The 230686-nt window shown below is 75.0% G+C and carries 184 protein-coding genes, 4 pseudogenes and 1 riboswitch (2 of these 189 cut by a window edge); of the genes and pseudogenes, 84 read left to right on the top strand and 104 right to left on the bottom strand.

From position 1 onward, the window contains the following. A protein-coding gene (locus tag D7294_RS07540) for a beta-L-arabinofuranosidase domain-containing protein (protein ID WP_120676844.1) crosses the window boundary here: on the top strand, positions 1–635 show its 3' portion. Its footprint begins 1222 nt before the window's first position; the window shows 635 of its 1857 coding nt (coding positions 1223–1857); its start codon lies beyond the left edge, outside the window; its stop codon occupies positions 633–635. Here D7294_RS07540 and D7294_RS07535 read toward each other — a convergent pair. The 5 genes from D7294_RS07535 to D7294_RS07515 all read right to left on the bottom strand — a co-directional run bounded on the left by D7294_RS07535 (position 619) and on the right by D7294_RS07515 (position 7956). After that, positions 619–3366 carry an alpha-L-rhamnosidase gene (locus tag D7294_RS07535; RefSeq protein ID WP_120676842.1) on the bottom strand — a complete coding sequence of 916 codons (2748 nt, stop codon included), beginning with the start codon at positions 3364–3366 and terminating at the stop codon, positions 619–621. The genes D7294_RS07540 and D7294_RS07535 overlap by 17 nt on opposite strands. Positions 3367–3463: 97 nt before the next feature. After that, complete coding sequence (locus tag D7294_RS07530) at positions 3464–4219, bottom strand: DeoR/GlpR family DNA-binding transcription regulator (protein ID WP_158674582.1); 756 nt, start codon at positions 4217–4219, stop codon at positions 3464–3466. Positions 4220–4237: 18 nt separating this feature from the next. Further along, positions 4238–5620 carry a four-carbon acid sugar kinase family protein gene (locus D7294_RS07525; RefSeq protein ID WP_120676838.1) on the bottom strand — a complete coding sequence of 461 codons (1383 nt, stop codon included), beginning with the start codon at positions 5618–5620 and terminating at the stop codon, positions 4238–4240. Next, complete coding sequence (locus tag D7294_RS07520; RefSeq protein ID WP_120676836.1) at positions 5613–6899, bottom strand: RuBisCO large subunit C-terminal-like domain-containing protein; 1287 nt, start codon at positions 6897–6899, stop codon at positions 5613–5615. Before D7294_RS07520 ends, D7294_RS07525 begins: the two co-directional genes overlap by 8 nt. Before the next feature lie 34 nt (positions 6900–6933). After that, positions 6934–7956 carry a zinc-dependent alcohol dehydrogenase gene (locus tag D7294_RS07515; RefSeq protein ID WP_158674581.1) on the bottom strand — a complete coding sequence of 341 codons (1023 nt, stop codon included), beginning with the start codon at positions 7954–7956 and terminating at the stop codon, positions 6934–6936. 225 nt (positions 7957–8181) lie between these two features. On the opposite strand from D7294_RS07515, the gene D7294_RS07510 reads away from it, so the two are divergent. The 4 genes from D7294_RS07510 to D7294_RS07495 are packed head-to-tail and all read left to right on the top strand — an operon-like array spanning position 8182 to position 14612. Beyond that, positions 8182–9939, top strand: a complete 1758-nt coding sequence (locus tag D7294_RS07510; RefSeq protein WP_120676832.1) for a glycoside hydrolase family protein — start codon at positions 8182–8184, stop codon at positions 9937–9939. Continuing rightward, complete coding sequence (locus tag D7294_RS07505) at positions 9936–11483, top strand: glycoside hydrolase family 28 protein (protein ID WP_206619476.1); 1548 nt, start codon at positions 9936–9938, stop codon at positions 11481–11483. The genes D7294_RS07510 and D7294_RS07505 overlap by 4 nt, the downstream gene beginning before the upstream one ends. Then, positions 11480–12802, top strand: coding sequence for a glycoside hydrolase family 28 protein (locus D7294_RS07500; protein WP_120676830.1), 1323 nt, complete (start codon positions 11480–11482; stop codon positions 12800–12802). Before D7294_RS07505 ends, D7294_RS07500 begins: the two co-directional genes overlap by 4 nt. Positions 12803–12812: 10 nt before the next feature. Next, positions 12813–14612, top strand: a complete 1800-nt coding sequence (locus D7294_RS07495) for an acyltransferase (protein WP_120676828.1) — start codon at positions 12813–12815, stop codon at positions 14610–14612. 60 nt (positions 14613–14672) lie between these two features. On the opposite strand, the gene D7294_RS07490 is transcribed toward D7294_RS07495, so the two are convergent. Further along, a complete protein-coding gene (locus D7294_RS07490) occupies positions 14673–15365 on the bottom strand; it encodes a TetR/AcrR family transcriptional regulator (RefSeq protein WP_120676826.1) in 693 nt (230 codons plus the stop codon). A 53-nt stretch (positions 15366–15418) separates the two neighbouring features. On the opposite strand from D7294_RS07490, the gene D7294_RS07485 reads away from it, so the two are divergent. Continuing rightward, the gene (locus tag D7294_RS07485; RefSeq protein WP_120676824.1) at positions 15419–16537 is read left to right on the top strand and encodes an FAD-dependent oxidoreductase; all 1119 of its coding nucleotides are present in this window, start codon (positions 15419–15421) and stop codon (positions 16535–16537) included. Between the two features lie 58 nt (positions 16538–16595). Here the strand turns inward: D7294_RS07485 and D7294_RS07480 are convergent, their stop codons facing one another. After that, positions 16596–18647: a hypothetical protein gene (locus D7294_RS07480; RefSeq protein WP_120676822.1), complete on the bottom strand. Its 2052-nt coding sequence runs from the start codon at positions 18645–18647 to the stop codon at positions 16596–16598. 493 nt (positions 18648–19140) lie between these two features. On the opposite strand from D7294_RS07480, the gene D7294_RS07475 reads away from it, so the two are divergent. After that, positions 19141–20646, top strand: coding sequence for an ABC transporter substrate-binding protein (locus D7294_RS07475; RefSeq protein ID WP_120676820.1), 1506 nt, complete (start codon positions 19141–19143; stop codon positions 20644–20646). A 28-nt stretch (positions 20647–20674) separates the two neighbouring features. On the opposite strand, the gene D7294_RS07470 is transcribed toward D7294_RS07475, so the two are convergent. From D7294_RS07470 to D7294_RS07430, 9 genes are read right to left on the bottom strand one after another with little or no spacing between them, the layout of a single operon-like run. Continuing rightward, positions 20675–21901 (bottom strand): DUF5605 domain-containing protein, encoded by a 1227-nt coding sequence (locus tag D7294_RS07470; RefSeq protein WP_147450787.1) that lies wholly within the window; start codon positions 21899–21901, stop codon positions 20675–20677. Beyond that, positions 21898–23316, bottom strand: a complete 1419-nt coding sequence (locus tag D7294_RS07465; protein WP_120676816.1) for a DUF5605 domain-containing protein — start codon at positions 23314–23316, stop codon at positions 21898–21900. The genes D7294_RS07470 and D7294_RS07465 overlap by 4 nt, the downstream gene beginning before the upstream one ends. Further along, positions 23313–24404: a sialidase family protein gene (locus D7294_RS07460; RefSeq protein WP_120676814.1), complete on the bottom strand. Its 1092-nt coding sequence runs from the start codon at positions 24402–24404 to the stop codon at positions 23313–23315. The genes D7294_RS07465 and D7294_RS07460 overlap by 4 nt, the downstream gene beginning before the upstream one ends. Continuing rightward, positions 24401–25438, bottom strand: coding sequence for an ABC transporter ATP-binding protein (locus D7294_RS07455; protein WP_120676813.1), 1038 nt, complete (start codon positions 25436–25438; stop codon positions 24401–24403). The genes D7294_RS07460 and D7294_RS07455 overlap by 4 nt, the downstream gene beginning before the upstream one ends. Continuing rightward, positions 25435–26532 carry an ABC transporter ATP-binding protein gene (locus D7294_RS07450; protein ID WP_120676812.1) on the bottom strand — a complete coding sequence of 366 codons (1098 nt, stop codon included), beginning with the start codon at positions 26530–26532 and terminating at the stop codon, positions 25435–25437. Before D7294_RS07450 ends, D7294_RS07455 begins: the two co-directional genes overlap by 4 nt. 15 nt (positions 26533–26547) lie before the next feature. After that, the gene (locus D7294_RS07445) at positions 26548–27735 is read right to left on the bottom strand and encodes an ABC transporter permease (RefSeq protein ID WP_120676810.1); all 1188 of its coding nucleotides are present in this window, start codon (positions 27733–27735) and stop codon (positions 26548–26550) included. A gap of 6 nt (positions 27736–27741) precedes the next feature. Next, positions 27742–28743: an ABC transporter permease gene (locus tag D7294_RS07440; RefSeq protein WP_120676808.1), complete on the bottom strand. Its 1002-nt coding sequence runs from the start codon at positions 28741–28743 to the stop codon at positions 27742–27744. A gap of 12 nt (positions 28744–28755) precedes the next feature. Beyond that, positions 28756–30750: an ABC transporter substrate-binding protein gene (locus D7294_RS07435; RefSeq protein ID WP_120676806.1), complete on the bottom strand. Its 1995-nt coding sequence runs from the start codon at positions 30748–30750 to the stop codon at positions 28756–28758. Continuing rightward, positions 30740–31702 carry a dihydrodipicolinate synthase family protein gene (locus D7294_RS07430; RefSeq protein ID WP_120676804.1) on the bottom strand — a complete coding sequence of 321 codons (963 nt, stop codon included), beginning with the start codon at positions 31700–31702 and terminating at the stop codon, positions 30740–30742. The genes D7294_RS07435 and D7294_RS07430 overlap by 11 nt, the downstream gene beginning before the upstream one ends. Before the next feature lie 202 nt (positions 31703–31904). Between D7294_RS07430 and D7294_RS07425 the strand changes: the two genes are divergently transcribed. Together D7294_RS07425 and D7294_RS07420 are read left to right on the top strand one after the other, a co-directional pair. Further along, positions 31905–32636: a GntR family transcriptional regulator gene (locus D7294_RS07425; RefSeq protein WP_120676802.1), complete on the top strand. Its 732-nt coding sequence runs from the start codon at positions 31905–31907 to the stop codon at positions 32634–32636. A 9-nt stretch (positions 32637–32645) separates the two neighbouring features. After that, on the top strand, positions 32646–34685 hold the full coding sequence (locus D7294_RS07420; protein WP_120676800.1) for a glycoside hydrolase family 127 protein: 2040 nt from the start codon (positions 32646–32648) through the stop codon (positions 34683–34685). On the opposite strand, the gene D7294_RS07415 is transcribed toward D7294_RS07420, so the two are convergent. The 7 genes from D7294_RS07415 to D7294_RS07385 all read right to left on the bottom strand — a co-directional run bounded on the left by D7294_RS07415 (position 34675) and on the right by D7294_RS07385 (position 46758). Beyond that, the gene (locus D7294_RS07415) at positions 34675–36969 is read right to left on the bottom strand and encodes an Ig-like domain-containing protein (protein WP_120676798.1); all 2295 of its coding nucleotides are present in this window, start codon (positions 36967–36969) and stop codon (positions 34675–34677) included. The genes D7294_RS07420 and D7294_RS07415 overlap by 11 nt on opposite strands. A 31-nt stretch (positions 36970–37000) precedes the next feature. Beyond that, positions 37001–39421, bottom strand: a complete 2421-nt coding sequence (locus tag D7294_RS07410; protein WP_120676795.1) for a glycoside hydrolase family 95 protein — start codon at positions 39419–39421, stop codon at positions 37001–37003. A 191-nt stretch (positions 39422–39612) separates the two neighbouring features. Continuing rightward, entirely contained in the window at positions 39613–40806 is a 1194-nt protein-coding gene (locus D7294_RS07405; protein ID WP_120676793.1) for a type 2 periplasmic-binding domain-containing protein, read from the bottom strand. Continuing rightward, positions 40803–41741: a CoA transferase gene (locus tag D7294_RS07400; RefSeq protein ID WP_120676791.1), complete on the bottom strand. Its 939-nt coding sequence runs from the start codon at positions 41739–41741 to the stop codon at positions 40803–40805. The genes D7294_RS07405 and D7294_RS07400 overlap by 4 nt, the downstream gene beginning before the upstream one ends. Before the next feature lie 209 nt (positions 41742–41950). Beyond that, positions 41951–43762 carry a right-handed parallel beta-helix repeat-containing protein gene (locus D7294_RS07395; protein WP_120677126.1) on the bottom strand — a complete coding sequence of 604 codons (1812 nt, stop codon included), beginning with the start codon at positions 43760–43762 and terminating at the stop codon, positions 41951–41953. Positions 43763–43934: 172 nt separating this feature from the next. Next, the gene (locus D7294_RS07390; RefSeq protein WP_120676789.1) at positions 43935–44702 is read right to left on the bottom strand and encodes an RraA family protein; all 768 of its coding nucleotides are present in this window, start codon (positions 44700–44702) and stop codon (positions 43935–43937) included. Positions 44703–44763: 61 nt separating this feature from the next. Next, positions 44764–46758 carry a DUF8034 domain-containing protein gene (locus D7294_RS07385; protein ID WP_120676787.1) on the bottom strand — a complete coding sequence of 665 codons (1995 nt, stop codon included), beginning with the start codon at positions 46756–46758 and terminating at the stop codon, positions 44764–44766. Positions 46759–46961: 203 nt separating this feature from the next. Here D7294_RS07385 and D7294_RS07380 point away from each other — a divergent pair, with 203 nt between their 5' ends. Continuing rightward, positions 46962–48143, top strand: a complete 1182-nt coding sequence (locus D7294_RS07380; protein WP_241562171.1) for a GntR family transcriptional regulator — start codon at positions 46962–46964, stop codon at positions 48141–48143. A 93-nt stretch (positions 48144–48236) separates the two neighbouring features. Continuing rightward, complete coding sequence (locus D7294_RS07375; RefSeq protein WP_120676783.1) at positions 48237–49619, top strand: glycoside hydrolase family 28 protein; 1383 nt, start codon at positions 48237–48239, stop codon at positions 49617–49619. Between the two features lie 64 nt (positions 49620–49683). On the opposite strand, the gene D7294_RS07370 is transcribed toward D7294_RS07375, so the two are convergent. Further along, positions 49684–50904 (bottom strand): hypothetical protein, encoded by a 1221-nt coding sequence (locus D7294_RS07370; RefSeq protein ID WP_206619475.1) that lies wholly within the window; start codon positions 50902–50904, stop codon positions 49684–49686. 116 nt (positions 50905–51020) lie between these two features. Beyond that, positions 51021–52484 (bottom strand): pectinesterase family protein, encoded by a 1464-nt coding sequence (locus D7294_RS07365; RefSeq protein ID WP_158674579.1) that lies wholly within the window; start codon positions 52482–52484, stop codon positions 51021–51023. Positions 52485–52797: 313 nt separating this feature from the next. Between D7294_RS07365 and D7294_RS33660 the strand changes: the two genes are divergently transcribed. Continuing rightward, the gene (locus D7294_RS33660; protein ID WP_120676777.1) at positions 52798–53580 is read left to right on the top strand and encodes a rhamnogalacturonan acetylesterase; all 783 of its coding nucleotides are present in this window, start codon (positions 52798–52800) and stop codon (positions 53578–53580) included. Between the two features lie 147 nt (positions 53581–53727). Here the strand turns inward: D7294_RS33660 and D7294_RS07355 are convergent, their stop codons facing one another. Continuing rightward, complete coding sequence (locus D7294_RS07355; RefSeq protein WP_120676775.1) at positions 53728–54948, bottom strand: helix-turn-helix domain-containing protein; 1221 nt, start codon at positions 54946–54948, stop codon at positions 53728–53730. Positions 54949–55532: 584 nt separating this feature from the next. Here D7294_RS07355 and D7294_RS07350 point away from each other — a divergent pair. After that, positions 55533–56981: a beta-N-acetylhexosaminidase gene (locus tag D7294_RS07350; RefSeq protein WP_120676773.1), complete on the top strand. Its 1449-nt coding sequence runs from the start codon at positions 55533–55535 to the stop codon at positions 56979–56981. Between the two features lie 63 nt (positions 56982–57044). Here D7294_RS07350 and D7294_RS07345 read toward each other — a convergent pair whose 3' ends face one another. Genes D7294_RS07345 through D7294_RS07335 form a run of 3 tightly spaced genes read right to left on the bottom strand, consistent with a single transcriptional unit; the run spans position 57045 to position 59589 of the window. Then, the gene (locus D7294_RS07345; RefSeq protein ID WP_158674578.1) at positions 57045–58043 is read right to left on the bottom strand and encodes a Gfo/Idh/MocA family protein; all 999 of its coding nucleotides are present in this window, start codon (positions 58041–58043) and stop codon (positions 57045–57047) included. Further along, positions 58040–58807 carry a phytanoyl-CoA dioxygenase family protein gene (locus D7294_RS07340; protein WP_120676769.1) on the bottom strand — a complete coding sequence of 256 codons (768 nt, stop codon included), beginning with the start codon at positions 58805–58807 and terminating at the stop codon, positions 58040–58042. Before D7294_RS07340 ends, D7294_RS07345 begins: the two co-directional genes overlap by 4 nt. Positions 58808–58854: 47 nt before the next feature. Then, entirely contained in the window at positions 58855–59589 is a 735-nt protein-coding gene (locus D7294_RS07335; RefSeq protein ID WP_120676767.1) for an SDR family oxidoreductase, read from the bottom strand. Between the two features lie 215 nt (positions 59590–59804). Between D7294_RS07335 and D7294_RS07330 the strand changes: the two genes are divergently transcribed. Beyond that, entirely contained in the window at positions 59805–60704 is a 900-nt protein-coding gene (locus tag D7294_RS07330; RefSeq protein ID WP_120676765.1) for a TauD/TfdA dioxygenase family protein, read from the top strand. A gap of 50 nt (positions 60705–60754) precedes the next feature. Here the strand turns inward: D7294_RS07330 and D7294_RS07325 are convergent, their stop codons facing one another. Beyond that, positions 60755–61918 carry a glycosyltransferase family 2 protein gene (locus D7294_RS07325; RefSeq protein ID WP_120676763.1) on the bottom strand — a complete coding sequence of 388 codons (1164 nt, stop codon included), beginning with the start codon at positions 61916–61918 and terminating at the stop codon, positions 60755–60757. Between the two features lie 177 nt (positions 61919–62095). On the opposite strand from D7294_RS07325, the gene D7294_RS07320 reads away from it, so the two are divergent. The 5 genes from D7294_RS07320 to D7294_RS07300 all read left to right on the top strand — a co-directional run bounded on the left by D7294_RS07320 (position 62096) and on the right by D7294_RS07300 (position 68375). Then, positions 62096–62902 (top strand): LamG domain-containing protein, encoded by an 807-nt coding sequence (locus D7294_RS07320; protein ID WP_158674577.1) that lies wholly within the window; start codon positions 62096–62098, stop codon positions 62900–62902. 1 nt (position 62903) lies between these two features. Continuing rightward, positions 62904–63740, top strand: coding sequence for an inositol monophosphatase family protein (locus D7294_RS07315; RefSeq protein ID WP_241562169.1), 837 nt, complete (start codon positions 62904–62906; stop codon positions 63738–63740). Then, positions 63737–64642: an aminoglycoside phosphotransferase family protein gene (locus D7294_RS07310; RefSeq protein WP_120676758.1), complete on the top strand. Its 906-nt coding sequence runs from the start codon at positions 63737–63739 to the stop codon at positions 64640–64642. Before D7294_RS07315 ends, D7294_RS07310 begins: the two co-directional genes overlap by 4 nt. A gap of 161 nt (positions 64643–64803) precedes the next feature. Next, positions 64804–66519 carry an ABC transporter ATP-binding protein gene (locus D7294_RS07305; protein ID WP_120676756.1) on the top strand — a complete coding sequence of 572 codons (1716 nt, stop codon included), beginning with the start codon at positions 64804–64806 and terminating at the stop codon, positions 66517–66519. A 5-nt stretch (positions 66520–66524) separates the two neighbouring features. Beyond that, positions 66525–68375, top strand: a complete 1851-nt coding sequence (locus tag D7294_RS07300) for an ABC transporter ATP-binding protein (protein WP_206619481.1) — start codon at positions 66525–66527, stop codon at positions 68373–68375. Here D7294_RS07300 and D7294_RS07295 read toward each other — a convergent pair. The 4 genes from D7294_RS07295 to D7294_RS07280 are packed head-to-tail and all read right to left on the bottom strand — an operon-like array spanning position 68354 to position 73832. Then, a complete protein-coding gene (locus tag D7294_RS07295; protein ID WP_120676754.1) occupies positions 68354–69205 on the bottom strand; it encodes a glycosyltransferase family 8 protein in 852 nt (283 codons plus the stop codon). The two genes, D7294_RS07300 and D7294_RS07295, sit on opposite strands and share 22 nt — an antisense overlap. A 46-nt stretch (positions 69206–69251) precedes the next feature. Next, complete coding sequence (locus D7294_RS07290) at positions 69252–71024, bottom strand: ABC transporter ATP-binding protein (protein ID WP_120676752.1); 1773 nt, start codon at positions 71022–71024, stop codon at positions 69252–69254. A 2-nt stretch (positions 71025–71026) separates the two neighbouring features. Then, positions 71027–72889, bottom strand: a complete 1863-nt coding sequence (locus tag D7294_RS07285; protein WP_147450784.1) for an ABC transporter ATP-binding protein — start codon at positions 72887–72889, stop codon at positions 71027–71029. 4 nt (positions 72890–72893) lie between these two features. Next, positions 72894–73832 (bottom strand): hypothetical protein, encoded by a 939-nt coding sequence (locus D7294_RS07280; RefSeq protein ID WP_120676748.1) that lies wholly within the window; start codon positions 73830–73832, stop codon positions 72894–72896. Between the two features lie 331 nt (positions 73833–74163). On the opposite strand from D7294_RS07280, the gene D7294_RS07275 reads away from it, so the two are divergent. The 3 genes from D7294_RS07275 to D7294_RS07265 all read left to right on the top strand — a co-directional run bounded on the left by D7294_RS07275 (position 74164) and on the right by D7294_RS07265 (position 79192). After that, positions 74164–76779: a glycosyltransferase family protein gene (locus D7294_RS07275; protein ID WP_147450783.1), complete on the top strand. Its 2616-nt coding sequence runs from the start codon at positions 74164–74166 to the stop codon at positions 76777–76779. Positions 76780–76964: 185 nt separating this feature from the next. Beyond that, entirely contained in the window at positions 76965–78428 is a 1464-nt protein-coding gene (locus D7294_RS07270; RefSeq protein ID WP_120676744.1) for a carbamoyltransferase family protein, read from the top strand. Next, positions 78428–79192, top strand: a complete 765-nt coding sequence (locus D7294_RS07265) for a DUF6071 family protein (RefSeq protein WP_120676742.1) — start codon at positions 78428–78430, stop codon at positions 79190–79192. The genes D7294_RS07270 and D7294_RS07265 overlap by 1 nt, the downstream gene beginning before the upstream one ends. A 143-nt stretch (positions 79193–79335) precedes the next feature. On the opposite strand, the gene D7294_RS07260 is transcribed toward D7294_RS07265, so the two are convergent. Beyond that, positions 79336–80085 (bottom strand): phytanoyl-CoA dioxygenase family protein, encoded by a 750-nt coding sequence (locus D7294_RS07260; RefSeq protein ID WP_158674576.1) that lies wholly within the window; start codon positions 80083–80085, stop codon positions 79336–79338. A 183-nt stretch (positions 80086–80268) separates the two neighbouring features. Here D7294_RS07260 and D7294_RS07255 point away from each other — a divergent pair, with 183 nt between their 5' ends. From D7294_RS07255 to D7294_RS07245, 3 genes are all read left to right on the top strand, one after another. Beyond that, positions 80269–83412: an AMP-binding protein gene (locus D7294_RS07255; protein ID WP_206619473.1), complete on the top strand. Its 3144-nt coding sequence runs from the start codon at positions 80269–80271 to the stop codon at positions 83410–83412. After that, complete coding sequence (locus tag D7294_RS07250) at positions 83409–84590, top strand: cytochrome P450 (RefSeq protein WP_120676736.1); 1182 nt, start codon at positions 83409–83411, stop codon at positions 84588–84590. The genes D7294_RS07255 and D7294_RS07250 overlap by 4 nt, the downstream gene beginning before the upstream one ends. A gap of 83 nt (positions 84591–84673) precedes the next feature. Further along, complete coding sequence (locus tag D7294_RS07245) at positions 84674–85675, top strand: alpha/beta hydrolase (protein ID WP_120676734.1); 1002 nt, start codon at positions 84674–84676, stop codon at positions 85673–85675. Positions 85676–85746: 71 nt separating this feature from the next. Here the strand turns inward: D7294_RS07245 and D7294_RS07240 are convergent, their stop codons facing one another. Next, positions 85747–86460 carry an SDR family oxidoreductase gene (locus tag D7294_RS07240; RefSeq protein ID WP_241562168.1) on the bottom strand — a complete coding sequence of 238 codons (714 nt, stop codon included), beginning with the start codon at positions 86458–86460 and terminating at the stop codon, positions 85747–85749. Between the two features lie 186 nt (positions 86461–86646). Between D7294_RS07240 and D7294_RS07235 the strand changes: the two genes are divergently transcribed. The 7 genes from D7294_RS07235 (at position 86647) to D7294_RS07205 (ending at position 98567) form a co-directional block, all read left to right on the top strand. Next, a complete protein-coding gene (locus D7294_RS07235) occupies positions 86647–89709 on the top strand; it encodes a type I polyketide synthase (RefSeq protein WP_120677122.1) in 3063 nt (1020 codons plus the stop codon). Between the two features lie 151 nt (positions 89710–89860). Next, entirely contained in the window at positions 89861–91783 is a 1923-nt protein-coding gene (locus tag D7294_RS07230) for a non-ribosomal peptide synthetase (protein ID WP_241562167.1), read from the top strand. Then, complete coding sequence (locus tag D7294_RS07225) at positions 91776–92540, top strand: thioesterase II family protein (RefSeq protein WP_120676730.1); 765 nt, start codon at positions 91776–91778, stop codon at positions 92538–92540. The genes D7294_RS07230 and D7294_RS07225 overlap by 8 nt, the downstream gene beginning before the upstream one ends. Next, positions 92530–93870: an aminotransferase family protein gene (locus tag D7294_RS07220; protein WP_120676728.1), complete on the top strand. Its 1341-nt coding sequence runs from the start codon at positions 92530–92532 to the stop codon at positions 93868–93870. The genes D7294_RS07225 and D7294_RS07220 overlap by 11 nt, the downstream gene beginning before the upstream one ends. Then, positions 93867–95309: a thymidine phosphorylase gene (locus tag D7294_RS07215; protein WP_120676726.1), complete on the top strand. Its 1443-nt coding sequence runs from the start codon at positions 93867–93869 to the stop codon at positions 95307–95309. Before D7294_RS07220 ends, D7294_RS07215 begins: the two co-directional genes overlap by 4 nt. Then, positions 95287–96183 (top strand): TauD/TfdA family dioxygenase, encoded by an 897-nt coding sequence (locus D7294_RS07210; protein ID WP_120676724.1) that lies wholly within the window; start codon positions 95287–95289, stop codon positions 96181–96183. Before D7294_RS07215 ends, D7294_RS07210 begins: the two co-directional genes overlap by 23 nt. 395 nt (positions 96184–96578) lie before the next feature. Next, positions 96579–98567, top strand: a complete 1989-nt coding sequence (locus tag D7294_RS07205) for an elongation factor G (RefSeq protein WP_120676722.1) — start codon at positions 96579–96581, stop codon at positions 98565–98567. An 84-nt stretch (positions 98568–98651) separates the two neighbouring features. Here the strand turns inward: D7294_RS07205 and D7294_RS07200 are convergent, their stop codons facing one another. Then, the gene (locus D7294_RS07200) at positions 98652–99353 is read right to left on the bottom strand and encodes a TetR/AcrR family transcriptional regulator (RefSeq protein WP_120676720.1); all 702 of its coding nucleotides are present in this window, start codon (positions 99351–99353) and stop codon (positions 98652–98654) included. Positions 99354–99419: 66 nt separating this feature from the next. Here D7294_RS07200 and D7294_RS07195 point away from each other — a divergent pair, with 66 nt between their 5' ends. Continuing rightward, positions 99420–100184 (top strand): SDR family NAD(P)-dependent oxidoreductase, encoded by a 765-nt coding sequence (locus D7294_RS07195; protein WP_120676718.1) that lies wholly within the window; start codon positions 99420–99422, stop codon positions 100182–100184. 73 nt (positions 100185–100257) lie between these two features. Here D7294_RS07195 and D7294_RS07190 read toward each other — a convergent pair whose 3' ends face one another. Continuing rightward, complete coding sequence (locus D7294_RS07190) at positions 100258–100905, bottom strand: HD domain-containing protein (RefSeq protein WP_120676716.1); 648 nt, start codon at positions 100903–100905, stop codon at positions 100258–100260. Between the two features lie 71 nt (positions 100906–100976). Between D7294_RS07190 and D7294_RS07185 the strand changes: the two genes are divergently transcribed. Further along, a complete protein-coding gene (locus tag D7294_RS07185; protein WP_120676714.1) occupies positions 100977–102047 on the top strand; it encodes a GlxA family transcriptional regulator in 1071 nt (356 codons plus the stop codon). A gap of 133 nt (positions 102048–102180) precedes the next feature. On the opposite strand, the gene D7294_RS07180 is transcribed toward D7294_RS07185, so the two are convergent. Next, positions 102181–102840 (bottom strand): hypothetical protein, encoded by a 660-nt coding sequence (locus D7294_RS07180; RefSeq protein WP_147450782.1) that lies wholly within the window; start codon positions 102838–102840, stop codon positions 102181–102183. Between the two features lie 436 nt (positions 102841–103276). Here D7294_RS07180 and D7294_RS07175 point away from each other — a divergent pair, with 436 nt between their 5' ends. Together D7294_RS07175 and D7294_RS07170 are read left to right on the top strand one after the other, a co-directional pair. Beyond that, positions 103277–103981: a lytic polysaccharide monooxygenase gene (locus D7294_RS07175; protein WP_120676710.1), complete on the top strand. Its 705-nt coding sequence runs from the start codon at positions 103277–103279 to the stop codon at positions 103979–103981. A gap of 386 nt (positions 103982–104367) precedes the next feature. Then, positions 104368–105738: a cation:proton antiporter gene (locus D7294_RS07170; RefSeq protein ID WP_241562166.1), complete on the top strand. Its 1371-nt coding sequence runs from the start codon at positions 104368–104370 to the stop codon at positions 105736–105738. Between the two features lie 11 nt (positions 105739–105749). Here D7294_RS07170 and D7294_RS07165 read toward each other — a convergent pair whose 3' ends face one another. Then, complete coding sequence (locus D7294_RS07165) at positions 105750–106490, bottom strand: class I SAM-dependent DNA methyltransferase (RefSeq protein WP_120676706.1); 741 nt, start codon at positions 106488–106490, stop codon at positions 105750–105752. Between the two features lie 103 nt (positions 106491–106593). Then, the gene (locus D7294_RS07160) at positions 106594–107484 is read right to left on the bottom strand and encodes an alpha/beta hydrolase (RefSeq protein ID WP_120676704.1); all 891 of its coding nucleotides are present in this window, start codon (positions 107482–107484) and stop codon (positions 106594–106596) included. Between the two features lie 234 nt (positions 107485–107718). Here D7294_RS07160 and D7294_RS07155 point away from each other — a divergent pair, with 234 nt between their 5' ends. Together D7294_RS07155 and D7294_RS07150 are read left to right on the top strand one after the other, a co-directional pair. Beyond that, the gene (locus D7294_RS07155) at positions 107719–109728 is read left to right on the top strand and encodes an AfsR/SARP family transcriptional regulator (protein ID WP_120676702.1); all 2010 of its coding nucleotides are present in this window, start codon (positions 107719–107721) and stop codon (positions 109726–109728) included. Between the two features lie 383 nt (positions 109729–110111). After that, entirely contained in the window at positions 110112–111194 is a 1083-nt protein-coding gene (locus tag D7294_RS07150; protein ID WP_120676700.1) for a carboxylate-amine ligase, read from the top strand. 233 nt (positions 111195–111427) lie between these two features. Here the strand turns inward: D7294_RS07150 and D7294_RS07145 are convergent, their stop codons facing one another. Together D7294_RS07145 and D7294_RS07140 are read right to left on the bottom strand one after the other, a co-directional pair. Next, positions 111428–111634, bottom strand: a complete 207-nt coding sequence (locus D7294_RS07145) for a hypothetical protein (protein ID WP_241562165.1) — start codon at positions 111632–111634, stop codon at positions 111428–111430. A gap of 99 nt (positions 111635–111733) precedes the next feature. Beyond that, a complete protein-coding gene (locus tag D7294_RS07140; RefSeq protein ID WP_120676698.1) occupies positions 111734–112084 on the bottom strand; it encodes a DUF8129 domain-containing protein in 351 nt (116 codons plus the stop codon). Between the two features lie 758 nt (positions 112085–112842). Here D7294_RS07140 and D7294_RS33655 point away from each other — a divergent pair. After that, a complete protein-coding gene (locus D7294_RS33655; RefSeq protein WP_277751072.1) occupies positions 112843–112971 on the top strand; it encodes an LPFR motif small protein in 129 nt (42 codons plus the stop codon). 176 nt (positions 112972–113147) lie between these two features. Here the strand turns inward: D7294_RS33655 and D7294_RS07135 are convergent, their stop codons facing one another. Together D7294_RS07135 and D7294_RS07130 are read right to left on the bottom strand one after the other, a co-directional pair. Then, positions 113148–113729, bottom strand: coding sequence for a TetR/AcrR family transcriptional regulator (locus D7294_RS07135; protein WP_120677116.1), 582 nt, complete (start codon positions 113727–113729; stop codon positions 113148–113150). A 50-nt stretch (positions 113730–113779) separates the two neighbouring features. After that, complete coding sequence (locus D7294_RS07130) at positions 113780–115057, bottom strand: MFS transporter (RefSeq protein WP_120676696.1); 1278 nt, start codon at positions 115055–115057, stop codon at positions 113780–113782. A gap of 584 nt (positions 115058–115641) precedes the next feature. On the opposite strand from D7294_RS07130, the gene D7294_RS07120 reads away from it, so the two are divergent. The 4 genes from D7294_RS07120 to D7294_RS33645 all read left to right on the top strand — a co-directional run bounded on the left by D7294_RS07120 (position 115642) and on the right by D7294_RS33645 (position 118258). Then, the gene (locus tag D7294_RS07120; RefSeq protein ID WP_120676694.1) at positions 115642–116376 is read left to right on the top strand and encodes a transglycosylase SLT domain-containing protein; all 735 of its coding nucleotides are present in this window, start codon (positions 115642–115644) and stop codon (positions 116374–116376) included. A gap of 207 nt (positions 116377–116583) precedes the next feature. Continuing rightward, positions 116584–117375 (top strand): nucleotidyltransferase domain-containing protein, encoded by a 792-nt coding sequence (locus tag D7294_RS07115; RefSeq protein ID WP_120676692.1) that lies wholly within the window; start codon positions 116584–116586, stop codon positions 117373–117375. Between the two features lie 83 nt (positions 117376–117458). After that, the gene (locus tag D7294_RS33650; RefSeq protein WP_277751071.1) at positions 117459–117836 is read left to right on the top strand and encodes an NAD-dependent epimerase/dehydratase family protein; all 378 of its coding nucleotides are present in this window, start codon (positions 117459–117461) and stop codon (positions 117834–117836) included. Beyond that, on the top strand, positions 117743–118258 hold the full coding sequence (locus D7294_RS33645) for an NAD-dependent epimerase/dehydratase family protein (protein WP_277751070.1): 516 nt from the start codon (positions 117743–117745) through the stop codon (positions 118256–118258). The genes D7294_RS33650 and D7294_RS33645 overlap by 94 nt, the downstream gene beginning before the upstream one ends. Before the next feature lie 309 nt (positions 118259–118567). Here the strand turns inward: D7294_RS33645 and tap are convergent, their stop codons facing one another. Both tap and D7294_RS07095 read right to left on the bottom strand, forming a co-directional pair. After that, positions 118568–120799 (bottom strand): telomere-associated protein Tap, encoded by a 2232-nt coding sequence (gene tap / locus D7294_RS07100; protein WP_120676690.1) that lies wholly within the window; start codon positions 120797–120799, stop codon positions 118568–118570. 21 nt (positions 120800–120820) lie between these two features. After that, positions 120821–121510, bottom strand: a complete 690-nt coding sequence (locus D7294_RS07095; RefSeq protein WP_120676688.1) for a TetR/AcrR family transcriptional regulator — start codon at positions 121508–121510, stop codon at positions 120821–120823. Positions 121511–121576: 66 nt separating this feature from the next. On the opposite strand from D7294_RS07095, the gene D7294_RS07090 reads away from it, so the two are divergent. The 4 genes from D7294_RS07090 to D7294_RS07075 all read left to right on the top strand — a co-directional run bounded on the left by D7294_RS07090 (position 121577) and on the right by D7294_RS07075 (position 126388). Then, positions 121577–122839 carry an MFS transporter gene (locus tag D7294_RS07090; protein WP_120676687.1) on the top strand — a complete coding sequence of 421 codons (1263 nt, stop codon included), beginning with the start codon at positions 121577–121579 and terminating at the stop codon, positions 122837–122839. A 93-nt stretch (positions 122840–122932) separates the two neighbouring features. After that, the gene (locus D7294_RS07085) at positions 122933–123709 is read left to right on the top strand and encodes an SGNH/GDSL hydrolase family protein (protein ID WP_174248295.1); all 777 of its coding nucleotides are present in this window, start codon (positions 122933–122935) and stop codon (positions 123707–123709) included. A 19-nt stretch (positions 123710–123728) separates the two neighbouring features. Beyond that, the gene (gene purB, locus D7294_RS07080) at positions 123729–125159 is read left to right on the top strand and encodes an adenylosuccinate lyase (protein ID WP_120676683.1); all 1431 of its coding nucleotides are present in this window, start codon (positions 123729–123731) and stop codon (positions 125157–125159) included. A gap of 68 nt (positions 125160–125227) precedes the next feature. Further along, a complete protein-coding gene (locus tag D7294_RS07075; protein WP_120676681.1) occupies positions 125228–126388 on the top strand; it encodes an ROK family transcriptional regulator in 1161 nt (386 codons plus the stop codon). On the opposite strand, the gene D7294_RS07070 is transcribed toward D7294_RS07075, so the two are convergent. Together D7294_RS07070 and D7294_RS07065 are read right to left on the bottom strand one after the other, a co-directional pair. Then, complete coding sequence (locus tag D7294_RS07070; RefSeq protein ID WP_120677114.1) at positions 126375–127148, bottom strand: GntR family transcriptional regulator; 774 nt, start codon at positions 127146–127148, stop codon at positions 126375–126377. The genes D7294_RS07075 and D7294_RS07070 overlap by 14 nt on opposite strands. A 141-nt stretch (positions 127149–127289) precedes the next feature. After that, complete coding sequence (locus D7294_RS07065) at positions 127290–128090, bottom strand: SDR family oxidoreductase (RefSeq protein ID WP_120676679.1); 801 nt, start codon at positions 128088–128090, stop codon at positions 127290–127292. A 294-nt stretch (positions 128091–128384) separates the two neighbouring features. Here D7294_RS07065 and D7294_RS07060 point away from each other — a divergent pair, with 294 nt between their 5' ends. Next, the gene (locus D7294_RS07060) at positions 128385–129143 is read left to right on the top strand and encodes a glucose 1-dehydrogenase (protein ID WP_120676677.1); all 759 of its coding nucleotides are present in this window, start codon (positions 128385–128387) and stop codon (positions 129141–129143) included. A 33-nt stretch (positions 129144–129176) separates the two neighbouring features. Here the strand turns inward: D7294_RS07060 and D7294_RS07055 are convergent, their stop codons facing one another. Then, entirely contained in the window at positions 129177–130055 is an 879-nt protein-coding gene (locus tag D7294_RS07055) for an RNA polymerase sigma-70 factor (protein WP_120677112.1), read from the bottom strand. Positions 130056–130415: 360 nt separating this feature from the next. On the opposite strand from D7294_RS07055, the gene D7294_RS07050 reads away from it, so the two are divergent. Together D7294_RS07050 and D7294_RS07045 are read left to right on the top strand one after the other, a co-directional pair. Beyond that, positions 130416–131087: a GNAT family N-acetyltransferase gene (locus tag D7294_RS07050; RefSeq protein WP_120676675.1), complete on the top strand. Its 672-nt coding sequence runs from the start codon at positions 130416–130418 to the stop codon at positions 131085–131087. Positions 131088–131163: 76 nt separating this feature from the next. After that, positions 131164–132846 (top strand): DUF885 domain-containing protein, encoded by a 1683-nt coding sequence (locus D7294_RS07045; RefSeq protein WP_120676673.1) that lies wholly within the window; start codon positions 131164–131166, stop codon positions 132844–132846. Between the two features lie 75 nt (positions 132847–132921). Here the strand turns inward: D7294_RS07045 and D7294_RS07040 are convergent, their stop codons facing one another. Both D7294_RS07040 and D7294_RS07035 read right to left on the bottom strand, forming a co-directional pair. After that, positions 132922–133791, bottom strand: a complete 870-nt coding sequence (locus tag D7294_RS07040; RefSeq protein WP_422070664.1) for an SDR family oxidoreductase — start codon at positions 133789–133791, stop codon at positions 132922–132924. Between the two features lie 42 nt (positions 133792–133833). Next, positions 133834–134310, bottom strand: coding sequence for a rhodanese-like domain-containing protein (locus D7294_RS07035; protein WP_120676671.1), 477 nt, complete (start codon positions 134308–134310; stop codon positions 133834–133836). 94 nt (positions 134311–134404) lie between these two features. Here D7294_RS07035 and D7294_RS07030 point away from each other — a divergent pair, with 94 nt between their 5' ends. Next, positions 134405–134860 (top strand): Lrp/AsnC family transcriptional regulator, encoded by a 456-nt coding sequence (locus D7294_RS07030; protein ID WP_120676669.1) that lies wholly within the window; start codon positions 134405–134407, stop codon positions 134858–134860. Positions 134861–134921: 61 nt separating this feature from the next. Here the strand turns inward: D7294_RS07030 and D7294_RS07025 are convergent, their stop codons facing one another. Both D7294_RS07025 and D7294_RS07020 read right to left on the bottom strand, forming a co-directional pair. Next, complete coding sequence (locus D7294_RS07025) at positions 134922–135968, bottom strand: pectinesterase family protein (RefSeq protein ID WP_120676667.1); 1047 nt, start codon at positions 135966–135968, stop codon at positions 134922–134924. A gap of 115 nt (positions 135969–136083) precedes the next feature. Further along, positions 136084–136713, bottom strand: coding sequence for an IMPACT family protein (locus tag D7294_RS07020; protein WP_120676665.1), 630 nt, complete (start codon positions 136711–136713; stop codon positions 136084–136086). Between the two features lie 71 nt (positions 136714–136784). On the opposite strand from D7294_RS07020, the gene D7294_RS07015 reads away from it, so the two are divergent. The 7 genes from D7294_RS07015 (at position 136785) to D7294_RS06990 (ending at position 144103) form a co-directional block, all read left to right on the top strand. Further along, complete coding sequence (locus D7294_RS07015) at positions 136785–137192, top strand: CoA-binding protein (protein ID WP_120677107.1); 408 nt, start codon at positions 136785–136787, stop codon at positions 137190–137192. A 533-nt stretch (positions 137193–137725) separates the two neighbouring features. Beyond that, a complete protein-coding gene (locus D7294_RS33920; RefSeq protein ID WP_422070667.1) occupies positions 137726–137797 on the top strand; it encodes a putative leader peptide in 72 nt (23 codons plus the stop codon). A gap of 143 nt (positions 137798–137940) precedes the next feature. Further along, a complete protein-coding gene (locus D7294_RS07010; RefSeq protein WP_241562164.1) occupies positions 137941–139587 on the top strand; it encodes an ABC transporter substrate-binding protein in 1647 nt (548 codons plus the stop codon). Beyond that, the gene (locus D7294_RS07005) at positions 139584–140528 is read left to right on the top strand and encodes an ABC transporter permease (RefSeq protein WP_120676661.1); all 945 of its coding nucleotides are present in this window, start codon (positions 139584–139586) and stop codon (positions 140526–140528) included. Before D7294_RS07010 ends, D7294_RS07005 begins: the two co-directional genes overlap by 4 nt. A 34-nt stretch (positions 140529–140562) precedes the next feature. Beyond that, entirely contained in the window at positions 140563–141489 is a 927-nt protein-coding gene (locus tag D7294_RS07000; RefSeq protein WP_120676659.1) for an ABC transporter permease, read from the top strand. Further along, on the top strand, positions 141486–143282 hold the full coding sequence (locus D7294_RS06995; protein WP_120676657.1) for a dipeptide ABC transporter ATP-binding protein: 1797 nt from the start codon (positions 141486–141488) through the stop codon (positions 143280–143282). The genes D7294_RS07000 and D7294_RS06995 overlap by 4 nt, the downstream gene beginning before the upstream one ends. Then, positions 143279–144103: a DUF1684 domain-containing protein gene (locus tag D7294_RS06990; protein WP_120676655.1), complete on the top strand. Its 825-nt coding sequence runs from the start codon at positions 143279–143281 to the stop codon at positions 144101–144103. Before D7294_RS06995 ends, D7294_RS06990 begins: the two co-directional genes overlap by 4 nt. 87 nt (positions 144104–144190) lie before the next feature. Here D7294_RS06990 and D7294_RS33640 read toward each other — a convergent pair. From D7294_RS33640 to D7294_RS06975, 3 genes and pseudogenes are all read right to left on the bottom strand, one after another. Continuing rightward, a pseudogene (locus D7294_RS33640) lies at positions 144191–144532 on the bottom strand (OsmC family protein); the annotation flags it as partial. A gap of 377 nt (positions 144533–144909) precedes the next feature. After that, a complete protein-coding gene (locus tag D7294_RS06980) occupies positions 144910–145818 on the bottom strand; it encodes an aminoglycoside phosphotransferase family protein (protein ID WP_120676654.1) in 909 nt (302 codons plus the stop codon). 196 nt (positions 145819–146014) lie between these two features. Continuing rightward, entirely contained in the window at positions 146015–146938 is a 924-nt protein-coding gene (locus D7294_RS06975) for an NAD-dependent epimerase/dehydratase family protein (RefSeq protein ID WP_120676653.1), read from the bottom strand. 414 nt (positions 146939–147352) lie between these two features. Here D7294_RS06975 and ppsA point away from each other — a divergent pair, with 414 nt between their 5' ends. After that, a complete protein-coding gene (gene ppsA, locus D7294_RS06970) occupies positions 147353–149806 on the top strand; it encodes a phosphoenolpyruvate synthase (RefSeq protein WP_120676652.1) in 2454 nt (817 codons plus the stop codon). Positions 149807–149942: 136 nt separating this feature from the next. On the opposite strand, the gene D7294_RS06965 is transcribed toward ppsA, so the two are convergent. From D7294_RS06965 to D7294_RS06955, 3 genes are all read right to left on the bottom strand, one after another. Then, positions 149943–150911: a sensor histidine kinase gene (locus tag D7294_RS06965; protein WP_120676651.1), complete on the bottom strand. Its 969-nt coding sequence runs from the start codon at positions 150909–150911 to the stop codon at positions 149943–149945. A 544-nt stretch (positions 150912–151455) separates the two neighbouring features. Beyond that, entirely contained in the window at positions 151456–152127 is a 672-nt protein-coding gene (locus D7294_RS06960) for a response regulator transcription factor (RefSeq protein ID WP_120677105.1), read from the bottom strand. 142 nt (positions 152128–152269) lie between these two features. Continuing rightward, positions 152270–153496, bottom strand: coding sequence for a hypothetical protein (locus D7294_RS06955; RefSeq protein ID WP_147450781.1), 1227 nt, complete (start codon positions 153494–153496; stop codon positions 152270–152272). A 404-nt stretch (positions 153497–153900) separates the two neighbouring features. On the opposite strand from D7294_RS06955, the gene D7294_RS06950 reads away from it, so the two are divergent. Both D7294_RS06950 and D7294_RS06945 read left to right on the top strand, forming a co-directional pair. Continuing rightward, positions 153901–154254, top strand: coding sequence for a hypothetical protein (locus D7294_RS06950; RefSeq protein ID WP_120676649.1), 354 nt, complete (start codon positions 153901–153903; stop codon positions 154252–154254). Positions 154255–154903: 649 nt separating this feature from the next. Next, positions 154904–155908 (top strand): LacI family DNA-binding transcriptional regulator, encoded by a 1005-nt coding sequence (locus D7294_RS06945; RefSeq protein ID WP_241562163.1) that lies wholly within the window; start codon positions 154904–154906, stop codon positions 155906–155908. A gap of 233 nt (positions 155909–156141) precedes the next feature. On the opposite strand, the gene D7294_RS06940 is transcribed toward D7294_RS06945, so the two are convergent. Continuing rightward, positions 156142–157803: a glycoside hydrolase family 43 protein gene (locus tag D7294_RS06940; protein ID WP_120676645.1), complete on the bottom strand. Its 1662-nt coding sequence runs from the start codon at positions 157801–157803 to the stop codon at positions 156142–156144. 971 nt (positions 157804–158774) lie between these two features. Between D7294_RS06940 and D7294_RS32930 the strand changes: the two genes are divergently transcribed. Further along, positions 158775–159935 (top strand): glycoside hydrolase family 62 protein, encoded by a 1161-nt coding sequence (locus D7294_RS32930; RefSeq protein ID WP_120676643.1) that lies wholly within the window; start codon positions 158775–158777, stop codon positions 159933–159935. A 249-nt stretch (positions 159936–160184) separates the two neighbouring features. On the opposite strand, the gene D7294_RS06925 is transcribed toward D7294_RS32930, so the two are convergent. After that, positions 160185–161366 (bottom strand): cytochrome P450, encoded by a 1182-nt coding sequence (locus D7294_RS06925; protein ID WP_120676641.1) that lies wholly within the window; start codon positions 161364–161366, stop codon positions 160185–160187. A gap of 372 nt (positions 161367–161738) precedes the next feature. Between D7294_RS06925 and D7294_RS06915 the strand changes: the two genes are divergently transcribed. The 5 genes from D7294_RS06915 (at position 161739) to D7294_RS06895 (ending at position 166228) form a co-directional block, all read left to right on the top strand. Beyond that, a complete protein-coding gene (locus D7294_RS06915; protein ID WP_120677103.1) occupies positions 161739–162584 on the top strand; it encodes a universal stress protein in 846 nt (281 codons plus the stop codon). A gap of 128 nt (positions 162585–162712) precedes the next feature. Further along, positions 162713–163504 (top strand): class I SAM-dependent methyltransferase, encoded by a 792-nt coding sequence (locus D7294_RS06910; protein WP_120676639.1) that lies wholly within the window; start codon positions 162713–162715, stop codon positions 163502–163504. A gap of 291 nt (positions 163505–163795) precedes the next feature. Next, the gene (locus D7294_RS06905; RefSeq protein WP_120676638.1) at positions 163796–164296 is read left to right on the top strand and encodes a SigE family RNA polymerase sigma factor; all 501 of its coding nucleotides are present in this window, start codon (positions 163796–163798) and stop codon (positions 164294–164296) included. Continuing rightward, positions 164293–164961: a hypothetical protein gene (locus tag D7294_RS06900; protein ID WP_120676637.1), complete on the top strand. Its 669-nt coding sequence runs from the start codon at positions 164293–164295 to the stop codon at positions 164959–164961. The genes D7294_RS06905 and D7294_RS06900 overlap by 4 nt, the downstream gene beginning before the upstream one ends. Before the next feature lie 88 nt (positions 164962–165049). Then, positions 165050–166228, top strand: coding sequence for a serine hydrolase domain-containing protein (locus D7294_RS06895; RefSeq protein WP_120676635.1), 1179 nt, complete (start codon positions 165050–165052; stop codon positions 166226–166228). A 74-nt stretch (positions 166229–166302) separates the two neighbouring features. On the opposite strand, the gene D7294_RS06890 is transcribed toward D7294_RS06895, so the two are convergent. Together D7294_RS06890 and D7294_RS06885 are read right to left on the bottom strand one after the other, a co-directional pair. Beyond that, positions 166303–166887 carry a hemerythrin domain-containing protein gene (locus tag D7294_RS06890; RefSeq protein ID WP_120676632.1) on the bottom strand — a complete coding sequence of 195 codons (585 nt, stop codon included), beginning with the start codon at positions 166885–166887 and terminating at the stop codon, positions 166303–166305. Positions 166888–166904: 17 nt separating this feature from the next. After that, entirely contained in the window at positions 166905–168104 is a 1200-nt protein-coding gene (locus tag D7294_RS06885; RefSeq protein ID WP_120676630.1) for a hypothetical protein, read from the bottom strand. A 208-nt stretch (positions 168105–168312) separates the two neighbouring features. On the opposite strand from D7294_RS06885, the gene D7294_RS06880 reads away from it, so the two are divergent. After that, positions 168313–169065, top strand: coding sequence for a DUF427 domain-containing protein (locus D7294_RS06880; protein ID WP_120676628.1), 753 nt, complete (start codon positions 168313–168315; stop codon positions 169063–169065). 28 nt (positions 169066–169093) lie between these two features. Here the strand turns inward: D7294_RS06880 and D7294_RS06875 are convergent, their stop codons facing one another. Beyond that, positions 169094–169648: a YbaK/EbsC family protein gene (locus tag D7294_RS06875; protein WP_120676626.1), complete on the bottom strand. Its 555-nt coding sequence runs from the start codon at positions 169646–169648 to the stop codon at positions 169094–169096. 21 nt (positions 169649–169669) lie between these two features. Further along, positions 169670–170245 (bottom strand): helix-turn-helix domain-containing protein, encoded by a 576-nt coding sequence (locus D7294_RS06870; protein ID WP_120676624.1) that lies wholly within the window; start codon positions 170243–170245, stop codon positions 169670–169672. 113 nt (positions 170246–170358) lie between these two features. On the opposite strand from D7294_RS06870, the gene D7294_RS06865 reads away from it, so the two are divergent. Beyond that, positions 170359–171219, top strand: coding sequence for an EamA family transporter (locus D7294_RS06865; RefSeq protein ID WP_120676622.1), 861 nt, complete (start codon positions 170359–170361; stop codon positions 171217–171219). Positions 171220–171234: 15 nt separating this feature from the next. On the opposite strand, the gene D7294_RS06860 is transcribed toward D7294_RS06865, so the two are convergent. Together D7294_RS06860 and D7294_RS06855 are read right to left on the bottom strand one after the other, a co-directional pair. Continuing rightward, positions 171235–171699, bottom strand: a complete 465-nt coding sequence (locus D7294_RS06860; RefSeq protein WP_120676619.1) for a DUF4442 domain-containing protein — start codon at positions 171697–171699, stop codon at positions 171235–171237. 55 nt (positions 171700–171754) lie between these two features. After that, positions 171755–172600, bottom strand: a complete 846-nt coding sequence (locus D7294_RS06855; RefSeq protein WP_120676617.1) for a spermidine synthase — start codon at positions 172598–172600, stop codon at positions 171755–171757. Positions 172601–172845: 245 nt separating this feature from the next. Here D7294_RS06855 and D7294_RS06850 point away from each other — a divergent pair, with 245 nt between their 5' ends. Together D7294_RS06850 and D7294_RS06845 are read left to right on the top strand one after the other, a co-directional pair. Continuing rightward, positions 172846–173070, top strand: coding sequence for a DUF4287 domain-containing protein (locus D7294_RS06850; protein WP_120676615.1), 225 nt, complete (start codon positions 172846–172848; stop codon positions 173068–173070). Between the two features lie 209 nt (positions 173071–173279). Beyond that, complete coding sequence (locus D7294_RS06845) at positions 173280–174188, top strand: undecaprenyl-diphosphate phosphatase (RefSeq protein WP_120676613.1); 909 nt, start codon at positions 173280–173282, stop codon at positions 174186–174188. Between the two features lie 43 nt (positions 174189–174231). On the opposite strand, the gene D7294_RS06840 is transcribed toward D7294_RS06845, so the two are convergent. Continuing rightward, positions 174232–175134: a Gfo/Idh/MocA family protein gene (locus tag D7294_RS06840; RefSeq protein WP_120676611.1), complete on the bottom strand. Its 903-nt coding sequence runs from the start codon at positions 175132–175134 to the stop codon at positions 174232–174234. Positions 175135–175279: 145 nt separating this feature from the next. Further along, a complete protein-coding gene (locus D7294_RS06835; RefSeq protein ID WP_120676609.1) occupies positions 175280–176251 on the bottom strand; it encodes a helix-turn-helix transcriptional regulator in 972 nt (323 codons plus the stop codon). A 150-nt stretch (positions 176252–176401) separates the two neighbouring features. On the opposite strand from D7294_RS06835, the gene D7294_RS06830 reads away from it, so the two are divergent. Next, entirely contained in the window at positions 176402–176812 is a 411-nt protein-coding gene (locus tag D7294_RS06830; RefSeq protein WP_120676607.1) for a DUF3224 domain-containing protein, read from the top strand. A 21-nt stretch (positions 176813–176833) separates the two neighbouring features. Here D7294_RS06830 and ung read toward each other — a convergent pair whose 3' ends face one another. From ung to D7294_RS06805, 5 genes are all read right to left on the bottom strand, one after another. Further along, a complete protein-coding gene (gene ung / locus D7294_RS06825; protein WP_120677101.1) occupies positions 176834–177505 on the bottom strand; it encodes a uracil-DNA glycosylase in 672 nt (223 codons plus the stop codon). A gap of 123 nt (positions 177506–177628) precedes the next feature. Next, positions 177629–178414, bottom strand: a complete 786-nt coding sequence (locus tag D7294_RS06820; protein WP_120676605.1) for an SDR family oxidoreductase — start codon at positions 178412–178414, stop codon at positions 177629–177631. Between the two features lie 50 nt (positions 178415–178464). After that, positions 178465–179226 (bottom strand): 3-oxoacyl-ACP reductase FabG, encoded by a 762-nt coding sequence (gene fabG, locus D7294_RS06815; protein WP_120676603.1) that lies wholly within the window; start codon positions 179224–179226, stop codon positions 178465–178467. A 106-nt stretch (positions 179227–179332) separates the two neighbouring features. After that, positions 179333–179737, bottom strand: coding sequence for a DUF3037 domain-containing protein (locus D7294_RS32920; protein WP_120676601.1), 405 nt, complete (start codon positions 179735–179737; stop codon positions 179333–179335). After that, the gene (locus D7294_RS06805; protein ID WP_120676599.1) at positions 179734–180564 is read right to left on the bottom strand and encodes a HipA family kinase; all 831 of its coding nucleotides are present in this window, start codon (positions 180562–180564) and stop codon (positions 179734–179736) included. Before D7294_RS06805 ends, D7294_RS32920 begins: the two co-directional genes overlap by 4 nt. 286 nt (positions 180565–180850) lie before the next feature. Between D7294_RS06805 and D7294_RS06800 the strand changes: the two genes are divergently transcribed. Next, positions 180851–181573, top strand: a complete 723-nt coding sequence (locus D7294_RS06800; protein WP_241562190.1) for an alpha/beta fold hydrolase — start codon at positions 180851–180853, stop codon at positions 181571–181573. A gap of 276 nt (positions 181574–181849) precedes the next feature. Here the strand turns inward: D7294_RS06800 and D7294_RS06795 are convergent. Then, positions 181850–182212: pseudogene (locus D7294_RS06795) on the bottom strand (arsenic resistance protein); the annotation flags it as partial. Positions 182213–182220: 8 nt separating this feature from the next. After that, positions 182221–182811 (bottom strand): TetR/AcrR family transcriptional regulator, encoded by a 591-nt coding sequence (locus D7294_RS06790; protein WP_241562161.1) that lies wholly within the window; start codon positions 182809–182811, stop codon positions 182221–182223. A gap of 85 nt (positions 182812–182896) precedes the next feature. On the opposite strand from D7294_RS06790, the gene D7294_RS06785 reads away from it, so the two are divergent. Continuing rightward, positions 182897–183940 carry an NAD(P)-dependent alcohol dehydrogenase gene (locus D7294_RS06785; protein ID WP_120676595.1) on the top strand — a complete coding sequence of 348 codons (1044 nt, stop codon included), beginning with the start codon at positions 182897–182899 and terminating at the stop codon, positions 183938–183940. Between the two features lie 424 nt (positions 183941–184364). Here D7294_RS06785 and D7294_RS06780 read toward each other — a convergent pair whose 3' ends face one another. The 4 genes from D7294_RS06780 to D7294_RS06765 all read right to left on the bottom strand — a co-directional run bounded on the left by D7294_RS06780 (position 184365) and on the right by D7294_RS06765 (position 188883). Next, positions 184365–184796, bottom strand: a complete 432-nt coding sequence (locus D7294_RS06780; protein ID WP_241562160.1) for a tetratricopeptide repeat protein — start codon at positions 184794–184796, stop codon at positions 184365–184367. A gap of 329 nt (positions 184797–185125) precedes the next feature. Continuing rightward, the gene (locus D7294_RS06775; RefSeq protein WP_194117735.1) at positions 185126–185437 is read right to left on the bottom strand and encodes a hypothetical protein; all 312 of its coding nucleotides are present in this window, start codon (positions 185435–185437) and stop codon (positions 185126–185128) included. Positions 185438–185622: 185 nt separating this feature from the next. Beyond that, entirely contained in the window at positions 185623–187083 is a 1461-nt protein-coding gene (locus tag D7294_RS06770; RefSeq protein WP_120676591.1) for an MACPF domain-containing protein, read from the bottom strand. Positions 187084–187542: 459 nt separating this feature from the next. Continuing rightward, the gene (locus tag D7294_RS06765; RefSeq protein WP_120676589.1) at positions 187543–188883 is read right to left on the bottom strand and encodes an aminotransferase class I/II-fold pyridoxal phosphate-dependent enzyme; all 1341 of its coding nucleotides are present in this window, start codon (positions 188881–188883) and stop codon (positions 187543–187545) included. 112 nt (positions 188884–188995) lie between these two features. Here D7294_RS06765 and D7294_RS06760 point away from each other — a divergent pair, with 112 nt between their 5' ends. Next, positions 188996–189688 carry a pyridoxamine 5'-phosphate oxidase family protein gene (locus D7294_RS06760; protein ID WP_120676587.1) on the top strand — a complete coding sequence of 231 codons (693 nt, stop codon included), beginning with the start codon at positions 188996–188998 and terminating at the stop codon, positions 189686–189688. A gap of 87 nt (positions 189689–189775) precedes the next feature. Next, positions 189776–190471 carry a DUF4232 domain-containing protein gene (locus D7294_RS06755; RefSeq protein WP_120676585.1) on the top strand — a complete coding sequence of 232 codons (696 nt, stop codon included), beginning with the start codon at positions 189776–189778 and terminating at the stop codon, positions 190469–190471. Positions 190472–190544: 73 nt separating this feature from the next. Here D7294_RS06755 and D7294_RS06750 read toward each other — a convergent pair whose 3' ends face one another. Then, entirely contained in the window at positions 190545–191309 is a 765-nt protein-coding gene (locus D7294_RS06750; protein ID WP_120677096.1) for a CPBP family intramembrane glutamic endopeptidase, read from the bottom strand. 151 nt (positions 191310–191460) lie between these two features. Beyond that, entirely contained in the window at positions 191461–192957 is a 1497-nt protein-coding gene (locus tag D7294_RS06745) for a glutamate-cysteine ligase family protein (protein WP_120676583.1), read from the bottom strand. A 273-nt stretch (positions 192958–193230) separates the two neighbouring features. On the opposite strand from D7294_RS06745, the gene D7294_RS06740 reads away from it, so the two are divergent. Further along, positions 193231–193818, top strand: a complete 588-nt coding sequence (locus tag D7294_RS06740; protein WP_120676582.1) for a hypothetical protein — start codon at positions 193231–193233, stop codon at positions 193816–193818. A gap of 13 nt (positions 193819–193831) precedes the next feature. Here D7294_RS06740 and D7294_RS32915 read toward each other — a convergent pair. Then, positions 193832–194068, bottom strand: a pseudogene (locus D7294_RS32915) (alpha/beta hydrolase); the annotation flags it as partial. On the opposite strand from D7294_RS32915, the pseudogene D7294_RS32910 reads away from it, so the two are divergent. Then, a pseudogene (locus D7294_RS32910) lies at positions 194053–194184 on the top strand (TetR/AcrR family transcriptional regulator); the annotation flags it as partial. The pseudogenes D7294_RS32915 and D7294_RS32910 overlap by 16 nt on opposite strands. A 236-nt stretch (positions 194185–194420) precedes the next feature. Here D7294_RS32910 and gcvP read toward each other — a convergent pair. After that, positions 194421–197336: an aminomethyl-transferring glycine dehydrogenase gene (gcvP, locus tag D7294_RS06725; protein ID WP_120676580.1), complete on the bottom strand. Its 2916-nt coding sequence runs from the start codon at positions 197334–197336 to the stop codon at positions 194421–194423. Between the two features lie 191 nt (positions 197337–197527). Further along, positions 197528–197626, bottom strand: a riboswitch (glycine riboswitch). A 165-nt stretch (positions 197627–197791) separates the two neighbouring features. On the opposite strand from gcvP, the gene D7294_RS06720 reads away from it, so the two are divergent. Next, a complete protein-coding gene (locus D7294_RS06720) occupies positions 197792–198187 on the top strand; it encodes a PRC-barrel domain-containing protein (RefSeq protein WP_174248286.1) in 396 nt (131 codons plus the stop codon). Here D7294_RS06720 and D7294_RS06715 read toward each other — a convergent pair. From D7294_RS06715 to clsA, 9 genes are all read right to left on the bottom strand, one after another. After that, positions 198085–199521, bottom strand: coding sequence for a DNA polymerase IV (locus tag D7294_RS06715; protein ID WP_120676576.1), 1437 nt, complete (start codon positions 199519–199521; stop codon positions 198085–198087). The two genes, D7294_RS06720 and D7294_RS06715, sit on opposite strands and share 103 nt — an antisense overlap. Before the next feature lie 92 nt (positions 199522–199613). Then, positions 199614–200222 carry a MerR family transcriptional regulator gene (locus tag D7294_RS06710; protein ID WP_120676574.1) on the bottom strand — a complete coding sequence of 203 codons (609 nt, stop codon included), beginning with the start codon at positions 200220–200222 and terminating at the stop codon, positions 199614–199616. Between the two features lie 143 nt (positions 200223–200365). Then, a complete protein-coding gene (locus D7294_RS06705; RefSeq protein ID WP_120676572.1) occupies positions 200366–200839 on the bottom strand; it encodes a bifunctional nuclease family protein in 474 nt (157 codons plus the stop codon). 77 nt (positions 200840–200916) lie between these two features. After that, on the bottom strand, positions 200917–201627 hold the full coding sequence (locus D7294_RS32195) for an FHA domain-containing protein (RefSeq protein WP_120676570.1): 711 nt from the start codon (positions 201625–201627) through the stop codon (positions 200917–200919). A 155-nt stretch (positions 201628–201782) separates the two neighbouring features. After that, positions 201783–202754, bottom strand: coding sequence for a DUF881 domain-containing protein (locus D7294_RS06695; RefSeq protein WP_120676568.1), 972 nt, complete (start codon positions 202752–202754; stop codon positions 201783–201785). A 5-nt stretch (positions 202755–202759) separates the two neighbouring features. Further along, positions 202760–203092, bottom strand: coding sequence for a small basic family protein (locus D7294_RS06690; protein WP_120676567.1), 333 nt, complete (start codon positions 203090–203092; stop codon positions 202760–202762). Then, on the bottom strand, positions 203089–204051 hold the full coding sequence (locus D7294_RS06685; RefSeq protein ID WP_422070663.1) for a DUF881 domain-containing protein: 963 nt from the start codon (positions 204049–204051) through the stop codon (positions 203089–203091). Before D7294_RS06685 ends, D7294_RS06690 begins: the two co-directional genes overlap by 4 nt. 66 nt (positions 204052–204117) lie before the next feature. Further along, a complete protein-coding gene (locus D7294_RS06680) occupies positions 204118–206613 on the bottom strand; it encodes a mannose-1-phosphate guanyltransferase (protein ID WP_120676565.1) in 2496 nt (831 codons plus the stop codon). A 134-nt stretch (positions 206614–206747) separates the two neighbouring features. Then, positions 206748–207356: a cardiolipin synthase ClsA gene (clsA, locus tag D7294_RS06675; protein WP_120676563.1), complete on the bottom strand. Its 609-nt coding sequence runs from the start codon at positions 207354–207356 to the stop codon at positions 206748–206750. 153 nt (positions 207357–207509) lie between these two features. On the opposite strand from clsA, the gene ptsP reads away from it, so the two are divergent. Beyond that, on the top strand, positions 207510–209189 hold the full coding sequence (ptsP, locus tag D7294_RS06670; protein ID WP_120676561.1) for a phosphoenolpyruvate--protein phosphotransferase: 1680 nt from the start codon (positions 207510–207512) through the stop codon (positions 209187–209189). 166 nt (positions 209190–209355) lie between these two features. On the opposite strand, the gene D7294_RS06665 is transcribed toward ptsP, so the two are convergent. Both D7294_RS06665 and D7294_RS06660 read right to left on the bottom strand, forming a co-directional pair. Then, entirely contained in the window at positions 209356–210300 is a 945-nt protein-coding gene (locus D7294_RS06665) for a hypothetical protein (RefSeq protein ID WP_120676559.1), read from the bottom strand. An 89-nt stretch (positions 210301–210389) separates the two neighbouring features. Then, the gene (locus D7294_RS06660) at positions 210390–212462 is read right to left on the bottom strand and encodes an acetoacetate--CoA ligase (RefSeq protein WP_120676557.1); all 2073 of its coding nucleotides are present in this window, start codon (positions 212460–212462) and stop codon (positions 210390–210392) included. A gap of 152 nt (positions 212463–212614) precedes the next feature. On the opposite strand from D7294_RS06660, the gene D7294_RS06655 reads away from it, so the two are divergent. Then, the gene (locus tag D7294_RS06655; protein WP_241562159.1) at positions 212615–213496 is read left to right on the top strand and encodes a M15 family metallopeptidase; all 882 of its coding nucleotides are present in this window, start codon (positions 212615–212617) and stop codon (positions 213494–213496) included. Between the two features lie 238 nt (positions 213497–213734). Here D7294_RS06655 and D7294_RS06650 read toward each other — a convergent pair whose 3' ends face one another. Together D7294_RS06650 and D7294_RS06645 are read right to left on the bottom strand one after the other, a co-directional pair. Next, a complete protein-coding gene (locus tag D7294_RS06650; protein ID WP_120676552.1) occupies positions 213735–214190 on the bottom strand; it encodes a roadblock/LC7 domain-containing protein in 456 nt (151 codons plus the stop codon). Positions 214191–214226: 36 nt separating this feature from the next. Continuing rightward, positions 214227–216701, bottom strand: coding sequence for a sensor histidine kinase (locus D7294_RS06645; RefSeq protein ID WP_120676549.1), 2475 nt, complete (start codon positions 216699–216701; stop codon positions 214227–214229). Positions 216702–216905: 204 nt separating this feature from the next. On the opposite strand from D7294_RS06645, the gene D7294_RS06640 reads away from it, so the two are divergent. Continuing rightward, entirely contained in the window at positions 216906–217181 is a 276-nt protein-coding gene (locus tag D7294_RS06640; RefSeq protein ID WP_120677092.1) for a hypothetical protein, read from the top strand. Positions 217182–217523: 342 nt separating this feature from the next. Here D7294_RS06640 and D7294_RS06635 read toward each other — a convergent pair whose 3' ends face one another. Beyond that, the gene (locus D7294_RS06635; RefSeq protein ID WP_120676547.1) at positions 217524–218219 is read right to left on the bottom strand and encodes an alpha/beta fold hydrolase; all 696 of its coding nucleotides are present in this window, start codon (positions 218217–218219) and stop codon (positions 217524–217526) included. Positions 218220–218361: 142 nt separating this feature from the next. On the opposite strand from D7294_RS06635, the gene D7294_RS06630 reads away from it, so the two are divergent. Further along, the gene (locus D7294_RS06630; protein ID WP_120676546.1) at positions 218362–218670 is read left to right on the top strand and encodes an ArsR/SmtB family transcription factor; all 309 of its coding nucleotides are present in this window, start codon (positions 218362–218364) and stop codon (positions 218668–218670) included. Positions 218671–218760: 90 nt separating this feature from the next. Here the strand turns inward: D7294_RS06630 and D7294_RS06625 are convergent, their stop codons facing one another. The 4 genes from D7294_RS06625 to D7294_RS32905 all read right to left on the bottom strand — a co-directional run bounded on the left by D7294_RS06625 (position 218761) and on the right by D7294_RS32905 (position 228781). Further along, a complete protein-coding gene (locus tag D7294_RS06625; protein WP_120676544.1) occupies positions 218761–223446 on the bottom strand; it encodes a coiled-coil domain-containing protein in 4686 nt (1561 codons plus the stop codon). A gap of 11 nt (positions 223447–223457) precedes the next feature. Continuing rightward, positions 223458–224318 carry a hypothetical protein gene (locus D7294_RS06620; protein WP_120676542.1) on the bottom strand — a complete coding sequence of 287 codons (861 nt, stop codon included), beginning with the start codon at positions 224316–224318 and terminating at the stop codon, positions 223458–223460. Positions 224319–224496: 178 nt separating this feature from the next. Further along, complete coding sequence (locus D7294_RS06615) at positions 224497–226026, bottom strand: hypothetical protein (protein ID WP_120676540.1); 1530 nt, start codon at positions 226024–226026, stop codon at positions 224497–224499. Positions 226027–226147: 121 nt separating this feature from the next. Continuing rightward, positions 226148–228781, bottom strand: a complete 2634-nt coding sequence (locus D7294_RS32905) for an ATP-binding SpoIIE family protein phosphatase (RefSeq protein ID WP_120676538.1) — start codon at positions 228779–228781, stop codon at positions 226148–226150. Between the two features lie 217 nt (positions 228782–228998). Between D7294_RS32905 and D7294_RS06605 the strand changes: the two genes are divergently transcribed. Next, positions 228999–229451 carry a Crp/Fnr family transcriptional regulator gene (locus D7294_RS06605; RefSeq protein WP_120676536.1) on the top strand — a complete coding sequence of 151 codons (453 nt, stop codon included), beginning with the start codon at positions 228999–229001 and terminating at the stop codon, positions 229449–229451. Positions 229452–229515: 64 nt separating this feature from the next. Here D7294_RS06605 and D7294_RS06600 read toward each other — a convergent pair whose 3' ends face one another. Beyond that, positions 229516–230686, bottom strand: partial view of a hydantoinase B/oxoprolinase family protein gene (locus tag D7294_RS06600; RefSeq protein WP_120676533.1) — the 3' end only. Its footprint extends 2486 nt past the window's final position; 1171 of the gene's 3657 nt are visible here — the last part of the coding sequence; its start codon lies beyond the right edge, outside the window — the gene reads right to left on this strand; it ends in the stop codon at positions 229516–229518.

Here is a 230686-nt window from a genome sequence, read left to right as displayed (position 1 = left end):
GGGGGGTGACGGTGGGCCAGTACGTGCCGGCGCGGGCGCGCTGGCACGCGGGCGGGGACGTGGGCGAGGTGGAGATCGAGCAGCGTCCCGACCCGGGGATCGGCACCCACATCGCCGCGGCCGGCGGCACCGGGGCGCCGCGCAGGCCGGGCCACTGGGCGATCGAGCTGTCCGTCGGGGCCGAGCGCCCGGCCGCGTTCGAGCTGGCGCTGCGGCTGCCGGGCTGGGTGGCCGGCCCGGTGACGCTGACCGTGAACGGGGAGCCCTGGCCGGTGCCGGCCGGCGCGCGCCTGGCCCGGGTGCGCAGGACGTGGGGGCCCGCCGACCGGGTGCGCCTCGAACTGCCGCGCGCCCTGCGGGCGGTGCCGCTGCCCGGTCGCCCGGAGGCCGTGGCCTTCCGGGACGGCCCGGTGCTGCTCGCGGGGCTGTGCGAGGAGGAGCGGCGGCTGACCGGCGACGCGGCACGGCCGGAGACCATCCTGGCGCCGGACGAGGAGCGCGAGCCCTTCGCCTGGCGCGGCTCCTGGCGGGCCCGCGGGCAGGAGCGCGGGCTGCGCTTCGTGCCGCTGCACGAGGTGGAGGACGAGGCGTACGCGGTCTACTTCCCGGTCGCGGGCGTCACTTCGGCACCGTGAACCGCAACTCGCCCGGCAGGGCCTCGTAGACGGCGCGCCCGCCGGCCAGGCCGAGCAGCCTGGCGCCCGCCGGCGCGGGTGGGGCGGCGGCGCCTTCCGGCAGCGGCAGCTCCACCCGGGCCACGGGCCCCGGCGGGATGGTGACGTCGTAGGTGAGCCCGGCGGTGGAGGGGCCGCCGTCCGGGCGCCGCCAGGAGCTGCGGACGCGGCCGCGGGGGGTGTCGTACCAGGTCTCGGCATGGGTGAGGTCTCCTACCGGGACGGGCCTGAGGACGAGGCCGGCGAAGGCCACGGAGTCCTCGGCCTGGGTGATGCCGCCGAGCGAGGAGGTGAACCACTCCTCGATGGCGCCGAGCATGAAGTGGTTCTGGGAGGAGCCGCGGGTGGGGCCGTCCCAGCGTTCGGTGAGGGCGGTGGCGCCGTGGACGACCTGGTAGCCGTAGCTGGGGCTGTCGGTGCGGGTGACGAGGTCGTGGACGACGTCGTCGCGGCCGTGGGCGGCCAGGACCCGCAGCAGGGCGGGCAGGGCGACCTCGCCGACGGTGACGTGGTCGCCCGCGGCCCGCACGGAGGCGACGAGGTGGGCGAGCACGGCCCGGTGCTCGTCCGGGGTCAGCACGCCGGTCTCGGCGTCCAGTTCCAGGGCCATGGCGTCGGCGGCCTGGCTGCCGGTGGCGTAGGTGTGGGAGGCGGGGTCGAAGAACTCGGCGTGGAAGGCGCGCCCGATGCGGGCGGCGAGTTCGCGGTACCGGCCGGCGTCGCCTTCCTCGCCGAGTACCGCGGCGATCCGGCCCAGGGTGGCGGCGGCGCGGTGGTAGGCGTAGGTGGCGGTGACGGCCTTCGGCGTGGAGGTGTCGAACGCCATCCAGTCGCCGAGGCCGTGGGCGAGCAGGTCGCCCCGGGCGCGGGAGCCGAGGTGGCCCAGGTAGCGGCGCATGTGCGGGTAGAAGGCGCGCAGGGTCGCGGTGTCGCCGTAGGTGCGGTACAGCTGCCAGGGGGCGAGGACGAGGGCGCCGCCCCAGTTGGGGTCGTCGCGGAACTTGTCCTCGAAGACGGTGTACTCGGGGGCGATGCCGGGCACCAGGCCCGTCTCGGTCTGGGCGTCGGCCATGTCCCGCACCAGCTTGCGGTAGTAGGCGGCCACGTCGTAGTTGCGGGCCACGGCGGGGAAGACGAGGTGGGCCTCCTCCAGCCAGCCGAGCTTCTCGCGGTGGGGGCAGTCCGTGAGGACGCTGTACATGTTGGACTGGACGGCGCGGTCGACGAGGCGGTGGATGGCGGTGAGCAGCTCGCTGGAGCAACGGAAGCCGCCCGCCGGGGCGTTGGCGGCGCGCAGCACCTGGGCGCGCAGGGTGTGGCGGGTGGCGGGCGCCGGGAGGCCCTCGATCTGGACGTAGCGGAAGCCGTGGTAGACGGTCTGCGGGTGCCAGACCTCCTCGGCGCCCGCGGCGTCCGCGGCGTTTCCGGCGTCCCCCGCGTTCCCGTCGTTCTGCGCGTCCCCCTCGTCTCCGTCGTTCCCGTCGCCGCCGTCGTGCCCCGTGCCGCGGAGGGTGTAGGCGTCGTAGCAGGGGCGGCCGGTGAAGCGCTGGTTGACGGTGCCGTCCTCGTGCAGCAGCTCGCCCGGGCGGAGGACGACGGTGGTGCCGCGGGGGCCGGCGACGCGCAGCTGCGGCCGTCCCGCGATGTTGACGCCGAAGTCGACGACGTGGACGCCGGGGCTCGGCTCGGTGACGGAGACGGCGGCCAGCTCCTCGACGACCTCGACGGGCGGGTGGGTGCGGGCGGACAGGACGCCCTCAGGGGCGGGCACGGCGACGGCGGGGCGCCAGCCGGGGGCGTGGGCGCGGCGCGGGGTGTCCCAGCCGGGGATGTCGCGCCTGGCGTCGTAATCCTCGCCGCCGAACCAGTCGGAGAGGGTGACGGGGCCAGGCGCGGTGCGCCAGCTGGTGTCGGTGACGACGGTGGTGCAGGTCCCGTCCCCGGCCTCGGCGCGCAGCACGGCGAGCAGCCGGGGCAGGCCGTGGCTGACGTGGAGCTTCTGGTAGCGGCCCGGCACGTCGGGGACGTGGGCGATGCCGCAGGCGAGCTGGAAGCCGAGGGTGTTGCCGCCCTCGCGCAGGGCGGCGGTGACGTCGTAGGTGGCGTACAGGAGCCGCTTGTCGTAGGCGGTGTAGCCGGGTTCGAGCTCGGCGGCGGAGATCCGGCGGCCGTTGACGGTGGGCACGTAGAGGCCGAGCGCGGTGGCGTAGAGGCGGGCGCGGCGCGGGGGGCCGGGGAGCGTGAAGTCCTTGGCCAGCAGCGGCAGGGCGCGCCCCGGGTCGTGCTCCTCGGTGGCCGGCGGCGCCCACTCCGGGGCGGTCACCCACGCCGCCCCCGCCCAGTCGGCGGGCCCGAGCAGGCCGGTCTCCCAGAAGGCGGGCCCGCTCCAGGCGGAGACGTCCCCGGCCTCGTCCCAGACGCGGACCCGCCAGGCGGCCCGCTGCGCGCTGCCGAGCGGCTCGCCCGCGTACGGCACCGGCAGGCCGTGCCCGGCGGGGATGCGGCCGCTGTCCCACAGGCCGGGCCGGCCCGCGGCGAGCAGTTCCGCGCTCGCGGCCACCTGCACCTGGCAGGCGACCTGGCGGCCCGCCGCGGGCCGCCAGGTCAGGTCGGGCCGGGGGCTGTCGATGCCGAGGGGGTCGGTGAGGTGGCAGGTCCTCAGGTGGGTGGGCGCGGCGAGCGCGGATGCCATGGGGGTTCTCCTGTTCTGTGGGGTGTTCCGCCCGGCGCGGGGCCGGGCGCCGCGCCCGGCTCCCCGCCCGGGGCGCGGCCCGCGGTCTCGTTCCCTGTCATGCGATCACCAGCTCCACGCCCGCCTCGCGGCACAGGTCCGGGTAGGGCGGGGGCGGGGGCGCGTCGGTGATCAGCACGTCCACCTGGTCGAGGCGGGCCACGGCGATGGTCTCGGTGCGCCCGAACTTGGTGTGGTCCATGACGACGACCACCCGCTCGGCGATCTCCAGCATGGCGCGGCGCACCTCGGCCTCCTCGATGTCGAAGAAGGCGAAGCCGCGTTCCGGGGTGAGCCCGCCGCAGCCCAGGAAGAGGGTGCCGACGTGGAGCCTGCGGATGGTGTCGGTGGCCAGCGCGCCGACCAGGCAGCCCTCCGGGGCGATGACGCCGCCGGCCAGCAGCACCTTGGCCGGGGACTCCTGGCCGCCGCCCTGGAACTCCCCCGCGACGTGGATGGAGTTGGTGACGACGACCAGGTCCCGCTTGCCGCGCAGGGCGCGGGCGACGCAGTGGGCCGTCGTGCCGGTGTCGATGGCCACGCTGTCGCCGTCGGCGACCAGCAGGGCGGCCCGCTCGGCGATCCGGCGTTTCTCCTCGGCCCGGGTGACCCGGCGGGTCTCGAAGGGTGAGCGCTCCCAGCGCACGGCCCCGCCGTGCACGCGGCGCAGCACGCCGTCCTGCTGAAGCTCCGCCAGGTCGCGGCGGATCGTCATGCCCGAGACGCCGAGCCGCCGCGTCAGCTCGGCGACGTCCAGCCGCTCGCGTTCGCCCAGCATCCGCAGGATCGCGTCCCTGCGCGCCCGACCGCTCATTCCCATAGCCGCCCCGCCTCATCTCGCGCCCGTGTGCCGGGGGCCGGGCGGCGCGGGTTCCGCGCCGCCGACCCTGCGGAACAGGTCGGCCTCACCGGCCTGACCGCCCTTGAGCAGTATCCGCACGCCGTCGAGCGGGGCGTGGGCGGCTCCCAGGCGGCACAGGGCGACGCCCGGGCCGAGCAGGGTGTCGATCTCCGCGGACCTGGCGCCGAGGGCGCGTATCACCCGGCCCGCGGTGTCTCCCCCGGCGACGACGACGCGGCGCACGCCGGCGTGCGCGACGGCCTCGGCGACGAGGTGGGCGAGGGCGGGCCCGATGAAGGAAAGGGGGTTGGGGCCCACCCGGGCCGGCCCAAGGGGGCCGAGCGCGGTGTGGACGACGGCGCCCGGGGCCCGTGCCAGCGCGCGGAGGGTGGCGTCCCTGACCCGGGCGAGGGCCGCGGGCGAGGCGCCGTCCTCGGGGTCCAGGGGGATGCCGTGCCAGCCGTGGGCGAGGGCGTGGCGGATCTGCTCCGCGGTGCGGGGCGCGCAGCTGCCGGACACGACGAGGACCGGGCCGCCCGCGCCTGACGCGCCGGGCGGCCGGGGCACGCCGGGCGGCCCGGGCGCGGGCGGGGCGGCGGCGGGGGCGAGGCGGGTGGCGACGCCGTGGCTGAGGCCGCCGGAGCCGAGGGCGTACACCTGGCTGCGGCCGGCCAGGATCAGCTCGGCGGCGCGTACCAGGTGGGCCTGGGTGACGGCGTCGAAGACGAGGGCGCCCGGTGCCGGTTCCGCCTCCGACAGCAGCCGCAGGTACCGGATTCGGGCCTGGTCCCTTGGCAGTTCGTAGCCGGTGAGGTCGAAGGAGCCGATGGGCAGGGAGGTCTGGCGGCCCAGGTGCAGCCGCAGGTCCGCCTCGGTCATGGGGGTGACCGGGTGGCGGGACATGGTGGGCTGCCGGTCGAGCCGGTGAACGGTGCCCGCCTCCGCGGCGAAGTGGTGGCCGAAGGCGGTGTAGCGGCCGAACTCCGGCTGCGCGGCGAGCACCGGCACCGGGGCCCGGCCGAAGACGGTGCGGCCGATCTCGATGGCGCGGCCGAGGCTGCCCACCTCGGGGGAGGAGTCGGCGGTGGAGCAGATCTTGTACTGGACCAGGCGCGGGCCCGCCGCCCCGAGGGCGGTGAGGGCGGGGCCGACCTCGTCCTCCATCCGGTCGGTGGGCAGCGAGCGGGCCACCCCGGCCACGCCGATCACGTCGTACCGTGCGGCCAGCTCCCGCAGTTCCGCGGCGCCCGGGGTGCCGAAGAGGAGCAGGGAGCGCAGCCCGGCGCGGTGGTACTGGGCGAGGGCGTCGGTGGACCCGGTGACGTCGTCGCCGTAGAAGGCGGCGGCCAGGCGGGGGGCCGGTGCCTCAGCCACGGCGCGCCCCCCTTCCGAAGGCCGCGAGAGCCCGGCGCAGCGGCGGGCTCGCGGCGGCGCAGTCGGCCAGGGGCACCCCGGCCACGGCCCCGGCCCAGGCGTCGCGCATGGCGGCGACGCCCGCGGCGGGCCCGTCGGGGTGGCCGTGGATGCCGCCGCCGGCCAGGACGAGCAGGTCGGTGGTGCCGGTCAGCTCCCAGGTGCGGTGCGCGAGGCCGGCCGACTGCCCCGAGGAGAGGACGGGCAGCACCCGGTAGCCGCCGGGGAAGCCCGCGGGGAAGGGGGTGCGGGCGGCGTCGAGGGTGGCCAGGACGTCCTCGTCGCTCTCCCAGAACTTGCTGCGGATGCCGCCGATGTGGAGCTGGTCCACGCCGGCGAGGCGGGCGAGGTGGGTGAAGACCCGGGCGCTGATGCCGAGGTTCGGGCCGCGCAGCAGGGCGCCGCTCATGGCGCGGTGGCCGTGGATCGGCAGGGCGGCGTACTCGCGCAGGTGGGCGACGGCGGGCAGGCCGAGGGTCTGGACGCAGACCATGACGCAGCTGCCGCCGTGTTCCAGGACCAGGTCGTGGTTTCGGCGCAGGCGGCCGAGGTCGTCGGTGATGTTGAACGCGTACATCGGGCGGCGGCCGGTGCGGTCCGCGACCCGGTTCAGCTCCTCGGTGACGACGGCGACCCGCTCGCGCAGCGGGGCGTGCGGCGGGTTGCCGTTGAGCTCGTCGTCCTTGATGAAGTCGATGCCCGCCTCGGCCAGTTCCCTGACCATCACGCGCAGCGCGTCGAGGCCGAGGCCCACGCCGGGCTTGACGATCGTCCCGATCAGCACGCCCTCGGGGGCCCGGGCCAGCCGCCTGGTGCCCGCCACGCCGAACTGCGGGCCCGGATGGCGCTGCGCGAAGGCCGGGGGCAGGACCAGGTCGGTCAGGCGCACGGCGGCGAGTTCGCGCAGTTCGAAGAGGTTGCCGGCCACGGCGGCGAGGAGGTTGGGCAGGGAGGGGCCGAAGTTGGCGAGGGGGAAGGCGATGCGCACGGTGGCGCGGCGCGGGTGCTCCGGGGCGCCGGGCGGGCGGACCGCGCCCGGCAGCGGCTCGGCCGGCGGGGCGTCCTCGTGTTCCTCGACGGCGAGGACGGTGGCGGCGAAGCGCCGCCGCAGCTCCTCGGTCTCGCCCGGGACGCGGACGAAGGTGCCGGTGGACTGCTCGCCGGCGAGGACCTCGGCGGCCTGCGCCGGCGGCAGCCAGCTCGCGATGTCGTAGGTGGCGAGAACGTTCTCCTGCGGCATGCCGCTGCCTCCTGACCTGCCGTGCGGCCGCCGCTCAGCGCGCCGGATCGACAAGGATCTTCATCGACTCTGTGCCGCGCGCCAGTTCCTCGAAGGCCGCCTGGGTGCGGGCGAGGGGCAGCGGCTCGGCGTCGATCAGCCGCCCGACGTCGAGGGTGCCGCCGTTGACCGCCTCGGCCGCCGCGCGGAAGTCGGCCGAGGTGTAGACGGTGGAGCCGCGCACGGTGATCTCCCGCAGCACCACCGGGTTGAGGTCGGCGGTGACCGGCTCGCCGAACATGGGGAGCAGCACGACCGTGCCGCGCGGGCGGCACAGGGCCAGGGCCTCGTCGAGGCCGCCGGGGTGTCCCGAGGCGAGGACGACGGCGTCGAAGCCCTCGGCGCCGCCCAGGGGGCGCGCGGCCGTGACGACGTCCTCGCGCGCGGCGTTCACCGTGTGGCAGTCCGCCAGCCGCGCCGCCACCGCCAGGCTGCGCGGGCGGACGTCGCTGACGACCAGCTCCGCGACGTGGTGCAGCCGGCACACGGCGGCGACCAGGGTGCCGATGGTGCCGGCGCCGAGCACCGCCACGCGCTGCCCGGGGCCCACGCCCGCGGTGCGCACGGTGTGCCAGGCGACCGCGGCGGGCTCCGTCAGGGCGCCCTCGGCGTAGGAGAGGTGCGCGGCCAGGGGGAAGAGCGCCCGCTCCGGCACGGGCAGGAAGCCGCCGAGCATCCCCTCCCAGCCCGCGCCGGGCACCCGGCGGCGGGCGCACAGGTGCGCGAGGCCGGACTCGCAGCGCGGGCACTCCCAGCAGGAGAGCAGCGGCATGATCGCCACCCGCTCCCCGGCGGGGAGGCGGCCGCCGGGCGCGGGGCGCGCCACCCGGCCCGCGCCCTCGTGGCCGAGGACGACGGGGGCGCTGCGGAAGGGGTGCCGGCCGCGGAAGGCGGCGAGGTCGGAGCCGCACAGGCCCACGGCGCGCATCTCGACCAGGGCCTCCCCCGCGCCGGGCACGGGCTGCTCCGCCTCCTCGACGCGGATCTCCCCGGTGGCCCGCAACACGGCTGCTCTCATGCGTCGTTCGCCTCCGTGGCCCGCCGCGAAACCGGATGTTCGAATGAACACACGGTAGGGCGGCACCCGTTCACCGTCAACGTTTCCGGTGGCCGCCAAGACCGCGGGGAAAGGGCTTACTTGAATATCCATCCAGGCCCTTTCCGCTTCTTGACGCTGCCCGTGGCCGCTCCTAGCCTTTCCGGCATTCGTGTTCGATCGAACATTGAGACGGTGTGACGGATCATGCTTCCTACTCCGGGCGCCCCGGAATCCCCGGAGGCTCCGGCGATTCCGGGGACGCTGCTGCTGGAAGAGCGCGCCGAACTGGCGATGAACGCGGTCACCGGGCTCGCCGACCCCGACCTCGGCCACATCCCCTTCTTCAGCGCCGACCTGCTCGCGGAACCGGCCTCCCTGATCCACGGCGACTACGACTACGGTTCGAGCCACGGCCGCCTCACCGACGCCTGCGTGCTGGCCCGGCAGATGACCGGGGCCTCCTGGTGGCGGGAGACCGAGGAGCGCTACAAGTCGACCCTGCTCGGCCTGCTGGGCGAGGACGGGCTCAGCTACCGGCGCACCCACCCGCGCGGGCACTGGGAGCCGCACGCCAACCTCATCGACCAGCGCGCCACCCTGCTAGCCCTCACCACCTGGTACGCGGACGAGGGCGAGGAGCGGGTCAGGCGCGCCGCCGACCGGCAGGTCGCCGCGCTGCGGCGCATCGCCGTGAAGGAACGCGACGCCTGGTACTACCCCGCCTCCGAGTACACGCCGCGCGGCTGGCCCTCGTACAGCGCGATCCACCTGCGCCTGGCCCCCGACCCGGCCTCGTTCTGCGGCCGGCTGATCATGCCGCTGCTGCGCTGGCACCAGGCGACGGGAAACGAGGACGCCCTGGAGCTGTGCGGCTGGTTCACCCGGCTGATCACCGAGCGGAGCGGCGTCTTCCTGCCGGACGGCAGCTTCAACGCGGCCCTCGCCTACCGCAGCGGTCACTTCCACACCCGGCTCGGCACCCTGGAGGGCCTGGCCGGGTACGCGCTGTTCACCGGGGACCACGCCCTCACCGCGTTCGTGAAGCGGGCCTTCGACTGGGCGCTGACCCAGACCACCGCCTTCGGCTGGACCCCGGGCGACCTGGCCGACCAGCGCTACGAGCACGAGACCTGCTCCCTGGTGGACATGATCGGCATCGGCGCCACCCTCGCCAGGGCGGGCCACACCCGCTACTGGGGCGTCGTCGAGCGCTTCCTGCGCAACCACCTGACGGCCTCCCAGCTCACGGAAACGGACTGGGTCCGCTCGGCGCCCGACCGCTCCCTTGACACCCCCGGCTGGGAGACGCACCACCGGGTCGGGGAGCGGGTGAAGGGCGCGTTCGCCGGCTACGGGGCGCCCAACGACTACGTGTCCGACGTGATACTCGGCCGCGGCCACACCAGCGACGTCCAGGCCTGCTGCGTCGGCTCCGGCGTGCGGGGCCTGTTCACCGGCTGGAACGCGGTGGTCACCGGCGACGAGCGGCTGCTGCGGGTCAACCTCCTGCTCAACCGCGGCAGCCGGTTCCTCGACGTGCGCAGCCACCTGCCCCACGAGGGCCGCGTCGACCTCGACCTGCGCGCCGACTGCCGCGAGTTGCGGCTGCGCGTGCCGGACTGGGCCGGCCACGCCCACCTGGCCGTCACCCGCAGGCCGGCCTCGGGGGAGCCGGTCACCGCCGCCGGCCGCGAGCCGGCCCTGTGGGCCCCCGACGGCTGCCTGCGCCTCGCCCGCCCCCGCGCCGGCGAGCGGATCACCGTGACCTTCCCCCTCGCGGAGGTCACCACGGAGGAGACCGCCGCCGGGCGGTCCTTCCGCACCCACTGGCGCGGCGACGACGTCGTGGGCATCGAACCCGAAGGGAAGACGAGGCCGATGTACAGCGCCCGCACACTGCAGGACACGGCGCCCGAGCGCCGCCGCGCGCTCCACGTGCCCGAGCGGGAGTGGTCCTGGTGAACGGCCGGGACCAGAACCCGCGGCCGGGCGCGCCGGCCGGCCCCGCCCGCAGGGCGATCGTGCTGGGCGCGGGCACCACCGCGGTGTTCGCCCTGGGCGCCGGGCGGGCCGCCGCCAGGCCGCGGCAGGCCGGGGACCGGGGCGAGGCCCAGGCCGCCACGATCCTCGCCGGCATCCGCGAGCCGCGCTTCCCGCGCCGCACCGTGCGGATCACCGACCACGGCGCCGTCGGCGACGGCGCCACCGACTGCACCGCGGCCATCCGCGCGGCGATCGCGGCCTGTGCCGAGGCCGGCGGCGGGCGCGTCCTCGTTCCCGCCGGGACGTTCCTGACCGGCGCGATCCACCTGCGCGACCGGATCGACCTGCACCTGGCGGAGGGCGCCACGCTGCGCTTCCGCCAGGACCCGGCCGCCTACCTGCCGCCCGTGTACACCCGCTACGAGGGCATCGAGTGCGTCAACTACTCCCCCTTCGTCTACGCCCGCAGCTGCCGGAACATCGCGCTCACCGGGCGCGGCGTGCTCGACGGCCGGGCCGACGCCACCCACTGGTGGGACTGGACGAAGGGCGTGGACGGCGGCCCCTCCCCGGAGAACCCGGAGAAGGCCACGCTGAAAGCCTGGGCGGAGGCGGGCGTTCCGGTCGAGGAGCGGGTCTTCGGCGAGGGGCACCACCTGCGGCCGAACATGATCCAGTTCTACGAGTGCCGCGACGTGCTCATCGAGGGGGTGACGGTCAGGAACTCGCCGATGTGGAACATCCACCCGGTGCTGTGCCGCAACGTCACCATCAGGGGGGTGACGGTCGACAGCCCCGAGGGACCCAACAACGACGGCTGCGACCCGGAGTCCTGCGCCTACGTCCTGATCAAGGACTGCACCTTCAACACCGGCGACGACTGCATCGCCTTCAAGGCCGGGCGCGACACCGACGGCAGGCGGGTGAACGTCCCCTGCCACAGCGCCCTGGTCGAGGGCTGCGAGATGCGCGACGGCCACGGCGGCGTCACCCTCGGCAGCGAGACCACCGGCGGCATCCGCAACATCCTCGCCCGCGACTGCCGGATGGACAGCCCGAACCTGGACCGCGCGCTGCGGCTGAAGTCCAACCCGGTGCGCGGCGGCTACCTCAGCGACATCGTCTTCCGCGACATCACCGTCGGCGCGGTGGGCGACGCGGTCATCGAAATCGCCCTGAACTACGAGAACATCGACACCGGCGCCCACTACCCGGACGTCCACGGCATCCAGGTGCAGGGACTGACCTCCCGGTCGGGCGAGCTGGCCTGGAACCTGATCGGCAACGAGGCCAACCCGATCCGCGACGTGCGCCTTGACGACTGCTCCTTCGCCGGCATCGCGGACGGCTGGGTGACGGAGCACGTCGAGAACCTGGTGCTGCGGCGGGTCCGGGTCAACGGCGAGGCCGTCGAGAGCGCCGCGGCCGCCGGGAGCACCCCGGCGGCCGGCAGCGCCGCGCCCGCCCGGCACCTCCCCGACGCCGGCAACGGCGGCAACCGCGAGAACGGAACCAGCACATGACCAGCCCCCAGGAGGCCGCGCGCCAGGCCGACGCCATCGCCGCGCGCGTGCGGCCCCCCGTCTTCCCCGACCGGGAGTTCCCCGTCACCGAGTACGGCGCGGTGGGCGACGGGCGCACCGACTGCACGGCCGCCCTCGCCGCGGCCGTCGCGGCCTGCCACGCGGCCGGCGGCGGCCATGTCACCGTCCCCGCGGGCACCTTCGCCACCGGCGCGATCCACCTGCGCTCCGGCGTGGACCTGCACCTGTCCGCCGGGGCCACCCTCGCCTTCAGCCGCGACCCGGCCGCCTACCTGCCGCCGGTGCTCACCCGCTTCCAGGGCGTGGAGACCTTCGGCTACTCGCCCTTCGTCTACGCCCACGGCCAGCGGAACATCGCCGTCACCGGCGAGGGCGTGCTCGACGGCAGGGCGGACGAGACCCACTGGTGGGACTGGTCGGGCCAGGAGGAGTTCGGCTGGCGGCCCGGCCTGCCGCAGCAGGAGGACGACTGGCCGCTGCTGTGGCGGCAGGCCGAGCGGGGCGACCCGGTCGAGCAGCGGGTCTACGCCACCGGCCACCACTTCCGGCCCAACTTCCTGGAGACCTACCGCTGCGAGAACGTCCTGATCCGGGGCGTCACCTTCGTCCGCTCCCCGATGTGGGTCATGCACCCGGTGCTGTGCCGCAACGTGCTCGTCGAGAACGTCACCGTGGACAGCATCGGCCCCAACAACGACGGCTGCGACCCCGAGTCCTGCCGCGACGTGGTCATCCGCGGCTGCAGCTTCCGGGCCGGCGACGACTGCATCGCCGTCAAGTCCGGCCGGGAGGCCGACGGCCGCCGGGTGAACGTGCCGAGCGAGAACATCCTCATCGAGGACTGCGAGATGCTCCACCGCTACGGGGCCATCACCCTGGGCAGCGACATGACGGGCGGCATCCGCAACGTCTTCGCCCGCCGCTGCCGCATCGGCGGCCCCGGCCTGTACTTCGGCCTCTACATCAAGACGAACTCGGTGCGCGGCGGCTTCGCCGAGAACATCCAGCTCGACGACCTCACCGTCACCCACCTCACCAAGGAGTTCCTCACCTGCGACTTCTACCGCGGCGAGGGGGACACCGGCGACCACCCGCCGCGGGTGGGCGACATCGGCGTGCGCAACGTCACGGTGGAGCGGGCCCGCCGCGCCCTGCTGGTCCAGGGCTATCCGCACGCCCCCGTGCGCGGGCTGCGGCTGGCCGACTGCTCCTTCGGCGAGATGGGCGAGGACGACCTCCTCGGCAACGTCGAGGGCCTGATCCTGGACAATGTGTCCGGAACACGAACGTGCGGGTGAGGAGCCGGACATGTCCCACGAGACGGACTCCGCGGCGGCTTCCGGGACGCCGGCGCCGGCGGGCCGAGGGGCCTTCCCCGAGGCGTCCTTCGGGGCGGTGCCGCACCGATTCGACTACTGCCCCTGGCTGTTCTTCGGCTCGGCGACCGCGGAGGAGCGCGCCGCCCAGGCCGCCTGGCAGCGGCGGCTGACCGAGCGGCTGGCCCACCAGGGCGGCACGGTGGAGCTGGCGGCCGAGACCTATGTGTCCCCGCTCGCCGGGGTGTTCACCGACCGGCTGCGCATGGGGGAGCGCTCGTACATCGCCGCCCACGCCTACGTCACCGACGAGGTGACGATGGACCGCGACTGCACCGTCAACCCCTTCGCCGTGGTCCGCGGGCGGGTCACCCTGGGGAAGGCCGTGCGCATCGGGGCGCACAGCTCCCTCCTCGGCTTCAACCACTCCGCCGCCCCCGACCGGCCGGTCCACAAGCAGCCGATCGTCTCCCAGGGCATCGAGATCGGCGAGGACGTGTGGATCGGCTCCCACGTCGTGATCCTGGACGGGGTCACCATCGGCGCCCACTGCGTCGTCGGCGCGGGCGCCGTCGTCACCAAGGACCTGCCCGCCTGGTCGGTCGTCGCGGGCAACCCGGCGCGCCGGCTCCGCGACCGGCGCGACACGCCCTCCCGGGACCGGGTGGCCACGGCCCCGGGCCGGGAGGCGGAGCCGGCCGCCGGCCGGGCCGCGGCGACGGGGCGGCCGGGCAGCCTGGAGGCGCGCCTTGAGCGCTTCGCCGCCCGGGCCGCGGAGCAGGCCGGGGAGGTACTGGGCCGCTGCCGCACCGAGGTGCCGGGGCAGGGCCCGGCCTACCTCGACCGGCCGGGCGCGGCCCGCACGGTCCGCGCCGACTGCGACGCCGTGGAGATCGCCGCCCTGCTGCTCGGCGGGCCGCCGCCCGGCATACCGGCCGCGGACCTGGTGGCGCGGCTGCGCGGCCTGCAGGACGAGAAGAGCGGGCTGATCCCCGAGTACGGCGCCGGCCGCCCCACCCTGGAGGACGGCGAGGCGATGTACCACATCCTGTGCGTGCACTATGCCCTGAAGCTGCTCGGCTCCGGCTTCCCGCACCCGGTGCGGGCCGTGCACGAGCTGACGCCGCAGGAGCTGACGCGGCTGCTGGAGGGCCTGCCCTGGGAGCGGGAGGCCTGGCGCTCGGGCCACTGGGTGGACGGCATCGGCACCGGCGTGCTGGTGAACCTCCAGGACTTCGGGCTGCGCGCCGCGTCCGCCGACACGCTCTTCGGCTGGCTGCTCACCCACGCCGACCCCTGGCACGGGCTGTGGGGCAAGCCGCAGCCCGCCGACCGCTGGCTCCAGCCGGTCAACGGCTTCTACCGCCTGACGCGCGGCACCTTCGCCCAGTTCGGGCTGCCGGTGCCCTACCCGGAGCGGGTGGTGGACACCGTCCTGACGCACAGCCGGGATGCGGCCTTCTTCGGCGCGGGCCGGGGCAACGCCTGCAACGTGCTCGACGTCATCCACCCGCTGTGGCTGTGCGCGAAGCAGACCGGGCACCGCGTGGCCGAGGGGCGCGACTGGGCGCGGGGACAGCTGGAGCGGCTCCTGGCCCACTGGCGGGACGGGGAGGGCTTCGCCTTCGCGCTGACCCCCGGCGTGGGGCACAGGCACGAGGCGGGCCTGCAGGGCACCGAGATGTGGCTGGCGATCGGCTGGCTCCTGGCCGACCACCTGGGCATCGCCGACGCCCTGCCCTACCGCCCCGCGGGCATCCACCGGCCCGCGCCCGCCCGGCTCGGCCTGTAGGCCGCCGCCCGCCCGGCCCCCGCCGCCCGGCCCCCGCGGCCGGGCGGCGGGGGCCGCGGGTCACGCCGGCGGTCCGGCGAGCCTGGCGGCCACGGCGTCGAGGACCCAGTCGAGGCCGGTCGCGAAGGAGGTCCCGGCGTCCACGTGCGTGCCCTCGTGCACGGCCCTGGCCAGCGCCGGGTAGTCGCCCGTGGCCAGCATCCGCGTCAGGTACGGGCCGCGGGAGCGCTGCCATTCGCTCTTGGACCGGCCCGTGGCCCGCTCGGCCCGCAGCTCCGCGATCTCGCGCCTGATCGCGCCGGTGAAGTAGGCCGCGACGGTCTCCACGGCGCGCAGGGCGGTGTCGACGTCGGCGAGGCCGTCGAGGGCGGACAGCGTGCTCTCGGACACGGCCAGCCCGTTCGGGCCCATGGCCGGGCGCCCGCCGAGCAGGTCGGCCAGCCATTCGTGGCGGAGGGCGGCCTGCCTGGTGCGGTGGGCGAGGAGGCGCAGCGCCTCCCGCCAGTCGCCGGGCGGCTCCTCGGGGAGGATCTCGCCCTGCACCTCGTCCACCATGAGGTCGAACAGGTCCTCCTTGGTGGAGATGTACCCGTACAGCCGCATCGGGCCGACGTCCAGCCGGGCGGCGATCTTGCGCAAGGACACCGCGTCGAGGCCGCCCTCGTCGGCGAGTGCGACGGCGGCGGCGACGATCCGCTGCCGGTCGAGCGGCACGGGGCGATGCGGCGGCTCGGGCCGGTCCCACACGTTCATGGTCACACCGTACTGTTGCGAAACGCCGTCTCGGATCAATACAGTGTATCGACATGAGACATCGTATCGCCGTGGTCGGAGGCGGGCCGGGCGGCCTCGCCTTCGCCCGCGTCCTGCACCGCCACGGGCACCCGGTCGCCGTCCTCGAACGCGAGGCAGGGCCCGGCGCCCGCCCCCCGGGCGGCTCGCTGGACCTGCACGAGGGGCTGGGCCAGGCCGCGCTGGACAAGGCGGGCCTGCTGGCGGAGTTCCGGGCGCTGTCCCGCCCCGAGGGGCAGGCCATGCGCATCCTGGACACCGACGGGACCGTCCTGCGCGACTGGCGGCCGGGCCCGGAGGACCGGGCCCATCCCGAGATCGACCGCGGGCAACTGCGCGACCTGCTGCTCGGCCCCCTCGACGTCCGGTGGGGGGAGCAGGTGACGCAGGTGGTGCCGGGGACCCCCGACGGCGTCCTCGTCCGCTTCGCGGACGGGCGGCAGGAGACCTTCGACCTCGTGGTCGGCGCGGACGGCGCCTGGTCGCGAACCCGCCGGGCCCTCTCGCCGGTGACGCCGCACTACACCGGCATCACCGCGGTCGAGACCTCCCTGGACGAGATCGACACCCGCCACCCCGGCCTCGCCCGGCTGGTCGGCGACGGTTCCCTGGCCGTGTACGGCGTCAACCGCTCCCTCGTCGCCCAGCGCAACAGCGGCGGCCACGTCAAGGTGTACGCCCAGTTCCGCGCGCCGCTCGGCCGGCACGGGAACCCGGACCAGGGCGGCACCGAGGCCGTGCGGGCGAGCCTGCTCGCCCGGTTCGACGGCTGGGCCGCTCCGCTCCTCGAACTGCTGCGCCAGGGCACCGCCTTCACCTCCCGCCCCCTCCACGTCCTGCCCGCCGCCCACACCTGGCCGCACGTGCCCGGGGTGACGCTCCTGGGCGACGCCGCGCATCTGATGCCGCCGCTCGGGGTGGGCGCGAACCTCGCCCTGCTGGAAGGCGCCGAACTCGCCGAGTCCCTCGCCGCGGGCCCCGGGGACCCGGACGAGGCCGTCCGCGCCTTCGAGGAACGGATGTGGGCCCGGGCCGGCTGGTGGGCCGAGCTGACCCTGTCGGGCCTGGAACGCCTGGTGAGCCCCGACCCCGCCGAAGCCCTCGCCCTCTTCGACCGGCTCCAGCCGTCCTGACCGCCGCACGCGCCCGAACCGGCCCCCGCCCGGCGGGGCGGGCGGGCCCTCGCGGGACTCAGCCGCCGAGGGCCGGGGGCGCGCCACGCAGGCGCAGGGCGTTGGCGAGGGGGTGGGCGGTGACCCAGGACGGGTTCCAGGTGTTGCTCGTTCCGCGCTCCTGCCAGTTCGTGGGGTAGAAGCCCTCGCCCTGCTCCCCCGGCTCGGCGAAGTCCCACTCCCCCGGCCCGGTGCAGACGCCCTGGCCCAGCGCGTGCATGATCAGGCGGGCGAGGCGGGTGTACTCGGGCCGCTCGGCGAGTTCGCCGAAGCGGGCGAGTTCCGGCACGGGGAAGAACACGTCCAGGTGGTGGTTCTGCACGCTGACGCCGGGCCAGCCGGTGGCGTCGAAGCCGCGCTCCGCCAGCGGCGAGCCGGGCGGGTGGCCGGGATTCCACTGGTAGACCCAGGTGAGCAGCCAGTCGGCCGCGGCGGAGGCGACGTCCAGGTACCGGCTGTGCCCGGTGGTCAGCAGCATCTCGTAGGCGCACTGGAAAAAGGCCATCCCCGCCTCCTTGTCCTCGCAGGCGGCGTCGAGGGTGGCGTGGGAGAAGGGGCGGGAGAAGTCCTCGGCGTGCGCCTGCCGGTAGCGCTCGAACAGGGCGGCGGCGGCCGCGAAGCGCCGCCTCGACGGCACGGCGCGCTGGGACTTCAGCAGGGCCAGGACGCAGGGCAGCCCGGCCGAGCCCGGGGGTGCGGGCAGCGGGGCGCCGTCCGCCAGGCGCCAGCCGAGCGGCACCAGGCCCTCGGGCGTCAGCCCGCGGCACACGGCGTCAAGCCCCTCCGCCAGCGCCGTCGTCCAGCGCTCCGGCACCGGCAGGCCGCGGTCGGCGAACAGCGTCACGATGTCGGCGAGGTCGCCGAGCGTGTCGCCGTACGCGCGGGCCGAGACGAACGGCACCCCGCCGCGCTCGAACGTGGTCCAGCGGCCGTCCGCCAGGCCGTAGCACGCCAGGCGCAGGCCCTCGGGGGCGCCGGCCGCGCTGCCTTCGAGGTAGAAGTCGACGGCGCGGCGGCAGCGGGCCAGCCGCCACTCCTCGCCGCGTTCGAGCCCGAGGCGCGCGTCGCACCAGGCGAGCCTGAGGCACTGGCCGGTCCACCCGTACAGGAAGCCCGGCTCGTGGCCCGGCCCAGGGAACTTGAGGTACCCGGCCACGTCCGGGCCCTCGCGCCACCTGCGGTCCATGGCCGCGCTCTTCAGCTCGATCATGCGGTCCAGGGACAGCGGCGCGGCCCCGGCGGGCGCGTAGAGCCGAAGGCCCCGGTGGACCAGGTCGCGGAAGCCGTGCCCCGGCCGGGCCGGCCGCCCCCAGTGCAGGGCGTACCCGAGGGTGAACGCGCCGCCGGGGGCCAGCTCGCGGTAGCCGCCGTGGTGCGGGGAGGTGGTCGCCTTGTGCGTGTAGGCGACGTCCGCCTCGCCGTCGAACATCACCGGCCCGCTCAGGGCAAGCAGCGAGGTGCGCTCCCCGGCCAGGGCGCCCAGGGAACCCTCGCCCGGGTCGAGGGCGTAGACGGTGAGGAAGCGGGGTCCGCCCGGCGGCTGCCACTCGGCGTGCGCGCAGGGCACGGGCAGCCGGTGCTCCTCGACGACGAGCCCGCCGTGCGGGCCGCGGCCGAGCCGGGGGACCGGGCGGCCGGGATCGGCCGAGGGGTTGCCGCGGTAGAGGACCTGGGGAAGCGTCACCGCCTCCGGCCCGGCTTCCGGCAGGTGGAGGGCGAGTCCGGCGGTGAGGTCGCGCAGCGGGCGCTCGCCGGCGTTGCGCCAGGTGAGGGCGGCGCGCAGGGTGCCGCCCGCGAAGGCGAAGGACAGCTCGGCGGCCAGGCCGCCCACCGTGCCCGACACGGTGAGCGCGCCGTCCGTGCGGCGCACCCGGGCGGAACGCAGGCCCGGGTGGGCCGGGCGCCAGGGGCGGCCGGTGGACAGCAGGAGCATGCCGCCGAGCTCGCCGTCGAGGAAGGTCTCCTCGCCGTGGCACAGCCGCAGCCGCACCAGGCGCCCCTCTTGCAGCAGTTCGAGGGCCATCGGGCCGCTCTCGATCCGGTACGTCCGCGTCGCCGTCGAGGCGTCCATCCCTTCTCCCTTTCTCTGGAGTCCCGGGAGTCCTGGAGTTCCCGAGGTCCCGAAGTCCCTGCGAATTCCCCGCGCGTCCCCGAGGGGCCCGGGCGCCTTCGCCGGTGCGGCGCGGGCCCGCCCGCCGGCCCGCCCGCCCCGCCCGCCGGCCCGCGTGGCGGCATGCCTGCGGCATCCACCACGGGCCCGGCAGGCCGCGCCGCCCGGGGCCACGGCCCCTCGCCCCGGGGGAACCCGCCGCCGGGGGCGGGCGTTCCGCGGTGCTTCCGCGTCCGTATCAGACAGGCGCTGCACGGGTGTTGACGCCATTGCCACACGGTTGCAGGATAACGGTATTCAGCTGGCATGCCACCGTCTCGTCCGCATGCGTCACCTCTCTCGGCTCTCCCGGACTCTCTCGGACTCCCCCGGCTCTCCCGGCTGAACGTCTCGGCTGCACCCCCACCGTTCGTCCCCCTGACCGCACTTTCCCCGCAGAAGGAGCAGTGTGACCATGAGTGAGGACTCGAAGGCCGACCGGAGCGCCCGGCGCCTTTCCCGGAGAAACTTCGCGGCCGGCGTGCTGGCCGGCACGGCCGCCGGCGCGGGCGCATCGCTCCTCGGCCCCGGCACGGCACACGCCCAGTCCCCCAGCGCCGCCGCGCGGAATGCCACCAGGGCCGCGCGGTCCTCGGCCTCCTCGTCCGCGAGCTGCACGCAGATCCCCAACCGGTACGACGAGCCGTTCGAGGTCTGCGACGACGAGCTCTTCATCTTCATGGCGAACTACAAGCCGTTCGAGGTCGAGGGCTTCTTCGACACCGTGATCGGCCGCAAGCTCGCCGCGGCCTTCCCCGACGTCACCTTCAAGGTCGCCGCCTGGGACAAGCCGATCCGCTACGAGGACCTCACGGCCGCGGGCGTGGTCCCCGACATCGTCATCGAGGACCCGCGCCGCCGCATCGACCGCGACCTGGAGCCCCTCGGCTGGCTGCGCAACCTCACCGGCGAGCTCGCCGAGAACGGCATCGACGTCGGCAGCCTCAACCAGGCGGCGGTGGAGCTGGTCAAGTCCCGCTCGGACGGCGGCCTCTACGGCATCCCGCTGTTCGTCGACGACTTCGTCATGCTCTACAACAAGAAGATCTTCGACCGCTTCCACGTGGCCTACCCGTCCCACGGGATCACCTACGACCAGGCCTTCCGCAAGGCGCAGCGGCTGACCAGGGAGGAGAACCTGGTCGCCTACAAGGGCTACCTCCAGCACCCGGACAACTACCTGGACTTCAACCAGCTGGGGCTCTACCCCTTCCTGCCCACCGGCAGCGAGAGCCCGGCGCCCGAGGACGTGCGGGTGAACATCACCTCCGAAGGCTGGCAGCAGCTCGGCGCCAACCTGGAGCGCTTCCTGTTCATCCCGCGGAACATCTTCACCTCGGTCGACGACTTCTTCCAGACCGGCCACGTGGCCATGGCCGTGGACACCCTCTGGAAGCTGAACGCCTACCTGCTCAACGAGATCTACATCGACCCCGAGGACCGGGAGCAGTACCGGCAGCTGGCAGAGAACGTCGACATCGGCATCACCTCCGTGCCGGTGCTCGGCGGGGGCGACGACTGGACCTACCAGCCCAACTGCCTGGCGGCCTTCCTGCCCCCGCAGTCCGCGAAGCGGCAGCAGGCCCTCGACGTGGTCAAGTGGCTGGTCTCCGAGGAGGCCCAGGTGGAGCTGTCCAGGTACGGCATCAAGCCGGCCCTGCGCTCCGACGCCGTCGTGGAGTCCTTCGGCAGCGCCCTGCCCGGCTTCGAGGGCGTCGACACCTCGGGCGTCTTCTGGGGCGAGAACGCCGTGGTGCACGGCTACGAGCAGACCGAGTACTGGGACCTGCCGCTGTACGCCGTCTTCCGCCTCCACGTCCTGCAGGACGGCCTGAAGGCGTCCTCCGCGCTGACCGTCACGGAGACCGTGGACATCCCGAACTACATCCGCAACCAGGTCGAGCTCGGCTTCGACTGGTGACCCAGACCACCCGGGGCCGCGGCGGCTCTCACGCCCCGGGTGCCCGGCGGACCCGGATGGCGCAGTACGGGTCCGCCGGGAGCGCCACCTCGATGCGGTCGGCGCGCACGCGACGCGGCGCGCCGACCCTCATGTTCCAGGCGTCGATCACCTCGACCAGCCAGGTCCCCCGCGGCAGGGCGAAGGTGCGCGAGGAGTAGCGGTGCGGGCCGAGGTACTGCAGGCAGTACTCGCCTGGTGCCTCCAGGGTGGAGGCGTCGTAGTAGAGCGGGTTGTGGCGAAGGCCGGCCGGGGCCCCGGCGAGGATGCCGCGCAGGAAGGCGATCCTGGCGGCGGACTCGCCGCGCAGCTCGCCCCCCTCCTCCCAGGGGCGGGGGCCGTAGGTCTCCCGGTGGGTGACCCAGCCGCCCTGGCAGACCCCCTCCCAGATCCGGGAGACCAGCACCGGGGCGGGCAGGCTCCCCTCGGGTTCCGGCGCGTCGCCCTCGGCGCCGCAGTCGTCGATCAGCACCGGCTTGCCCAGCTCTGCCGTGAGCCCGGCGACGAGGCGGGTCTCCTCCTGGCGGAGGCTGACGTGTGTGATCCACGGGGCCCCGAAGTCGGTGCCGGGGCCGCCGTGGACGGTCAGCGGGTGGTGGCCGTAGTCGTGTTCCAGGACGGTGGCCTGGGCCTCGGGGTCGCGGGGCGCGCACCACCAGACGTTGCGGTAGGCCGCGAGCCGGGAGACGGTCTCGCGGATGTCGCGGCCTTCGAGGGGCACCTCGGCCTCGATGCCGAGCGCGAGCAGGGCGCGGACCTGCGCGTCGAGGCGGTCCAGGGGCAGCGAGGCCGGGCAGCGCAGCCTGACCCGGTTGAACGGGCCGTCGGCGAGCGCCCGCAGGGCCGTGTCCCCGGCCTCGCCGAGGGTGGTGCCGAAGGGGTGGAAGGGCAGCCCGTCGGCGTGCCGGAAGCCGGACTCCCCGGCCCGTACCGGGCCGTGGTTGCCCGGGCCGGCCGGGGTGCAGCGGAAGGCGCCCTCGCCCCAGGCGCTGCGGTAGCGCCACTCGCCCTCCTCGTCCGGCAGGAAGCGGGCCAGGCACCCGCCCCGCTCGCCGGCGAAGGCGGCGGAGGTGAAGCGGCGTTCCCCGCGGGTGAAGACCACCTCGTCCCCCGGCTCGGCCCCGGGGAGCGGCAGTTCGAACACGCCCCAGCGCTCCGCCGCCTGTGGCGCCCGCCCCGCCTCGGGGTCCCGCGCCCGCCGATTGGCCCCACTCACCGCGTCCTCCGGATTCTCACGGCCATGTCCTGGCGTCCCCCCAGCGCCACCCGGGCGCGCCCGCGGTGGACGCCCGCCAGCTCCGTGACGGTCATGTCCCAGGTGTCGATCAGCTCGATGCGGTACGCGCCGCCCGGGGGCAGCTCCACCTCCCGGAAGGCGTGCGCGCGTTCCCCGAAGTACTCCAGCCAGTACTCCCCCCGGCGGCGGGCGCCGGGGATGTCGGCCGGGCCCTCCTCAAGGAGCCGGCGCAGGAAGGCGATCCGCGGCACGCTCTCGCCCCGCAGGCTGCCGCCCCGGGAGATCCAGGCGGAGCCGTCGCGGGACGGGTCGGGGTAGCACTCGCCGTGGCCGACGAAGCCGCCGGCCGCCGCCGCGTGCCAGAACTGCCGCAGCAGGGCGCGGCCGGTGATGTTGCCCCAGCGCCTGTCCACCACGCCCTCGTAGCCGATCTCGTCGATGACGACGGGCTTGGGGCAGGCCGCGACCCAGTCCGCGGTCAGCCTGGCGTCCCAGTGCTGGATGCTCTGGTGGGTGATCCAGGGCCGGGTGAAGTCGTAGATCCGCTCGTAGACGTACATGCGGGTGCCGTTGTGGATGGAGCGCAGCCGCTGGTACGGGTCCTTCCGCTGCACGTACCGGCCCAGGCGGTCCCAGTCCTCGACGGTCTTGGCCCGGTTGAAGTCGTACTCGTTGGCGAGGGACCACCACACGTGCCGGAAGGCGGCGAGCCGCGCCAGGGTGTAGCGCAGCAGGAAGCGGTCCTGCTCGGGCGTCATGTCGTCCACTCCCCAGTGGCCCCGGTCGTAGGGGTGGAAGAGGATGACGTCGGCCTGGATGCCGAGCGCGAGCAGGTCGCGCAGGCGCCGCTCGAAGTGGGCGAAGAAGGCCGGGTTGAAGCGGGTCTTGTCCAGCCTGCCCGGCGTGTCGCCCGCGAAGGGCAGCATCGGCGGGGCCATGTCCCGGGTCGGCAGCAGGCACATGCGCACCTTGGTGAAGGGCGAGCCCGCGAGCGAGCGCAGGGTCCGCTCCTCGTGCTCCTCGTCCGCGTAGTGCGTCCAGTGGTAGCAGGTGGTGCCCAGCGGCAGGTGGCGGGTGCCGTCGGCGTGGGCGAAGCCGTGGGCGCCGCTCACCCGCACCGGGCCGTGGTTGCCGGGCCCCGGCGGGACGCACTCGAAGGAGCCCCGCCTGCCGTCGAGTTCGGGGACGTTCGAGCGGGTGACCCAGAACCAGGTGCCGACCCGGTCCGGCGAGAAGCGGACCACGTGGCGCCCCTCGCCGTCGTAGAAGCCGTCCACGGGGACGACGCGGTTGCGGTGGCGGAACTCGGCGCGCAGCCTGACCTCGGTGTAGGGGTTGCCCGTGCCGGGGCCGGTCAGCCGCAGCTCGTGCAGCCCCCACCGCTCCACGGTCATCGGCCGGGCTCCGGGGCCCCGCCCCTCCTGATCCAGTCCTCGTCGAGGCGCACGTACTTGATGGTCTTGCGCAGGAAGGAGTAGGCCGCGTGCAGGCCGCCGTCGCGGGTCTGGATCACGCTGGGGTAGGAGTAGCCGAGCTCGTTGTCGCGGTACTCCAGGTCGGCCGTCTGCAGGTTCCTGCGGTAGGGCCAGGTGCGGCCGCCGTCCTCGGAGAGGGCCAGGGTCAGCGGGGTGCGCAGCGCCTTCTTGCGCAGCTTGTCCCCCTCCCCGACCCAGCGGAACTGGTCGCGTTCCAGGGTGGCGTCGTTGTAGACGAGGACCAGGGCCCCGCCGGTCAGCCGGATCAGCTGCACGGCGGAGTTGTTGTTGGGCAGCTCGGTGCGCACGAGCGGGCTCCAGGTGCGCCCCAGGTCGGTCGACTCCGCGGCGTGGATCCGGTCGGCGGCGCGGCTGCGGAACAGCGCGTACAGGCTGCCGTCCGTGCGCTGCACCGCGGTCATCTGCACCAGGTGGTCGCTGCCCGGCAGGTCGTGCTCCCGCCAGGTGGCGCCGCCGTCCTCGCTGATCATGACGACGCTGTGCTCGCCGCCCTCGCGGCACCAGTAGGCCGGCAGCAGCCAGGAGCCGTCGCCGAGGAGGAGCGGGGGGTTGCGCACGAAGAGGCCGGGCCCCTCGAAGAGGGTGCGGGGCGGGCTCCAGGTGTGGCCCCGGTCGTCTGAGGTGCGCACCAGGAGCCGGGCGGTCTTCTGGTTGTGCGGGGTGTTGGAGGGGTGGAAGAGCCACACCCGGCCCGAGGGGTCCTTGGCCAGCACCGGGTTCTGCTCGGAGCGCTCCGGGTCGCAGGAGAGGAGCTCGGGCGTACTCCAGCGCTCCGCGCCGCGCGGCAGCCGGGAGAGGACGACGTTGGTGCCGGGATCGCCCTCCTGTGGGCCGTTGAACCAGGTGCACAGCAGGTCGCCGTCGTCGAGTTCCAGGAGGTTGGCGGCGTGGCTGTCGCCCGGGTGCAGCACGGGAAGCAGCGCCTCGCGCAGCGCGGGGTCCCGGGGCGAGGTCCTGATCACCCCGTCGAAACGCGGGTCGCTCACGAACGGACTCCCTTCAGTTCGAGCTCCTCGGCGAAGTGGCAGGCCGCCGTGCGGCCGGGCCTGATCTCCCGCAGCTGCGGCACCTCGGTGGCGCAGCGTTCCCTGGCGTAGAAGCAGCGGGGGTGGAACGGGCAGCCGGGGGGCACCCTGGAGGGGTCGGCCACCTCGCCGCGCAGCACGATCCGCTCCCGGCGGCGCGCGGTGGGGTCGGGGTCGGGCACCGCGGAGAGCAGCGCCTCGGTGTAGGGGTGCAGCGGGTTCCCGTACAGCTCGTCGGTGTCGCCGGTCTCGACGATGCGGCCGACGTACATGACGACCACCTCGTCGGCCATGTGCTCGACGACGCCGAGGTCGTGCGAGATGAACAGGTAGGTGAGGTCCTCCTGCTCCTGGAGGTCCTTGAGGAGGTTGAGGATCTGCGCGCGCACCGAGACGTCCAGGGCGCTGACCGCCTCGTCGGCGACCACCAGGCGCGGGGAGGGCGCCAGCGCCCGCGCGATGCCGACGCGCTGGCGCTGGCCGCCGCTGAAGGCGTTGGGGTAGCGGCGCATGTACTCCGGCCGCAGGCCCACCCGGCGCAGCAGCTCGGCGACCCGCTCCTCCAGTTCGGCCCGGCCGAGGTTGCGGTAGACCCGCAGCGGCTCGCCCACGATCTGCAGCAGGGTCATGCGCGGGTTGAGGGAGGCGAAGGGGTCCTGGAAGACCATCCGGATCTGGCTGCGGTACGGCTTCAGCGCGGTTTCGCCGAGGCCGGCCAGGTCCACCTCCTCGCCCGCGGCGGGCCGGAACACGATCCGGCCCGAGGTGGGCTCGTAGACCCGCAGCAGGCAGCGGCCGAGGGTGGACTTGCCGCAGCCCGACTCGCCGACGAGCGCCACGGTGCGGCCGCCGCGGATGCGCAGGTCGACGCCGTCGACGGCGCGGACGGTGGCGGTGCCGTGGCCGAACATGCCGCGGCGGGTCGCGAAGTGCTTGGTGAGGCCGTGCGTTTCCAGGAGCGCCTCGTCCTGGCGCGGGCCGGTGGCGGTGCTCATGCGCCCTCCTCCTCGTGGCGCCTCGGGTCGCGCGCCTGCGGTGTGCCGGCCGTGGCGGCCGCTTCCTCGGGGCGCTCCTCGTACCGGAGGCAGCGCACTTCTCGGTCGGGTTCCGGGCCCCGTACGGGCAGGGGTTCCGTGGTGTCGCACCGCCCGGCCAGGAACTCGTCGCAGCGCGGGTGGAAGGGACAGCCGGGGGGCCGCCGGTAGGTGTGCGGCACCATGCCGCGCACCGGCCTGAGGCGTTCACGGGCGCCGGAGCCGAGCTTGGGGATCGAGCGCAGCAGCGCCTTGGTGTACGGGTGGCGGGGCGAGCGGAAGACCGACACCACGTCGCCGCGTTCGACGACGCTGCCCAGGTACATGACGGCGATGCGGTCGGCCATCTGCGCCGCGACGCCGAGGTCGTGGGTGATGAGCATGACCGCCATGCCGAACTCCTCCTGCACGGACCGCAGGAGCTCCAGGATTCTGGCCTGGGTGGTGACGTCGAGGGCGGTGGTGGGCTCGTCGGCGATGAGCAGCTCCGGGTTGCAGGACAGGGCCATGGCGATCATGGCGCGCTGGAGCATGCCGCCGCTCATCTGGAAGGGGTACTCGTCCACGCGCCGCTTCGGGTCGGGGATGTCGACCCGGCCGAGCAGGTCGATGGTGCGCCTGCGGGCCTCGGCCTTGGAGACCTTCTCGTGGAGCCTGATGGCCTCGCCGATCTGGTTGCCCAGGGTGTGCATCGGGCTCATCGAGGTCATCGGCTCCTGGAAGACCATGGCGATGCGCTTGCCGCGCACCGACCGCACGGTCCGCTTGTCCGCGGTCACCAGGTCGACCATGCCCCCCGGGGCGCCCTCGGGCGTTTTTCCCGGTCCTTCCGGGTGCCTGACCCAGATCTCCCCGCCCGTGATCCGCCCCGGCCTGTCCACCAGCCGCAGGACGGAGCGGGCCATCACGCTCTTGCCGCATCCGGACTCGCCGACCACGGCCAGGGTCTCGCCCCGGCTGATGTCGAGGTCGACGCCGTTGACGGCCTTCACCACGCCGTCGTCCAGCGCGAACTGCGTGTGCAGATCCCTGATGCGCAGGACCGTTTCGCTCACGGCTTCTCCTTACGGCTACTTGTACGGGTCGGCGGAGTCCCGCAGCCCGTCGCCCACGAAGTTCATCGCGAGGACGGTGATGAACACCGCGAGGCCAGGGAGCATCAGCCAGGGCGCGGTCTCGATGGTGCGCACGTTCTGCGCGTCCTGCAGCAGCACGCCCCAGCTGACCGCGGGCGACTGGAGGCCGAGGCCGAGGAAGCTCATGGCCGTCTCGCCCAGGATCATGCTGGGCACGGCCATGCTCAGCGAGGCGATCACGTGGCTGGACATGGACGGCACCATGTGCCGGAAGATGATCCGGCGTCTGCTGCAGCCGTCGAGTCTGGCCGCGATGACGAAGTCGTCCTCCCGCAGGGAGAGGAAGCGTCCGCGCACGACGCGGGCCAGGCCGGTCCAGCCGATCACCGAGAGGATGGTGGTGATCGCGAAGTACCGCATCAGCGGCCCCCAGTCGGGTGGCACGGCGGCGGAGAGCGACAGCCACAGCGGCAGCGTGGGCACCGCCATCAGGAACTCGATGAGGCGCTGGATGCCGGTGTCCGCGGCGCCGCCGAAGTATCCCGAGATGCCGCCGAAGAACAAGCCGAGCAGGAAGCTGACGGCGACTCCGATGAGGCCGATGGACAGCGAGACCCGGGCGCCGTAGACGATCCGGGACAGCAGGTCCCGGCCGGCTCTGTCGGCGCCGAGGAAGTACACGTGCTGGTCCTGGTCGACCGGCCCGAACAGGTGCCGGTCCGTCGGGATGAGCCCCCACATGTCGTAGTCGTCGCCCCTGGCGAAGAGGCGGAGGGGGATCTTCTCCGAGGTGTCGACGGTGTGGATCTGCTCGAAGGTCTCCGGGTCGCGGCGGGTCTCGTAGCCGTACACGTACAGGTCGATGCCGTGGGAGAAGCTGAAGTCCACGTGGACCTGCTGCGGCGGGGCGTAGGTGAGGTCCTCGTCGCTCGTGCTGCTCACCGAGGGGGCGAGGAACTCGGCGAAGACGACGACGAGGTAGACGAACAGGACCACCACCGCGCCGATGAGGGCCAGCCGGTGCCGGCGGAACTTGCGCCAGATCAGCCGCCACTGGGAGGCGCGGCCGAGTTCCGGGTCGCTGCCCGCCTCGCCCGGCGGGACCGCCTCCGGCGCGAGGGCGCCGGCCGGCTCCGCGGTCTTGGTGCCGTTGCGGGACAGGGGACGGGGCCAGGAGAGCATCAGCGCCTACCTTCCCTCGTATCGGTAGCGGATGCGGGGGTCCCACCAGGCCAGCGCGAGGTCGCTGATCAGCGTGCCGACGACGGTGAGGGCGCTGAGGATCAGGATGAAGCTGCCCACCAGGTACATGTCCTGGTTCTCCACCCCGCCCAGCAGCAGGGGGCCGGTGGTGGGCAGGCTCATCACGATGGAGATGATCGTCTCGCCGCTGATCAGTCCCGGCAGCAGCCAGCCCACGGTGGAGAAGAAGGGGCTCAGCGACATCCGGACGGGGTACTTCAGCAGCAGCTTCCACTCGGGCAGCCCCTTGGCGCGGGCCGCGACCACGTAGGGCTTGTACAGCTCGTCCAGCAGGTTGGCCCGGGTGATGCGGATGAGTCCCGCCGTTCCCGACATGCCGATGATGACGATCGGCAGCCACATGTGCGAGGCGAGGTCCATCACCTTGCCGAGGTTCCAGGCCGCGTCCTGGTACTCCGGTGAGAAGAGCCCTCCCGGACTCTGCCCGAAGTATCTGGTGCCGATGTACATGAAGACCAGCGCCAGCATGAACTCCGGGATGGCCATGCCGACGAACCCGAAGAAGGTGGCGACGTAGTCCCCGGCCGAGTACTGCCGGACGGCGGAGAAGATGCCGATCGGGAAGGCGAGGGCCCAGACGAACAGCAGGGTGCTCAGGGACAGCAGGATGGACAGGCCGACGCGGTCCCAGATCAGGTCGGAGACCGGCCTGCTGTTCCAGGCGAACGCCTGGCCGAAGTCGCCGTGGAAGACGATGTTCGAGATCCACTTCCAGTACTGGACGAAGAACGGCTGGTCCAGCCCGTATCGGGCGCGGAGCGTGATCAGCTGGTCGTTGCTCATCACCTCGCCCCTGGACTCCGCCTGGGCCTCCAGGGTGGAGACGTAGTCGCCCGGCGGCAGGCTGATGATGAAGAACGACGCCAGCGAGATCGCGAGCAGCGTCACGATCATGAGCAGGACGCGGCGGCTGAGGAACGACAGCATGGGGGGCCTTCCTCAGCCTTCCGAGATGAAGTACTGCTCGGGGTTGCTCGGCCCTGGCGCCTGGTACGAGACGGCTCCGGTGAAGGAGTCGGGCACGTTGTGGAAGGTGCGCCTGACCACCCCGTACTCGGTGGGCGGGGTGCTGATCCCGATGTAGTAGAGCCGGTCCTTGGTGATGGCCAGGACCTGCCGGGCCAGCTCCGTGGCCTCCTCCGCGTCGAAGGTGAGCCGCATCTGGTCGAAGAGCTCCAGCTGGTGGCGCACGTCCTCGGGCGGCTCGCTGCCGCCCTGGTTCGTGTACCACTTGGCCCAGGCGGAGCCGAAGCGGGAGGAGCCGCGCGGGTTGGTCGGCAGGTAGTAGTGGTTGCCGCCGGCGCCGGTGCGGATGTCGAAGGGCCCGCCGGTCCAGGTGGCGGCCTCCGACTCCCCGGCCTCCACCCGCTCCCAGTAGAGCGTCTCGGCCACCCGCTGGATGGTGGCGTCGACGCCCACGTCGCGCCAGTTGGTGCGGATCAGGTCCAGCGCGTCCACCTGGTCGGGGTAGTCGGAGACCACCAGGACGGTGAACTTGAGGGGCGAGCCGTCCTCGCGCAGCCGGATGCCGTCCCCGTTGCGCTCGGAGTAACCGGCCCGGTCCAGGTACTCGTTGGCCTTGTCGGGGTCGTAGGCGGTGTACTGCTCGCCCATCTCCCGGTCGTACAGGTCGCTGCCGGGGATGGGGGCGCACTGCCAGGGCTGTCCCTCGCCGCCGTAGATCGTGTTGATGATCTTCTCGCGGTCGATGGCGTACGAGAGGCCGATCCGGAAGTCCTTGTTCGCGAAGACCGCGCGCTTGGCCTCGTCCGGGTGGGTCTGGTTGAAGCCGATGATCATGGTGTTGACCGTGTCGGGCACGAAGTCGATCAGGTCGTACTCGCCCTCGTCCTGACTGCGGGCGATCACCGGCTTGTTGCGTATCGTGCCGAAGTGGTAGAGCTGCATGTCCAGGTCGCCGTTGGACACCTTCAGCACCTCGACCTCGGCGTCCTGGAGCACCTCGCACACCATCTTGTCGATGTAGGGCAGCTGGCTGCCGTCCGGGTCGACCTTCCAGTAGTACGGGTTGCGCTCGGCCACCACGGAGCTGCCCTCGCCGACGGCGTTCTGGGCCAGCCAGGGGTTGACGGTGGGCAGGTCGGGGTTGACCCAGCAGTCGGCCTGGAGGGCGATGTAGTCGACCCAGCGGTCCATGCCGGCGGACCTGGCCCGGTCCTCGGCCCCGTCGTCGAGAGCGGGGTGGAACTGGGCCAGGTAGTGCTTGGGCAGGAACAGCACGAGGCCCGAGGTGCCGGCGATCTGCTCCAGGAAGCCGGCCTTCGGCTCCTCGTAGACGAAGCGGACGGTGTAGTCGTCGTCCTTCACGAACCGGGCCGGCTGCCCGGACTGCGAGAGCCACAGCTCGTAGATGGAGTCCGGGTGCAGTTCGGTGTCGATGTTGTAGTAGGTGAAGGCGAACTCGAAGTCGTCGGCGGTGAACGGCTCGCCGTCGGACCACCGCATGCCCCGGCGCAGGGTGAAGACGTACTCCTGGCCGTCGCCCCTGATCTCGAAGCTCTCGGCGACGTTGGGCAGCACCTCGGTGGCGGCGGTGCCCTCCCAGGCCGGGGCCCAGCGCACCAGGGGCTCGTAGCCCATCGTGTAGTGCAGCCAGGACTTGTCCTCCTGGGTGAGCATCGCCGAGTGCCAGGTGCCGCCGTAGATGCCGACCTCGTCGAGGGGCTCCACCACCAGGGGGGTGGCCGGCAGCCGTTCCTCGACCTTGGGCAGCTTGCCCTGGTCGACCAGGTCCTTCAGCATGGGCGCCTCCTTGCCCTTGGCGCCCCTGCCGTCGCTCACCCCCGCGGGGTCGGTGTCGAAGAATCCGCAGCCCGACAGGCCCGTCATGGAGGCAAGCGCGAACAGCCCTGCGCCGCCGCGCAGTACGTCCCGCCTGGCCAGGGGGCCGCGGTTCGTGCGTTCAGGAGTCATGTCCACGCTCCTTTGCGTGAGCCGCCGTCTCCAGCTCGCGGACCAGCGGGACCACCGTCGTGGCGAGGCGCTGCTTCTCGTCCTCTTCGAGGCGGGCCAGGGGTTCCGCGGCGTGTTCGGCGTCGATGTGGCCGAGGGCGACGAGTACGTACTTGTAGGTGCTGACGATCGAGGAGAGGGTGGGGGCCCGGCGGGCCAGGCGCATCGCCTCCAGGACGTCCTCCAGCCGGTCCTGCATCCGGCGGGCGCGCGCCCAGTCGCCCGCGAGGGCCGCCTCGTACATGCCGACGAGGTGGCGCGGCGTCAGATTGGCCAGGGAGCTGGTGGCCCCCGCGGCATCCACGAACATCGAGAGGTCGCTGATGCTGCTGCCCCCGGTGAAGCACTGCAGGTCGAGGCCGAGGCCGGCCGCCCGGCGCACCAGCTGCCTGAACCAGGTCAGGTCGCCGTGGCTGTCCTTGATGCCGGCCAGCACGCCCTCCTGGGCGAGCTGCACCACGCAGTCGGCGGTGAGGCCGATCTTGGTGAGCCGCGGCATGTGGTAGGCGAAGATCGGGAAGCCGACGGCCTCCGCGATCCTGCGGTAGTGGTCGCGCAGCTCCTCGCGGGTGAACTCGGCGAAGTAGGGCGCGATCACGGCGACCTGGTCGGCGCCGGCCGCCACGGCGGCCCGCGCGTGGCGGACCGCGAGGCGGGTCGCGGTGTCGCCGACGTGCGCCACCACGGGCGCACGTCCGGCGGCCACCTCGGCGGCGACGCGGACGGGGACGGTCCGCTCCTCGGGATCGAGGGCGTGGAACTCCCCGGTGGTGCCGTTCATCCACAGGCCGTGAATGCCGGCATCCAGCAGGTGCCTTAAGTGGCATTCCAACGAGCGCACGTCCACCGTCCCGCCACTTTTCATGGGCAGCACGGTGGGCGCGATGATCCCACGAAGCTTCTGGAACGGCATAGGCACCCCAAGGGCATGTCAGCGGTATGCCAGGAGTCTGCTCGGCTGGTAAAATGACGTCAACCCTCGTGCGACCGGATTTTGTACAGCAGCGGATGCCGGGCAATCGGCCGGTCGGCCCGGCGGCATACCATGAGCCCACAACGATGTGGCCGGCCCACCGGCCGAGGCCACGTTTTCGCGAGCGCGCCAGGGAGGCAGGATGATTCCACCCAGAACGGCATCGGCCCAGGAGGGGTCGGCGTCGGCGTCCGACGCGCCCGGCCCCGAGGAGAGCCTGGAGAGCCGCGCGCGCAGGGCACTGGTGGACTGGCTGACGAAGGAGCACCCGGCGCCGGGACAACCCGTCCCCGTCCGGGAGTTCGCCCGGCGCCTGGGCATGAGCCGCACCCCGGTGCGCAGCGCGGTGGGGCGGCTGTACGAGCGCGGCCTGCTGGCATACGACGCCACGGCCGGGTTCACCGTGGCCATCCCCTCGCTCTCCAGCCTGTACGAGCTGTTCGAGCTGCGGCTGATGCTGGAGTCGCACAGCCTGCGCCTCTTCGCCGAGCGCACCGACCGGGAGACCCCCGCGCAGCTGCGGGAACTCGTGGACGAGGCCCAGGAGCTGGCCGGCCCCTCGCTCAAGGACCCCGAGCGGTACATCGAGTTCCGGGAGAACGACAGCCGCTTCCACCGCGCCCTGGTGGAGCTCGGCGGCCTGCCGATGCTGCTGGAGATGCACGCCGATCTGCACCTGAGCATCCACGTCACGCGCACCGGGATGGAGGCCCCCATCACCGCCTCCCGGCTGAACACGGCCGTCGCGGAGCACCGCGCGATCGTCGACGCCCTGGAGAGCGGCGACCGCCTCGCCGCCCGGGACCTGCTGGAGGCCCACATCCTGCGGGTGCGTGACCAGACCATCGCCTTTCTCGCCCGCCCCAGAATGTAGGTGCCCCTCATGGACGGACCCGCCCTCCCCTCCCCCGGCGCGCACGTCGCCCACCGCCCGCCCCGCCGGGCCGGGACCCGGCTGACCGGCGGCCCCTGGCTGCAGTGGCGGCGGGTCAACCGGGAGGTCAGCCTCCCGCTGGCGCTGGACTGGCTGGAGAAGGCGGGAAACCTCCGCAACCTGGAACTGGCCGCGGCCGCCCCCGGGGAGGGCGCGGCCCAGGGGACGGGACCCGGTACCGGAGGCAGCGCAGGAAACGGTGCCGGAAACGCTGCCGGGGGCGAGTACCGCGGCCCGGTGTACATGGACTCCGACGTGCACAAGGTGCTCGAATCCGCCGCCTGGGAGCTGGGCGAAGGCCACGAGGAGCGGCTCGCGGAGTTCGCCGCCCGCGCCGCCGGCCTGCTGGAGCGGGCGCAGCAGGAGGACGGCTACCTGGACTCCTACTACCAGGTTGCCGAGCCAGGCCGCCGCTACACGCGCCTGGTGGACAGTCACGAGCACTACTGCGCCGGCCATCTGATGCAGGCCGCCGTGGCCGCCACCCGCGCCGGGGCGGACCCGGGCGGGCGGCTGCTCGCCGTGGCCAGGCGCCTGGCCGACCACCTCGCCGAGGTGTTCCTGCCGGGTCCTGGCCCCGGCCTGGACGGCCACCCCGAGGTGGAGACGGCGCTGGTGGAGCTGTACCGGACGACGGGCGAGCCCACGTACCTGGAGCTGGCCTCCGCGTTCGTCGAGCGGCGCGGCCACGGCCTGGTCGGCTCGCACAAGCGCGGCGCCAGGCACCGTCAGGACCACCTGCCGGTGCGGGAGGCGCCCACCCTCACCGGGCACGCCGTGCGCGGCCTCTACCTGGAGGCGGGGATCGTCGACGTCGCCGTGGAGACCGGGGACGAGGCGCTGCTGGCCGCCTCCGTGGCCCGCTGGGAGGACATGGCGGCGACGCGGACCGCCCTCACCGGCGGGCTCGGCTCCCGGCAGGTGGGGGAGGTCTTCGGGGAGCGGTACGAGCTGCCCCCCGACCTGGGGTACAACGAGACCTGCGCCTCGGCGGCGAGCATCCAGTGGAGCTGGCGGCTGCTGCTGGCCACCGGCGAGGCCCGGTATGCCGACCTGATCGAGCGCACCCTGTTCAACGCCTTCGGGGCGGCCCGCTCCGCCGACGGCAGGACGTACTACAAGGGGAACCCTTTGCAGCGCCGCGCGGACCACGCGGAGGCGGTGGGCGACCCGCGCTGCCGCGACGAGTGGTTCTACTCGGCCTGCTGCCCGCCCGCCGTCACCCGCCTGGTCGCCTCGCTCGGGCACTACGCGGTGACGGTCTCGCCCGACACCGGGACCGGCACCGGCACCGGGACCGGGGAGGCCGGGGGCGAGCTGCTGCACCTCCAGCAGTACGCGCCCTTCGAGCTGAGCTGCGCGCTGGCCGGCGGCGAGGCCGGGCTGCGGGTGGAGACCGACTACCCGTGGGCGGGCGCCGTCGCGGTCACCGTCACCCGCTCCCCCGGGGGCCCCTGGGGGCTGGCCCTGCGCATCCCGCCGTGGAGCGAGCGGACCGGCCTCGCGGTCAACGGCGAGGAGCTGCCCGTCCGGGTGGATCGCCGGGGCTACGCCGTGGTCCGCCGGGACTGGCGCGCCGGGGACACGGTCACGCTGCGCCTGGACATGCGGCCGCGGCTCACGGTGCCGCACCCGAGGATCGACGCGGTCCGCGGCTGCGCGGCCGTCGAACGCGGGCCGCTGGTGTACTGCTTCGAGCAGGTGGACCAGGAGGACGGCACCGAGGTGGACCGGCTGGCGCTGCGCCCGGGCGCCGCCTTCGACGAGGTGCCGGCCGAACTGCCCGGCGTGGGACGCACGGTGCTGCTGCGGGCCGGTGCCGTCGCGGTGAGCGGCGGCCACGAGGCCGGGCTGCCCTACCGCAGGCTCGGCGGGCCGCACGCGGCCGACGCGGCGCGCCCGGCGGCCGCCACCGCGGTGCCCTACTTCCAGTGGGACAACCGCGGTGACGGCGCGATGCGGGTGTGGATGCCGCTGGTCAGTGATTGATTCTCACCTGGCTGAACCGGACGGTGTTGTAGTTCGCGATCGCGTTGGCCTCCTTGTTGGCGTCGACCACGAGCCCGGCGTAGAGGTTCGGGCCCATGGCGATCCGCTCGTAGCCGATCCGCGTCCACTGCAGGGAGTCGGGTGACAGCTCCGCGGTGAACTCGTCGCCGCGGAGCGTCAGCCGCAGCCAGTACGGCTTGTCGTCGAGGACCTCGTCCTCCTCGTAGGGGTAGACCCCGACGCTCATCTCGTCGCCGGTGGCGGCGATCCGCTTGGCGACGCCGACCAGGCCGTCCCGGGAGATCGCCACCCCCAGGAGGAAGAAGGGCGAGTCCTCGGTGAGGTTCTCGCGGATCATGACGCCGCCCAGCACCTCCTCGTAGACCGGCGGCAGCGAGTCGACCCGGGCGATGATCTCGACGACCTCGTCGTCGGGGGCCTCGATGGGCTGGTAGACGTAGGAGAAGGCGTCCTTCCTGCCGCGCACCTTGCCGGAGCCGCTGAGGGTGAACACCCCGTCGGTCAGGGCGGCGGCGCCCGCGATCGGGACCTCGCCGATGTCCGCGAAGGTCCAGTCGCCGAGGTCGGTGACCTGGTTGAGGTGCACCGGCACCCCGCTCGACGTGGTGGCGGTGCCGGTGGAGTCGGTGGCCCGCGCCGTGAGGTAGTGGGTGCCCGAGGGTGCGCCCTGCCAGGTGACCGCGTAGGGCGCCGAGGTGCTCTCGCCGATCTTCTCGTCCCCGGCGTAGAACTCGACCACGGCGATGGCGGCGTCGCCCTGCGCCGTGGCCTGTGCCGTGATCTCCACGTCGTGGCTGCCGGACTCGCTGGTGCGGACGGCGTCGTACGCGGGCGAGGTGAGGGAGACCTCGGGGTTGGGCGCGCCGGTGGGGCCGATGGAGTTGAGGTACAGCTCCAGGTTCGAGTAGCCGGTCTCGGGGTCGATCGCGGCCCCGTCGGCCGCGTCGCCCTGCTTCAGGCCGTGCTCGCGCTCCCAGGCGTCGGGGATGCCGTCGTGGTCGCGGTCCCTGGGCGCCTCGGTCGGGGCCAGCGGGACGATCCCGCCCACCTCGCGCTGGGAGTTGATCATGCGGCCGGTGCCGGCCCGCACGTCGGCGACCAGCCTGGCGTCGATGGCGTCGCGCCGCGGCAGGACGGCGCCGGCGCCGGCGAGCACCGCCTCGTAGGCCGCCTCGGCGCTCTGCTCCTCGATCTCGTCGGGGAAGGAGACGGGCTCGGAGAGCAGGGTGATGCCGCCGACCGGGACGAGGATGCCCTCCCGGTTGTCCGCGGTGACCTCCGGGTGGCCCTCGATGACGTTGCCCTGGACGTACCAGGAGCCGCCGCGGTCGGGGGTGACGATGTAGGGGGCGATGTCGGCGAGGGTGTTGGGGCCCGGCTTGTAGTAGTTGTTCACCATGTTGACGCCGTTGGCCCACTCGCCGCCGTAGCAGGTGGTGTACCCGTAGTTGTAGATGACGTTGTTGCGGTGGTTGACGCGCAGCGGGACGTCCTCGACGAAGCTGAAGCGGGGATTGCGCCCGCCGTTGTGCACCAGCAGGTTGTGGTGGTAGGTGACGTTGTCGCCGCCCCACAGGCCGCCGTACCCGTGCCGTCCCTTCTCGTGGGCCGACATGGTCAGGCCCTCGGAGATGATGCACCACTGCACGGTGACGTTCCGGTTCCCGTAGGGGGAGCAGGTCTCGTCCACGCCCCAGCTGAAGGAGCAGTGGTCGATCATCACGTTCTCGCGGCCCTCCATCTTGAAGGTGTCGATGGGGGTGCCGAGGGCGTCGGTGCCGCGGAAGCGCAGGTAACGCAGGATGACGTTGTCGGCCTTGATCTCCGTCTCGTTGCCGACGACGCAGATGCCGCCGCCGGGGGCGGTCTGCCCGGCGATGGTGAGGTGGGAGCCGGTGATGTCCAGGCCGCCCTCCAGCTCGATGGTGCCCGAGACCCGGAAGACCACCGTGCGGTTGCCGGCGGAGACGGCCTCGCGCAGCGATCCCGGGCCGGAGTCGGCGAGGGTGGTCACCTCGTAGACCTCCCCGCCGCGCCCGCCGGTGGCGTGGATGCCGCCGCCCTGGGCGCCGGGGAAGGCGGGCACGTCGCCTGCGGCCTCGGTGCGGGCCCCGGCGGCGGCCCGGTCCCTGGCGGCGGTGCCGCCGGCCGCGCGGGCCACGCCGCCGAACGCGGCGGTGGAGACCAGCACTCCGGTCGCGGTCACGAAGGCGCGGCGCCCCAGGGCCGCGGCCCCTGCGCCCTTGTCCTGTTGTTCGGTCACGTCGTTGTACTCCTTGGCGGTGGGGGGCGGCTCACACGGGGCGCAGTACGTACGCGCCGCCCGGCCTGGTGTCGAAGGCGACCACGTTGTCCTCGGGGCGGTCGGCCGGTGCCCCCGTGACGCGCACGGGGTGCGGGGTGCGGATGCGGACCGGGTTGCCGAGGCGGGAGCGCACGGCGGCACGCGCGATTCCCTGCTCGGTCCACTCCACGTCGAGTTCGAAGCCGCCGCGTGCCCGCAGGCCCCGGAAGGAGCCGGCGGGCCAGGCGGCCGGGAGCGCGGGCAGCAGGTCGATCTCGCCCGCGTGGCTCTGGAGCAGCATCTCGGTGACGCCGGAGACACCGCCGAAGTTGCCGTCGATCTGGAAGGGCGGGTGCAGGTCGAACAGGTTGGGCGCGGTACGGGCCGGGGTGAGCAGGTCGGCGAACCTGGCGTAGGCCGTCTCCGCGTCGAGCAGCCGCGCGTAGAGGTTGATCTTCCAGGCCAGGGACCAGCCCTGCCCCGCGGCGCCGCGCAGTTCGAGGGACCTGACCGCGGCGGCGGCCAGCTCCGGGGTCTGCCTGGGGGTGATCTGGGCGCTGGGGAAGAGGCCGTAGAGGTGCGAGGTGTGCCGGCTCTTGACCAGCGCCGCCTCCTCCCAGTCCTCCAGCCACTCCTGGAGCTGGCCCAGGTAGCCGATCTGCATGGGGGCGAGCCGGTCGCGGACCTCGCCGACGCGCTCGGTGAGGCCCCGGTCGACGCCCAGGACGCCGGCGGCCTGGCGGAAGGCGTCGAAGAGGTCGCGCAGCAGCTGCATGTCCATGGTGGGGCCGGCGCAGATGCTGACGCTCTCGCCCTCGTCCTGGTGGTGGGTGACCTCGGGCGACTGCGAGGGGTTGGTGACCAGCCAGCCGGTGCGCGCGTCCTCCACCAGGGTGTCGAGGAAGAACTGCACCGCGCCCTTGATCACCGGGTAGTTGCGGGCCAGCGCCTCGGTGTCCCCGGTGAACTGGTAGTGGTCCCACAGCATCACGCACAGCCAGGCGCCGCCGGTGGGCCACATGCCGTACTGGGCGAAGTCCACGGGGGCGGTGCCGCGCCAGCCGTCGGTGTTGTGGTGCAGCACCCAGCCGTTCGCGTCGTAGAGCGCCTTGGCCGTGCGGGCGCCGGACTCGGCCAGCTCGTGGATCATGTCCACGGCCGGGTCCCAGCACTCGGCGAGGTTGGTGGGGCCGGCGGGCCAGTAGTTCATCTCGAAGTTGATGTTGACGGTGTACTTGGACTCCCAGGAGGGGGACATGCTGTCGTTCCACAGGCCCTGGAGGTTGGCCGGCTGGCCGGGCGAGCGGGAGCAGGAGGCCAGGAGGTAGCGGCCGTACTGGAAGTAGAGCGCGGCCAGTTGGGGGTCGTTGCCGTCGGCGAAGAGCGGGATGCGCTCGTTGGTGGGGAGCGCGACGCGGTCGGAGGTGCCCAGGTCGAGGGCCACCCGGCCGAACAGGCGCCGGAAGTCGGTGACGTGCCGCTCGCGCAGCCGGTGGTAGGGCAGCTCCGCGGCGGCCTGCAGGGGGCGGCGGGCGCGGGCGACGGGGTCGGCGCCGACGTCCTTCCAGGAGCGGTAGCTGGTGGCCATGGAGACGAGGAGGGTGACCGCGTCGGCGCCGGTCACGGTCAGTTCGCCCTGCTCGCCTGTGCTCACCCGGCCGCCCTCGGCGAGGGCCCGGGCGTGGGCGCGGAAGCGGACCGAGCCCGGCAGGCCGTACCATTCGCCGCTGATGCCGTCGAGGGCGATGGCCTCGTCGTCCACGGCCGAGGAGGTGGCCTCCTGGGGGGTGGTGAACCGCGCGGTGAAGCCGACGCTGCCCGGGGTGTCGGCGGTCAGGCGCACGACGAGGACCTGGTCGGGGGCGCTGGCGAAGACCTCGCGGGTGTGGCGGACGCCGTCGCGGGTGTAGCGCACGCGGGTGACGGCGCTCTCCAGGTCGAGCTCGCGGGTGTAGCCGGTGACCTCCCCGCCGGCGGGAAGGGCGAGTTCGAGGTCGCCGAGGACCTGGTAGGCGGCCTGTTCCGAGGGGGCGCCGAGGAAGTGGGCGTCGGCGAGCTGCTGCGCCTGGTACCACTTCTCGGCGACGACCAGGTCGCGGATCTCGTCCAGGTAGTCGGCGGCGTCGGGGCGGGCGTAGTCGCGGGGGCCGCCGGCCCACAGGCTGTCCTCGTTGAGCTGGAGGCGCTCGGTGTCGGTGCCGCCGAAGACCATCGCGCCGATGCGGCCGTTGCCGACGGGCAGCGCCTCCAGCCACTCCGCGGCCGGGGCCGTGTACCACAGCCGCATCGGGTTGCGTGCGGCGGCGGCCTGCGCGGCATCCGCGGGCTGTTCGCCGGTGGCGGCCCGGGCGGGGTGGGCGGGGAGCGCGGTGGCGGCCGCGCTCGCCGTGGCGGCGGCGGCGAGAACGCTGCGTCTGGACATCTCGGGCATGGGTCGGCTCTCTCCTGGTGGTTCGAGGGGGGTGGGTCACCGGCTGTGCGGTCCGCGCCCGGCAGGGCGGGCGGTGGCGCGCGGCGAGCCGGCGGGTCGGGGGGTGCGGGCGCCCGGCGGGGGGCGCCGGGGCGTGGCGCGGGGGCGCCGGGGCGTGGCGCGGGGGCGCGCGGGGGCGGCGGGGCGTGCGGTCATCGGCGCCCCGTCCGCCGGTGGCGGGCGTCCAGCTCGTCCAGCAGGGCGCGGTGCGGAACCCCGGCGGCCAGCCCCTCGCGCAGCAGGCGCGAGGCCGCCGCCTGGAAGGCGGGGTAGCCGGGGCGGCGGGGCCGGACCCATGCGCCCTCGACGGTGGCGAGGGTGCGCAGGTAGAAGCCGCCCCAGCGCTCGTTGGTCCACGGGTCGCGCCAGGCCGCCCGGGCGGCGGGCTGCCCGCCGGTCACGGGGAACAGCTCGCGCTGCACCGGCTCCGCGAGCAGCCGGCGCAGGTGGTCGCGGATCGCGGAACGCACCGCGGGGTCGCCGGTGCCGCGCCGGGAGACGGCCAGTCCCGCGCCGCCGAAGACGCTGCCGGGCGCGCCGCCCGGCAGCCAGGCGGGCGGGGCGGAGAAGGCGAGCGGGTAGGGGCCCGAGCGGGTGAAGGTGGCGTGTCCGGGGACCAGCGGGCAGTAGGCGGGGCCGTCCTCGGCGCTCATGGCGCGCAGCACGCCGAGCGGGCCCGCCTCGCGCAGCGCGGCCGGGGTGCGGGCGGCGAGGGCCGCCATCACCTCCAGGGCGGCCAGCCCCCGCTCGCGGGAGCAGACGGCCTCGGCGCCGGGGGCGAGGGGCTCCTCGCCCTGTGCCAGGCACAGGGCGCAGAAGGTGAGGAAGGCGTGCGGGCCGCCCAGGCACAGGGTGAGCGGCACCCGGCCCGGCAGGGCGCACGCCTCCTCCCAGGTGGCGGGCGGCGCCTGGTCCCCCATCAGGTCGGGCCGGGCGGCCGCGGTCTGGGCGGTGGCGTCCAGGGGCAGGGCCCAGGTGCGGCCGGCGCACTCGTGGCTCCGGTAGCCGGGGCCCACGCTGCGGGCCCGCCAGGTGGCGAGTTCTGCCGCGTCGAAGAGCACGTCCATGGCCACCAGGCAGCCGGCCTCGACGGCGTCGCCGAGCGCGGCGTGGTCGACGACCAGCAGGTCGTAGTCGGGGGCGAGGGCCGCGATCGGCGCGGACTCGAAGCCGGAGAGCGGCTGCCGGTGCCAGCGCAGCGGCAGCCCCACCGTCTCGCATCCGGTGGGCACGGCGGCGTCCAGCCTGGCCAGCTCCTCCAGCGGGCCGTAGCCGCGGGGGTGGTCCCAGGTGAGTCCGCGCAGTTCGCCGGTGGCCGCGGGGGCGGCGGTCGTGGGGGTGGTCACGATGCCTCCGCGGAGCCGACGGGTCCGGCCGAGATGCCGGAGCGGGCGAAGAGTTCGAGCCATTCGGCGGTGGTGCGGCGCGGCAGCCGCAGCCTGATCAGGGCGGTGATCTCGTCGCGGCAGCTGTGGCCGCCGAGGGCCGCCTCGCCGCCGCCGAGTTCGGGCAGGCCCAGGGCGTCGCCGAGCAGGTCCAGGGGCGGCATGGCCAGGGCCAGGTGGCCGTCCTTGGTGGGGAACACCCCGTAGGGGGCGCGGACGTAGGTGTGGCCGAAGGGCTCGGCGGCGCGGCGGCGCGGGGCCCGGGGGGCGGCGGCCGGGAGGGTGGGGGGCGGCGGGGCCGGCCAGGTCGCCTCCCTGGCGCTCACCCGGACGAGCCGGCCCTCGCCGGTGCGTTCGCGGTGCAGCAGGGCGGCGAGGGTGCCCTCGACGGCCGCCGCGGCGGTGAGCTCGTCGGCGGGTTGGGGGGCCGCCGGCCCCGCCTGCGGTGGCCCGCCGGGGGCTGGGCCGTGGCCGCCCGGGTCGATCGCGACGTACACGAGCGCGGGGTTGACCGCGCGGAGGGCGGCGTGGCCGAGGCCGAGCCGCTCGGCGGCCCGCGGCGCCAGGTCGTGCAGTAAGACGTCGGCGCCGCGGGCGAGTGCGACGAGGGCGGCCGGGTCCTGCGCGCCGCAGGGGAGGGCGGCGGGACGCAGGGTGCCTGCGCCCGCGGCCCCGGGTTCCGGCCGGGACGGTCCGGGCCCGGCCGGTTCCGGACCGGCCGGTTCGGGCCGGGGGGCGCCGCGCCCGGCCGCGTTCCCCGGCGTGCCGCGCTCTCCCCCGGCCGGCGGCTCCACCCTGACCACGTCGGCGCCCAGCCCGGCCAGGCGGGCCGAGGCCAGCGTCCCCGGCGCGGCGCTCGACAGCTCGACCACGCGGTAGCCCTCGAGGATTCCCATGACCCTTCCTCCTACTCGTCCCTCGTGTCCGCCGGCGACGGTGCTGCCCGGGCCGCCCGCCCGGCGCCGCCCGCGGGGGCCGGTCCCGGCGGGCGGCGTGCCCGCCCGGTGCCGCCGCGGGCGCCGGGCCCCGGCCCCCGGTGCGGCGCCGGGGAGGCGGCGTACCGGGGCGGGGCGGGCGCGCCGCGGCCGGCGCGCTCATCGGTCCCTCACTGGGCGGCGGTTCCGCCCTCGACCTCGTAGGGGAAGGAGTCCGTGATGCCGATCCGGTCGTACTCCATCCGCGAGGGGTCGAAGTCGTCCTGCCAGCTGCCGTTCTCGACGGTGTTGCAGTCGTAGCTCTGGTACTCCTGGTCGGTGACCTCGCCGACCTGGATGTCGGAGAAGCCGAACCCGCAGCCGCCGGCGTCCATGTGCACGCCGCGGGTGCCGCTGTCGGGCATCGAGTCGTCGGGGAGCACGTCGCCGATGACGATCTGGCGGGCGTAGTTGTCCACCGGGTAGGGCTCGGCGTTGTCCACGCCGTAGGTGTAGAACGCGCCCATGTCGCCGCTGTCGAGGCCGGCGTCCTGGATGTCGAGGTACTCGAAGACGTTGCCGTGGGCGTAGTTGTCCTCGGGGTCGGTCACCTCGGGCCGTACCTCCAGGGTGACGCCGTAGCGCGCGCTGTGCTCGATGTAGCTGTGGCTGACCTCGTTGTCGCCGGTGTTCATCAGCTCGACCCCGGAGGCGTCGCCGGGGACCAGCTCGCCGAAGTGGCTGATGTAGTTGTCGGTGAAGAGGTGCCCGAAGGAGGTGTTGCCCTCGCCGGGGTAGGGGCCCTCCACCTTGATGCCGTCGCCGCCGATGTTCTCCAGCAGGCTGTCCCTGACGGTCAGTCCCTCGTTGGCGAAGAGGGCGTAGACGGCGTGGTAGCCGGTGTCGGAGACGTGCAGCCGGGAGAAGGTGATGTCCTTGCTGTTGGTCACCGTGATCGCGCCGAACCGGTTGCGCGGCATCTCGATCTGCCGGTCGTACTCGGGGTATTCGTGCACCTCGCCGGAGTCGCCGCCGCTGATCCAGCCGGAGCGGTACCAGTCGACGAAGTCGGTGTACTGCAGGGCGAGTCCGTCGAAGGTGAGGTTCTGCACCCGGTGGTCCTCGCTGCTGCCCGCGACCCTGAGGAGGGTGTCGGTGACGGGGGCCATGATGTGGGCGTCCGCGATGTCGCCGCGCGGCTTGTAGTAGAGCTCGCCCGCGTCGTAGTCGAGGTAGTACTCGCCCGCCTGGTCGAGGAAGTCGAGGGAGTTCTGGAGGAAGTACCGCGAGCCGCTGCGGCTGTTCATCAGGGCGTAGCGGGTCCAGTACGTGAGGGTCATCTGGTTCTTGGCCGGGTTCCAGTCGTGGATCGGGACGGTGTCGGTGAACCAGCTCCAGCTGCCGCCCGACCAGACGACCACGGAGGCGTCGTCGAGGTCCCAGTCCGGGTCCCAGTCACCGGGGTTGCTGTAGAGCCACTGGTGCACGGCCTCCTTCTCCGGCTCGGAGAGCACGGAGAACAGGTAGGGCGCCCACTCGTCCTCGGTCTCCCGGTTGGGGTAGCGGGCGGTGGTGGCCCGCCGCCCGTCCTCGTAGAGGGTGTAGAAGGGGGCGTCGGGGTCGACCTGGGCGCGGTAGATGCCGTCCTGGTACTCCTCCCAGCCGGTGATCTCCCTGGCGCCCAGGATGCGGGCCTCGCCCGGGCCGTCGTAGCTGCGGTAGACGACCTGGTGCCCGTTCGTGCCCGAGTCGTCCTCGTCGAACTCCACGGCCTGGTCCACCTGGTAGTCGCCGGCGCGCAGGTTGACGACGATGTCGCAGCGCATGTTGCGGGTCAGGTTCTTGTCCCGGAGGTGGTCGCGGGCGTGCTCGATCGTCTGCCAGGGGTGGTCCTCGTCGCCGCGCGCGCGGTCGCTGCCGTCGGGGGCGACGAAGAACTCCTTGGCCGAGCAGCTCTCTGCCGCGCTGACCGTCTCTCCTGGCAGGGCGGCAGCGGCGGCCATCAGCACCGCCGCTCCTGCGGCCGGCGCCACGAGGGAGGGGCGCGGTCTGCGGAATGTGCGCAACGTTCGGCTCTCCTTGGGGTGTTTCCTGCGGTTCTCGCCCGGGGTGCCGGGGGGTTCACGGCCGGTCCCGGGGTGGTGTCCTGGTCTGGTCCCTGCGCCGGCGGGGTGCTCAGGCGGTGCCCGCGCGCCGCAGGCGCTCGTACTCGGCGCGGGTCCGCTCGGTCAGCGGGTAGTAGTCGGCGAGTGCTCCCCCCTCCTCGATCCGGGAGCGGCTGAAGCGCTCCCACTCCTCGTGCTCGCGCGCGGCGGCGATGACCTCCTCCGCGCGGGCCCGCGGCACGACCACCGGCCCGTCGTCGTCCGCCACCAGCAGGTCGCCCGGCAGGACGAGGACGCCGCCGCAGGCCACCGGCACGTCGTAGGCCCAGGGGAAGAGCTCCGCCTGGGAGGCGTAGTGCGGGGTCGCGCCGGTGGACCAGACGGGCAGGCCGGTCTCCCGCACCCGGGGGGAGTCGCGCACGCAGCCGTCCACGACGATCCCGGCGCCCCCCTTGCGCTGGAAGTAGCGCACGAGCATGTCGCCGAAGCAGCCGGTGTGCGGGCTGCCGAAGGCCTGGACGACCAGCACGTCGCCCGGCTCGACGGCCTCAAGGACCGCCCACAGCGCGGTGTGCCGTTCGACGTGCTCGTGGCCGAGCCCGGAGGCCACGTCCTCGCGCTGCGGCATGAACTGCAGGGTGCGGACGCGGCCGGCGATCTTCTGCCCCGGCGTCAGCGGGCGCGGCCCGGAGACGAAGGTGCGGCGGATGCCCTGGGCGTGCAGTTTGGCGCAGGCCGTGGCCGACGAGACGCCGGACAGCCGCCTGACGAGTTCCTCGGCGACCGCGGCCGGCGCCCGGCCGCGTACCGGCAGGTCCCACACCCGCTCCGTCTCCACTGGCGAATCTCCTCACGTGCTGCGCTTCTCGGTTCCCTGGCGGGCCGGTCGGGCCCGCGCCTCACGAGCCGGGCCGGCCCGGGCGGTGGTGGGCGGCGCGGTAGGCCCGCGGGGTCAGGTGCAGTTCCAGGCGGATGCGGCGGCCCGGCGGCAGCTCGACCTCCAGCCCGGGGCCGCCGACGGCCATCTCGCGGGTGCCGGTGGCCGGGGCGGGGGCGGTGCAGGCGCGCGGGTCGCCCGGGTAGCCGGGCTCGGCCAGGTCGGCGCGCACGGTGTCGATGCGGTGCTCGCCGAAGCCGCCGGCCCGCAGCAGGACGCGGCGGGTGCCGGTCAGGCCGGTGTGCACCAGCTGCACGCAGACGCGTTCCGCCGCCGCCTCCTCGACGAGGGCGGCGACGCCGGGCGGCAGCCCGGGCCGGCCGCGCAGGGTGTCCTCCCAGGCCAGGCGCAGCGGCAGCAGCCCGCCGTTGTAGAGGACCTGGGGGGTGCCGCAGGTCAGCTGGAGGAGCGCCTCGGTGAGCACCGGGTTGTGGCGCTGCCAGTGGTGGATGTCCAGCCGGCCCGGCTCGGTGCGGTCGGCGGCGATGAGCGCCATGCGCCGTTCCACCTGGGCGAGGGCGGCCCCGAGCGCGGCGGTGGGGTAGTCCGGGTTCTCGCCGCGCAGGTACATCAGCCAGGGGGCCTCGTGGCCCGCCTCCTCCTTGTTGCGGAAGCCGCGGACGGTGCGCCAGTCGTAGCCGCAGGACTGGCGCAGCCACTCCAGCCGTGCGGCGTCCTGCGCGGCGCCGCCCGCCTGCCACAGCCACACGGGCAGGCCCAGCTGGGGAGGCTGGTAGTCGAACCAGCCGCCGTCGGCGTACCGGTTGGGGACGAGCAGGATGCGGCGGGCGACGTCCTCGCCGAGTTCGGCCTCCCAGCGGTCGCGGATGCTCATCTCGGTGCGGACGACGGAGCCGGTGGCGGCGTGGGCGGCCACCAGGTCCAGGGGGGCGCGGCCGAGGCCGAGGCCGGCGGTGGTGCCGGTCAGCAGCACGCTGTTGACGGCGGCGACGGCGGCCGCGTTGCCCACGCTGTAGATGCCGTGCGGCCAGGTCCAGCCGTAGCTGCCGCCGTACCAGCGACCGCCGTGCAGCTCGCCGACGAGCCCGGAGGGGCCGACGTTGTCCGGCAGGATGCCGCCGCAGTCCTCGGTGCGCCGCCACCAGGCCGCGAGGTAGTCCAGCGCCCAGGAGCGGAAGCGGTCGTCGTGGTCGTAGAGCCAGGCGTTGGTGGCGAGGCTGGTGGCCGCCAGGTTGACGGCCACGTCGCCGCGGCCGAGCCGCTCGCCCATGGCGGCGCCCATCCGGGCGGCCTTGCCGGGGTCCCCGAGGTCCGCCCAGCAGGTGATGCCGGGCAGATCCCGCAGCGGCAGGCCGTAGGGGCGCATCGAGGTGAGGTGGGCTCCGTAGGAGGACCACTCCTCGTTGACGCCGTAGCGCGGGCCCCGGGCGCCGTTGTGCGGGGCGCGGATGGTCCGGGTCTCCCGGTCGTAGTTCCCCGCGGGCGAGGAGGGCAGGTACAGCTCGGCGAAGCGGCGGGCGCGCTCGCGGAACTCCGCGTCGCCCGGGTCGGCGGCGCAGATCCCGTAGAACAGGAGCAGGGACTCGCCCATGTGGAACCAGTCGTAGCCGCGCTCGAACTCGTCCACCACGTGGCCGGTGGCGGTCAGCTGGGCGGTGACCCCGCGCCAGTGGTGCTTGGCGGCCTCCAGGAGGTCGTCGGCGCCGCCGAGCCGGTAGAGGGTGGGCCAGTTGAAGAACGCCTCGTAGAAGTCGTCGGCCCCGTCGCGGCTCTCCATCGGGCCCTCGTGGCGCAGCCGGCCGTCGGGCTCGCAGTAGCGCCGGGCGAAGGCCCGCCAGGCCTCGTCGAGCGCGTCGAAGAGCCGGCGCTCCAGCAGGGCCCACAGGGGCGGGACGCCGACCGGGACGGTGGCGGTGATCCGCGGCGGGCGCGGGTCACCGGCGGTGCCCGGCCGCGGTGCGGCGGCCGGCGCGCGGTCCGTCCTGGCGTGGCGCATCGGTTCCTCCCTGGCAGCCGGGGACACGTCGGGGCACCTGCGGTGAGCAGGTTTTAGTGGGTCAGCAATCGAGCAAAATCCAGCGACGAAGTATTGATAAGTTCACCTCAAAGCCACGTCAACCGGCATGACAGAACGAAAAAACAATGACAGGGGTGTTGCCGGGCCCCGGATTCGAGTCATAAATTCCTTCCCTCGTGGAGATGCCTGAGCACATGACCGCAGCCGAGCTGCCGAGGTTTCCGCAGCTGACCGAGGAGGACCGCGCCACCCTGCGCGAGTGGTCCTCGCGCCCGCCCGAGTCCCTGCGCATGCGCAGCCGCATCGTGCTCGCCTGCGCCGGGGGGCTGGGCAACGCGGAGATCGCCCGGCGGCTCCAGGTGAGCCCGGCCACCGTCGCCAAGTGGCGCGAGCGCTTCCTCAGCCGGGGCCTCACCGGGCTGGTGGACGCCCCGCGCTCCGGCCGCCCGCGCAGCGCGAGCAGGCAGGACGCCGAGCGGTACATCGCCGCGGTGCTGGAGCGGACCCGCGAGGGCGATCCCGTGCCCACCACGCGCGAACTGTCGCGGGCGCTGGGCCTGTCCCAGTCGACGGTGGCCCGCATCTGGCAGGAGCAGCAGCGCGAGCGGCAGCGGACGGCACCGGCCCGCGCCGCCGGGCCCCAGGCGGGCGCGGCGGGCGCGGCGGCCCCCGAGGGCGGCCGCCTGCTCGCGCCGCCCCCGGCGGGCGAACTGCTCTCGGACCAGGTCTACGGGCTGCTGCGCGGCTGGATTCTGGAAGGCGAACTGCTGCCGGGCCGGCGCCTGGTCGAGGCCGACGTCGCCCGCCGGGCCGGCACCAGCCAGGCCCCGGCCCGCGAGGCGATCAAGCGGCTGACCCACGAGGGCCTGGTCACCTCGCAGTCGCGCCGCGGCACCTACGTCGCGGAGATCTCCGAGCGGCAGGCCGCGGAGATCCGCGACATCCGCGTCATGTTCGAGGAGTACGCGGCCCGCAGGACGAGCGGCCGCCTGGCCGAGGAGGACGCGCAGCGCCTCGCGGTGGACGTCGCGCGGCTGCGCCGGGCCGCGGACGAGGGCGACATCGGCGCCTTCCGCGACGCCGACATGGCCTTCCACCGGCACGTCTGCGAGGCCGCGGGCAACGCCGCGCTGACCCGCCTGTGGCGCATGATCGAGTCCAGCCTGTGGGGGCTGCACGTGCTGGGCAACCCCCGGTACAACGGCGACTGGCGCGCCATGGCGGAATACCACGCGGAGCTGCTGGCCGTGCTGCGCGACGGCGACCCCGGCACCGCGGGCCCCATGTTCGCCGCGCACGCCGCGGGCGAGGCCACCCGCTACCACCGCGAGCACCCCGGCCCGGCCGGGCGGCAGGAGGGCTGAGACCGCCCCGCGCCCCGGCCCCGCGACCCGCTCCCCCGCACCACCCGCACCACCGCCCGCACCCGCACCCGCTCCCCCGAGGAGGACGTTCCCATGAGCACCCCCGCCCGCAGACAGGTCCTGCGGCTCGGCGCGCTGGCCGGCGCCGCGCTGCCCCTGGCCGCAGCCGCCGGCCGGGCCGCGGCGGCCACGCCGCGCTTCCCCGACGCCTGGTTCCCGATCACCGACTACGGCGCGGCGGGCGACGGCGTCACCGACTGCACCGAGGCCATCCGCGCCGCCGTGGCGGCATGCCACCGGGCGGGCGGCGGGCACGTCCTGGTGCCCGCGGGCCGCTGGGCGACCGGCGCGATCCACCTGCTGAGCGGGGTGGACCTGCACGTCGCCGAGGGCGCCACGGTCCTCTTCAGCACGGACCCCGCCGCCTACCTGCCGGTCGTCCTCACCCGCTGGCAGGGCGTGGAGGCGTACAACTACTCGCCGCTGATCTACGCCTACCGCCAGCGCGACATCGCGGTCACCGGCCGCGGCGTCCTGGACGCCCAGAGCGACACCGCGCACTGGTGGCCGTGGAAGGGCTCGGGCCAGTACGGCTGGGAGCAGGGCATGCCGCGCGAGCTGGAGGACTGGCAGGCCCTGGAGCGCTTCGGCGAGGAGGGCGTCCCGGTGGCGGAGCGGGTCTTCGGCGCGGGCCACTACCTGCGCCCGAGCTTCCTGCAGCCGCACTCCTGCCGCAACGTCCTCATCGAGGGCGTCACGCTGCGCAACTCGCCCTTCTGGAACATCCATCCGGTGCTCAGCAGGGACATCACCGTCCGCGACGTCACCATCGACTGCCAGGGCCCCAACAGCGACGGCTGCGACCCCGACTCCTGCCGGAACGTCACCCTCAGCCGCGTCACCTTCGCCACGCACGACGACTGCATCGCCATCAAGTCCGGCCGGGACCGGGACGGCCGGCGGGTGGGGGTGCCCTCGCGCGACATCCTCGTCGAGGACTGCGTCTACCTCAGCGGGGGCGCCGCGGTGGCGATCGGCAGCGAGATGAGCGGCGGCGTCTCCCACGTCACCGCCAGGCGGCTGCGCATCCCGCTCGACCCCACCCTGGACGAGGCGTCCGTCGCCCATGTGCTCAACGTCAAGTCCACGCCGACCAGGGGCGGTTACGTGCGCGACGTCACCGTGACCGACGTGACGGCGCCCGGCTGGACGTACGTGCCCTTCGAGGTGACCTTCCAGTACGCAGGCGGCACCGGGGGCGAGGACATCCCCGAGGTGTCGCGGCTGACCGCAGAACGCTGGTCGGTGACCGGCCCCTGCGAGTACCCGGTGCGGGTGCGGGCCCTGGCCGAGGAGCCGGTGCGCGACGTGCGGCTGTCCCACCTGGCCTTCGCACAGGCCGCGCAGGACCTCCTGCTGCAGTCGGTCACCGGCCTCGGCGTGCACGACGTGGTGGTGAACGGCCAGCCGCGCTGAGGGCATGCCCCTCCCCCGCCCCGGGCCGGGCCGGGCCGGCCCGGGGCGGTGCCGCCGCGCCGGGTTACGGCAGGTGCCCGCAGGCGACATCGAGGTCCCAGAGGATCACCGAGAGCGCGAAGGGGCTGATCGCGTGCTCGCCGTGGGTGGCGTCCTCGAGCAGCTCCCAGTGGCCGTTGCCGATCACCTCGATGCGCTGGCGCACCACCGCCTCGTAGGAGCGGTGGCCGACGCCGTTGAAGCAGCAGGCGTCGAAGCGGTTGAGTATCTGCATCTGCCGCCGGTTCTCCCCCACCGCGGCCAGGGCGTACAGGTCGGGGAAGTCGCAGATGCCGTAGAACGCCGGGTGCCTGTCCTTGCGCTGCTCCCAGTCACCGGTCGTGGGGCTGGGCTTGGGCGGGGCGGAGCGCAGGAAGAAGGGCAGCGAGCCCGCGGCCGGGTAGCTGCGGGTCACCCGGGGGTCGAGGGCCGGGTACACGGTGGTGGTCCAGCCGCCGCCGGAGAGGCCGATCATCTGCACCGAGGGCGGCCGGTAGGTGCGCTGCACGTGGTTCATCGCCACCGCGGGCGGCTCCAGGAAGAAGCGCAGGGTGGAGAACTCGGCGGTCTCCCACGGGACGAGGTCGTTGTGCGACTCGACGGTGACCGTGCGGGAGGGGTCGGCGGGGTCCTGGAGTTCCTTCGGGTTCCAGTGGTAGAGGGGCATGGCGAAGAGCAGCACGCCGTAGCCCGCGTCGAGCAGCGCCTGCGCGGTGCGCTGCATGGTGCCGAACTCCTCGCCGTGCCCGTTGTGGTAGAAGGCGAAGCGCCCGTGGTCGCTGCGCCGCGGCAGCAGCAGGAAGACGATCGAGCGCAGGCCGTACGGCAGGGAGACGGTGAGCCTGTCGATCCTCCGCACGCCCTCGAAGGCGGGCAACTCCGGCGCCTCGACGCCGCGTTCGACCTCGGGCAGGGCCTCGGGCAGGCGCCCGCCGGCCGACTTCCACGCCTCCTGGACCAGGGCGGCCCGCAGCGGGGCCACGTCCTCCTCGGCGTGCACCGTCATCAGTTCCTCGACGTCCACGCCGACGACCTCCTGCGGGAGGGTCTTGTAGGCGGGGTCGTGGGCGGCGGCCACCTCCGCGTTGACCGGGCCGACCGGCCGGGGCGCCGGGGCCGCCCCCGGGGCGGCGCCCGCGGCCCCGGCGCGCGTGCCCTCGGCGTGCGCCGCGGGGGTCATGAGGGTGGCGGCTCCGGTGGCGGCTGCGGCCGTGCCGAGCGTGCCGAGGAGCCTTCTGCGAGACACCGGGGACATAGGCGATCACCTACCGTGTTCTGGGTTGTCGGGTTCTTCGGGCCGCCTCGCGGCGCCGGGGGTGGCCCGGTGGCCGGCCGGGGTGGCATGCCGGAGGGGGGCCGGGTTCAGCGCCGCGGGTCCCAGCCGTCGAGCAGCGTCGCCGGGTTGCTCCACCTGGCGGCCTCGGCCCCGGTCAGCTGGCGGGAACAGGCCAGGCGCCCGGTGACGTCGAGCGGCTGCCCGGCCAGGTCGGTGCTGCCGTACTCCCAGAAGCGGAGTTGGCCGGCGTCCGAGCAGTCGCCGTCGGAGATGCCCCAGCCCACGGGGGCGATGTGCGCGTCCATGGCCGAGTCGATGAAGACCAGCTGGCTGCCGGGGAAGCGGGCGGTCTCCACCCGGCCGAGCAGGACCGAGCCGTCCGGCACCGAGTCGGCGCGGGTGAGGCGGGTGTTGACGAAGACGTGGCCCGCCTCGCCCACGTCGTTGCGCACCTGGTTGACGTAGCCGATGTCGAGGGACTTCAGCTCGGAGTTCTGGACGAAGACGCCGCCGTCGCCCCACACGAAGTCCACGTCGCCCTCGACGTAGCTGTCGGTCATGAAGGTGCGGCCCTGGAGCCGCAGGCTGTCCTGGTGGCTGAGCACCCTGACCCGCTCCAGCACGATCCGGTCGCCGTTGCCGCGGAACGCCTCGGCCTGGGAGCCGCCGTCCGGCGTGGTGTTGTGCACGGTGACGTCCGTCAGCCGGAAGTCGTCGGCGTCCACGCCGAAGGTCGCGCGCCAGCAGTTGAAGCGGTCGGGCTGCGGCAGCACCCGGCGCGGGCAGTAGCTCTGCCTGGCGGGCACGTCGGACATGGCGTAGTCCCCGTTGAGGACGCTGTTGTTGGCGTAGGAGATCACCGTGTCGTCCGCCCCCTGGCCGCGGACGGTCAGGTGCGGCTTGGACTGCGGCACGTAGACGATCTCGTGGTAGGTGCCGGGCGCCACGTCGATGGTGACCCGGTGCCTGTTGTTCTCGGGGACGAAGTCGACGGCGCCCTGCACGGTGCAGAAGTCCGCGCCGCCCGCCTGGTCGACGGAGAGCTCCGAGGCGCCCCGCCGGGGGGCCGGCCGGGTGCGGAACCGCCAGGTCTCCTTGTCGGTGATGCCCTCCTGGCCGGCGAAGAAGCCCTCGTCCACCGTGACGTAGTACTCCCGGTCCGGGTCGAGGACGTAGTGGAGGTACACCGAGGCGGTGTTCCCCTCGATCACCACCGGCTCGTAGAACCAGCGGTGGACCTCGCCGTAGTCCGTCAGCGCCCCGCCGATGCTGCGCTGGTAGGTGCCGGGGTCGGCGAGGTCGACGATGTCGACCAGGGTCCCGTCGTCGGCCTGGTGCACCTGCAGCTGGCCCGCGCTGCCGAGCTCCACGGGCCGGTCGAAGGTCAGCCGCAGCGGGGTGTCGGCGCAGACGGCCTCCGCCACGCCGAGCGGGGCGAGGACCGGCGCGGAGCGGGGCTCGGCCGAGTCGGCGGCCGCGGTCTGGGAGACGGCCGGGACCAGGGCCATCGCCACCGCGGCGAGGGCCAGGAGCGGACGGAACGGACGCATGGGGCAGGCTCCTTCGGTCGGGGTGCGGGAGCGTGAGCGCGGCGGACCCCGCGTGCGCTGGTAGCATGCAGGTGTCATTCCGGTGGCATACCAGGGCGATGGAAGCACAACTCGGCCATGCTGGCCACCCCTTGGGCACGCACTTTCACGACCCCGCCGCGCCGCCCCCTCCCCGCCCCCGCGCTTCCCCGCCGGCCGGCCGCCCCTCCCCCGGCCGGCCCCGCGCCGCCCCGGGCCTCCGTGGTGCGCCGGGCGTCCGCGGTGCGCCGCCGGCCGGCGCCCCTCCCCAGCCGCCCCGACGAAGGAGCTGCCCATGACCGCACTGCCGGCGGCCGGCGAACCGGCCGCCGCCCGCACCCTGTTCCTCGTCGGCGACTCGACCGCGGCGGTCAAGCCGCGGTCGGCCGCACCCGCGGCGGGCTGGGGGATGGCCCTGCCGTTCTTCTGCGCCCCCGGCGTCGCGGTGGACAACCACGCCTTCGACAGCCGCAGTTCGCGCAGCTTCCTGGCCGAGGGCAGGCTGGAGCCGGTGCTCGGGGCCCTCGCCCCCGGCGACCTGCTGCTGATCCAGTTCGGCCACAACGACCAGAAGGCCGAGGACCCCGCGCGCTTCACCGAGCCCTTCGGGTCCTACCGGCGGCACCTGCTGCGCTACGTGCGCGCCGCGCGCGAGCGCGGGGGGCGCCCGGTGCTGCTCACCCCGGTGGAGCGGCGCAGTTTCGGCGCCTCGGGGCGGGCCCTGCCCACCCACGGGGAGTATCCGGCGGCCGTGCGGGACCTGGCCGCGGCGGAGCGGGTGCCGCTGCTCGACGTGCAGGCCCAGACCCTCGCGCTGTGGCAACGGCTCGGCCCCGAGGGAACCCAGGACGCCTTCCTGTGGCTCGAACCCGGCGCCCACCCCAACCACCCGCAGGGCGCCAGGGACGACGTGCACCTGGGGCCGCGGGGCGCGGCCGAGGTGGCCCGCCTGGTGGCGCGGGGCCTGCGCGCGGCCGGGCTGCTGGCGGCGGCCGAGGTGTGCCGCCTGGACGAGGAGGTCCCCGACGGGTGGCTCACCTGGCCGGAACGCCGTCCCCACACCCGGGGTTCACGCTGAGCCGGTCCGCTGCCCGGGGGGGCGGCGTTGCCCCGGTCGCCGGGACCGGGGCGTGACCGTGCGCCGCGGCCGCCCGCGGTCCCGCGGCGAGGCGAGCGGACGTGCGGCGGGGGGCGGCGAGGCGGGGACGGCCGGCGCGCCGGGGGGTCACCGGTCGGAGGGCTCCGCGAGGTGGTCGGCCAGGATGCGCCAGATCTCGGCCGCGAGATCGAGGTTCGAGCTCTCGTGGACCTGCTGCGCCAAGGTACGCAGCCCGGCGATTCCCTCGCTCCGCCGCCCTTCGTGGATGAGGAGCCGGTTGTGCAGGACCTCCAATTTGACCTGGTCGCGAAAGGACAGCCGCAGATCGCTCGCGTGCACGCTGTCGTACAGGGCGCGGGCCTGCTCGGGGCGCCCCTGGGAGAAGGCGAGGTGTGCGCGCAGCGCCTCCAGCTGCTGGCGGTGCTGGGGCTCGCCGACCAGGCCGACGGCCGGCTCGGCCTCGTCCAGCCAGGCGGCGGCGGCCTCGGTGCGCGGCACGGGCAGTTGCAGGCTGAGCGAGGCCGCCGCCAGCCGCAGCCGCATCCACAGCAGGATGTCGTCGCGGCTGTCGAGCCGGCCGAGGGCCTCCTGCAGCAGCTCCTGCGCCGTCGCGTAGTCGCCCTGGCGGACGCAGACGGTGGCGGCGACCCACAGCGCCTGCACCTGGAGCGTGCCCGAGGCGCCGCCGACGAGTTCCCTGAGTTCGTCGGCGTGCGCCCTGGCGTCGGGAACGCGCCCGGTCTCGGCCTCGGCGGAGACCAGGACGAGCAGGGCGGCCGCGACGTCGGAGACCGAGAGCCCGTTCTCCCTGGCGATGCCGAGGGCCTCGGCGGCGAGGGCCCTGGCCTCCTCCATCTCCCCGAGGGTCCGCCTGCACCGGGCGAGTTGGGTGCGGGCGCGGACCTGGAGCTCGGGGACGGCGGGCTCGTCGCTCAGCTCGACGAGCCGGTGCAGATACCCGGCCTCGGCCTCGTGGTCGCCGTGCCGCCGCTTCGCCTCGGCGAGTATCCAATGGGCCTGCCAGAGCAGGGCCGGGTCCTCGTCGCTCGCCGTGGCGACGAGCTTGTCGAGTACCGTCACGGCCTCGGGCGTCTCCCCGTAGGAGGCTTCGGCGATCGCGCGGGCCAGCGAGGGGGTCTCGGTCTCCCGGAACTCGGCCGGCGAGACGCCGAGTCGCTCGGCGAGGTAGGCCACGGCCTGCTTCGTCGGGGGCCGGGCCCCGGACTCAAGGCGTGACAGATAACCGGTGGACATGCCGTCCCCGGCGAGAGACCGTTGCGACAGCCCGCGGGCAAGCCGCATGGCCTTGAGCCTGCGCCCGAACCCTGGTTGCTCCAATGCGTTCATAGTGCCAAACGCTGCCCGACTTGGCAACTTTCCGCAAATCAAGGTCAACAGGCGCCCGCCGGGGCGCGCGGCGAGGGGGCGCCCAGCCACCCCCGGCACCCCTCCCCGGCTTCACAGGCGCACACCCTCAATGCTCGCAAATAGGTCATACCTTCTGTTCCGCCCGCATGGCCTCGGCCGCATTACGGGAAGGCATGTCGAGTCGCGTGTGGGAAAAATTCACTCCCCGCCGAACGGGGGGTGTTGCCATGAAATGGCACACAGTATAACTTCGTTGCGTTCACCCGTTGCCAGGGTTCACGCGGGGGAAGAATGCTGACATCACCGACGGTTATCGCCTCGTCCTTACCCGACGAGGATATCGACTGGCCGCTCCGGCCGGGCTCCGGCCGCAGCAACGCAAGATCCGCCGAGGCAATTCCATCCTCCGCGACGCAGTGCGGCAAAAGACCCGGGGACGGCCTCCGCATACGTGAGAGGAGTGGACTGTTGAACATGCGCACTTTCCCGGGGACGCGCCGGGAAGGAGGCGGGCGGCGGCGGCCGCTTCCCGCGCCGGTTTCCCTCTCCGATGGCGTCGGGCGATGAGTTCACCGCTCCCCCTCATACCGCGTCCCGAGAGCGTCGAGATCCGCCCGGGACACTTCCGTGCCGGCCCGGAAACCGGCGTAAGGGGACCCGCACAGGTCGCCGCTCTGGCACGCGAGGTGCTCGGGATCACCGGCGCAGGAGGCGAGATCGAGTTCCGGCTCGTGGACGAGCCGGAATGGGGAGCCGAGGGCTACCGGCTCAGCGTGAGCGAAACGGGCGTGCGGGCCACGGCGACCGCCGTGCACGGGCTGCGCTGGGCCGTCCAGACCCTGCGGCAGCTGTCGCCTGGCGAGGGCGAGGCCAGGTTCCCGTGCGTGGAGATCACGGACCGGCCCAGGTACCCCTGGCGGGGAGCGCACCTGGACGTCGCCCGCTGGTTCCACCCGCTGCCGTTCCTCCGCCGCTACGTGGACCTGCTCGCGCTGCACAAACTGAACGTGCTGCACCTGCACCTCACGGACGACCAGGGGTGGCGGTTCGAGGTCCGGCGCTTTCCGCGGCTCACCGGGATCGGGGGATTCCGCGCCGGCTCCAGCGCCGGCCACCTGCGGGAGGGCAGGACCGACGGCGTCCCGCACGGGGGCTTCTACACGCAGCGCGAGCTGCGGGACCTCGTCGCCTACGCCGAGGCGCGGGGCGTGAGCGTCATGCCCGAGGTGGACGCGCCCGGGCACATGCAGGCGGCGATCGCCGCGTATCCCTGGCTCGGCAACGACCCGCGGCGCCGGCTGCCGGTGCGCGAGCAGTGGGGCATATCCCGCCACGTGCTCAACGTGTCGGACGAGACGGTCGCCTTCGTCCGGCACGTGCTGGACGAGCTGATGGCGGTCTTCCCCTTCTCCCACGTGCACATCGGCGGCGACGAGGTGCCGGGCGACGAGTGGGCGGACAGCGCGGCGGCCCGCGCGCGCGCCGCGGCGGAGGGGCTGGAGGGCACCGGCCGGCTGCTGGGCTGGTGGTCCCGGCTGCTCGCGTCCCATGTGCAGGCGGCCGGCCGGCGCGCCGCGGTGTGGGACGAAGTCGTCGAGGAAGGCGTCCCCTCGGCGACTGTCTTCGCCTGGCAGGACGCGGGGCGGGTCGAGGCGGCGCTGCGGGCCGGATACGAGGTCGTCGCCGCCCCGTGCGAGTACACGTACCTGGACTACGCGGAGGCCGACTCGCCGGGCGAGCCGCCGGCGATCGGCGGGGGGCTGCCGCTGGAGAAGGTGTACCTGTACCAGCCGCCCCCCGGGGTCCTGGGCGTCCAGGGACAGGTCTGGTGCGAGTACCTGCCGACGACGGACCTGGTCGAGTGGCGCGCCTTCCCGCGCCTCGCCGCCCTCGCCGAGGTCGGGTGGTCCGCGGGGCGCAAGGACCCGGCGGGCTTCCGGCGGCGGCTGCGGGGGCACCTGCCCCTGCTCGACCGCCTCGGCGTCAACTACCGGCCGCTGACGGCGGCATAGCGAGCCCGCCGCCGGCCGCCCGCCGAATGCGGCGGCGGTCGCGCGGCGGGCCGGCGCCCGCGGTCAGCGGAAGACGGGGTGCGTGGCCCCGGGCGGCAGCGAGGCGTCGTAGGCGTCCTGGGCACGTTGCAGCGCGTCGAGGGCGGGCAGCACCGACTCCGCGCTGATGGCCGGCGGGCGCCGCTCGCGCACCGCGGCGGCGAACTCCCGGTCCTGGAGCAGCCAGCTGTCCCGGTTCTCCGTGGGGTCCTGCCTCGGGTCGTAGAGCACGCCGTCCCGGTCGCGCAGCACCCCGTTCTCGATGACGAGGGTGTCCTCCTCGCAGACGAGGACGTAGTCGTAGACCGGGACCCGGCTGTGGTAGGACATGGACACGATCCCCAGCTGGTCCCGGCGGGTCTTGAGCGTGAGGGAGATGTCCATGGGGATGCCGAGCCTGCGGTCGGGCAGCGCGTGCACGGCGGTGACCTCCACCTGCCCCGGCTCCTCGACGCCCAGCAGCCACAGCACCATGTCCGTCGAGTGCTGGCCGTGGTGCCAGAGCAGGTTGTCCGTCCAGGAGCGCACGTAGCCGCCCGAGCCGACGTTCTCCCGCCGCAGCAGGAGGTACCTGGCCGTGATGCTGTGCGGGGTCAGCTCGCCGCGGGCGACGCGCTCGCGCACGGTGCGCAGTGCGGGCTGATAGCGGTGCCCGTGGGCCACCATCAGGGTCAGGCCCAGGTCGCGCGCCGTGCGGGCGAGCCGTGCCCCCTCCGCGTGGCTCATCGCCAGCGGGATCTCCACCAGGACGTGCTTGCCCGCCGCCAGGCAGGCCGCCGCCTGCTCCGCGTGCTGCGGGCTCGGCGTGCAGAGGACCACCGCGTCCACGGCGGGGTCCTGAAGGGCGTGCCGCAGGTGCGTGGAGTGGCGGGCGAAGCCGTGCTTCGCGGCGAAGGCCGCGGCCCGTTCCGGCAGGCGGCCGATCAGCCAGGCCAGCCGGTGCCCCTCGCCGCCCAGGAGCCGGGTGTGGATGCCCGCCGTCTGCCCGTATCCGACGACGGCGATGCCCAGGGAGTCCTTCACCTGGCGCCGCCTTCTCCCGGCCGGTCGAGGCCGAGCAGGGCGAGGCTTTCCGGCTTCAGCCCGGCCTTGATCTCGTCGGGGAGCAGCCGCCAGTCGTAGTTGGGGCGCACGCTCCTGACGGCGTATGCGCTGTGGATGCACCGGCGGGGCGTGTCGCCGCGGTTCTCGCTGCCGCCGTGGATGAGGTGGGAGTTGAAGACGACCACGGCCCCGCGCGGCGCCAGGACCCGGGTCTCGTCGGGATGCGGCCGGAGCGGGTCCACGCACCTGCTCACGTAGGGCTCCGCGGTGAGATGGCTGCCGGGGACCACCCGCGTTCCGTTGGCCTCGGTGAATTCGTCGAGGCACCATATGGTGTTGCAGGTGCGGAACGGCCTGCCGCGCTCGCGCTTCAGGTCGTGGAGCGGTTGTTTTCCATAACCCGGGTCCGCGCGGCGGCCGTTGATGAGGTAGTAGTGGATGTCGTCGCCGAGAACGGCGCGTACGCCGTCCAGCACCAGCGGGTCGAGGAGACATCTTTCGAATATCGTGGAGTAGCGCAGCAGGTTGTCCGTGAAGCGGACCCCGGCCTCTACGGTGTAACGGCGCGGGCGCTGTTTTTCCGCCTCCCACATCTCGTCCGTCTTCTCGCTCAGCAGATCACATTCCTCGGGAGTGAGGACGTCCGGGAGGACGACGTATCCGTCGTCTTCGAGAATCCGGCGCTGCTCCGCGGTCAACGTCGGCCCGCCGGGATCTTCCTGAGGACGGGGGCTCGCCTTCATGATTCTCCTCCCAGGGTTGCCGGGCGTGGTGAAAAGGGGGGTGGGCCTTACCAGGGCAGGGGACCCCGATCGTCGAAGAAACGGCCCGTGGGTCCGTCGTCGGGCAGCAGGGCGAGCGCGACGAGGGCACGCGCTCCTTCGGCGACGGTGCGCGTGCCGCGATGGCCGTTCATGTCGGTCGCCGTGTAGCCGGGGCTCGCCGCGTTGATCTTCACGTGTGCCAGCGCGGGGTCACGGCCGAACGCGCGGGCGTACTGGACGGTGAGCATGTTGAGCGCGGCCTTGGAACTCGCGTAGGCGAGCCGCCGTTCCGCGTCGCCTGGCAGGTCGTGCCCCTCGCTGGTCAGGCCGAGCGAGGCCGTGGTGCTCGACACGTTGACGATGCGGGGGGCGGGGGACCTGCGCAGCAGGGGGAGGGTCTCGTGGATGACGGTGACCACCCCGAAGACGTTCACCTCGAAGACGTGCCGCAGTTCGGCGGCCTTCGTGTCCAGGGCGAGGGCGTCCGCGGTGACCCCGGCGTTGTTGACCAGCACGTCGAGCCGTCCGTACGTGCGCTCAAGCCACGTCGCGGCGGCCCGGACGCCGGCGGGGTCCGTCACGTCGAGCGGGATCGGCACCACCTCGCCCGCCGTGGCGAGTTCCCGTGCGGCCTCGGCGCCGCGCCCGGTGTCGCGGCTGCCGAGGACCACGGTCCAGCCCCCGCGCGCCAGCTGACGCCCGGTTTCCTTGCCCAGCCCTCTGTTGGCCCCGGTGACCAGCGCGACGCCGTTCGATGTCATCGGCAGCTCTTCCCGTCTCTCGGCCGGGGCCTGCCCGCCCCTGGGGGTGACCCGCCCATGACATTGCCACATTCGACAACTTTAGGCAACATGGTAGCCGAATTTGGCAGCACGGGGCCTCGGGCGGCCCCGCGGGGCCCGCCGCGCGGCGCACGGGCCGGCGACGCGCCCTCGGCCCTCTCCCCCCTCGGTTCGGTCAGAAAGGGATGTGCACCATGACTGAGACGCCCACCGTCACGAGCGGTATCGAAGTGAGGCAGCTGGCCGGCAACATCGGCGCCGAGATCACGGGGGTGGACACCAGCGTGCCCCTCGACTCCGGCACCGTCGGGGAGATCCGCCGGGCGCTGCTCGCGCACAAGGTCGTCTTCCTGCGCGACCAGCCCCTGACCTACGCCACGCAGGTCGCCTTCGCCCGGCGGCTGGGCGACCTGGTGTCGGGTCACCCCATCTTCGCGGCCCCGGCGGAGCGGCCCTACCTGCGGGAGATCGACTCGGCGAAGGGCACCCGGGCCAACCACTGGCACACCGACCTCACCTTCGTCGACCGGCCGCCGGCCTTCCTGCTGCTGCACGGCGTGGTGATCCCGCCGGTCGGCGGGGACACGATCTGGGCCAACTCCGTGGCGGCCTACGAGGGTCTGCCGGGCGAGCTGCGCGAGCTCGCCGACCGGCTGCGCATCGTGCACAGCAACGACTCCGACTACACCGACGCCACCATGGCCGCGGGGCGCGACGACTACATCTCCCGCATCTTCGAGGCGGAGCACCCGGCGGTGCACGTCCACCCGGAGACCGGCGAACGGGCGCTGCTGCTCGGCGGCTTCGCCCGCCGGGTGCCCGGGCTCTCCCCCCAGGCGTCCCGCGACCTGATCCGGGTGCTCCAGGAGCACGCGACCACCCCCGAGTACACGGTGCGGTGGTCCTGGCGCGAGGGCGACCTGGCCATCTGGGACAACCGGGCCACCCAGCACTACGCGGTCTACGACTACGGCACCAGGCACCGGCGTTGCGAGCGGGTCTCGGTGGCCGGGGGCGTCACCACCGGGGTGGACGGCCGCCCCGGCGTCATGGTGCGCGGCGATGCCTCCTCCTACTACGCGGGACCCGCCTGATCCCCCGGCTTGCCGCGGGGTGCCTCGACGCCCCGCGGCAAGCCGCGGGTTCACCACCCCCCGCCCTCCGGAAGGACGACGGTGCCCGCGACCCGTTCCGCCTCGGCGCGGATGGCCTTGCGGTAGGGCGCGGAGAAGCCGGAGACCGGCGGCAGGATGCGGCACTCCGCCACCTCGCCGTCCTCGTAGGGCAGGGCCAGGCCGGCCAGCGGCCACACCTCGGCCGGGGAGGCCCCGTCGAACATCGCGAACGGGCCGGGGTCGCCCACCCGCCCCTCCGCGCCCGTCAGGACTCCCACCAGGAGCAGGTCACGCCCGCAGGCCCTCCCGCGGGCCACGCCGAGGGAGCCGGGCGGCCCGCCGGTCACCTTCCGCAGCTCCTCCAGGTACCCGAGGAAGCGGGCGTTGGCCGCCACGTCCCCGAAGGCGTGGGCCAGTTCCACGTCGGGTGCGGGCCATTTCCGCAGGAAGCGCCGGTAGTTGGCCCGCTCCGTGCGCTCGTTGGCCGCCCGGTCGCGCAGGTGCGGCAGGTGGAGGGCGTACACGTCGGGCCGCAGCACGATGGGGGTGTGGGTGGCGCAGATCCGGTAGCCCCACTCCAGGTCGTCGACGCCCCAGCCGTGGAAGCTCTCGTCGAAGTAGAGGCCGTTCGCCCGCACGGTCGCCAGCCGCAGGGCGATCAGCCCGGTCCAGGCGAAGGCCCACGGCACTACGTGGGGGACCAGGAAGCGGGGGTCCCCGCCGGCCCCTCCGGCGCGCCCCAGCTCCTCAAGCGCCGCGCGGTAGTGGGCGTAGGGACGCACGTCCACGGAGGTGACGTCGCGGTCGTTGTTGCCGTAGCCGACCACCTGTCCCACCACGCACACGTCCTGCCCGAATGAGAAGTGCCGGTCGTAGAGGTTTTGCAGGGCCCCGGGGGCCAGCAGCGTGTCGGCGTCCATCTGCACGACGACCTCGCCCGTGGCCTGCCGCATGCCCAGGTTCCTCGCGCGCGGGATCTCGAACTCCGCGGCCGAGAGCACCGACACGATGTTGAGCCGGCCGGTGAACTCCCGGCAGGCTCCGACGTACTCCTCGGAGTACTCCATGGCGCCCACCAGGACCTCGAACTCGGAGCCGTCCATGGTCTGGTGGGCGAGGGCCTCGAAGACGGTCCTGAGGTTGGCCAGGCGCCCCTTGTACGGGATCACCAGGCTGAGCTTGACGTCGTTCACGGACCCTCCTCCGGTCAGGGCCGAACCGCCCCGGGGCGCGAGCCCGGCATGGTCACCTTGGGCAAAAACCTTGCCTCAGGGTGCCAAGAAATGGCAACCTCATGGGGCGTGCCGCCGGCGCACGCCGGCCGCCGCCCGGCCCACCTCCACCGCGACACGGGAGTTCCCTTGACCGACATGGGCACCGCATCGTCCGCAGCACCGCGCGACCTCCGTGACACCGGCAGCCCGATCCGCGCCGAGGGCAGCTGGCTGTTCGACGAGGAAGCGGGAGACACCGCCGCCGACTCCTCGGGCAACGGCCGCCACCTCACCGGCGTCGATCCCGCGGCGTGGACCGCGGGCGGCAGATTCGGCGGCGCGATCCGCATCGGGGGCACCGCAGCCGGCCCGGTCACCGCGCACCCGCCGCTGCGGACCGACGCCGGCTTCAGCGTCTCGGCGTGGCTGCGCCTGGACGGCGCCGCGCTCGGCGGCCGGCTGCGGATGCCGGAGGGCGAGCACGCCTGGACGGCGGTGAGCCAGAACGGCCCCTCGCACAGCCCCTTCTACCTCGGGGTCCGCAGGTTCCCCGAGGCAGTCCCCGGCGGCGGCACCGGCTCCGTGCTGCGCTGGTGCTTCACCAGCGCCCCGGTCGACGGAAGCGTCACCGGCCTGCTGGAGTGGCAGCACGCACGCTCCGCCACGCCCCTGACCGAAGCCGACCTCGACCGGTGGGTGCTGCTGGTCGCGGCCTTCGACGTGGCCGGCCGCAGGACCCGCCTTTACCTGCCCGAGCGGCGGGAGCAGGGGGAGGCGCAGCTGCCCGCGGAGTGGACGTACTGGCAGGCCGGGGGCGGCCTCCAGATCGGCCACGGCCGCTACCTCGACCACCCCGCCGACCTGTGGCCCGGCTCGGTCGGACCGGTGCATGCCTTCTCCGGCGTGCTCACGGCCCAGGACGCCGCGCAGCTCGCCGCCACGGGCGCCCCGGCCCGCCGCTGACGTGCCGCCGTCCCCGTACGGCGAGTTGCTCGGCCTCGCGCTGCGCGCCGCGCGCAGCGGGGCGTCCGAGATCGCCGCACGCGCCGGCCGCCCCACCGGGGTGCGGCTCAAGTCCCAGCCGACCGACCCCGCCACCGACGCGGACCGGGCGAGCGAGTCGGCCATCCGGCGGCTGATCGCGGCCGAGCGTCCGGGCGACGGCCTCATCGGGGAGGAGGGGGAGGACCGGCCGCCGGACAGCGGCGTGCGGTGGACGATAGACCCGCTCGACGGGACGGTGAACTACCTGTACGGCATCCCGCACCACGTCGTGAGCATCGCCTGCGAGGAACGCGCCGCCGGCCGCTGGCGGACGGTCGTCGGCGTGGTCCACGACCCCGCGCGGGCCGAGACGTTCACCGCCGTGCGGGGCGGCGGCGCGCGTCTCAACGGCGCGGCAATCGCGGTGAACGACGCGGTCGGCCTGCCCCTCGCCCTGGTCGCCACCGGGTTCTCCTACCGGCCCGGCTCCCGGGCGCGGCAGGCCGCGGTGCTGCCCCGCCTGCTGCCCCGGGTGCGGGACCTCAGGTCGAGCGGCAGTTCCGCGCTCGACCTGTGCTGGACCGCCGCCGGCCGGTACGACGGCTTCTACGAGGACGAGCTCTTCCCCTGGGACTGGCGGGCCGGGGCGCTCCTCGTGCGGGAGGCGGGCGGGGTCGTCTCCCCCCTCGGCTCGGGCGTCCTGGCCGCCGGGCCTGCCCTGTACGGTGACCTGCGGGAGCTGCTGTCGGCCGCCCGCCCTCCCCGCTCACCACGCCGCGAGGCGCACCGGCCTCCTGATCCGGAAGGGATTTCGTGACCGCAGGAAAGCTGCACGCGAACGAGATCGACATCGACGTGGCCCTCGTGGGCGACCTCGTCGCCGCCCAGTTCCCGCAGTGGGCGGGACTCCCCCTGAAGCCGGTCCCCTCGGCCGGCACGGACAACGCCATCTACCGGCTCGGCCAGGACATGGCCGTACGGCTCCCCCGCATTCCCGGCGCCGCCGGGCAGGTGGACAAGGAACAGACCTGGCTGCCGCGGCTCGCCCCCGGCCTGCCGCTGCAGATCCCGCTGCCCCTCGGGAAGGGCAAACCCGGCGGGGGCTACCCGTGGAACTGGTCGGTGTACCGGTGGCTTGAGGGCGAGAACGCCACCCTGGACAACGTCACCGGCAGGCAGGAGGTGGCCCGGGACCTGGCCGGCTTCATCACCGCCCTCGGCCGCGCCGACGCGAGCGGCGGCCCCGCCCCCGGGCACCACAACTTCTTCCGGGGCGTGCCCCTGGCCGACCGGGACGCGAACGTCCGCCGGGCCCTCGCCGACCTGGAGGGCGTCATCGACACGGCCGCCGCCACCGCGGCCTGGGAAAGCGCCCTCGCGGCCCCGGCCTGGTCCGGCCCCGGCGTCTGGGTCCACGGCGACCTGTCGGCCGGCAACCTCCTGGTGCGCGAGGGACGGCTCAGCGCCGTCATCGACTTCGGCGGCCTCGGCGTCGGCGACCCGGCGTGCGACCTGCTCATCGCCTGGGAGTACTTCACCGGGGACAGCCGGGACGCCTTCCGGGCGGCGCTCGGGGCCGACGAGGCGACCTGGGCGCGCGGCCGCGGCTGGGCCCTGTCGGTGGCCCTCATCGCCCTCCCCTACTACCTGCACAGCAGCCCGGTGATCACCCGGCGCGCCCGGCACATGATCGGCGAGGTGCTCGCCGACCTCGGGTAGCCGGCCCGGCCAATCCCCCCCGCGGGATAATGGAGTTGTCCTCTCCGGGCCGGGTCTGGTCTACTCTCGGTGGTCGCCCGGAGCTCGTGGGTGACTGCGCGCGGCACACCCGCCCGCGGCCGGCAAACCCTACGCCTGAGGTGCCTCGCTTCGTGTCGACGATGCCCGCGAGCAAGACCGCCCTGAAGGCGCTGCACCCCGGCTCCCGCCTCCTCGTGGCGCTCGGTGCCGCGATCCTGGCCGGCACGGCGCTGCCGCTGATGGCGCCGCTGCTGACGCGCCGGTTCGTCGACGACGCCCTCGGCGGCGCGGGCACGGGACACCTGCTGCTCATCGCCTCCGCCTACCTGGGGCTCGCCCTGGCCGGCCAGGGGGTTTCCCTGGCCGGCGCCTGGCTGGCGAGCCGCGTGGCGTGGGACGGCACCAACCGGTTGCGCGTGCGGCTCGCCGCGCACGCCCTGGGGCTCGACATGGGCTTCCACGGCAGGCACTCGCCGGGCGAGATGATCGAGCGGGTGGACGGCGACGTGGTCGCCATCGCGGACTTCGTCGTGGCCTTCCTGCTCGACGTCGTGGCCGGCGCCCTCCTCCTGACCGGCGTGGTCGCGATCGTGCTCACCGTGGACCCGGCGGTGGGCGGGGCGCTGCTGATCTGCTACGCGGCGATCGGCCTTGGCATGGCCCGCGCCCAGCGCAGGGCCGTGCCCTCGGGCGAGCGGACCCGGCAGCAGAGCGCGGCGCTCTTCGGCTTCCTGGAGGAACGCGTCGCGGGCGCGGGGGACATCAGGGCCAACGGCGCCGGGGAGCACACGGTGAACCGCCTCCACGAGGCCAGTTCCGCGACATACCGGGCGTGGTTTCGGTCCGAGCGGATCGGCAGCGGCATCGTCGGCGCCACCTCGGTGGCCTTCGCCTGCGGCACCGCGCTGGTGCTCGGCCTCGCCGCCTGGCGCAGCGCGTCGGGCACCATCACGGTCGGCACCGCCGTGCTGCTGTTCCAGTACACCCAGATGGTGCGCGCGCCGCTGGAGCGGCTGATCGACCAGCTGAAGCAGTATCAGCGGGCGCTGGCGGGCGTGGCGCGGGTGGCCGGGCTGCTGGCGGAGCGCCGTACGCTTCCCGAGCCGGCCGCCCCGGTGCCGCTGCCCGCGGAGGGCCCCCTCGCCCTGCGGCTCGAGGGGGTGAGCTTCGCGTACGGCGAGAAGACGGTCCTGTCCCGGGTCACGCTCTCGCTGGCGCCCGGCGAGACGCTGGGCCTGGTGGGCCGCACCGGGAGCGGCAAGACCACCCTCGGGCGGCTCGTCCTGCGGCTCCACGATCCGGCGCGGGGCGCGGTCCTCGTCGGCGGGGTGGACCTGCGCGAGGCCGATCCCGGCTCGCTGCGGCGGCGGATCTGCCTCGTGCCCCAGGACGTCCAGGTGTTCGCGGCCAGCGTCCGCGACAACCTGACCCTCTTCCGCGAACCGGGCGACGACGCCAGGCTGCGCCGCGTCCTGGAGGAGGTCGGCCTCGGCGAGTGGCTGGCCGGCCTGCCCGCCGGTCTCGACACCGAGCTGGAAGGCGCGTCCGCGCTGTCGGCGGGCGAGGCCCAGCTGCTCGCCTTCGCCCGCGCCTTCCTCACCGAGCCGGGGCTCGTCGTGCTGGACGAGGCGTCCAGCCGCCTCGACCCGGCCTCGGAGCGGCGCGTCGAGCGGGCCATGGACCGGCTGCTTGCCGCCCGCACCGGACTGCTGATCGCCCACCGGCTCTCCTCGCTGTCCCACGTGGACACGATCGCCGTCGTCGAGGACGGCGCGATCGTCGAGTACGGCCGGCGCGAGGCGCTGGCCGCGGACCCGGAGAGCCGCTTCGCCCGCCTGCTGGAGATGGCCCGTTGACGACGATGCCCAAGACGACTCCGACGGCCCCGGTGCCCCCGGCGGCGGAGCGGCGGCGCTCCCGCGACCGGCGGGAGGAGGAGGCGACGCCCGTCCTGCCGGCCCTGCGCGACCTGGCCCGGGCGGCCGGGCTGCGGAGGTTCGTGGCCGGCGCGCTGCTGTGGCTGCCGGTCAGCGTGATCCCGCTCGCCTCCGGGCTGGTCATGAAGGCGCTCTTCGACCGGATCAGCGACGGCCAGCGGGCAGGACTCGACCAGGCGCTGTGGCTGTGCGCGGCGTTCGTGGGCGTCGAGGCGGTGCGCGGCGTGCTCCTGTGGGTCGCCTGGACCCACGGCGTCTACTGGTGGAACGCCGCGGTCACCGTCCTGCGCGTCAACGTGATGCGCACGATCCTCACCGGCGGGACCCGCAGGCTGCCGCGTTCCTCCGGCGGGGCGGTCTCCCGGCTGCGCGACGACGTGGAAGACCTGGCCCAACTCGCGGACAACGCCGTTCCGTTGCTCGGCACCGCGGTGTTCAGCGCGGGCGCGCTCGCGATCATGGCCACCATCGACCCCCTGGTCACGCTGGTCCTGGTGCTGCCGATGATCGCCGTCGCGGTGCTGAGCCGGGCGCTGCATCGCGTCGTGCGGCGGCTGCACGCGCACGCCAGGGAGCGGGGGATGGCCGTCACGGCGCACATCGGCCAGATCTTCTCCGGGGTGCTGACGATCAAGGCGGCCGGGGCCGAGCCTGCCCTGCTGGAGCGCCTGCGGCGGCACAACCGCGGGCGGCGCGAGGCCGCGGTCCGCGACCGGCTGGTGACCTCCATGCTGGACGGCGCGACGAACGCCACGGTCGAGATCTCCCTCGGCGTCGTCCTGCTGCTCGCCGCGCCCTCGATGCGCAGGGGCGAGTTCACGGTGGGGGACTTCGCGCTGTTCACGAGCTACATCGGGTGGCTGACGGCGCTGCCGCGCGTCGTCGGGTCCACCCTCTACCGGCTGCCGCAGGCGAGCGTCGCCATCGACCGCCTCACCGCGCTGATGGGCGAGGGGTCCTCGCCCGCCGACCTGTCCCGGCCCACGCAGATCTGGTTCCGCGGCGCGCCGCCGCCGGCCGCCGCGCCCCCGGAGCGGGAGGAGCTGCACGTCCTGGAGGCGCGCGGGCTGACGGTGGACCACGGCGGAGGCGGACGGGGGGTGCACAAGGTCGACCTCCGGCTTCCGCGGGGTTCGTTCACGGTCGTCACCGGCGCCGTCGGGGCGGGCAAGACGACGCTGCTGCACGGGCTGCTCGGCCTCGTTCCGCTGGACGCGGGCGAGATCCTGTGGAACGGCCGGGTGGTGGAGGACCCGGGTGCGTTCATGGTGCCGGGGCGGGTGGCCTACGTCGGCCAGGTGCCGCGGCTGTTCTCCGGTTCCCTGCGGGAGAACCTGCTGCTCGGCTGGCCCGCCGACGCGCAGGCGACCGGCCGCGCGCTGGGCCGGGCCGTCTTCGAGCGCGACCTGGCGGGCATGCCCGAGGGCCTGGACACGGTCGTCGGGCCCCGCGGCATGCGGCTCTCCGGCGGGCAGGCGCAGCGGGTGACCGCGGCCAGGGCGCTGGTCCGGGAGCCGGAACTGCTGGTGGTCGACGACCTGTCCTCCGCGCTGGACGTGGAGACGGAGCGGCTGCTGTGGCGCCGGAACACCGGCGGCACGCTGCTGGTCGTCTCGCACCGCCGGGCCGTGCTGGAGCGCGCGGACCGGATCGTCGTCCTGGAGCGGGGCCGGGTCGCCGGCGAGGGACGGCTCGGCGAACTGCTGGCGGACTGCGCGGAGATGCGGCGGCTGTGGGAGGCCGACGCGGCGGGTCAGCGGCCGGTGGCCGACTGAGGGACGCCGGGAGCCGGGGCGGCGAACTCGGCGTAGAGGGCGCGCAGCGGGTTCTGCGGGAAGCCCTCGTGCCAGGGCTTGACCTGCCCCACGTAGTGCACGATGCCCTCGCGGCGCGTCAGGTAGTCGAGCCGGCCGTTGCCGAACTTGCCGAGGCGGCGGTGCTCGATCATCTTGTTCCACTTCATGGGCAGGCTGCGCCAGCGGCCCGAGAACAGGATGTTCAGGACGGCCTGGTCGAGGTCGCGCAGGGTCCTGCCGTAGCGTTCGAAGAGCCGTATGCCGCGGCCGGTCATGTCCTCGGCGCGCCAGACGTTCATGTCCACGAGCAGGACGCCGGCGTTGAAGTAGCCGGGCGGGGCCGCGCCGTGCTCCCGCTGCTCGGCCGTGCCGTCCTCGGAGAGGACCAGGGAGCGGGTGGGCCCCACCTCGTTGACGACGGCCGCCAGGCCGCCGGGACCCGGATCGGTGTGGTAGAGGCGGGAGGGGTCCTCCAGGACCAGGGTGTCGGCGTCGAGGTAGAGGACGCGTGCGACGTCCTCGGGGATCACGCTGCCCAGGTGCAGCCTGCCGAGGGTCGCCGAGGTGAACCACTTGTGCTGCGGCATGACGAGCCGGTCGGGGACCTGGTGCACCGTGACCTCGCCGAGCGGGCCGAGGCGCTCTTCCACGGCCCCGCGGCCGGCCGGGCTGAGGCCGGCGTCGATGACGTGGAACCGGATCGGGGTGCGCTCCCCTGCGCCGCGCCTGACGGACCTGGCCGTCGCCACCACGCCGGGGAGGTAGAGGTCGTCGATCGCGAATACCACGTTCAGCGCTTGCTGCGGCATGGCCTTCCCTTCGGGGACGGGTCGCGGGGTGGGTGGGGGCGGGCGGCTAGCGATAGGCCCGCAGCTGCGTCCGGTAGAGCTCGGCGTACTCTCCGCCCGCGGACAGCAGCTCTTCGTGGGTTCCCTGTTCGGTGATGCGGCCGTCGCCGACGACGACGATCAGGTCGGCCGTGTGGATGGTCGAGAAGCGGTGGGAGACCAGGGCCGTGACGGCGCCGCGGCCGGCCGACTCGCGCGTCTGGCGCAGGAAGAGCTCGTACAGCTCGTGTTCGGCCTGTGGGTCGAGCGCGGCGGTGGGCTCGTCGAGCAGCAGGAACAGCGGGGCCCGGCGCATGAAGCCCCGGCCCAGGGCCACCCGCTGCCACTGGCCGTGGGAGAGTTCGGCGCCGCCGAAGGTCTTTCCCAGCTGGGTCTCCAGTCCGTGCGGGAGCTCCTCGGCGAGGCGGGAGGCGTGTGCCCGGCCGAGCGCGGCGGCGACCCGGGTGCCGTCGTGCAGGTCCGGCAGGTGGCCGGCGCCGACGGATTCCCGCAGGGGGGTCTGGAGCTTCAGGAAGTCCTGCAGGACGCCGGTGCACACGGCGGCCCAGGAGCCCGGGTCGAGTTCCCGCAGGTCGACGCCGTCGACGGTGATCCGGCCCGACGTCGGGTGGTGCACGCCCGTCAGGAGCTTGACCAGCGTGCTCTTCCCGGCCCCGTTGGCGCCCGCGATGCCCAGGGAGGTGCCCCTGGGGATGGTCAGGCTGACGTTGCTGAGGGCGGGGGCGGTGGCGCCGGGGTAGGTGAACGAGACGTCGTGCAGCTCGATTCCCCGGCGCAGGCGCGTGGGCGCGGGGGTGCGCCCGCCGCGGGCGGTGCGCGCGTAGTCCAGGAGCCAGCGGTGATGTTCGGCGATCCGCCCGCCGTTAGCGACCTGGGTGAGGGTGTCGACCGCGAGCTGCTGCTGCGCCCGGAGCTGGCCGGCCAGCGAGATGACGAGGACGGCGTCGCCCGGGGTGGCCCCGCCCGTCCGCAGCAGGCGCCCGATCCAGGCGAGGGCCGCGGCCAGCGCCGCGCAGTACAGCACCCAGCCGCCGATCTCGTGGCCGAGCCCGCGCATCCGGGCGCGGGCCTCGTGGCGCGCGCCCCTGGCCCACAGGGCGTTGGCGTGCTCGTCCAGCCGCGGGCCGTTTCCCGAGACCCAGACCTCCTTGGCGGTGTGCGGCCGCAGGCACAGCTCGTGCAGCGCGGCCTCCTGGCGGAAGTCCTCGACGGTGGCGTCCGCCGCCTCCTGCTGCATCCGCTTGGCGCGGTTGGTCAGGGGCAGGATCGGCACCGCGCTCAGGGCGAGGAGGGCCAGCAGCGGGTGGATGCCGGCGAGGAGCCAGACGCTCATCGCGATGCCGGCGGTCGCGGACAGCGCGTAGGCGGCCGCCCAGCCGGTGTTGGTGAGGGCGAGCGTGCCGCGGCGGAGCATGACGACGCGGTTGACGAACTCGTTGCGCTCCAGGTGGGCGATGGTGGGGATGCCGGCGGCGGCCTCGGCGATCTCCTGTTCCAGCGCGAGCTGCACCCGGTTGCACAGGTCGTTCCTGAGGTTGACGGAGATGCGCTGGCCGACCGTCTGGAGCGCGAAGCAGGCCGCGCCGAGGAGGACGGCCCCCAGCACGCCCGAGGCGAGGTTGAGTCCCGCGGCGTCCACGAGCCGGCGCTGGCTGAGCGCGGTGAGGGAGACGAGGCCGGCCTGGAGCGCCACGAGGACGGCGACGGCGAGCGTCACCTTCCGGTCGGCCCGGAAGCTCAGCGCGAGGGTGTGACGGGTCATCCGCAGGCTGTTCCGCATGCTCAACGGGGGGTTCCCTCCGGTGCGGGCGGGGGGCCGGCGAAGCGCGCGGCCTGGAGCCGGAACAGCCGGGCGTACTCGCCGTCCCGCCTGAGGAGGTCGGTGTGGCTGCCGTCCTCCATGATCCGCCCGTCCTGGAGCAGCACGATGCGGTCGGCGGCGCGCACCGTGGAGAGGCGGTGGGAGATGAGCAGGACGGAGGCCTCCCCGACCGCGCCGACCACGCGGCCGTAGAACTCGGCCTCGCCCCTGACGTCGAGATGGGCGGTCGGCTCGTCGAGCACCACCAGGCGCCGGCCCCTGGAGACGGCGTACAGGGCGCGCACGGCGGCGAGCCGTTGCCACTGCCCGCCGGAGAGTCCGCGTCCCTCGCTGCCGGTCTGCCACAGCACCGTGTCGAGGCCGGCCTCAAGGGAGGTCAGGACCCCGGCGAGTCCTCCGGCGCGCAGCAGGCCCTCCAGTTCCGCGTCCGTGACGTCCGCCTCCGGGGCCGCCAGGGTGATGTTCTCGCGGAGGGTCAGCGGGTAGCGGACGAAGTCCTGGAAGAGGACGGTCAACCGGTCGCGCCAGGCCGCGGGGTCGAGGGTGCGGAGGTCGGCGCCGCCCACGGTGATCCGCCCGGCCGTCGGCGTGTAGAGGCCGGCCAGCAGCTTGATCAGGGTGGTCTTGCCGGCGCCGTTCACGCCGACGATCGCCAGCCGCTCGCCCGGCCTGAGGGTGAGGTTCAGGTCGCAGAGCACCGGCCGGGAGGCGCCGGGGTAGGTGAACGTCACGTGTTCGAAGCGCACTTCCGGCACCCCGGGAGCGGGGCTTGCGGTGCCCTTGGCCGGCGGGCGGACTGCTTCCAGGGTGCGCAGGGCGTGGTGGGCGGTCTTCCCGTACTCGATGTCGTAGGACTCGTTTCCCATGTCGGTGACGGCGAAGATCCCCCAGGCGGCGACCAGGCAGAACGCGAGCGTGCCGACGTCGATCCGGTCGCCGAGGACCGCGGCGCCCGGGACGCCGAGGGCAAGCCCGGCGCTGACCACGGCGATCGTCATCGACAGCTTCTGGCGCCGCAGCACGTTCCGCCGGATGCGCCAGTAGTCGGCCAGCCAGGCGTAGTGCGCCGCCAGGCGGCGCTCGCTCACCCAGCCGGCCAGGCCGAAGAGCCGCAGTTCCGTGCCCGCTTCGGGGCCGGTGGCCAGGTCGGCCCAGAAGTCGACCTTGCGGCGCTCCGGCGTCGCGGCGTCCTTCACGTTCTCCAGGAACAGCCACTGCCGCAGCGTGATGGACCGCGCCACGAGCGAGAGCACGACCAGCGCGCAGGCCAGGACGGGGAAGTGGACGGCGAGGGCGATGCCCATCGCGAGGGCGGAGAGCATGCGTCCGGCGATCTCCACCTGGCCCACGGCGGCCAGGCCCGGGGAGCGCTCCCGCCAGGCGATCCCCTGGTCCGCCGCCCGCGAGGCGACGTCCTGGAACTCCGGGTCCTCCAGGTGGGAGATGCCGGCGGGGCGGAGCGCGACGCGGCGCATGCGGGACCGGGCGGAGCCGTCGATCTGCTGTGCCAGCGACAGCTTGCAGGCGCGCCCGGTGATCTCCGCGGCCTGCCGCAGCAGCAGCACGGCGGCGAAGCCCGCGGCCGGCAGGACGAAGCCGCCCTCGCCGCTCACCAGCACGTCGACGAGCGCCTGGGCGAAGACGGCGGTCAGCGGCGCGGCGGCGATCTCCAGGAGCGTGGCCAGGAGGACGGCGGTCAGCAGGCGGCGGCTGCCGTAGCCGAGCAGCGCGAGGAACTGCCGGCGTTCCGCGGCGGAGGCACGGAGGCGGGCCCAGCCCAGGTCGCGCGGCGAGAACGCGGGGTAGGGCACGGGGCTCCTCACGCGCTCACCCCCTCGCCTCGGCCCGCGGTGTTCCCTCCAGCCGGTCGAGGACCGAGGTGAACAGGGGGGCGTAGCGGCCGAGGTTGTCGAGTGCGCGTGCCGTCTTGCCGTCTGCCTGGCTGGAGGAGAAGTAGTGGCACAGGACGCGGCGGTCGGCGGGGGGCAGCCATTCCCAGGGCCCGGAGCGGTATGCCTCGCCGAGGGAGCGCACCGAGTCGCCGAGCCTGCCGCCCAGCACCGAGTAGAACATCTGCGTCACGTGGCGCGGCCGGAACAGGATGTCGCGCGGCGTGCGCCCCATCATCTCCTCGAGGTAGTCCGGGTCGAAGAAGCGCTCGCGGTCGGCGCACATGAATCCGCAGCACATCTCCGGCACATGGGGGACGGAGGGCAGCGCCTCCGGAATCCAGTTCACCCCCATGGGGCCGCGGCCGTGGTCGAACTGCTCGTAGGAGTAGAGGAACAGGTCCCGCTCCGAGGAGTCGGCGCTCCAGCGCATCAGTTCGGTGGGCGTGCCGGCGAAGACGATGTCGCTGTCCATTCCGATGATCTTCCGGGTCCCGCCGAGGAGGAAGTAGTCGACGAGCTGGAGGATGCGCACGTTGTGCCGCCTGACCTCGAGCAGCAGCGGGCAGTGGGCCAGCCGCTCCTCGACGGCGGCGTCCGCGGTCGCGCGGGGCACCACCCGGACGTCGCGCACGTGCCGCCGCAGCGTCGCGGTGTCCTCGGGCGTGAGCGTGCCGTCGTCGTGCACCACGGCGGTGAAGCCCGGCCAGAAGTGGGCGAGGGACTTGACGGCGAAGAGGTACAGCGGCACGTGCTCGGTGGAGACCAGGGAGTGGACCTCGACGCCGGCGCTGCCGTCCGGCCGGGCCGGCGGGGAGGCGAAGATTCCGTGGAACAGTTCCTCAGCCGAGCGGGACCCGCCGCCCTCATCCGACATCTCTGCTCTCTTTCCCGTGGTGTGCCACAGATGACAAAGGTGTACCCAGCGGCCGGGCAGCCCCGGTGCCGCCGGGGGCTCGGCCCCGGGCGGCCGGAGGCCCGTTGCCCCTTCCGTCACGAGGCTAGAGACCCCCTCAGATCTTGGCAAGCACTTGACACAGATAGGCAACATGTGGTGTCTGATGGGGTACGTCTTCCCAGCGCAGCGTGAACACCCGTCCGACTCGTTCCCGGCCAACTCCTCCCGTGACGGCGCGCCATCCGCGGATCGGCGACGTGCCGCGGCACTCTTCTTGGGCCCAACACCACGACGTTTCAGGTGCTCATCCATGACGACTCTTTCCGAACGCCTGCGGCGTTTCGTTGTCTCCTGCGTGGAACAACTGGAGGCAACCCACCTGCCCGGCTTCACCGTTCCCCGGGTATTCGGAGGCCACCAGGTGGGCGCCGACGTGCGGGCCGACCTCGCCTACACCCTGGGTTTCCTGCGCGAGGGCGGCGTGACCACCGTCGCGGGCATGTCCGTCGACGACGCGCTGCGCGCGGTGCTCGGCTCCCTGCCGGGGGACCAGGTCCACACCTTCTTCTCCTACCGCGTCGCGGAGACCGTGCGGCGCTACGGGGAGTTCGAGGGCAATCCGCTGCTGGCCCCCCTGACGGACCGGCAGCGCGAGGAGATCGCCAGGGCCTGCGACTCCCGCGGGCACCTGGAATTCCTCGCCACGCTGCCCCGGAACTACGCCGCGGTGCTCGCCCGCTGCGAGACGGCCCGCGCGTCGCTCGGCCTGCCCGTCGACGAGGCGGTGCTGGACGACCTCATGTCCCGGGTCACCGCCATGCTCACCGAGAATCCCGACGGCTACCTGGACGACTCGTCCGGCAGGCTCGGCAGGTTCGACATCTACTCCATCGACATCTACCTCTTCGCCGAACCGCTCGCGGACCGCCTGGGCCCGGTCTGGACCAAGGGCATGCGGAACGCCTTCCGGCTGGCGGAGGAGGTGGCCGCCCGCAACGGCGCGGCCGTCTCCTGGGGCCGCTCCGGCGGTGCCCTGGCCCAGTGCATCACCATCGAACTGGCCGGTCTCGCCGCGCGCACCGGACTGGTCGGCTCCCGCGCCACCCGGTCCTGGGTCTCCCGGGCCGAGGACGCCTTCCGCCACCTGAGCGCGTGGTTCCCCGGCGGGCTCATCGCCGCGCACCAGTACCGGTCCGCCGAGAGCTACCGGGGGACGCCGCGGCGCCTGCAGATGACCCTGGACTGCCTGGGCAAGCTGGCGGAGGCCGCGAACGGTCTCGGCGGCGCGACCGGACACCGCCCGCCGGCGGCCGAACGCGACGCCCTCACCTGGTTCGACGAGCCCCGCCGCGCCGGCGTGTGGACGTACCGCGGGCGGGACCTGGCCTTCGTGCTGCCCCTGGTGAGCGGCAGCGAGACGGACTACCTGGCGGTCCCCCGCAACCCCGGCCTCTTCGAAGTGCCGGTGAACAGCGACCTGGTGACCGGAATCCCCTTCGCCCTGCACGACGGGGAGCGGTACGTCCCGGCGGGCCTGCCCACCGAGGTGTCCAAGCCACCGGGCGGGCTCGGCATCACGCACGTGGGCTGGATTCCCGCGGGCCACAAGGAGATGGAGCCGCACCTGCGCGTGCTCGGCGGGAGCCGGCACGCCGAGTACCGGGCCGAGGGGCGCACGCTCCACGTGGAGGAGACGCTCGGCTTCGACACGGCGCCGCAGGCCCTCGCCTTCCAGGTCACCGAGCCGGTGGGGCGCCCGCTCGACGTGCGCTTGCGCGCCGGCGAGGGCGACCTGGCGACCTGCGTGGACACCTCGGGGCTGTCCGAATACCGCAGCTACTGGGGCGAGTTGCCCCGCACGCACCAGATCGACCTCACGCCGGGGACGCGGGTGCGCTTCGGCTGGTCGGTCACGCCGCTGCTGCGGGTGCTGAGTTCCTGCCACGGGCACGCCTACGACGCGTCGCTCTACGGCCCGCTGGCGGGGCGCGTGGCGGCGGGGCGCCTGCCCAGGGAGGTGCTCGCCGGGGACCACCGGGCGCTGGACTCGTGGGACCAGCTGCACGTCCACTGGCCCGAGGGCATGAACCTGCCGTGCGAGCTCGACCGCCACCTCGCCCTCATCGAGGGGCTGCGGGAACACGAGGTCAGGATCGTGTGGACCCAGCACAATCTCGTGCCGCACGACCGCTCCCCCGGCTGGGTTCCCATCTACCAGGCGTGGGCCGCCGCCGCCGACGCCGTCATCCACCACACGCCCTGGGGAATGGGCCGGGCCCGCGCCCGGTACCGGTACGGGGCACACACCCGGCACCACGTCATCCCGCACGGCCATTTCGGCGGGCTGATGAAGGACGTGGCCTCCGTCGACCGGCGGGCGGCGGAGCGGTCGCTCGGGCTGCGGCCGGGCGCCCTGCGGTTCGGCGTCATCGGAGCCCCCCGCGCGGAGAAGCGCGCCGACCTGGCGATGCGTGCGGTGGCGGCCTCCTCGCGGCAGGACATCGAGCTGCTCGTCCTGTCCCTGGCCCCGGGCCAGGTGCCGCCCGACGACCCGCGGATCGTCGCCCTCCCCTACGAGATGGTGCCGCGTGCGGAGTACAACCGCCGCCTGGCGACGATCGACGTGCTGATCATGCCCTTCGACACCGGCGAGATGCTGGCGACGGGCACCGTCGCGGACGCCATCGGCCTTGGCCTGCCCTCGCTGGTGTCCTCCTGGCCGTTCCTGACCGAGACCCTGGGCAAGGCGGGCATCCCCTACGGCGACACGGAGCGGGAGCTCACCGCCTGCCTCGACCGGCTCGACGAGGAGACGCTGCGTTCCGCCCGGGAGGCCGCCGAGGCGCTGAAGCCCCACTACGACTGGGAGCGCGTCGCCGAGCTCCACTTCGCCGTGCTCGAAGAGGTGGGCACGGCGAAGCTCTGAGTGCTCCGTCCGAGCGGCTCCCGCGACCGAGGAGGTACGCATGGCATTCCGTTCACTGCGGAAGTACACGCCCCTGGCCGGGCTCAGGAAATTACGTGAAGAGGTCCGCTGGCGCAGGAAGAAGAGGAGGCTGAAGCGGCGCGACCCGTTCCTTTACAAATAACGGCACAGTCAGGAGCCGCACAATGGTCACATGGGGCGTTTCCGCACTGTCTCACGATGCCGCGATAGCCGTGGTGGACGGCGACCGGGTCGTGTTCGCCTCCCATTCCGAACGGTATTCGCGCCGGAAGAACGACGCCGAACTCCACCCGGAACTCGTCGCGGAGGCGCTCGGGTTCGGCGAGCCGTCCACCCTCGTCTGGTACGAGCGCCCGCTGGTGAAGAAGCTCCGCCACCTCCGCGCCGGCCAGTACGGCTTCGCGCTGGGCGGCTCCGATCTCCCCCGGCGCTACCTGCGGCGCTTCCCGCTGCCGCCGTCGTACCGGTTCAGGGCCGTCGGCCACCATCTGTCGCACGCGGCGGCCGGCTTCTACACGAGCGGTTTCGACGACGCCTGCGTCATCACCGTCGACGGCATCGGCGAATGGGACTGCATGACGGTCGGGACGTTCGGGCCGAAGGGGCACCGCTTCCATCGCAGGACCCGGTACCCGCACAGCCTCGGGCTCCTGTACAGCGCCTTCACCCGCCGCTGCGGCTTCAAGCCGAACGAGGAGGAGTTCATCGTGATGGGCCTGGCCGGATTCGGCCGGCCCCGGCACGTCGACGCGATCTACGACGAGTTCGTCGAGCGGTCCGACGGCGACTACCGGCTGAAGCGGAACGTGCACCGGGGCATCGGCGACTGGCTGCCCCGGGCGGCCCCCGAGGACCTCGCGGCGAGCATCCAGGCGGTGACCGAGGAGATACTCGTCGACATCGCCCGCTGGGGGAGGCGGGAATCGGGAAGCGACAACCTGGTCCTGATGGGCGGGGTGGCCCTCAACTGCGTCGCCAATTCCCGGATCGCGCGGGAGGCCGGCTTCGCGCGGGTCTCCATCTTTCCCAACCCCGGCGACGCGGGCTCCAGCCTGGGCGCGGTGGCGGCGTTCCTCGGCAGGCCCCTGCGCTGGGACGGGCCCTACCTGGGGGCCCTCATCGACCGGCCGTACGCGCACCGGGCGGTGCTCGAAGGGCTGCTCGGCGGCGAGGTGGTCGGCGTCGCCAACGGAAGGGCGGAGTTCGGCCCGCGTGCCCTGGGCAACCGGTCCGTGCTCTGTGACCCGCGTGGCCCCGAGGTGAAGGACAAGGTCAACGCGATCAAGGGGCGGGAGCCGTTCCGCCCCTTTGCCCCGGCCGTGCTGGAGGAGCATGCCGACGCGTATTTCGACATGCCGGTGAAACGGTCCCCCTACATGCAGTTCGTGGCGCCGTGCCGGCGGCCCGACCTGTTTCCCGCGATCACGCACGTGGACGGGACCAGCCGGGTGCAGACGGTGTCGCGCTCGGCCAACCCCGCCTTCTACGAGCTGATCGAGGCGTTTTACCAGCGGACCGGCTGTCCCATGCTGCTGAACACCAGTCTGAACAAAAAGGGCGAGCCACTCGTCAATTCGTGGGAGGATGCGATGAATTTCAGCGCGGCTACCGGGATCAGGGTCTTCTGATGGCGGCGGCGAGCCCGGTGCGGCTGCTCGTGGTCAACGGCTGCAGCATGACGTTCGGCGATGAACTCCCCAACCGGCTGGAGACCTGCTGGGGCGCGCTTCTGGCCCGCAGGCTCGGCGCCGACTTCGTCAACCTGGGGGCCTGCGCCGGAAGCAATCACCGGATGATGCGGCTCACCGTCGAGCGCCTCGGCGGCTACACGGCCGAGCGCGGCCTGCGCCCCGACGAGGTGCTCTTTCTCGGCATGTGGTCGCGGATCAACCGATTCGAGGTGTTCGCCGGCGAGCCCGACCGGCAGGGCGGGCTCCCGGACATACCCGACCCGGGGTGGTGCCGCCTCCACCCGACCTACATCGACCGCCACGACCGGAGATCGACCGTCTGGTACAAGGAGCTCCAGCACGACTCGGGGGACCGGGTGGAGTTCCTGCTCCAGTGGGTCCTGCTGGACTCCTGGCTCGCGCGCAACGGGTACCGGTACGGCTTCCTGTGGGCGTTCGATCCCGACCCGACGATCTTCGAGGAACTGCGCCCGTACAGCGAGCAGATCGACCTCTCCCGCGTGATCGGCTCCGACCGCTTCCCCTACGGGGGGCCGTCCGTCTTCTCCGTCGGCAAGGCGCTCGGCGACCTGGGCCCCTACCGCCATCCCCTGGTGCGCTCGCAGGAGGTGTTCGTGGAGGAGTACGTGGACGGCTGGGTGCGGGACCTGCTGAGGCGGGAGCCGTCCGCACCCTCCCCTGCCCGGCGGCGGGGCGCCTGAGGCACGCACCCGCGGTCCCCGTGACCCCGCGGTCCCCGCGGGACCGGCGCACGGGGCCGGAGGCGCTCCTCGCGGGGCGGCGGGTGGGGCCCTCGCGTGCCGGCGCACGCGGACGGCCCGCACCCGCCGCCCCGCCCGGGCGCTCAGTGCGCGGGCACGCCCATCAGCTCCGCGGTCCGCGGCTTCAGCACGCGGCGGACGGCGGGCGGGAGGTCGTCCCATCCCCAGTGCGGCGGCACCTCGGGCGTGGTGTACGCGGTGTGGATGCTGCGCCTGGGGGCGTCGGACCGGTTCAGGGTGCCGCCGTGCAGAAGGTGGGAGTTGTGCACCACGACCGAGCCGCGGGGGGCGAGGGCCAGGCGCTCGTCCGGGTGCGCACGCAGCGGGTCCTCGCACCGGGAGAGGAACGGCTCGCCGCTGAGGTGGCTGCCGGGAATGAGCCGCGTCGCGCCGTTGACCTCGGTGAAGGCGTCCAGGCACCAGATGGTGTTGGCCTTGGTGAAGGGGCGGCCGCGGCGGCGCTTGAGGTCGTGCAGTGGCTGGTTCCCGTGCCCCGGGTCCGAGCGCCTGCCGAGGATGCGGTTCAGCCGGATGCCGGGGCCGAGGACGGCGCGGACGGCCTCGAGCACCCGCGGCTCCGCGACGCACCGTTCGAAGACCGTGGAGTACCGCAGCAGGTTCGGCACGAACCGGACGCCGGGCTCGTAGCTGTGGGTCTCGCCGAGCCGCTCGTCGACCCAGATCTCGTCGACCGTCCTGCTGAGGAGATCGCACTCCTCCTCGGACAGGACGCCGGGGAGGATGACGTATCCCTCCTCCTCGATGGAGCGGCGCTGTTCCCCGGTCAGACCCGATGCGGACAGGCCGTCCTGGACCCCGAATGTCTCGCTCACGTTCTGGCACCTCCTCAGGGGTGCGCGAGGACGCCGGGGCCGGCGGGGCCGCCGGTTCCCCGAAGGGCCGTCCGTCGCGCCTTTCCCTGAGGTTGCCATAATTGGCAACCTCAGGCAAACTACTGTCCACGACGTGACCAGGTGGGCGCCGGCCGCGACGCGGCCCGAGGCGAGGGGGGTTCCGTGCGACCGGACCCGCAGGGGAGAGCAGGGGACGCGTGCCCCACCGGAGACGAGGGCCTGCACACGCGCGTCTCCCGGATGGCCGCCGCCAGGCCCGGCAAGCCGGCGCTCGTCCACGGTCCGCGGACGACGACGTACGGCGAACTGGACGCCACGGCCGACTCCTGGGCGGCGCGGCTCGCCGAGGCGGGCGCCGGGCCGGGTTCCCTCGTCCCGATCCTCCTGCCGCGCGGCCCGCGCCTGGTCACCGCCCTCCTTGCCGTGCTGAAGACCGGCGCGGCCTACTCGCTCCTGGACCCGGACTGGCCCCCGATCCGGCTGGCGGAGGTCTGCGCCCGGCTGCGCGCCCCGCTCCTGGTGTCCGACGCGCCGCCCGCGGGTCCCGGCCTGCCGGCGTGGGCACCGCCCCGGGAGCCGCTCCCGCCGCCGCCCGGCTTCCGGCCCGCCGCAGTGCGCGGCGCCGACCCCTGCACGGTCTTCTTCACCTCGGGAACGACCGGCACGCCCAAGGGAGTCGTGAGCCCGCACCGGGCGACCGCCCGCCTCTTTCGGCCCGGTGGCTTCGCCCGCTTCGGCGCCGACACCGTCACGGCGCTGGCCGCCCCCGTGCCGTGGGACGCGTTCTCCTTCGAACTGTGGTCCGCCCTGCTGAACGGCGGCACCTGCGTGATCGTGGCGGAGCCCTACCTCTCCCCCGCGGCCCTGCGCACCGCGGTGACCCGGCACGGGACGACCACGGTCTGGCTCACCAGCAGCCTGTTCAACATGGTCGTGGACGAGGACCCGGACGCGTTCACCGGCCTGCGTCAGGTCCTGACCGGCGGCGAGCGCCTGTCCGCGCCGCACGTCCGCCGGTTCCTCGCGCGCCACCCCGGCCTCACGCTCCTCAACGGCTACGGGCCCGTCGAGAGCACCGTCTTCGCCACCACCCACCGCATCACCGCGGCGGACTGCGATCGGCCCTCCGGCATCCCGCTCGGCCGGCCCGTCCCCGGCACCGAGGTCTGCGTGGCCAGGGGAGACCGGGTGTGCGCCCCGGGCGAGACCGGCGAGATCTGCATCGCGGGCGAGGGGCTGGCCCTGCGCTACCTCGGGGCGGGGGCCCTGACGGAGCGGAGGTTCCGCACGCTGCGCCTGGGCGGGCGGGAGACGCGTGTCTACCGCAGCGGCGACCTCGGGTTCCTCGACGCCGACGGCCTCCTCCACTACCTGGGCCGGGCGGACCGGCAGCTGAAGGTCCGGGGGCACCGGATCGAGCCCGCCGAGGTCGAACGCGGGGTGGAGCGCGCGCTGCCCGCGGTGAAGTACTGCCGGGTGCTGGGCAGGACCGACGACTCGGGCACGGTCCGCGACCTCGTCGCCTTCTGCGTTCCGGCGCAGCCCGGCGACCCGCTGGAGGGCGCGGCGGCGGCGCTGCACGCCGCGCTGCCCGCCTACCAGCGGCCCGCCGCCGTCGTGAGCGTGGCCGGCTTCCCGACGACCGCACGCGGAAAGCTCGACGAACGGGCGCTGCTCGCCCTGGTGCCCGGGCCGCCGCCCGCCGCCGGGCCGCCCGCCGGCGAGCCGCCCGCCGGCGGCCCGCGCGGCGCCGACCCCGTGCTGCGGGCGGTGTCGGGGGTCTTCCGCTCCGTCCTGGGGCGGGAGCAGGTGCCGCTCGACGTCCCGTTCACCGCGCTGGGCGGGACCTCGCTCGACGCCGGCCGCGTGTGCGCCCGGCTCACCCGGGCGCTTGCCCGTCCCGTTCCCCTCTCCCTGCTGGCCGCGCACCCCACCGCGGCCGGCCTGGCGGGCCGGCTGCGTGCGGCGCAGCCGCCCCCGCGGCCCGAGGCCACGGCCGGCGGCGCCGTGCCGCTGACACCCCTGCAGGTCGTCTACCTGACCCGGCACCTGGCGCTTCCCGGCGACCGCACCTCCCACTGCCTGCTCACCTGGGTCGTCGAGGGGGAGCTGGACCGCGCGGCGCTCCGCGGCGCCGTCCGCGCCGTCCACCGGCGGCACGAGGCGCTGCACTCCGTATACGTCCCCGACCCGCGGCCGTCCGCCCTCCCCGCCGACGTGCCGGCCCCCTCGCTTGAGGTGCTGCCCGCGGCGGCGGGCACCGACGCGGCGATCCGGGCCCTCCGCGACCGGCTGCGGGGGGAACTCGACCCGCTCGGCGGCGAGGTGTGGCGCACCGCCCTCGTCCCGGTCGCCGGGAGCCGCGTCGCGGTGTTCGGGTGCGTGGTGCACCACATCGCCTTCGACGGCTGGTCGGAGGCCGTGCTGGCCGGGGACCTCGCCGCGGCCTACAACGCGGCCCGCGAGGGCCGTAAGCCCCCCGGCCCGCTCCCGCCCTCCCTGGCCGAGCTCCACGCGGCGCGCGCCGGGGCCGGGCCGGCGGCCGGGCAACTCGACGAGCTGGTCCGCGAGCTGACGGGCGTTCCGCCGCTCGCCTGGCCGGCCGGCCCCGGCGGGCAGGATCCGGGCGGGCACGGTTCCGGCGGGGACGGCGCCCCGGGCGGGCGCGAACCCGGCGCGCGGGAGCGGTTCTCGGTGTCCTTTCCGCCCGGCGTGCTCCCGGGCGTCGACGCGCTCGCCGCGCGCGCGGGCGTCACGCGCTTCGCCGTCCTCCTGTCCCAGTGGGCGGCGAGCCTCGCGGAGACCACGGGGCAGCGGGACTTCGCGGTGGGCGTCCCGGTCGCGCAGCGCTGGGCGCAGGGAGCGGAGCGCATGGTCGGCTGCCACCTCACCGTCGTCTGCCTCCGGCTGCGGGGCGCGGCGCTCGGGGGCGACGCCGCCGCGGTGGCCGAGACCGGCCGCCTGGTCCGCCGGGCCCTCGCCGCGCAGGACGTGTCCTTCGCCGAGGTGCTCGCCTCGCTGGCCCCGCCGGGGAATCACCGGCCCCCCGTCTACCAGACCCTGTTCGCGCTGCAGGACAACGCGAGCCCGCGCCTGGAACTGGCGGGAGCGCGGAGCCGTTTCGTGCGGCAGCCGTATCTGGAGCTCCCGCTTGAGCTCCACAGCGAGTTCTGGCCCGGCCCCGGCGGCGGGCTGCGGCTCGAGGTGTCCTTCAGGACCGGGGCCGTGCCGCCCGGGGCCGCCGGGGAGCTGACGAGGCGCCTGACCGAGCGGCTGCACGCGTCGGCGCGGGCGGAGGCGGCATGACCGAGGCCCCGGCGCCGCCGCGGCGGCTCCTCGACGGCGCGCTGCACGCCTCGGGCGGCGCCCACGCGGTGTGGACGTGGATGCGCGCGCACGCGCCCGTGCACCACCAGCCGCCGACGGAATACCCCGCCTTCTGGTCGCTGACCCGCTACGAGGACATTCGCGCCGTATACCGCGACACCGGGACGTTCAGCTCCGAGCGCGGCGTCCTGCTGCGCCCGTGCCGGCTCGGCGAGGACCCGGGCGGCGGCCTGACGCTCGCGCTCACCGACCCGCCGCGCCACCGGCGGATACGGGCCCTGATGGCGGGTTTCTTCGGCGTCCGTGCCGTGCGCGGACTCGGCGGCGCGTTGCAGACGACGGCCAGGAGGCTGGTGGCCGAGGCGGTCGAGCGGGGTTCGTGCGACGTCGCGCAGGACATCGCCGGCCGGCTGTCCCTCTCCGCGATCTGCCGGATCATGGGCTTTCCCGAGGCCGACCACGAGCGGCTGTACCGCTGGACCAACGAGGTCTTCCACGCCCACACCTCGCTGGTGGCCCATCCCGGTCTCCTGGAGTACTTCTCGGAGCGGCTGGCCAGGAGTCTCAAGGAGCCGGGCGACGACCTGGTGAGCGCGCTCGTCCACGGCACGGTGGACGGCGCGCCGCTCACCGAGCAGGAGCTCATCCTCAACTGGGAGAACCTCATCGGCGCCACGGAGAACGGGCGGCTGGCCCTGATCGGCGGGATGCTGGCGTTCCTGGAACACCCCGGCGAGTGGGAGCGCCTGCGCCGGGACCGCGGCCTGATGCCCGGCGCCCTGGAGGAGGTCCTGCGCTGGACGTCGAGCGCGACGCACAGCATGCGGACCGCCACCCGCCCGCACACCATCCGCGGCCGGCGCATCGAGGCGGGCGAACGCGTCGTCCTGTGGCTGCCGTCGGCCAACCGCGACGAGAGCGTCTTCCGCGATCCGTTCCGGTTCGACATCTCCCGCTCCCCGAACCGCCACCTGGCGCTCGCGGCGGGCCCCCACCACTGCATCGGCGGCCCCCTGGCCCGCGCCGGGATGTCCGCCCTCTTCGGGGAACTCCTCGACACGGTGCGCGCCATCGAGCCGGGCGGCCCGGTGGTGCGCCTGCGTTCGGTCGCCGTCGGCGGCCCTGAGTCCCTGCCCGTCCGGATGACCGCCCGGTGAGGCGGCCGCCCCGCCCGGGCGGCGCCTGAGCCGCCGGATCACCGCCCCGCCCCTGCCGCCACGACCCGAGGGAGCACCGCCTCATGGACACCACGCGCCAGGAACCGTCCCCGGGGACCCCGGCGCCCCCGCCGCTCGACCGCGAACTGGCGGGGCCGCTGCGCCGCATCCTCGGCCGCCTGCCCATGCCGCTGACGCCGGAGCTCGTCGAGGACAGGCGGTCCAGGACCGCGGCTTCGCTCCTGTCCGACGAGGACATCGCCCGCGGCGGCGCGTTCTCCGTCGCGGAGGTGACCGTCCCGCGCGGCGGGGCGGCCCCGGGCCTTCCCCTGCTGATCTGCCGGCCCACGGCGGCCACCGGGCCCGTTCCGGCGATCTACCACACCCACGGCGGCGGCATGGTCGCCGGAAGCCCGCGCGGCACGGAGCTGGTGGGCGAACTCGACCGCGCCCAGGAACTCGGCCTGGCCGTGGTGGCCGTGGACTACCGGCTCGCGCCCGAGCACCGGGACCCGGTGCCGGTGGAGGACTGCTACGCCGGTCTGTGCTGGCTCGCGCGGAACGCCGCCGGTCTCGGGATCGACCGGGACCGGATCGTGCTCAGCGGCAACAGCGCGGGCGGGGCGCTGGCCGCGGGCCTGGCCCTGCTCTCCCGGGACCGCGGCGGGCCGGCGGTGCGCGGCCAGCTGCTCCAGTTCCCCATGCTGGACGACAGGGGCGACAGCTTCTCCGCGCGGCAGATGGCGCGCACGGGCCTGTGGGACGGCCTGTCCAACCGGGCCGGGTGGACCGCGCTGCTCGGAAACCGCAGGGGCACCGGCGGCGTCTCCTGTTACGCGGCCCCGGCGCGGGCGGCCGACCTGTCCGGGCTGCCGTGGGCCTTCGTCGAGGTCGGCTCCGTGGAGGCGCTGCGCGACGAGGGCATCGCCTACGCCTCCCGGATCTGGCAGGCCGGCGGGCGGGCCGAACTGCACGTGTGGTCAGGGGCCTTCCACAGCTTCGACGAGTGGGTGCCGGGGGCCGTGGTCTCCCGCGCCGCGCACGGCGCCCGGGTGGCGTGGCTGCGCCGGGTGCTGTCGGCCTGAGGGCCGGGCCCGCGGCCGTGGGCGGGGCGCACGCTCCCGCCCACGGCCGCCGCCCGCGCGGGCCGTGCGGGTCACTCCGCGGGCCGCAGGATCACCGTGCCGACGTCCACGTTCCCCGGCCGGTCGAGCGCCTGCACGATGCTGCCCGCGACCTCCTCCGCCGTCAGCGCGGGCCCCTCGGGGAAGGGACCCACCGGGTCCCAGAACGGCGTCCGCACGCGGCCTGGGGCGACCAGCGTCACGCCGACCCCGTCCCTGGCCGCCATGAGCCGGGTGTTCTCGGCGAGCGCGGTCTGCGCCCACTTCGTCACCCCGTAGAGGCTGCCGGCGGAGTGGCTGAACCCGGCGATGCCGCCGACGAGCACGAACCGCCCGCGGGTTTCCCGCAGCGCGGGCAGCGCGGCCCTGACGAGCAGGGCCGGGCCCAGGACGTTCGTCAGGATCATCTCGCGCCACCTGGCGGGGTCGCCGTCCGCGAGGTTGTCGAAGCTGGAGACACCGGCGCTCGCGACGACGGCGTCGAGCCGCCCGAACTCCTTGACCGTGGCCTCCACGGCCGACCGGACGGCGGCGAAGTCGGCGGTGTCGCCCGGGCAGGTGCGCAGCGAGGCCGGCCGGCCGAGTTCCGCGGCGAACCGGTCGAGGCGCCCCACGTCGCGCCCGGTGACGGTCACCCGGTGCCCCCGGCCCAGCAGCAGCCGGGCGGTGGCGGCGCCGATGCCGCTGGAGCCGCCGGTGATCAGCGCCACCGGGGCGGGGTCCTGGGCCTGCGTGTCCGATCCCACGTGTTTCCCTCCCTGGCGGGCTCCCGGCGGGCACCCTAGTTGCCATAAACGACTCTGCATATTGCCATGAATTGCCTAACCCGGCAACATTGAGGGGACGCACGGAGGTCCGCCCGGGCGCCCGCGGGCAGCGCGAGCGGCACGCCGGCGGCCGGCATGGCCCGCACCGACGACGGGAGTGGCGAGATGGCGCGCGACCGATCCCTTGACATCGCGGTCACCGGTCTCTTCGCCCGGTTCCCCGGCGCGCCCGGCGTCGACGCGTGGTGGCCGGCCCTCCTCGACGGCCGGGTACTGACCAGGCGGTACGAACGGGACGAGCTGCTCGGCGCGGGAGTGCCGCAACGGCTCGTCGACGACCCGGACTACGTGCCCGTCCACGGCCATCTGCCCGGCGCCGACCGCTTCGACCACGTGCTCTTCCGCCTCTCTCCGCGGGAGGCGGAGCTGATGGACCCTCAGCACCGGCTGATGCTGGAGGCGGCCTGGGCGGCGCTCGAGGACGCCGGCGCGGGACCGCCGGGCGGGGGCATGACGACCGGCGTGTACGCCTCCTCGAGCAGCAGCGGCTATCTCCACCGGATGCTGGCGCGCGGCGCGCTCGACCCGCTGACCCTGGAGGACGCGCTGCACGGCAACGAGCCGGACTTCACGGCCGGCCTGCTGTCCTACCGGCTGGGGCTGACCGGCCCCTCGGCCGCCGTCCAGACCGCCTGCTCCTCCTCCCTGGTCGCCGTGCACCTGGCCGTCCAGGCGCTGCTCCACGGCGACTGCGACCAGGCCCTGGTCGTGGCGGCGGGCATCGCCTTCCCCCAAGCGGGGTACCTGCACGTGCCCGGCGGCATCCACTCCCCCTCGGGCCGCTGCCTGCCGTTCGACGAGCGGGCCGACGGCGTCGTGGCAGGGTCGGGCGTCGCGGCCGTGGTGCTGCGCCGGCTGTCCGAGGCGCTCGCGGAGGGCCTGGAGCCGCACGGCGTGATCCTCGGCACGGCGGTCAACAACGACGGTGCGGCGAGGGCCGGTTACTACGCGCCGTCCGCGCAGGGGCAGGAGGCCGTGATCCGGGCCGCCCTGCGGGCCGCCGAGGTGGACGGCGGCAGCGTCGGCTATCTGGAGGCGCATGCCACGGGCACGCGGCTCGGCGACCCCATCGAGTGGTCCGCCGCCTCCGGCGCCCTCGGCGCGGCGGGCTCGCGCCCCGGTCAGGTGGCCGTGGGGGCGCTCAAGGCGAACATCGGGCACCTCGACAACGCCGCGGGCCTCGCCTCGCTGATCAAGGCGATGCGGGTGGTCAAGGAGGGAACCGTCCCGCCGGTGGCCGGTTTCCGCCGGCTGAACCCGTTGCTGGAGACGGACGGCTCCCCGCTGTTCGTCCCGGACCTGGCACGGCCCTGGAGCGGCCCGCTGCCCCGGCGGGCGGGGGTCAGCTCCTTCGGCATCGGCGGCACCAACGCGCACGTGGTCGTCGAGGAGCCCCCGCGGCCTGCCCCGAGCCGGGCCCCTGCCGCGGGTCCCGCGAGGCTGATCGTCCTGTCCACGGCCGAGCCCGGGGCGCTGGAGCGCTCCGCCGGGCGGCTCCGTGCCCACCTGGCGTCGGCGCGTCCCGAGGTCTCCGACGTGGCCTTCACCCTGGCCGCGGGGCGAGCCGCCCTGCCCGAGCGGCTGGCCGTCGCCGGGCGCACCGCCGCCGCGGTCGCCGCGCGCCTCGCCGAAGGGGCGGGCGCCGTCACCGGCCGGGTCCCCGCCGGCGGCCCGGCTCCGCTCGTGTTCCTCTTCCCCGGCCAGGGCGCCCAGCGTCCCGGCATGGCACTCCCGTTCGCCGAGGTGCTGCCCGGGTTTCCGGCCGCGCTCGGCGCCTGCCTGGACGCGTTCGGCTCCGCCGCAGGGCCGTTGCGCCGTGCCCTGCTCGATCCGCACTTCCCGGCCGCGGAGCTCGCGGCGACCGAACTGGCGCAACCGGCCCTGTTCGCCGTCGAGTACGCGGCGGCCACCGCCCTGACCGCGCTCGGCATCGCGCCCGCGGCCGCGGTCGGCCACAGCCTCGGCGAGATCACCGCGGCCTGCGTGTGCGGCGTCCTCGGCCTGGCCGAGGCGGCGCGGCTGGTGCTGACGCGCGGCGCGGCCATGGCGAAGTGCCCGCCAGGCGCCATGCTCGGCCTGGGCTGTGACGCGGCGACGGCCGCGCGGCTGGTGGCGGAGTCCGGGATCTGCCTTGAGGTGGCCTCGGACAACGGCCCGCACAGCAGCGCGCTGTCGGGCACCGAGGCGGCCGTCGAGGCGTTCGGGGCGTGGCTCGGGGACCGGGTGCGCGCCACGCGGCTCCGGGTGGACCGGGCGTACCACTCGGCCCTCATCGAACCCGCCCTCCCCGGCCTGGCCGAGGAGCTCTCGGGCCTGCTGCCGCGCCCGGCGGCGGTGCCGTTCGCCAGTACCGGCACCGGGCGGCTCGTCGAGGCGGGCGAGCGGATCGCCTCCCGCGCCTTCCTGCGGCAGACGCGCGGCACGGTGCGGTTCGCGGAGGCGCTGGCGGCGGTCGCCCGGCACCTCCCCGGGGCGATCGCGGTGGAGGCCGGACCCGGCCGGGTGCTCTCGGCCGCGGCCACCGACGCGGGCATCACCGCCGTCCCCCTGGCCGGGGCAGGCGCCGGGCGGCACGGCGAGGAGGTGCTCACCGCGCTGGGGCGCCTGTGGTGCCTGGGGCAGCCCCTCGACGTCGCGGCGCTGAACGGCCGGGGCCGGCGCGTCCACCTGCCCGGCTACCCCTTCGCCGGGCCCGCCTGGCTCGCGCCCGAGGCCGCCCCCGGGCCGCCCGGCCCGCAGGGACCCGCCGCGCCGCACCGCCCGGCGGCGGCGACGCCCGCCGTGGCCGGTCCCGAGGGGCCCGGTCCCGAGGGGCCCGGTCCCGAGGGGCCCGGTCCCGAGGGGCCCGGTCCCGAGGGGGCCGCCGCACCGGGCGGCGGCGCGGCGCCCGAGGACGCCGCCGCGACGCTCGCGGGCCTGTGGCGGCAGCTGCTCGGGCACGAGGAGCTGGACGAGACGTCGGACTTCTTCGAACTCGGCGGTGACTCGCTGCTGGTGACGCACCTCGTCCGCGAGGTACGGCAGCGGCTCGGCGTCCGGGTGCCGATCCGGCCGATGCTGGCCGGCCGGACCCTGGGCCGCCAGACGGCCATCGTCCTGGACTCGATGGCTCCGCCGGCGGCGCCGGCCGGGGCCGCCGCCCACGAGCGGGGCGCACAGCGCGACTAGGTCTTTTGTCCGTCCTTCAACCAGCGGAGGAGAAATGGTGTCATCGGCAGAGCGCGGCGCCGCGCCGCCAGGCCCGGCGGTCGCCGGCCCACAGCCGCCGGAGGACGTGCTGGCGATGGGTCGCGGGAGACCGCTGCCGTGCACGGGTTACGTGCCGGTCCACCGCCTCGTCGCGCGGTTCGCGCGCACCGACCCGTCCCGGGTGGCGGTGCGCGCCGCCGAGGGTGCGATCGGCCATGGGGCGCTGGATGCCTGGGCCGGCCGGATCGCGGCCCGTCTTGCCGCCCTCGGCGTCGGCCGGGAAAGCCGCGTCGGCGTGCTCTGCCCGCCCTCGGCCGCCATGGTCGCCGCGGTGCTCGGCGTGCTGCGCTGCGGGGCGGCCTACGTTCCGCTGGACCAGGCGCAGTCCGGCCTGCGCCTCGCCGAGGTGCTGGCCGACGCCGGGGCCGACGCCGCCCTCGTCACCGCGGAGACCGCCGGGCGGCTGGCGCAGGCGGGCGCGCCGCTGGTCCTGGCGGACGCGGAGAGACACGAGGAGAGACACGAGGAGAGGGCCGAGGGGAGAAAGGGGGCGGCGGAGGCGGCACGGCCGGGGCCGCCGCCCGCCGTTGCGGTGTCCCCCGGGGATGCCGCGTATCTCGTCTACACCTCGGGCAGCACCGGGGAGCCCAAGGGCGTGCTCGTCGAGCACGGCCAGCTCGCCGCCTCCACGCTGGCCCGCCGCTGCGTCTACCCGGGGGCGCCGGTCTTCCTGCTCGTCTCGCCGCTCGCCTTCGACTCCTCGGCGGCCGGGCTGTGGGGCACGCTCACCGCGGGCGGCACCCTCGTCGTGGCCACCGCGGACGAGGTCCGCGACCCCGGGCGGCTGCTCGGCCTGGTGGAGCGTCACGGGGTCACCAGGCTCCTGTGCGTGCCCTCGCTGTACGCGGTGCTCCTCGACGCCGCGGAACGGCTCGGCGTCCGCAGCCTGCGCTCGCTGGAGAGCGTGATCGTGGCGGGCGAGCCGCTTCCCGAGGCGCTGGTCGCCCGGCACTTCTCCCTGCTGCCGGAGCGCGTCGCCCTCGTCAACGAGTACGGGCCCACCGAGGCGACCGTGTGGGCGAGTTACCACCGCTTCGAGGGGCCGGGCCCCGTGTCCATCGGCGGGCCCGTGCCGGGGGCGCGGCTGTACGTGCTCGACGACGCGATGCGGCCGGTGCCCAGGGGAGAGGAGGGCGAGCTGTTCATCGGCGGCTCCGGCGTCGCCCGGGGCTACGCCGGCCGGCCGGAGGCCACCTCCCTGGCGTTCCTCGCGGACCCGTTCGCCGAACGCCCCGGCGCCCGCATGTACCGGACGGGTGACCGGGTCCGGTGGAACGGCGAGGGCAGGCTGGAGTACCTCGGCCGCCGCGATCACCAGGTCAAGATCCGCGGGCACCGGGTGGAGCTGGAGGCCGTGGAGGCGGCCCTGCGCTCGGTGGCAGGGGTCCGGGAGGCGGCCGTGGCGCCCGACCGCGCGCGCACCCGCCTGGTGGGGTTCGTCACCGCGGCGCCCGGCACCGATCCGCGGGCCGTGCGGGAGGCGTTGTCCCGGCGGCTGCCCGCCGTGATGGTGCCGGCCTGGATCACGGTCCTCGACCGGCTGCCGGTCACGTTCAGCGGCAAGACCGACCGTGCCGCGCTGCCGGCCCTGGCCGAGCAGAGCCTGCCGGAGGCCGTCACCGCCCCGGCGGGTTCGGGGGCCCCCGCCGCCGGGGCGGGGCCGGGGCGGCAGCTCGCCGAGCGGGTCGCGGCGGCCTGGGAGGAGGTGCTGACGCTCCCCCACGTGCCGGCGGACGTCAACTTCCTCGATCTCGGCGGCCACTCGCTCGCCATGTTCAAGTTGCAGGACGCCCTGGAGCGGCACACCGGGGTGCGGCCCTCGCTCGTCTCGCTCTTCCGCCACACGACCGTCGCGGCCCAGGCCGCGCTCATCGGCGGCCAGGCAGGCCCGCCCGCCCGGCCGCTCCCGCCCGGCGGCCGGCAGTCGGCCGGCCGCGTCCACGCGATGCGCGCCCGCCGGCGGGACGCGGAGGGGGAGGCCGGCCATGACTGAGACCCCCGGGCACTGGCTCCGGTGCACGCGGCCGAGACCCGGGGCCGGGGGCGTGCTGGTCTGCTTCCCGCACGCCGGCGGCTCCGCCTCCTTCTTCCGCGACTGGGGCGGCGCGCTGCCGGAGTTCGAGGTGCACGCCGTGCGCTACCCGGGGCGGGCCGAGCGCATCGACGAGCCGCCCCCCACCGACCTGCGCGCACTCGCCCGGGACATCGCCGGGGCCCTGGCGCCCCTGGGCGCCCGCCGCCTGGTCCTGTTCGGGCACAGCATGGGCGCCGCCGTGGCCCTGGAGGCCGCCCTGGCCCTGGAGTCTGGCGGCGTCCCGGTGACCCACCTGTTCGCCTCGGGCAGCCGCGACGCCCCCCTTCCGGAGCCGGGCCCTGAGCCCGAGGCGCCCCCGGACGACGAGGCCCTGATCCGCAGCCTCGTCGCACTGGGCGGAACGGACGCGGAGCCGGCCGCCGATCCGCTGTTCCGGGAGCTGGTGCTCCCGTACGTACGCGCCGACACCGAGATGTTCCACTCCTACGACGGCCGGGTGGGGTCACCGCTGCGCTGCCCCGTCACGGCGATCGCCGGCGACCGGGACGAGGACGCCGACCGCCGCCCGTGGAGCGCACTGACCCGCGGCGGCTTCGCCCAGCACGTCGTGCCGGGCGGCCACTTCTACCTGCGCGCGCGTCCGCCCTTCGCACTGGTGCGGACGTCCCTTGATCCCACGACGAGTCGACGGAGGCAGTCACACCATGGACGCTGAGCGGCGCCACGCGGCCGGAAACGGCGAGACGGAGACCGGAGGGGCCCCGGACCCGGACACGGTGCGCGCACGCGACCGGCGCCACGTGTGGCACACGTGGTCCCCCCTGAGCGCGGACCGCTCCCGGCTGACCCTGGCCAGGGGCCGGGGATACCGCGTGTGGGACATCGACGGCAGGGAGTACATCGACGCCGCCTCCCTCAACACCGTGTGCGGCTACGCCCATCCGCACGTCGCCGAGGCGGTGGGCCGCCAGCTGGGCCGGCTGCACCAGTTCGACCTGTCCCTCGCCAGCCACGAGCCCGCCGGGTTGCTGGCCGAGCGGCTGTCGTCGTACCTGCCGGAGCAGTTCGCGAAGACGCTCTTCGTCAACAGCGGTTCGGAAGGCATCGAGGCCGCGGTGGTGATCGCCGACGGCTACTGGGCGCACCTGGGCAGGCCGCGCAGGCGCGTGGTCACCTTCGCGCGGGGCTACCACGGCTCGACCGTGATCAACCGCAGCCTGTCCGGGCTTCCGCGCGTCAGGCACGCCTTCTCGCCCGCGCTGCCGGTGACGCACGTGGACCTGCCCGTCCCCCCGGGCGAGTTGCACCGCCCCGAGTCCCTCGCACCGCTGCTCTCGGCCTTCGAACGCGCCCTGTGCGCGGATGCGGACGACCCGCCGATGGCGGTCCTCGTCGAGCCCTTCCTCAACGTGGGCGGCGGCGTGGTGCTGCCTCCCGGTTTCCTGAAGGGGCTGAGCGAGCTGTGCGCCGCCACCGGCACGCTGCTGATCCTCGACGAGGTGTTCACCGCCTTCGGCAGGACCGGCCGGATGTTCGCCTGCCAGCGCGAGGAGGTGCTGCCGGACATCCTGGTCACCAGCAAGGGGCTCAGCGGCGGCTACGTCCCCATCGCGGCCGTCACCGTCCACCAGCGCGTGCACGACACCTTCCGCGCGGACCCCGTCATCGGCGGCCTGCGCTACGGCCACACCACCTCGGGCCACCCGGTGGCCTGCGCGGCGGCGCTCGCCACCCTGGACGTGGTCGAGCGGGAGGGGCTGGCCGAGCGGGCCGAACGGCTCGGGGCCAGGCTCCGCGACCGCCTCGGTGCCCTGGCCGGCACCGGCGAGGTCACCGACGTCCGGGGGCTCGGCCTCGTCCTCGTCGTCGAGCTGTCCTCAGCGGAGGCCGCCGCCGGCCTGGTGTCCCGGGCCGAGGGCCTGGGCCTGCTGCTGCGGCAGCCGGGCGAGGCCGTCATGGCGGTGCCCTCCCTGACGATCGACGAGGAGGGCGCCGAGACGGTGGCGGACCTCCTGGAGCAGGCCGTGGCCAAGGGCGCCTCGTGACGGGGCCCGCGGCGGCCCCGGAGGGCGGCGGGGGCCGGCGGGCCGCCGCCCGCATCCTGGCGGCCGTCACCGCGAAGCGGGCCGGCCTCGCACTGGAGCCGGGGGAGATCGCCGCCCTCGTCTCCGACTACGTCGCGGGACGGGTCCCGGACTACCAGATGGCCGCCTGGCTGGCCACCGTGGCGTGCCGGGGGATGAACGCGGCGGAGACGGCCGCGCTCGCCCGGGCGTACGCCGCCGGCGGCCGGCGCCTGCGGCTGGGCGACACCGGCCGCCCGGTCGTGGACAAGCATTCCACCGGGGGCGTCGGGGACACCGTCAGCCTCGTCGCCGTCCCCGTCGCGGCGGCGTGCGGGGTCGCCGTCGCCAAGATGAGCGGGCGGGGGCTCGGCATCGCGGGCGGCACGCTGGACAAGCTGGAGTCCGTCCGCGGGCTCCGGCTCGACCTGGGCGCCCTTGAGGTCCGCCGCGTGCTGGGCGAGGCGGGCATGGTCATCACCGGCCAGAGCGACGAACTCGCGCCGGGAGACCGGGCGACGTACGCGCTGCGCGACGTCACCGCCACCGTCGACAGCGTGCCGCTCATCGCCGCCAGCATCATCGGCAAGAAGCTCGCGTTCGGCGCCCGCGCCCTGACCCTGGACGTCAAGACCGGCGCGGGCGCCCTGATCCCCGACCACGCGCGGGCGGTGCGGCTCGCCAGGACCATGGTCGACCTGGCCGAGGGCCTCGGCCTGCGCTGCCGCGCCGTCCTCACCGACATGAGCCAGCCCCTCGGCCACGCCGTGGGCAACGCCCTTGAGGTCAAGGAGGCCCTCTCGGTGCTGCGCGGGGAACACGTGCCGGGGCTGTCGGAGGTGAGCCACGTCCTCGCGGGGCAGTTGCTGCTGAGCGCGGAACCCGGACTCGGCGAGGAGGAGGCCGGCCGGCGCGTGCGCCGTGCCCTTCGCAGCGGGGCCGCGCACGAGACGTTCCTGCGCTGGGCCCGGGCGCAGGGCGCGGACGCCCGCGTCCTGGCGGACCCGGGCCTGCTGCCTTCGGCTCCGCGCCGGCAGGTGGTCAGGGCGGACCGCTCCGGCTGGGTCGCCGAGGTCGACCCGCGTGCCATCGGGAGCGCCGCGCTGCTGGCCGGCGCCGGGCGGCTGGTGCGGGGCGCCGCGCTGGATCACGCCGCGGGCGTCGTGCTGCGGCGCCGGGTCGGCGACCCGGTGTCCGCGGGCGAGGCCCTGGCCGAGCTCCACCACACCCGCGAGGACGCCTCGGACGCCCTCGCACGGGCCGCCGCCGCGTTCACCCTGGCCGACGAGCCCCCCGCCGCCCGCCCGCTCGTGCACGGCTTCGTCGGGCCCTCGGGGCGTGCGGACGGCACCACCGCAGAAGAGAGCGCAGAAGCACGAGCCGGAGAGAGTGAGTCTCATGCCCACACAGAGCAGGTTTGACGAGGTGCTGGCCGCCGCGCGGCGCGCCGGCACGACGTTCGACAAGATCCCGGGCGACCCGGTGCCGGTCCGCAGCCCCTCGGGGATCGGGCCGCTGGAGGCGAGCGAGATCGTCGCGCGGTACGACAGGCACGGCTTCGCCGTCCTGGAGCTGGCCTCGGGTCCCGCCACCCCGCAGGCGCTGGAGGCGCTCGCCGCACGGCTCGGTCTCGGCGACCCGTTCCTCCCGCCGCTGTACCGGAAGGGCGGCACGACCACGCCGGTGGCGCAGATATCCGCCGCCTCGAACGCGGGGGGCCGGGACGAGAACCACCCGTCCTTCGGGCGCCGGGTCGGCCAGCGGCTGCACTGCGACGGGACGCTTCAGGCCATCGGATACGTCAAGGCGTCCGTCCTGCTGTGCGAACAGCCGGCGGCCGAGGGCGGCGAGACCATCCTGTTCAACGCGTCGGCCGCCTACGCCCAGCTCGCCGCCGTCGACCGGGCGGCGGCAGCGGCGCTCACCGCCCCCGGGGTGCTCGTCCGCCAGGCGAACGTCAACGGCTGCACCGACATCAACGCGAATCCGGCCTTCAGCGTCCAGGACGGCCGCCTGGTCTGCGGCTATTCGGTCACGGAAACGGACCGGTGGGCCGTGCCCGAGGGGGTTTCCGAGGCCGACGTCCACCGGGGCGTCGGTTTCCTGCTGAACGCCTCGCTGCCCGGCAGCCGGCACTTCGCGCAGTTCATGCTCGGGGCGGGGCAGGCCATCGTCTTCGACAACACCCGGATCTCCCACGGCCGCACGGCCTACCGCGACTCCGGGAACCACCGGCGCCGCCTCTACCGCAGCCTGCACCTTCGGCATCCCCGTGTCCGGCCGGAAGGGCTGTGAGCGCGCGGCGGGTCCTTGTCCGGTCCTGTCCCGGCTCACCTGCAGAACGGGGGCCCCGCCGGCGGGAATTCACCCGCCGGGGCCGGGGAAGGCGTCCGCGCGGGAAGGCCCGACCCGCCGGGGGCCGGGCCGCGGGGAAAGCACGGCGAGTCCCTCCGGTGGGCGTCTCACAGTACGCCGCCAACGGTGTATTCGATTGTTGCGAAGCGGGATTCCTCGCTATTGTTGCCGACACCCAGCCGGCCGGGAGAGACGCCCGGCGGCAACCGAACTCTCGTGCCCGCAGGGGCAGTTGACAAAGCGTGGGCGGCAGAGGGCGATTGTTCGGCAGTTGCTCGGCGATTGTCCGGAAGTTCGGCCGGGGGCTGGGTCTCCCCTACCTCAAGGATGCGGACTTGGCGCTGACGCTGAACCTCGGAATCCTGGCGCACATCGACGCCGGAAAGACCAGTCTGACGGAGCGCTTACTTCATTCTGCAGGCGTCATCGAGACCGTCGGCAGCGTGGACGAAGGCAGCACTCAGACCGACTCCCTGGCATTGGAACGGCAGCGGGGTATCACCATCAAGTCGGCCGTCGTCTCCTTCGAGATCGAGGGAATCACGGTCAATCTGATCGACACGCCGGGACACCCCGATTTCATCGCCGAGGTGGAGCGGGTGCTGGGCGTGCTCGACGGTGCCGTGCTGGTGATCTCCGCGGTGGAGGGGGTGCAGGCGCAAACCCGGGTGCTCATGCGCACGCTGCGCCGGCTGGAAATCCCCACGCTCATCTTCGTGAACAAGATCGACCGCAGCGGCGCGCGGTACGACAGCCTGCTGCGGGACATCGCGGAGCGGCTCACCCCCACCCTCGCCGCCATGGGGGAAACGCGGCGCCTTGGCGCGCGGGATGCCGGGTTCCTCCCGTTCGGCGAGGGTGACGCCGCCTTCACCACCCGGCTGGTCGATCTTCTGGCGGCCGGGGACGACGAGTTGCTCGCGGCTTATGTGCAGGACGAGTCGTCCGTTTCCCACGCCGATCTCCGCGCCGCACTCGCGGCGCAGACGCGGCGGGCCCTGGTTCATCCGGTGTTCTTCGGCTCGGCGATCACCGGCGCGGGCGTGGAGCCGCTGATCCGGGGAATCCGGGAGCTGCTTCCGGCCACGGAAGGGGACGCCGCGGCCCCGCTCGCCGCGACCGTCTTCAAGGTGGAACGCGGCGCGGCCGGCGAGAAGATCGCCTACGTGCGGATGTTCGGCGGGACGCTGCGGCTGCGGGAGCGCCTGTGCCTGGACGGGCAGGAGGAATCGAAGGTCACCACGATCGGCGTCTTCGAGTCGGGCACGGTGGTGCACCGCCCGGCGGTCGGTGCGGGCCGGATCGGCAAGGTCTGGGGCCTCCACGGCGCCAAGGTGGGCGACACGTTCGGGAATCCGCCGGCGAAGACCTCGGGCCGTCTCTTCTTCCGGCCCTCGCTGGAAACGCTCGTCGTCCCCTGCCTGGCGTCCGAGAAGGGGCGGTTGCACGAGGCGCTCACCCAACTCGCCGAGCAGGACCCGCTGATCAATCTGCGTCAGGACGACCTCAGGCAGGAGATCTACGTCTCGCTCTACGGTGAGGTGCAGAAGGAGGTCATCCAGGCGACGCTGAAGGACGACTACGGCATCGACGTCACCTTCCGCGAGACGACCCCCATCTGCGTGGAGCGGCCGATCGGCGTCGGCTCCGCCTTCGAGATCAAGAACAAGGACCCCAATCCGTTCCTCGCGACGGTCGGGCTGCGCATCGAGCCCGCCCCCGAGAACAGCGGCGTCGGCTACCGGCTCGAAGTGGAGCTGGGGTCCATGCCGTTCGCCTTCATGAAGGCGGTGGAGGACACCGTCCGGGAGACCCTGCGGCAGGGGCTGTACGGCTGGGAGGTCACCGACTGCACGGTGACCCTGACGCACTCCGGCTACTGCCCGCGCCAGAGCCATGCCCATCAGCGGTTCAACAAGGCGATGTCGAGCACCGGGGCCGACTTCCGCGGCCTGACGCCCCTGGTGGTGATCGACGCGCTCCGGGAGGCCGGCACCCGGGTGCACGAGCCGGTGCACCGCTTCCACCTGGAGGTGGCCTCCGACACGGTCGGGGTGCTGATGCCGGTCCTGGCCGGGGCGCGGGCGGTGGTCGGCTCGATGACCAACCGCGGAAACGTCTCCGTCCTGGAGGGCGAGCTTCCGGCCGCCGAGGTCCACGGGCTGCAGCAGCAGCTTCCCCCGCTGACCCACGGCGACGGGGTGCTGGAGGCGGAGTTCGCGCGCTATCAGCCGGTGAGCGGCGAGCCGCCGTCCCGGCCGCGTTCCGACCACAACCCCCTGGACCGCAAGGAGTACCTCCTCCACTTCACGCGGGGGGTCTGAGCCAGGCCCGGGTGCCCCGCGCCGAAGGCACCCGGCCGCGCGGCGCGTGCCCACCGGACGGGCCCGCCCGGCCCGGGGCGGTGGTCAGCCGGCGGCCTCGCCGGCGTCCCGGCCGGAGCCGCCGGCGGCGTCCCCGCCGGCGCCTTCCCCGAGTTCCCCGCCGGAGTCCCTGCCGAATTCCTCGCCGAAGGCGGCGCCGAGGGCCGCGGCGATCAGGCCGGGCAGGTCCGCTCGCCCGTCCTCCCGGGCCCAGCGCGTGAGGGCGACGTGCATCGCGGCGAGGCAGGCGCCGGCCGCGACCCAGACGCGGAACTCCGCCTCGGGGTCGGGCGCCTCGCCCAGCAGGGCGCCGACGATGGCGCGCTGGGTGGCGTACTGGCTGTCCAGGTGCCGCGCGCGCAGCGCGGGCGTGTCGATCATCAGCCGCAGGCGGGCCAGCAGCAGCTCCCGCTCGGGCGAGGGCCGGTCCCCCGCGGCCGGGCCGAGCACGTCGCGGGTCGTCTCGACCAGGGTCCGCCCGATCCGGCGCACCAGGGGCTCCCCGGCCGGGCGGGCCGCGACCCGGGAGGCGATGAGCGGGTCGTACCCGTCGTGGAGCACCAGGTCTTCCTTGGTCGGGAAGTGCCGGTAGACGGTCATCGACGAGACCCCCGCGGCGTGCGCGATCTGGTTGACCGTGGTCGCGTCGTAGCCGTGCTCGGCGAACAGCCGCATCGCGTGCGCCTGGATCATGCGCTGGGTCTCCACCCGCCGGCGTTCCCGCAGACTCTGCCCTCCCTCACTCATGTGCGATACGGTATCGTCCTGTTAGTCACTAACAGTTTGAGGGACACTCACATCAAGGGGCGGAACATGGGCGGACTTGCGGGCAGGACGGCGCTGGTGACCGGGGCCTCGCGCGGAATCGGGCGGGCCATCGCCAGGCGCCTCGCCGCCGAGGGCGCGCTCGTCGCCGTGCACTACGGCAGCAGTGAGGCCGCGGCGCACGAAACGGTGGCCGGCATCGAGAGGTCCGGCGGGCGCGCCTTCGCCGTCCGGGCCGAGCTGGGAGTGGAGGGGGACGTGGAGACCCTGTTCGCCGGCCTGGAGCGCGGACTGGCCGGGCGGCCGCTGGACATCCTCGTCAACAATGCCGCGACCGCCCCGGCGGGCCCGATCGAGACGGACACCCCCGAGCGCTTCGACCGGCTCTTCGCGGTGAACGTCAGGGCCCCCTACTTCCTGATCCAGCGGGCGCTCCCGCTGCTGCGGGACGGTGGCCGGATCATCACCCTGTCCTCGGTCGCCACCCGGGTCGCCAACCCCGGCCAGACCTCGTACGCGATGAGCAAGGGTGCCCTGGAGACGATGACCCTGACCCTGGCCAGTGCCCTGGGCGGCCGCGGCATCACCGTCAACGCCGTGGCCCCCGGCGCCACCAGGACCGCGGACAACGCGCAGGTCTTCGAGGCGCCCGGCCTGGAGGAGTTCATCGCCGGGCAGACCGCCCTCGGCCGCCTCGGCCGGGCGGAGGACGTCGCGGACGCGGTCGCCTTCCTCGCCTCGGGGGACGGCCGCTGGATCACCGGGCAGGTCCTCGACGCCAGCGGCGGCGTCCACCTCGGGCTCAGGGCCTGAGCACGCCGGGGCGCGGGGCGCGGTCCCCTCGCGCGCCGGACCCCTGGGGCGAGGAGGCGGCGCGCTCCCGCGTTCAGGCGCCCCAGCGACCGGCCCTGGCCGCGAGTTCCAGGCTCGTGGGGCCGTCCGACTCACCCCGCTCCCGGGCGAGTTCGCCCGCGATGGTGAAGCGGGCGGCGGCCTCGGGGGAGCGCGCGGCCTGCCGGACGATGTCGTCGACCAGGGCGGTGGCCATGTTCAGCCTCGGGTAGCGCGCGTGGAGGACCTCGCCCTGCTCCTCGCTCACGAGCTCGGCCCCGATGCCGAAGTCGGCGCCCACCCCCTTGCGGGTGAGGTAGGCCAGCACTCCCCGGCGCAGGGCGATGCCGGGCGAGGCGTGCAGCGCGATCGCCTCCCAGACCGCGTCCGTCTCCCGGCTCCCGTAGCCGTGCCCGGTGAGGAACTCGGCGGCCATGTCGGCGCCTTCGACCTCGAAGCGCTCCTTGCCCGGGGCCGAGGGCGAGGTGCCCAGGTCGTGCAGGACGCAGGCGAAGAACAGGAGTTCCTCGTCGAAGTCGGCGCCGGCCGCCAGCCCCTCCTGCGCGGCGAGCAGGGTGGCGAACACGTAGCTGCGGATGCTGTGGTTCGCGACGGGCTCGCTCTCGTGCGCCCGGGCGTGCTCGACGGCGCGGCGGGCCACCGGGGTGTCGGGCAGCTCAGGAACCAAGGGGGAAACGTTCATGGTGCGACCGTAGGCAGGCCGCCGCGGGAGCCGTCAGCGGCACGGGTGCCAGCTCCCGTTAGGATCGTGCCATGCCTGGTCAGCCCTCAGGCGCGCACCACGTCGTCGTGCTGGTCCTGCCCGGCGTTCTCGCGCTCGACCTCGGAATCCCGCTGCAGGTCTTCGGCAGCTGGGCCGACGGCCCCTACCGCCTGGCGGTGTGCGCGGAGCGCCCGGGCCCGGTCCCGGTGCACGGCGGCCCGGCCCTGCACGTCGAGCACGGTCTCGACCGTCTCGACGCCGCCAACACCGTCATCGTCCCAGGGCAGGCCGAGCCGGCGACGCCCTCCGCCGCGGTCTGTGAGGCGCTGGCCCGCGCGGCGGCCCGCGGCGCGCGCATGGTGTCCATCTGCACCGGCGCGTTCGCCCTGGCCGCCGCCGGGCTGCTCGACGGGCGGCGCGCCACCACGCACTGGCTGTACGCGGCCGACCTGGCGGCCCGCCATCCGCGGGTCAGGGTGCAGCCGAGGGTGCTGTACGTGGACGAGGGCACCGTCCTGACCTCGGCCGGGGTCGCCGCGGGTCTCGACCTGTGCCTGCACCTGATCCGCCGCGACCACGGGGACCGCATGGCCAACCAGCGGGCGCGGCTGCTGGTGACCGCCCCGCACCGCAGCGGGGGCCAGGCCCAGTACATCGACCTGCCCGTGCGGACCGGGCGGTCCGGCGGGCTGAAGGAGCTGTACGAGTGGGCGCTGGGGAACCTGCACCGGCCGCTGACCGTGGACGAGTTGGCACGGCGGGCCGGCGTCTCCCGGCGGACCCTCATCCGCCGCTTCCACGCGGAGACGGGGCAGCCGCCGATGCGGTGGCTGCTTGCGGCCAGGCTCAGTCAGGCGCGGGAGCTGCTGGAGTCGACGCCCCTCACGGTGGAGGCCGTGGCGCGGCGCTGCGGGCTGGGCACGCCGGCCAACTTCCGCGCGCTGTTCAAGGCGCACGTCGGCGTCCCGCCCAGCGCGTACCGCGACGCCTTCCGCCCCGCCGCCGGGACGCGCCCCGCGCCGCCGGCCGCTCCCGGCGGCACCGCGGAGGCGCCGGTCCGGCGGCGGCCGGCCGCCGAGGGGCGCGGCGGGCGGGGGCCGCTCCCCCACGGCCCGCGGTGAACCCGGCCGCGGCGGGCGGCGGTTGCGCGGCGCCCGTCCGCCCGCGGGGCCCCTCCGCCCGCGGGGCCGCCGGCCCGCGGAGGCCGGCTCGCGGGGGCGGGCCGAGGCGGGGCGAGGGCCGGGCCCTGCGGTCTCAGCGGCCGGCGACGAAGGGGGCGAGGCCGGCGAGGTACGCCTCGTCCTCCGGGTGGAACTCGCGCTCGGTGAGGGGCTCGTCCTCGGCGAAGACCTCGCTGACCGGGCACGGGTGCGGCTGTGTGGCGTCCAGGGTGAAGTCGCCGAGCCGGCGGCGGGTGCGCGCTTCGTAGACCTCGACCCGGTAGCGGGCCGCGAAGTAGTGCACGGCGTGGCCTGACAGGTAGGGGCAGGCCATGGCGGGCTCCTCGGACAGCCGCCCGACACGGCTGCTGCACGCGACCACCTGGATCTCCTCCGGGGCCGGTTCCCCGCGGCCCTCCCCCGCCGTCGTCAGCCAGGAGGAGGGGCCTTCGCCGAAGACCACCGCGGGGTGCGGGGCACCGCCCCGGTAGGGAGCCGCCTGCTCGTGCGCCCGGCCCTCCCGGCAGACCACGGCGAGGTCCCGCAGGCTCCGCGGCGGCCCCGGCTCCTCGAAGAGCCCGAGGACGCGCACCAGGAGGGCGCCGATCGCCCCGGCCAGGACGAGGAGCAGCAGGGCGAGCACGACCCAGGGCGCCCGCGAGGGGCCCGGCGCCGCGCGCCGCTCGTGGTGGCTTCCCCGCACGGGCCCGGGCTCGGCCGGCCGCGCGGCCCGCCTCGGCCGTGAGTTCCCCACGGGAGCACGGTATCGGGCCCCGGGGGGCCGGGGACAGCGCGGGGAGCGAGCGGGCCGGGCCGCGGGCGTGCCCCCGGCGAACGCCCGTTGCCCCCGCGGCCTTCCGGCCCCGCCGTGGCCCGTCCCGCCCCGCCGTGCGGGGCCTTGGTCCCGAGCAGGAAGGACACGAGCGTGCCGGCCTCGTGCGGCCCGGGCACGGAGGGGTGGACCTGCCGTCGGCGCTGCGCCCCGGTGGCCGCGTGCCGCTCGGAGATGCGGACCGGGGAGGCGTGGACGCGCCGCGGGTTCCGGGGCGGGCGATTGGCGTGAAGGCTCCCTAGGCGGGGGCGGGGGACGGCGGGAGACTGCGGCGCCAAGGGGCGGACCGTGCGCGAGCGGCGCGGCGGCGGGCCCCGCAGCCCCCGTCGCGCGCGGGGGCCTTGCGAAGGGGGCGCGGATGACCACCACCGGATCAACCGGATCAAGGGGCAGGCGCCGGGCGGCGCGGGCCGCGATCGCGGCCTGCGCGGCGGCCTGTTGCGCCGTGCCGTGGGCCACCCCGGCACAGGCGCTCGGCACGACGATCGACCCGGCCACCCGCAACTACGGCTGCTGGCTGCGCTGGGCCGACGACTGGCAGAACCCCGCCATGGCCGCCGAGGACCCGATGTGCCTGCAGGTCTTCCAGGACGACCCGCAGGCCGTGTGGCAGTGGGACGGCGTCTACCGCGACGGGCCCACGCCGCCCCCGGACGGCCACCTCTGCAGCGCCGGGCAGGCGGCAGGCGGGCGGTACGACTCCCTGGACCTGCCGGGCCCCTGGCGGACGACCCCGATCGCCGACCCCAACGGCAACTTCTCGGTGCGCGTGCACGACCTGCTCAGGGACGGCGCCGACCTCATCTGGATCTGGGTCACCGAGCCGGGATTCGACCCCACGACCCAGCCCCTGACCTGGGACGACCTGGTACTCGAACGCACCGAGGGCTCCTTCGAGCCGGACTGGGGCGCCCCCTCGCCCGAGCCGCACCTGCCCGGCGGCACCTACGAGGTCGTGGTCAGCGCGCCCGGCCGCAGCGGCCACCACGTCGTCGTCACCCAGTTCGCGCTGACGGGCCAGGAGCGCAGCCACTGGCTGTGCAGCGACGTCGACTTCGGCTGAGGACAACGGGCCGCCGCCGGGGGGCCGCCGTGGGTGGGCGGCCCGGGTGGGGCCGGAGTCGGGCGGCCGGGGACTACGGCGCCCGTGGGATGTCCCCGCGGGCCGTTGACGGTGGCTGCATACGCCGGAAAGGCGCGCTTCGGCGAGCGGCGCGCGCGGGGAATTCCCCATTCCGTCGGATGTTCTCCCGGTACATCGACGCCATAATTCCCGTGCACCCGGTGGATTTTTGGCCTTCGAGGAACCGCGCGGCGCCGGCGTTTCATCGAACGGCAGCTCCGGCCGGCCGGAAAAAGAAATTTCCGCTCTCACGAGCGGACGGCATATGCCTCCCTGTGGGCCCGCGGTGAATGCACCCGGGCGCCTCGTCAGAGAAAGGGGCTGCGGTGATTCTCGCCGAATCCGTGGCCGCTCCGATTCCCCAGCACCAACTTCTCGTCCTCCTGCTCCAGGTGAGCGTGCTGCTCGTGGCGGCGATTCTGCTCGGGCGGCTGGCCCAGCGGCTGCACCTTCCCGCGATCGTCGGCGAACTGTCCGCCGGCGTGCTCCTCGGCCCCTCGCTGCTGTCGCATCTGCTGCCCTCGGTGACCGGCTGGCTGTTCCCGCAGGAGGCCGGGCAGATGCACCTGCTCGACGCGCTCGGGCAGGTCGGCGTCATCCTGCTCGTCGGCTTCACCGGCATGCACATCGACATGGGCCTGGTGCGCAGGAAGGGCTCCCACGCGGCCGTGGTCAGCCTCACCGGCCTGCTGCTGCCGCTCGGGCTCGGCATCTGGCTCGGCCTGGCGATGCCCGCGCGGCTGCGGGAGGACGGCTCCGACCCGACCGTGTTCGCCTGCTTCGTGGGCGTCGCCATGTGCGTGAGCGCCATTCCGGTCATCGCCAAGACGCTCATGGACATGCGCCTGATACACCGCAACATCGGCCAGATGATTCTCGTCGCGGGAACCATCGACGACGCCGTCGGCTGGGTTCTCGTCTCCCTGGTGTCCGCGATGACGACGGCGAACGGCCTCACCGGCGGCGATGTTCTCACCTCGCTCGGGCATCTCGCGCTGGTCCTTCTGGTCATGGTGACGGTGGGCCGTCTCGCGGTGAACCGGGTGATGCGCGCGGCCATTTCCTCCGGCGTCCGCGGCATGCCCGTGGTGGCCGCGGTCGGGCTGATCGTCCTCTCCGCGGCCGGCACACAGGCCCTGGAATTGGAGGCGGTGTTCGGCGCCTTCCTGTGCGGGGTGCTCATCGGCACCGGAAAGGGCATCGACATCCGCCCGCTGGAGCCGCTGAACACCACCGTCGTCACGGTGCTCGCCCCGCTCTTCTTCGCGACGGCGGGACTGCGGATGGACCTCACCGCGCTCGACGACCCGGTGATCGCCGGCTGGGCCCTCGCGGTGGTCGTGGTCGCCATCGTCGGCAAGTTCGCCGGCGCGTTCCTCGGCGCCCTGATCGGCAGGGTGAACCGGTGGGAGGCGCTCGCGCTGGGCGCCGGGATGAACTCCAGAGGGGTCATCGAGGTCATCATCGCGATGATCGGCGTGCGCCTGGGCCTGCTGACCGTCGAGATGTACAGCATCGTCATCCTGGTGGCGGTGATCACCTCGGTGATGGCCCCGCCGATGCTGCGGCTGGCCATGCGCCGGGTCGAGCACACCGCCGAGGAGAGCCTGCGCGAGCGGCGCGTCCTCGACCTGGGCGGCACGCCGGAGGGCGGCGGGACGGCCCTGGGGCAGGAGCCGTCCCCGGCGGAACGCTGAGCGCCGCCCGCTCACTCCGCGGGCTTCTCCCAGACGGAGACGTGGTGGCGGCTCTCCGCGGTGAAGGGCTGCCGGGACCAGCCCTCCCACCGGTCCCGCAGCCTGAGCCCGGCGATCCTGGCCATCAGGTCGAGTTCGGCGGGCCACACGTAGCGGAAGGGGATCGCGCGGTACTCGCCGCGGCCCCCGGCGACGCGGACGTGGTGGGAGCTCATCGCCTGGGTGGCCGTGTCGTACACGTCGAAGCCCAGCGTCTCCTCGCCGACGTGGAAGGGCACGACGTTCTGCCCCGGCGGCAGCCTGCGCAGGTCGGGGACGCCGACCTCGACGAGGAAGCAGCCCCCGGGGGCCAGGTGGGCGGCGGCGTTGCGGAAGCAGTCCACCTGCGCCTCCTGCGTGGTCAGGTTCATGATCGTGTTGAAGACCAGGTAGACCAGGGAGAACGTCCCCTCGACCCGGGTCGTGACGATGTCGCCGATCGTCACTCCGATCGCGTCGCCGCCCGGCTTGGCCCGCAGCCGGGACACCATGGCGCGCGACAGGTCGATGCCGTGCACCTCGACGCCGCGCTCCGCCAGCGGGAGGGCCACGCGCCCGGTGCCGACGGCGAATTCGAGGGCCCGCCCCCGGCCGGCGAGCCCGGCCAGCAGGCCGGCCGTCGCGTCCAGCAGTTCCGGCTCGAACATGTCGGCCGACGACTCGTCATAGTGCTCCGCGACAGGCTCGCCGAAGTAGTCCTCTGGTGCGTTCACGGGGGCAAAGGCTAGCCCCGCCGCGGGCGGTGCGCCCGGAATTTCCGGGCCGCCTCGCCCCGTGGCGAGGCGGCCCGCGGCCCGCGCCCCGCGAGGATCCGGGCTACGCGGCCGCACGCGCCAGCAGGGCGCGCAGCGCGCCGGTGACCTCGGCGGGCGCCTCCTCGGCCATGAAGTGCCCCGCGGAGACGGTGCGGTGCTCCAGGTCCACGGCCCAGGCCCGCCACAGCGCGGCGGCGTCGTAGCCGAGCGCGGCGCCCCAGTCCTGCTGCAGCACCGTGACCGGCATGCGCAGCCGGTTGCCCGCGGCGCGGTCGGCGCGGTCGTGGACGAGGTCGATCCCGGCCGAGGCCCGGTAGTCGGCGACGATGGAGGGCACGGCCGCGCGGGACGCCGCGAGGTAGGCGGCGCGCACCTCGGCGGGGATGGCCCCGGGGCGTTGCGTCCAGGCGTCGAGGAAGTGGCCGAAGAAGGCGTCGGGGGCGGCCCCGATCAGGGTTTCCGGCAGGCCGGGGGGCTGGGCCATCAGGTAGAGGTGGAAGCCGACGGCGGCCGAGGTGCCGTGCATCGCCTCCCACGTGTCCGGGGTCGGCAGGATGTCGAGCAGCAACAGGTGGGTGACGGCGTCCGGGTGGTCCAGGCCGGCCCGGAAGGCGACGAGGGCACCGCGGTCGTGCCCGGCCAGGGCGAAGCGTTCGCAGCCCAGGGCGCGGGCCAGGGCGACCACGTCGGCGGCCATGGTGCGCTTGGCGTACGCGGAGCCCTCGGCGTTCTCCGCGGGCTTGTCGCTGCCGCCGTAGCCGCGCAGGTCGGGGCAGATGACCTGGTGGCCGGCCGCGAGTTCGGCGGCCACGTGCCGCCACATCAGGTGGGTCTGCGGGAACCCGTGCAGCAGGACCACGGGGCTGCCCGAGCCGCCGACGGCGGCGCCGAGCGTCACGCCCTCGGCGACGGGGATGCGCCGGTACGCGAAGCCGGGGATGGCGGGTGCCATGGGGATACTCCCTCTCGTCTCGTCTCTCGTCGGCCGTCTTCCTCGGCCGTCCTCGGTGGCCGCGGCCCGAACGGGGCGGTCGGCTTCCGCCCCGTTCGCGGTCCACGGTGCCCGGTCACGCCGCCCGGGCGGCGGGCCGCGCGGGAAGGTGGGCACTTCGAGCCTGCGGGCGGCGGATCAGCAGACAATCAGCACGGTGGTGGCGGGCGAGGCGGGACACGGGAGAGGCGTCGGATGGAGTCGGAGCCGGTGGCGTTCGGGGTGCTGGGGCCGGTGACGGCCGAGCGCGGCGGTGCCGCCCTCGCGCTGCGGGGACCGCGGCACCGGGCCGTGCTGGCGCGGCTGATCCTGGCCAGGCGGCAGGTGGTCCCGGTCGCCGTCCTGGCCGCGGACCTGTGGGAGGAGCCCGGGCCCGGGGCCGTGGGCGCGCTGCGGACCTTCGTCGGCGACCTGCGCCGCGCGCTCGAGCCCGACCGGCCGCCGCGCGCCCCGGCCGGGCTGCTGGTCACCCAGGGCCCCGGCTACGCCCTGCGGGCCGCGCGGGAGGCGGTGGACGCCTGGCGCTTCGAGTCCGCCGTGGGGGCCGCCGCGCGGCTTTCACCCGAGCGGGCGCTCGAACGGCTCGGGGCGGCGCTCGGCCTGTGGCGCGGGGAGCCCTACGCGGAGTTCGCCGACGCCGCCTGGTGCCGGGGCGAGCGGCAACGGCTGGCCGAACTGCGGCTGCGCGCCGTCGAGTTGCAGGCCGAGGCCCGGCTCGGCGCGGGCCTGGCCGCCGAGGCGGTGCCCGACCTGGAGGCCCATCTGGCGGACCACCCCTGGCGGGAGGAGGCCTGGCGGCTGCTGGCCCTGGCCCTGTACCGGACGGGGCGGCAGGCGGACGCGCTCGGCCTGCTGCGCCGGGCCAGGGCCGCCCTGGCGGAGGGCCTCGGCCTCGACCCGGGGCCGCGGCTGCGCCGCCTGGAGGCCGACATCCTCGCCCAGCACCCCCGCCTGGACGCCCCGGCGGAGCCGGCCGCGGCGGCGGCCCGGCTGTGGGCGCGGACGGCGGCGGCGTACGACCGGACGGTCGCCCCCACCGCGCGGGCACGGCTCGAATCGACCGTCGGTCTGCTCCGCAGCCTCGCCCTCACCGGCGGCGGCGGCCTCGAGGCGGCCAGGGAGCACCGGGCGGCGGCCGTCGCCGCGGCCGAGGAGCTGGGCGATCCCGAGCTGCTCGCCGAGGTGGTCGGCGCCTTCGACGTGCCCGCCCTGTGGACCCGCAGCGACGATCCGCGGCTGGCCGGGCGGATCGTGGCGGCGGCCGAGCGGGCCCTTGGGGCCCTCCCGGACGACCCGGCCCACGCGCCCGCGCGCTGCCGCCTGCTGGCCACCGTCGCGGTGGAGCTGCGCGGCACCCGTTCCGCGCGGGGGGCGCGGGCGGCGCGCGAGGCGGAGGAGATCGCCCGGCGCCTGGACGATCCGGCGCTGCTGGCCTTCGCCCTCAACGGCGTGTTCCTGCAGTCCTGCGGCCGGGCCGGGCTCGCGCCGCGGCGGGACCTGGTCGGGGCCGAGCTGATCACGCTGGCCGCCCGGCACGGCCTGGTGAACTTCGAGGTGCTCGGGCACCTGATCCGGATGCAGGCGCGCGCCGGGCTCGGCGACCTCCGCGCCGCGGACGCGCACGCCGCCGCGGCGGACCGGCTGGCCGAGCGGCACGAACGCCCGCTGGCCGCGGTCTTCACCGAGTGGTACGGCGCGCTGCGGCTGGCCGCCGCCGGGGAGCACGAGCGGGCGGAGGCGGCGTACCTGGCCGCGGCCGCGGGCCTGGCGGGGGCGGGCATGCCGGGCGTCTCGGAGGGGCTGCTGCCGCTGGCCCTGCTGTGCCTGCGCCTGGGGCGCGGGGCGGCGCCCGGGGCCGGCCGGGCCGCGGACTTCGGCCCGTACCGGCCCTGGGCCGAGCCGCTGCTGCTGTTCGAGGCGGGGCGCGGGGCGGAGGCGGGGGCCGCGCTGCGTGCCCAGCCGGAGCCGCCGGCGGACCTGATGTACGAGGCGCTGTGCTGCCTGGGGGCGGCGGCCGCCCTGCGCCTCGGCGACCCGGAGGCCCTGCGGGCGGCCCAGGCCCGCCTCCGCCCCGCCGCGGGCCAGCTCGCGGGCGCGGGCAGCGGCCTGGTCGTGCTGGGGCCCGTGGACCGCTGGCTGGCCGGGATCGCCGAGGCGCTGGGCCCCCGGGGCTCCCGGGGCTCCGCCGGGCACCCGGGCGGCTGACCGGCGAAGGGCGGCGGCCGCCGCGGCCGGCCGGGGGCGGGCCGGGCGAGGCCCGGGCCGCGGGAGGCGGGCGGATTCGCCACCGGACCTGTCCGCGCCGCGACCGGACGTGCCCGCCTCGCGACCGAACGTGCCCACGCCGGGCGGGCTTCGCGACCGGGCGTGGGTGGCTCGCGACCGGGCGTGCCGACTCCCGGGCCGGGACCCGCCGCGTGGCGATCGGGACGGGCCGGGTGCCGTGGATCGCGGCGGCGCGGGCAGGCGTGGGGCGTAGGGCGCTCACACCGGCGCGCACCCGGCGCCCCGCGCCGCTTCCGCCGCCGGGCGCGGGGGACGCGGTGAGGCGCGGTGAGACCCGGTGAGGCACGGTGAGGGAGGACGGGATGACGGCGACCACCGTGGGGGTCGAAGAGGAGTACCTGCTGCTCGATCCGGAGGACGGGCGGCCGCTGCCGCTGAGCCGCGACGTGCTGGCGGCGGCCGGCCGCCTGGCCACGGTCGGCTCGCGGGAGGTGGAGCACGAACTCCTGCAGGCCCAGGTCGAGGTGGGCACCCCGGTCTGCCGGAGCCTCGGGGAGGTGGACCGTCACCTGCGGCGGCTGCGGGCCGCGGTGCGCGCCGCGGCGGCCGGCGGCGGCGCCCGGCTGGCGGCCTCGGGGACGGCCCCGGCCGGCGGGCGGGCACCGGTCACCGACCGGCGGCGTTACCTGGCGATGCTGCGGGACGCGCCGCGGCTGGTGGACGAGCAGCTGATCTGCGGCATGCACGTCCACGTGGGGGTGGAGGACCGGGAGGCCGGGGTGGCCGTGCTGGACCGGATCGGGCCCTGGCTGCCGGTGCTGGTGGCGCTCGGCGCGAACTCCCCCTACTGGGAGGGCGCGGACACGGGCTTCGCCAGCTGGCGCACGGTGGTCTTCGGCCGGTGGCCGGTGAGCGGGCCGCCGCCCGCCTTCGCGGACGCCGCGGAGTACGGCCGCAGGACCCGTGCCCTGCTGGAGACGGGGGTGATCCGCGACCTGGGCCAGGTCTACTGGCAGGCCCGGCTGTCCGAGCGCTACCCGACGGTGGAGGTGCGGGCGCCCGACGTGCAGCTGGAGGTCGCCGACGCCGTGGCCCTCGCGGGGGTGGCGCGCGGCCTGGTCCGCACGGCCCTGCGGGAGGAGGCCGAGGGCCTGCCGCGGCCCCTCGCGCCGCCCGAGCTCCTGGCCGCGGCCAACTGGCGCGCCTGCCGGCACGGGCTGACCGGCTCCCTGGTGCACCCGGGCACCGCCCGCTGCCGTCCGGCGGCCGAGGTCGTCGAGGCCCTGCTGGGGCACCTGACGCCCGCCCTGCGGGAGGCCGGCGACCTGTCCCTGGTGAGCCGCGGTCTCGCACGGCTGCTCAGCCGGGGCACCGGGGCCGACCGGCAGCGCCGGACGCTGCGGGAGGCGGACGCCGGGGCCTACTTCCGGCTGATCGAGGGCTGAGCAACCGGCCCGGCGCTCGCCCCCGCACCCCCGGACCCCGGGACCCGGCACTGCTCGCCACGCCCCACCCACCCCCCGGGCTCGGCGCCCCGCGAGCCGGGGAGGCCCCGGCGTTCCGCCGGGAACGCCGGGGCCGTGGTTTCACGCACGCGGAGACCGCCCCGGGCGCGGGCCGCCCCGCGTTCCGCCTCGGGGGCGTCCCGGGCCCGGCGGGGGGCCGCCGCGGGGCCCGTTCAGCGGCGCCGGGAGGTGCGCTCGCCCTTCGGGCCACGGCCGCGTTCGGTGCGCGGCCCGCGCGACTGCCAGTGCGGGTCCCGCTGGAGTTCCGCGTTCGCCTCCTCGTTGGCGTGGCGGTCCGGGACGCCCTGGTCCTCGGCCGCCTTCCTGGCGTGCGCCCGCTTGATGTCGTAGGACTTGCTGCCGGGTTCCGGCATGGCCATGCGCCTCCTTCTGGGATCTCCCCCGCCTTCGTGGTTCCGCGCCCGCGCGCGCCGTCGCCGCGCCGGCTTCCCCCGGGCGCCGCGGCCCGCGCCCACGGGTCAGGGCCGGTTGGCCTTCGGCTTGCCCGGCTCGGTGGGCGTGCCGTGCGGCGGCGGGTGGACGGGCTCGGCGGAGGTCTCGGGGCGCGCCGGGGAGCCGCCGGGGGCGGGCCCCGGCTGCTCGGGGCGCGCTCCCGCGCCGCCGGGGGACGGGCTGCTCCCGCTCCTGAGCTGGTTCAGGCGGGCCTTGAAGAGCTCCGTCACGGGGCGGCGGTCGGCGTGCTCGCGCTCGTAGCGCATCAGGTGCTCGAGTTCCTCCACGGACAGCGAGCGGATGCGGTGCCCGAGCGAGCCGACGGGAAGATGGTCGAAGTCGGGCAGCGGGAGTTCGTCGTGCTGCCGAGTGCTCATCGTTCCTCCTCACGGAGCGCGTCCCGGCGGGACGGCCCGTGTCCTCCGGTTGTCTGACAGGGTCGCTCGTGCGTGGCGTGGGCCGCCGCCGCAGCCGACCGCGGCGCGACCCGGCCGGCTGCGCCCGCGGCCCCCGCCGCTCACGTGTTCCCTGATCGGCCCCGGCGGTGCCCGCGGTACTGCCTGCGCACTCCCGGGCCCCGATCGCGGGACGGGTATCCGCCCCCACCCCCACGAAACGCCCGCGGCCCGGCCCACGGCGGCAACCCTGGGTAGCGGCCCCCGGACCCCGGGTGTCCCTGGCGGGTTTCCCCGGCTCGGGCCGCCGGGCCGCCGCCCGAGCGTGCCGCCCGGGCGCAGGGCCCTCCCCCGGCGCGCCCCCCGGCGCGCCCCCGCCGACGTGCCCGGGCCGGTGGGCGAGGGACGGGGCGGGCCGGGGCCGGGCGTTGGCCGCGGAAGGCCGCCGACTCCCCGGCGCGCGGCTCCGGTTGGCGCCTCGGGCGGCGGGCGGGGTGGGGGAACGGCCGCCCCGCCGCTGAACTGACGGGCCGTCACCCGGTCGAGGGGGTTTCCCCGGGAGGGGGAAGGGGCACCCGGTGGTGCGCAACCGGGCCGGGGCGCGGGTCCCCACCGGCCCGCGAGGGCCCGGCCGAAGCGTCCGGCCCGGCAGCGGGCCGGAAGACCGCGCCGGCGTGCCGGGCCGCGCCCCGAGGAAAGCCGAGGAAAGCCGAGGAAAGCCGAGAAGAAGGGAGCCCTCCATGCTGAGAGCCATCGCGGACGTGTTCCGCGCCGTCGGCGGCGCCGTCGCCACGGTGGTGACGCTGCCGTTCCGGATCGTGGCGCGGATCTTCGGCGGCGCGTCGGACACCGCGCACGGTCACCACTGAAGCCGCGGGAGCCCCAGGACGCGGGGCGGGCCGCACCGGCGCGACGGCGCTCCGCCGCGCGGGGCCGGGCCCGTTCCGCGGGTTCCCGGCGGAGGGCGGCGGGCGATCTCTCCCCGGAACCGGCGCCCCCGCCGGGGCCCACCGCGCCGCCGCCCGGCTCCGCGGCGCCCGCCGGCTCAGCGGGCGAGCGCCGCGTCGAGCAGGGTGGTGGCCGCCTCGCGGGCCGCGGCGAAGGAGGTGGGGTCGCGGTCCATGCGGGAGGACTGCGAGGCGCCGTCGTAGAGGAGGTGCAGCTGGCGGGCCAGCCGCTCCGGCTCGGGAACGCCCAGCTGCCCGGCGAGGCGGGTGAAGAGGCCGCGCAGCCAGGACCTGAACTCGTCGGCGGCGACCTCGGCGAGGCTGCCCGAGGGCACCTCGGCGGTGGCGTTGGCGAAGGCGCAGCCGTGGTAGCCGGGCCTGGCGCACTGCTCGCCCTGCACGTCGAAGATCGTCAGCAGCCGCTCGCGCGGGGAGTCCACCTCCGCCAGCCGCCGGGTGAGCCGCGCGGTGATGCGGGCGTGCCGCTGCTCCAGGTAGGCGCGGATCAGCTGCTCCTTGCCGCCGAAGGTGTTGTACAGGGATGCCTTGGCCACCCCCGCCCGCTCGATGATCCGGTCGATGCCGACCGTCTGCACGCCCTCCGCGTAGAACAGCTCGTCGGCGGCCGCCAGCAGGCGCTCGCGGGCCGAGGGCCGGGCCGCGTCCTTCGTCGCCGTCACCACATCCGTCCTCTCCACCGGTCCCGGGCCGGCGCGGCCCGGGCCTTCGCTCAGGGGCGCCCGCCCGCCGCGGCGGTCGCGCACCCACGTCCCGCAGGGTGGCGCAGGAGCCCGAAAAGCGCCAGTCCCGCGAGCACCACCACGGCCGTGCCGTACTCCTCCGCGGTCTCCAGCAGCCCGCCCGCGTGCACCACCAGATATCCGGCGGCCACGGCAGGAACGCCCATGCCGAGGTAGGACACCACGTACAGCAGGGAGAGCACCCCCGCGCTCTCGTGCTGGGCGGTCAGGGGAATCACCAGGCGGATGCCGCCCTGGAAGCCGGCGCCGAAGCCGGTCCCGGCGATCGCGGTGCCCACGAAGAACAGGACGGGGGCCCCGGCGTGGACCGCGGCCACCGTGAGGGCCACCCCGCCGATCAGCGTCCCGATGCCGGTGAACATGACGGCCCTGGCCGAGGCGCGGCGCAGGAGGATCACCGTCACCGCGGCCGAGGCGGCGAGGACGAAGAGGCTGAGGCCGCCGAGGACGACGGAGGGCGAGTCGACCAGGTCGCGGACCAGGGCCGGGCCCAGCGCCCCGTAGAAGCCGGCCAGCGCCCACGCCGAGAACAGCACGGGGGTGGCGACGAGGACGGGGCGGCGCACCGCGCGCGGCAGGCGGATCTCCGGGACGAGGGTGGCCAGCGCTCCCGGCTTGCGGCCCGCGGTCTCCGCCATCGCCCACACGCCCACGGCCTGCAGCAGGAAGACGCCGAGGAGGGCCAGGTAGATGAGGTGGGTGGGGGCGGGCAGGTACTGGACGACCAGGCCGGAGGCCAGGGCGCCGGTGGCGGTGCCGATGCCGGGGGCCACGGCGTTGGCCAGCGTCCCGCGGGGCCGGTCGATGTCGATCATCCCGGCCCCTATGGCGCCGAGCGCCGCGCCCGTGGCCACGCCCTGCACGACGCGGGCGACGAGGAGCGCGGGCACCCCGCCCGCGGTGGCGAAGACGACCATGGCGGCGGCCTGCACCAGGAGGGCGACGAGCAGGACCGGGCGGCGGCCGGTGTGGTCGGAGAGCTTGCCCAGGACGAGGAGCCCGGCCAGCACGGCCAGGGCGTACACGCCGAACACGAGGGTGGTGGTGATGGGGGTGAATCCCCACGCGGCCTGGTAGGTCGCGTACAGGGGGGTCGGCGCGCTGGAGCCGGCGAGCAGCGAGACCGTGATCGAGGCCAGGAGCAGCAGGGCCGCCCCGGGCGGCAGCCGCCGGGGTCCGCCGCGCGGGGCGGCGCGCCCCCTCGCGGGCTCGTCGGGGGCTTGGGTCACGGCGGCGGGCGCGGTCATGCGGATTCCTTCCTGGGCGGTCCTGCGGCCTCCCCGGGGGCCGCGCGGCCTGGGCGGCGCGGGCCCCGGGGCGCCGCTGCCGGGAGGGCGTGGGCGGTGGGCTGGGGCGCGACGGACGACCTCGGCAGGCGCACCGGCCACAGACACTAAACAGACAGGTCTGTCTAGTCAAACGAATTCCGCTCACGCCACAAGGCCGCACGACCCCGCCCGGCCCCGCACCCGGCCGCACCACCGCTCCCCGCACCCACGCCCGCACCCGCCCCGCACGGGCCCGCGCCCCGCCCGCGCACGGGATCCCAGGCCGGTCCGACCGCGCCGCGTCACCCCCTCCTCGCGCTGGGCGAGATCGGCGGGCCCGCGCTGTGAGGCGAGGCATATGGCACAGATCACGTACGAAGCCCGATAGCGGAGCCCGGGCGGCGCAGGCCCGCGCCGGGGCCAGGACTGGCCGCCCGCGGCGGCTCCGCGGCTACGGCACCCGATCGTGGTTTAGACCTTTGTCGGGCCGCGCGGCAGCCGCTAACAATGGCCGACGTCGCATTCGCGGCACTTTCTCCTACTCCGAACGAGGTGCGAATCCATTGACCGCGACCAATGCTCCTGGCACCCGCCAGAGCAAGGCCCGCAAGCTCTCCATCGCCGGTGTCCTTACGGCTGGGGCCGCGGCTGTGGCAGTCTCGCTCGTCCCGGGTCAGGCCTCCGCCGCCACGTCGCCCCAGGCGACGACGGCGCCCGCCCCGGTGGCCAGCCATACCGCCTCCTCCGTCGCCTTCAGCACCGAGGCGGGCACCGGCCAGACCCAGACGGTGCGCGACGGCATAGGCGGCAGCCAGACCTCCCTGCGCGATGCCCCGGCACAGACCACGGACAGCGAGCCCTCCACCACCAGGGCCCAGTCCAGCCGGCCGGCCGAGCAGCCCGCCCAGCAGGAGTCCGAGGCCCCGAAGCCGGCCCAGACGACGGCGCCCGAGGCGAGCGACCCGAAGCCGGAGTACCCGGACAACCTCGACGGCTGGATCAGGGAGGCGCTCGCGATCATGAAGCAGCACGACATCCCCGGCTCCTACGAGGGCATCCACCGCAACATCATGCGGGAGTCCAGCGGTAACCCGCGGGCCATCAACCTGTGGGACATCAACGCCAAGAACGGCGTGCCCTCCAAGGGCCTGCTCCAGGTCATCCAGCCGACCTTCAACCGCTACCACGTCGAGGGGACCTCGTGGGACCTCTACGACCCGGTGGCCAACATCGTCGCGGCCTGCAACTACGCCGCCGACCGGTACGGCTCGATGGACAACGTCAACAGCGCGTACTGAGGCCACCCGGCCACCCGTGCCCCCGCCGCGGCGGGGGCACACCCCTGTCCGGCGGGGGCCCGGCGGCGCCTCGGGCGCCTCGGGCGCCTCGGGGACGGAGCGGCGGGGGCGGGGCCGCCACCGGTGACCCCGCCCCCCGGCGCCCGCCGGACCGCCCCGGGCCGCCCCGGGCCGCCGGCGCGCGGGGCGGCGGCCTAGGCTCGCACCGTGCCGACGCCACCCACACCCCAGCCGGCGACCGCGGACGCCGCGTTCGCCGACCACGTCGCCTCCCGGCTGGCCTCCCTGCCCGGGGTGCGGGCCGTCACCCTCGGCGGCTCGCGGGCCACCGGCACACACCGCCAGGACAGCGACTGGGACTTCGCCGTCTACTACCGCGGCGCCTTCTCCCCCGCCGGCCTGCGTGCCCTCGGCTGGCCGGGCGAGGTCTCGGAGATCGGCGGCTGGGGAGGCGGGCTGTTCAACGGGGGCGCATGGCTGCGCGTGCAGGAGCGTCCCGTGGACGTGCACTACCGCGACCTGGACGAGGTGGAGCACCAGCTCGCCGAGGCCGCCGAGGGGCGTTTCCACGTCGAGCGGCTGCTGTTCCACCTGGCCGGCATCCCCAGCTACCTCCTCGCGGCCGAACTGGCCGTCAACCGGGTGCTGCGCGGCGAGCTGCCACGCCCCCGCTTCCCCGAACCCCTGCGGCACAGCGCCCGCAGGCGCTGGTGGGGCGACGCCGGCGCCACCCTCGCCTACGCGCGCTCCGCGCACGCCGCCCGCGGGCACCTCGCCGACTGCGCCGGGGCGATCGCCACGGCCGCCTGCCAGGCGGCGCACGCGGTCCTGGCCGCCCGTGGCGAGTGGGTCACCAACGAGAAGAAGCTGCTCGACCGGGCCGGGCTGCGCGAGGTGGACCGGCTGCTCGCCGGGCTCGGCCCCGGGCCCGGGGCGCTGACGGCCGCCGTCGACGAGGCCACGGCCCTGCTCGCCGCGGCCGTCGAGGCCGCGGCCTGAGCCCGTCCCCCGGCCGGGGCGTGGCCCACCGGACGGCGCCGCCGCACGTCTCGCTGTCAGTGGGGTGAGGCACAGTGGCCGCCATGGAAACGAGTCTGGGGACTGTGGTGATCACCGGCGCCGCCGGGCGCGTCGGGTCGGCGGTGCGGGCCGGCCTGCGCGGCCGGGCGGAGCGCCTGGTGCTGGTCGATCGCGTCGCCCTCGCCGCGCAGGCACCGGCCGAGGAGGTGCGGCAGCTCGACCTGCGGGACGGCGCGGCGGTGACCGCGGCCCTTCAGGGGGCGGATGCGGTGGTGCATCTGGGCGGGTCCCGGACGAGGCGCCGCTTGCCGACCTGCTGGAGGGCAATGTCCAGGCGACGCACCACGTGCTGGAGGGGGCGCGCCGGCAGGGGGTGGGGCGGGTGGTTCTCGCGAGCAGCAATCGCCTCACCGGCTGCTATCCGGTCGCGCAGACCGTGACGCCCGGGATGCCGCCGCGCCCGGACGGTCTTTACGGGGTGAGCAAGGTCGCCGTCGAGGCACTGGGGCGGCTGTATGCGGACAAGTTCGGCCTGTCCGTGGTGTGCCTGCGCATCGGCAGCTTCGAGGAGGCGCCCACCGAGGTCCGTCATCTGGCGACCTGGCTCAGTCCTCGCGACTGCCTCGGTTTCGTCCGTGCGGCTCTCACCGCTCCCGGCGTCCGCTTCGCCGCTCTGTACGCCGTCTCCGCCAACACCCGCCGCTACTGGGACATCGAGGCGGGGACGGCGCTGGGGTACACGCCCGTGGACGACGCGGAGGACTTCGCGGCAGGCATACCGGCGGAGGGGACGGCGGGCAACGGCCTGCAGGGAGGCGCCTATGCCGATGCGGCCTACACGCTCCGCCACCTGTCGACGTGACCCGGCCCTGAAGGGCCGGGCTTGGAGGTAGTGCCCAGCCGGCTGCCGGGTTGACTCCTCCGTCCAGACGCTCCTATGGGGTGGCAGGGACGCGTGACCCACGCCCCGCGTTCCCCACGCGCTCGCCGCGGTGGGCGATGTTGCGGGAAGCGTTCCGGCCGGCGTGGGCAACGACCCCGCAGCTCCGTGCGGGTCACCCCGATCTAGGGAAGCGCTTCCTCCCGGGCGTGAACGCCCAGGGTCCCGCACTGGATCAGGCTGCAGGGGACCGGAGGCCGCGGCGGGCGCCGGCGGCGGGCCTGGGGGGCCTCAGGGCTCGCCGTCCTTGAGGTGCCGGGCCGGGTTGTGCCCGGCGTCGAGCAGCTCCGCCGCCCACAGGAACGGCCTGCTGCCCTCGGCCTTCACCATCCCGGGGGACACGCCCAGGCGGAACGCGCCGGGCAGCGGCCCGCCCGTGGCCGGATCGCGCGGCAGCACGTCCAGCGGGGAGGGGCCCGGGCTGGGGTAGACGACGCAGTCGGAGAGGACCGCGAGGGGGTACCGGCCGGCGGCGGCCATCCTGGTCATCTTGCGGTGCATGTTGATCCGGGCGGCCGAGACGACGGCGGCGCGGATGTCCGGCCGCCAGGTGGGGCGGTCCAGGGCGGGCCAGCGTTCGCCCGGCCGGTAGCCGCGGCCCTGCGGGCGCTCGCGCAGCTTGCCGATGCCGCCCTTCACGGTGGCCTTGATCGCGGTGAGCACGGCCGCCAGGCCGGGGTCGGCGCTCCGGTGGCGGGCCATCGCCGCCAGGAACCCGGCCTCGTCGAGGTCCCGGGTGACGCCGAGGTCGGCCATGGTGGCGAGGTAGGCGTCGCGCAGCCGCCCGTACCAGGGGTCGAGGTAGGGGCCGCTCTCCGGGCGCAGCCACGCCTCCAGGGGCCGCACCTCGTAGCCGAGTTCGACGGCGTAGGCGACGGTCGGGGTGGCGTACCAGGCCGGGCCCGTGGGGCGCTCGCCGGTGGGGGTGAAGGGCGAGGGCAGGCGCGGGTCCGTCGCCACGTGCGAGAGGTCCACGAGCCAGCAGGCGGGCAGCCTCCGGTCGAAGCGCGGCCCGTCGGTGTGCACCGGCTCGCCGAGGCCGACGGTGAGCCGGTTGGCGGCGGCGGCGAAGGCCATGTTGACGTCGAGGCCGACGACGTGGCTGCGCTCGCACTCGGCGTCGGTCAGCGACTCCGGGTCGCGGACCCAGTCGTACGCCTCCTCGTCGAGCACCTCCCCCGCGGCGCGGCCCCGCGCGACGGGGTGCTCCGCGGGCGCCTCGGGCGGCGCCGGGTCCACCGGCGAGGCCAGCGAGCCGGGGACCGGGCCCGGCACCCACCCGCCCTCCTCGGTGCGCACCGCGCGGGTCGGCGGGCGGAGCGCCGTCATCAGCTCCAGGCCGTTGACCGCGGTGGAGCCGCGGGGGGTGAGCACGCGGCGGGCGTAGATGCCGAGCACGCGGGCGAGTTCGGCGGGGGGCAGCTCCGCGGCGCCCGCCCAGGCCCGCGCGTCCAGGGCGTCCCAGGGCAGCACGGCGAGCTGCACGCAGCGCCGGGTGCCGTGGGCCTCCACCGGCCGGTAGACCCGGGCCCAGGGGCCGAAGCCACGCCGGGTCAGCCGCCAGCCCGCGGCGGTCAGGTCGCGCACCACGGGGTGGTCCGCGGGCAGCCGCAGCCCGCGGCGATCGGCCAACTCGGCCGGAAGCCCGAGGCGTTGTGCGGCGGGCCCGGTCAGCACCACGAGCGGGTCGGCGTCGCGCCCCGCGCGGTGCAGCCGCTCCTGGCCGAGACCGGCGGCGAGGGCCCACTCGGCGAGCTGCGCGACGGTCGCCGCGGGGCAGGCGAGCCGGCCGCCGTCGGCCAGGTGCGCGGCGCCCTCGCCGTCGAGCACGGCGAGGGGGCCCGCGGGGAAGGCGCCCCGCTCCCCCGCCGCGGCCGCCCGCGCCCGCTCGGCCGGGGCCGGCCGGCCCGCGACGGCCGCCGCCTCCTCGGCACCGCCGGCCGCGGCCTTCGCCGGCCCCACGGCCGCCTCCTCGGGGCGGGCCGCCTCCTCGGCGGGGGCGGCGGCCGAACGCGCCGGTGGGACGGCCGCGCCGGCGGGCGGCGCGGGGGCGGGCGGCGCGGTGGCGGGGACGGGCGGGGCGGCGGAAGCGGGTGCGGGCGCGGAGGCGGGCGGGGTGGCGGCAGGTCCCGCGGGCGCGGCGGGCGGTGGGGCGGCGGGGCCGTCGGCGGCGGCCGGTACGGCGGGGGCCGTGGCGGACTCGTCCCTGGGGTGGAGCGGAGCAAGGCGGCTGAGCAGGCGCGCGTACGCCTCGCGCTGGGGCGGGCGCGGCTCGCTGCGGCCCGACTCCCAGTTTCGCACCGTCGCGGCCCGGACCCGCAGCGCCGCGGCGACCTCCTCCAGGCTCAGGCCGTGGGCCCTCCTGAGGCGCGCGCGCTCCGGCGGCGCGGGCAGCGCGCCGCGCCGCTCGACGAGCGCGTCGACGGCGTCGAACAGCGTGGCCTCGGGTCCCGCCTCTGACATCGGCAACCTCCCGCCCGCACTCTACGTGCCGCCGCTCTCCCGGCCGTGGCCCTGTCCCGGACCGAACGCGGCGCGGGCGACGGCCACGACGTGCGCGCGCATGGCGTCCGAGTCGGCCGCCGCCTCCGGCCCGAGAACCAGGTCGGCGAGCTGCGGGACGGCGCTCGGCCATACCCCCAGGCCGCAGACCGTCAGCAGGACGCGGCCCACCTCGGCGTCCGCCTCGCGCCCCAGGGCGGCGGCCAGCGCCTCCAGCTTGGCGCGGTAGTGCCCGTGGCGGCGCGCGCTCGCCTCGCGGGCGCCCCCGTAGTGGAGGGCCTCCCACAGGATCAGCCGCATCAGCTCCGGGTTGCCGCGGTGGTGGTCGTAGATGCGGGCCACGTAGTCGCCGATGTCGCCGACGCCCGCGATCCGCCCCGGGCCCGGGGCCGTTCCCTCCCCCGCGTCCTTCCCCGGCTCCTGCTCCCCCTCCCCGGACCGCGGGGCCGGGGCCGGCGGGGACACCAGGCGGAGCACCTCGGCGAGCACCTCCTCCATCACGGCGTCGAAGAGCTTCTCCTTGCTGCCGAAGTGCCCGTAGATCCGCTCCTTGTTGACCCCCGCGGCCTCCGCGATCCGGTCGACTCTGGCCCCGGCGATCCCGTGGGCGGCGAATTCGCCCCGGGCGGCGGCGAGGAGGGCGGCTCTGGTCGAGGAGGTGTCGCGCGGCATGGAGCGAGTGTATCCCGTCCAACCGGTTGGTTGACACCCAACCGGTTGGTTGCTTTACTCCTCGCCATGAGCCAAACAACCATTCAGTTGGCGACCTCGCCCGCCGCGCCCTCGGCGCCGTCGGCACCCTCGACGGGCCCCGCCGCCCCGCTCTCGCCCGCCCCCTCCCGCCCTGCCCAGGGGTACGCGCCCACCGGCGCCACCCTCGCGGTGTTCGCCCTCACCGCGCTCCTGGCCACGGGGCAGCTGTACGGGGCCATCCCGCTGCTGGCGGGCATGGGGCGCGCCTGGCACGCCCCGCAGTCCGCGATGACCTGGTTCGCCAGCGCCTTCGGCTTCGGGTACGCCACCGGCTTCCTGCTCTTCGGCCCGCTCTCCGACCGCTTCGGGCGGCGCCGGGTCATCGTGTCCGGAACGGCGGCGACCGCCCTCACCACCGCGCTGGTGGCCACCGCCCCGGGGCTGCCCGCCGGGATCGCGCTGCGGGTCCTCCAGGGGCTGACGACCGCGGCCTTCGCCCCCGCCGCCTTCTCCTACATCGCGGAACGGATCGAGCCGCGGCGGCGCGCGCTGGTGCTCTCCGGGGTGATCAGCGCCTTCCTCGCCTCGGCCGTCGCCGGCCAGCTGAGCGCCCAAACGGTGGCCGGCCACTACGGCTGGCGGGCCGTCTTCCTGGTCTTCGCCGCCGCCTTCGCGCTGGCCTCCGCCCTGCTGGCCCGCGTGATGCTCGCCGACCCGCCGCCCGCCGCCACGGCCGCCCTGTCGCGGGCCTACCGCTCGATGCCGCGCCTGCTCGTCTCCCGCAGGCTGCTGCCGCTCTACGCCGTCACCCCGGTGATCCTGGGCTCCTTCGTGGCCCTCTACACCGGGCTCCAGCTCAGCGGCGCCGCCGGGGACGCCGGCGCCCTCCTCGCCCTGCGGGCGGCGGCGCTGCCCGCGATCCTCGCCCTGCCCCTGCTGGCCCCCGTGCTGCGCCGCTTCTCCGGCCTCGCCCGCACCGGCGGCGCCCTCGCGCTGGCCGCCGTCGCGGCCCTGCTCATCGCCGCACTCGAACCGGGAACGGTGGGGCTCGCGCTGCTGCTGAACGCCTTCGTGGCCGGGAGCGGACTCGCCGCCTCGGGAATGGTCGAGACCATTGGCGGCAGGGCGGGCGAGGACCGGGTGACCGCGGTCTCCGTCTACACCTTCGTGCTCTTCCTCGGCGGCAGCCTCGGGCCGCAGGCCGCCTCCGCCCTCACCGGCGCCGGGATCGCCCCGCTCGCCGCCGCGCTGGCCGGGCTGCTCGCGGCCGCGGCGGCCGGGGTCGCCGCGCTCGGGCGCCGCAGGTGACCGCGGGCGGGCCGCGCCCCCGACGCGGCGCCGGGAGGGCCGGCCCGGGGGCGCGGCGCGGGTCGCTAGCATGAGGCCGACATGGACGCCGAGATGGACAACGCACCTGGTTTCGCCAGCTTCGTCGCCTTGGGCGACTCCTTCACCGAGGGCATGTCCGACGCCAGGCCGGACGGCACCTACCGCGGCTGGGCCGACCTCCTGGCCCAGCGCCTCGCCGGGCGCACGGAGGGGTTCACGTACGCCAACCTCGCGGTGCGGGGCAAGCTGATCCGGCAGATCGCCGAGGACCAGGTCCCGGCCGCCGCCGCGATGGGCGCGGACCTGGTGACGCTGGTCGGCGGGCTCAACGACGTGCTGCGCCCCCGCTGCGACCTCGGCCTCATCTGCGGCCTCCTCGAACGCTCCGTGGCCGAACTCGCCCCGAACTGCAAGCAGTTGGTGCTCATGCGCAGCCCGGGGCGGCGCGGTCCCGTGCTGGAGCGCTACCGCGGCAGGATGGAGCGCCTCTTCGCCTTCATCGACGAACTCGGGGCCAGGCACGGCGCGCTGGTGGTCGACCTCTTCTCCTCCCGGGCGCTGGGCGACCCGCGGCTGTGGGCGGAGGACCGGCTGCATCTGACGGCGGAGGGCCACCGCAGGGTCGCCGAGGCGGTCTGGCAGGGGCTCGGCCTGCCGGCCAGGTTCGACTGGGACGAGCCGCTGCCCCAGGCGGTGCCCGCCGGCTGGTACGCCAGGCGCACCGCCGACCTCAGGTTCGCCAGGGAGCACCTGCTGCCCTGGATCGGGCGGCGGCTGACCGGCCGTTCCACCGGCGACGGCCGGGCGCCGAAGCGGCCCGAGCTCGCCCCGCCGGTGTGGGACGAGTGAGCCCGTAGAATCCCGTGGCGTGACTGACAAGCCGCGCATTCCGAACGTTCTGGCCGCCCGTTACTCCTCGGTGGAGCTGGCGCGGCTGTGGTCCCCTGCGCACAAGGTGGTGCTGGAGCGCCGCCTGTGGCTGGCGGTGCTGCGCGCCCTGGCCGAGCTCGGGGTCGCGGTGCCCGAGGGCGCCGTGGCCGACTACGAGCGGGTCCTGGAGGAGGTGGACCTGGAGTCCATCGCGGCGCGCGAGCGGGTCACCCGGCACGATGTGAAGGCGCGGATCGAGGAGTTCAACGCGCTCGCCGGGCACGAGCAGGTCCACAAGGGCATGACCTCGCGGGACCTGACGGAGAACGTGGAGCAGTTGCAGATCAGGCTCTCCCTGGAGCTGGTCCGCGACCGCACGGTGGCCGTGCTGGCCCGGCTGGCGCGGCTGGCCGGGGAGTACGCCGGGCTGGTGATGGCGGGGCGTTCGCACAACGTCCCCGCCCAGGCCACCACCCTGGGGAAGCGTTTCGCCACGGCCGCCGACGAACTGCTCGTCGCCTTCTGGCGGCTTGAGGAGCTGCTCGCCCGCTATCCGCTGCGGGGCGTCAAGGGCCCGGTGGGCACCTCCCAGGACATGCTCGACCTGCTCGGCGGCGACGAGCGCAGGCTGGCCGAGCTGGAGGGCCGCGTCGCCGGGCACCTGGGCTTCGGCCAGGTGCTCACCTCGGTCGGGCAGGTCTATCCGCGCTCCCTGGACTTCGAGGTGGTCTCGGCGCTGGTGCAGCTGGCCGCGGCGCCGTCCTCCCTGGCGAAGACGATCCGGCTGATGGCCGGGCAGGAGCTGGTGACCGAGGGCTTCCAGGAGGGCCAGGTCGGCTCCTCCGCGATGCCGCACAAGATGAACACGAGGTCCTGCGAGCGGATCAACGGCCTCGCGGTGATCCTGCGCGGCTACGCCTCGATGACGGGCGAGCTGGCCGGCGACCAGTGGAACGAGGGCGACGTGTCCTGCTCCGTGGTGCGGCGGGTCGCGCTGCCCGACGCCTTCTTCGCCTTCGACGGGCTGATGGAGACCCTGCTGACGGTGCTGGACGAGTTCGGCGCCTTCGAGCCGGTGGTCGCCAGGGAGCTGGAGCGTTACCTGCCGTTCCTGGCCACGACGAAGGTGCTGATGGCCGCGGTGCGGGCCGGGGTGGGCCGGGAGACGGCGCACGAGGCGATCAAGGAGCACGCGGTGGCGGCGGCGCTCGCGCTGCGCGGCGGCGCGGAGCGCAACGAGCTGCTCGACCTGCTGGCGGCCGACGAGCGCATCCCGCTGGACCGGCCGGCGCTCGACGCCCTGATGACGGACCGGCTGTCGTTCACCGGGGCCGCGGCCGGGCAGGTGGCGGCGGTGGTGGCCCGGGTGGAGGAGGTCGTCAAGCGGCACCCGGAGGCGGCCGGGTACTCCCCGGCAGCGATCCTCTAGCGGTGAACGGGCCCGGCCCGGCAGGGGGCCGGCGCGGCGGGCAGGGCCGGGGAGAGGACGGTGGCGGCGTGGGCGGTCTCGCGGGCGGGGAGCCCTCGCTGCTGCGCAGGATCAACTCGGCGGCGGTGCTGCGGGCACTGCGGGACGCCGGCCCCTCGCTTTCGCTGAGCGACCTGGCGCGGGAGGTGGGCCTGTCCAGGCCCACCGTGGAGGGGGTCCTGGAGGGGCTGGCGCGCGCCGGCCTGGTGGCGGAGACCGGCTCGGCCGGCCCGGCCGGTGAGCGGCGCCCGGGGCGGCCCGCGCGCCGGTTCAGGTTCCGGGCCGAGGCGGGCCTGGTGCTCGGGGCCGAGGTGGGGGCGCGCCGGGTCTCCGCGATCCTCGCGGACCTGGGAGGCGCGCGGCTCGGCGGGGCGGCGCGCGAGGTGCCGACGGGCGCCGACGCGGACGAGCGGCTGGACCAACTGGCGGAGGTCGCGGCCGGCTTGCTGCGGGAGTCGGGGGCCGAGCCGGGGGCGCTGCGGGCCGTGGGCGTGGGCAGTCCGGGCATCGTGGGGCAGGACGGCACGGTGCGGCTGTGCACCGCGCTCCCCGGGTGGACGGGGCTGCCGCTCGCGGCCAGGCTGCGGGCGCGTTTCGGCTGCGAGGTGCTGGTGGAGAACGACGCCAACGCGGCCGTGCTCGGCGAGCGCTGGTCGGGGGCGGCGGCCGGCAGCCAGGACGTGGTGATGGTGCTCGCGGGCCTGAGCCCGGGCGCCGGCTCCCTCATCGGCGGGCGGCTGCACCGCGGCTTCGGCGGGGCGGCCGGGGAGATCGGGGCGCTGCACCTGCTGGGCCGTCAGGCCGCGCCTGAGCGGCTGCTGGCCATCTCGGGCGAGCCGCTTGAGCCGCTGGACGAGCAGGCGGTGGCCGCGGTGTTCGCGCGGGCGCGGGCGGGCGAGCCGCCGGCCGCGGACGCGGTGCGGCGCTTCGTGCAGCGCCTCGTGCACGACGTCACCGCGCTGGTGCTTGCCCTCGACCCGGAACTGGTGGTGATCGGCGGCTGGGCGGCCGGGCTCGACGGGGTGGTGGAGCCGCTGCGCGGCGAGCTCGCGCGCTACTGCCTGCGGACCCCGCGGGTGGTGGCCTCCACGCTGGGCGAGGCGGCGGTGGCGACGGGCGCGCTGCGGCTGGCCCTCGACCGGGTCGAGGAGGAGCTGTTCGCCGTGGAGGGCCGGGTCACTCCACGCTGACCGCGGCCGCCTCCCCGGCCCGCGGCGCGTCGCCGCCGCCGAAGGTCAGGCGGCAGGTGTCGGCGCGGTAGGTGGCCAGGGACACGGCCAGGACGCGCCCCGCCCTGGCGTAGCGGGTGGTGACGAGCAGCACCGGGGCGCCAGGCAGCTGGTCGAGGCGGCGGGCCTCGGCGGCCCCGGCCGAGCCGAGCTCCACCGACCTGTCCTGCCCGTCGGGGCCCTGCGCGCGCAGCCGGCCGAGGAGGTCGAGTCCCCGCTGCTCGCCGGAGGCGGCGGGCCTGGGCGCCGCGGCCCCGGGCCGCTCCGGCAGCAGGGCGGCCGGCACGAACAGGCGCTCGGTGGCCACCGGGAGGCCGTGCGAGGTCAGCAGCCGGTGGACGGCCTCGACCGGCTCCCGCCTGGGCAGGCCGAGGGCCTCGGCCACCGCGGGCGGCGCGGGCTCGCGGGCCCATCCGGTCGTGGTCCAGGCGTCCCCCGGCCCGCCGGGGCCGTCGAGCGCGCCTGGGCCGACGTCGACGCCGACCCGCGGCGGCGCCACGGTGGTGCCGATGCCGCGGCGGCGTTGCAGGCGGCCCTCGAGTTCGAGCTGGTCGAGCGCCTGGCGCAGGGTGGCCCTGGCCACGCCGAACCTGGCCGCGAGCGCACGCTCGTTGGGCAGCGCCTGGCCCACGGAGAACTCCGAGTCGAGCGCGGCGCTCAGCACCGTCTTCAGGTGCCAGTACTTCGGCTCCGGCTGCTGTGCGAGCTGAGGGGTCCCCACCCTGGCCTCCACGAGCGCTTCCGGCGGCGGCCGGGGCCGCGGCGCCCTTATGAAAGGTTGTTGCGTATTGCGTATCTGGAAGGGGACCCTAGGGGCAGGCCGGGGCCTGGTCAAGGCCGGCCGGCCCGCCCCGCCCGCGGTTCAGCGCCCGGTCGCGGCCAGGTAGGAGCGCCAGGTGACCCGCCCGGTGGGCGCGGCCTCGTTCGTCAGGTGCCCGGCGCGGAAGGCCCGGCCCAGGCCGCCGGGAACCCGCACCCGCAGCACCGGCCTGCGCTTGCCGCGCGCCTCCAGCCACTGGCGGGCGGCCTCCTCCATGCCGAGCACCTCGGGCCCGGCGAAGTCCTCCACGGCGCCGCTCGGCCCGTCCGCGACCCGCTCGGCGAGGCGCGCGGCCACCTCCGCCACGTCGACGGGCTGGGCGGGGATGCGGCGGTCGGCCACGAGGAGCCCGCCGCGCGCCCCGAGGGTGAGGACCCGGTCGAGGAAGGAGTGGAACTGCGTGGCCCGCAGCACCGACCAGGGCACGCCGCCGCCCGCCAGCACGGACTCGGCCGCGGCCTTGGTGCGGAAGTAGCCCCAGGGCACCCGGTCGCAGCCGACGATCGAGGTGTACAGCACGTGGCCCACCCCGGCCGCCGCGGCGGCGGCCAGCAGCCGCTCGGTGCCCGCCACCTCGACGCGCGCGGTGTAACGCCCCCGGTAGGGCGCGGCGGCCAGGTGCACCACCGCGTCGGCGCCGCGCAGCGCGGCTTCGACACCCGCGCCGGTGGCGAGGTCGGCGCGCACCCACTCCACGCCCCCCGCGCCCGGGTCGCGGCCCGCGCCCGCCCCTTCCTGCCGCTCGCGGCGGCTCATGGCCCGCACCGTCCAGCCGCCCTCCGCAAGCCGCGGCAGCAGCGCCGTGCCGAGCCTGCCGGAGGCGCCGGTCACCAGAACCCGCATGTGCCTCTCCCTCTTTCTCTCGCCGGCCTCGTGCGTGCCGGCCCGCTCTCTCACGGCAGTCACGCCGGTGGCCGCCCGCGCGCCGGCCGCCGCCAGGTGCCGTGCCGCCGTGCCGTGCCGCCGTGCCGGGTCGCCTCGTGGGCGTGCCTGCCGCAGGAGGACGCGCGGCGCGGCCCCGTTCGTGACATCGGCCGGTCTGCCGGCGGCCCCACCGGGGCGGGGCCCGCGGGACCGCGGCGCCCGGCCGGTCCCGCGGGGTGGGCGCGCCGGGCCGGGGGTTCCTAGGCTGGGCCCATGGAGGAATCAGCGGGCCGCGTCACCGTGGTGACCGGCGGCAGCCGCGGGATCGGGGCCGCCACCGCCGTCCGGCTGGCGCGGGCCGGGCACGACGTGGCGATCGGATACGTGCGGGACGGCGAGGCGGCCGAGCGGGTCGCGGAACGGGTGCGGGAGGCCGGGCGCCGGGCCGTCGCCCTCCGCGTGGACGTCTCGGCCGAGGCGGAGGTGGACCACCTCTTCGAGGCGGCGGCCGAGCGGCTCGGCCCGGTGACCGGGCTGGTGAACAACGCGGCCGTCACCGGGCTGCTCGGCCCCTTCGCCGAGACCGACCCGGCGGCGATGCGCCGCGTCGTCGAGGTGAACCTGGTGGGGGCGCTGCTGTGCGCGCGGCGGGCCGCGCGCGAGATGTCCACCCGCTACGGCGGACCCGGCGGCGCGCTGGTCAACGTCTCCTCCGCCGCGGCCACCCTGGGCAGCCCCGGCGAGTACGTGCACTACGCGGCGACCAAGGCGGCCGTGGACGCGATGACGGTGGGGCTGGCCAAGGAGCTGGGCCCGGACGGGGTGCGGGTCAACTCGGTGCAGCCCGGCACCACGCTGACGGAGATGCACGCGACGATGGGCGACCCGGACCGGCCCTGGCGCGTCGCCGACCGGGTGCCCCTGCGGCGCCCCGGCCGGCCGGAGGAGATCGCCCACGCGATCGCCTGGCTGCTCTCGCCCGAGGCCTCGTACACCAACGGCGCGGTGCTCCGGGTGGCGGGCGGCCTGTGAGGCGCCGCCGGGCCCGGCGGCGCGCCGGCGGCCTCAGGCCGTGAGCAGGTGACCCAGCTTGGCGGGGTTGGCCTGGACGTACACGCGGTGCACCCGCCCGCCCGCGCCCTCCAGCAGGAACAGGCTGTGCGGCGCCCCGCCGCTGGTGACGAAGAGCGCCGGGGCGCCGTTGCACTCCAGGAGCCGGAAGGCCGCGTCCGCCGGGGGCTTCCTGGCGATGCCGAGCGTGAAGCGGGCGACCTTGTCGGCGCCGAGGATGGCCCGGACCGGCGCCTTCGCCACGCCGCCGCCGTCGCCGACCAGCGTGGCGTCCTCCGCCAGCAGGGCCATGAGGCCCGGCAGGTCGCCCTCGGAGGCGGCGGCGAGGAACCGCTCGGTGAGGCGGCGCCGTTGCCCGGCGTCCACCTCGTAGCGGGGGCGGCGCTCGGCGACGTGACGGCGGGCGCGCCCGGCGAGTTGCCTGACCGCCGCCTCGCCGCGGCCGAGCGCCCCGGCGATCTCGCCGTACGGAAGGCCGAACGCCTCCCGGAGCACGAAGACCGCGCGCTCCAGCGGGGAGAGCGTCTCCAGGACGACCAGCAGCGCGAAGGAGATCGTCTCGGCGAACGCGGCCCGCTCGGCGCCCTCGGGCGCCGCCTCGGCCGCGGCGGTGGCCCGGTCGGTGGGCAGCGGCTCGGGCAGCCAGGGGCCCACGTAGGTCTCGCGGCGGGCGGCGAGCCGGCGCAGCCGGTCGACGGCGAGGTGGGTGACGATCCGGATCAGGTAGGCCCGGGCCGTGGCGATGCCGGAGCGGTCCGCGGCCGACCAGCGCAGCCACGCCTCCTGGACCACGTCCTCGGCGTCGGCGACGCGGCCGAGCATGCGGTAGGCGACGCCGAACAGGAGGCTGCGGTGCGCCTCGAAATCCGCCAGCGCCCCGGCCTCCGCCGTCGCGGCCCCCGCCGTCCCGGTGTCCGGCGCCTCGGTCCCGGGGGTGCCGGGCCCGGGGGTGCCGGTCGCGGCCGGGCCGTCCGTGCTCTTCCTCGCCACCGGCCCATCCCACCCGAGAGCGGGGTGCGGTGTCCAGCCGGGCCCGTGCCCGGCCCGCAACCGGCACCGGCGGGCGCACGCCGGGGCGGGCGCCGGGGCAGGCGCCGCACGGGCGTGGTGCGGGAGAGGCGCGTGCGCCTGCGCGGGGCGCGCGCGTTGGGAGAAATCGCCCCCTTGGCCTGCTTTACTCTCCGGTCACAGCACGTTCTTGATCAGGCAATAACGGAGGGCGACAGTGCTGCCATGGCAGAGTCCGAAGTACCCCGTAGCTCGCTCAGTTTCCCGCGTCTGGACCGCCCCGGCTTCGGCGGCGAGTCCTACTGGTCGGGCCGCGGCTGCCGGGAGCTGCGGCCGGCCCGCGAGCCCGGCCCCCGCCGCCCGGCGGCCGGTCCCGCCGGGGAGGTGGTGCTGAGGCCGGCGGGCCTGGCGGATCTCGCGGCGGCGCGCGAGATGCACGCCCGCTGCTCGCCGCGCACCCTCGCCGGCCGGTACCAGGGCGCGGTGACGGCGGCCAACAGCTACCTGCCGCACCTGCTGAGCCCCCGCTTCGGGCGCAGCCTCGCGGCGCGCGCCGCCGGGGGCCGTCTGGTGGGCCTCGGCCATCTGCTGTGGGACGAGGGGGCGGAGGGCGAGCTTGAGGTGGCGCTGCTCGTGGAGGACGCCTGGCAGCGGCGGCGCATCGGCACCAGGCTGCTGCGTTCCCTGCTGAGCCTCGCGGCGCGCGAGCGGCACGAGGTGGTGTACGCGGTCACGCCCGCGGCCAACGCCGGGATGATGGCGACGATGCGCGCCACGGGACTGCCGCTGGAGCGGCGCGTGGAGGCGGGCGCCGAGGTGCTCTCGCTGCGCCTGCGGGAGCCCGTCGGCTCGGCGCCGCCGCGCCCGGGCCCGTGGCGGGCGCACGGCCTGCCGTAAACGCGGGCGGCGCTGTCGGGAAGCACACGGCGGTCCGGTGGTGACGAACGCGGGACCGGCGTACCAGGATGGGCGCATGTCAGATGACACCAGTACCTTGCTTCCCCGTGGTCTCGCGGACACCTATACCGACGCCCTGATCGACCTCGACCCGATCATCGGCACCAGCCTCGGCGTGGCCGCCGGCGCGGGGCGACTACCCGACTTCTCGCCGGACGGGCGGCAGGAGATAGCGAACCTGGCCCGCAGGACCCTCGACCGGCTCGCCGCGGCGGAGCAGCTGCCGGGGGCCGGAAACGACGGGGAGCGCCGCTGCGCGCGGCTGCTGCGCGAGCGGCTGAGCGCGGAGCTCGCGGTGCACGAGGCGGGCGAGCCGCTGCGGGCGGTGAGCAACCTCAGCTCGCCGGTGCACGAGGTGCGCAACGTGTTCACCCTGATGGCGACCGAGAGCGCGGAGGACTGGGCGGCGGTGGCCTCCCGGCTGCGGGCGGTTCCCGCGGCGCTCGAGGGCTACCGGGAGTCCCTGGCGCAGGGCCTGGCGCGCTCGCTGCCCGCGGGTCCGCGCCAGGTGTCCACGGTGATCGGGCAGTTGGGCGAGTGGATCGGCGAGAAGGGCGGCTGGTTCGCCGAGTTCGTCGCCGCGGGCCCCGAGGCGCTGCGCGGCGAGCTGGACGCGGCGGCGGCCGAGGCCACCGGGGCGGTCGCCGCGCTGCGGGACTGGCTGCGCGACAGCTACGCGCCGGCCGTGGCGGGCGCCCCCGAGACGGTGGGCCGGGAGCGGTACGCGCGGTGGGTGCGGTACTGGACCGGCGCCACCCTGGACGTGGAGGAGGCCTACGCGTACGGCTGGTCCGAGTTCCACCGGCTGCACGCGGAGATGCGGGCCGAGGCGGAGAAGATCCTGCCGGGCGCGACCCCGTGGGAGGCGCTGCGCCACCTCGACACCGCAGGCGAGGCGGTGGAGGGCGTCGAGGAGGTGCGGGCCTGGCTGCAGGCGCTGATGGACGAGGCGATCGGGGCCCTGGACGGGGCGCACTTCGAGCTGGCCGACCGGGTCAAGCGGGTGGAGACGATGATCGCCCCGCCGGGCAGCGCGGCGGCGCCGTACTACACCAGCCCCTCGCTGGACTTCTCCAGGCCGGGCCGGACCTGGCTGCCGACGATGGGCGAGACCCGCTTCCCCGTCTACGACCTGGTGTCCACCTGGTACCACGAGGGGGTGCCGGGGCACCATCTCCAGCTGGCGCAGTGGGCGCACGTGGCCGAGGAACTCTCGCGGTACCAGACGACGGTGGGCATGGTGAGCGCCAACGTCGAGGGCTGGGCGCTGTACGCGGAGCGGCTGATGGACGAACTCGGCTTCCTGCACAACGCCGAGCGGCGCCTGGGCTACCTGGACTGCCAGATGATGCGGGCGGTGCGGGTGATCATCGACATCGGCATGCACCTGAGCCTGGAGATCCCGGCCGACTCGCCCTTCCACCCGGGTGAGCGCTGGACTCCCGCGCTGGCGCAGGAGTTCTTCGGGCGGCACAGCGGGCGCCCGGCGGACTTCATCGAGAGCGAGCTGGTGCGCTACCTCGGCATGCCGGGGCAGGCCATCGGCTACAAGCTGGGCGAACGCGCCTGGCTGACCGGCCGGGAGGCGGCCCGCGCGGCGCACGGGGCCTCCTTCGACGCGAAGAAGTGGCACATGGCGGCTCTCTCGCAGGGGTCCCTCGGGCTGGACGACCTGGTGGCCGAGCTGTCGGCGCTGTAGCGGCGCCCCGCGGCGGCCGCCCCGTCCCCGCCGGGCGGGGAGGGGGCGGCCGCGCTGCCCGGGGGCGGTGGCGGCTCAGCGGGCGAAGCCGCCCTCCGAGTTGACGACCTCGCCGGTGATCCAGGCCGCCTCGTCGGTGGTCAGCCAGGCGACGAGGCGGGCGGGGTCGTCCGGCTCGGCCCACCGGCCGCCGGGGAAGAGGGCGGCCACCGCGGCGTGGTCGGCTCCGGTGAGGTAACCGGTGTCCACCGGGCCCGGGTTGACGGCGTTGACGGTGATCCGCCGCCCGGCGAGCGCCGTGGCCAGGGCGCGTACGGCGGTGGCCAGGGCGCCCTTGGAGATGCTGTAGGCGAGTTCGTTCGGCATGCCGCCGCGCAGGTCCTGGCCCGAGGTCATGAACACGATCCGCCCGGCGGGGAGGTCCTCCGGCCGCCCGGCCGCCTCGGCGGCCCGTTCCCGGTGGCGGGCGAAGGCCTGGGCGAGGAGCACGCCGGAGCGGGCGTTCACCTGCCAGTGGGCGTCGAGCATGCCGGCGTCCACCGCTTCGAGGGGCCCGTCCCGGCCGCTGAGCGCGTGGTTGGCGACGAGGATGTCCAGGCGCCCGCCGAGCGCCTCGGCCGCGGCCTCCACCAGGTGGGCGGGCGCCTCGGGTTCGGCGAGGTCGGCGGCGCCGTGGGCGGCGACCGCCCCCTCGGCGAGCAGTTCCCCGAGGTCGGCGGCCAGCCGCCCGGGTCCTTCCGGGTCGGCTCCCCAGGGCTGGGCCGCGTCGTGCGGGACGTGGTGGTGCAGGTAGACGGAGGCGCCGTAGGCCGCGAGCCGCCTGGCGGTGGCGTAGCCGATGCCGTTCCGGCGGCTGGCCCCCGTGACAAGGGCGGTGCGGCCCCGCAGGGGGAGGGGGTCGCGCCGCGGGGGGCGCGGGGTGCTTTCGTGGATCACGGCCGCCAAGACTGCCCGGGTCCCGGCGGCCGTGTCAGGTGGTTTTCCGCCTCAGCAGCCGCAGTCGGCGCCCGCCGCGGCGGGGGCGGTCAGCGGGTCGGGCGCGGCGCGGCGGCTGCCGTCCGCGGCCTCGACGGTGAATCCCTCGCGCACCCAGTACTCGTAGCCCCCGAGCATCTCCTTGACGGGGTGGCCGAGCCTGGCCAGGGCGAGCGCGGCGCGGGCCGCCCCGTCGCAGCCCGGGCCCCAGCAGTAGGTGACGACGGGGACGCCGGGGCCGAGCAGGCGCGGGGCCAGGGCCGGGATGTCCGCGGTGGGCAGGTGCAGGGCGCCGGGAACGTGGCCCTGGTCCCAGGACTCGGCGCTGCGGGAGTCCACGAGCACGAAGCCGGGCTCGCCCGCGTGCAGCGCCGCGTGCACGTCGGAAACGTCGGTATGGAAGGCGAGCCTGGCGGCGAAGTGGGCCTCGGCGGCGGCCGGTTGCGCCTGGGGGACGGCGGGACCGGGAGCGGTGAGCTGTTCTGTCATGGCGGCGAATCTACGGGGCCGCGGGCCGCCAGGGCAGAGAGCTTCCACGGCGATCGAGTTGATTCGCCGTGGATCTCCCTGCTAGACAGGCGGCATGGCCGAGTATTCCCCGGACGCCACCGACTGGCGTCTCCTCGACGCGCTCCAGGCCGACGGGCGCGTGGGCTACGCCGAGCTCGCGCGGCGGGTGAACATGTCGGCCAGCGCCGTCACCGAGCGCGTCAGGCGCCTGGAGGAGGCGGGGGTGATCTCCGGCTACACGGCCGTGGTGGAGCCGGAACGGGTGGGCCTCACGGTGCTCGCCTTCGTGCGGCTGCGCTATCCGCACGGCAACTACAAGCCGTTCCACGACCTGATCGCGGCGACGCCCGAGGTGCTTGAGGCGCACCACGTCACGGGCGAGGACTGCTTCGTGCTGAAGGTCGCGGCCCGTTCGATGCGGCACCTGGAGGAGGTGACCGGGCGGGTCTCCGGCCTCGGCCCGGTGACCACCAGCGTCGTCTACTCCTCCCCGCTCCCCCGCCGGCCGCTCGGGGGCCCACGCGCCTGAACGGCGGCCGCGGGCCCGTGCGGCCGCGCCCCGGCCCGCGGGCCGGGGCGCGGCCGGCCGCTCAGGGAGTCCAGTCGCCGAGCCAGTCGGCGGGCTCGTACGCCCCGGCCTCCGCGTCGCTCAGCTGGGGCCGGTCCGCGCTCTCCTGCCCGGCGCCGGGACCGGAGTTGTGGTACTCGGCGAACCGGTCGTCGCGCCAGGAGAAGCCGCTCATGTCGGTCCAGGGCGCCTGGCGCACGGCGGCGCTCAGCTGGGTGTCGCGCACCACCGCCTCCGGGTCGAGGGTGGCGTCGCCCCCGGCGTGCCAGGGCCGCCCCAGGTAGTAGGTGTGGTCGCTGACGTCGCCGGTGAGGGTGCAGCCCGTGATGAGGAAGCCGTGCCGGCCGGCGGCGGTGGAGGGCGCGGTCACGTAGCCGGCCGAGCTGCCGTCGGGGCGGCGGGTCACCTCGATGACGGTGCCGGTGATGACGGCGGTGGCGCGGCCGAAGATGAAGTCGACGTTGCCGCGGACCCGGGAGCGGGTCAGGTAGACCCGGCCCTGGGTCTCCTTGTTCGCCGAGTCCAGCAGCAGGGTGTCCTGGTCGCCGTCGGCCACGATGCCGTCGAGCAGGATGCGGTCGCCCCTGGTGCGCAGGGCCACGGCCTGGTGGTTGGCCTGGTCGGCGTGGGCGATCTCGTCGAAGTCGTTGGCGAAGGTCAGGTTGCGGGCCTGGAAGTCGTCCGCGTCCACGGCCACCGTGGCGCTGCCGCTGGTGCCGTACGTGCCGCCGCCCGGCTTCGGGGTGCCGGAGGAGTTGTCGTAGACGATGGTCACGTCGTCCGGGGAGTCGCCTGCCCCCACCAGCCTGAGGTGCGGCTTGTCGCTCGGCACCAGGACGGTCTCCCGGTAGGTGCCGGGCTCGACGGTGATGGTGACGGCGGAGGAGTTGCCCGAGGGGACCGCGTCGACGGCGGCCTGGACGGTGGTGTAGTCGCCGCTGCCGTCCTTGGCGACGGTCAGGCCGGCGGCGGCACGCGGGGCGTGCGCGGCGGCCGTGGGCGCGGCGGCGGCGAGGAGGAGCGCGGCGAGTGCGGCCGGGAGCGCCGCCCGGCGGGAGACTCTGGGCATGCGGGGTCCGATCTCGTAGGGGGACGCCTGTCCCCCGTGGGTCGCCGCCGCGGCCGTGGAGGTTGCCCCGCGGCATCCGCCTGCGCCCGGTTCCTGCCCCGCCCGGCGCCGCGCCTCAGCCCTCGGCGTAGGTCCGCTCGCCGAGGGCGAGGGTGGCCGTGCCTGCGGTCGCGGTGGACAGCCAGGCGCGGAAGGCGCCGATCCCGGCCTCGGGCAGCGCCACCTCGATGGTGACCCCCCGGGGCCCGTACGCCACCTCCCGCACCCGGTGCCCGGTGCCGCGCAGGTCGTTCTCCAGCCGGCCCGCCCGCTGGTGGGAGACGGCGACGGTGGCCAGCCGCCACTGCCGGCGGGTGACGGTGCCGACGGCGTCCAGCGCCTGGCCGACCGCCCCGCCGTAGGCGCGGATCAGGCCGCCCGCGCCGAGCTTGGTGCCGCCGAACCAGCGGGTGACCACCGCCACCGCGTAGCGCACGTCGCGGCGCAGCAGCATCCGCAGCATCGGCAGCCCGGCCGTGCCGCCCGGCTCGCCGTCGTCCCCGCTCTTCTGGATCTCTGCGTCCGCGCCGATGACGTACGCGTGGCAGTGGTGGCTCGCGGCCGGGTGGGCGGCGCGCACGCGGGCGAGGAACGCGAGGGCGTCCTCCTCCGAGGCGGCCGGGGCCAGGGCGCACCGGAAGCGGGAGCGGCTGACCTCCGTCTCGTGCACGCCCTCGCGGGCCACCGTCACATATGCGTCCGCCACCCGCCCACTATGCAACGCGCCGGCCGGGGCGGGAATGGCGGGGCCCGCCCGCTCGTTGCCGGGTCATGGCCATGTATGGGGATCTCGCAACCGCGCGCCGGATTCTGACCGAGACGGGCGACACCTGGGCCGTCGTCGGCCTTTCGAACAACCCGAGCCGGGCGGCGTACGGGGTCGCCGCCGTGCTCCAGCGGCACGGCAAGCGGATCGTGCCGGTGCACCCGAAGGCGGAGACGGTGCACGGCGAGCCCGGCTACGCCAAGCTGGCCGACGTGCCCTTCCCCGTCGACGTGGTGGACGTGTTCGTGCACAGCGCCTGGGCGGGCTCCGTCGCCGACGAGGCGGTGGCGGCGGGGGCCAAGGCGGTGTGGTTCCAGCTGGGCGTCATCGACGAGGACGCCTACCGCAGGACGCGGGCGGCCGGCCTCGACATGGTGATGGACCGCTGCCCGGCGATCGACCTCGCGTCCTTGCGCTGACGGCCGGCGGGCCGCGTGCGGGCCCTCCGTCCCGGCCCGGCCGCCGCGTCAGCGTCCGTTCCCGGAGTCAGGGGGCGTTCCGAGGTCGAACGTCCCGGTCTCGCCGGATTCGAGCACGAGGTCCCCTCGCCCGCGGTCCCGCGCACTTCGGCCACGGCGGAGCGCCGCACGGCCGGCGCGGCGGCGGCCGGGATGTCGTGGAGATCGATCCGGCTGACCACGGTCAGCTCGGCCGTCGTCGCCCGCGGGGTGCGCGCCGGCCAGGTCCGTCCGGTCTGCGCGGGCCGGTGGGTGTTGCCTCCTTCGGTGGGGCGGACGTTGCCGCGGTGGCCACGAGGCGCCGCGCGGACCGCCTCACCGTAGGGCGCGCCCGGTGCCCCGCGGGCACGGGAAACCGTCACGTGCCGAGCGGCGGTCCGCCCCGGCCGCGGTTCCCGGGCGGGGATCATCGCCTCCGCGGACCGCGCGCCGCCGCGCCCTGTGTGTGATCCACGCCCTTGACGCGCCACGCCGCATGGCTCATTCTCGTCGCCATGCGTTCCGCCCTGACGTCACGTCGACATGTCGACCTGGGCCGTGTCACCACGGCCTCCTGTTCCGCCTGACGTCAGCCACCGCCTGAGGGCGCGCTCACCGACGCGCCGCGGTCGCCTCTTTGGCTCTCTTTTTTCTTCACCCCTGCTTTTCTCCCCCCTTTTTGTCCTCGCCGCACGTTCCGTGACGGCTGCTCTCAAAGGACCACTCTGCCGTGTTCTCCTCACGCCTGCCTGCCGCGAGACGCCTGTCCCTCGCCTTCGTCCTGCCGACCGCCCTCGTCCTCCTCCTCGGCTCCTGCGGGACCGACGGCGCGGACGACGCCGGCGGCCCCGCGTCCGGCGAGCCGGTCCGGGGCGGAACCCTCCACTACGCGTTCAGCGAGGCGCCCGACTGCGTCGACTCCCGGCAGCGGCCCCAGCTCAACTCGCGGATGACAGGACGGCAGTTGGCCGACGCGCTGACCGAGCAGGACCCGGACACCGGCGAGATCCTGCCCTGGCTCGCCACCTCCTGGGAGATCAGCGACGACGCCACCAGGTTCACCTTCCACCTCCGCGACGACGTGACCTTCAGCGACGGCGAGAAGTTCGACGCCGAGGCGGTCAAGGCCAACTTCGACGCGATCATCGACCTCGGCGTCCAGGCCCCGCAGGCCTTCAGCTTCCTCACCGGGTACCAGGAGACCGTGGTCGAGGACCCGTACACGGCCACGGTGGTCTTCGAGGAGCCGAACGCGCAGTTCCTCCAGGCCACCGCCACCGCCTCGCTGGTGCAGCTCTCCCCCGCCTCCCTCGGCAACGACCCCGCCGACCTGTGCCTGGGCGACTTCGCCGCCTCCGGCCCGTTCACGCTCGACGAGTTCACCCCGGAGACGTCGGTGCGCCTGGTCAGGCGCGAGGACTACGCCTGGCCCTCCCCGATCGCCGAGAACCAGGGCGCCGCCTACGTCGACGCGGTGCAGCTGGACGCCATCCCCGAGGGCAGCGTCCGGCAGGGCAGCCTCACCAGCGGCCAGGTCGACCTCATCGAGGCGGTGCAGCCCGCGGGCCGGCAGCAGCTGGCGGACACCCCGGGCTTCAGCGTGGCCACCGCCACCCTGCCCGCCATCTCCATCCCCTACGTCCCGCTGCCGGGCAGCCCGAAGCTCCAGGACGCGGACACCCGCCGCGCCCTCAGCCTCGCCCTCGACCGGGAAGCGATCGTGCAGGCCGTCTTCAACGGCGTGAACCGGCCCGCCACCGGCGTGCTGACCACCACCAACCCCGGCTATGTCGACCAGTCCGACGAGATCCGCCACGACCCGCGGGCCGCCGCCGAGTTGCTCGACCGCGCCGGCTGGGACGTCATCGGCGACGACGGCATCCGCCGGAACGCGGACGGCGAGAAGCTCAGCCTGACCCTCACCTACGAGAGCGGCGACCCGCAGGCCGAGCAGCAGCACCAGCTGGTCCAGCAGCAGTGGGCCGAGGTCGGCATCGAGCTCGTCCTCGACCCGGTCGCGACCTTCCCCGACGTCACCATCGACCAGTACCCGGGCGACCTCACCACCTGGAGCCAGACCCGCGCGGACGTCGACGTGCTCCGGCTCGTCTACTCCTCCTTCGACCCGTCGTACAGCCTGCGGTACGGCAACCCGGACGAGGAGCTGAACGAGCTGCTGAATGCCCTGCAGACCACGGTGGACCCCGAGGAGCGCGGCGAGATCGCCGCCCAGGCCCAACAGCGGATCGTCGAGCAGGGCTACGCGGCACCCGTCTACGACCGGGTCTCGGCCTACGGCTTCAGCGACCACGTCGGCGGATTCCGCACCGACCTGGAGGCCAAGCCGCTGCTCAACGAGGTGTGGCTCGCGTCGTGACCCGCTACGTCCTGGTCCGGCTCGGCAACGGCCTGTTCGTGCTGTGGGCCGCGCTGACCGTGTCCTTCATGGTGCTGCACCTGGTGCCGGGCGACGCCGTGACGGTGATGCTGCGCGGCCGCGGCGGGGAGGGCTCCTCGGTCGACCCCGCCGCCGCGGACGCGCTGCGCGCCCAACTCGGCCTGGACCGGCCGCTGTACGCGCAGTACCTCGACTTCGTGTGGGGGGCGGTCCGACTCGACTTCGGCACCTCCTTCGCCACCGGCGACGAGGTGAGCGCCGTGCTCGGCAGGTCGCTCCCGCCCACCCTCGAACTGGCCGCCGCCGCCCTGCTGCTGACCCTGGTCGCCGGGGTGGCGGCGGCGGTGACCGCCTCCCTGCTGCCCAGCGCGCCGCTGCGTTCCGCGGTCTGGTCGGTGACGGTGGCGGGCGGCGCCGTCCCGAGCTTCTGGACCGGCATCATCCTGCTGCAGGTCTTCTCCTTCCGGCTCGGCTGGTTCCCCGCGTTCGGCGAGGGCGACCTCTCGCGGCTGGTGCTGCCCGCGTTCGCGCTCGCGCTGCCCGGCATCGGCACGCTGACGCAGGTGCTCGGCAGGAGCCTGCGCACGGCGCTCGCCGACCCCTACGTGCGTACCGCGCGCGCCAAGGGCGCGAGCCGGCTGCGTGCCACGACCGTGCACGCGCTGCGCAACGCCGCCATCCCCGCGATGACGCTCTTCGGCATGATGGTCGGCGGCATCGTGGCCGGCGCCGTCATCACCGAGACCGTCTTCTCCCGGCCGGGGCTCGGCACCCTCACCGCCAAGGCCATCGACACCCACGACTTCCCGGTGATCCGGGCGCTCGTCTTCCTCGTCGGAGCCCTCTACGTACTGATCAACCTGGCCGTTGACCTCGTCTATCCCAAGGTCGATCCGCGGATCGTCCTGCGGTCCGCCTGAGGCGGAGGAAGCCGTGGCAGGAGAGAAACCCCCGATGTCCGTCACCACCGCCCCGCCCGGCGGGGCCCCGCAGGACCACCGGCAGCACCAGGACGACCGGGACCACCGGGAGCGGGACCGGGAGCAGGGGCGGTCGCGGGCGGGCCGCCGGCTGCGGCGCCTCGCCGGGCGCCCCGGGCTGCTGCTCGCCGTGCTGTACCTGGCGCTCGTCCTCGGCTGGACCGTCGCCCCCGGCCTGTTCGCCGGCCAGGACCCGCTGCACACCGACCCCGCCCAGAGCCTCGTCGCGCCGGGCTCCGAGCACTGGTTCGGCACCGACAACCTCGGGCGCGACGTCTATGCCCGCGTGGTGCACGGCGCCCGCGTCTCCCTCGTCGCGGGGCTGCTGGCCGTCGGGCTCGCGCTGCTGGCCGGCTCGGTCCTCGGCGCGCTCGCCGGCTACCTCACCGGCTGGCTCGACCACCTGCTGATGCGGGTGGTCGAGGTGCTGGTCGTCATCCCCGGGCTGCTGCTCTCGCTCACCGTCGTGTCCATCCTCGGCTTCGGCACCACGCACGTGGCGATCGCCGTCGGCATCGCCGGAATCCCCGGCTTCGCCCGGGTGGCCAGGGCCGAGGTGCTGCGCATCAGGGGAAGCGCCTACGTCCAGGCGGCCGTGGCCGGCGGCAACCGCACCCCGGCCATCCTGGTCCGGCACATCCTGCCCAACGCCTCCCCGCCCGTGCTGGTGCTGGCCGCGCTCGACATCGGCGGCGCCGTACTGTCCATCTCGGCCCTCAGCTTCCTCGGCTACGGGGCGGCGCCGCCGGCGCCAGAACTGGGCGCGATGGTCTCGGAGGGGCGCGACTACATGACCACCGCCTGGTGGCTGACGACCTTCCCCGGGCTGACCATCGCCCTGGTCGTCCTGGCCACCAGCCGCGTCGCCCGCGCCCTGGAGCGCACCGGAGTCTCCTCATGACCGACACCACCGCCGGCCCCACCACCGGCGCCCCGACTCACCCGGCGCCCGGCAGCACGCCCTGCACCACCTCTGACGCCACCTCTGCCCCCACGCCCGACAGCGCTGCTGACGCCGCGACCGCGGCGGCCGGGCCTGAGGGACCCGATCCGCTGCTCGCCCTCACCGACCTGCAGGTCTCCTACGCCACCCGGCGCGGCGTCGTGCACGCGGTGCGCGGCGCCTCCCTCACCGTCCCGGCCGGCCGGACGGTCGCCCTGGTCGGCGAGTCGGGCTCCGGCAAGTCGAGCGCCGGCCTGGCCGTCCTCGGCCTGCTGCCGGACGGCACCGGGCCCGTCCGCGGCTCCATCCGGCTGGCGGGACGCGAACTCGTCGGCCTGCCCGACCGCGTCCTGCGCGGCATCCGCGGCCGGGAGATCGGCTTCATCCCGCAGGACCCCAGAGCCTCCCTCAACCCGGTCCAGCGCGTCGGCACCCAGGTCGCCGAGGTGCTGCGGATCCACCGGCTGTCGCGCGGCCGCGCCGAGACCGAGCGGCGCGTGCGGGAACTCCTCGGCGAGGCCGGCCTGCCCGACCCGGGGCGCACGGCGGAACAGTTCCCGCACGAGCTGTCGGGCGGCATGTGCCAGCGGGTGCTCATCGCCATCGCCCTGGCCGGCCGGCCCAGGCTGCTGATCGCCGACGAGCCCACCAGCGCGCTGGACGTCACCGTGCAGCGCCGCATCCTGGACCACCTCGCCGAGGTCACCCGCCAGGCCGGCACCGGGCTGCTGCTGATCACCCACGACCTGGCCGTCGCCGCGGAACGCGCCGACCTGGTCGCCGTCATGTCACAGGGGCGGATCGTCGAGACCGGCCCCAGCGCCGACGTCATCGGCGCGCCCCGCCACCCGTACACCAGGGAACTGGTCGCCGCGGCCCCTTCCCTGACGGCACCGCCCGCCGCGGCCACCGCCCCGGCGGCCGGGCCGCTGCTCACCGTCGAGAACCTGCGGCGGGTCTTCCGGGCCCGGCCGGCGCCTGCCGGGCGCCGGGAGGCGGCGTCCCCCGCCGGCCGGGGCAGGATCACCGCCGTCGACGGGGTGAGCTTCACGCTCGCCCGCGGCGGCTCGCTCGGCATCGTCGGCGAGTCCGGCTCGGGCAAGTCCACCCTGGCGAACCTGCTGCTGCGCCTGGACCGGCCCGACGCGGGCCGGATCGTGCTGGACGGCGTGGACCTCGCCACCGTGCCGCCCGCCCGGCTGCGCCGGCTGCGCCGGAACATCCAGCCGGTGTTCCAGGACTCCTACGGCTCCCTGGATCCGGCGTTCACCGTCGCCGAGGCCATCGCCGAGCCGCTGCGGGCCTTCGGCGTGCGCAAGCGCGCACGCGCCGAACGCGTCGCCGAACTGCTCGACCTGGTGCGGCTGCCCGCCGCGACGGCCGGCCGCCGCCCGGCCGAACTCTCCGGCGGCCAGCGGCAACGCGTGTCCATCGCCCGCGCCCTTGCCCTCACCCCCCGGCTGCTGGTGCTCGACGAGCCGGTCTCCGCGCTCGACGTCTCGGTCCAGGCCCGCATCCTCACCCTGCTCGCCGAACTGCGCGCGGAACTCGGCCTCGGCTACGTGTTCATCTCCCACGACCTCGCGGTCATCCGGCAGGTGTGCGACCTGGTCCTGGTGATGCGCCGCGGCCGGGCCGTGGAACAGGGCCGGGTGACCGAGGTGTTCGCCCGGCCTCAGCACCCCTACACCCGAGAACTCCTGGCCGCCGTCCCCGGCCGGCCCCCGACCCCCGCGAGGAGCCTGACGTGAAGAAGGAGCCTGAGGTGAAGGACGCACAGCGGTTCGCGGAAAGCTGGGCCAGGTGGCACGCCGAGCGCGAGCGCGCCCTCGCCGCCCCGCACGGCTTTCTCGCCATCACCAGCCTGCGCTGGCTGAGCCCCGAGCCGACCCGGTTCGAGGACGCGCCCGGCACCTGGTCGAACACGGCGGAAGGGCCCGCGGTCGAGCTGGCCGCGGACGAGGAACTCACCGTCGACGGCGCCACCCTCCGCGGCCGTCACGTCTTCACCGGACTCGCCGAACGCGCCGGCGTGTTCGCCACCTACGGAGACCGTGCCGTCGAGATCGCCCGGCGCGGCGGAGAGGTGATTCTGCGCCCCCGCGACCCCGGCCACCGGCTGCGCACCGCACACGCCGAGACCCCCGCCTACGCCCCCGACCCGCGGTGGGTGCTGCCCGGCAGGTACCTGCCGTTCAAGGCGCCGCGCGCGGTGACCGTGGGGTCCGTCGCGGAGGGCCTCGAACACGTCTACGAGGCGCCGGGCCAGGTCGAGTTCGCGTGGGCGGGCACGACCCACCGGCTCACCGCGTTCCCCGGGGGACACGGCGGCCTGCTGATCCTGTTCACGGACGCCACCTCCGGGGTGACCACGTACGCGGCGAACCGTTCCCTGTCGGTCGAACGCCCCGGCGAGCAGGGCCTGGTGACGCTCGACTTCAACCGGGCGGTCAACCTGCCCTGCGCGTACACGGACTTCGCCACCTGCCCGCTGCCGCCGGCGGAGAACCGGCTGCCGGTGGCCGTCGAGGCGGGCGAGAAGCTGCCCAGGGAGCGGGGCGGCGCGGCCTGAATCCGGCCTGCTCCGCCCCGCTCCCCGCGGCGGCCGGCTCTCCTGCGGGCTGCCGGTCAGCACCACCCGGCCCGAGATCTGCTGCGGGTTGAGGAGCAGGTTGCAGATCGGGCAATTGCGCTCGACGGCCTCGTGGAGTTCCTTGATGCGCTCCGCCGGGGCCGGCGAGGTGATGTGGATGGTGCAGGAGATGTTGTGCGGGTAGATCGGGGTCTGCTCGAAGCCGGGCGACCCGGCCCGCGGGTCGTGATCGGCCTGGACCTCGGCCTCCAGGGAGTCCAGCGGAATGCGCAGGTCGGCCGCCTGGATGAGGAAGACGTGCGTGAGGCAGACCGAAGGCGAGAGCGGAGGGCCACGGAGGGGCGGAAGAGAAGTTCCCGGCGCACGGACGACCGTGCGCGCGTGGCCCTCACGGGCGCCGGCGGAGATCAGGCACAGGCGCGACAGAGGATGCTGGAAACGCGCTGAAGATCAACGTGGCGACGCAGCACGCGGGCCAGGCCGATCAGCCGGACGGGAGCGTCGTGCGACCGCAAGACCACGATCGGTCCTCCCTTTCATCCGGCGTCCCCGCCCCCGTGAAGAAATGCCAAGGCCGGGCGGATGACGCCCCGTCACATGATCCCGGGTGGTGGCGGCGAGGGCGCCCGCGAGGCGGCGGCTCGGCGGCGGCGGTCGCGGCAGCCGCCCGGCGGCGGCGCGCCCGGCACGCCCGGGCGCCTCGGGCATCCGCCGCCGCGCCTCCGCGCGAGGCCCCGCCCGGGGCCGGGCCCGGCAGGCCGGGCGCGGCGGAGGGGGCCGGGAGCCTACGCGCCGCCGCCCTCGGCCGACTCCAGAATCCGGTCGAGGGTACGGCGCCCGGTCGCGCTCATCACCGGGTTGCTCTCGACGTAGTACCAGACCAGGCCCATGGCCTGCGCGAACGCCCAGGCCATGCCCCGCTCCCACTCCAGGTCCCCGCAGCCCAGGGCGGCCCGCAGCACCCGGCGCGGCCCCGAGTCCAGCAGATGCCAGGCGCCGACCAGGTCCAGCGCGGGATCGGCCGGGCCGAAGCCGCCCCCGTCGAGGACCCCGGCCAGCCGGCCGCCCGCGACCAGCACATTGCCCGGGATCAGGTCGCCGTGGGTCATCGCGTCCGCGCCGCCGCGCGGCAGGCGCCGCAGCCGGTCCCACAGCGCGCGCAGCCGCGGCACGTCGAGCAGCCCCGCGCTCTCGGCGAAGCACTTCTCCATCCAGGCGTCGTGGGCGGTGAGTTCGCCGCCGCGGCCCGGACCTGCGAAGCGCCTGCCGCGGGTGTCGGCCCCGCGCAGGGCGGCGATGAAGGCCGCCAGGTCGCGCGCGAAGGGCTCCGACCCGCCCGGGTCTGCTTCCGTGGCCGGACTTCCCGGCACCCAGGTCTGCACCGACCAGGGCATGGGGTAGCCCGCGCCCGGCTCGCCCAGGGCCACGGGCTCGGGGGTCGGGAACGGCGAGACGCCCGCCAGCTCGGCGCTCGCGCGGGCCTCCTGCTCCAGCACCGCGCGCGTGGCGGCGGCGTCGGCCAGGCGCAGCGGGAAGCGCGCGGTCAGGGCGTCCCCGATGCGGAAGATGGCGTTGACGGTCCCGGTCGAGTGCACCGGGCGCAGCGGCAGCCCGCCCCACCGGGGGAACTGCTCGCGCACCAGGGCGGCGGCCAGCTCGGGAGCGACGTCCACCTGGTCCTCGTGCATCGTCATGCCGTGAAAACCTTCCTCCACGACACGCGCCGTGTCCTCCGGGAGCCGGTGAAGCCTGCCGCACGCCACCCGGCCGTGTCAACACGCCGCCGGCGAGGGCGCGCCCGCCCGGCCGGAGCCGCGGGGCCGGCCGGCCCCGGTGCCGCCCCGGGCCCGGCCCCGGTGCTGCCGATCCGCGCGCGGTTCGCGGCGGGCCTCAGCCGTCCTGATCCGAGGTCAGGCGGTCACGGACCCACCGCACGGCGGAGGGGTGGCGCGGTTGCCAGCCCAGTTCGCGGCGGGCCCGCAGGCCGCGCACCCGGCTGTTGGAGCCCAGGGCGTACACGGCCGGCTCGAATCCCCACTCCCGGATGGCGTCCTCGATGTCCCACGCCTGCGCCCGTCCGCAGCCCAGGGCGTCGGCGATGGCCTGGGTCAGCTCGCCGAAGGACGCCTCGCCGTTCTCCACGAAGTAGAAGGCGCCGGCGGGGGCGGCCTCCAGCGCCAGGGCGTACAGCTCGGCGACGTCGTCGATGTGGACGGTCGACCAGATGTTCCGGCCCGGGCCGACGTGGCGGGCGACGCCGCTGGAGCGGGCCTGGCGGGCCAGGCGCGGCAACTGCACGCTGTCGCGCGCGATTCCGCGGCCGTGCCCGTAGACGAGGCTGTTGCAGAGCACCACGGAGCGCACCCCGCGGTCGGCGGCGGCCAGGACGAGCCGGTCGAGGGCGACGCGCGGCGCCTTGTCCGGCTCGGGACGCCACGGACTGCCCGGCGCGACGTCCGCCTCGGTGAAGACCCGCTCGCTCCGCTCCCCGCGCGCGTCGTCGCCGACGATGCTGGAGCCGCTGGTGTGGAGCAGGGCCTTGCCGGTGCCCTCAAGCGCCGCGAGGAGGGCCTCGACGGCGGGCCTGTGGTCGCTGTCCGCCGCGTTGATCACGGCGTCGGCCGCACGTGCGGCGGACGCGAGCGCCGGCCCGTCGTCGAGATCGCCGCGAATCGGGGTGATTCCGCGTTCCGCCAGCGCCCGCGCCTTGCCGCCGGTACGGGCCAGTCCGGTCACCTCGTGGCCCGCGCCGGCGAGCCGGACGGCGAGAGAGCCGCCGATGTAGCCCGTGGCCCCGGTGAGGAAGATACGCACTCCACAACCTCCGAGATATTTGCAGACGCCTGTAATCTTTACAGGCAATAGTATGCGCCCGCAATCGACTGCCCGTGCCACCCCCGCGCCCGCCCCCGCCCCGGCCCCCGTGTCCCCGGGGCGCACTCGACGCGCCGGATGCGACGCCACCGGGCACGGCCCTGCCGCAGGGCCCGGATTCCGGCCGCTGCCCGAGGCCGGATGGCCCACTGCCCGGGCCCGGGCGCCGCGCCCCAGGCGCCGCGGGTCCAGGCGCCGCGCCCCGATGACCCCGGCCGCGGGTGGCGGGCCCCCGGGTTCGGTGCTGTGCTGGAAGCGAGAGCGCGCCGCGCTCTCCGGGCGGGCGCAGTGCCCCGCCCCGGCCGCGGCGCAACGGCCCGGCCTCCTCGAAGGCCGCCGGGAGACGGAGGCGGTATGAGCCGTCAGGCGGGCGGGGAAGCCCGGGTGATCCGCTGGTTCCAGGACCTGTCCTCCGCCGACACCCCCCTCGTCGGCGGCAAGAACGCCTCCCTGGGCGAACTGACCCGGCACCTGACGCCGCACGGCATCCGGGTCCCCGACGGCTTCGCCTGCACGGCCCGCGCCTACGCGGACCTGCTGCACACGGGCGACCTGCGGTCCCGGATCGCCGAACGCCTCGACGCCCTGCGCGCCGGCGAGGACGTGTCCCGGGTGGGCGCCGCGATTCGCCGGATGTTCCTGGACACGCCGCTGCCCGGGCACCTCGACGGCGCGCTCCGGGAGGCGTACCGGGAACTCGGGCGCAGGCTGGGCAGGGCGGAGCCGGACGTCGCCGTGCGCAGCAGCGCCACGGCGGAGGACCTGCCGGAGGCCAGCTTCGCCGGGCAGCAGGAGACCTACCTGAACGTGTCGGGCGAGGCGGCGCTGCTCGAAGCCTGCCGCCGCTGCTACGCCTCGCTGTTCACCGACCGGGCCATCAGCTACCGCGAGGACCACGGATTCGGCCACCTCGACGTGGCGCTCTCCCTCGGCGTGCAGCAGATGGTGCGCTCCGACCGGGCCGGCGCGGGGGTCGCGTTCACCCTCGACACCGACAGCGGCTTCCCGCACGTGGTGCTGATCAACGCGGCCTGGGGGCTGGGCGAGTCCGTCGTCTCCGGCACCGTGGACCCCGACGAGTACCAGGTGTTCAAGCCGCTGCTCGACCGCGCGGACGCCGCCCCGGTGATCTCCAGGGCGCCCGGCGCCAAGGAGCGCAAGGTCGTCTACGGGCGGCCGGGCGGGGAGCCGACCGTCACGGTCGAGACGAGCCGGGAGGAGCGGGCGCGGTACGTCCTCGACGAGGCGGAGATCCTCCACCTGGCCCGCTGGGCGGTGGCCATCGAGGAGCACTACGGGTGCCCCATGGACATCGAGTGGGCGAAGGACGGCGACACCGGCGACCTGCACATCGTGCAGGCCAGGCCCGAGACGGTGCAGTCCCGCAAGGCCACCGCCACGCTCAAGTCCTACCGGCTCAAGGAACACGGCCGGCCGCTCACCACGGGACTGGCCGTCGGCGACGCCATCGCCGCGGGCGAGGTGTGCAACCTGCGCGACGCCGCCGAGATCGGCCGCTTCCGCGACGGGGCGGTCCTGGTCACCGCGGCGACCGACCCCGACTGGGAACCGATCATGAAACGGGCGGCCGCGATCGTCACCGATCACGGCGGGCGGACCTCGCACGCGGCGATCGTCAGCAGGGAACTCGGCGTGGCCGCCGTCGTCGGCACCGGGAACGCCACCGGCGCCCTGCGCGACGGGCAGCCGGTCACCGTCTCCTGCGCCGAGGGCGAGGAGGGCACCGTCTACCAGGGGGTGCTCGACTTCGAGGCGCGCGACATCGACCTGGAGCGGGTGCCGGACACCAGGACGCACGTCATGCTGAACATCGCCAACCCGGCCGCCGCGTTCCGCTGGTGGCGCCTCCCCGCGGACGGCATCGGGCTGGCCCGCATGGAGTTCATCGTCAACAACCACGTGCGGGTGCACCCGATGGCCCTGCTGCGGTTCGGCGAGCTGCGGGACGAGGCGGCCCGGGCCCGGATCGCGGAACTCACCCGCGGCTACGACGACCCCGCCGAGTACTTCGTCGAACGTCTCGCCCACGGCATCGGCCGGATCGCCGCCGCCTGGTGGCCGAAGCCGGTCGTCGTCCGCATGAGCGACTTCAAGACCAACGAGTACGCCCGGCTCATCGGCGGCGAGGGCTTCGAGCCGGCGGAGGAGAACCCGATGCTCGGCTGGCGGGGTGCCAGCCGCTACCACAGCAGCGGCTACCGCGAGGGCTTCGCCCTGGAGTGCCGGGCGATCCGCAGGGTGCGCGACCGCATGGGCCTCACCAACGTGATCGTCATGATCCCGTTCTGCCGCACCCTGCCCGAGGCCGACCGGGTGCTCGCGACCATGGCCGAGCAGGGGCTCGCGCGCGGCGACGGGGGCCTGCGGGTCTACGTGATGGCCGAGATCCCCTCCAACATCATCCTGGCCGGGCAATTCGCCGAACGCTTCGACGGCTTCTCCATCGGCAGCAACGACCTGACCCAGCTCACCCTGGGCGTCGACCGCGACTCCGCCGAGCTGGCCTCCCTGTTCGACGAGCGCGACCCGGCGCTCACCGAGAGCATCGGGCAGCTCATCGCCGCCGCGCACCGGGCCGGCCGCCCCGTCGGCCTCTGCGGCCAGCGCCCCAGCGACGACGCGGACTTCGCGGGGCTCCTCGTCCGCTCGGGCATCGACTCGATCTCCGTGGCGCCCGACAGCTTCCTCACGGTCAAGGCCAACGTGGCCGCCGCGGAACGGGAGGCCGGGGCGCGGGAGGCCGCAGAACGGGAGGCGGCGGAACGGCCGGTGCGGCGGGCCGCCTGAGGGCCCGCGGCCGACGGGCCAGGCGGCGCACACCCCCGCGCCGTCCACGGCCCACGAGCGGCGCAACCGCCGGCCGGTTGCCCGATGCCGGGCAGACGCGCTGCACGGCGAAGCCCCGCGGTGCCGGGGGCACGGGTCAGGCCGGGTCAGGACCGGTCGGCGGTTCGGGGTCCTGCTCCAGCGGGGGAAGAGCGATCTGCAGCCGCACCCCGGGCTGCAGGTTGGTGGCGGTGACCGAGCCGCCGTGGGTTTCGGCGATCTGCCGGACGATGGCCAGCCCCAGTCCTGAGCCCGGCACGGAGCGGGCGGCCGGCGAGCGGTAGAAGCGGTCGAAGACGTGGGGAAGGTCGGCGGGCGGGATGCCGGGGCCCTCGTCGCTGACGGACACCGTCCCGCACGCGCGAACCCGGAGATGGACGCGGCCGCCTTCCGGGCTCCACTTCACCGCGTTGCCGAGCAGGTTGCCGATCGCCCGCGCCAGGGCCTGCGGGTCGGCGTCCACCAGGCAGGACTCGAGGTCGGTGGTGAAGGTGACCTTCGTGGTCCGGGAGGCTGCGCGCTCGACCACGCCGGCCGCGAGGAGGTCCAGGCGGGTGTCCTCGGTGTGCCGGCGTTCCCGTCCGTAGCGGGCGAGGTCCAGCAGGTCGTTCACCAGGCCCGCCAACTCCTCCGCCTGCTCGCGGGCGTTGTGCACCAGGGTGGGCGCGAGCGGGTCGGCGGGTCCGTCGTTCTCCTCCAGGAGTTCGAGGTTGGTGGTGAGACTGGTCAGCGGGGTGCGCAGCTCGTGGGAGACGTCGGCGACCAGACGCCGCTGCGCCTGCAGGGAACCGTCCAGAGCCGTCACCATGGTCGCGAACGCCCGGGTCAGCCGCCCGATCTCGTCCCGTCCCCGCGCCTCCACCGCGATGGTGAGGTCCTGCGTCTCGGTGATGCGGTCCACCGTCCGGGTCAGCTCGTGCACCGGACGCAGCACCCGGCCCGCGGTGAGCCGCGCTCCCAGGGCGGCGAGCAGCGTCCCTCCTGCGACGATCGCCACCAGCAGCGTTCGCAGCCACGCCAGCGTGTCACCGACCTCGGACGCCGGGACGGCGGCACGTACCAGCACGGTGCCGCGTGGCGGCGAAACGCCCCCGGTCGATCCGAGGGGGCGGTGTAGACCCGGTAGTGCACGCCCCGGTAGTCGACGTCCCGGAAGTACGCGGGGCGGCTGCCCCGGGCCACTTGGACGTCCTTCCCCGTCACCGGAACGAAACCGGCCGCGGAGCCGGAGGAGCCGGACGCCCCCGAGGGCGAGGGCCGGTCGACGAACTGTACGAGTGTGCTGCCGAGCCTGAGAGGCGCGTCCGGGACCGTCACGGTGTCGTCCGCGGAAGTGGCCCCCGCCGCCTGCCCGGTGCCGGCCGCACCCGTACGCGCGGGTGCGGCGGCAGGGCCGCCCTCGGCCGTACCGCGGACCCGCAGCGGGGCCATGGCCGGCGGCCCCTTGAAAGAGGCGAGAAGGGCGGGCGCCTGATCGGCGGCCGTCTTGAGGGAGCGGTCACGCTGGGCCGTCAGATTCGCCTTGAGCAGCGGATACAGCACCGCCGAGGCGGCGAGCAGAACGGCCATCACCACCAGGCTGCCGGCGAGGGCGACCCTGCCGCGCAGACTCACGGCTGTCCGCGCAGGACGTATCCGAGCCCGCGCACGGTCTGGATGACTCGCGGTTCGCCACCGGCTTCGAGCTTGAAGCGCAGGTAACTGATGTACACCGACAACGCGTTGGACGTCGGCCCGAAGTCGAAGCCCCAGACGGCCTCGAAGAGCGACTTCCGGCTCAGCACACGTCCTGGGTTGCGGAGGAAGTGTTCCAGCAACAGATATTCCGTTCGGGTCAGGTCGACGACCCGCCCGCCCCGCCGGACACGGCAGGCCGTGGTGTCCAACTCCAGATCGGCCAACCGCAGCAGCTCCTGATCGGCGCCGGTCCGCCGCAGCAGGGCACGCAGCCGCGCACGCAACTCCGCCAGGGCGTAGGGCTTGACCAGATAGTCGTCGGCGCCGGCGTCCAGGCCCGCCACCCGATCGTCCACCAGCTCGCGAGCGGTGAGCATCAGGATGGGGATGCGGTCGCCACGGGCCCGCAGACGCCGGCACACCTCGAGACCGCTGGGCTCGGGAATGTGGACATCGAGGATGAGCAGGTCCTGCCGGACACGGGAGAGCTGCTCCAGGGCAGCGCGCCCGTCCGGCGCCTGCGACACCTCGTAGCCGTCGCGGCCCAGAGCGTGGGCCAGGGAACTCCGCACCGCTTCGTCGTCGTCGACGACCAGCACACGCATGTCCGGTGGATCCCCCGCGAGTTCGTGGCGAAAGCCGGAAGGGCCGGTCAGGGCGGGCCGGCCGTCGAAGGCCCTGCCCGTCCCGGTCGCCTCAGCGGTCACCGTACACCACGCCCGGCGCGCCCTTCCGTGGCGTGGTCCGTCAGGGCGCGGTGCGGGCCGCGAAGGGCGGGAGCATGTCAGGCGACGTGCGCGCGAACGCGGTCCCGACGATCCAGACGCCGGCGCCGCCGGGCTCGGAGACGGCCCCGTTGATGCTGTCCGACACCGCCGGCATGGTGATCGGCCGGGCTTGCCCTGACGCCGTCGTCGGGAGCTGCACGCCGTAGGCGGCGGCTGTGGTCTGGCTGTCGGTGTAGCCGAACGCCTGAGGGCCGCTGCGGGTGAAGGCCACGTCCTGGAGTTGCGTGTCGGCCGCGGCCGGCACCGGCACGGATTCCCACGCGGTCCCGGTCCAGCGCAGGGCCAGGGGGTTGCGTATGCCGTCCGGTCCGACGCGGTAACCGACCGCCCAGGTGCCGAACCGCGCGTCGGTGCGCACATTCTGCAGCCATGCCTCGTCGCCCCCCAGGTCGGGCAGCGGGACCTTCCGCCACGTGTGCCCGTCGTAGTGGATCGAGACGCCGACCGGGCCGACCGCCCACACGTCACCGGGGCCGGCCGCGCTGAGGGAGTTCACCCAGCTCACCGGGTTCGCGTCGCTGAGCGCAGCGGGCGTGACGGGGGTCCACGCACGGCCGTTCCAGTGCGCGAGCCCGGCGCTTCCGGCGATCTCGCCGCCCGCCCAGATGTCCGTGGCGGACACGGCGGCAATGCCGAAGAGCTTGCTGCCGGCGGGAAGGGCATCGGTCGGCGTCTGCTGCCAGGACGTTCCGTTCCAGTGCTCGATCAGCGCGTAGGCCACCGGTCCCTGGGCCGCCGAGTAGGTCCCGGTGTCGCCGACCGCCCACACGTCGTCCGGTGCGACCTCCGCGATGCCCCCGTCGAGCCGGCTGCTGAGGAGTCTCAGCGTGGGATCGTCCGGCTGCTCGACGGGCACCGGTGTCTGCACCCAGCCGGAGCCGTCCCAGCGCACGGCCATCGGCGCAAACGGACCGGTGGACGGGATGAAGAATCCCGTCGCCCAGGTGCTGTTCGCCCCGCCGCCGCCCCCCACGCCGAGCAGGTTCGCCGAGGTCACGTCCGGCGAGGGCAGCGGCACCGGCGTCTCCTGCCAGCCCGACGCCTGAGCCCCGGCTGCCGCCGACGCGTCCGTCGCCCCCATCAGCACCAGCACGGAGGCGATGCCCGACGCGGCCAGCCGCCGCCGGAGGCGCCCGGCCCTGCCGCGCGAGGGCCGGCCCCGTCCGCTTGTCTCTGTTGCGCTCACGTGAAGTATCCGTCCCCAGGTCTCGTGCCCGCCCCGACAAGGTGACCGGCGGGCTTGACGAAATCCTCCGTGCCCGAGGTGAGGAGAACGCACGGGAACTCCTGGAAACACATAAGAAACGTCCCCGACCACGGTGACCGGTTGCGCCGTCCTGCCCGTCTCCCCCACCCGGCTTCGGGGTGCCGTCGTCGTACGCGCCGAAGCGCCCCTCACGGCCCGGGACGCGCCCGCCCGGCCACACGCCCGCGGTCGGATCGCGGCGGCACAGCCCGGCCGGCCCGGCCGCGCGGCATCTCCCCGAAACCGCCTGGCACCTGGGTTCCCCGTGCCGGTATCGTCCCGTCCCTCTCCCCGCACCAGCGGCCCACGCCGTATCGGCGGCCCACGCCCAGAGAGCGATACACATGACCACCAGCCAAGCGACCACGACTCTCTGGCGCCCCACCGGCCCCAGGGAACTGGACCTGCTCCGCGAGCTGAACTGGCGTGCGTGGCCGCCCCGACTGCCCGAGCAGCCGATCTTCTATCCCGTCCTCAACGAGGACTACGCCATCAGGATCGCGCGCGACTGGAACGTGAAGCACGACGGCGCCGGCTTCGTCACCCGTTTCGAGGTCGAATCGGAGTTCCTGAGCAGGTATCCCGTCAGACAGGCCGGCGGCCGGACAATCCTCGAACTCTGGGTTCCCGCCGAGGAACTGGACGACTTCAACGCGCACCTCGTCGGCGAGATCCAGGTGGTCCACGAGTTCCGCTGACACCGGGCGCGGCGCCCACGCGGACGGCGGGCCGCCGCACTGCCCCGACATGCCCGACGCCCACCGCGCCCGTCGCACGATTCCCCGTCAGAAACCCCACACGCAACTTGCCTGTCCCCCCACAGATCAACATGAACGCCCTCGGCACGCCCGGAATCGCCCCCCCTTTCCTCCCGGACCTCTTCCTCGCCGACTCCCCCTTCGATCCCCTTACACGACGACCAGCAGCCCCCGGTCAGCGCCGGAACGGCTCCTCGCCACGGCGATCTCCCCGATGGTCTTTCGTCGACGGGAACGGCATCAACAACGGCACCCGGCCGTTGCCCACCCCGAGAAGCCGTACGCGGCAGCAGCTGCCTCGGTAACCCCCACCACAACGAGACCCGCCACCCACGGCACCCCCTTCCGCAGCCAGCCTCCCCCTCGTGCATCCGCACCCACCCGCACCCGGCCAACCACCCGCCCCGTAAACCGCCCACCGCTTCAGCCCCGCAACAAACTCGTTTGTGGCCCGTCCCCCGCCTCGCCACCCGCCCCGCGGGCCGGGCCGCGGGCGGGTGGGTGGGCCCTTGACAGGTCCGTGGACCGCGCATACCGTGCGCCCGAAATCCGGAACTCGGACCGATATCTCGAACGCGGGAGTGGCCTCGTGCGTTCCCGGCTGACGGTGGCTCAGCTTGCCGACCTCGCGGGTGTCTCCCCGGCGACGGTTTCGAAGGTGATCAACGGGCGCCTCGACGTGGGACCGCAGACCCGGGCGCGCGTGGAGGAGGTCATTGCCCGGCACGGATACCGCAGGCGTGCCGCGGCCGCCGGGCCGACCATGCCGCTTGAGGTGCTTTTCCACGAGCTGGCCGGGCCCTACCCGGTGGAGATGCTCAACGGCGTGCAGCGCGTGGCGCGCCGGCATCGGCTGGCCGTCGTGCTGTCCGAGCTCCAGGGGGGCCACGTGCCTGCCGACGGCTGGGTCGAGGACGCCCTGGCACGCCGCCCGACCGGGGTGATCGCGGTGTTCTCCGGCCTGACGGGCGAGCAGGCGACCCGGCTGCGGGCCCGCGGCATCCCCCTGGTCGCGGTGGACCCCGTGGGCGAGTGCGCCCCGGGCGAGCCGGTGGTCGGCGCCGACAACCGGTCGGGCGGGCTGGAGGCCACCCGGCACCTGCTGGCCCTCGGGCACCGGCGGATCGCCGTCATCACCGGTACCCCCGGCACCCAGTCGAGCCGGGCCCGCGTGGCCGGTTACCTGGAGGCGCTGGCCGGGGCGGGCGTGGCGGCCGATCCGCGGCTGATCCGGGTCGGGCACTTCCAGGTGGAGGACGGCGCGCGCCACACGCGGGAGCTGCTGCGGCTCCCCGAGCCGCCGACGGCCGTGTTCGCGTGCAACGACGGGGAGGCGCTCGGGGTGTACCTCGCAGCCGCGGAGGCGGGGGTCCGCGTTCCCGAGGAGCTGAGCGTCGTCGGTTTCGACGACGTCTTCCCCTCGCAGTGGACGGTCCCGCCGCTGACGACGGTGCGGCAGCCGCTGGCGGAGATGGCCGCCACCGCGGCGTCGATGGTGGTCGCGCTGGCCAGGGGCCAGGAGCTGGAGCGCTCCCAGGTGGCTCTGGCCACGAGGCTGGTGGTCCGGGCCAGCACCGCCCCACCGCCACGGTGAGCCACCGAGCCCCGGGCCACCGCCGCGGTGAGCCACCGGACGCCGCCCCGCCCACCGCGGTCAGCCACCGGACGCCGCCTCGCCCACCGCGGTCAGCCACCGCCAGGTTGGGCAGCCGAAGTTGAGCCACCACCGCGCCGGGCCACCCCCGCGTTGAGCCACTGAGCCACCGGCCCGCCGGGCCGCCGGACCCCGGCCCGCCGCCGCGTTGAGCCGCCGGCGCGGGGGACGGGTCAGGAGGCCGTCAGCTCGAAGCGTTCCACCCGCACCGCGCCGCCGAGCCCGAGCGTGGCGTAGTTGAAGATGCCGAACCGGTACCCCATGAAGAAGCGCCAGTCGTTCTTCAGCGTGAACGCCGGGGAGAGGGTCGTGAACCGGGTGCCGTCCGTGCTGTAGGAGAAGGTCACCTGGCGGCCGTTGCCCGGACGGATGTCGGCGGTGGCACGCAGCCAGATCCGGCCGCCGGAGACGGAGGCGCCCGCCACCTCGTAACCGGTGTTGCTGGTGTTCCAGTTGGTGTCCATCGTGATGCCATCGATGCGCACCACGCGGGTGGCGCCGTTGTCGCGCTTGATTCCGATCCATGCGGAGGCGTCGCGGAGGAGGGCGAGCCCACTCCGGTCGCCGTCTCGCATCCCCGAGTAGTCCAGCTGGATCGTCGCCGTGGAGGTGGGGCCCTGGATGCGGTGCGTCAGCGTGTTGCGGGCCGCGTAGAGGTCGTAGGTCACGGTGGCCGTCTGGAGGGTGAGGCCGTTGTTCGCGGACCACTTGGAGTTGTCCGGGTTGTGGTTCCACTCCCACTTGGGTGCCAGCCCCGGTCCCGGGAAGGTGTCGGCGCCGGTCATCGGCTCCACCTGCCGAGGGGGCGGGGGCAGGTCGGGGGTCGCGTAGGAGGCGCCCCAGGCGCCGTTGACCAGCTGGAGAACGGGCCAGCCGTCGCCGGTCCAGGTGACGGGGGCGAGGACCGGAACCCGGCCGCCGGGGTAGGCGTCGACGAAGGCCATGTAGTACCAGGCCCCGTTCTGGGTCTGGACCAGCCCGCCCTGGTGCGGAACGCCGCCGCCCGGGATCGGGCCCGGCAGGTCGAGCAGGACCTGCCGCAGCTCGTAGGGTCCCCAGGGGCCGCTGGTCGACTTGAGGACGTACTGGCCGTTCGCGGGGCGGGTCACGAAGATGTAGTAGTTGCCGTTGATCTTGTAGAAGCGGGAGCCCTCCAGGGTGCCGATGCCTGAGGGCGTGCTGAACACCTGCCGGCTGACGACCTGGCTGCGGCCGTCCGCGGACAACTGCGCGACGCTCAGGGTGGTGTTGCCGTAGGCCACGTACAGGGTGTCGTCCTCGTCGACGAGCAGCCCCGCGTCGTAGTAGGCGGTGCCCAGGGTGGCGAGCCTGCTCCAGGGGCCCTCCACCGAGGTGGCGGTGTAGACGTAGGACCGGGCGAAGTCGATCTGGCCCAGCCAGTAGAAGGTGCGGTTGGCCGGCCGGTAGGCGAGCGAGGAGGCCCAGATGCCGCGGACGTAGCCGCGGGAGCCGTTCAGGTTGTACTTGGCGTCGAAGTCGAGGACGGGCACGGAGTGACCGGCGAACTCCCAGTTGACCAGGTCGTAGGAGCGCAGGATGGGGGCGCCGGGCGAGTAGTGCATGGTCGAGGCCGAGTAGTAGTAGGTGTCGCCGACGCGGATGATGTCGATGTCGGCGAAGTCCTGCCAGAGGACCGGGTTGGCGTACTGCCCGGCGGCGGGCCGCGCGGGCCGGGGCGCGGCCGCGGGGGCGGCCCCGGGCGCGGCGGCGTGGGCCGCGGCGGGGAGGCCGATCGGGGTGGCCGCCGCCGCGGCGAGGCCGGCCGCGGCCGTCAGCACGCCTCTGCGGCCGCGGGGTCGTTCGAGCCAGGACATGCGTTCTCCTTCGCGGATCGGGGACGGTGCGGCGCGGGCCGCCGCCCGGCGCCGCGGCGGCAACGCCGGCCGCCGGCGGGCCCGGGCACGCGCCCGGGCCGGGGCCGGCGTCTCGCCGCGTGCGCGCCGCCGACGGACGGCCACCGTGCCGCGCGAGCAGCGCGGGCCCACGGCCCGCCTGGCACCGCCCGCCCTGTGTTCGACATACGGAACAACGTTCATGCTGCCGAACGGAGAATAGGGGCGGGGAAAGAAAGGCGTCAACGCACCCGGGGCGCATGTTGTGGCCACAATTCCGCGGATTCCGGCGGGATGTCCGGGCCTTTACGGCTCGGAGCCGGGGAGCGCGCGGCGAAAACTCCACGAAATGCCTCCCGATTGAGCATCGCCACACCGCGGCACGGCGCATTGCGCACAGGCGGCATCACCCTCCGGCCCATGCGAACGAAAAGGCCCCGAAAACGCGCTCCCTCCGGGCCCCGGCCGGAACTCGCGGGCGGCGGGGCCTCGCCGGGGCACCGGGGCGGCGCCGGGGCGCACCCCCGGGCCCGCACCCTCCCCCACCTGCGCACCTGCCCGCCGGACCAGCCGTTTCGCCGGGCAGGGCCGCAGGTTGCGTCGTTGCGGAAAAGGCCGAACGACCGGAAGTCCGCGACGGCCGGCACGGCGACGACGCGGCCCGCCGGGGGCCGGAATGGCGCCCGGGCCCTTTCCTTCGTGTCCGGTCGGGACAGAGGGCACGCGAGGTATTGACGCGCCCGGAAAGCCACCTATCATTTCGTGCTGTCCGGCAAGCTGAACGGCGTTCGGTATGCCGAATATTGCGCGCGGATCGGTTCGCCGCTCCGGCGCGAATCCCCCACGGCACCATCCCCCACATCCATCAGGCACTCCCGTGCGCGCCGTGCTGCCCTTTTCCGGCGGGCGGCCACGCCCGTGCGGGCGGGCCGGAAACCCCCAGGGAGACGTCCATGTCCCCATCGCCAGGCCGCCCACGCCACCACGCCCTGCGCGCGGCAGTGGTGACGCTGCTCGGCATCGCGCTGTCGCTGTTCGCGGCGCCCGCGCAGTCGGCCCCCAGCCGGCCGGCCGCCGCGCAGTCCGACTCGGGCCGGTTGGCCGCCACGCAGCCGGGCTCCGGTTCCTCGCCGGCCGCGGCGACCGGTACCGCACCCGGCCGGGTCGCGATCGAGCAGCTCACCGGCAGCTTCCAGTGGTCCTCCACGGGACCGCTGATCTCGCCGCAGCCCGACTCCCGCCACAACGTGGTGTCCGTCAAGGACCCCTCCGTCGTCCGCGACAACAGCGGCAGGTGGCACGTCTTCATGACGACCGCCAACACCGCCGGCGGCTGGAGCATGGCCTACACCAACTTCACCGACTGGTCCCAGGCCCCCTCCGCGCGCCTGACCTACCTGGACACCAACCCCAACATCGGCACCGGCTACCGCGCCGCGCCCCAGGCGTTCTACTTCGCGCCGCGCAACGAGTGGTACCTCGTCTACCAGACCGGCTCCCCCTCGTACTCCACCAGCACCAACCCCGGCGATCCGCAGAGCTGGTCGGCGCCGCGGAACTTCATGTCGGGGCAGGCCGCCGGCGGCACGCTCGACTACTGGGTCATCTGCGACTCCGCCATGTGCTACCTGTTCTCGGCCAACGACGACGGCAAGCTCTACCGGGCGGAGACCACCGTCGGCGAGTTCCCCAACGGCTTCCGCAACACGCAGGTCGTCCTCCAGGACTCCCAGTACGCCCTGTTCGAGGGCGAGGCCGTCTACCGCGTCGACGACACGAACACCTACCTGCTGATGATGGAGGCCATCGGCAGCGACGGCCGCCGCTACTACCGCTCCTACACCGCGAACGGCCTCACCGGCCAGTGGCAGCCCCTCGCCAGCACGGAGGCCAACCCCTTCGCCCGCAGCAACAACGTCTCCTTCCCTTCCGGCGCCTGGACCCGCGACATCAGCCACGGCGAACTCATCCGCTCGGGCAACGACCAGACCATGCGCATCAACTCCTGCGACCTCCAGTTCCTCTACCAGGGCATGAACCCCTCGGCCGGCGGCGACTACTCACAGCTCCCCTGGCGCCTCGGCCTGCTCACCCAGACCAACGGCACCTGCTGAACGACCCGGCCCCGCGCGGGCGAACCCCACAACACCGCGCCCGCACGGGGCAGTTCCGCCCGTCCGCGGCGGCCCCACCCGGCGCCGGCCCCGGACGGGCGGGCGCGCGTCGCAGCGGCACACACGTTGTCGGCACAGCCGGCACAGGCAGCGCCGCCGGCACAGGCAGCGCCGCCGGCACAGCCGGCACGGTCGGCACAGCCGGCGCCGCCGCGGGTGCCTGCGCGGGCGGCGCGGCGGCACGCGGGATCAGGCCGTCACGGGCAGGGTGCGCAGGCCGCGGATGACGAACTCGGGGCGGCGCTCGGGGGCGGCGGCGAGGCGCAGTCCTGGCAGACGGGCGAGGAGCGCCGCCAGCGCGGCGGCGATCTCCACCCGCGCCAGCGGGGCGCCGACGCAGTAGTGGATGCCGGCGCCGAAGCCGAGGTGCGGGTTGGGGCTGCGGCCGACGTCCAGGGTGCCGGGCCGCTCGAAGACGGCCGGGTCGCGGGCCGCGGCGCCCAGCAGGACGGCGATCGTGTCGCCGGGGGCCAGCGCGTGGCCCGCCACCGTCACGGGCGCGGTGGCGGTGCGTTCGAACAGCTGCAAGGGGGCGTCGTAGCGGATGAGTTCCTCCACGGCGGTGGGCAGCAGCCCGGGCGAGGCAAGCAGCCGCTCCCACTGGTCGCGGTGGGTCAGCAGGGCGAGGACGCCGTTCCCGATCACGTTGACCGTCGCCTCGTGGCCGGCCATCAGCAACAGGACCGCGGTGCCGACCAGTTCGTCGCCGGTCAGCCGGTCGGTGCCCTCGCGGACGGCCACCAGGTCGCTGATCAGGTCCTCGCCCGGGTGCGCGGCCCGCTCGGCGGCCAGGTCGCGCAGGTAGGCCACGAACTCACCGGCCGCCCGCTCGGCCGCCGCCGCACCCTCGGGCGGCAGGCCGTACTCGTACATCTTCACGATCGCGTTCGACCAGGGTTGCAGCCGTGGCCGGTCCGCGGCGGGGACCCCGAGGAGCTCGGCGATCACCTCGACGGGCAGCGGACCCGCCAGGTGCCTCATCAGGTCGGCGGAGCCGTCCGCCGCGATCGCCGCGGCGAGCGAGGCCACCAGGCCGTCCGCCACCGCCCGCACCCGCGGGGCGAGCCGGGCGGTGTGGCCGCGGCCGAAGGCGGCGGAGACCAGGCGGCGCAGCCTGGTGTGCCGGGGCGGCTCCGTCTCCAGCAGCGAGTTGCGGTGCAGCAGGTTGAACGCCGGGAATTCCGCGGCCGGTTCGCGGTCCCGCCAGATCCGCCCGGCCCCGCGTTCCCTGAGCACGGCGGAGCAGGCCGCGTGCGTCACGGCCACCGGGAGGCCAAGACCCTCGTGCCGGTGGATCGGCCCACGCTCCCGCAGGGCGGCGAACGCCGGGTAGGGGTCGGCCAGGAACGCGGGGTCCGCGGGATCGAACATCACCTGGCCGACGCTACCGGTCCCGGCCCGCCGCGCGAAGAGAGATGCGGGGCGTGCGTGAGGTGGCCGGGCGGGCAAGGGGCGCGGCGGCGGTTGCGGTGAGGGACAGGTCCCACAGCCGTGCGGCCGGGCCGGGGGCGACGGCGTAGGCGCGGACGCCGCCGCCGTCCATGGGGGCGCCGGGGGCGGAGATCCCGGCGATGCCGCAGTCTTCGAGGTGGAGCCCGCCCCGGCCGGGGCCGCTTCCCCCCGCCGCCGGGGGTCGCCCGCGGCCCGGCGGCGGCTGCCCCCGGGGGCGTCGCCCCTCGCGTGGCGCGGCGGGGGAAAGGGTGCTGTGCTGGGAGCCGAGGCGTACGAAGGGCGGTGAGGGCGGTGCCGCAGCCGGTGGTCGTGGGGGTGGACGGGTCGGAGTGCAGCCTTACGGCGGTGGACTGGGCCGCCGACGAGGCCGCCAGGCACGGGCGTCCGCTGCGCCTGGTGTACGCCTGGTTCTGGGAGCAGTACGAGATCCTGGCGCCCGCGGGCGCTCTCGAACGGCCCGAGGGCGGGACGGCTGCGGACGGCGTCCTGGCCGCCGCCGGGGAGCGGGTGTCCCGGCGGCAGCCGAGCCTGGACGTGTCCGTGAACGCCGCCACGAGCCCGCCGGTGCCCACGCTGGTGGAGGAGGGCGGCAACGCGTTCCTCCTCGTCGTGGGCAGCCGCGGCAGGGGGCCGCTGACGAGCCTGTTCCTGGGTTCGGTCGGGCTCGGGGTCGCCGGCCGGGCGCCGTGTCCCACCGTCGTGGTGCGGGGTGCGCCGCAGGCGCTGAACGAGGGCTTCGGGCGGGTGGTGCTCGGCGTGAGCGGCTCGGAGCACGAGGCGAGCGCCACCGAGTTCGCCGTGCGCGAGGCGGCGGCCCGCGCCTGCGAGCTGCGGGCGGTGCACGCCTGGCGCAGGTCCCCGCAGGACGCGTCGCACCCGGACGGCGAGGCGCGGGCCGAGACCGTTCTCGCCGGCGCGCTGGCGGACGCCCTCGCCGCGCATCCCGACGTGGAGGCCCGGCATGAGGCGCGGGAGGGAGCACCCCGCGAGGTCCTGCTGCGGGCGGCTCAGACGGCCGACCTGCTGGTCGTCGGCGCGCACCGGCGCACCGGTCACCACGGGCTCGGCCTGGGCCTGGCCGGGCACGCGCTGGTGCACCACGCGCCGTGCCCGGTGGCCGTCGTCCCCCGCCAGTGAGCGGCCCCGCCACCGCCTCGGCCGGGCGCCCGGCGGCCGCGGGAGGGTGGCCGGGCCGTGCCGGTGGCCGGCGGCGGAACCGGGGCCTGCCCCGTGGTCGTCGATCCCCGGGACGACGCCCGTGCGACATGCCGGAACGGCAGGACGGAGACAGCAGCTTGCCCACCGTGGAAGAGCACGGCCCAGCCGGGCCCCCGGTCGTGGTGAACGACTACGACGACTTCGCCGAGGCGTATGCGGCCCTCAGCGAGACCAGCCTCCTGAACGCCTACTACGAGCGGCCCGCGATGCTGTCCCTCGCCGGGGACGTGGCCCGCCGCCGGGTCCTGGATGCCGGCTGCGGCTCCGGCCCCCTGTTCGCCGCGCTGCGCGATCGGGGCGCCGTCGTCACCGGCCTCGACTCCAGCGCCCGGCTGGTGGAACTGGCCAGGCGCCGCCTGGGCGCCGACGCGGACCTGCACGTGGCCGACCTTCGCGACCCGCTGCCGTTCGCCGACGGCACGTTCGACGATGTCCTCGCCTCGCTGGTGCTGCACTACCTGGAGGACTGGGGCCCGACGCTGGCCGAGATGCGGCGGGTGCTCAGGCCGGGCGGCCGGCTGATCGCCTCCGTGCAACACCCCTTCGTGGACTACGCCACCCAGGACCCCAGGCCCGACTACCACGCGACCACCCCCTGCACCCAGGAATGGGCCGACCTGGTGGGGCGGCCGGCCCGGATGCGCTTCTGGCGCAGGCCGCTGCACGCGATGACCGACGCCTTCACCGCGGCCGGTTTCCACCTGTCGGTGCTCAGCGAGCCACGGCCCGATCCGGCCGCCAGGGAGCTGTACCCCGACGACTTCCGGGACCTCTCGACCAGAATGTGCTTCCTCTTCTTCGTGCTCCGGGCGCCCTCGGCCACCGGCTCGGCCGCATAACGAGCCCTTCCGGCACCCGGCCTGCCGGCCCACCCGCCGGCCCGGCCACCCCGTCCCGCCGCCCACCGCTGCCGGCCGGGCCGCACGGACCGGGGCGCGGCACGGTCACGTGAGGCTGCCGAGGGTGAGACGTCCCGCCCCACCGGGTGGGCCCGCGGACCGCCCCACCCCGTGAGCCGCCGCGACCGCCGGGCGGTGCGGGCGCGAAAGAAAAGCGGCGGCGGGGTAAACGCCCGTCCCGCCACGCCGCGTTGTAAGGGTGGCAGGCCACGAGCACCCGCGGGGCGGACGGTGGAATTCGACGACTACGTGCTGACGCGCGGAGACGCGCTGCTGCGCTTCGCGCACGTGCTGTGCAACGACGCGCAGCGGGCCGAGGACCTCGTGCAGGAGGCCCTGGTCCGCTGCCACCGGCGGTGGCGGCGGATCGAGCACGGCGGCCTGGACGCGTACGTGCGCAAGGCGATCCTGCGGCAGTACCTGTCCTGGCGCCGGCGCAGGTCCGCGGAGGAGGGGCCCGCCGGCGACCTGCCCTGCGCCGGGGGCGCGCCGGACCAGGGGATCGAGGCGATCGGGGAACGCGACGCGATGTGGCGGCTGCTCGCCGGGCTGCCGCGGCGGCAGCGGGCCGTGCTGGTGCTGCGCTACTACGAGGACCTTCCCGACGCGGAGATCGCCGGGCTGCTGAACTGCTCGGCCGCGACCGTGCGGGTGCACGCCGCCCGGGGCCTGGCGCGCCTGCGCCGCCATCCCGAACTGACCGGCAGGGCCGAGGTGGTGGAGGACGCATGAGTACCGGAGGTGGCGAAGCGGAGTTCGAGGCCGCCCTGCGGGAGGCGTTCGAGCGGCGGGGGCGGGAGGCCCCGGCGGCGGCCGGGCTGCTGGAGGCGGTGCTGGCGCGCCGCAGGCGGCAGACGCGGCACCGGGTGGCGGGGGCGGCCGTGGCCACGGCCCTGGTGGCGGCGGGCACGCTGCTGGGCGCGCAACTGCTGCGCGGCGGCGAGCCCGCGGGCCCCGCGGCCGGGGTGCCCGCCCCTGGCATCTTCGCCGCCGAAGAGATCGAGCTGTGCCTGCTCCCCGGGGGCGGCGATCCGGCCGAGGTGCTGCTCTCCGCCGAGGTGGGCGGCGAGGAGGTGCAGACCGCGATCTCCGAGCCGGCCGGCGACGCGTTCCGGCTGCACGTCGAGCGCGCCCCCGGCTACACCGTGCGCCTCGACGTGCTGCGGGGCTCGGTCGCCGGGGAGCCGCTGGACGGCGCCCGCGACGTCAGGGCCGGCGACCGCCCGGGCCGGATCGGCGACGCGCCCGGCGGCGGGCGGGTGCTGCTCCTGGAGACGGGCACCGAGGGCGTGCTGCTGCGGCTGACCGCCGAGGGCACCGGCCCCGGCGACGCCGAACTGCTCGCCTGGGCCGCGAAGATCACCGTCAGCACCGGCCGGGACGCCTGCGAGTCCTGAGCGCCGCGGCCCGGCCGCCCGCGGGGGCGAGACCCGCGGGCGGCCACAGCGCCGGGAGAACCGGAACGACCAGAGGAGTGGAGTGGCAATGACGGAGGCACCCAGCGGGCGCGCGGCCCGGGCGGCCGGAGTGACCAGGCGGCGGCTCCTGGGCGGTGGCGCCGCGGCCCTGCTGTCGGGCGCGGCGCTGGCCGCGACGACCGGCGCCCTGACCTGGGGCTCCTCGCGCGACGAGCGGGAGAGCGGCGGCACGGGCGGCGACCCCGTGGCGGAGTACCTGTCCGAGGCGGTGCCGGACGGCGCCGGGCTGACGGCACTGGCGGCGCGGGGCGAGGAGGTGGTGCACTGCGCGGGGAGGGGCCTTTCCGACCGCGAGGCCGGCATCGCGTACGGCTGCGGCACGGTCTTCGACATCGGCTCGCTGACCAAGCAGTTCACCGCGGCGGCGATCCTGCGGCTGGAGATGGCCCGGGCCCTGTCGACGGACGACCCCCTGGCCGCGCACGTGGCGGGACTGCCCGCGGACAAGCGCTCCCTGACGCTGCACCAGCTCCTCACCCACACCGCGGGGCTGGTGGACGTGCTCGGCGACGACGACGAGGTCCTGTCCCGGGAGGACATGCTGACCGCCATGGGCGAGTCCGAGCTGCAGTCGGCCCCGGGCGCCGCGTACCACTACTCGAACGTGGGGTACAGCGTGCTGGCGGCGGTGATCGAGAAGGTCTCGGGCGCGGGCTACGAGGAGTACCTGGCGCACGAGCTGTTCGCCCCGGCCGGCCTGTCCCGGACCGGCTACGTGCTGCCGCGCTGGGAGCGGAGCGGGATCGCGGTGGAGTACGACGGCGCAGGCACCCCCGTGGGCAGGCCGAACGAGCACCCCTGGGCCGAGGACGGCCCCTACTGGAACCTGCGGGGCAACGGCGGGCTGCTGTCCACCGCGCCGGACATGCACCGCTGGCACCTCGCGCTGAGCGGGGACGGCGTCCTGTCCGCGGCGGCACGGGAGAAGATGTTCCGGCCCTGGGTGCGTGAGGACGGCGGGGACACCTGGTACGGATACGGCTGGGTGATCGCGGACTGGGACGGCCACCGCGTCGCCTGGCACAACGGGGGCAACGGCCTCTCCTACGCCGAGTGCGCCCGGCGCCTCGACGACGGGCTGCTGGTGTTCTGGGCGACGGGCGCGGTCGAGGGGGACGGGGAGTGGAACCTGGAGGAGCTCGACCTGACCCGGGGCATCGCGGGCAGCCTGCGGGCGGGCGGCTGAGCCGCGAGGCGGGCCACCCGCCGCCGGGGCGCGGCCCCGGGCGGCGGGGTGCGGCGCCGGGCCGGGGCCGGCGGTCAGCCCTCCCGGCCCATCGCCTTGCGGACGGCGTCCCTGGTGCGGTCCATCAGGGCGGCGACCGGGCCGGTCAGCAGGTTGGCCGGGGCGCCCTGGACGCCGGGGTGCGGGCGGGTGGGGGCCATGGCCTCCGCGGCCCGCACCGCCTGGGCCAGCGGGGCCAGCGCCCCGGGCTCGGCGTACCTGCGGATCTCGCGGAACTCGTAGCGCTCCTCGGCCCTGGCGTGGTGCATCACGTCGGCCCGCAGGGCGCGCAGCGTGGGCAGGAACTCGGGCGAGCCTGGGTCCATCCCGTCGAGCCTGGCGAGGGTCTCCTTGGCGCCCTCCTCCTCGGCGAGGCGTTCGCGGACCACCTCGTCGGCGCCCTCGAACAGGCGGCGCGCGAAGGGGTGGACGACCTCCTGCTCCGCGGTCTCGTGCACCGCGAGCAGCCGCACCAGCTGCCTCAGCGCCGTTCTGCGGTCCTGGCCGGTGGCGCGTTCCACCTCGTCGAACAGGTTGCGGATGTCGCCGTGCTGACGCGTCAGCAGGGCCACCACGTCGTCCTGGAATGCGGTCCTTGCCGCCTGGGCGGTCTGGGTCATGGCTGCGGTCCCGTCCTTCAGTTCTCGCGGAGCGCGGGCACCGGGTGCTCGCCTTCGGTCTGGAGCCGGTACTCGCGCCCGAACATCTCGCGGTGGGCGTCGAGGACCTGGTCGCTGGGGGGCATCCCGTCGGAGTTGAGCGCCTGCTGCATCCGCTCGAAGCGCTCGTGGGCCTCGCGGACGTATCCGGTGCCCAGGGTGGTCAGGTCGAGCTGGGTGGCGATCAGCTCGCGCAGGTACTGCTTGTTGGGCTCGAAGGTGAGCACGTTCGGCAGCTCGGGGGCGAGCACCTCGGCCGGGTCGCGGCCGTCGTGGCGGCGCATCAGGTCGCAGGCCAGCCGCAGGTGTTCGAGCTCCATGTTCAGGTGCAGCTCCCAGATGGCCCGCACGCGCGCGTCGCTCTCCTGCTCTATGAAGGAGTGGTAGAGGTAGCACTCGTTGTACTCGTGGTGGACCAGCTGCTCCCACCAGGTCTCCCCCGGGTCGATCAGCGACTCGTAGTGGGTGACGTGCTCCTCCTCGATCATCCCGATCTCCTGGTAGAGCTGCCGGGCGATCGGCTCCATGTAGGTGGGGCCCACGTTGAGGTAGAAGTTCATCGTCTGCTGCTCGGCGGCCATGACGGTCAGCGCGTGCAGCTTGGAGAGCGGGTTGGCGCCGCGGCGGTCGTAGGGCTCGCGGACGTTGTCGACGGGGTCGCGGTGGTGCAGCGGGGTGGGGCGGCCCGGCATGACCTCGGTGAGCTGGTCGACGATCTCCTCGGCCTTGCGGTGCTCGATCATCTCGTAGAGGTTGGCGTACCGGTACAGGTGGTCGAAGTCCTCCAGGACGCCGAACTGGTAGGCCTGTGTCAGGTACGGGTCGGGTTCCATGCGGGCGATCCAGGCGGTGAGGTCGACGGCCACCTGCTCGTAGGAGATGGTGGTCTCCAGCACCGAGGAGGCGCCGGGCAGCAGCCAGTTGACGGCCTTCTGCTGCTGCGCCTCGATGTAGCGGACCCGGGCGAGGGTGCGCTTGACGTCCAGGTCGGGGCAGTGCCGGGCGAAGTGGTGGCTGAAGAGCATCGCCTCGATCTCGATGCCGTTCATGGTGATGATCCGGCAGCGGGTGTACGGATCGCCGCGGTCGGGGTCGACCGGCTCGACCGCCAGCTCGCGCCAGTCGCGCAGCTGCCGGTCCAGGGGGATGCCGCGGTGCTCCAGCGGGTTGAAGGTCATCGGTGTCCTTAGGGGAAGGGGGCTCCAGTAGTAGTGGCGGCGGCCTGGGCCCCCTTCTCAACGCGCCGCCGCGGCGGGCGGGGTGACCCGTTCGGTCGGGCGGGGGACGGGGCGGCGTCCAGGGGCGCCCGGGGGGCCGGGAGCGGCGGGCGGAGGTACAACGGAAGGGCCCGCGGTGCGCGGGGCAGGCGGGCGGCAGGAGGCTGACATGAACGACTATCCGCGGCCGGTCACGCGCGCCGGGCACGTCGAGCCGGTCCCCCGGCGGATTCGCGCCTTCCTCGGGGCGCACACCCTCTTCGACACCGTCCGGGCGCGCTACGTGTGGGAGATCCCGCACTATCCGCAGTACTACGTCCCGGTGGAGGACGTGGACGCGGGGCTGCTGGTGGACGAGGACCGCGAGGAGCGGCAGCCGCTCGGCACGGCGCGGGTGCACGGGCTGCGGGCCGGGGAGGAGACGCGTCCCGGGGCGGCGCGGGTGTTCACGAAGGACGCGGCCGAGGGCCTGGCCGGGCTGGTCAGGTTCGACTGGGAGGCGCCCGACGCCTGGTTCGAGGAGGACGAGGAGATCTTCGTCCACCCGCGCAGCCCGTACACCCGGGTGGACGCGCTGCGCTCCACCAGGAACGTCCGGGTGGAGCTCGGCGGGGTGACGCTCGCCGAGTCCTCCGCTCCGGTGCTGGTCTTCGAGACGGGCCTGCCGGCCCGGTACTACCTGGAGCGGACGGACGTCGACTTCTCCCTGCTGGTGCCCTCGAAGACGCGGACCGCGTGCCCGTACAAGGGCAGGACCAGCGCCTACTGGTCGGTGCGGGCGGGCGGCAGGACGCACGAGGACCTGGCCTGGTGCTACGACTTCCCCACCCGTCAGCTGCTGCCGATCGCCGGTCTCGTCTGCTTCTACAGCGAGAAGACCGACACCTACGTGGACGGGCGCCTGCTGCCGCGGCCCGAGTGAGGGCAGGGCCGCCGCACCGGGGCCCTGCCTACCGGCCGAGCCCCTCGACGAGTTCCGCGTGGGGGACCTGGAGGAGTGCCTTGCCCGGGACGATCAGCTTGCCGCGGCGGCGCCCGCTGCCGATGAGGACGTGCGGCATGTCGGCGACGGCCGCGTCCACGAGCACGGGCCAGCCTTCGGGCAGGCCGAGGGGCGTGACGCCGCCGTACTCCATGCCGGTCTCGCCGATGGCCAGTTCGTGCGGGGCGAAGGAGGCCTTGCGCACGTCGAGCCGGCGCCTGACCGTGCCGTTGACGTCCAGGCGGGTGGTCGCGGCCACCACGCAGGCCGCCAGGCGGGCCTCGCCGCCGCGCTTGCCCTGCACGACCACGCAGTTGGCCGAGGTCCCGGCCAGGTCCTCGCCGTAGGTCTCGACGAAGACGGCGGTGTCGGCCTTCTCCGGGTCGGTGTCGACGTACAGCAGCTGGTCGGCGGCGACGGGTCCCTGCCAGCCGCGGATGGCTGCGGCCACCGGCTCGACGAGCAGGTCGAGGCAGTCGGGAGCGGGGGTGGCCTGGTCGAAGTTGCCGATCGGTGCGCGCATGGGCCGAACGGTAGCAGCCGCTCAGTGGACGGCGGCAGGCACCGAGACGGCCATGAGCATGTCCACCGGTTCCGCGCCCTCGTTGTGGTAGCCGTGCGGCACGTTGGACTGGAAGGAGGCCGAGGAGCCGGCGGGCACCAGGTGGCCGGCGCCCTCCACGCGCAGGGTCAGCGTGCCCGCGGTGACGTGCACCAGCTCGAACGTGCCGGGCGGGTGCGGGTCGGAGCTGCTGCCCTCCCCCGGCATCAGCCGCCAGCGCCACAGCTCGAGCGGCCCGGGCGCCTGGGCGTCGACCAGCAGGGTGCTGGAGCTGCCGGCCTCGGTGGACCACAGCCGGACGGTCCGCGCGGCGGGGACCACCCGGACCTCGGGGCTCTGGTCGACGTCGAGCAGCGCGCCGATGGTGACGCCGAGGGCGTCGCCGATCTTCACCACCGTGCCCACGCTGGGATTGGTCCTGGCCTGCTCGATCTGGATGAGCATGCCCCTGCTGACGCCTGCCCTGGCCGCGAGGGCGTCCAGGGTGAGGCCGCGTTCGGTGCGCAGCTGCCTGAGCTTGCGGGCGAGGGACTGGGTGAGCTGTTCGAGATCGGTCAAGGACGGCCTCTCCCCCACTCGGTGAGAACAATATTCTGTATGGGCCGTACACTCTGATGGGCTGGCGTCGACGGGTCCGGCCGTTCATCAGACTGCACCACGAAGGACATGCGATGGTATCCCTGGCCCTGGCCACCAGCCTGCTTTGGGGGCTTGCGGACTTCGGCGGCGGCCTGCTGACCCGGCGGATCCCGGCGCTCACGGTGGTGGTCGTCTCGCAGGGTCTCGCCACGGTGGCGCTGGCGGTGATCGTGCTCTCCACGGGCGCGTGGGAGGCCGCGGGCGGACGGCTGTGGTACGCGGTCGCGGCGGGGCTGCTCGGCCCGGTGGTGATGCTCTGCTTCTACCGCGCGCTCGCGCTGGGCCCGATGGGGGTCGTCTCCCCGCTGGTCTCCACGGCGGTCGCGGTGCCCGTCGGCCTGGCGTTGCTGGCCGGCGAGCGCCCGGGCCTCACCCAGTGCCTGGGCATCCTGGTCGCCTTCGCCGGGATCGTGCTCGCGGGCGGGCCGCAGTCCGGCGGTCCCGCGATCCAGCGCAGGACCCTGGGGTACACGCTGTTCTCGGCCTTCGGGTTCGGGGCCATCCTGGCGCTGATCGCCGAGGCGTCCACCACCACCGAGGGCCTGTTCCTGGCCCTGTTCGCGCAGCGGGTGTGCAACCTGCTCGCCGGCGGCGCCGCCCTCTACGCGGGCGCCAGGCGCGGCTCGCCCGCCAGGCCCGAGGGCGGCTGGCGGGTGGTGACCGGCGCCCTGCCCGCGCTGACGTTCGTCGGCTTCGCCGATGTGCTGGCCAACGCCACCTACGTGGTGGCCGCGGGGATCGGCCCGGTCACCGTCGCGGCGGTGCTGGCCTCGCTCTACCCGGTGGTCACGGCCCTCGCGGCGCGCGGCGTGCTGCGGGAGCGGCTGCGCGGGGTGCAGACCGCCGGGGCCGGCCTGGCCATGGCGGGAACCCTGCTGCTCGCCACCGGCTGAGGCCGCCGCGGCGCCCTACCGCGCCGGGTCGTGGGGGCGCAGGGTCCACACCACGGTCAGCTCGGCGGTGACGGCGCCGTCCGCGCGGCTGACGGCGACGGAGACGGGGAACTCCGGGCGCCGCCCGGCGTCCAGTTCGGCGACCACCTCGGCGGCCGGGCGGCCCAGGGTGGCGACCGCGGTGACCTCGCCCTTGGCGAGCTTGCGGTAGGCGATCTCGGCGCGGACGGCCAGCGGGACCGCGCGCGTGAGCTGGTCGCCGAAGGCGGCGAGCACCACCGCGCCGCTCGCCGACTCGGCGAGGGTGAACAGGGCGCCCGCGTGCGGGCCGCCGACGTGGTTGTGGAACTCGGGGCGGTCGGGCAGCACGACCTCGGCGCGCCGCGCGTCGATCGCGCCGAAGGTGAGTCCGAGCGTGCGGACCATCGGGACCGTGGCGGCGAGGAGTTCGCCCGTGGACTGCGAGCCGGGTTCGGTCATGCGCGGATATTACCAACTGGTGTTACTCACCGGTAGCCGACGGGCCCGGCGGCCGTCAGTCGGGGTCGAGGGCGGCGGAGGGCGGGCGCGGCGAGGGGATGCCCCGGCCCTCGGGCACCGGGGCGGCGTCCCCCCGCAGCGCGGCGAGTTCCTCCCCGTGCACCACCCGCGCCGGGAAGGGGTCGCCCGCGGTGCGGCGCGCCAGCTCGGCCAGCGGCAGGGCGCCCTGCGAGGCCAGCAGCACCACGTTGCCGAACCGGCGCCCGCGCAGCAGGGCGGGCTCGGCGATCAGGCAGAGCTCGGCGAAGTGGACGGCGAAGGTCGCCAGTTGGGAGCGGAGGAAGGCGAAGGGCGCGCCGTCGGCCAGATTCGCCGCGTAGACGCCACCGGGCCGCAGGGCGCGCGCCGCGGCGGCCGCGTGGCCCAGGGTGGTGAACCGGGCGGGAATCCGGGCCCCGCCGAAGACGTCGGCCACCAGCACGTCGGCCGCTGCGGGCGGCGCCGCCCGCAGCGCGGCCCCGGCGTCGGCGATCTCCACCTCGATGCCCGAGCCGGGCGGCAGCGGAAGCCGCTCGGCGACCAGCGCGGCCAGCGCGCCGTCCGCCTCCACGACCCGCTGCCGCGAGCCCGGCCTGGTGGCCGCCGCGTAGCGGGGCAGCGTGCAGGCGCCCCCGCCCAGGTGCAGCAGGTCGAGCGGGCGGCCGGGCGGGGCCATGGCGTCGAGCACGTGCGCGAGCCTGCGGACGTACTCGAACTCCAGGTAGGTCGGGTCGTCCAGGTCCACGTACGACTGCGGCGCCCCGTCCACGGTGAGCAGCCAGCCGCGTTCCCGGTCGAGGTCGGGAATGAGGCGGGCGGCGCCGAGGTCGACCGGCCTGCTGCTGGGGAGAGGTTCGCGCACCCGCCCATTGTGACGGCACCGGCCGCGCCGCAGGACCGCGCCCGGTCCCACGCCTCAGGGCGCGGGCCCTCGCCCGCGGGACCGCCGGACTGCGCCCGGGGCGCCACGGCCGGGAGCGATGACTTTCGCCCGCGACCGCGGTCTTCCCGGGTGGCCGACCGCGCACCGCGGCGGCAGAACCGGCAACCGCGGAACCCGCCCGGGGAACCGGCAACCGCGGACCCCGCCCACAGAAGGAGACCGGCATGTCCGAGCAGACCGCCCGCGTGAAGGGCCCCGCCAGCTACTTCCCCTCCATCGAGAAGACGTACGGCCACCCGATCGCCCACTGGCAGGGTCTGATCCGCTCCTCCTCCCTGACCCGGCACTCCGAGCTGGTCGCCTGGCTCAAGGCCGCGCACGGCCTGGGCCACGGCCACGCCAACGCCCTCGTCGCCCACACCCGCGCCGAGGACGCCGCCCGGGGCTGAGGGAGACGCCCCGGCGCCGGGCCGGGCGCCGGGGCCTGGCGGGAGCCCGGCCGGCCGCACGTCTTCCGGCGGCCCTCGGTACGGGTCACCCCGCCGGCTGGCTTAGAGTGATCTCGCTTCACCCTTGTCGCCCGACTGCCACGGGTGGTCACGCCGCGTGAGGCCCAAGCCCCTGCCCCGACACACCTCCCTGGGATGCCGCAGAGTCCATGTCTTGGTTCGAATCGCTGATTCTCGGGCTCGTCCAGGGACTGACGGAGTTCCTGCCCGTCTCCTCGAGTGCGCACCTGCGGCTGACCGCCGTCGCCTTCGACTGGCAGGACCCGGGCGCGGCCTTCACCGCCGTCACGCAGATCGGCACCGAGTCCGCCGTCATCATCTACTTCCGCAAGGACATCGGGCGCATCCTCAGCGCCTGGTTCAGGTCCCTGGGGAACCGGGCGGCCAGGGCCGAACTCGACGCCAGGATGGGCTGGCTGGTCATCGTGGGCTCGATCCCGATCGGCGTGCTCGGCATCACCCTGCAGGACGCCATCGAGGGCCCGTTCCGCGACCTGCGGCTGATCGCCACGACGCTGATCGTGCTCGGCGTGATATTGGGCATCGCCGACCGGCTGGCCCTGCGCGAGGCGATCGGCGGCCGGCACCGGGCGGTGCGGCCGCGCAAGACCATCGAGGACCTCAACATCCGCGACGGCCTGGTCTACGGCCTGTGCCAGGCCATGGCGCTGGTGCCCGGCGTGTCCAGGTCGGGCGCCACCATCACCGGCGGCCTCTTCCTCGGCTACCGGCGGGAGGCGGCGGCGCGCTACTCCTTCCTGCTCGCCATCCCCGCGGTGGTGGCCTCGGGCGCCTACGAGCTCGCCTCGATCGGCGAGGAGGACTCCCACGTCTCCTGGGGCCCGACGATCTTCGCCACGGTCATCGCCTTCGTCGTGGGCTACGCGATCATCGCCTGGTTCATGAAGTGGATCAGCACCCGCAGCTTCATGCCCTTCGTCTGGTACCGGATCGCCCTCGGCCTGCTGCTGTTCGCGCTGATCACCTTCGGCGCCGTGGACCCGCACGCGGGCGAGGACGTCGGCACCGGGGAGCACACGACCTCCCAGGAGCAGTAGGCCGCGCCCGGCGCCCCCGCCACGCCCGGCCGGGCCGCCGCCGCTACGGCTGCCGCAGCGCGGCCCGCACGACGCGTTCGCACAGCTCGTGGGTGGCCAGCGCGTCCCCCGCGTCCAGCGTGCGCCCCCCGCGGACGGCGTCCAGGAAGGCGGCCACGGCCTGCTCGATGCCGCGCTGCCTGGCCACCGGCACCCAGTCCCCGCGGCGGCGGACGCTCGGCTGCCCCTTGTGGTCGGTGATCTCGGCCAGGTTGCGGATCTCCCGCTTGGCGTCCTGGCCCGATATCTCCAGGATTTCCTCGGCCGAGCCCGACAGGTGGTTCATCGCGCCGATCGCCGCGAAGCCGTCGCCCGACAGCTGCAGCACCACGTGGTGCAGCTGCCCGCCCCTGACCCGGCAGGTCACGTCCACCCGGTCCACCGGGCCAGGCGCCAGGAAGCGCAGCGTGTCGGCGACGTGGATGAAGTCGTCGAAGACCATCCGCCGCGGCTCCTCGGGCAGCGCCCTGCGGTGTTTCTGCAGGAGGATCAGGTCCCTGGGGTGCTCCAGGCACTGCGCGTAGGCGGGCGCGAAACGGCGGTTGAAGCCGACGGCCAGGGACACCCCGCGGGCTCGCGCCAGTTCGACCAGGCGCTCGGCCTCGGCCAGCTGCGAGGCCAGCGGCTTGTCGACGTAGGTGGGCACGCCCGCCTCCAGCAGCCTGGCCACGATCCGCGGGTGGACGGGCGTGGGGGCGTGGACGAAGGCCGCGTCGAGGCCGGCGCGCAGCAGCGAGTCCAGCTCGGCGTGGCAGTGCCCGGGCGGTATCCGGTGGGTGCGCGCCGTCCGCTCCAGCGTGGCGGGGCTGCGGGTGTGCAGATGCGGCACGACGCCGGGCTGGGTGGTGAGCACGGGCAGGTACGCCTTGTGGGCGATGTCCCCGAGCCCGATCACGCCGACCTTCACTGTGCTCCTCCGGTGGGGCTGCGCGCAACGTGGGTGCCGCGGGCGCGGGGCCGCGTGGGCGCCGCGCCGCGCGCAGGGCAGGATACGCCGCTCCCCGCCCGGGCCCGCGCGCCGGTGGGGCCGGCAGGTGGGCCCGGCAGGTGGCTCAGCCGGTGGGGCCGTACCTGGCGGCCAGGGCCGTGACGGTGGCGGCCAGGGCGGCGCGCAGCTCGGGCGGGCCGAGCACCTCCGCCTCCGTGCCCAGGCGCAGCAGGTCGGTGACGGCGAGGGCGGTGGACTCCACCGGCAGGGTCACCTCCACCCGGCCCTCGCGGTCCGGCGGGCCGGCCGCGGCGAGGGCGCGGGCCCCGACGGCGCCGAACTGGAGCGGCAGCAGCATCGTGCCACGCGGGGTGAGCCGCAGCCTGGCCTCGGCCCGGTAGCGGGCGGACTCCAGGCGGCGGGCGGACTCGGCCCAGTGGGCCGCCAGGTCGAAGCCGGCCGGGCGCTCGGCGGCCTCGTCGAGCGCCTCGGCGCCGAGCAGCCGGGAGACGCGGTAGGTACGCACCTCCCCGCCGGCGGCGGCCACCAGGTACCAGATGCCGCCCTTGAGCACGAGGCCCAGCGGGTCGAGCTCGCGGCGGGCCTCGCCGCGCCAGCTTCGGTAGTGGACGCGCAGGCGGCGGCCCTCCCAGACGGCGGCGGCCACCAGGGCGAGGTGGGGCACGGGCTCGGCGTCCCTGAACCAGGCCGGGGCGTCGAGGTGGAAGCGCTCCTGGACCCTGAGGACCCGGGCGGAGAGCTCGGCCGGCAGCGCGGCCTGGAGCTTCAGCCGGGCGGCGGCCAGGTCGGAGCCGAGGCCGAGCTCGGCGGCGGCCGAGGGCATTCCCGCCAGCGAGAGGGACTCGGCCTCCTCTCCGGTCAGGCCGGTGAGCCGGGTGCGGTAGCCGTCGAGCAGGCGGTAGCCGCCGCTCGGGCCGCGGTCGGCGACCACCGGCACCCCGGAGGCGGCCAGCGCCTCCACGTCGCGGTACACGGTCCGCACGGAGACCTCCAGCTCGGCGGCGAGCTGCGGGGCGGTCAGCCTGCCGCGGTTCTGCAGCAGCAGGAGGATCTGGAGGAGTCGGTCGGCGCGCACGGTCCCATTCTGCGAAGCTCCCCCGCCGTACCTGACAGAAGGTGTCAGGTACGGCGGGCAGAGTGGTCCCCACGCCCGGGACCGCCCCAGGTCCCGGGCCCGACCAGGCAATGTCCCCGGGGCTTTCCCGGACGTTTCGAGGAGTACCGCATGACCGCGCGCACCGAGGGCACGTTCACGTTCAGCGACTGGCAGGAGGCGTCCCCCGGCGGGGCCACCGAGGGGGCGCGGCTGGCCCACGCGGTCGTCACGAACACCTTCAAGGGCGGCATCGGGGCGGCGGCCACCTCCTGCGTCTACGCCATCTCCTACGCCGCCGACGGGACCGGAACCTTCACCGGCTACGAGCGGCTGACCGAGGCCACCCTCGACGGACGCGCCGGGGCCTTCGTCCTGCGCGAGTGGGGCACCTTCGAGGCGGACTCCACGGTGAGCTGCTCCTTCGAGGTGGTGCCCGGCTCCGGCGAGGGCGAACTCGCCGGGCTGCGCGGCTCGGGCGGCTTCACCTGCCGCCACGGCATGGCGGAGGTGCCCTACACCTTCACCTACGAGCTGGGCTGAGCCCCCGCGGGGCCCGGCCGCTCACCGCTTCAGGTCGGGGATGCGCCAGTCGACCGGCGCATGCCCCTGGGCGGCCAGGGCCTCGTCGATCCGCGTGAACGGCCGGGTGCCCGCGAACTTCTGCGTCGAGAGCGGCGAGGGGTGCGGGCCCTCGACCACCGCGTGCCGCTCCGTGTCGATCAGGCGCAGCTTCTTGCGGGCGTAGGAGCCCCACAGCACGAACACCGCGGGCTTCTCGCGGCCGGCCACCGCGCGGATCACCGCGTCGGTGAACTTCTCCCAGCCCTTGCCCTTGTGCGAGTTGGGCTCGCCGGCGCGGACGGTGAGCACCGCGTTGAGCAGCAGGACCCCCTGGTGGGCCCAGGGCATCAGGTACCCGTTGTCGGGAATGGGGTGGCCGAGCTCGGCGTGCAGCTCCTTGTAGACGTTGCGCAGGGAGGGCGGAATCCGCACGCCGGGGCGCACCGAGAAGCACAGGCCGTGGCCCTGCCCCTCGCCGTGGTAGGGGTCCTGCCCGAGGATCAGCACCTTCACCCGGTCGAACGGCGTGGCCTCCAGGGCGGCGAAGACCTCCTCCCTGGGGGGATACACCGGTCCGCGGGCCCGCTCCTCCTCCACGAACTCCGTGAGCTCCTTGAAGTAGGGCTTGCCGAGCTCCTCGCCGAGGACGTCCTGCCAGGAGTCGGGCAGCATGCCGGTCACGTCGTCAACCTCCGAAGGGGCGTGATCACTTGTCGATCAGAACGTACCGGCTGCCACTGACAGTGCGGGCCCGCGCCGGGTGCGGGCGGTCCGCCGCGCGGGCCCGCGCCGGTGTCAGCCGAGCCCGGCGTTGAGGAAGAGCCCGCCGTCGAGCACCAGCGTCTGCCCGGTGATCCAGCCCGCCGCGTCCGAGGTGAGGAACGCCGCGGCGCCCGCGACGTCCTCGGGGACGCCGAGGCGGCGCAGCGGATACCCGGCGGCGGCCTCGGCCTCGCGGCCCTCGTACAGGGCGGCGGCGAACCTGGTCTTCACCACGGCGGGGGCCAGGGCGTTGACCCGGACCAGCGGGGCCAGTTCGTGGGCCAGCTGCTGGGTGAGGTTGATCAGGGCCGCCTTGGTCAGCCCGTAGGCGCCGATGAAGGGCGAGGCGGTGAGCCCGGCGATGGAGGCGACGTTGAGGATGGTCCCGCCGTGCTCCCGTTGCCAGGCTTCCCACACGCGGCGGGCGAAACCGTGCGCGGCCAGGACGTTGACCTCGAACACCTTGCGGAGCACGCCCGGGTCCAGCTCGGTGAGCGGGGCGAAGACCGGGTTGGTTCCCGCGTTGTTGACGAGGTGGTCCACGCGTCCCCAGGCGGCCATGACCCGTTCGATCACCTCCGCCTGGTGGGCCTCGTCGTGGGCCTTGCCCGCGACGCCGATCGCGCGGTCCTCGCCGATGCCCGCCACGGCCCGGTCGAGGGCGGACGCGTCGCGCCCGGTGAGGCAGACCCGGTCGCCGCGCTCGGCCAGCGCCCTGGCGATGGCGTACCCGATGCCCCGGCTCGCGCCGGTGACCACGGCCACGCGCGGGGCGCCGGGTATCGACTCCCCGGCGGCGTCCTGGGGTTGCGTCGTCATCTTCGGCCTCCCGCTCCGTTCCGCTCTTCCCGCCGGCTCTTCCGTCCCGCTCAGTCGAGCGGCCCGCCGGCCACGTACAGCACCTGCCCGGAGACGAAGCCGGCGTCCTCGCCGGTGAAGAAGGCGATCGCCCCGGCCACGTCCTCGGGGCGGCCCACCCGCCGCACCGGGATGCCCTCGGCCGCGGCCCGCTGGAAGTCCTCGAACTCCATGCCCACCCTGGCGGCGGTGGCGGCGGTCATGTCGGTGGCGATGAAGCCGGGGGCGACGGCGTTGGCGGTGATGCCGAACTTGCCGAGCTCGATGGCCAGGGTCTTCGTGAAGCCCTGCAGTCCGGCCTTGGCCGCCGCGTAGTTGGCCTGGCCGCGGTTGCCGAGGGCGGAGCTGGAGGAGAGGCTGACGATGCGGCCGAAGCCGGCGTCCACCATGTGCTTCTGGCAGGCCCGCGACATCAGGAAGGCCCCGCGCAGGTGGACGGCCATGACGGTGTCCCAGTCCTGATCCGTCATCTTGAACAGCAGGTTGTCGCGCAGCACCCCGGCGTTGTTGACCAGGATCTGCGGCGGGCCGAGCTCCTCGGCGACGCGGGCGACCGCGCCCCGCACCGCCTCCTGGTCGGCGACGTCGCAGCCGACGGCGAGCGCGGTGCCGCCCGCGGCCTCGATGGCGGCCACGGTGCCGGCGCAGGCCGCCTCGTCCAGGTCGAGAACGGCGACCGCGCGTCCCTCGGCGGCCAGCCTGAGGGCGGTGGCCGCGCCGATTCCCCTGGCCGCGCCGGTGACGACGGCAACGCGCTGCTCGGTGGTGGTCATGCTCGCTCTCCTCGGCGTCGGGTCCGGGCGGGGGCCGGCCCCCGCCGGGTGGGCTACCGTCTGGTAACTACCGCGTGGCCGACGCTAGATTCCCCGCCACCCGCTGTCAACGCACCAGGACCCGCAGCAGCCGCTCCAGTTCCCCGTCCGGGTCGGCGGTGAGTCCGGTGTGCACCGGGCCCGGCTGGACGACGGTGCTGCGCGGGGCGACCAGCCACCGGAAACGGCGCCCGGCGTCGTCCTGCGCGGCGGGGCCCGCCCCGGTTCCGCCCGCGCAGACGCACTCGGCGGCGTGCAGGGCGGCGCGCACGCCCCTCTCGTCGGCCGCCGGGTCCAGGGCACGCAGCCTGCCGGCGTCCAGGTGGGTGCGGGCGGCGAGGAAGGACCTGGCCCGGCAGTAGAGGACGACGCCCGCGTTGATGCACTCGCCGCGCTCCATCTGCGGGACGACCCGCAGCAGCGCGTACTCGAAGACGTCGCGGCCGTGCCCCGCCCCGTGCGCGGCGCTCATCGGACGGCCTCCCCTGGGTGCGGGCGGCGGGCGGCGAGCCAGCCGGGCCGGTGGCGCGGGCGGCTGGTGGTGGGCGGTCCGAGGGTGACGCGCTCGTGGATGTCGCGGGCGCGCGCGGCGAGCGTCCGCACGTAGGCGGCGCGGATCTCCTCCGCCCCGGCGAACCCCGGCTCCCCCTCCAGCCAGGCGTCGGGGACCTCGGCGAGTACCTCGGCGAGCAGGCCGGGTTCGACCCGCGGCGCGAGTTCGGCCGCCGCGGCGGCCACGTCGGGGGCGTAGCGGGCGAGCGCGTGGTCGGAGGCGTCGTAGCCGCGGGCGGCGGAGGCGGCGGCCGTCGGCCAGTTGTGGTGCCAGATGAGGGCGGCGCCGTGGTCGATGAGCCACAGATCGCCGTGCCAGACGAGGAGGTTGGGATTGCGCCAGGAGCGGTCCACGTTGTTGACCAGGGCGTCGAACCACACCACGCGGGCCGCCTCGGCCGGGTCCACCTCGTAGGAGAGCGGGTCGAAGCCGAGCGAGCCCGGCAGGAAGTCCATGCCGAGGTTCAGCCCGCCGCTGGCCTTCAGCAGGTCCTGGACGTCCTCGTCGGGCTCGCTCGGCCCGAGGACCGGGTCCAGGGTCATCAGCACCAGCTCCGGCACCCGCAGCCCGAGGCGCCGGGCGAGGCCGCCGCAGATCACCTCGGCCACCAGCGCCTTGCGGCCCTGGCCGGCGCCGGTGAACTTCATGACGTAGGTGCCGAGGTCGTCGGCCTCCACGATCCCGGGCAGTGAGCCGCCCTCCCGCAGGGGGGTCACATAGCGGGTCGCGAGCGTTTCGCGCAGCATTGTCCCAGGCTATACGCCGCTCCGGCCTGGGAATGCACGGTGGGCCGCCGGGCCCTCCGGCCCGGCGGCCCGCCCTGATCTCCTCTGGGGAGTTCCTGGGAGTTCCCGGGGAGTTCGGGCCGACCAGGCCCTCCGCCGTCCTCCCCCACCGAGCAGGGCGTCGATGGCGTGCCGCCCCTTGTCGCCGGCCTCCGGCATGACGTGCGCGGAGAGGAGCTGCTCGACTGCTCCGCGCCGCGAGCCGGCCAGCTACCTGACCGCAGGACAGGGCGGCCTGCCCGTGCTGATGCTGCACGGAACCTACTGGAGCCGTGTCTGGCTCCCCGTGCTGGGCCACCTCGCCGACGCGGGGCTGCGCCCCCTCGCGGTCGACCTTCCCGGACTGGGACGCTCAGGAGGACAACTCACCCCGGAAACAGCCACCGTTCCGGCCCTCGCCGACTGGGTGACACGATTCGCCTCGGCGTTGCACCTCTCCCGCCCTGTCGCCGTGGCAGGCCACGACATCGGTGGCGCCATCGCTCAACACCTCCTCGCCCACGACCGGCTCGACGTGTCCCGGTTCGCCCTGGTCAACTCGGTCCTCTACGATTCCTGGCCCGCGCCCCACGTGGCCCAATTCCGGGACGGGGACACGGGCGAGGGCGTGCTCGCCGCCCGTCGGCAGGCGATCGCGAGGGTGCTGGCCGGGGTCGCCACTGAGTCGTTGATCGCGGAATACGTGGATCCGTGGACCGATGAGCGGGTTCGCCGTTCCTGGACGGCCCTGGCGGGCGCGGCCGACAACCGCTACACCCTTGACCTCGTTCCCGCGCTGATGCGGTCCACCACGCCCAAGCTGCTGATCTGGGGTGAAGACGACCTCCACGAGAAGGTGGAATACGCCGAACGGTTCGCCTCGGAGATGCCCCGCACCACGCTCATCCGCATCCCCCACGCGGATCACATCCCCACGGAGAACGCCCCCGATCACATCGGCCGCGCGCTCGCCGAGTTTTTCGCAGCGTAGAGGTCTTTGCATCCCGTATCGCGATCACGATTCGGCCTTGCGGCCAGGCCGGCCGAGGCGGCAGGCCGGTGAGCCGCACTGCGTCCCGCCCGGTCGTGCGGCATCCGGTTCTCGCGCGGTCGCGGCCGGGGTGGGCCGGCACCGGTGGCGGGGAAGCGGGGCCGGCCTCCTCGTGGCCGCCGCCGCTGTCGTGGCGCCCGGCGCCGCCGCGGCGGTGGGCTGTTGGGGACTGCGCCGCCGCACCCGCTGAACCACCGTGTCGCGTCCGCCCACGCGGCGCCCCAGCCGCCTCTCGCCGGCGCGGCGGGTGACGAAGCCCGCGATCAGTGGGACGCCGGGGAACACGACGACGTTGCGGGCGATCTCCCAGGCGGAGATGTCGAGGTTCTCGCCCTCGCCGAGGCTCAGCCGGCCCGGCAGCAGATCGAGGGAGAACCAGCCCAGCAGCCCGAAGGCCAGGACCTGGAAGACGGCGTTCAGAGCGACCAGGACGGCGGCGGCCTCCCGGCCGCCGCACGCGAGGCCGTTCCGGACGACCACCATGGCGATGCAGTGAGCCAGACCGACGATGATCAGGCCGGTGCGGAACTCCGGCAGGTCGGCCAGGAAGATCCGGGCCAGGGCGAGCATCACCGCAGGCCGTGCCGTCAATCAGCCCGAAGTCCCGCGAGGTGGATGCGGAGGAAACGGCGCCATGGAGCGTCCTCGCCGTCCGGTGCAGCGGCGACCAGTCCTCGCATCGCGACGATCAGGGCTTTGATGTCCTCGGCCGTTACGTCTCGGGCGAGGTACCCCGCGTCGACCGCCTTCCGTGTGAGCCGCAGGACCCGATCCGCTGTCCGCGTGCTCACGGTGTCATCGTCGGCGAGGCGGGCGGCCAGGGCGGACGCGTAGCGGCGCTTCTCCGCGTTGAAGGCTCCGACGAATTCGAGGAATCGTTCGAGTCCGGCGCCGGGGTCCGGGTCCTCAAGTGCAGCAGCGGCGGCCTGGTCGATTTCCTCGGTCAGCAGTCGCGCGACGGCATCCAGGAGGGCGTCCTTGCCTGGGAACCGCCGGTAGATCGTGCCGACGCCCAGTCCGGCGCGGGTCGCGATGGACTCCATGCTCGCCTGCGGCCCCAGCTCGGCGAAGACGGCGCGCGCCGCGTCGATGACGATCGCGTCGTTGCGCAGCGCGTCGCGGCGCGGAGCGCGAGGAGCGGCCGGGGGCTTGGGCTGTCGATTCGGCTGCGAGGTCACGGTCGCCAGTGTACGCAAAGCGGAATGAAGCTTCACCTTCATGTTAAAGTGAATGCAGATTCCGATTTGGAGGGATGGACTGAGCATGAGAACCACGACCGGCTGGCAGAGCCTCGACCCGGCCGGCAACACGCTGACCCGCGTCACCATCGAGCGGCGCGATCTCCGCCCGGACGACATCGCCGTACGGATCGACTACTGCGGCGTCTGCCACAGCGACCTGCACCGCATCCACGGCATGCTTGGCGAGAAGAACCTGGTTCCCGGGCACGAGGCGACAGGCGTCGTCGTCGCCGTCGGCCAGGCGGTCACCGGCTTCGCCGTCGGCGAGCGGGTCGCGATCGGCACGATCATCGACTCGTGCGGCGCATGCGCCATGTGCCAGGCGGGGCAGGAGAACTACTGCTACCACCGCGCGACCACCACCTACGGCGGCACCGATCGCGTCGACGGCACCGTGACCAAGGGTGCCTACAGCCGCGAGTACGTCTTGCGTGCGACGTTCGCGTTCCACCTGCCTGACGGGCTCGACCCGGCCGCCGCAGCACCGCTCATGTGCGCCGGCGCGAGCGTCTGGGAGCCCCTGCGGGCAGCCGGCATCGGCCCGGGCAGCCGCGTCGCCGTCGCCGGACTCGGCGGGCTCGGCCACCTCGCGGTCAAACTCGCCGCCGCGCTCGGCGCCGAGGTCACCGTCCTGAGCCGCAGCGCGGACAAGGAAGCGGACGCCCGTGAACTCGGGGCATCCGACCTGCTCGTAACCACGGACGACACCCAGGTCGCCGCCGCGAGGGGCCGCTTTGACCTCATCCTCGACGTCATTCCGGCCGAGCACGACCTCTCACCGCTGATCGCGATGCTCGACCTGGACGGCACCCTGTGCGTCCTGGGGAACCCGCTACTGACGGGCCCGAGGCTGCTGGAACTCGCAACCGGGCGCAAGAAGCTCACTTCCTCCGGCACGGCAGGACTGCGACAGACCGCGGACATGCTCGAGTTCTGCGCCGCGCACGGGATCACGGCAGATGTCGAAACACTGCCCTCAAGCGAGGTCGAAACCGCTCTGAACCGCCTCGCCGGCGGCGACGTGCGCTACCGGCTCGTACTGGACATGTCCGACCTCGACACGTAGCCGTCCCCCGCGAGGCCAGGGCCCGAAGACGCGGGGCGCGTCCGCGTCCTGGCCTCGCTCCGCCCGCGTGGGGTGATCCACCGGTCAAGTGGAACTCCCCTGGCTCGTCTGGGTGGTCGAGCCGGATGTAGCGATGGCGGCCGGCCTCGTCGCCGCATTGTCCCGCGCGGGCAGCGCCAACCAGCGAATCGGCCGGCTGGGTGCCCCGCCCCCGCGCAGACTGTGGCGAGCCGCAAGCACCCACGCACGGGGCCCCTGACCTGCGGGAATGCCTCGGTCGGAGTCACCGCCGCCCCCGACCGCCTCCTGCGACTGGTCATCGAAGGAATCCGGGCGGCCGACGGCAACGCGGCAAGCGGCCAGGCGACCGGCTGATCCCGCATGGCCGGGACTCGGTGGCCACGTGGGTGCGGCGCCGCTGTGGTCACTCGGAGCCCCGGCTGCCGCCTTCCGCCTCCTCCCGCCAGCGGACGGCGGCGCGCCGGGAGGCGACGGTGTTCGTGTGGCCGGCTCCGTGCACCCGTTCCATGTCGAGCGCGAGCCGTTCGAACGCCTCGGCCGCACCGGCCGCGTCCCCCGCCCTGCCGCGCAGGTTGGCCAGGTTGTGCCGCGTGGTGAGGACCTGCGGGTGGTCTTCGCCCAGCGCCCGCACCCGCGCGGCGAGCAACTGCTCGGAGACGTCCACGGCGCCGGCCAGGTCCCCGATCTCGCTCAGGTAGTGGGCCCGGTGCCGGAGCGCCGTGGTGTCGGGGTGTTCCTCGCGCAACACCCGATCCCGCCTGTCCAGTTCCCGCTCCGCCTGCGCGAAGGGTCCCGCCGGCGTGAAGCGGTTGCTCAGCGCTCTCTTCGCCCCCACCGCAACAAGCGCGGCCCCCACCGCCGCAACCGTCCACGTGATCGCCCGTCTCCACGACACGTCAGGCACGCCTCCTTCACTCCACGCCGTCGGGTCGGCGCGCCCCTCACCTCGTGCCGGCCGTGGAGGGCCCGCCCTCTCCATGGACGCTCCGACGGCCCGCGTCAGTTGCGCCGGGCCCACCACGGAGGCCGGAACGCGGCGGCTGCGGCCCCGATCACGCCCTGCGGCCTGTCCGGCGCCGCTCCGGGCGGTGGTCATCGGCCGTGCCGGGCGCCGAAGGTGAGAGGTCGGGGCGGGGAGAGGTCGCTCGGCCCACCGGGCCCGGGTCAGGAACGGGCGCCGGCCATGGCCGCCTCGACCAGATCGTGGCCCAGGTCGAAGCGGACCCCGTCCGGGTTGGTCAGGCCGGCATCGGCGTACCAGCCGGCGTCGGCCTCCGGGTGGGGCCCGACCACGGCGACGCGTCCCTCGCCGTAGGGCGCGAGGACCGCGGCCGGCGGGGCGTTGCCGTACGTGGCGATCACGGTGGCGGAGGCGGCCTCCTCGTCCAGCCGGACGTACGGGCCGTCCTGGAAGTACATGTGCCGCCGCCGGCCGCGCCGGCGCACGGGGACGACGGTGTCCGCCGCCGTGCGCACCGAGGCGTCGCGTAACGCGATGTAGGCGTCGGTGTCACCGGGCAGGAGGCCGAAGCCGGGGCTGCGGCCGGCCAGGTAGCCGCCCCTGCGGACTCCGCCGGATGCAACGCGGCGTGCAGCCGCCGCCGCGTGACCGGATCGAGCGGCGCGCGGGCAAGGGCGAGGGTCGACATGCGAGGGGGGCGCTACTCGATCTCGATCCTCATGACGGTCAGCGGTTCCACCGGGATTCCGGGAGGAGGGAATTGCCCTTTGATCCGCGCACCCGTCCGGTTGGGATCGCCCTGGATATCGGGCTTGACGCCGCTGCGAAGGACGACGAAGAAGAAGTCGCCCAAGGCCCGGGAATCGATACCCAGCGCCTTCGCCGAGTCGGCGAACATCTTGAGGCAGTGGTCCACGTCCTCCAGATTGATGCACGCAAGCAGATCGAGAACCGGTTGAGCCAGCTGCCCCACGAGGTTGGGCATGGCGTTGGCCGCAGGCGCCGGCGACGGCTTGACGGCCTTCTGCTTCGGCATGTTCGCAGGCAGAGTGGTCAGCCGAAAGTCCGCGTTCCCCCGGATGTCCCGCATGTAGGTCTCGGGATCGCGCGCCTCTTTGAGGTTCTCGATGGCGAAGGAAGCGGACTCCTCAATGACGTCGAGATCGCTCACGAGGGCGACTCGCAGGGCCGCCAGGTCGGGCCCGTCCGGCGCCGACTCGAACTCATCGGCGTGCCGGGGGTCGAGAGCGTACTCCACGAGGTTGAGCATGTCGGTCATCTGCGAGCGCAGCATCGCACAGCGCGACAGCACCCGCCGCTGCTTCTCGATGTCGGCTATGTTCGGCGGGGGCGGCCCCAGGGCAATGGAATAGGGCGCCAGCGTCACAGTAAACGGCACCGGATCCTCTTTCACGGTCGCCGACCACTCGTCCATCGCCTGGTAAAGCTGGCTTGTCAGTTCGACTGGATCATTGCTGTGCGGAAGAGTTTGGATACGGCCGCCATCGTGCAGAATGAACGCGTCGGCATGCGCCTCTGCCTTCCGCATCGCTTCGGATATGTTGACCCTGACCTCGCCCGACACCGGCCCGTAGGAGCCTTCGAGCGCCGCATGAAGCTCCATCTTGGACTGCACGCTCTTCGTGTCGATCCGCACCACCCCGAAGAAGCGCCCGCCCGTGTTGATTCCGCGCACAAAATACTCGCCGAACTTCTCTTCAAGCGGCTTTCCTTCCTCCGTCAGCTTCCCTGCCGCTTCCGACATGGTCGGCGAGTCCATCTGTTGAAACGCATGCCGTTCCACGGCCGACACCAGGACCGTGAGCGAACTGGATTGAACCTTGCACTTCTTGGAGAATTCCAGTGAGGCGGATGCGCTGAACAACCCGATACCGGCCGAGACATCCGCTCCGATACCGAGTTCGGTCTCCAGGTCCTGGGTCGTCTCGATGCGCCGGAAGACAAACGAGCCGGAGCCGCCCGTGCCGACCTGCGGCGGTGTGACCTCGCCGATCGCGCCCAGCGCCATGGGGCTCCCGGTGGCCATGGCCACGCCTATGCCTATGTCGTATCCGTTGCGGATCGGAACCTCTTCCTGTTTCAGAACCACGATGGTCTCCCAGCCCACGACCCCCTGAGGGGGCGTGCTCTTTCCGTTCATCGTCCGGACTCGTCCTCGATCCCCGGCCGCGGCAGCCGCATCGCCGGACTCCGAGTGACGTCGTCTCGGCCGGCATGGATCGCTTGGGGGAGAGACCTCCGGCGAATCAGGCGGCGGAGTCAGAAGGCCAGGATCGCCGGCGTCGTGAAATCCGGCTGCGCGAGCCCCCGGGTCCTGGCTCGCTCCGGATCAACCGCGAATGGATTGATCGCCGCCACGTCCTCTCCTGCCCAGACGGTTGACAGTCGCATACGAATTCGAGCCCGCGGCCGGGTACCCCGTCGCACGAATCCCAACCCTCGTGAAAGACGGTTTTCCACGCCGCCGGCATTTCCCTGATGCCGTGAACGATCGGGCCGATGCGCCCGCAAAAGCGTCTATTGGCGACCGGCTGCCGTGTGGCCGCCGTGCGGGCCCGGCGGCCGGCGGGACCGCCCTCGGAGGTGCCGGGCCCGTTCCTCAGACGTAGCGGCGGGCGGGTCCCGGCCGCGCGGCGGCGGCGGCGGCCTCGGCGAGGGGCGGGATGTCGCCGGCGGTCAGCGGGGAGACGGTCAGGCGCACGCCGGGCGGCGCGGACAGCCGGAAGCGCGCCCCCGGCGCCGCTCCCCAGCCGGCCTGGAGCAGGCGGGCGACGGCCGCCGTCTCGTCGGGGACGGGCACCCAGACGTTCATCCCGCTGCGGCCGTGGGCCGGGATGCCGCGCGCGGCGAGCGCCGCGAGCAGGGCGTTCCGGCGCGCGCCGTAGGAGCCGGCGACCGCGGGGGTGTCCACGGCGCGGCTGCGCCACAGCTCGGCGACGGCCTCCTGGAGGAGGTGGCTGACCCAGCCGGGGCCGAGCCGCTGCCGTCCCAGCGCCCGGTCCACGGTGACCCGGTCCCCGGTCCACACGGCCAGGCGCAGGTCGGGGCCGTAGGCCTTGGCGGCGGAGCGGACCAGCGCCCAGCGGCCGGTGTGCCCGGCCAGCGGGTGCAGGGGGACCTCGGCGGGGTCGACGATGCCGTGCCCGTGGTCGTCCTCGATCAGCAGCGTGTCGGGGTGGGCGGCGAGCACCGCGCGCAGCCGGGCGGCCCTGGCCGCGGAGACGGCGGCGCCCGTCGGGTTCTGCGCCCGTGCGGTGACGATCAGGGCGCGGGCGCCCCGGTGCAGGGCCTCCTCGGCGGGTTCCGGCAGCGGGCCCTCGTCGTCCACGGCGACGGGGACGGTGCGCAGGCCGAGGGCGGGCAGCAGGTCGAGGAGGCTGCCCCAGCCGGGGTCTTCGACGGCGACGGCGTCGCCCGGCCGCAGCCAGGCGGTCAGGACCCGCTCCACGCAGTCGAGGGAGCCGGAGCTGACGGCGACCGGCCCCGCGGGCACCCCGTCGCGGTCGAGGCCGGCCCTGGCCGCCTCGGCGAGCCGGGGCGAGACGGGCGGGCAGCCGTAGAGGGTGGGCCGCCGGGCGGCGCGGGCCGCGGCGGCGGCCAGGGCCGGGCCGAGCGGGGGCAGCAGGGCCGGGTCGGGGTTCCCCTGGGAGAGGTCGCGGGCCCCTTGGGGCACCTCGACGCCGAGGAGGTCGCGCGGGGCGCTGGCCGGGCGGGCCCGGACCCGGCTGCCGCGGCGGCCCGCGGTCTCGATGACCCCGCGCTCGCGCAGGATGCGGTAGGCGGCGGCCACGGTGTTCGGGTTGACGGCAAGCTCCGCGGCCAGCTCCCGCAGCGGGGGCAGCGCCTGCCCGGGACGCAGCAGGCCCGCGCCGATCCCCTGTTCGACGCTGGCGGCAATCTCGGCTGCGCCCTGCCCCTCGATTCGATATCCTCCTAGCACAAAACATATTTTGCACTAGTACAAATGCGGCGCGCAAGCGCCGGGTGCCGGGGAGCGCACGCGCCCGGGCGACCCGGCGCCCGCGCGCCGGGCGGCAGCGAAGGAGAAGGCCATGAGCACCACCGAGTCCGCGCCCGGGCCCGCCACGGGACCCGCGGCGTACCCCGCGACCCCGAGGACCACCCCCACCAGGGCCCGCGAGCGGGTGTCCTACGACCGCGAGCTGGTGCACGCCATCCTCGACGAGGGCTACCTGTGCCACCTCGGCTTCGTCAGGGAGGGCGAGCCCGTCGTGCTGCCCACGCTCTACGCGAGGCTCGGCGAACGGCTCTACCTGCACGGCTCCACCGGCGCCGGCTACCTGCGCCCGGCGCGGGACGGCGGCCTGCCGGTCTGCCTGACCGTCACGCACGTGGACGGCCTGGTGCTGGCCGCCTCCGCCTTCCACCACTCCGTCAACTACCGCTCCGTCGTGGTACGCGGCACCGCCCGGCCGGTCACCGCGGAGGACGAGAAGCGGCGGGCGTTCGACGCCGTGGTCGACCAGGTGATCCCCGGCCGCTCGGCCGACTGCCGGCCCGCCGCGGCCAGGGAACTGGCCGCCACCGCGATCCTCGCGCTCGACCTGGCCGAGGTCTCCGCCAAGGTGCGCCGCGGCGGCCCGAAGGACGACCCGGAGGACCTCGGCCTGCCGCACTGGCGCGGCGTGCTGCCGGTCCGCCTCGCCTACGGCCCGCCGCGGGCCGCGGAAGAGGCCGGCGACCCGCAGGTTCCCGGCTACCTGACGGGGTATGCGAGGCCCTGACGGCGGAACCACGGGGCCGCCGGTGACGTCCCAGCCATGTACCCGTGCAGCGAAGATCCGTGCCAGAGACACGACCGAGGGATACCGATGTCTTCGTACCGCAGGCGCTCCGCCGCGCTCACCTCCCTGACCGTTCTCGCCGTGCTGTTCGCGGGCGGTTGCTCCGACTCCGGGGACTCGGACTCGGGGAGTGACTCCTCGGCGCAGGATCAGGACTCCGGCGGGCAGAGCGCCGACGGCGACGCGGGCGACTCCTCGGATGCCGGCGACGCGGACGACGGGGACTCCGGCTCGGACGACGCGAACGACGAGGACTCCGACACCGGCAACGCCGCGGCGCAGGGGGAGATCCCCTGGTGCACGGCGGAGGCGCTGTCCCCCTCGCTGAACCCGCTCGACTCGGGCGCGGGCCAGCGCTACGCCGCGCTGGTGCTCACCAACGTCTCGGACGGCTCCTGCCGCACCCAGGGCTGGCCCGGCCTCATGCTCCTGGACGCGGACGACAACCCGATCCAGACCGAGACGATCCGCGACCGCTCCGAGGAGTCCCACCAGATCACCGTCGCCCCGGGCGACAGCGTGTGGAGCCGGCTGCACTGGACCGTGGTGGCCGGGGACCAGGACGCCCCCGACGGCACCTGCGGCACCGAGCCGGCGAGCCTGGCGGTGATCGCCCCGGACGAGCAGGACTTCTCCAGCGCCGAGTGGGACTTCGGCCAGGTCTGCGGGGGCGGCACCATCGACGCGGTGGCGCTCGTGGAGGGCAGCGGCCCCGAGGAGTGAGGCCGCCTCGTGGAGGCCGGTGCCGCGCCGGGCGCCGGCCCCACGGGCGTGCGGCCGCCCGCCCGCCGCGGCCTCAGGCGGTGGGGAGCCAGTCCACGTGCCCTGCGAGCAGCGCGTAGCCGACGAACGCGACGGTGTCGATCAGGGCGTGCGCGACGGCCAGCGGCATGACGCGCCCCCACCTGCGGTAGCACCAGCCGAAGATGAGGCCCATCGCCGCGTTGCCGAAGAAGCCGCCGAGCCCCTGGTAGAGGTGGTACGAGCCGCGCAGCAGGGCGGAGGCGAGCAGCGCGCGGTGCGGGTGCCAGCCCAGCTGGTCCAGGCGGCGCAGCAGGTAGCCGACGACCACGACCTCCTCCAGGACGGCGTTCTGCACCGCGGAGGCCACCAGCACCGGGATCTTCCACCAGACGTCGGGCAGCGCCTCGGGCACCACCGTCAGGCTGGCGCCCGCCGCGTGCGCGCCGAGGTAGAGCAGCAGGCCGCTGCCGCCCATCGCGGCCGCCAGGGCGGCGCCCCAGCCGAGGTCGAAGGCGGGCCTGCGGGCGTCGAAGCCCAGCGCCCGCAGTCCCGGCCCCGCGAGGGCGCCGCGCGCCGGCCGCTCGCGCAGCAGCAGGTGCGCCACCAGGGCGACCGGAACCAGGGCGGTGGCGATGCCGAACAGCTGCCAGGCCAGGTCGAGCCAGGGGCGGTCGGGGGCGTGGGAGCCGTTGAGGGTGGCGGTGGAGTCGCCGAGCCCTCCCGGCCTGGTGAGCACGCCCGCGAAGTCGATGAGGGAGCTGACGGCGCTCGCGCCGAGCGACAGGGCGAGCACGAGCAGCACCTCGTGCCGCAGCATCCGCGCCGGGAGCGGCGCCCCCGCCTCGCCCGCCGCGGCGGCTCGTCCCGCCGCCGTCGTGCCCGCCGTGCCGCCGGTGTCCGGCTTCAGCCCCACTCCGTCTCCCGTCCGCGCGCCGGGCGGGCTCCCGGCACGGCGCGCGGCGGTGGGCTCACGCCCCCGTCGGCCAGCTGTGCACGGGAGCGTCCGTCCGCGCCAGTTCGCAGTACCGCCGGACGAGCTCCCGCAGGGCGGTCGCCCGGTCCGCTCCGTTCGCCACCGCCTGGTGGTAGAACCGAGTCTGCCAGCCCGCTCCCGTGATGCGGCGGCGGCACCTCTCCTCGATGACTCCGAGGTAGCGGACGCGGTCGGCGACGGCCACCCCGAGGGCCGCGAGGCCCTCCTCGGCCAGCGGCAGCAGCCGCTCGCGTATCAGGTGGTGGGCGGGCAGCCGGTCCAGGCCGCCCGCGCCCTCGCCCGCGGGCCAGCTCAGCTCGGCCTCGATGCCGTACCGGCAGGCCGCGTGGAAGTTGGCCTCGGCCACCTCGAAGGGCAGCGTGTTCCACACCGGGCGCGGCTGCGCGGCCAGCGCCCTGACCAGGCCGTAGTAGAAGGCGGCGTTGGCCACGGTGTCGGTGACGGTGGGGCCGGTGGACAGGACGCGGTTCTCCACGCGCAGGTGCGGGACCCCGCCGGCCACGTCGTAGACCGGGCGGTTCCAGCGGTAGACCGTGCCGTTGTGCAGGGAGAGCTCGGCCAGGGCGGGGATGCCGCCGGCGTCCAGCACGGCGAGCGGGTCCTCCTCGGCGCAGTGCGGCAGCAGGGCCGGGAACCAGCGGTTGTTCTCCTCGAAGAGGGAATCGGCCGAGTCGATCCAGCGCTCGCCGAACCAGGTGCGCGGGCGCACGCCCTGGGCCGCGAACTCGGGCGGGCGGCTGTCGGTGGCCTGCAGGAAGAACGGCGGGCGTGACTCGTGCCACAGTTCGCGCCCGAAGACGAAGGGGGCGTTCGCGCCTGCGGCCACCTGGGCGGCGGTGGCCGCCTGGGCCGCGTTCCAGGTGGCGGCGAACCCGGCCGGGGTGACCTGCAGGTGGAACTGCACCGAGGTGCAGGCGGATTCGGCCGCGATCGAGTCGAAGGAGTGGGTGAGGGTCTCGGCGCCCGCGATGTCCAGGGTGATGGCCTCGCCCCTGGCCGCCAGGATCTGGTCGTTCAGCAGGGTGTAGCGGTCGTCGGGCGAGAGGCTGCCCGGCACCATCTGCTCGGGGGTCACCGTGGGGAGCACGCCGGTCATCACCAGCCGCCCGCCGAATTCCGCGGCCATTCGGTCCGCGTATCCCACCGCGATGCGGAGCTCTTCGGCCAGATCGTCGAAGACGGTTCCCCCCAGAAGCCGGGGCGGCATATTGAGTTCCAGGTTGAATTGTCCGAGCTCGGCCTGAAAGTCTTTCGTGGCCATTCTGGCGAGCACTTCGTCGTTCACCATTCGGGGCGCCCCCTCGGAATCCGCCATGGCGAGTTCGACCTCCAGGCCGATGAGGTCGCGCGGCCCTTCGAAGCGCTCCTCGCGCAGCAGCCGCCGCAGCGCCTGGAGACACGCGTCGAGCCTGGCGCGGAAACGCTGCCGGGCCGCCAGGTCGAACCGGTCGGCTACGAGCTTCTCCCCCACGGGACGCCTCCTCCGTTCGAACGATGGTCCGATCATGCCCACGCCCCGGGAGGAGGAACCCGCACCGTGCGGCCCCGCGGTCACGGTGCGGCATATTCCGGCGGAATAGTTGACGCCGGTGGTGTCCCAGTGGGCGGCCGGATTTCTCCTTGCCGAAACCTCCCGGGTCGGGTACTGGAAACATAGAGCGAACATGCCTCGTATAAAATCCCGCGAACGGCAGGTGTCTCCCATTCAAGAGGCGACCTACTCCAAAGCGAGAGGCGACCCATCATGCCCCTGCATATCCCTCAGGCCCCCGCTGCCGCCGAACGCAGCGTCCTCACCGCACTCCTCCCGGCGAAGGCGCCGGATTCCCCGCCCGCCGGCCGGGGCCCGCTGCATCCGGCACCCCTGGCGACGCTCAAGCCGGTGCTTCCGCTGCCGGTCTACCAGCTGGCGCCCATCGCCGGGCCGGGCGAAGAACCGCGCGCGGCGCTCACCGGCTGGCGTTTCCTGCTGGCGAAGGACGGCCTTCCGGTCGGCGCGGCGGAGGCCACGCTGACCGCGGACGGCTGGGCCTTCTCCCACTTCTGCGCCGGGCCGTTCGTCCCCTCGACCGAGCGGGCGATGCGGCTGGCCGACGCGCTGCCGCGGCCCTACCAGCCGCGGCTGCTCTCCGTGCCGCAGCTGTACATGCTCACCCTGTGGCTGCACACGGACCACCAGGCCGCCGCCGACTCGGGCAGCCCGGAGCCGGACGACCTGCTGGTGCCGCTGGCGCCGGCGCCGCCGGGGATCGCCGCCGAACGGCCGGCGCGGACGGAGGCGCTGCTTCCGCTGCTGACCAGCCGGGTGCCGACCCTCGACCTGGCGAGCTGATCAGGCCCGCGCCTCACCCCGCCCGGTGCCGGTGCCGCAACGGCGCTGCACCGCCCGGGCGTGCCCCGTGCCTCCCGCACGCCGCCAGGGCCGCGCGGAGGAACTCGTGGATCTGCGTCAGGGCCGTCTCGGCTTGCGGCTCCACGCCGGGCATGGCGAGGAACGCGTGCCCCGCTCCCGGGTACGCGGTGAGCCGCACGGCGGTCCCGGCCGCGCGCAGCCGCTCGGCGTAGCGCCGACCCCGATCGCTTCCCCGCGCTGGCCCACTTCGCCCGCGAGATCCGCCCCCTCGGGGCCGACCGCGGCGCCGCCTTCGAGGAGATCCTCGCCGCCCACCTCGCCGCGATCGAGGCCGCCGCCCCCTGACCCACCCTCTCGGCCTCCCGGCGCGCACCGCCGCGGGGCTCGCCCCGCGGCAGGACGGGTTCGCGGGCACCGCGGCGCGGCCGAACCCGCCCGCCGCCACCGCGAAAAGGCCACGGTCACCGCGCGAAGACCACGGCCGGGAGCCCGGCCGCCGGGGCGCGGCCGGCGGCACGCCTCCTCCCGGCACCCCGGGGAAACCGCGGGGTGCCGGGAGCGGCCCGGCCGGCGCGGTCCGCTCAGTCGGCCTGGTCGGCGTAGTCGGCGACCGGCGGGCAGGAGCAGAGCAGGTTCCGGTCGCCGAAGGCGCCGTCGATGCGCCGCACCGGCGGCCAGTACTTGCTCTCCTGGGACGCCCCCGAGGGATAGGCGGCCTCACGCCGGGAGTAGGGGTGCGGCCACTCGCCGCACAGCTGCTCCGCGGTGTGCGGGGCGTTGCGCAGCGGATTGTCCTCCCGGGGCCACTCCCCCGCGCCCACCCGGTCGATCTCGGTCCGGATCGCGATCATCGCCGAGCAGAATCGGTCCAGCTCCGCCAGGTTCTCGCTCTCGGTGGGCTCGATCATCAGCGTGCCGGCCACCGGGAAGGACATGGTCGGGGCGTGGAAGCCGTAGTCGATCAGCCGCTTGGCCACGTCGTCGATCGTCACGCCGGTCGCCTTGGTCAGCGGCCTGAGGTCGATGACGCACTCGTGGGCCACCAGGCCGCCCGGCCCGGTGAAGAGCACCGGGTAGTGCGGTTCCAGGCGGCTGGCCACGTAGTTGGCGCCGAGCACCGCGACCTGGGTGGCGCGGCGCAGCCCGGCGGCGCCCATCAGCCGCAGGTAGGCCCAGGAGATCGGCAGTATCCCGGCCGAGCCCCAGGGCGCGGCGGACACCGGCCCGGTGCCGCCGCCCGCGGGCCCGGCGGCCGGCTGCAGCGGGTGGCCGGGCAGGTAGGGCGCCAGGTGCGCGCGCACCGCCACCGGGCCGACGCCGGGACCGCCGCCGCCGTGCGGGATGCAGAAGGTCTTGTGCAGGTTCAGGTGCGAGACGTCGGCGCCGAACCGGCCCGGCCTGGCGAGGCCGACAAGCGCGTTCAGGTTGGCGCCGTCCACGTAGACCTGGCCGCCCGCCTCGTGCACCGCCGCGCAGATCGCCGCGATGTCCGCCTCGAACACGCCGTGCGTGGAGGGGTAGGTGACCATCAGGACGGCCAGCTCCTCCCGGTGCGCGTCGATCTTGGCACGCAGGTCCTCCGCGTCCACGTCGCCGTTCGCGCGGGTGGCCACGACGACCACCTTCAGGCCCGCCATCGCGGCGCTCGCGGCGTTGGTGCCGTGGGCCGAGGAGGGAATCAGGCAGACGGTGCGCTGCGGCTGCCCGTTCGCCCGGTGATAGGCGCGGACCGCCAGCAGCCCGGCCAGTTCGCCCTGGGAGCCGGCGTTGGGCTGGAGCGAGACCCGGTCGTAGCCGGTGATCTCCGCGAGCCGCGACTCCAGTTCGCGGATCAGCTCCAGGTAGCCCTCCGCCTGCTCCAGCGGCGCGAACGGGTGCAGCTGGGCGAACTCGGGCCAGGTGACGGCCGCCATCTCCACGGTGGCGTTGAGCTTCATCGTGCACGAGCCCAGCGGGATCATCCCGCGGTCGAGGGCGTAGTCGCGGTCGGCCAGGCGCCGCAGGTAGCGCAGCATCTCCGTCTCCGAGCGGTACCGGTGGAAGACCGGGTGGCCCAGGTAGGAGTCCCGGCGCACCAGCGTCCCTGGCAGCGCGTCCGGGGTCCTCGCGTCGAGCCCCTCGATGCCGAACGCGTCCCCGGCCACGCCGAACGCCGACCAGACGGCCGCCAGTTGCGCCCGGCCGGTGGTCTCGTCGCAGGAGACGCCGACGTGATCGGCGTCCGTCAGGCGCAGGTTGACCCCGGCCCGCCGCGCGGCCTCCACCACGGCCGCGGCCCGGCCCGGCACCCGCGCGGTGACCGTGTCGAAGAACGCGTCGTGCACCACCTCGACCCCGCCGTCGCGCAGGCCGGCCGCGAGCAGCGCGGCGTAACGGTGGGTGCGCCTGGCTATGGTCGCCAGCCCCTCGGGGCCGTGGTAGACCGCGTACATCCCGGCCATGACGGCGAGCAGCACCTGGGCGGTGCAGATGTTGCTCGTGGCCTTCTCACGCCGGATGTGCTGCTCCCTGGTCTGCAGGGCCAGCCGGTGGGCGGGCCGCCCCGCGGCGTCGCGCGAGACGCCGACGAGCCGGCCCGGCAGATTGCGGGCGTAGCCCTCGCGGACGGCCATGAAGCCGGCGTGCGGCCCGCCGAAGGCCATCGGCACGCCGAAACGCTGGCTGGAGCCGACCGCGATGTCGGCGCCGAGCTCGCCCGGCGAGGCGAGGAGCGTCAGCGCGAGGAGGTCGGTGGCGAGGGTGACCACGGCCCCGAGCTCGTGGGCGCGCTCGATGACCGGCCGCGGATCGCGGAGGGCACCGGAGGCCCCGGGGTACTGGAGCAGCACGCCGAACAGGCCGCGGCCGGCGACGTCCTCGGGAATGCCGCCGGCGAGGTCGGCGACGACCAGTTCCACGCCGGTGGGCTCCGCGCGGGTCCTGACGACGGCGATCGTCTGCGGCAGGCAGTCGGCGTCCACCAGGAACACCCCGCCCTTGCCCTTGCCGACCCGGCGGGCCAGGGCCATCGCCTCGGCGGCGGCCGTGCCCTCGTCGAGCAGGGAGGCGCCCGCGGTGGGCAGGCCGGTGAGGTCGGCCACCACCGTCTGGAAGTTCAGCAGCGCCTCGAGCCGCCCCTGCGAGATCTCCGGCTGGTAGGGCGTGTAGGCCGTGTACCAGGCCGGGTTCTCCAGGACGTTGCGCTGGATGACCGGCGGGGTGAAGGTGCCGTGGTAGCCCAGCCCGATCATCGAGTGGAGCACGGTGTTGCGGGCGGCCAGCGAGCGCAGCTCGGCGAGGACGGCGGCCTCGTCGCGCGCCTCGGGAAGGCGCAGGCCGGAGGCGTCGCGGACGGCCTCGGGCACGGCGGCGGCGGTCAGCTCGTCCAGGGAGCCGAAGCCGACCTGGGCGAGCATCTTCGCCTCGTCCGCGGCGTCGGGGCCGATGTGGCGCGCGGCGAAGGGCGTGCCCTCTTCGAGGGTGGCAAGCGGAATGCGGGGGGCGGGGGTGCGCGTCATGCCTGGAGGCTCCTCACGGTCGGGCGACCCGGGGGTCAGGCGGCGGCGCCTGACCTGCCTCCCCCTCTGTCATCGCGGACCTGCCGCGACCTGAGAGCTTCGCCCTGGCGCCTGGGCGCCCGGCTTGCACCGTCGGTGAGGGCGGTCCCGCGCCTGGCTGCGCCGGTTTCCGCCCTGCTTTCCAGAGTGGCTTCGCTCGCACGGTACGGGGGCCTGAGAGATTCCGGGGAGGAGTTGCTCCTTCGGCGCCTGCCGTCCGTGGGACGCCAGGACTCTCCCGCACGAGTTCGTCAACCTTTCCCGAGGCTACCAGCGCGGCCCCGGCGGGACCATTCCCGGCTATTCCGGCCGATCCGAGGTACCCGGAAACCCACTCGACTGGCCAGCGGCCGATTTGTGCCGTTTGGTAGGGAAGTAAGGCGCCCGCCGGGCCGTCGCGAAGAGTGGGAGGAAACGTGCAGACCGACATCGATCCCCGCAGCCTGATCGGATGCAAGGCCGTCGACCGAAACGGCACCAAGATCGGCACGGTGGACGAGGTGTACCTCGACGACGCCACCGGGGCGCCCGAGTGGGCCGCGGTGCGGACCGGCCTCTTCAGCCGGGACGCCTTCGTGCCCCTCGACCCGAGCGAACTGGTGGACGACGCCCTGCGCGTGCCGTTCGAACGCGCGCTGATCAGGGAGGCCCCCGACTTCGGCGTCGGGCGGCACCTGTCCCCCCAGCAGGAGCTGGAGCTGTACCACCACTACGGGCTCGACGTCCCGGGCGGCCGCCCGGGCGACCCGCCGGCCGACCACGACTTCGGCCGGCTGGCCCCGGACGAGGCCGGCGGGGAGGGCGAGGGCTGATCGGGCACGAGCGGAAGCGGGGCCGAGCCGGTCAGCTCGGGGTCGTCCACGCGGAAGGTGCGGGCCCGGCCCGGCTCGCCGCCCGGCCGCTCGAAGCGCACCGTGACGCGGCCCACCCCGCTGCCCTGCACCCAGCCCGGGCCGTAGCGCGCGTGGCTGACGTCGTGCCCCGGCAGCCAGCTCCCCGGGCGGGGGCCGTCCTCCCGCGTCCGGGACTCCGCGCCCTGGGCCGCGGGCGCGGCCTCCGGCCCGGCAGGCGCGCCGGCCGCCTGGGCGAAGAGGTCCTCCTGCGTGAAGTCCGCAAGCCCGCTCACGCCCACGCCCAGCAGCCTGACCCCGGCCGTGGTGTCCACGCCCTCGAGCAGCCGCGCCGCGGCCTCCCGCACCACGGCCGGGTCGTCGGTGGGGGCACGCAGCGTGTCGGAGCGGGTGAGCGTGGCGAAGTCGTAACGGCGCACCTTGAGGACCACCGTGCGCCCCGACCGCCCCGCCTCCCGCAGCCGCGCCACGCAGCGCTCGGCCAGCCTGGCGACCTCGAACCTGATCCTGGCCCGGTCGGTGACGTCCGTGTCGAAGGTGTCCTCCACCGAGATGGACTTGGTGTCGCGGTCGGCGACCACCTCGCGCTCGTCCACGGCCAGGGCCATCGCGTACACCCCGTGGCCGTGCGCCTTGCCGAGCAGCCGCAGCATCTCGGCCTCGCCCGCCCTGGCCACCTCGCCCACCGTGTGCAGGCCCGCCTTGCGCAGCGTCTCCGCGGTGGCCGGGCCGACGCCGGGCAGGGTGCGCACCGGGAGCGGCGCGAGCAGCTCACGCTCGGTGCCGGGCTCGATGAGCACCAGGCCGTCCGGCTTCGCCCGCTCCGAGGCGATCTTGGCGAGCATCTTGGAGGCCGCAAGGCCGACCGAGCCGGTCAGCCCGGTGGCCGCCCGGATGGCGGCCCGCAGCTCCCGCCCCACCCGCCTGGCCTCCTCCGCGGTGGCGGCCGCGCCCCCGGCCGCCAGGTCGACGAACGCCTCGTCCAGGCTCAGCGGCTCGACCAGCGGCGAGAGCTCCCCCAGCAGCCGCATGACGGTCTCGCTGATCTCCCGGTAGACGCCGAAGCGGGGCACCAGGAAGGCGGCGTGCGGGCACAGCCGCCTGGCCTGGGCGGTGGGCATCGCCGAGTGCACCCCGAAGCGGCGCGCCTCGTAGGAGGCGGTGGCCACCACCCCGCGCGGGCCGAGGCCGCCCACGACGACCGGCTTTCCCCGCAGGCTCGGCTTGGCCGCCTGCTCCACCGAGGCGTAGAAGGCGTCCATGTCCAGGTGCAGGATCGTCGGCCTGACTCTCACAGGGCCGATGGTGCCCCACGGGTCTGACAGCCGCACGGCCCCCGGACTGCCCTCGGCGGGCGCGCCCGGGCGGCCCGGGCGCCGGCGCCTGCTCAGCCCGAGCGGTGGCGCCTGCGGGCGAGTTCGTCGGCCGGGTGCTCGGCCGGGACCGCCTCTCCGGTGTCGACGCGCTCGGCCTGCAGCTGCCCCAGTGCCCGGTCCACGTCGTTCCAGACGGCGCCCACCGCGATGCCGAAGACGCCGCGGCCGTCCTGGAGCAGCTCGGCGAGCTCGTCGGGGGAGCCACAGCGGTAGACGGTCGCGCCGTCGCTCATCAGCGTCATCCCGGCCAGCTCCCCGGCCTCGGCGGTGCGCAGCGCGTGCGCGGCGGTCCTGAGGCTCTGGAGGGAGACGCCGGCGTCGAGCAGGCGCTTGACGATCTTGAGGACGAGAATGTCCCGGAAGCTGTACAGGCGCTGGGTGCCCGAGCCGTGTGCCGGGCGGATGCTCGGCTGCACCAGTCCGGTGCGGGCCCAGTAGTCCAGCTGCCGGTAGGTGATGCCGGCGGCCGCGCAGGCGCTCGGGCCGCGGTATCCGAGGCGCTCGGCCCCGGGGCCGCCCGGCGTCTCCCGCGCCGCGGGCCGCGCCCGCAGGCCGGGGGGCGGCGGGCCCGGAAGAGCGGCCACCTCGCCCACCGCTCTGCTGTCGCCGTTACCTGTCACGCCGGCCTCCGTTCCGCATGCCCCTACCGTGCCTCCGTCACTCACCGACTGTCACGATGAGTACGCACACAGCGCTCCTCCCAAGACATGCCCCATTGACGCTAGGCATCCACACTCAGCGCGTCAACGATCGCCACGCGTGGCTACTGGCTGCTCGTGCCGAAGTCCTCGGGAGAGATCTGGTCGAGGAACTCGCGGAACCTCTCCACCTCGTCCTCCTGCTCGTCCGGGATGATGATCCCCGCGTCGTCGAGCACGGCCTCGCTGCCGTAGATCGGCGTGCCCACGCGCAGCGCGAGCGCTATGGCATCGGAGGGCCTGGCGCTGACCTCCACCCCGCTGGCGAACACGAGCTCGGCATAGAAGACCCCGTCGCGCAGGTCGGTGATGCGCACCGCGCTGAGCTCCTGCCCCACCGCCTCGAGCACGTTCTTGAACAGGTCGTGCGTCAGCGGCCGGGGAGGGGTCATGCCCTGCTGGGCGAACGCGATGGCGGTCGCCTCTCCCGGTCCGATCCAGATCGGGAGATAGCGGTCGCCTCCGACTTCACGGAGGAGTACGAGGGGCTGGTTGTTGGGCATTTCCACCCGCACGCCCACGACGTCGAGCTGATTCACACAGCAACCCTAGGCGGTGCCCGGGGCATTTGGATAGTCGAGCACCGCCACGCGGACTCCGCGCGCCCCCCTGCCGGTCAGAATGCCTGCCTGCTGGCGAAGAAGACCAGGCGGTACTTGCCGATCTGGACCTCGTCCCCGTTGGCCAGCACCACCGAGTCGATGGGCTCGCGGTTCACGTAGGTGCCGTTCAGGCTGCCGACGTCACTCACCGTGAACGTCCCGTCGCCCTGGCGCTTGAACTCGACGTGGCGGCGGGAGACCGTCACGTCGTCCAGGAAGATGTCGCTCTGCGGGTGGCGGCCGGCGGTGGTGACCTGGCCGTCCAGCAGGAACCTGCTGCCCGAGTTCGGGCCGCGGCGGACGATCAGCAGCGCCGATCCCGGGGGCAGGGCCTCCACGGCCGCCTGGGCCTCCGGGGAGAGCGCCGGGGAGGGGTGCTGGCCGGTGATCTCCGCCTCGTAGGCCTCCAGGCCGCTGATGGAGATCGTGGACGTGGTCTCGGAGGAGCCCTCGAGGCCGGGGCGCAGCCCGTTGCCGCAGTTGGAGCAGAACCGGCTCGAACCCGGGTTCTGGTGGCCGCAGCGCGAGCACGTGCGGCCCTCGTAGGCGCCGCCCTGGCCGCCTATGCCGCCGGGGCCACCGGCGACCTCGTCACGGAACAGCGGGCGCTCCGGCTCCGCACCGGAGGCCGGCGCTGGCGCGTCGCCATGCTGGCGGGCGCGGGACCGTGCGGCACTGTGCATGCCACTTTGACGCCTGCCGAACAGTCGAGCGAAAAAACTCACCAGCGATCCCCTCGCACCTAGGCCGCCCCGTCGACAGCGGGACGGTCCGTCATCTCTCACCGGCCGTATGGACGTCCTGTCAACGCCCACGGCCTCCGTTCAGTTTCCCTTATCCGGCTCCGCGCAGGTCCGGCAGCCCCCGCCGGTGGTCTCCGTCACGGTGACGACTGAGCGTAGTCAGGCTGATCCGCCGCCCGCAAGGCGTCCACCGTGACCTTCTCCGGCCGGTCCACCGACACGGAGACCTGCTGGTTCTCCAGTGACTGCACCACCCCGCCCGGGATGTTCAGCGCCGGTTCCAGGTCCCTCGGCCGGCCGATGGCCCGCAGCTCGTACGGCGCGCTCAGCCGGTGCCCGTCGGCGACCACGCCGCCGTTCTCGTCCACGAAGGAGGTCTCGGCCACCACCCGCACATCGTTGACCTGGATCGCCTCGGCGCCCGCGGCCCGCAGCTCCTGCACCGCGTCGAGCAGCATATCCGCCCCCACGACGCCGAGCCGGTCGCCGATGTGCAGCACGATGCCCTCGCCCTCGGCGGTCACGGTGCCGGCCAGCACGCCGAGCTCGCGGGTGCGCCGCTCGGTCTGGCGCCTGGCCTCCTCGGCCTGGTCCGAGCTGCTCTCCAGCTCGGAGCGCTGCGCCAGCAGGCCGGCCCGCTCGTCCTGGAGGCGGGCCGTGTGGTCCTCGAGGTCGCTGAGGATGCGCACCAGGTCCTCGGGGCGGGCGGTGCGCAGCGCGCTGTCCTCGCCGCCCGTCGCCCGCACCTGGATGGCCAGGCCCAGGCCGAGCACGAACAGCAGCGAGGCGGCGAGGAGTTGACTGCGGGTGGCCCGGGGCGGCCACAGCGCAGAGGCGAGCGCCCGCGCGCCCGCGGGCGCGGCGGCGGGCCGTGCCGCGCCGGGCGCCTCCCCCGCGCCCGCGCCGGAGGCGGCGGGACGGCCGGGGCCCGCCCCTTCCCCTGTCCCGGCTGCCCCGGCGCCCTCCCCGGCCCGATCCGACCGGTCGGGCTCGTCCGGGTGGCCGGGCTCGTCCGGGCGGTCGGGTCGGCCGGGCTCGTCCGGCCGGCCGGGGGGCCTGGGCTCCGGGGCCGCCGGCTGCTTCTCGTGCGGCTGTTCCCTCGGGTCCATCGGGCTCACGCGCCGAAGACGTGCCGGCGGATGGCGGCCGCGTTGGAGAAGATGCGGACGCCGAGCACGACGACGACGCCCGTGGAGAGCTGGGCGCCGACCCCGAGCTTGTCGCCGAGGAAGACGATCAGGGCGGCCACGGTGACGTTCGAGAGGAACGAGACCACGAAGACCCGGTCGTCGAACACCCCGTCGAGCATGGCCCGCAGGCCGCCGAAGACGGCGTCGAGCGCGGCCACGACCGCTATCGGCAGGTAGGGCTCCACGACGGCCGGCACCACCGGCCTGGTCAGCACGCCGACGGCGACGCCGAGCACCAGCCCCAGCACGGGTATCACCGCACCGCTCCTTCCCCGGCCCCCGGGCCGGCCCCCGTCTGCGTCTGTGCCGCGCCGGACGGCCCTTCCCCGCCGCCGTCCGGCACCGGCCGCGCCGTGCGCAGCGCCGGGTCCGGGGCGGCGGGCAGCGAGAGATCCTCCCGCGCCTCGGTGCGGAAGCCGATGCCCTCCTCCTCCCGCAGCGTCTCCAGGTAGCGCTCCGCGCCGCTCGCGCGGAAGGCGGCGGCGAACTCCTCCCCGCCGCCGACGGCCAGCACCCGGTAGGGCGGCACCAGCGGCCGGTTGTCCACCAGCACCGCCTCGCCCGCGGTGCGGATCGCGGAAAGGGCGGTGAGACGCCGGTCGTTGACGGCGATCGCCTCGGCACCCGCCCACCACAGGCCGTTGACCACCCGCTGCAGGTCCCGGTCGCCCACCCGGCCGCCGGCCGGCCCGCCGCCGCGCGGGTCCAGCGCCGGCCCCGACGCGGCGCTTTCGGCCCCCTCGGCGTCCTCCAGGGTGAGTTCGAGGCCGGGGCCCTCGACGGGAGTGGCCCCGGCCAGCAGCGCGATCAGGTGCGCCTCGCGGGCGCCCGGGTCGGCCTCCGCCGCGCGCCGCAACTCCGCCACCTCCTCGCGCAGTTCCCCGACCTGCGCGCGCAGCCCGTCGAGGGCCTCGGTGCCGGAGCGGACCCGGTCGAGCAGTTGCGCGCGCTCCTGCGCCACCTCGGGCGCGGCCTCATGGGCGTGGGCCGCGCCCAGGGTGACGAGGAGGGCGGCGAGCAACAGCCCCCCGGTCAGCCAGAGCCTGGCGCGTGAGGTGGGCGGCAGCGCCGCCCGGCCCTCGGCGTCCCGTCTGGCCGCCGCGAGGGCGTACCCCTCGTCGAGGGTGTGGCTCATGACGGTGGTCAGCAGTGACATGGAGGCGTCGGGGCGCACCGGCGCGCGCTGTCCGGGCTCCTGCGGTGGCATGGCGGGCATGATTGCACGCCGGGCCCCCCGAGTTCGAAACGGCCCCCACAGCAGGGCCGTTGGCCCGCCCCCTGGTCAGCGCTCGGCGCTGTCCACGACCGAGGACCAGTGGTCGAGCAGCTCCTGCGCGGTGGCGTCGTCCGGGCCCTCGGCCCACAGGTGGGTCACGGCCTCCGCCGGGTCCGGGAGCACCAGCACCCATCTGCCGTCGGCCTCCACGACGCGCACCCCGTCGGTGGTGTCGATGGTGCGGTCCCCCGCGGCCTCGACCACCCGGCGCATCACCAGGCCCTTGATCGCCCAGGGGGTGGCGACGTCGCGGCGCTGGACGTGGGCGCGCGGGATGCGGGCGTCGATCTGGCTGAGCGACAGCTGGGTGCGGGCGACGAGGCCGAGCAGCCTGGCGAAGGCCGCGGTGGCGTCGAAGACGCTGGAGAACTCGGGGATGATGAAGCCTCCCCTGCCGTCGCCGCCGAAGATCGCCCCCTCCTTGTGGGTGGCCCGGGTCAGGTCGCCAGGCGAGGTGCTCGTCCACTCCACCTGGGTGCCGTGGTAGGCGGCGACCTGCTCGGCGATCCGCGTGGTGGTCACGGGCAGGGCGACGGCGCCGCCGCGGCGCTCGGCGGCGATCAGGTCGAGCATGACGAGCAGGACGCGCTGGTCGTCGATGACCCGCCCGCGCTCGTCGACCAGGGCGAACCGCTCGCCCACCGGGTCGAAGCGGACGCCGAAGGCGGCCCTGGCCGAGGAGACCATCTCGCCGAGCCGCACCAGGCCGGCCCGGTGGGTGTCGGCGGTCTCGGTGGGACGGGCCTCGTCCAGGCCGGGGTTGATGGTGAGGGAGTCCACGCCGATGCGGCCGAGCAGGCTCGGGAGCACCAGGCCCGCGCTGCCGTTGGCGGCGTCGACGACGACCTTCAGACCCGCCTCGGCCACCCCGGAGGTGTCGACGGCGCGCAGCACGGAGCCGGTGTACGCGTCGAACACGCTGGCCGGGAAGCTGAGATCGCCGATCTCGCCGGGGAAGGCCCGGCGGTACTCCTGCCTGGCGTAGACGCGGTCGAGCTTGCGCTGCCCGGCCTGCGAGAGGTCGGCGCCGCGCTCGTCGAAGAACATGATGTCCACCGAGTCCGGCACGCCCGGGGTGGTGCGGATCATGACGCCGCCCGCGCTGCCGCGGGCGGTCTGCTGGCGGGCGACGGGGAGCGGCACGTTCTCCAGGTCGCGGACGTCGATGGCGCTGGCCTGCAGGGCCGAGATGACGGCGCGTTTGAGGGCTCGCGCGCCCCTGGAGTGGTCGCGGGCCGTGGTGACCGTGGAGCCCTTCTTCAGGGTGGTGGCGTAGGCGCTGGCGAGCCGGACGGCTAGCTCGGGGGTGATCTCGACGTTGAGGATGCCGGAGACGCCCCTGGCGCCGAACAGCTGGGCCTGGCCGCGGGATTCCCAGATGACGGAGGTGTTGACGAACGCGCCGGCCTCGACGGTCTTGAAGGGATAGACGCGGACGTTGCCCTGGACGATGGACTCCTCGCCCACGAGGCATTCGTCGCCGATGACCGCGCCGTCCTCGATCCTGGCCGCGCGCATCACGTCGGTGTTCTTGCCGATCACGCAGCCGCGCAGATTGGTCTGCGGGCCGATGTACACGTTGTCGTGGACGACGGCCTTGTGCAGGAACGCGTCGGACTTGACGACCACGTTGGAACCGACGACGGTGTGCTCGCGGATTTCCGCTCCGGCCTCGATCTTGGCGTAGTCGCCGATGTACAGGGGGCCGCGCAGCTTGGCGTCCGGGTGCACCTCGGCGCCCTCGGCGATCCACACGCCGGGCGAGATCTCGAATCCCTCGATCTCGACGTCGACCTTGCCCTCCAGCACGTCCGCCTGGGCCTTGACATAGCTCTCGTGCGTGCCGACGTCCTCCCAGTAGCCCTCGGCGACGTAGCCGTAGATCGGCTTGCCCTCCTTCATCAGCCGCGGGAAGACGTCGCCCGACCAGTCGACGGAGACGTCGGGCTCGACGTAGTCGAAGACCTCGGGCTCCATCACGTAGATGCCGGTGTTCACCGTGTCGGAGAACACCTGTCCCCAGGTGGGCTTTTCCAGGAAACGGTCGACGCGGCCGTCCTCGTCGACGATGGTGATGCCGAATTCCAGGGGATTGGGGACGCGGGTCAGGCAGACGGTGACGAGGGCACCGCGCTCCCGGTGGAAGCGGATGAGATCGGTGAGGTCGAAATCGGTGAGCGCGTCCCCCGAAATCACCAGAAACGAGTCGTTTCTCAGTGCCTCCTCGGCATTCTTCACACTTCCGGCCGTACCCAGTGGCTTTTCTTCGTGTGCATAGGTGAGGTCCATTCCGAGCTCGTCGCCGTCACCGAAGTAGTTCTTCACGAGCGACGCGAGGAACTGCACGGTGACCACGGTCTCGGTGAGCCCGTGCCGCTTCAGCAGCCGGAGCACGTGCTCCATGATGGGACGGTTCGCCACGGGCAGCAGGGGCTTGGGCATGCTCGCGGTCATCGGGCGAAGCCGGGTGCCTTCGCCTCCAGCCATTACGACGGCCTTCATATCGGAAGTGTCCTCCTCGGGGAGTCGACAGTCACTCCGACTGGGCCCGTCTGGAGGGGGCCCGGGCCCGGGGTGGCTCCCCGGAATGTGCGCACGTACGGGCGCCAGGCCCCTGCGACGCTGCCAGGGTGAGCTCAGTCGGCCGTGGCATCCGCCCTCAGGAGACGGCGGACCTGGACCACGTAGAGAATCCCTGCCCACCAGTACAGCGCTGTACCCCAGCCAGCGAACGCCCATCCGAAAATAGCAGCGAGTGATGCCGCCCAGCTACTTCCGTCACTAAGCAGCAGCAACGGGAAGGCGTACATCAGGTTGAATGTGGCGGCCTTGCCCAGGAAGTTGACCTGGGGCGGGGCGTAGCCGTGGCGGTCGAGCAGGAAGACCGCGACCAGGAGCATCAGTTCACGGGCGAGCAGCAGGGCGGTCAGCCACCAGGGCAGGATGTCCCGCCAGGTCAGGCCCACCAGGGTGGACAGGACGTAGAGCCGGTCGGCCGCCGGGTCGAGGACGCGGCCGAGCGCGCTGATCTGGTTCCAGCGGCGGGCGAGCTTGCCGTCGAGGTAGTCGCTGATCCCGCTCAGGGCGAGGACGAGCAGCGCCCAGCCGTCGAGGTCGGGGCCGTCGAAGACCGGGGAGAGCACCAGCCACAGGAACAGGGGCACCCCCGCCAGCCGGGCCATGCTCATGAGATTCGGGATGGTGAAGACCCGATCCGTCTGAATGCGCGTCTCCTGGACCTCCACCCGGAAGCCTCCCCTTGGCCCGTGCCGCTGTTCGTGCGTCAGAACCCTACCGGCACGGCGGCAGACGTCCCGGGGAGGGGGCGATTGCGATGACTTACCCTGTTATGTGGTTTGCGGACCGTAAGGTGGCGGCGCCGATCGCAGGACGGTGAGATGGGGACCAGGCTTCGGGGCGTGGGAGTCAGCGACGGCGTGGCGATCGGGGAGGTCAGGCACCTGGGCGCGGTCGCGCTCGAACCGCCGGAGACGGCGCTCGCCCCGCAGGACGCGCCACGCGAGCGCTCCAGGGCGCAGCAGGCGGCGCAGGCGGTGGCCGCGGACCTCCTGGCGCGCGGCACCCTGGCCGGCGGCGAGGCGCAGGCGGTGCTGGAGGCGCAGTCGCTGATGGCCGGGGACCCGGAGCTGCGGGCGGAGGTGGAGCGCCGGATCGAGGCGGGAACGACCGCGGAACGGGCGGTGTACGACGCCTTCGCCGGCTACCGGGCCGCCCTCGCCGAGGCCGGCGAGTACGCGGCCGCCCGGGTGGCCGACCTGGACGACGTGCGCAACCGGATCGTGGCGAAGCTGCTCGGCGTGCCGATGCCCGGCGTCCCCGACAGCGAGGAGCCGTACGTGCTGGTGGCCCGCGACCTCGCCCCCGCGGACACGGCGCTGCTCGACCCCTCTCTCGTGCTGGGCTTCGTCACCGAGGAGGGGGGCCCGACCAGCCACACCGCGATCCTGGCGCGCGCCCTGCGGGTGCCCGCCGCGGTGGCGGTGCCCGGGGCCGGCGAGGTCCCGGAGGGGACGGTGATCGCCGTGGACGGCCGGACGGGCGAGGTGGTGGTCGGCCCGAGCGGCGAGGAGCGGGCCGCCCTGGCCAGGGCGGCGGCGGAACGGCACGCCGCCTCGCCTGGCGAGGCGGGCCCCGGGGCCACGGCGGACGGGCACCGGGTGCCGCTGCTGGCCAACATCGGCCGCCCCGCCGACCTGCCGGCGGCGCTGGAGGCGGGCGCGGAGGGAGTCGGGCTCTTCCGCACCGAGTTCCTCTTCCTCGAGGCCGGCGAGCGGATGCCCTCCCAGGAGGCGCAGGCCGCGGCCTACCGGGAGGTCCTGCAGGCGTTTCCCGAGGGGCGCGTCGTGGTGCGGGTGCTGGACGCGGGCGCGGACAAGCCGCTCGCCTTCCTCAGGCCGGGCCAGGGGCCGCAGGAGCCGAACCCGGCCCTCGGCGTGCGCGGGCTGCGGGCGCTGCTCGCGCAGCCCGAGGTGCTCGCCACCCAGCTGCGCGCCCTGGCCCAGGCGGCCGCGGGGCTGCCGGTGTCCCTCGAGGTGATGGCCCCGATGGTGGCCGACCGGGCGGAGGCCAGGGCCTTCGCCGGGGCCTGCCGGGCGGCCGGCCTCCAGGCCAGGCTCGGGGTCATGGTGGAGGTGCCGGGGGCGGCGCTGCGGGCCAGGTCGGTGTTGCAGGAGGTGGAGTTCCTCTCGCTGGGCACCAACGACCTGGCCCAGTACACCTTCGCCGCCGACCGGCAGGTCGGGGCGCTGGCCCGGTTCCAGGACCCGTGGCAGCCCGCGCTGCTCGACCTGGTCGCGCTCTCGGCCGAGGCGGCCAAGGCGGAGGGCAAGGGCTGCGGGGTGTGCGGGGAGGCCGCGGCCGATCCGCTGCTCGCCTGCGTGCTCACCGGCCTCGGGGTGACCAGCCTGTCCATGGGGGCCACCGCCCTCGCCTCGGTGCGGGCGGAGCTGGCCGCGCACACCCTCGCGGAGTGCGAGCGGGCCGCGGCGGCGGCCCGCGCCTCCGACGACGCGGAGGCGGCCAGGGAGGCGGCCGGGGCGGTGCTCTCCGGCTCCTGACCGGCGCCGGGCCCTGCGGGGTCCTGGTCATGTCGCTTCTGCCGTCCTCTCCGGCCGCTTCGGGTCTCTTCGGGCCCCTTCCGGGGGGCTCTTCACGTCCCTTCGGGGGTCTCTTCGGGTCTCTGGGGCCCTTCCGGGGCCTCCCGCGGGCGTGCGCCGGCGCGGGTCAGGGCTCCGGGCAGGGGGGCGTCGGCAGGGTGGGGGCGGGGCGGTAACGGACGCCCGGCTCGGGCGGGATGGGATCGCCGGTGCGGACGTCCGTGCAGTAGGCGCTGAAGACCTCGGCCTCGGCGAGCGGGCGCACCCGGCCCCGCTGGAGGCTCCACCCCCGCACCTCGTCTCCCGCCTGCTCTCCCCCGCCGTCCCCGTCCCTCCTGCCGCGCTCCGCCGCGTCCGCCGGTCCGCCGGGCGGCGAGGAGCGCAGCACCAGGCCGCCGGGGTCGCCGGTGGCCATCGCGGCGGCGAGGACCGTGCACACCACGAGCGCCTCCGGCTCGGCCAGGCCGAGGGCGCCGCCGGGCCCGAGCTCGATGCGGACGGCGGCCGTCAGCGGGCCCACCCTGGCGAGCAGGCTGCACACCAGGCGGTGCTCCCCCGGCCCGAGCAGCTCGAGCACGGAGGAGAACAGCGCGGCGGCGCGCCGGAAGGCGCACCGCGGCATCGGCGCCCCGCAGCCGGGGCAGGAGCCGGCCGCCGCGAGCAGCGCCGTGCCCGCCTCCCAGGTCTCCCAGCGCAGCCGCTCGGCCAGCAGCTCCGGCAGCAGGCTGCCGATCGGCTGCCCGCGGTAGGGCACCGTCGCCCCGCGGGTGGCGAGCTCGGCCGTGTACCGCGAGCGGCTGGCCGGGCTGTCCGGGTCGATGCCCTCCCGGGAACAGAACCCGGCGAAGCCCTCCGGGTCGAACAGGGCCACGCTGGTGTGCCCGTGCCGGGCGGCGAGGGAGCGCAGGTGGGCCTCCGTCTGCCGCAGGTAGCCGGCGTGGTCGGTGAAGCGGAACGTCGGATAGCGGCGCATCCGGGCGAAGCCAGCCTCGTCGGCGATGACCGCGACCGTCCCTGCCGTCTCCCGCCACAGGGCGGCGCGGCGCGCCTGGCGCTTCTCGGTGGGTGCCATGTCTCCCCCTCAACACTTCGGAAGCCGATGGTCACCCACCGTAGTCGCCGCCACTGACAGTGGCCGCGGGCGCCGCCCGCGAGGCCCGCTCAGGCGCCGCCCGAGGCGGCCCGCTCGCGTGCCAGGCCGGTGAAGAAGCCCAGCAGCTCGGGGTCGTCGACCGAGCCGGGGTTCACGGCGCTCTCCAGCGCCGCCCCCTGGAGCAGCCGCTTGACCGGCACCTCCAGGCGCTTGCCGGTGAGGGTGTGCGGGATGCCGGGCACCTGGAGGACCTCGTCGGGCACGTGACGGGGCGAAAGGTGCTCGCGGAGCGTGCTCCTGATCCGCTCCCGCAGCGCGTCGTCGAGCACGGCGCCCTCGGCCAGCCGGACGAAGAGCGGCATCCAGTAGCCGCCGTCGGGCCGCTCCACGCCGACCACCAGCGACTCCCGGATCTCGGGCAGCCGCTCGACCGTCTCGTAGATGTCGGCGGAACCCATGCGCACGCCCTGCCGGTTGAGCGTGGAATCGGAGCGGCCGTGGATGACGACGGTGTTCCTGGAGGTGAGGGTGATCCAGTCGCCGTGCCGCCACACGCCCGGGTATGACCGGAAGTAGCTGTCGAGGTAGCGGCGGTTGTCCGGGTCGTTCCAGAACCTGATCGGCATCGAGGGCATGGGCGTGGTCACGACCAGCTCACCCACCTCGTCGGTCAGCGCCCGGCCCGCCTCGTCGAAGGAGTACAGGCCCGTGCCCAGGCAGGGTGCCTGGAGCTCCCCGGTGTACACCGGCAGGGTGGGCACCGCGCCGGCGAAGCAGCTGCACACGTCGGTGCCGCCGCTGACCGAGGCGATCCACAGGCCGGCGCCCGCCTCCTCGTGCAGCCAGCGGAAGCCGTCCGGGGGCAGCGGCGAGCCGGTGGTGGCCACGCAGCGGGTGGCGGACAGGTCGAAGTCGCGCCCCGGGCGCACCCCGGCCTTCACGCAGGCCATCACGTAGGCGGCCGAGGTGCCGAAGAGGGTGGCGCGGGTGCGTTCCGCGACCCGCCACTGCGCGCCGGCGTCCGGGTGCGCGGGGGCGCCGTCGTAGAGCACGGCGCAGCTGCCGGTCAGCAGGGCGGACACCAGGAAGTTCCACATCATCCAGCCCGTGGACGTGTACCAGAACAGGCGGTCGCCCGGGCCCAGGTCGCAGTGCAGGCCGAGCTGCTTGAGGTGTTCGAGCAGGATGCCGCCCTGGGAGTGGACGATGGCCTTGGGCAGCCCCGTGGTGCCCGAGGAGTACAGCACCCACAGCGGGTGCCCGAAGGGAACCTGCTCGAAGACCGGGGCGGCGTCGCCCGCGGTGAGGTCGGCCCACTCGTGGGCGCCCGCGGGCGCCGGGGTGCCCAGCAGCGGGACGTGCACCACGGCCCGCAGGGTGGGGAGTTCGCGGCGCAGTTCGGCGACGGTGGCGGCCCGGTCGTGCACCCGGCCCCCGTAGCGGTAGCCGTCCACGGCGACCAGCGCGGCGGGCTCCACCTGCCGGAAGCGGTCCAGGACCCCGCGGGCCCCGAAGTCGGGGGCGCAGGAGGTCCACACGGCGCCGACGGCCGCCGTGGCGAGCAGCGCGACCACGGCCTCGGGCACGTTGGGCAGGTAGCCGGCCACGCGGTCTCCCCTGCCGACGCCGAGCCGGCGCAGCGAGGCGGCGAGGGCCCCGACCTGGCGGCGCAGCTCCGCCCAGCCCACCGCCTCGGGCCGGTGGTTCTCGTCCACCCTGAGCAGCGCGGGCTCCGCCGCGCGGGCGGGGTCCTCGGCGGCGCGCAGGGCGTGCTCGGCGTAGTTGAGGGTGGCGCCGGGGAACCAGTCGGCCCCGGGCATGGCGCTCTCGCCGAGCACGCGGGTGTACGGGGTGGTGAACCGCACGTCGAACCAGCCGGCGACCGCCGCCCAGAATCCGGGGAGTTCGGTGACGGACCAGCGGTGCAGGGCGGCGTAGGAGGCGGCCGGGTCCCCGGGGTCGGGCGCCGGGGCCCCGTGGTGCGCCGCGGCGTAGGCGTGGAAGCGGGTGAGGCGGGCGGCCCCGGCCGTCTCGGCTGAGGGCCGCCACAGGGGCGCGGGCCCGGCCGTGGCGGCACCCTCGGCCTGGGGGGACGGCTCGCTCGGCGGCTCGGTGGACGGCGCGGCGTGCGCGGCGGTCATGGCGGCTCCCGTGGGTCTCGCGTGCGTCTTCGCGGGCGATGGAAGGACGATGCCAGCAGGCACCGCCCCCGCACCAGGGCCGGGCCACCCGAATGCGGCGGCGCCGCGCCTTCCGGCTTTCCCGGGGCGTGGGCCGCTGGTACGTGTGGAGCGTGCGCCGCAGCCGAGGTAACCCGGGTGCCGCCCGCGCCCCGCGGGCCGCGCCGCCTCCCCGCTCGTCCTCCCGCCCACTCCCCCGGCCCGCCTCCCGGCTCCTTCCCCGCACGCGTCCCGGGGCGCGTGACCTGGGGCGCGACCGGTCGCGGCCGTGGTCCCGCCCGCTGGCCGCGGGCTGCCTGCTGCTCGCCTCCCTCACCGGCTGCCTGGCCGCCGACGCGGGGCCCGGGCACGCCGGACGGCGGGCGCCCGAGGCGTTCGTCGCGCTGCGGGACGTGGCGCCCGGGATCGACGAGGAGATCCGCTACGCCTCGGCGCACAACTTCGTGGGCCGGGTGATCGACGGCTACCGGGAGCCCGTCTGCCTGCTGACCCGCCGGGCGGCGCGGGCCCTGCGCGCGGCGCAGCGGGCGCTCGCCGAGGACGGCTACTCCCTGCTGGTGTACGACTGTTACCGGCCGCAGCGCGCCGTGGACCACTTCCTGCGCTGGGCGGACGACCCCGCGGACACGGGCGAGCGCCGCGAGTTCTATCCGCACGTGCCCAAGGACCGGCTGTTCCGCGAGGGCTATCTGGCGGCGAGGTCGGGGCACAGCCGCGGCAGCACGGTGGACGTGACCCTGCAACGCCCCCGGGGGCATCCGGTGGACATGGGCACGCACTTCGACTACTTCGACCCGCGCTCCAAGCCGGAAGCAAAGGACATCGGCAAGCGGCAGCGGGCGGCGCGCGAGGTACTCCACGAGGCGCTCGGCGCGGCCGGTTTCGAGCGGGCCGACACCGAGTGGTGGCACTTCACCTACCGCGAGGAGCCGTTCCCCGACCGGTACTTCGACTTCCCGGTCACGCGGGAGGCGCTGCGCGGCCCGTCCTCCTGAGCGGCCCCCGGCGGGCGCCGGGGCGGCCCGCGAGCGGAGGCGGAAGGGGACAGCGGGGGTCCGGAGCCACCCCCGTCGGTCCCGGGCCCCGCTGTCACCCGATCCGACGCGGCACCTTCGGGGGCCGGTTCGGGCTACCGGCGCGTTGTCACCGGTTCGCGACATGCGCGCAGCGGAGCGGAGACCTTTCGCCTGCCGTCCGCGGGCGAGGGGGCCGCGGCGGGTACGGTGACCCGGCTCAGCGCCCGTCGCCCGGGAAGGCCCGCGGCGGGGTGGACAGCAGCGGGCCGACGCGCTTGACCAGGAGCGTCATCTCGTAGGCCACCTGCCCTATGTCGGCGTCGGAATCGGCGAAGACGGCGAGGGCGGTGCCGGCGCCCGCCGCGGTGACCAGGAGGAAGGCGTCCTCCAGCTCGACGAGGGTCTGGCGCACGCTGCCGGTCTCGAAGTGCCGCCCCACGCCGCGGGCCAGGCTGTGGAAGCCGGAGGCGACGGCGGCGAGCTGCTCCCCGTCCTCGCGGTCCAGGGAACTGGAGGCGCCCCGGGGCAGGCCGTCCGCGGCCAGGAGCAGCGCGTGCCGGATGCTGGGCACCCGGGAGACCAGTTCGTCGAGGAGCCCGCGGAAGAGGGGGTCCTCCCCTGAAGTCGGGTCGTACGGGGGGCCGCCGTGGCCGGGGGCCTCGGGTGCGGTCATCGGTCCTGCCTTACGGTTCGCTGGCTGCTTACGGTGTCACTGGGGCGGCATCCCGCCGCGCGGCGGATCGGTCTGCCGGCGGCCGAGCTGCCAGCCGCGCTGGAGGGAGGCCATCCGGGCGCGGACCTCCTCGGCGTCCTGCTCCGGGGGCGGCTCGGGGTGGCTGACGGGCCGTTCGGCGCCGGCCCCGGGCCCGTCCTGCCGGTCCCGGCCGCGCGGCGTCCCGGGCGCGGCGCGCCGGACGCGGCGGGGCAGGCCGGTGGCCGTGGTGGGCACGGCCGGCGTGACGGGCGTGGTGGGCGAGGTGGGCGCCGTGGGCGTCGTGGGCGGGGTGGACTGCTCGTCGGGGGTGGGGCCGCCCGGCTCGGGCGGCCTGCCCACCGGCCTGCCGTGGTCGGCGACCAGCACCGGGGCGGTGCGCCGGCGCGGCTGCCCGGGCGGGGGCGCGGATTCCGGGGCGCCGCGGACGGCGTGCGCCCCGGGGCGTTCCGGCTCCCGCTCGTGCTCCCTGGCCCCGGTGTCCTGCCCCGGGGCTCCGGCGCCGACCGGGGCCTCCAGCTCGACGGGCCCGTCGACCGGCCCGTCGAGCAGGACCGGCCGCTGCCCGCCGGGAAGCCGTCCCGGCGGCTCCTCCTCGGCCTCGGTGAGGAGTTCGCCCGGGATGAGGGTCACCGCGGTGGTGCCGCCGTAGGGCGACTCCCGCAGCGAGACCCGGAGCCCGTGCCGCTGGGCCAGGCGGGAGACGACGTAGAGGCCGACCCGGTCGCTCTCCGAGGGTTCGAACTCGGCGACCTCGGCGAGGCGCAGGTTGGCCTCGCGGAGGGCGTCGGCGGTCATCCCGAGGCCCCGGTCGTGGATCTCCAGGGTGAAGCCGTGCGGCACCCGCTCGCCGCTGACCTGGACGGCCGTGTGCGGGGGCGAGAACACCGTGGCGTTCTCCAGGAGTTCGGCGACGAGGTGCACCAGGTCGGCGACGGCCCCGCCGGCGACGGCCAGCGGCGGCATGCGGCGCACCTCGATCCGCTGGAAGTCCTCGACCTCGTCGACCGCGGCGCGCACCACGTCCATCAGCCGCTCGGGCCTGCGCCACTGCCGGGCGGGGGCGGTGCCGGAGAGGATGACGAGGCTGTCGGCGTGCCGCCGCATGCGGGTGGCCAGGTGGTCGGCGCGGATCAGGTCCTCCAGGTCCGCGGGCTCGCCGGCGCGGCGCTTGAGGCCCTCGAGCAGGCTGAGCTGGCGGTGCAGGAGGACCTGGCTGCGGCGGGCGAGGTTGACGAAGACCTCGGACATGCCGCGGTGGGTGCGGGCGCGGGCCACGGCCGCGGAAACGGCCTCGCGCTGCAGCGTGTTGAGGGCCTGGCCGACCCGGCCGATCTCGTCCTGGCCGTACTCGAGGCGCGGGGCCTCGGTCTCGACGTCCACGTGCTCCCCGGCCGCCAGGCGGCGGGTCACGCCGGGCAGCCGCACCTCGGCGGCGTCCTGCGCCTGGCGGCTCAGCGCGCGCAGGTCGCGCACCAGGCCGCGGCCCAGGCGCAGCGCGAGGAGGGCGGAGAGCAGCAGCCCCGCCAGGCCGAGGCCCGTGACCACGGCGGCCCTGGTGTTCGCGGCGGACACCCGGCCGTCGAAGGCCCCGCGGTAGCCCGCGTAGGCGGTGCCGGTCAGCCGCCCGAGCTCGTCCAGCGCGGTGGAACTCGCCTCGGCCCACTGGTCGGCCCTGACCGCGGCGGTGTGGCCGGCGAGGAGGTCCTGTTCGAGGGAGCCGACGATGCGCCCGGTGCCGCCCTCCCAGAAGGTCTCGTGGGCCTGGCGGTCGTCCAGGAGGAGGTCGGGCAGGGAGGCGTCGTAGGTGAGTTCGCGCCGCAGGACCCGGTCGTTCAGCGCGTCGAGCTCGCCCTCCTCGGTGCGGCCCGCGGCGAGCAACCCGGCCACCAGGGCGTCCTCCTGGGAGAGGTACTCGCGGGCCTGGCGCAGCCCGGCGACGGCGCGGCCCCGGGGGTCCAGGTCGGGGTCGGCCTCGGGCTGGAGCACGGCGAACAGGCGCAGGGCGGGGGCGACCAGGCCGCCGTAGGCGTCGAGGGCGCCGGTGCGGACGATGGTGTTGCTCTCCACCTGCTCCCGCAGCTGGCCGAGGCTGCCGAGCGCGGTCAGCAGCGCGTCGAGGCGGTCCGCGGCGGCGTCGTGCAGGCCGCCGCGGGCCTCGTCGCCGGCGGCGGAGAGGGCGGCGACGGCGGTGTCGGTCGCCTCCCGCATCCGCTGCAGCTCGCTGGAGGCCTCCGCGCGCCGCGGGTCGGCGAGGTAGACCAGGGTCTGGCGCCGCTCCTGCTGGAGCGCGAGGACGACCTCGCCGAGCGGCGGGTCGAGGGTGTCCACGGCGGAGACGGCGGCGCCGGCCGCTCTGGCCTGGCTGATGGTGGTGGCCGCGGCATAGGCCCAAAGGGACACGAGCGACAGCAGGGGCACCAGCACCAGCGCGCCCATCTTCCGCCGGATCGACTTGCCGCGAAAGCGCATGCCCCTCCCCTTGACCGTCGTGCCGGCGGGGCGTGTGTCCCGCCGGCACGACGCGAGCCTACTACCGGTGTGCGGGGCCTCACCGGCGTATCGGCGGGGTGCAGGGGGGAAGTTGACCGGCGGGGCGCGTTCTACCATGGAAGTCGAGGACATATCGCGCATCTCACCGTGCAGGGGGGAGGCGGAGTGTACGCGAGGGCCCGCATGCCGGACCCCGTCCGGGAGGCCGCCGTTCGGGCGGTCATCATCATCGCGCTGACGCTGACTCAGGTGGTCGTGGTGCTGCTGTGCACCCTGGCCGGCTCGTGGTTCGCGTTTCCGATGCTGATCTGCGCGGTGGCGAGCACGTTCGTGGCCACCTGGGCGGTGCTGGACATCTGGGTGACCCGGCAGTCCTGGCGGCAGCGCAACGGCGTCGTGTCGGTGCCGAGCAGCGTGGCCAGGGACCGCTGGCGTCCGCTGCGGCGCAGGACCGATTGACCCGCCCGGCAGGCCGGAGGGGCGGCGGCGCCCGCGGCGGCCGGCGGGTGGCGCCGGGCCGCCGCCCGCGCCCGGCCGCCCGGCGGGGCGCCGCGGCTGCCCGGCCTGCCCGGCCTGCCCAGGAGGTGGCTGGTCAGCGCGGCGAGCAGGAAGACGGCGGTCTCGTACGCCCGCCCGCGTCCGTGTGCCGCCGCGGGGTGCCCGGGCGCGGTGGCGTACAGGAGGCCGGCGAGGGTCAGGCCCGGGTGCCGCCGAGGTGCCGGGCGGTGGGCAGCAGCCCGGAGACGGTGCCGGCGGGCACGAAGGGGGCGCCGAGCACCACGGGCAGCACGCGCCCGGCGGTCACGCGACCTCTTCCAGGGCCGCGAGGTAGCCCTCCACGTTGTCGAGGTGGACGTCGTGGCCGGTGCGGGGCACGGTGCGCAGGGCGAAGCCGACCTGCGCGAAGTGCGCGGCGAGGGGCGGCGGGACCAGCTCGCTCGGGTCGGCGAGCAGGAGGAGCGAGGGCACCACGGGGAAGACGGGCACGTAGGCCGTCTCCAGGTAGGCCATGCGCGTGGTCTCCGGGTCCCAGTCGCGCCGTTCCGCGAGGCGGACGCGGATGGTCTCCTCGCTCCAGGCGGGGTGCGCGGCGCGGTAGTCCGCGGCGGTCCAGGACGCGGTGGCGCGGATCGCGGGCTGGGCCGCCCCGTAGCCGACGCCCTGCCAGGGGTACCAGGCGGGGTCCTCGTAGACGGCCTGCCCGGGGCGCAGCCGGTCGGCGATCATCGCGAGCAGGACGCCGCCGAGGGAGTGCCCGACGGCGAGGTCGGGGCGCGGCGGGAGGGCGGCGAGGAGGTCGTCGGCCCAGCTCTCCCTGCTGTAGGGGCCGCGGGGGCTCGCGCCGTGGCCGGCGAGGTCGGGGGCGAGGACGCGGTAGCCGCGGGCGGCGAGCCAGGGACCGACCCGCCACCAGGTCTCGGAGCTGCCGGAGAGTCCGTGGACGAGCACGGCGGTGCGGGGGCCCTGGCCCCACTCGCGGAGGTGAAGTTTCGGCATGGCGCTCACCTTTCGGCCGGGGGGCGTGCCGGGTTTCCGGACTTCGTGATTTTGACGAGCATCGAAGTGCTCGCGATGACGCGGATGCTAGGCCGAGACTTCGAGGGCTGTCAAAGCCTCGAAATTAGGTAGGGTGAGGGGCATGCGTGCGCTCCACCACCCCGACCTCGGCTCCGTCGAACTGGCGACCCTGCTCAGCGCGCTGGCCGACCCGGTACGGCTGAAGGTGGTCGCCCAGCTCGACGCGGCGGGGGGCGTGGTCTGCGGCGGCTTCGACGTGCCGGTGAGCATGTCGACGCTCTCGCACCACCTGAAGGTGCTGCGCGAGGCGGGCGTGGTCCGGGTCACCCCGGAGGGCAGCTTCCGCAGGCACGAGCTGCGGCTGGCGGAGATCGAGGGGCGGTACCCGGGCGTGCTGCCGCCCATCCTGGCGGCGGCCCGCGAGGACTAGGCAGGCGCCGCCGTCACCCGCGCCCCCCGGCCGGGGCGCGACCGCTCCGGCCGGGGGGCGCGGGCCGGGGCGCGGGGCGCGCGCCGGCGCTCAGGGGCGGGTGGAGGGGGGCTTGCGGAAGATCCGGGTCGTGGTGATCTCCCCGTGCGCCGCCGGGTCCGGCTCCGGGCTCGGCAGGCCGGGCCGCAGGTGCTCCTCGACGGTGATGTACTTCAGGCCGGCCCGCAGGTCGGCGTCGTTGCGCAACCGGATCACCAGGGGGAACTCGGCCAGCGCGGTCGTGTCGAACAGGCCCGTCGTGTACAGCAGCTGGACGCCGAGGGCGTCGGCGACCGCCCGCTGGAGCTCCAGCAGGTAGGTGGCGTTGGCGCGGCCGATGGGGTTGTCCAGGAAGAGGGTGCCCGCGTGGCGGTGCCGGTCGCGGCCGCGGTCGTTGCCGCGCAGCGCCGCCATCGTGCAGTACAGCGCGATGGCCGCGGTGAGCAGCTGGCCGCCGGAGAACACGTCGCCCATCTGGCCGACCGGAACGCGCTCGGCGCGCAGCACGGCGTCGGGCTTGAGGATCTCCACGCTCACCCCGCGCGGCCCGAGGGCGGCGTGCACCCCGCGCAGCAGCAGGGACATCCCGTCGCGGCGCAGGTCCGAGTTCTTCCTGACGGCCGCGCGGGTCGTCTCGTCGACGACCTCGCCGAGCACGTCGCTCAGCGTCGCCTGGTCCGGGTCCTCGAAGCGGATGCGCAGGAACTCCTGGCCCGACCACTCGCCAAGTCCCTCGGGCAGCCGGGACAGGCGCTGGGCCGAGCGCAGGGTGGTCAGGCTCGACTCGACCAGCCCGCGCAGCCGGTCCACGATGCCGTCCCGGTTGCGTTCGAGCTGGGCCAGCTCGTCGGTCAGCACCCGCAGCCGCGGCGCGAACGCCTCGGCCCAGGCCGCGGCGTGGGTGGAAAGGGCCGCGGCGGGCAGCTCGCGGATCTGCTGCCTGGCCGGCGTGCGGACCTGCTCGTAGCGCGCCGCGTTGGCGTGCCGCACCAGGCGGTCCGCGGCCTCGCGGACCGCGGCCTCCGCGGCGGCGAGCTCGGCGGCGTGCGCGCGCAGCGCGCGGCGGGCCTCCGTCGCGGCCTGCCTGGCCTCGGCCGGCGAACCCGGGTACGGCTCGGCGGGCCGCGCGGCCGCCTCCCCCGCCTCGGCCCCCGGCTGCTCGCGGGAGGCGCCGGGGGCGGGGTCGCGCAGCAGGTCGCGCAGCAGCGCGGCGATCTCCTCGAACCCGCCCGCGCCCTCCTGCGCGGCCCGGTGGTCGCGCGCCAGCTCCTCGTGGGCCTGCCGGGCCGCCTCCAGGGCGGCCTCGCGGGCGGAGAGCGCGGCGGTCGCGGCGCGCAGCAGCTCCCTGGCCTGCTCCGCGTCGCCCGGGATCTGCCCTTCCGGCAGCTCGATGTGCGCCGCCCCCTCGGCGGGCGCCAGGCGCTCGGCCTCGCCGCGCAGGCGGCCGAGCCGCTCGCTGGCGGCACCCGCCCGGGACTCAAGCAGCTGGACCAGGGACTCGGCACGGGCCGCGGCGGCCTGCCGCGAGGGGCCGTCGGCGCCCTCGGGACCCTCCAGGAGCCGGGCGGCGCGGGTGCGGACCTTGTTGCTCAGCCGGTCGAGGGCGGCGAGCGCGGCGCTCTCCTCGCTCTCCGCCCGCGCCTGCTCGGCCCGCAGGTCGGCGCCGACGCCGACCTTCTCGTACAGCCGGGAGGCGGTGCGGTACGCCTCGCGCAGGGCCGGCAGCGAGGGCGGCTTCCCTCCCCCGCCGCCGGACTCGGGGCCGGGGTCCGCGGCGGAGTCGGCCGCGCCCTCGGGGGCGCCGGAGACCTCCGCGCGCTCGGCGCGCAGGGCGCTTGCCGTGCGGCGCGCGTCGTCGGCGGCGCGCTGCGCGGTACGGCGGTCCTCGTCGGCGGCCCTGGCGCGGGCGAGCAGCTCGGCGGCCCTGGCCTCCGCCTCGGCCGCCTCGGCGGCCAGCTCCTTCAACCCGGCCTGCCAGCGGGTGCGTTCGCGCAGCCGGAAGGCCAGGCCCTGGAGGGCGTCGGCCGCCCGGGCGGCGCGCTGGGCCGCCTCCTGCCGCTCGTCGCGGGCCCTGGCCGCCTCGGCGGCTGCCTCCTCGGCGGCGGCCCTGGCGGCCTCGGCCGCGGCCAGCCGCTCGCGGGCCGCCTCGGCCTCGGCCCCGGCCCGCTCGGCCGCCGCGGCCAGCTCCGCCAGGCGCCCGGCGGGGCAGCCCGTGCGCCAGGAGGCGAGCCTGGCGGAGAGGGTGCGGTCGGCGGAGACCCGGGCGGCGAGGGAACGGATCTCCGCATCCCGGGCGGTGGCGCGCTCGCGCAGCGCGCGGCGCTCGTCGTCGGCGGCGCGCTCGTCGTGCATCGCCGGGTTGGGCGGCACGAGGAAGACGCCGCTGTCGCGCCCGCCGGGCGGCGGGGTGGGGGCGAGCAGCGCGGCCGCGGTGCCGACGGCGACGGCGGAACGCGGGAGCAGGGCGGCGCCCGAGAGCACCTCCCGGGCACGGGCGTGGCTGTGCGGGTCGGTGATGACGACCCCGTCGACCAGCTCGGGCCGCGCCGCCAGCACGGCGGCGTGGTCGGCCGGGTCGACGGCCTGGGCGAGGTAGCGCCAGCCGGGCAGGGCCGGGATGCCGTGCTCGCCGAGGAACTCGACGGTGGCCAGCACGTCGGGGCCGGGCGGCAGCAGCCCGCCGTCGCCGAGGGCGGCGAGGATGCGGGCGTCGTCGGCGGCGGCGGTGCGCAGCTCGAACAGCTGCCGCTCGGCGGCGGAGACGCGCTCGTCGAGCAGCTCGCCGAGCAACTCGGCGTTCCGGTCGAGCTCCTCGGCGGTCAGCCCGGGCTCGCCCGGCTCCTCCGCCTCGGGACCCGGGCGCCGCGCCCCGGGTGCGCCCTCCGCTGCGCCGTCCCTCCCGCCGGGGGCGAGGCCGAGGAGCCGGGCGAGGTGCGGCTCGGCGGCCAGGGCGGCGGCGGTGCGGTGCTCGGCCGCCCAGGCGGACCTGGCGGCCTGCGCGGCGTCCGCGGCGCGGGCGGCGGCCAGCTCGGCCCTGGTGTGCTCGGCCGTGGCCTGCCCGGCCAGCTCGGCGGTCCTGGCGGCGGCCTCTCTGGCCGAGGCCAGGGCGGTGGCGGCCTGGGCCGCCGCGTCGCCCGCGGCCAGGGCGGCCCTGGCCGGGTCGGTGCCCGCGAGCCAGCCGGCCCGTACCGCCTCCGCGGTCTCCTGCTCGGCCTCGGCCAGCCGCTGCCGCAGGTGGGCGCTCTCGCTGCGGGCGCGCTGCGCCTCGGTGGCCGCGGTGGTGGCGTCGCGGTGCGCGGCCTCCGCCTCGGCCTGGATGGCGGCGGAACGCTCCTCCTGCTCGGCCGCGGCGCGCTCCGCCGCGGCGGCCGCCGCGTGCAGGGCGCGGACCAGGGCGGCGGCGGCCCGCCCGCGGGCGGCGAGGGCGGGGGCGGCGTCCCGCTCGGCCTCCCGGATGGCGGCGGCCACCCGCGCCGCGCGGTCGGCCGCGGCCCGGTGCTGGAGCACGGTCTCCGCGGCCTGCCAGGCGGAGTGCAGCGTGCGGGCCTCCGTCAGCTCGCGGCGCTGGGCCGTGGCGGCCTTCTCCGCCGCGCCGAGCGCCAGCGTGGCGTGGCGGTAGGCCAGCTCCGCCGCGGTCAGGGCGGCGTGCTCGCGGGCCCCTTCCGCCTCGGTCACCGCGCGCCCGGCGGCGGCCACCCGCTCGGCGAGCTCGGCGGCCAGGCCGCGCTCCCGCTCCCCGCGGGCGGCCAGGCGGGCGGCGAGGGCCCGGGTGCGCCGCTCGGCGCCGGCGTGGACCGCGCGGGCCGCGTCGCGCGCGGCGGCGGCCTCGGTGATCCGGGTGAGCAGGTCGAGGGAGCCCGCGGTGAAGTCGCGCTCCGCGGCGAGTTCGGCGCGGCGGCCGAGCTTGTGGGCGAAGCCGTGCACGAGGTCGGCCAGGCCGTCGGTGTCGCGGGTGTCGGTGACGGCGCGCAGCAGCAGGTCGGTGAAGTCCGAGTCGTTCTTGACCGCGAACAGGCCGGCGGCCTCGCCCTCGTCGGCGTTCATCTCCCGCTGGTAGCGGAAGAGTTCGGGGTCGAGGCCGAGGCGGTTCAGGTGCTCGATCCAGCGCTCGTGGACCTCCTCCCAGACCACGTCCAGGTTGGGGTAGGCCTTGCCGGTCTCGGTGAGGACGTCCCGGAAGCCCTTCATGGTGCGGCGGCGCCCCCTGGCGCCCGAGGCGCCGTCGGCCCGCGGGCGCAGGGCGGTGGACTCGGCCACCGGCAGGGAGTCGAGGCTCATCCCCGGACCGGGCCGGAAGGAGTACCAGGCCTCGGCGAACTTGCGCGGGTCCCCGGAGACCTGACGGCCGCGCCACTCGCTGACCTTGCCCACGACGACGGTCTCCCCGGTGAGGGTGTGCTGCCATTCGAGCGCGACGTGACCGCAGTCGTCGGCGAGGAGGAATTTGCGCAGCACGCCGGAGCTGGCGCCGCCCAGGGTGTTGCGGTGGCCCGGCAGCATCACCGAGAAGATCAGCTTCAGCAGCACGGACTTGCCGCCGCCGTTCTCCAGGAAGAGGACCCCGGCCGGGGCCGGGCGGCGCGGCGGGCCCGTGGGTTCCTCCTCGAAGAAGTCGGCCTGCGCCGGGGCCGGGTGGGGCACGGGGTCGCCGACGCCGCGCAGGTCGAGGACGGTGTCGGCGTAGCGGGCGCCCGCGGGCCCGATGGAGTAGAGGCGGACCCTGGAAAGCTCGTACATGGGGGCCTCTCTCAGCCGTAGAAGGGCAGACCCGCGCCCTCGGCGAGGCCGAGGGCGCCGTCGTCCGGTGGCAGCAGCGACGCGCTGCCGTCGGCGACGGGGACGATGCCGAGGTCGAGCAGTTCGGCCATGGCCGCGCCCGCGGCCAGGTCGCGGACCTGGAGCTGGTAGCGGGGGGTGGTGCGGTAGGCGCCGCCCGCCTCGTCCCCGGTGCGCTGCAGGAAGCCGGAGTCCGCGAGGAAGGCGACGGCCTTGCCGACGATGCCGGTCGTGGAGCCGGCCAGCCGCCGGGCGTCCTTGGTGGCGCCGGTGGCGCTGCGCCTGGCGTAGACCCGCCAGGCCGCCTCCAGGCCGGGGGCGTCGGCGGCCGGGTCGGTGTTCTCGCCCTGCTCCGCGGCGCGTTCCGCCAGGCGGCGGCAGGCCTCGCGGACGAAGGACTCGACGCCGTTGACGGTGATGCGGCCCAGGTAGCCGTCGTCGGCGAGGTCCTCGGGGCGGGGGAAGGCCAGGGCGGCCACGGCCAGGTGCGCGAGGCCGTGCAGGAAGCGGTCGGCGGGGTCGGCCGCGGCGCGGCGCGCGTACTCGCCCATGCGGACGGCGAAGACGGAGTCCTCCGCGGCGGCCACGGCCATTCCCGCCCGGGCGGACACTTCGAGCACGACCAGGCCGAGGCCGGTGGCGACGGCGTCGGCGAGCCTGGCGAAGGCGGGCTCCTCCTGGTAGCGCCGCAGCAGGGCGCCGTACTCGGCGTCGCGGGCGGGCAGCAGCCTCGGCTGCAGGCCGAAGGAGACCAGCCGCGCGGCGTCGGCGGCGTCGGCGGGCGTCGGGGCGCCTCTGGTCTCGCTCGCGGTCTCGTGGCCGGGGTCACTCATCGGCGTGGGCTCCTCGCGGATCGCACGGCGGCCCGTGCCCGGGGGGAGCTCCCCGGCGCGGGCGCGTGGTGGGACGGGCAGTGGGGGAACGGGGGCGGGCCCGGGGGGCCGGGCGGGCCGGGGGCGGGGTGCGCCGGCCGGGCGCCGCGCGGGCCGGCCGGGCGGCCGTGGGCCGGGGTCACGGGGCGGGCTCCGCGCGGGCCGCGGCCATGCCGGCCGCGTCCAGCAGGGCCGTGCCGACGATGAGGTCGGCGCCGCCGAACTCCGGGTCCTCCAGCGGGGTCCCGTCGTCCACCGCGAACAGCAGCCGGCTCTCCCCCTGCCGGTAGGCGGTGCCCACGGCGGGGCTCGCGGCGTGCACCGCGAGCAGGGCCACCAGGTAGGGCAGGTCGGGGTCGGTGCGCCGCGCCTCGGCGAGCAGGCCGGAGAGCCGGCGCGGCGCGTCCTGCGGCAGCCGCAGCAGGTCGAGGGCGGCGGCGAGCTGCTCCTCGCTGAAACGGCTGTCGTCCGGGGTGGCGATCAGGTCGGGCTCGGGCAGCTCGGCCCCCAGGTGCTCGCGGGGCGCTGGCGGGGTGAGCAGCAGCTCGGCGAGGTCGGCGAGCCGCACGGCGCCGGGCGGGCGCGGGCCGGTGCCGCGGGCGAAGAAGGCGTCGGTGACGCGGGTGGCCCGCTCCAGCGGCGCGGGCAGCAGCGGGGCGAGCAACTGCCCGTACAGGTCGGTGCCGGCGCGGGCGGCCGGGGGCTGGAACGCCTGCCGGTCCTGCTCGGCGCGGAACAGCGGGCCCGCCTCGAGCAGCCGGGTCTGCAGCTGGGTGTGGCGGCGGATGCAGTCCTTGACGATGTCGACGAGCTCGGCGGCGCGCAGCTTGGGCCCGGCGCCGGTGGCCTCGTCGCGGGCCCGGCGGATGTGGGTGAGGATCGCGTTCTCGTGGCGGTAGCGGTCGGCGATGTGGTCCAGCGCCTCGCTGATCATGTCGGGGACGGCGTGCAGCCAGTCGACGGCCCGGACGTTGCGCCTGGTGGTCTCCAGGGTGCGGCGCAGGGTCTCGGCGTACTGGACGGTGCGGTAGCGCGCCTGCTCGGCCGCGAGCTGGGCGTCGGCCAGCCGGCCGCGGCTGATCAGCACCTCCAGCTTGACCTCGGCCGCGATCTGGGCGCTGGTGACGTCGGTGTCCAGGGCGCCGACGAGCACGTTGACCGCCTCGTCCGTGGTGCGCAGGTAGACCCCGCCGCCGGGTCCCGGCACCTCCTCGATGAGCTTGAAGTCGTAGTCCCTGCGCACATATGCGCCGTCCGGCCCGAAGGTGCCGTAGACGGCGCGGAAGCCCCGGTCGACGCTGCCGACGTTGATCAGGTTGTCCAGAACCCAGCGGGCCACGCGCTCGTGCTCCGCGGGGGCGCGCCCGGGGGCCTGGGCGGCGATGCGCGGCAGGAGCCTGGCCACGATCTGCTCGTGGTCCGCGCCCGCGTCGAAGTCCATGCTCAGGGTGACCAGGTCGATGGCGGCCAGCGCGATCTCCGCCATGGCGTAGGTGCTGTACTCGCCCGCCAGGTTGGCCTTGCGCGCGTCCAGGTCGTGCAGGGGCGCGGTGCAGGCCAGGGCGCGCAGCCGGCGCGCCAGGCCCTCGTCCGCCGCGGGGCCGGGGGCCGGCCGCGCGCCGGGGACGGCGGGCTGGTCGTCCGAGGTCACAGGCGGTGGTGCGGTCACGAGGAGAACCTTAGGCGCTGGCACCGACAGGCCGTGACGCGCGCGGGGGCGGCCCCTGCCCCTGGGGCCGCACAACGGCCCGCCCGCCGGGACGGGTTGGGCCCGGCGGCGGGAGCGGGCGTCAACCGCGGTCCAGGGGCTGCTCCGTCCAGATCGTCTTGCCCGCCGCGGTGTACCTGCTGCCCCAGCGGTGGGCGAGCTGGGCGACGAGGAACAGGCCGCGCCCGCCCTCGTCGGTCGGCCTGGCGCGCCGCAGGTGGGGCTGGGTCTCGCTGGGGTCCGACACCTCGCACACCAGGGTCTCGTCGCGGATCAGGCGCAGCCCCACGGGGCCGCCCGCGTAGCGGATGGCGTTGGTGACCAGCTCGCTGACGATGAGTTCGGTGGGGAAGGCGTTGCCTGCCAGGCCCCACTCGACGAGCTGGGCGATGACGACGTCGCGCGCCCGGCCGACGACGGCGGGCTCGGCGGGGAACTGCCAGTCCATGGTGGCGGCGGGCGGCAGCGGCCTGACCTGGGCGACGAGCAGGGCGACGTCGTTGGCCGGGGCGCGCCGCGGCAGCAGGGCGTCGAGCAGGGCCTGGCCGATCTCGGCGGGGCTGTGTCCCGCCGCCGCCTCCGCGGTGACCCGCTCCCGCAGCAGCCGCGCCCGTTCCTCCCGGGTGGGGCCCTCGTCCCCCGGCACGCCCCGCCCCTCCCCGGCGCCCCCGGCGTCCGTGGCCTGTGCCGCCCCGCCGGCGTCCCCGGCGTCCCGGACGCCCCCGCCCGCGTCGGCCTGGCGCGCCTCGCCGCCCGTGGCGTTCCCGCCCTCCCCGGCCTCCGCGCCCTCCCCGGCCTCCTGCGGGTCGCGGGCCGGCCGGGCGTTCTGGGGGTTCTGCGCGACGAGTTCCTCGCTGTAGAAGACCAGCAGGCTGCCCGGGTCGACGCGGACCCGCACGCTCTCGAAGGGGGTGCCGCCGACGCCCAGCGGCGGCCCCGCCTTCAGCGGCGCCTCCACCGCGGGCTCCCCCGGCCGGGCGACCAGCGGGGGCAGCCGCCCCGCCGCGGCCATGCTGCAGCCCCCGCTGACCGGGTCGTAGACGCAGTACAGGCAGGTGGCGCCGATGGCGCCGCCGACGGAGCCGCCGGGGCGCGGCGTGTCGGCGAGCCTGATGGCCAGGTCGTCGAGCCTGGTCAGCAACTCGTCCGGGGCCAGGTCGAGATCGGCGAGGGTCTGCACGGCGGTGCGCAGCCGCCCCATGGTCGCGGTGGCGCTCAGCCCGTGCCCCGCGACGTCGCCGATGACGAACGCGACCCGCGCCGAGGACAGCGGGATGACGTCGTACCAGCCGCCGCCGATCCCCGCCGCGGTCCCGGCCGGCACGTAGCTGCCCGCGGTCTTGGCGGCGGTCAGCTCGTACACCGGCTGCGGCAGCAGGCTGCGCTGGAGGGTCTCCAGGGTGCGGTGCTCGCGGGTGTACCTGCGGGCGTTGTCCACGCTGAGGGCGGCGCGCGAGCCGACCTCCTCGGCCAGGTCGGCGTCCTGCCGGGTGAAGCGGGTGCGGCCGGTGCCGCGCCACAGGGAGATGCAGCCGAGCACCTGGCCGCGGGCCCGCAGCGCGAGCACCATGCGCGAGCCCCCGGCCGGCAGCAGCTCGCGCGCCCGCGGTCCTGCCGCCCCGGTGTCCGCGGCCCGCACCCGCAGCGCGTCCTCGCCCGGCTCCAGCGTGGCCAGCCCCTCGGCGGCGCCCGGGCCGTCCAGGTGCTCGATGTGGAAGGCGGCGCCCCGGGCGAAGACGTCGGCGGGCCAGCCGTTCCCGACGAAGGTGGTGGCCACGCGTCTGAGGGCGGCGCCGGAGAGCGCGGGTCCCGGCTCGTCGCCGCCCAGCACCGCCTCGGCGAGGTCGACGGCGGCCAGGTCGGCGAACTCGGGGACGAGGACCCGGGTCAGCGCCTCGGCGTTGTGGTGCACGTCGAGCGAGGCCCCGATGCGCTTGGCCGCGGTGTGCAGCAGATCCATCCGGCGGCGGCTCTGGTGCTGCTCGGTGATGTCGTTGAAGAGGCTGACGATCCCGAGCAGCAGCTGATCCGGGCTCAGCAGCTGCATGCCGGAGATGGCCAGCACCCGCTCCCGGTCGGGCGCGTCGACCAGGCGGGCGGAGTGCTCCCAGTAGGCGAGAGGCTCGCCGGTGACGGCGACGGTGCGCAGCCGTTCCAGGATGGCCTGCGCGTCCTCGGGCACCACCATCGACTCCAGCGGCGCGGGCAGGCGCTTTGGCGGTCCCGGCGTGCCGGTGAGCAGCGTGCCCGGGTCGAGGTTGATCCGGCTGATCAGGAGTTCGGCGTCGTGGATGGCCAGGCCCACGCGCCGCTGGTCGAACAGGGCGCGCACCAGCGCCTGGTCCTCCTCGCGGCGCCTGGCGGCCTCGCCCGGGGTCAGCGCGACGAGGAGCCGGCCCGGGCCCTCGGCGAGCAGCGGGCAGACGGCGAGTTCCACCTCGACGGCGCGCCCGTCCGGGTGGCGCAGCGCGTTCATGCCGCGGACGGGCTCGTCGGCCCCGGCGAGCACCGGCCAGGTCGCGGGCTCGGTGAGCAGCTCGGGCAGCCGCACGCCGCGCAGCCCGCCCGGCGGGCGGCCGGTCAGCAGCTCGGCGCCGCAGGTGGCGCCGAGCACCTCGGCGTCCGGGCCGAGCAGGAGGACGGCGCGGGCGCCCGCGGGCAGGGGGGCCTCCGGGGGCGGGGCCCCGTCCTCCTCCGGCTGCGGGGTGGCGTCCACGGTCCTCCCTTCCTCGTCGGGCCTCGGCTGGGTTCGTCGGGTCCTCGTCGGGCCTCGGCACCACTGTCGCGGACCCGCGCCCGGGCGGCGACCCAGGGCCGGGCCCGGACCCGCCGGGGTGGCGGCGGCTCCGGATGCGCGGGTGGGCCGTTCGGGGTGCAATGGCACAGAGCCCCGCCGAAGGGGATCGTGCGCCGCTGAGGGAGGTGGCCCGGCGATGTCGGCTCCACGCCGCCTGATCCGCATCCTGCCCGCCGGTCACCGGGAACGGCTGCTCTCCGTGGCGCGGGAGGTGTCCTTCGCGCAGGGCGAGCGGATCTTCGAGGAGCGGGGGCGGGCCGACCGGTTCTGGATACTGCGCTCGGGAACGGTGACGCTGGACTTGAGGGTGCAGGGGCCGCGTCCGACGGCGGTCTCCTCGCTCGACACCGGCGACCTGCTGGGCTGGTCCTGGCTGTTTCCGCCGTACGAGTGGGACTTCGGGGCGGAGGCGCTCAGCCCGGTGCGGGCCTACGAGTTCGACGGCGGCCAGGTGCAGGCGATGTGCGACGCGGACCCGGCGTTCGGCTACCAGCTGCTCCGGGTGATCGCGGAGATCCTGGCCTACCGGGTGCGGGCGGCCCGGGTCAGGCTGCTCGACCTGTTCGGGCCGCAGGCCCGGCCGAGGTGAGGCGCGGGCCGCACCCGTGTGCGGCACCGGCCGGGGCCGGGCCCCGGGCCCGGCCCACCCCGGCTCAGTCCTCCGGCGGGCCGAATCCGCCGCCGCCCGGGGTGTGCAGCACCAGCACGTCGCCGGGGCCGAGCTCCGCGGTGTCGCTGCCGCGCAGCGGGGTGACCGTGCCGTCGGCCCGCTCGACGAGGTTGGCGCCGAGGGCTCCGGGCAGCCCGCCGGCCATGCCGTAGGGCGGGACGCGGCGGTGGCCGGTGAGCAGGGCCACGGTCATCGGCTCCAGGAAGGCGATGCGGCGGCTGACCCCGTCGCCGCCGCGCCACCTGCCGGCGCCGCCGCTGCCCTCGCGGATGCGGAAGTCGACCACCCGCACCGGGTAGCGCAGTTCGAGCACCTCGGGGTCGGTGAGCCGGGAGTTGGTCATGTGGGTCTGCACGGCCGGGGCGCCGGCGAAGCCCTCTCCCGCGCCGGAGCCGCTGGCGACCGTCTCGTAGTACTGCACGCGGTCGTTGCCGAAGGTGAGGTTGTTCATGGTGCCCGAGCCCTCCGCCTGGACGCCGAGCGCGGCGTACAGGGCCCCGGTGACGGCCTGGGAGGTCTCGACGTTGCCCGCCACGGTGGCGGCCGGGTACTCGGGGGCCAGCATCGAGCCGGGCGGGATGCGGATCTCCAGGGGCTTGAGGCAGCCGCTGTTGAGCGGGATGTCGTCGTCGACCAGGGTGCGGAAGACGTAGAGCACGGCGGCCGTCACCACGGAGCTCGGGGCGTTGGTGTTGCCTGGCTGCTGGGCCGAGGTGCCGGAGAAGTCGAGCACGGCGGAACGGGCGGCGCGGTCGACGGCGACCCGCAGCCGGATGACCGCCCCCGAGTCGGTCTCGTAGCGGCAGGAGCCGCCGTCGAGGGTGGCGATGATGCGCCGCACGGACTCCTCGGCGTTGTCCTGCACGTGCCGCATGTACGCCTGCACCACGTCGAGGCCGAACTGGTCGATCAGGGCGCGGAGTTCGGCGATGCCCTTCTCGTTGGCCGCGATCTGGGCGCGCAGGTCGGCGAGGTTGGCCTCGGGCGCGCGGGAGGGGTGGGGGGCGTCCGCGAGCAGCGCGCGGGTGGCCGCCTCGCGCAGCCTGCCGTCGCGGACCAGCAGCCAGTTGTCGAAGAGGACGCCCTCCTCGTGCACCGTCCGGCTGAAGGCGGGCATCGATCCCGGGGTGATGCCGCCGATCTCGGCGTGGTGC

This window comes from Streptomyces hoynatensis, from assembly GCF_003626535.1.
GTDB lineage: Bacteria > Actinomycetota > Actinomycetes > Streptomycetales > Streptomycetaceae > Streptomyces > Streptomyces hoynatensis.
Note: the sequence above shows the minus strand (reverse complement) of the source record. Positions and strands in the feature narration are given on the sequence as shown.

What these genes read in the sequence shown, in the direction of transcription:
- D7294_RS06665 (WP_120676559.1), bottom strand. Translation starts at nt 210,300, where the DNA reads ATGGCACCCACCGAGAAGCGCCAGGCGCGCCGCGCCGCCCTGTGGCGG.
- D7294_RS07085 (WP_174248295.1), top strand. Translation starts at nt 122,933, where the DNA reads ATGGACAACGCACCTGGTTTCGCCAGCTTCGTCGCCTTGGGCGACTCC.
- D7294_RS07090 (WP_120676687.1), top strand. Translation starts at nt 121,577, where the DNA reads ATGAGCCAAACAACCATTCAGTTGGCGACCTCGCCCGCCGCGCCCTCG.
- D7294_RS06650 (WP_120676552.1), bottom strand. Translation starts at nt 214,190, where the DNA reads ATGACCGCACCCGAGGCCCCCGGCCACGGCGGCCCCCCGTACGACCCG.
- D7294_RS07025 (WP_120676667.1), bottom strand. Translation starts at nt 135,968, where the DNA reads ATGCCCAGAGTCTCCCGCCGGGCGGCGCTCCCGGCCGCACTCGCCGCG.
- D7294_RS07410 (WP_120676795.1), bottom strand. Translation starts at nt 39,421, where the DNA reads ATGCCCGAGATGTCCAGACGCAGCGTTCTCGCCGCCGCCGCCACGGCG.
- D7294_RS07485 (WP_120676824.1), top strand. Translation starts at nt 15,419, where the DNA reads ATGAGACATCGTATCGCCGTGGTCGGAGGCGGGCCGGGCGGCCTCGCC.
- D7294_RS33650 (WP_277751071.1), top strand. Translation starts at nt 117,459, where the DNA reads ATGGAAACGAGTCTGGGGACTGTGGTGATCACCGGCGCCGCCGGGCGC.
- D7294_RS07225 (WP_120676730.1), top strand. Translation starts at nt 91,776, where the DNA reads ATGACTGAGACCCCCGGGCACTGGCTCCGGTGCACGCGGCCGAGACCC.
- D7294_RS07200 (WP_120676720.1), bottom strand. Translation starts at nt 99,353, where the DNA reads ATGAGTGAGGGAGGGCAGAGTCTGCGGGAACGCCGGCGGGTGGAGACC.
- D7294_RS06900 (WP_120676637.1), top strand. Translation starts at nt 164,293, where the DNA reads ATGAGTACCGGAGGTGGCGAAGCGGAGTTCGAGGCCGCCCTGCGGGAG.
- D7294_RS07270 (WP_120676744.1), top strand. Translation starts at nt 76,965, where the DNA reads ATGGTCACATGGGGCGTTTCCGCACTGTCTCACGATGCCGCGATAGCC.
- D7294_RS06660 (WP_120676557.1), bottom strand. Translation starts at nt 212,462, where the DNA reads ATGACCGCCGCGCACGCCGCGCCGTCCACCGAGCCGCCGAGCGAGCCG.
- D7294_RS06800 (WP_241562190.1), top strand. Translation starts at nt 180,851, where the DNA reads ATGCTGCACGGAACCTACTGGAGCCGTGTCTGGCTCCCCGTGCTGGGC.
- D7294_RS07175 (WP_120676710.1), top strand. Translation starts at nt 103,277, where the DNA reads ATGACCACCACCGGATCAACCGGATCAAGGGGCAGGCGCCGGGCGGCG.
- D7294_RS07375 (WP_120676783.1), top strand. Translation starts at nt 48,237, where the DNA reads ATGAGCACCCCCGCCCGCAGACAGGTCCTGCGGCTCGGCGCGCTGGCC.
- D7294_RS07500 (WP_120676830.1), top strand. Translation starts at nt 11,480, where the DNA reads ATGACCAGCCCCCAGGAGGCCGCGCGCCAGGCCGACGCCATCGCCGCG.
- ptsP (WP_120676561.1), top strand. Translation starts at nt 207,510, where the DNA reads ATGGGGACCAGGCTTCGGGGCGTGGGAGTCAGCGACGGCGTGGCGATC.
- D7294_RS07235 (WP_120677122.1), top strand. Translation starts at nt 86,647, where the DNA reads ATGGCGCGCGACCGATCCCTTGACATCGCGGTCACCGGTCTCTTCGCC.
- D7294_RS07290 (WP_120676752.1), bottom strand. Translation starts at nt 71,024, where the DNA reads ATGCGGAACAGCCTGCGGATGACCCGTCACACCCTCGCGCTGAGCTTC.
- D7294_RS07420 (WP_120676800.1), top strand. Translation starts at nt 32,646, where the DNA reads ATGGACGGACCCGCCCTCCCCTCCCCCGGCGCGCACGTCGCCCACCGC.
- D7294_RS07050 (WP_120676675.1), top strand. Translation starts at nt 130,416, where the DNA reads ATGGCAGAGTCCGAAGTACCCCGTAGCTCGCTCAGTTTCCCGCGTCTG.
- D7294_RS07160 (WP_120676704.1), bottom strand. Translation starts at nt 107,484, where the DNA reads ATGGCACCCGCCATCCCCGGCTTCGCGTACCGGCGCATCCCCGTCGCC.
- D7294_RS06910 (WP_120676639.1), top strand. Translation starts at nt 162,713, where the DNA reads ATGCCGGAACGGCAGGACGGAGACAGCAGCTTGCCCACCGTGGAAGAG.
- D7294_RS06635 (WP_120676547.1), bottom strand. Translation starts at nt 218,219, where the DNA reads ATGCCGAAACTTCACCTCCGCGAGTGGGGCCAGGGCCCCCGCACCGCC.
- D7294_RS06620 (WP_120676542.1), bottom strand. Translation starts at nt 224,318, where the DNA reads ATGAGTGACCCCGGCCACGAGACCGCGAGCGAGACCAGAGGCGCCCCG.
- D7294_RS07455 (WP_120676813.1), bottom strand. Translation starts at nt 25,438, where the DNA reads ATGAGCACCGCCACCGGCCCGCGCCAGGACGAGGCGCTCCTGGAAACG.
- D7294_RS06940 (WP_120676645.1), bottom strand. Translation starts at nt 157,803, where the DNA reads ATGTCCTGGCTCGAACGACCCCGCGGCCGCAGAGGCGTGCTGACGGCC.
- D7294_RS06950 (WP_120676649.1), top strand. Translation starts at nt 153,901, where the DNA reads ATGACCACCAGCCAAGCGACCACGACTCTCTGGCGCCCCACCGGCCCC.
- D7294_RS07515 (WP_158674581.1), bottom strand. Translation starts at nt 7,956, where the DNA reads ATGAGAGCAGCCGTGTTGCGGGCCACCGGGGAGATCCGCGTCGAGGAG.
- ppsA (WP_120676652.1), top strand. Translation starts at nt 147,353, where the DNA reads ATGAGCCGTCAGGCGGGCGGGGAAGCCCGGGTGATCCGCTGGTTCCAG.
- D7294_RS06695 (WP_120676568.1), bottom strand. Translation starts at nt 202,754, where the DNA reads ATGGACCCGAGGGAACAGCCGCACGAGAAGCAGCCGGCGGCCCCGGAG.
- D7294_RS06890 (WP_120676632.1), bottom strand. Translation starts at nt 166,887, where the DNA reads ATGACCCAGACCGCCCAGGCGGCAAGGACCGCATTCCAGGACGACGTG.
- D7294_RS06685 (WP_422070663.1), bottom strand. Translation starts at nt 204,051, where the DNA reads ATGCCCGCCATGCCACCGCAGGAGCCCGGACAGCGCGCGCCGGTGCGC.
- D7294_RS06760 (WP_120676587.1), top strand. Translation starts at nt 188,996, where the DNA reads ATGAGCACCACCGAGTCCGCGCCCGGGCCCGCCACGGGACCCGCGGCG.
- D7294_RS07280 (WP_120676748.1), bottom strand. Translation starts at nt 73,832, where the DNA reads ATGTCGGATGAGGGCGGCGGGTCCCGCTCGGCTGAGGAACTGTTCCAC.
- D7294_RS06755 (WP_120676585.1), top strand. Translation starts at nt 189,776, where the DNA reads ATGTCTTCGTACCGCAGGCGCTCCGCCGCGCTCACCTCCCTGACCGTT.
- D7294_RS07250 (WP_120676736.1), top strand. Translation starts at nt 83,409, where the DNA reads ATGACCGAGGCCCCGGCGCCGCCGCGGCGGCTCCTCGACGGCGCGCTG.
- D7294_RS06980 (WP_120676654.1), bottom strand. Translation starts at nt 145,818, where the DNA reads ATGACGATGCACGAGGACCAGGTGGACGTCGCTCCCGAGCTGGCCGCC.
- D7294_RS07015 (WP_120677107.1), top strand. Translation starts at nt 136,785, where the DNA reads ATGTATGGGGATCTCGCAACCGCGCGCCGGATTCTGACCGAGACGGGC.
- fabG (WP_120676603.1), bottom strand. Translation starts at nt 179,226, where the DNA reads ATGACCACCACCGAGCAGCGCGTTGCCGTCGTCACCGGCGCGGCCAGG.
- D7294_RS07365 (WP_158674579.1), bottom strand. Translation starts at nt 52,484, where the DNA reads ATGCGTCCGTTCCGTCCGCTCCTGGCCCTCGCCGCGGTGGCGATGGCC.
- D7294_RS07380 (WP_241562171.1), top strand. Translation starts at nt 46,962, where the DNA reads ATGCCTGAGCACATGACCGCAGCCGAGCTGCCGAGGTTTCCGCAGCTG.
- D7294_RS06850 (WP_120676615.1), top strand. Translation starts at nt 172,846, where the DNA reads ATGTCCGAGCAGACCGCCCGCGTGAAGGGCCCCGCCAGCTACTTCCCC.
- D7294_RS07060 (WP_120676677.1), top strand. Translation starts at nt 128,385, where the DNA reads ATGGAGGAATCAGCGGGCCGCGTCACCGTGGTGACCGGCGGCAGCCGC.
- D7294_RS06845 (WP_120676613.1), top strand. Translation starts at nt 173,280, where the DNA reads ATGTCTTGGTTCGAATCGCTGATTCTCGGGCTCGTCCAGGGACTGACG.
- D7294_RS07095 (WP_120676688.1), bottom strand. Translation starts at nt 121,510, where the DNA reads ATGCCGCGCGACACCTCCTCGACCAGAGCCGCCCTCCTCGCCGCCGCC.
- D7294_RS06865 (WP_120676622.1), top strand. Translation starts at nt 170,359, where the DNA reads ATGGTATCCCTGGCCCTGGCCACCAGCCTGCTTTGGGGGCTTGCGGAC.
- D7294_RS07155 (WP_120676702.1), top strand. Translation starts at nt 107,719, where the DNA reads ATGGAGTCGGAGCCGGTGGCGTTCGGGGTGCTGGGGCCGGTGACGGCC.
- D7294_RS07355 (WP_120676775.1), bottom strand. Translation starts at nt 54,948, where the DNA reads ATGAACGCATTGGAGCAACCAGGGTTCGGGCGCAGGCTCAAGGCCATG.
- D7294_RS07440 (WP_120676808.1), bottom strand. Translation starts at nt 28,743, where the DNA reads ATGCTGTCGTTCCTCAGCCGCCGCGTCCTGCTCATGATCGTGACGCTG.
- D7294_RS06630 (WP_120676546.1), top strand. Translation starts at nt 218,362, where the DNA reads ATGCGTGCGCTCCACCACCCCGACCTCGGCTCCGTCGAACTGGCGACC.
- D7294_RS07000 (WP_120676659.1), top strand. Translation starts at nt 140,563, where the DNA reads ATGTCCGTCACCACCGCCCCGCCCGGCGGGGCCCCGCAGGACCACCGG.
- D7294_RS07210 (WP_120676724.1), top strand. Translation starts at nt 95,287, where the DNA reads ATGCCCACACAGAGCAGGTTTGACGAGGTGCTGGCCGCCGCGCGGCGC.
- D7294_RS06645 (WP_120676549.1), bottom strand. Translation starts at nt 216,701, where the DNA reads ATGCGCTTTCGCGGCAAGTCGATCCGGCGGAAGATGGGCGCGCTGGTG.
- D7294_RS07190 (WP_120676716.1), bottom strand. Translation starts at nt 100,905, where the DNA reads ATGAACGTTTCCCCCTTGGTTCCTGAGCTGCCCGACACCCCGGTGGCC.
- D7294_RS06625 (WP_120676544.1), bottom strand. Translation starts at nt 223,446, where the DNA reads ATGTACGAGCTTTCCAGGGTCCGCCTCTACTCCATCGGGCCCGCGGGC.
- D7294_RS32930 (WP_120676643.1), top strand. Translation starts at nt 158,775, where the DNA reads ATGTCCCCATCGCCAGGCCGCCCACGCCACCACGCCCTGCGCGCGGCA.
- D7294_RS07395 (WP_120677126.1), bottom strand. Translation starts at nt 43,762, where the DNA reads ATGGCCGCCGCTGCCGCCCTGCCAGGAGAGACGGTCAGCGCGGCAGAG.
- ung (WP_120677101.1), bottom strand. Translation starts at nt 177,505, where the DNA reads ATGCTGCCCGACTCCTGGCAGGACGTCCTCGGCGAGGAGCTCGGCAAG.
- D7294_RS07430 (WP_120676804.1), bottom strand. Translation starts at nt 31,702, where the DNA reads ATGCCGTTCCAGAAGCTTCGTGGGATCATCGCGCCCACCGTGCTGCCC.
- D7294_RS07035 (WP_120676671.1), bottom strand. Translation starts at nt 134,310, where the DNA reads ATGACAGAACAGCTCACCGCTCCCGGTCCCGCCGTCCCCCAGGCGCAA.
- D7294_RS07130 (WP_120676696.1), bottom strand. Translation starts at nt 115,057, where the DNA reads ATGACCGCGCCCGCCGCCGTGACCCAAGCCCCCGACGAGCCCGCGAGG.
- D7294_RS06640 (WP_120677092.1), top strand. Translation starts at nt 216,906, where the DNA reads ATGCCGGACCCCGTCCGGGAGGCCGCCGTTCGGGCGGTCATCATCATC.
- D7294_RS07195 (WP_120676718.1), top strand. Translation starts at nt 99,420, where the DNA reads ATGGGCGGACTTGCGGGCAGGACGGCGCTGGTGACCGGGGCCTCGCGC.
- D7294_RS07480 (WP_120676822.1), bottom strand. Translation starts at nt 18,647, where the DNA reads ATGGACGCCTCGACGGCGACGCGGACGTACCGGATCGAGAGCGGCCCG.
- D7294_RS33660 (WP_120676777.1), top strand. Translation starts at nt 52,798, where the DNA reads ATGACCGCACTGCCGGCGGCCGGCGAACCGGCCGCCGCCCGCACCCTG.
- D7294_RS07340 (WP_120676769.1), bottom strand. Translation starts at nt 58,807, where the DNA reads ATGAAGGCGAGCCCCCGTCCTCAGGAAGATCCCGGCGGGCCGACGTTG.
- D7294_RS06785 (WP_120676595.1), top strand. Translation starts at nt 182,897, where the DNA reads ATGAGAACCACGACCGGCTGGCAGAGCCTCGACCCGGCCGGCAACACG.
- D7294_RS06605 (WP_120676536.1), top strand. Translation starts at nt 228,999, where the DNA reads ATGTCGGCTCCACGCCGCCTGATCCGCATCCTGCCCGCCGGTCACCGG.
- D7294_RS07435 (WP_120676806.1), bottom strand. Translation starts at nt 30,750, where the DNA reads ATGACTCCTGAACGCACGAACCGCGGCCCCCTGGCCAGGCGGGACGTA.
- D7294_RS07465 (WP_120676816.1), bottom strand. Translation starts at nt 23,316, where the DNA reads ATGACCGTGGAGCGGTGGGGGCTGCACGAGCTGCGGCTGACCGGCCCC.
- D7294_RS07445 (WP_120676810.1), bottom strand. Translation starts at nt 27,735, where the DNA reads ATGCTCTCCTGGCCCCGTCCCCTGTCCCGCAACGGCACCAAGACCGCG.
- D7294_RS06925 (WP_120676641.1), bottom strand. Translation starts at nt 161,366, where the DNA reads ATGTTCGATCCCGCGGACCCCGCGTTCCTGGCCGACCCCTACCCGGCG.
- D7294_RS07530 (WP_158674582.1), bottom strand. Translation starts at nt 4,219, where the DNA reads ATGAGCGGTCGGGCGCGCAGGGACGCGATCCTGCGGATGCTGGGCGAA.
- D7294_RS07145 (WP_241562165.1), bottom strand. Translation starts at nt 111,634, where the DNA reads ATGGCCATGCCGGAACCCGGCAGCAAGTCCTACGACATCAAGCGGGCG.
- D7294_RS07065 (WP_120676679.1), bottom strand. Translation starts at nt 128,090, where the DNA reads ATGCGGGTTCTGGTGACCGGCGCCTCCGGCAGGCTCGGCACGGCGCTG.
- D7294_RS06680 (WP_120676565.1), bottom strand. Translation starts at nt 206,613, where the DNA reads ATGAAGGCCGTCGTAATGGCTGGAGGCGAAGGCACCCGGCTTCGCCCG.
- D7294_RS07535 (WP_120676842.1), bottom strand. Translation starts at nt 3,366, where the DNA reads ATGGCATCCGCGCTCGCCGCGCCCACCCACCTGAGGACCTGCCACCTC.
- D7294_RS07385 (WP_120676787.1), bottom strand. Translation starts at nt 46,758, where the DNA reads ATGCGCCACGCCAGGACGGACCGCGCGCCGGCCGCCGCACCGCGGCCG.
- D7294_RS07265 (WP_120676742.1), top strand. Translation starts at nt 78,428, where the DNA reads ATGGCGGCGGCGAGCCCGGTGCGGCTGCTCGTGGTCAACGGCTGCAGC.
- D7294_RS06750 (WP_120677096.1), bottom strand. Translation starts at nt 191,309, where the DNA reads ATGCTGCGGCACGAGGTGCTGCTCGTGCTCGCCCTGTCGCTCGGCGCG.
- D7294_RS06885 (WP_120676630.1), bottom strand. Translation starts at nt 168,104, where the DNA reads ATGACCTTCAACCCGCTGGAGCACCGCGGCATCCCCCTGGACCGGCAG.
- D7294_RS33655 (WP_277751072.1), top strand. Translation starts at nt 112,843, where the DNA reads ATGCTGAGAGCCATCGCGGACGTGTTCCGCGCCGTCGGCGGCGCCGTC.
- D7294_RS06895 (WP_120676635.1), top strand. Translation starts at nt 165,050, where the DNA reads ATGACGGAGGCACCCAGCGGGCGCGCGGCCCGGGCGGCCGGAGTGACC.
- D7294_RS06880 (WP_120676628.1), top strand. Translation starts at nt 168,313, where the DNA reads ATGAACGACTATCCGCGGCCGGTCACGCGCGCCGGGCACGTCGAGCCG.
- D7294_RS06770 (WP_120676591.1), bottom strand. Translation starts at nt 187,083, where the DNA reads ATGAACGGAAAGAGCACGCCCCCTCAGGGGGTCGTGGGCTGGGAGACC.
- D7294_RS07520 (WP_120676836.1), bottom strand. Translation starts at nt 6,899, where the DNA reads ATGCCGCAGGAGAACGTTCTCGCCACCTACGACATCGCGAGCTGGCTG.
- D7294_RS07490 (WP_120676826.1), bottom strand. Translation starts at nt 15,365, where the DNA reads ATGAACGTGTGGGACCGGCCCGAGCCGCCGCATCGCCCCGTGCCGCTC.
- D7294_RS07045 (WP_120676673.1), top strand. Translation starts at nt 131,164, where the DNA reads ATGTCAGATGACACCAGTACCTTGCTTCCCCGTGGTCTCGCGGACACC.
- D7294_RS07510 (WP_120676832.1), top strand. Translation starts at nt 8,182, where the DNA reads ATGCTTCCTACTCCGGGCGCCCCGGAATCCCCGGAGGCTCCGGCGATT.
- D7294_RS06860 (WP_120676619.1), bottom strand. Translation starts at nt 171,699, where the DNA reads ATGACCGAACCCGGCTCGCAGTCCACGGGCGAACTCCTCGCCGCCACG.
- D7294_RS07245 (WP_120676734.1), top strand. Translation starts at nt 84,674, where the DNA reads ATGGACACCACGCGCCAGGAACCGTCCCCGGGGACCCCGGCGCCCCCG.
- D7294_RS07140 (WP_120676698.1), bottom strand. Translation starts at nt 112,084, where the DNA reads ATGAGCACTCGGCAGCACGACGAACTCCCGCTGCCCGACTTCGACCAT.
- D7294_RS07475 (WP_120676820.1), top strand. Translation starts at nt 19,141, where the DNA reads ATGAGTGAGGACTCGAAGGCCGACCGGAGCGCCCGGCGCCTTTCCCGG.
- D7294_RS32920 (WP_120676601.1), bottom strand. Translation starts at nt 179,737, where the DNA reads ATGAGCGCCGCGCACGGGGCGGGGCACGGCCGCGACGTCTTCGAGTAC.
- D7294_RS07425 (WP_120676802.1), top strand. Translation starts at nt 31,905, where the DNA reads ATGATTCCACCCAGAACGGCATCGGCCCAGGAGGGGTCGGCGTCGGCG.
- D7294_RS06960 (WP_120677105.1), bottom strand. Translation starts at nt 152,127, where the DNA reads ATGCGTGTGCTGGTCGTCGACGACGACGAAGCGGTGCGGAGTTCCCTG.
- D7294_RS06820 (WP_120676605.1), bottom strand. Translation starts at nt 178,414, where the DNA reads ATGACGACGCAACCCCAGGACGCCGCCGGGGAGTCGATACCCGGCGCC.
- D7294_RS07335 (WP_120676767.1), bottom strand. Translation starts at nt 59,589, where the DNA reads ATGACATCGAACGGCGTCGCGCTGGTCACCGGGGCCAACAGAGGGCTG.
- D7294_RS06875 (WP_120676626.1), bottom strand. Translation starts at nt 169,648, where the DNA reads ATGCGCGCACCGATCGGCAACTTCGACCAGGCCACCCCCGCTCCCGAC.
- D7294_RS07300 (WP_206619481.1), top strand. Translation starts at nt 66,525, where the DNA reads ATGCCCAAGACGACTCCGACGGCCCCGGTGCCCCCGGCGGCGGAGCGG.
- D7294_RS07400 (WP_120676791.1), bottom strand. Translation starts at nt 41,741, where the DNA reads ATGGGAATCCTCGAGGGCTACCGCGTGGTCGAGCTGTCGAGCGCCGCG.
- tap (WP_120676690.1), bottom strand. Translation starts at nt 120,799, where the DNA reads ATGTCAGAGGCGGGACCCGAGGCCACGCTGTTCGACGCCGTCGACGCG.
- D7294_RS07275 (WP_147450783.1), top strand. Translation starts at nt 74,164, where the DNA reads ATGACGACTCTTTCCGAACGCCTGCGGCGTTTCGTTGTCTCCTGCGTG.
- D7294_RS07495 (WP_120676828.1), top strand. Translation starts at nt 12,813, where the DNA reads ATGTCCCACGAGACGGACTCCGCGGCGGCTTCCGGGACGCCGGCGCCG.
- D7294_RS07185 (WP_120676714.1), top strand. Translation starts at nt 100,977, where the DNA reads ATGCCTGGTCAGCCCTCAGGCGCGCACCACGTCGTCGTGCTGGTCCTG.
- D7294_RS06830 (WP_120676607.1), top strand. Translation starts at nt 176,402, where the DNA reads ATGACCGCGCGCACCGAGGGCACGTTCACGTTCAGCGACTGGCAGGAG.
- D7294_RS07320 (WP_158674577.1), top strand. Translation starts at nt 62,096, where the DNA reads ATGGGCACCGCATCGTCCGCAGCACCGCGCGACCTCCGTGACACCGGC.
- D7294_RS07220 (WP_120676728.1), top strand. Translation starts at nt 92,530, where the DNA reads ATGGACGCTGAGCGGCGCCACGCGGCCGGAAACGGCGAGACGGAGACC.
- D7294_RS07030 (WP_120676669.1), top strand. Translation starts at nt 134,405, where the DNA reads ATGGCCGAGTATTCCCCGGACGCCACCGACTGGCGTCTCCTCGACGCG.
- gcvP (WP_120676580.1), bottom strand. Translation starts at nt 197,336, where the DNA reads ATGACGCGCACCCCCGCCCCCCGCATTCCGCTTGCCACCCTCGAAGAG.
- D7294_RS07295 (WP_120676754.1), bottom strand. Translation starts at nt 69,205, where the DNA reads ATGCCGCAGCAAGCGCTGAACGTGGTATTCGCGATCGACGACCTCTAC.
- D7294_RS06995 (WP_120676657.1), top strand. Translation starts at nt 141,486, where the DNA reads ATGACCGACACCACCGCCGGCCCCACCACCGGCGCCCCGACTCACCCG.
- D7294_RS07150 (WP_120676700.1), top strand. Translation starts at nt 110,112, where the DNA reads ATGACGGCGACCACCGTGGGGGTCGAAGAGGAGTACCTGCTGCTCGAT.
- D7294_RS07350 (WP_120676773.1), top strand. Translation starts at nt 55,533, where the DNA reads ATGAGTTCACCGCTCCCCCTCATACCGCGTCCCGAGAGCGTCGAGATC.
- D7294_RS06740 (WP_120676582.1), top strand. Translation starts at nt 193,231, where the DNA reads ATGCCCCTGCATATCCCTCAGGCCCCCGCTGCCGCCGAACGCAGCGTC.
- D7294_RS07305 (WP_120676756.1), top strand. Translation starts at nt 64,804, where the DNA reads ATGCCCGCGAGCAAGACCGCCCTGAAGGCGCTGCACCCCGGCTCCCGC.
- D7294_RS06805 (WP_120676599.1), bottom strand. Translation starts at nt 180,564, where the DNA reads ATGCTGCGCGAAACGCTCGCGACCCGCTATGTGACCCCCCTGCGGGAG.
- D7294_RS07330 (WP_120676765.1), top strand. Translation starts at nt 59,805, where the DNA reads ATGACTGAGACGCCCACCGTCACGAGCGGTATCGAAGTGAGGCAGCTG.